The 230686-nt window shown below is 62.0% G+C and carries 202 protein-coding genes, 6 pseudogenes and 1 riboswitch; of the genes and pseudogenes, 113 read left to right on the top strand and 95 right to left on the bottom strand.

Going from position 1 to position 230686, the window contains the following annotated elements; translation table 11 throughout:
- Nucleotides 1–212 precede the first annotated feature (212 nt).
- The 3 genes and pseudogenes from glmS to IB277_RS29860 all read left to right on the top strand — a co-directional run bounded on the left by glmS (nucleotide 213) and on the right by IB277_RS29860 (nucleotide 4622).
- On the top strand, nucleotides 213–2039 hold the full coding sequence (gene glmS, locus IB277_RS29870) for a glutamine--fructose-6-phosphate transaminase (isomerizing) (RefSeq protein WP_192372322.1): 1827 nt from the start codon (nucleotides 213–215) through the stop codon (nucleotides 2037–2039).
- Between the two features lie 877 nt (nucleotides 2040–2916).
- Nucleotides 2917–3458 (top strand): annotated as a pseudogene (locus tag IB277_RS29865) (ISNCY family transposase); the annotation flags it as partial.
- Between the two features lie 83 nt (nucleotides 3459–3541).
- Nucleotides 3542–4622: pseudogene (locus IB277_RS29860) on the top strand (IS110 family transposase).
- Nucleotides 4623–5006: 384 nt separating this feature from the next.
- On the opposite strand, the gene rfbA reads toward IB277_RS29860, so the two are convergent.
- From rfbA to rfbC, 4 genes are read right to left on the bottom strand one after another with little or no spacing between them, the layout of a single operon-like run.
- A complete protein-coding gene (gene rfbA, locus IB277_RS29855; RefSeq protein WP_192372320.1) occupies nucleotides 5007–5885 on the bottom strand; it encodes a glucose-1-phosphate thymidylyltransferase RfbA in 879 nt (292 codons plus the stop codon).
- A complete protein-coding gene (gene rfbD, locus IB277_RS29850) occupies nucleotides 5882–6802 on the bottom strand; it encodes a dTDP-4-dehydrorhamnose reductase (protein WP_192372318.1) in 921 nt (306 codons plus the stop codon). Before rfbD ends, rfbA begins: the two co-directional genes overlap by 4 nt.
- Nucleotides 6799–7860, bottom strand: a complete 1062-nt coding sequence (gene rfbB, locus IB277_RS29845) for a dTDP-glucose 4,6-dehydratase (protein WP_192372316.1) — start codon at nucleotides 7858–7860, stop codon at nucleotides 6799–6801. The genes rfbD and rfbB overlap by 4 nt, the downstream gene beginning before the upstream one ends.
- 35 nt (nucleotides 7861–7895) lie before the next feature.
- On the bottom strand, nucleotides 7896–8459 hold the full coding sequence (gene rfbC / locus IB277_RS29840; RefSeq protein ID WP_192357585.1) for a dTDP-4-dehydrorhamnose 3,5-epimerase: 564 nt from the start codon (nucleotides 8457–8459) through the stop codon (nucleotides 7896–7898).
- Between the two features lie 234 nt (nucleotides 8460–8693).
- Nucleotides 8694–8797, top strand: a riboswitch (TPP riboswitch).
- A gap of 117 nt (nucleotides 8798–8914) precedes the next feature.
- Here rfbC and thiD point away from each other — a divergent pair.
- On the top strand, nucleotides 8915–9790 hold the full coding sequence (gene thiD / locus IB277_RS29835) for a bifunctional hydroxymethylpyrimidine kinase/phosphomethylpyrimidine kinase (RefSeq protein ID WP_192372314.1): 876 nt from the start codon (nucleotides 8915–8917) through the stop codon (nucleotides 9788–9790).
- A 27-nt stretch (nucleotides 9791–9817) separates the two neighbouring features.
- Here the strand turns inward: thiD and IB277_RS29830 are convergent, their stop codons facing one another.
- The 9 genes from IB277_RS29830 to IB277_RS29790 all read right to left on the bottom strand — a co-directional run bounded on the left by IB277_RS29830 (nucleotide 9818) and on the right by IB277_RS29790 (nucleotide 22639).
- Nucleotides 9818–11119: a glycosyltransferase family 4 protein gene (locus IB277_RS29830; RefSeq protein WP_192372312.1), complete on the bottom strand. Its 1302-nt coding sequence runs from the start codon at nucleotides 11117–11119 to the stop codon at nucleotides 9818–9820.
- Nucleotides 11116–13335 (bottom strand): hypothetical protein, encoded by a 2220-nt coding sequence (locus tag IB277_RS29825; RefSeq protein WP_192372310.1) that lies wholly within the window; start codon nucleotides 13333–13335, stop codon nucleotides 11116–11118. Before IB277_RS29825 ends, IB277_RS29830 begins: the two co-directional genes overlap by 4 nt.
- Nucleotides 13336–13345: 10 nt before the next feature.
- Nucleotides 13346–14077, bottom strand: coding sequence for a hypothetical protein (locus IB277_RS29820; protein ID WP_034798045.1), 732 nt, complete (start codon nucleotides 14075–14077; stop codon nucleotides 13346–13348).
- A 10-nt stretch (nucleotides 14078–14087) separates the two neighbouring features.
- On the bottom strand, nucleotides 14088–15350 hold the full coding sequence (locus IB277_RS29815; RefSeq protein ID WP_192372308.1) for a glycosyltransferase family 4 protein: 1263 nt from the start codon (nucleotides 15348–15350) through the stop codon (nucleotides 14088–14090).
- A complete protein-coding gene (locus IB277_RS29810) occupies nucleotides 15347–16192 on the bottom strand; it encodes a class I SAM-dependent methyltransferase (protein WP_192372306.1) in 846 nt (281 codons plus the stop codon). Before IB277_RS29810 ends, IB277_RS29815 begins: the two co-directional genes overlap by 4 nt.
- Nucleotides 16189–18441 (bottom strand): glycosyltransferase family 2 protein, encoded by a 2253-nt coding sequence (locus IB277_RS29805; RefSeq protein WP_192372304.1) that lies wholly within the window; start codon nucleotides 18439–18441, stop codon nucleotides 16189–16191. The genes IB277_RS29810 and IB277_RS29805 overlap by 4 nt, the downstream gene beginning before the upstream one ends.
- 66 nt (nucleotides 18442–18507) lie before the next feature.
- The gene (locus IB277_RS29800; RefSeq protein ID WP_034798040.1) at nucleotides 18508–19167 is read right to left on the bottom strand and encodes a calcium-binding protein; all 660 of its coding nucleotides are present in this window, start codon (nucleotides 19165–19167) and stop codon (nucleotides 18508–18510) included.
- A gap of 311 nt (nucleotides 19168–19478) precedes the next feature.
- Nucleotides 19479–20897, bottom strand: a complete 1419-nt coding sequence (locus IB277_RS29795; RefSeq protein WP_034798039.1) for an HlyD family type I secretion periplasmic adaptor subunit — start codon at nucleotides 20895–20897, stop codon at nucleotides 19479–19481.
- On the bottom strand, nucleotides 20894–22639 hold the full coding sequence (locus IB277_RS29790) for a type I secretion system permease/ATPase (RefSeq protein ID WP_034798037.1): 1746 nt from the start codon (nucleotides 22637–22639) through the stop codon (nucleotides 20894–20896). Before IB277_RS29790 ends, IB277_RS29795 begins: the two co-directional genes overlap by 4 nt.
- 232 nt (nucleotides 22640–22871) lie before the next feature.
- Between IB277_RS29790 and IB277_RS29785 the strand changes: the two genes are divergently transcribed.
- From IB277_RS29785 to IB277_RS29755, 7 genes are all read left to right on the top strand, one after another.
- On the top strand, nucleotides 22872–23444 hold the full coding sequence (locus tag IB277_RS29785) for a MarR family transcriptional regulator (protein ID WP_034798035.1): 573 nt from the start codon (nucleotides 22872–22874) through the stop codon (nucleotides 23442–23444).
- 46 nt (nucleotides 23445–23490) lie between these two features.
- A complete protein-coding gene (locus IB277_RS29780; RefSeq protein WP_051659390.1) occupies nucleotides 23491–24744 on the top strand; it encodes a glycosyltransferase family 4 protein in 1254 nt (417 codons plus the stop codon).
- A 174-nt stretch (nucleotides 24745–24918) separates the two neighbouring features.
- Nucleotides 24919–26391 (top strand): DUF6212 domain-containing protein, encoded by a 1473-nt coding sequence (locus IB277_RS29775; RefSeq protein ID WP_192372302.1) that lies wholly within the window; start codon nucleotides 24919–24921, stop codon nucleotides 26389–26391.
- Nucleotides 26378–29059 carry a glycosyltransferase gene (locus IB277_RS29770; RefSeq protein WP_034798031.1) on the top strand — a complete coding sequence of 894 codons (2682 nt, stop codon included), beginning with the start codon at nucleotides 26378–26380 and terminating at the stop codon, nucleotides 29057–29059. The genes IB277_RS29775 and IB277_RS29770 overlap by 14 nt, the downstream gene beginning before the upstream one ends.
- Before the next feature lie 38 nt (nucleotides 29060–29097).
- Entirely contained in the window at nucleotides 29098–30276 is a 1179-nt protein-coding gene (locus IB277_RS29765) for a polysaccharide pyruvyl transferase family protein (RefSeq protein WP_060521073.1), read from the top strand.
- Nucleotides 30277–30418: 142 nt separating this feature from the next.
- A complete protein-coding gene (locus tag IB277_RS29760) occupies nucleotides 30419–31591 on the top strand; it encodes a polysaccharide pyruvyl transferase family protein (RefSeq protein ID WP_060529226.1) in 1173 nt (390 codons plus the stop codon).
- Between the two features lie 46 nt (nucleotides 31592–31637).
- Nucleotides 31638–32711, top strand: a complete 1074-nt coding sequence (locus tag IB277_RS29755; protein ID WP_371813707.1) for a glycoside hydrolase — start codon at nucleotides 31638–31640, stop codon at nucleotides 32709–32711.
- 50 nt (nucleotides 32712–32761) lie between these two features.
- On the opposite strand, the gene IB277_RS29750 is transcribed toward IB277_RS29755, so the two are convergent.
- The gene (locus tag IB277_RS29750) at nucleotides 32762–33004 is read right to left on the bottom strand and encodes a hypothetical protein (protein WP_034798024.1); all 243 of its coding nucleotides are present in this window, start codon (nucleotides 33002–33004) and stop codon (nucleotides 32762–32764) included.
- 354 nt (nucleotides 33005–33358) lie between these two features.
- Between IB277_RS29750 and IB277_RS29745 the strand changes: the two genes are divergently transcribed.
- Nucleotides 33359–34813: a TrkH family potassium uptake protein gene (locus IB277_RS29745; RefSeq protein ID WP_192372298.1), complete on the top strand. Its 1455-nt coding sequence runs from the start codon at nucleotides 33359–33361 to the stop codon at nucleotides 34811–34813.
- Nucleotides 34814–35634: 821 nt separating this feature from the next.
- Here the strand turns inward: IB277_RS29745 and IB277_RS29740 are convergent.
- From IB277_RS29740 to IB277_RS29695, 10 genes are all read right to left on the bottom strand, one after another.
- Complete coding sequence (locus IB277_RS29740; RefSeq protein ID WP_192372296.1) at nucleotides 35635–36741, bottom strand: OpgC family protein; 1107 nt, start codon at nucleotides 36739–36741, stop codon at nucleotides 35635–35637.
- Nucleotides 36742–37276: 535 nt separating this feature from the next.
- On the bottom strand, nucleotides 37277–39637 hold the full coding sequence (locus IB277_RS29735; RefSeq protein ID WP_192372294.1) for a polysaccharide biosynthesis tyrosine autokinase: 2361 nt from the start codon (nucleotides 39635–39637) through the stop codon (nucleotides 37277–37279).
- A gap of 73 nt (nucleotides 39638–39710) precedes the next feature.
- Nucleotides 39711–40616, bottom strand: coding sequence for a UTP--glucose-1-phosphate uridylyltransferase (locus IB277_RS29730; RefSeq protein ID WP_060521076.1), 906 nt, complete (start codon nucleotides 40614–40616; stop codon nucleotides 39711–39713).
- A 4-nt stretch (nucleotides 40617–40620) separates the two neighbouring features.
- The gene (locus tag IB277_RS29725; RefSeq protein ID WP_089044795.1) at nucleotides 40621–41637 is read right to left on the bottom strand and encodes a glycosyltransferase family 2 protein; all 1017 of its coding nucleotides are present in this window, start codon (nucleotides 41635–41637) and stop codon (nucleotides 40621–40623) included.
- Complete coding sequence (locus IB277_RS29720; protein ID WP_089044796.1) at nucleotides 41637–42563, bottom strand: glycosyltransferase family 2 protein; 927 nt, start codon at nucleotides 42561–42563, stop codon at nucleotides 41637–41639. Before IB277_RS29720 ends, IB277_RS29725 begins: the two co-directional genes overlap by 1 nt.
- On the bottom strand, nucleotides 42560–43540 hold the full coding sequence (locus IB277_RS29715) for a glycosyltransferase family 2 protein (protein ID WP_110819097.1): 981 nt from the start codon (nucleotides 43538–43540) through the stop codon (nucleotides 42560–42562). The genes IB277_RS29720 and IB277_RS29715 overlap by 4 nt, the downstream gene beginning before the upstream one ends.
- Nucleotides 43537–44760, bottom strand: coding sequence for a glycosyl transferase family 1 (locus IB277_RS29710; protein WP_112983636.1), 1224 nt, complete (start codon nucleotides 44758–44760; stop codon nucleotides 43537–43539). Before IB277_RS29710 ends, IB277_RS29715 begins: the two co-directional genes overlap by 4 nt.
- 99 nt (nucleotides 44761–44859) lie before the next feature.
- Nucleotides 44860–45642, bottom strand: a complete 783-nt coding sequence (locus IB277_RS29705; RefSeq protein ID WP_089044798.1) for a glycoside hydrolase family 16 protein — start codon at nucleotides 45640–45642, stop codon at nucleotides 44860–44862.
- A 2-nt stretch (nucleotides 45643–45644) separates the two neighbouring features.
- Nucleotides 45645–46760 (bottom strand): acyltransferase, encoded by a 1116-nt coding sequence (locus tag IB277_RS29700; RefSeq protein ID WP_192372292.1) that lies wholly within the window; start codon nucleotides 46758–46760, stop codon nucleotides 45645–45647.
- A 408-nt stretch (nucleotides 46761–47168) separates the two neighbouring features.
- Nucleotides 47169–48653: a lipopolysaccharide biosynthesis protein gene (locus IB277_RS29695; protein WP_192357555.1), complete on the bottom strand. Its 1485-nt coding sequence runs from the start codon at nucleotides 48651–48653 to the stop codon at nucleotides 47169–47171.
- A gap of 121 nt (nucleotides 48654–48774) precedes the next feature.
- On the opposite strand from IB277_RS29695, the gene IB277_RS29690 reads away from it, so the two are divergent.
- Together IB277_RS29690 and IB277_RS29685 are read left to right on the top strand one after the other, a co-directional pair.
- Nucleotides 48775–49740, top strand: a complete 966-nt coding sequence (locus tag IB277_RS29690; protein WP_060529217.1) for a glycosyltransferase family 2 protein — start codon at nucleotides 48775–48777, stop codon at nucleotides 49738–49740.
- An 86-nt stretch (nucleotides 49741–49826) separates the two neighbouring features.
- On the top strand, nucleotides 49827–50774 hold the full coding sequence (locus IB277_RS29685) for a polysaccharide pyruvyl transferase family protein (protein ID WP_034797971.1): 948 nt from the start codon (nucleotides 49827–49829) through the stop codon (nucleotides 50772–50774).
- 72 nt (nucleotides 50775–50846) lie between these two features.
- Here the strand turns inward: IB277_RS29685 and IB277_RS29680 are convergent, their stop codons facing one another.
- Nucleotides 50847–51863 carry a glycosyltransferase family 2 protein gene (locus IB277_RS29680; protein WP_192372290.1) on the bottom strand — a complete coding sequence of 339 codons (1017 nt, stop codon included), beginning with the start codon at nucleotides 51861–51863 and terminating at the stop codon, nucleotides 50847–50849.
- A gap of 232 nt (nucleotides 51864–52095) precedes the next feature.
- Nucleotides 52096–52374 (bottom strand): exopolysaccharide production repressor protein, encoded by a 279-nt coding sequence (locus tag IB277_RS29675; RefSeq protein ID WP_034797967.1) that lies wholly within the window; start codon nucleotides 52372–52374, stop codon nucleotides 52096–52098.
- 751 nt (nucleotides 52375–53125) lie between these two features.
- Here IB277_RS29675 and IB277_RS29670 point away from each other — a divergent pair.
- The 4 genes from IB277_RS29670 to IB277_RS29655 all read left to right on the top strand — a co-directional run bounded on the left by IB277_RS29670 (nucleotide 53126) and on the right by IB277_RS29655 (nucleotide 57448).
- On the top strand, nucleotides 53126–53806 hold the full coding sequence (locus tag IB277_RS29670) for a sugar transferase (protein WP_034797965.1): 681 nt from the start codon (nucleotides 53126–53128) through the stop codon (nucleotides 53804–53806).
- Nucleotides 53807–53871: 65 nt separating this feature from the next.
- The gene (locus IB277_RS29665; protein ID WP_192372288.1) at nucleotides 53872–55143 is read left to right on the top strand and encodes a polysaccharide biosynthesis/export family protein; all 1272 of its coding nucleotides are present in this window, start codon (nucleotides 53872–53874) and stop codon (nucleotides 55141–55143) included.
- Nucleotides 55144–55151: 8 nt separating this feature from the next.
- Nucleotides 55152–56435 (top strand): O-antigen ligase, encoded by a 1284-nt coding sequence (locus IB277_RS29660; protein WP_192372286.1) that lies wholly within the window; start codon nucleotides 55152–55154, stop codon nucleotides 56433–56435.
- The gene (locus IB277_RS29655; RefSeq protein WP_192372284.1) at nucleotides 56432–57448 is read left to right on the top strand and encodes an acyltransferase; all 1017 of its coding nucleotides are present in this window, start codon (nucleotides 56432–56434) and stop codon (nucleotides 57446–57448) included. The genes IB277_RS29660 and IB277_RS29655 overlap by 4 nt, the downstream gene beginning before the upstream one ends.
- Nucleotides 57449–57503: 55 nt before the next feature.
- Here the strand turns inward: IB277_RS29655 and galE are convergent, their stop codons facing one another.
- The gene (gene galE / locus IB277_RS29650; protein WP_060521088.1) at nucleotides 57504–58490 is read right to left on the bottom strand and encodes a UDP-glucose 4-epimerase GalE; all 987 of its coding nucleotides are present in this window, start codon (nucleotides 58488–58490) and stop codon (nucleotides 57504–57506) included.
- A gap of 331 nt (nucleotides 58491–58821) precedes the next feature.
- Here galE and IB277_RS29645 point away from each other — a divergent pair, with 331 nt between their 5' ends.
- The 8 genes and pseudogenes from IB277_RS29645 to IB277_RS29610 all read left to right on the top strand — a co-directional run.
- Nucleotides 58822–60459, top strand: a complete 1638-nt coding sequence (locus IB277_RS29645; RefSeq protein WP_060529211.1) for a TIGR04028 family ABC transporter substrate-binding protein — start codon at nucleotides 58822–58824, stop codon at nucleotides 60457–60459.
- 66 nt (nucleotides 60460–60525) lie between these two features.
- Nucleotides 60526–61470: an ABC transporter permease gene (locus tag IB277_RS29640; protein ID WP_060521090.1), complete on the top strand. Its 945-nt coding sequence runs from the start codon at nucleotides 60526–60528 to the stop codon at nucleotides 61468–61470.
- Nucleotides 61467–62348, top strand: coding sequence for an ABC transporter permease (locus IB277_RS29635; RefSeq protein ID WP_192357546.1), 882 nt, complete (start codon nucleotides 61467–61469; stop codon nucleotides 62346–62348). The genes IB277_RS29640 and IB277_RS29635 overlap by 4 nt, the downstream gene beginning before the upstream one ends.
- A complete protein-coding gene (locus IB277_RS29630; RefSeq protein WP_192357544.1) occupies nucleotides 62345–63985 on the top strand; it encodes an ABC transporter ATP-binding protein in 1641 nt (546 codons plus the stop codon). The genes IB277_RS29635 and IB277_RS29630 overlap by 4 nt, the downstream gene beginning before the upstream one ends.
- Before the next feature lie 27 nt (nucleotides 63986–64012).
- The gene (locus tag IB277_RS29625; protein WP_192357542.1) at nucleotides 64013–65059 is read left to right on the top strand and encodes a putative FMN-dependent luciferase-like monooxygenase; all 1047 of its coding nucleotides are present in this window, start codon (nucleotides 64013–64015) and stop codon (nucleotides 65057–65059) included.
- Between the two features lie 39 nt (nucleotides 65060–65098).
- Entirely contained in the window at nucleotides 65099–65716 is a 618-nt protein-coding gene (locus IB277_RS29620; RefSeq protein WP_113293284.1) for a CMD domain protein, read from the top strand.
- A gap of 20 nt (nucleotides 65717–65736) precedes the next feature.
- Nucleotides 65737–66339, top strand: a complete 603-nt coding sequence (locus tag IB277_RS29615) for an alkylhydroperoxidase domain protein (protein WP_060582940.1) — start codon at nucleotides 65737–65739, stop codon at nucleotides 66337–66339.
- Nucleotides 66340–66492: 153 nt separating this feature from the next.
- A pseudogene (locus IB277_RS29610) lies at nucleotides 66493–66690 on the top strand (porin); the annotation flags it as partial.
- Nucleotides 66691–66807: 117 nt separating this feature from the next.
- On the opposite strand, the gene IB277_RS29605 reads toward IB277_RS29610, so the two are convergent.
- From IB277_RS29605 to IB277_RS29595, 3 genes are all read right to left on the bottom strand, one after another.
- The gene (locus IB277_RS29605) at nucleotides 66808–67218 is read right to left on the bottom strand and encodes a DUF983 domain-containing protein (protein ID WP_060529243.1); all 411 of its coding nucleotides are present in this window, start codon (nucleotides 67216–67218) and stop codon (nucleotides 66808–66810) included.
- Between the two features lie 192 nt (nucleotides 67219–67410).
- Entirely contained in the window at nucleotides 67411–68808 is a 1398-nt protein-coding gene (locus IB277_RS29600; protein ID WP_112977330.1) for a PLP-dependent aminotransferase family protein, read from the bottom strand.
- A gap of 102 nt (nucleotides 68809–68910) precedes the next feature.
- Nucleotides 68911–69528, bottom strand: a complete 618-nt coding sequence (locus IB277_RS29595; RefSeq protein ID WP_192372282.1) for a LysE family transporter — start codon at nucleotides 69526–69528, stop codon at nucleotides 68911–68913.
- Nucleotides 69529–69568: 40 nt separating this feature from the next.
- On the opposite strand from IB277_RS29595, the gene IB277_RS29590 reads away from it, so the two are divergent.
- Nucleotides 69569–70522, top strand: coding sequence for a LysR substrate-binding domain-containing protein (locus IB277_RS29590; protein WP_246810404.1), 954 nt, complete (start codon nucleotides 69569–69571; stop codon nucleotides 70520–70522).
- A gap of 241 nt (nucleotides 70523–70763) precedes the next feature.
- On the top strand, nucleotides 70764–71456 hold the full coding sequence (locus IB277_RS29585) for a pentapeptide repeat-containing protein (RefSeq protein WP_112977337.1): 693 nt from the start codon (nucleotides 70764–70766) through the stop codon (nucleotides 71454–71456).
- A 32-nt stretch (nucleotides 71457–71488) separates the two neighbouring features.
- Here IB277_RS29585 and IB277_RS29580 read toward each other — a convergent pair whose 3' ends face one another.
- Nucleotides 71489–72064: a nucleoside 2-deoxyribosyltransferase gene (locus tag IB277_RS29580; RefSeq protein WP_192372280.1), complete on the bottom strand. Its 576-nt coding sequence runs from the start codon at nucleotides 72062–72064 to the stop codon at nucleotides 71489–71491.
- Nucleotides 72065–72727: 663 nt separating this feature from the next.
- On the opposite strand from IB277_RS29580, the gene IB277_RS29575 reads away from it, so the two are divergent.
- The 8 genes from IB277_RS29575 to IB277_RS29540 all read left to right on the top strand — a co-directional run bounded on the left by IB277_RS29575 (nucleotide 72728) and on the right by IB277_RS29540 (nucleotide 81850).
- The gene (locus tag IB277_RS29575) at nucleotides 72728–74290 is read left to right on the top strand and encodes an ABC transporter substrate-binding protein (protein WP_060539346.1); all 1563 of its coding nucleotides are present in this window, start codon (nucleotides 72728–72730) and stop codon (nucleotides 74288–74290) included.
- Nucleotides 74291–74348: 58 nt separating this feature from the next.
- Nucleotides 74349–75320 (top strand): ABC transporter permease, encoded by a 972-nt coding sequence (locus IB277_RS29570; RefSeq protein ID WP_034797927.1) that lies wholly within the window; start codon nucleotides 74349–74351, stop codon nucleotides 75318–75320.
- A gap of 10 nt (nucleotides 75321–75330) precedes the next feature.
- Nucleotides 75331–76281 (top strand): ABC transporter permease, encoded by a 951-nt coding sequence (locus IB277_RS29565; protein ID WP_060529200.1) that lies wholly within the window; start codon nucleotides 75331–75333, stop codon nucleotides 76279–76281.
- 3 nt (nucleotides 76282–76284) lie between these two features.
- Nucleotides 76285–77478, top strand: a complete 1194-nt coding sequence (locus IB277_RS29560; protein WP_060610854.1) for an amidohydrolase family protein — start codon at nucleotides 76285–76287, stop codon at nucleotides 77476–77478.
- Nucleotides 77475–78959, top strand: coding sequence for an amidohydrolase family protein (locus tag IB277_RS29555; protein ID WP_089044813.1), 1485 nt, complete (start codon nucleotides 77475–77477; stop codon nucleotides 78957–78959). Before IB277_RS29560 ends, IB277_RS29555 begins: the two co-directional genes overlap by 4 nt.
- Nucleotides 78956–79942, top strand: a complete 987-nt coding sequence (locus tag IB277_RS29550; protein ID WP_034797922.1) for an ABC transporter ATP-binding protein — start codon at nucleotides 78956–78958, stop codon at nucleotides 79940–79942. The genes IB277_RS29555 and IB277_RS29550 overlap by 4 nt, the downstream gene beginning before the upstream one ends.
- Nucleotides 79939–80919: an ABC transporter ATP-binding protein gene (locus IB277_RS29545; RefSeq protein WP_246812586.1), complete on the top strand. Its 981-nt coding sequence runs from the start codon at nucleotides 79939–79941 to the stop codon at nucleotides 80917–80919. The genes IB277_RS29550 and IB277_RS29545 overlap by 4 nt, the downstream gene beginning before the upstream one ends.
- Nucleotides 80920–81202: 283 nt before the next feature.
- On the top strand, nucleotides 81203–81850 hold the full coding sequence (locus IB277_RS29540; RefSeq protein ID WP_060529198.1) for a YceH family protein: 648 nt from the start codon (nucleotides 81203–81205) through the stop codon (nucleotides 81848–81850).
- A 65-nt stretch (nucleotides 81851–81915) separates the two neighbouring features.
- On the opposite strand, the gene IB277_RS29535 is transcribed toward IB277_RS29540, so the two are convergent.
- Both IB277_RS29535 and IB277_RS29530 read right to left on the bottom strand, forming a co-directional pair.
- A complete protein-coding gene (locus tag IB277_RS29535) occupies nucleotides 81916–82647 on the bottom strand; it encodes an aspartate/glutamate racemase family protein (protein WP_060582932.1) in 732 nt (243 codons plus the stop codon).
- Nucleotides 82648–82650: 3 nt separating this feature from the next.
- On the bottom strand, nucleotides 82651–83295 hold the full coding sequence (locus IB277_RS29530) for a flavin reductase family protein (protein WP_089044815.1): 645 nt from the start codon (nucleotides 83293–83295) through the stop codon (nucleotides 82651–82653).
- A 192-nt stretch (nucleotides 83296–83487) separates the two neighbouring features.
- Here IB277_RS29530 and IB277_RS29525 point away from each other — a divergent pair, with 192 nt between their 5' ends.
- Complete coding sequence (locus IB277_RS29525; protein ID WP_060521105.1) at nucleotides 83488–84174, top strand: GntR family transcriptional regulator; 687 nt, start codon at nucleotides 83488–83490, stop codon at nucleotides 84172–84174.
- Nucleotides 84175–84243: 69 nt separating this feature from the next.
- Nucleotides 84244–85071, top strand: coding sequence for a bifunctional allantoicase/(S)-ureidoglycine aminohydrolase (locus IB277_RS29520; protein ID WP_034797912.1), 828 nt, complete (start codon nucleotides 84244–84246; stop codon nucleotides 85069–85071).
- 122 nt (nucleotides 85072–85193) lie between these two features.
- On the opposite strand, the gene IB277_RS29515 is transcribed toward IB277_RS29520, so the two are convergent.
- The gene (locus tag IB277_RS29515) at nucleotides 85194–87002 is read right to left on the bottom strand and encodes an ABC transporter ATP-binding protein/permease (protein WP_034797910.1); all 1809 of its coding nucleotides are present in this window, start codon (nucleotides 87000–87002) and stop codon (nucleotides 85194–85196) included.
- Between the two features lie 236 nt (nucleotides 87003–87238).
- Here IB277_RS29515 and IB277_RS29510 point away from each other — a divergent pair, with 236 nt between their 5' ends.
- Both IB277_RS29510 and IB277_RS29505 read left to right on the top strand, forming a co-directional pair.
- Nucleotides 87239–88087, top strand: a complete 849-nt coding sequence (locus IB277_RS29510; protein WP_192372278.1) for a class I SAM-dependent methyltransferase — start codon at nucleotides 87239–87241, stop codon at nucleotides 88085–88087.
- Nucleotides 88088–88118: 31 nt separating this feature from the next.
- Nucleotides 88119–89597: an aspartate aminotransferase family protein gene (locus tag IB277_RS29505; protein ID WP_192372276.1), complete on the top strand. Its 1479-nt coding sequence runs from the start codon at nucleotides 88119–88121 to the stop codon at nucleotides 89595–89597.
- Nucleotides 89598–89623: 26 nt separating this feature from the next.
- Here the strand turns inward: IB277_RS29505 and IB277_RS29500 are convergent.
- From IB277_RS29500 to IB277_RS29480, 4 genes and pseudogenes are all read right to left on the bottom strand, one after another.
- Nucleotides 89624–89915 (bottom strand): annotated as a pseudogene (locus IB277_RS29500) (hypothetical protein); the annotation flags it as partial.
- A gap of 107 nt (nucleotides 89916–90022) precedes the next feature.
- Nucleotides 90023–91156, bottom strand: coding sequence for an SGNH/GDSL hydrolase family protein (locus IB277_RS29495; protein WP_250806612.1), 1134 nt, complete (start codon nucleotides 91154–91156; stop codon nucleotides 90023–90025).
- Nucleotides 91157–92367: 1211 nt separating this feature from the next.
- Nucleotides 92368–93567 (bottom strand): glycosyltransferase family 4 protein, encoded by a 1200-nt coding sequence (locus IB277_RS29485; protein WP_089044820.1) that lies wholly within the window; start codon nucleotides 93565–93567, stop codon nucleotides 92368–92370.
- Between the two features lie 181 nt (nucleotides 93568–93748).
- Complete coding sequence (locus IB277_RS29480; RefSeq protein ID WP_162728869.1) at nucleotides 93749–94216, bottom strand: hypothetical protein; 468 nt, start codon at nucleotides 94214–94216, stop codon at nucleotides 93749–93751.
- A gap of 507 nt (nucleotides 94217–94723) precedes the next feature.
- On the opposite strand from IB277_RS29480, the gene IB277_RS38995 reads away from it, so the two are divergent.
- Complete coding sequence (locus tag IB277_RS38995; protein WP_192372272.1) at nucleotides 94724–95305, top strand: chemotaxis protein CheB; 582 nt, start codon at nucleotides 94724–94726, stop codon at nucleotides 95303–95305.
- A 156-nt stretch (nucleotides 95306–95461) separates the two neighbouring features.
- Nucleotides 95462–95686 carry a pyridoxal-dependent decarboxylase gene (locus IB277_RS29470; protein WP_348646806.1) on the top strand — a complete coding sequence of 75 codons (225 nt, stop codon included), beginning with the start codon at nucleotides 95462–95464 and terminating at the stop codon, nucleotides 95684–95686.
- 76 nt (nucleotides 95687–95762) lie between these two features.
- Here IB277_RS29470 and IB277_RS29465 read toward each other — a convergent pair whose 3' ends face one another.
- Nucleotides 95763–97061, bottom strand: a complete 1299-nt coding sequence (locus IB277_RS29465) for a S41 family peptidase (protein ID WP_089044823.1) — start codon at nucleotides 97059–97061, stop codon at nucleotides 95763–95765.
- Between the two features lie 236 nt (nucleotides 97062–97297).
- Between IB277_RS29465 and cmoA the strand changes: the two genes are divergently transcribed.
- From cmoA to IB277_RS29445, 4 genes are all read left to right on the top strand, one after another.
- Nucleotides 97298–98065 carry a carboxy-S-adenosyl-L-methionine synthase CmoA gene (cmoA, locus tag IB277_RS29460; RefSeq protein ID WP_089044824.1) on the top strand — a complete coding sequence of 256 codons (768 nt, stop codon included), beginning with the start codon at nucleotides 97298–97300 and terminating at the stop codon, nucleotides 98063–98065.
- 12 nt (nucleotides 98066–98077) lie between these two features.
- Entirely contained in the window at nucleotides 98078–98812 is a 735-nt protein-coding gene (locus IB277_RS29455) for an isoprenylcysteine carboxylmethyltransferase family protein (protein WP_060521111.1), read from the top strand.
- A gap of 137 nt (nucleotides 98813–98949) precedes the next feature.
- Nucleotides 98950–99603 (top strand): response regulator transcription factor, encoded by a 654-nt coding sequence (locus IB277_RS29450; RefSeq protein ID WP_089044887.1) that lies wholly within the window; start codon nucleotides 98950–98952, stop codon nucleotides 99601–99603.
- 4 nt (nucleotides 99604–99607) lie between these two features.
- A complete protein-coding gene (locus tag IB277_RS29445) occupies nucleotides 99608–100924 on the top strand; it encodes a HAMP domain-containing sensor histidine kinase (protein WP_034790734.1) in 1317 nt (438 codons plus the stop codon).
- 113 nt (nucleotides 100925–101037) lie between these two features.
- On the opposite strand, the gene IB277_RS29440 is transcribed toward IB277_RS29445, so the two are convergent.
- Complete coding sequence (locus tag IB277_RS29440) at nucleotides 101038–102363, bottom strand: MFS transporter (protein WP_060521113.1); 1326 nt, start codon at nucleotides 102361–102363, stop codon at nucleotides 101038–101040.
- A gap of 294 nt (nucleotides 102364–102657) precedes the next feature.
- Here IB277_RS29440 and cyoA point away from each other — a divergent pair, with 294 nt between their 5' ends.
- The 8 genes from cyoA (at nucleotide 102658) to IB277_RS29400 (ending at nucleotide 117472) form a co-directional block, all read left to right on the top strand.
- Nucleotides 102658–103776: a ubiquinol oxidase subunit II gene (gene cyoA / locus IB277_RS29435; RefSeq protein WP_060610570.1), complete on the top strand. Its 1119-nt coding sequence runs from the start codon at nucleotides 102658–102660 to the stop codon at nucleotides 103774–103776.
- An 80-nt stretch (nucleotides 103777–103856) separates the two neighbouring features.
- Nucleotides 103857–105860, top strand: coding sequence for a cytochrome o ubiquinol oxidase subunit I (gene cyoB / locus IB277_RS29430; RefSeq protein ID WP_060521115.1), 2004 nt, complete (start codon nucleotides 103857–103859; stop codon nucleotides 105858–105860).
- A gap of 4 nt (nucleotides 105861–105864) precedes the next feature.
- Complete coding sequence (cyoC, locus tag IB277_RS29425; RefSeq protein WP_034790695.1) at nucleotides 105865–106485, top strand: cytochrome o ubiquinol oxidase subunit III; 621 nt, start codon at nucleotides 105865–105867, stop codon at nucleotides 106483–106485.
- Nucleotides 106482–106886 carry a cytochrome o ubiquinol oxidase subunit IV gene (gene cyoD, locus IB277_RS29420; protein ID WP_034790693.1) on the top strand — a complete coding sequence of 135 codons (405 nt, stop codon included), beginning with the start codon at nucleotides 106482–106484 and terminating at the stop codon, nucleotides 106884–106886. Before cyoC ends, cyoD begins: the two co-directional genes overlap by 4 nt.
- 22 nt (nucleotides 106887–106908) lie before the next feature.
- Nucleotides 106909–107667 carry an SURF1 family protein gene (locus IB277_RS29415; RefSeq protein WP_192372270.1) on the top strand — a complete coding sequence of 253 codons (759 nt, stop codon included), beginning with the start codon at nucleotides 106909–106911 and terminating at the stop codon, nucleotides 107665–107667.
- A 388-nt stretch (nucleotides 107668–108055) separates the two neighbouring features.
- Nucleotides 108056–113998: a putative Ig domain-containing protein gene (locus IB277_RS29410; RefSeq protein ID WP_192372268.1), complete on the top strand. Its 5943-nt coding sequence runs from the start codon at nucleotides 108056–108058 to the stop codon at nucleotides 113996–113998.
- 211 nt (nucleotides 113999–114209) lie between these two features.
- On the top strand, nucleotides 114210–115094 hold the full coding sequence (locus IB277_RS29405) for an AraC family transcriptional regulator (protein WP_034790688.1): 885 nt from the start codon (nucleotides 114210–114212) through the stop codon (nucleotides 115092–115094).
- Nucleotides 115095–115267: 173 nt separating this feature from the next.
- Entirely contained in the window at nucleotides 115268–117472 is a 2205-nt protein-coding gene (locus IB277_RS29400; RefSeq protein WP_192372266.1) for a TonB-dependent siderophore receptor, read from the top strand.
- 196 nt (nucleotides 117473–117668) lie between these two features.
- Here IB277_RS29400 and IB277_RS29395 read toward each other — a convergent pair.
- The 3 genes and pseudogenes from IB277_RS29395 to IB277_RS29385 form a co-directional block, all read right to left on the bottom strand.
- Nucleotides 117669–118141: pseudogene (locus IB277_RS29395) on the bottom strand (heme-binding protein).
- A gap of 88 nt (nucleotides 118142–118229) precedes the next feature.
- Entirely contained in the window at nucleotides 118230–118838 is a 609-nt protein-coding gene (locus IB277_RS29390; RefSeq protein ID WP_060529182.1) for a response regulator transcription factor, read from the bottom strand.
- The gene (locus tag IB277_RS29385; RefSeq protein WP_370689522.1) at nucleotides 118835–120235 is read right to left on the bottom strand and encodes a sensor histidine kinase; all 1401 of its coding nucleotides are present in this window, start codon (nucleotides 120233–120235) and stop codon (nucleotides 118835–118837) included. Before IB277_RS29385 ends, IB277_RS29390 begins: the two co-directional genes overlap by 4 nt.
- Between IB277_RS29385 and IB277_RS38285 the strand changes: the two genes are divergently transcribed.
- Nucleotides 120227–120373: a hypothetical protein gene (locus IB277_RS38285; RefSeq protein ID WP_246802634.1), complete on the top strand. Its 147-nt coding sequence runs from the start codon at nucleotides 120227–120229 to the stop codon at nucleotides 120371–120373. The genes IB277_RS29385 and IB277_RS38285 overlap by 9 nt on opposite strands.
- A gap of 163 nt (nucleotides 120374–120536) precedes the next feature.
- Here the strand turns inward: IB277_RS38285 and IB277_RS29380 are convergent, their stop codons facing one another.
- The 4 genes from IB277_RS29380 to IB277_RS29365 all read right to left on the bottom strand — a co-directional run bounded on the left by IB277_RS29380 (nucleotide 120537) and on the right by IB277_RS29365 (nucleotide 125088).
- Entirely contained in the window at nucleotides 120537–120998 is a 462-nt protein-coding gene (locus tag IB277_RS29380) for a MaoC family dehydratase (RefSeq protein WP_112976905.1), read from the bottom strand.
- Nucleotides 120999–121028: 30 nt separating this feature from the next.
- Nucleotides 121029–122621: a DHA2 family efflux MFS transporter permease subunit gene (locus IB277_RS29375; RefSeq protein ID WP_112976914.1), complete on the bottom strand. Its 1593-nt coding sequence runs from the start codon at nucleotides 122619–122621 to the stop codon at nucleotides 121029–121031.
- 70 nt (nucleotides 122622–122691) lie between these two features.
- A complete protein-coding gene (locus IB277_RS29370) occupies nucleotides 122692–123894 on the bottom strand; it encodes an HlyD family secretion protein (RefSeq protein WP_060583493.1) in 1203 nt (400 codons plus the stop codon).
- A gap of 297 nt (nucleotides 123895–124191) precedes the next feature.
- Nucleotides 124192–125088, bottom strand: coding sequence for a LysR family transcriptional regulator (locus IB277_RS29365; protein ID WP_060521125.1), 897 nt, complete (start codon nucleotides 125086–125088; stop codon nucleotides 124192–124194).
- 116 nt (nucleotides 125089–125204) lie between these two features.
- On the opposite strand from IB277_RS29365, the gene IB277_RS29360 reads away from it, so the two are divergent.
- On the top strand, nucleotides 125205–126191 hold the full coding sequence (locus IB277_RS29360; protein WP_060583494.1) for a cyclase family protein: 987 nt from the start codon (nucleotides 125205–125207) through the stop codon (nucleotides 126189–126191).
- A 193-nt stretch (nucleotides 126192–126384) separates the two neighbouring features.
- Nucleotides 126385–126996: an NUDIX domain-containing protein gene (locus tag IB277_RS29355; protein WP_192372264.1), complete on the top strand. Its 612-nt coding sequence runs from the start codon at nucleotides 126385–126387 to the stop codon at nucleotides 126994–126996.
- 77 nt (nucleotides 126997–127073) lie between these two features.
- Here IB277_RS29355 and ilvD read toward each other — a convergent pair whose 3' ends face one another.
- Entirely contained in the window at nucleotides 127074–128744 is a 1671-nt protein-coding gene (gene ilvD, locus IB277_RS29350; protein ID WP_060610597.1) for a dihydroxy-acid dehydratase, read from the bottom strand.
- Between the two features lie 91 nt (nucleotides 128745–128835).
- Between ilvD and IB277_RS29345 the strand changes: the two genes are divergently transcribed.
- Nucleotides 128836–129768: a LysR family transcriptional regulator gene (locus IB277_RS29345; RefSeq protein WP_234798768.1), complete on the top strand. Its 933-nt coding sequence runs from the start codon at nucleotides 128836–128838 to the stop codon at nucleotides 129766–129768.
- A gap of 68 nt (nucleotides 129769–129836) precedes the next feature.
- On the opposite strand, the gene IB277_RS29340 is transcribed toward IB277_RS29345, so the two are convergent.
- Genes IB277_RS29340 through IB277_RS29330 form a run of 3 tightly spaced genes read right to left on the bottom strand, consistent with a single transcriptional unit; the run spans nucleotide 129837 to nucleotide 132257 of the window.
- Nucleotides 129837–130763, bottom strand: a complete 927-nt coding sequence (locus tag IB277_RS29340; protein WP_090297290.1) for a U32 family peptidase — start codon at nucleotides 130761–130763, stop codon at nucleotides 129837–129839.
- 7 nt (nucleotides 130764–130770) lie between these two features.
- Complete coding sequence (locus tag IB277_RS29335; protein WP_060583497.1) at nucleotides 130771–131748, bottom strand: peptidase U32 family protein; 978 nt, start codon at nucleotides 131746–131748, stop codon at nucleotides 130771–130773.
- Nucleotides 131739–132257, bottom strand: a complete 519-nt coding sequence (locus tag IB277_RS29330; protein ID WP_060583498.1) for an SCP2 domain-containing protein — start codon at nucleotides 132255–132257, stop codon at nucleotides 131739–131741. The genes IB277_RS29335 and IB277_RS29330 overlap by 10 nt, the downstream gene beginning before the upstream one ends.
- 115 nt (nucleotides 132258–132372) lie before the next feature.
- Here IB277_RS29330 and IB277_RS29325 point away from each other — a divergent pair, with 115 nt between their 5' ends.
- Both IB277_RS29325 and IB277_RS29320 read left to right on the top strand, forming a co-directional pair.
- A complete protein-coding gene (locus tag IB277_RS29325; RefSeq protein ID WP_192372262.1) occupies nucleotides 132373–133884 on the top strand; it encodes a UbiD family decarboxylase in 1512 nt (503 codons plus the stop codon).
- On the top strand, nucleotides 133881–134471 hold the full coding sequence (locus tag IB277_RS29320; protein ID WP_192372261.1) for a UbiX family flavin prenyltransferase: 591 nt from the start codon (nucleotides 133881–133883) through the stop codon (nucleotides 134469–134471). Before IB277_RS29325 ends, IB277_RS29320 begins: the two co-directional genes overlap by 4 nt.
- Before the next feature lies 1 nt (nucleotide 134472).
- Here IB277_RS29320 and IB277_RS29315 read toward each other — a convergent pair whose 3' ends face one another.
- The 3 genes from IB277_RS29315 to IB277_RS29305 form a co-directional block, all read right to left on the bottom strand.
- Complete coding sequence (locus IB277_RS29315) at nucleotides 134473–135162, bottom strand: NnrU family protein (protein ID WP_060529094.1); 690 nt, start codon at nucleotides 135160–135162, stop codon at nucleotides 134473–134475.
- Between the two features lie 10 nt (nucleotides 135163–135172).
- Nucleotides 135173–135601: a hemerythrin domain-containing protein gene (locus IB277_RS29310; protein ID WP_192372259.1), complete on the bottom strand. Its 429-nt coding sequence runs from the start codon at nucleotides 135599–135601 to the stop codon at nucleotides 135173–135175.
- A 78-nt stretch (nucleotides 135602–135679) separates the two neighbouring features.
- The gene (locus tag IB277_RS29305; RefSeq protein ID WP_089044838.1) at nucleotides 135680–135835 is read right to left on the bottom strand and encodes a hypothetical protein; all 156 of its coding nucleotides are present in this window, start codon (nucleotides 135833–135835) and stop codon (nucleotides 135680–135682) included.
- Nucleotides 135836–135957: 122 nt separating this feature from the next.
- Here IB277_RS29305 and IB277_RS29300 point away from each other — a divergent pair, with 122 nt between their 5' ends.
- The 6 genes from IB277_RS29300 (at nucleotide 135958) to IB277_RS29275 (ending at nucleotide 141569) form a co-directional block, all read left to right on the top strand.
- The gene (locus tag IB277_RS29300; RefSeq protein ID WP_089044839.1) at nucleotides 135958–136515 is read left to right on the top strand and encodes a cytochrome c oxidase subunit 3; all 558 of its coding nucleotides are present in this window, start codon (nucleotides 135958–135960) and stop codon (nucleotides 136513–136515) included.
- A 5-nt stretch (nucleotides 136516–136520) separates the two neighbouring features.
- The gene (locus IB277_RS29295) at nucleotides 136521–136799 is read left to right on the top strand and encodes a cytochrome C oxidase subunit IV family protein (protein ID WP_034790601.1); all 279 of its coding nucleotides are present in this window, start codon (nucleotides 136521–136523) and stop codon (nucleotides 136797–136799) included.
- Between the two features lie 158 nt (nucleotides 136800–136957).
- A complete protein-coding gene (locus tag IB277_RS29290; RefSeq protein WP_034790599.1) occupies nucleotides 136958–137410 on the top strand; it encodes a cytochrome c in 453 nt (150 codons plus the stop codon).
- 24 nt (nucleotides 137411–137434) lie between these two features.
- The gene (locus tag IB277_RS29285; RefSeq protein WP_060521134.1) at nucleotides 137435–138781 is read left to right on the top strand and encodes a nitric-oxide reductase large subunit; all 1347 of its coding nucleotides are present in this window, start codon (nucleotides 137435–137437) and stop codon (nucleotides 138779–138781) included.
- 65 nt (nucleotides 138782–138846) lie between these two features.
- The gene (locus IB277_RS29280; protein ID WP_060521135.1) at nucleotides 138847–139659 is read left to right on the top strand and encodes a CbbQ/NirQ/NorQ/GpvN family protein; all 813 of its coding nucleotides are present in this window, start codon (nucleotides 138847–138849) and stop codon (nucleotides 139657–139659) included.
- Nucleotides 139660–139667: 8 nt separating this feature from the next.
- Nucleotides 139668–141569: a nitric oxide reductase activation protein NorD gene (locus IB277_RS29275; RefSeq protein ID WP_060583505.1), complete on the top strand. Its 1902-nt coding sequence runs from the start codon at nucleotides 139668–139670 to the stop codon at nucleotides 141567–141569.
- A 475-nt stretch (nucleotides 141570–142044) separates the two neighbouring features.
- On the opposite strand, the gene hemN is transcribed toward IB277_RS29275, so the two are convergent.
- Nucleotides 142045–143397 (bottom strand): oxygen-independent coproporphyrinogen III oxidase, encoded by a 1353-nt coding sequence (gene hemN, locus IB277_RS29270; protein WP_110819131.1) that lies wholly within the window; start codon nucleotides 143395–143397, stop codon nucleotides 142045–142047.
- 224 nt (nucleotides 143398–143621) lie between these two features.
- Here hemN and IB277_RS29265 point away from each other — a divergent pair, with 224 nt between their 5' ends.
- The 4 genes from IB277_RS29265 (at nucleotide 143622) to IB277_RS29250 (ending at nucleotide 146239) form a co-directional block, all read left to right on the top strand.
- Entirely contained in the window at nucleotides 143622–143900 is a 279-nt protein-coding gene (locus IB277_RS29265; RefSeq protein WP_034790571.1) for a DUF2249 domain-containing protein, read from the top strand.
- A gap of 135 nt (nucleotides 143901–144035) precedes the next feature.
- The gene (locus IB277_RS29260; protein ID WP_060529041.1) at nucleotides 144036–145415 is read left to right on the top strand and encodes a hypothetical protein; all 1380 of its coding nucleotides are present in this window, start codon (nucleotides 144036–144038) and stop codon (nucleotides 145413–145415) included.
- Nucleotides 145396–145926, top strand: a complete 531-nt coding sequence (locus IB277_RS29255; protein ID WP_110819132.1) for a DUF2249 domain-containing protein — start codon at nucleotides 145396–145398, stop codon at nucleotides 145924–145926. The genes IB277_RS29260 and IB277_RS29255 overlap by 20 nt, the downstream gene beginning before the upstream one ends.
- Nucleotides 145913–146239, top strand: a complete 327-nt coding sequence (locus IB277_RS29250) for a metal-sulfur cluster assembly factor (protein ID WP_034790566.1) — start codon at nucleotides 145913–145915, stop codon at nucleotides 146237–146239. The genes IB277_RS29255 and IB277_RS29250 overlap by 14 nt, the downstream gene beginning before the upstream one ends.
- Before the next feature lie 68 nt (nucleotides 146240–146307).
- Here IB277_RS29250 and IB277_RS29245 read toward each other — a convergent pair whose 3' ends face one another.
- Nucleotides 146308–147531: an NnrS family protein gene (locus IB277_RS29245; RefSeq protein WP_192372257.1), complete on the bottom strand. Its 1224-nt coding sequence runs from the start codon at nucleotides 147529–147531 to the stop codon at nucleotides 146308–146310.
- 338 nt (nucleotides 147532–147869) lie between these two features.
- Between IB277_RS29245 and nirK the strand changes: the two genes are divergently transcribed.
- From nirK to IB277_RS29220, 5 genes are all read left to right on the top strand, one after another.
- Complete coding sequence (nirK, locus tag IB277_RS29240; RefSeq protein WP_060583514.1) at nucleotides 147870–149006, top strand: copper-containing nitrite reductase; 1137 nt, start codon at nucleotides 147870–147872, stop codon at nucleotides 149004–149006.
- A gap of 102 nt (nucleotides 149007–149108) precedes the next feature.
- Complete coding sequence (locus IB277_RS29235) at nucleotides 149109–150026, top strand: SUMF1/EgtB/PvdO family nonheme iron enzyme (protein ID WP_060583516.1); 918 nt, start codon at nucleotides 149109–149111, stop codon at nucleotides 150024–150026.
- 175 nt (nucleotides 150027–150201) lie between these two features.
- Nucleotides 150202–150849 (top strand): Crp/Fnr family transcriptional regulator, encoded by a 648-nt coding sequence (locus IB277_RS29230; protein WP_082566519.1) that lies wholly within the window; start codon nucleotides 150202–150204, stop codon nucleotides 150847–150849.
- Nucleotides 150850–151115: 266 nt separating this feature from the next.
- Nucleotides 151116–151361, top strand: a complete 246-nt coding sequence (locus tag IB277_RS29225) for a hypothetical protein (protein ID WP_112976899.1) — start codon at nucleotides 151116–151118, stop codon at nucleotides 151359–151361.
- Nucleotides 151362–151415: 54 nt separating this feature from the next.
- A complete protein-coding gene (locus tag IB277_RS29220) occupies nucleotides 151416–152111 on the top strand; it encodes a hypothetical protein (protein WP_089044843.1) in 696 nt (231 codons plus the stop codon).
- Between the two features lie 56 nt (nucleotides 152112–152167).
- Here the strand turns inward: IB277_RS29220 and IB277_RS29215 are convergent, their stop codons facing one another.
- The gene (locus IB277_RS29215) at nucleotides 152168–152389 is read right to left on the bottom strand and encodes a hypothetical protein (protein ID WP_060583521.1); all 222 of its coding nucleotides are present in this window, start codon (nucleotides 152387–152389) and stop codon (nucleotides 152168–152170) included.
- 470 nt (nucleotides 152390–152859) lie between these two features.
- On the opposite strand from IB277_RS29215, the gene IB277_RS29210 reads away from it, so the two are divergent.
- The 4 genes and pseudogenes from IB277_RS29210 to IB277_RS38275 all read left to right on the top strand — a co-directional run bounded on the left by IB277_RS29210 (nucleotide 152860) and on the right by IB277_RS38275 (nucleotide 155730).
- Nucleotides 152860–153018 (top strand): hypothetical protein, encoded by a 159-nt coding sequence (locus IB277_RS29210; protein WP_162728867.1) that lies wholly within the window; start codon nucleotides 152860–152862, stop codon nucleotides 153016–153018.
- Between the two features lie 449 nt (nucleotides 153019–153467).
- Nucleotides 153468–154403 carry an NAD(P)-dependent oxidoreductase gene (locus tag IB277_RS29205; protein ID WP_192372255.1) on the top strand — a complete coding sequence of 312 codons (936 nt, stop codon included), beginning with the start codon at nucleotides 153468–153470 and terminating at the stop codon, nucleotides 154401–154403.
- A gap of 85 nt (nucleotides 154404–154488) precedes the next feature.
- Nucleotides 154489–155022: pseudogene (locus IB277_RS38280) on the top strand (TolC family protein); the annotation flags it as partial.
- Entirely contained in the window at nucleotides 155011–155730 is a 720-nt protein-coding gene (locus IB277_RS38275) for a TolC family protein (protein WP_246812847.1), read from the top strand. The pseudogene IB277_RS38280 and the gene IB277_RS38275, both read left to right, overlap by 12 nt.
- Before the next feature lie 421 nt (nucleotides 155731–156151).
- Here the strand turns inward: IB277_RS38275 and IB277_RS29195 are convergent, their stop codons facing one another.
- Nucleotides 156152–157069: a LysR family transcriptional regulator gene (locus IB277_RS29195; protein ID WP_060521144.1), complete on the bottom strand. Its 918-nt coding sequence runs from the start codon at nucleotides 157067–157069 to the stop codon at nucleotides 156152–156154.
- Between the two features lie 392 nt (nucleotides 157070–157461).
- Between IB277_RS29195 and IB277_RS29190 the strand changes: the two genes are divergently transcribed.
- Both IB277_RS29190 and IB277_RS29185 read left to right on the top strand, forming a co-directional pair.
- Nucleotides 157462–158385: a DMT family transporter gene (locus IB277_RS29190; RefSeq protein ID WP_034790550.1), complete on the top strand. Its 924-nt coding sequence runs from the start codon at nucleotides 157462–157464 to the stop codon at nucleotides 158383–158385.
- A 42-nt stretch (nucleotides 158386–158427) separates the two neighbouring features.
- Complete coding sequence (locus IB277_RS29185) at nucleotides 158428–158760, top strand: multidrug efflux SMR transporter (protein ID WP_034790543.1); 333 nt, start codon at nucleotides 158428–158430, stop codon at nucleotides 158758–158760.
- A 168-nt stretch (nucleotides 158761–158928) separates the two neighbouring features.
- Here IB277_RS29185 and IB277_RS29180 read toward each other — a convergent pair whose 3' ends face one another.
- Nucleotides 158929–159678 carry a sulfite exporter TauE/SafE family protein gene (locus IB277_RS29180; RefSeq protein WP_034790540.1) on the bottom strand — a complete coding sequence of 250 codons (750 nt, stop codon included), beginning with the start codon at nucleotides 159676–159678 and terminating at the stop codon, nucleotides 158929–158931.
- 98 nt (nucleotides 159679–159776) lie between these two features.
- Here IB277_RS29180 and IB277_RS29175 point away from each other — a divergent pair, with 98 nt between their 5' ends.
- Together IB277_RS29175 and IB277_RS29170 are read left to right on the top strand one after the other, a co-directional pair.
- A complete protein-coding gene (locus IB277_RS29175; RefSeq protein WP_192372251.1) occupies nucleotides 159777–160667 on the top strand; it encodes a LysR family transcriptional regulator in 891 nt (296 codons plus the stop codon).
- 277 nt (nucleotides 160668–160944) lie between these two features.
- Nucleotides 160945–161262, top strand: coding sequence for a hypothetical protein (locus IB277_RS29170; protein WP_034790534.1), 318 nt, complete (start codon nucleotides 160945–160947; stop codon nucleotides 161260–161262).
- Between the two features lie 53 nt (nucleotides 161263–161315).
- Here IB277_RS29170 and IB277_RS38725 read toward each other — a convergent pair whose 3' ends face one another.
- The 3 genes from IB277_RS38725 to IB277_RS29160 all read right to left on the bottom strand — a co-directional run bounded on the left by IB277_RS38725 (nucleotide 161316) and on the right by IB277_RS29160 (nucleotide 166283).
- Complete coding sequence (locus tag IB277_RS38725; RefSeq protein WP_255380984.1) at nucleotides 161316–161438, bottom strand: hypothetical protein; 123 nt, start codon at nucleotides 161436–161438, stop codon at nucleotides 161316–161318.
- A 406-nt stretch (nucleotides 161439–161844) separates the two neighbouring features.
- Nucleotides 161845–165024, bottom strand: a complete 3180-nt coding sequence (locus IB277_RS29165; protein WP_034790527.1) for an efflux RND transporter permease subunit — start codon at nucleotides 165022–165024, stop codon at nucleotides 161845–161847.
- On the bottom strand, nucleotides 165021–166283 hold the full coding sequence (locus IB277_RS29160) for an efflux RND transporter periplasmic adaptor subunit (protein WP_192372249.1): 1263 nt from the start codon (nucleotides 166281–166283) through the stop codon (nucleotides 165021–165023). The genes IB277_RS29165 and IB277_RS29160 overlap by 4 nt, the downstream gene beginning before the upstream one ends.
- A 474-nt stretch (nucleotides 166284–166757) precedes the next feature.
- Between IB277_RS29160 and IB277_RS29155 the strand changes: the two genes are divergently transcribed.
- Entirely contained in the window at nucleotides 166758–167771 is a 1014-nt protein-coding gene (locus tag IB277_RS29155) for a 2Fe-2S iron-sulfur cluster-binding protein (protein WP_089044848.1), read from the top strand.
- Between the two features lie 56 nt (nucleotides 167772–167827).
- Here IB277_RS29155 and IB277_RS29150 read toward each other — a convergent pair whose 3' ends face one another.
- From IB277_RS29150 to IB277_RS29115, 8 genes are all read right to left on the bottom strand, one after another.
- Entirely contained in the window at nucleotides 167828–169408 is a 1581-nt protein-coding gene (locus IB277_RS29150) for a TerC family protein (RefSeq protein ID WP_192372247.1), read from the bottom strand.
- A 400-nt stretch (nucleotides 169409–169808) separates the two neighbouring features.
- On the bottom strand, nucleotides 169809–170375 hold the full coding sequence (locus IB277_RS29145; protein ID WP_089044850.1) for a DUF2076 domain-containing protein: 567 nt from the start codon (nucleotides 170373–170375) through the stop codon (nucleotides 169809–169811).
- A 27-nt stretch (nucleotides 170376–170402) separates the two neighbouring features.
- Nucleotides 170403–171119, bottom strand: a complete 717-nt coding sequence (locus IB277_RS29140) for a Bax inhibitor-1/YccA family protein (protein ID WP_034790478.1) — start codon at nucleotides 171117–171119, stop codon at nucleotides 170403–170405.
- A gap of 10 nt (nucleotides 171120–171129) precedes the next feature.
- Entirely contained in the window at nucleotides 171130–171891 is a 762-nt protein-coding gene (locus IB277_RS29135; protein WP_060521148.1) for an anti-sigma factor, read from the bottom strand.
- Complete coding sequence (locus tag IB277_RS29130; protein WP_034790462.1) at nucleotides 171884–172414, bottom strand: sigma-70 family RNA polymerase sigma factor; 531 nt, start codon at nucleotides 172412–172414, stop codon at nucleotides 171884–171886. The genes IB277_RS29135 and IB277_RS29130 overlap by 8 nt, the downstream gene beginning before the upstream one ends.
- Nucleotides 172415–172569: 155 nt before the next feature.
- Nucleotides 172570–173820 (bottom strand): Zn-dependent hydrolase, encoded by a 1251-nt coding sequence (locus IB277_RS29125; protein ID WP_192372245.1) that lies wholly within the window; start codon nucleotides 173818–173820, stop codon nucleotides 172570–172572.
- Between the two features lie 24 nt (nucleotides 173821–173844).
- Complete coding sequence (locus tag IB277_RS29120) at nucleotides 173845–174492, bottom strand: TenA family protein (RefSeq protein ID WP_060582269.1); 648 nt, start codon at nucleotides 174490–174492, stop codon at nucleotides 173845–173847.
- 2 nt (nucleotides 174493–174494) lie between these two features.
- Nucleotides 174495–175337, bottom strand: a complete 843-nt coding sequence (locus IB277_RS29115) for a BtpA/SgcQ family protein (RefSeq protein ID WP_060521152.1) — start codon at nucleotides 175335–175337, stop codon at nucleotides 174495–174497.
- Nucleotides 175338–175362: 25 nt separating this feature from the next.
- Here IB277_RS29115 and IB277_RS29110 point away from each other — a divergent pair, with 25 nt between their 5' ends.
- Nucleotides 175363–176262 (top strand): ribokinase, encoded by a 900-nt coding sequence (locus IB277_RS29110; RefSeq protein ID WP_060610860.1) that lies wholly within the window; start codon nucleotides 175363–175365, stop codon nucleotides 176260–176262.
- Nucleotides 176263–176293: 31 nt separating this feature from the next.
- Here IB277_RS29110 and IB277_RS29105 read toward each other — a convergent pair whose 3' ends face one another.
- From IB277_RS29105 to IB277_RS29080, 6 genes are read right to left on the bottom strand one after another with little or no spacing between them, the layout of a single operon-like run.
- Nucleotides 176294–177061, bottom strand: a complete 768-nt coding sequence (locus IB277_RS29105; RefSeq protein ID WP_090297339.1) for a glutamine amidotransferase — start codon at nucleotides 177059–177061, stop codon at nucleotides 176294–176296.
- 39 nt (nucleotides 177062–177100) lie between these two features.
- A complete protein-coding gene (locus tag IB277_RS29100; protein ID WP_192372243.1) occupies nucleotides 177101–178168 on the bottom strand; it encodes a phosphotriesterase in 1068 nt (355 codons plus the stop codon).
- A gap of 5 nt (nucleotides 178169–178173) precedes the next feature.
- Nucleotides 178174–179172: an ABC transporter permease gene (locus IB277_RS29095; protein ID WP_060521155.1), complete on the bottom strand. Its 999-nt coding sequence runs from the start codon at nucleotides 179170–179172 to the stop codon at nucleotides 178174–178176.
- Nucleotides 179169–179972, bottom strand: coding sequence for an ATP-binding cassette domain-containing protein (locus IB277_RS29090; protein WP_034790756.1), 804 nt, complete (start codon nucleotides 179970–179972; stop codon nucleotides 179169–179171). Before IB277_RS29090 ends, IB277_RS29095 begins: the two co-directional genes overlap by 4 nt.
- Nucleotides 179972–180928 (bottom strand): substrate-binding domain-containing protein, encoded by a 957-nt coding sequence (locus IB277_RS29085; protein ID WP_060521156.1) that lies wholly within the window; start codon nucleotides 180926–180928, stop codon nucleotides 179972–179974. Before IB277_RS29085 ends, IB277_RS29090 begins: the two co-directional genes overlap by 1 nt.
- Before the next feature lie 34 nt (nucleotides 180929–180962).
- Nucleotides 180963–181985: a LacI family DNA-binding transcriptional regulator gene (locus IB277_RS29080; RefSeq protein WP_090297342.1), complete on the bottom strand. Its 1023-nt coding sequence runs from the start codon at nucleotides 181983–181985 to the stop codon at nucleotides 180963–180965.
- 253 nt (nucleotides 181986–182238) lie between these two features.
- Here IB277_RS29080 and IB277_RS29075 point away from each other — a divergent pair, with 253 nt between their 5' ends.
- Entirely contained in the window at nucleotides 182239–183216 is a 978-nt protein-coding gene (locus IB277_RS29075; RefSeq protein ID WP_060582267.1) for a L,D-transpeptidase, read from the top strand.
- A gap of 96 nt (nucleotides 183217–183312) precedes the next feature.
- Here the strand turns inward: IB277_RS29075 and IB277_RS29070 are convergent, their stop codons facing one another.
- A complete protein-coding gene (locus IB277_RS29070; RefSeq protein WP_060521158.1) occupies nucleotides 183313–183501 on the bottom strand; it encodes a hypothetical protein in 189 nt (62 codons plus the stop codon).
- Nucleotides 183502–183613: 112 nt separating this feature from the next.
- Nucleotides 183614–184336, bottom strand: coding sequence for an NIPSNAP family protein (locus tag IB277_RS29065; protein ID WP_034790446.1), 723 nt, complete (start codon nucleotides 184334–184336; stop codon nucleotides 183614–183616).
- A 98-nt stretch (nucleotides 184337–184434) separates the two neighbouring features.
- Between IB277_RS29065 and IB277_RS29060 the strand changes: the two genes are divergently transcribed.
- A complete protein-coding gene (locus IB277_RS29060) occupies nucleotides 184435–185043 on the top strand; it encodes a TetR/AcrR family transcriptional regulator (protein ID WP_060521159.1) in 609 nt (202 codons plus the stop codon).
- Nucleotides 185044–185178: 135 nt separating this feature from the next.
- Nucleotides 185179–186576, top strand: coding sequence for a family 16 glycosylhydrolase (locus IB277_RS29055; RefSeq protein ID WP_034790436.1), 1398 nt, complete (start codon nucleotides 185179–185181; stop codon nucleotides 186574–186576).
- Between the two features lie 92 nt (nucleotides 186577–186668).
- Here IB277_RS29055 and IB277_RS29050 read toward each other — a convergent pair whose 3' ends face one another.
- Both IB277_RS29050 and IB277_RS29045 read right to left on the bottom strand, forming a co-directional pair.
- The gene (locus IB277_RS29050; protein WP_034790432.1) at nucleotides 186669–188228 is read right to left on the bottom strand and encodes an ABC transporter substrate-binding protein; all 1560 of its coding nucleotides are present in this window, start codon (nucleotides 188226–188228) and stop codon (nucleotides 186669–186671) included.
- Between the two features lie 718 nt (nucleotides 188229–188946).
- Entirely contained in the window at nucleotides 188947–190443 is a 1497-nt protein-coding gene (locus IB277_RS29045) for a PLP-dependent aminotransferase family protein (protein WP_060521160.1), read from the bottom strand.
- Between the two features lie 144 nt (nucleotides 190444–190587).
- On the opposite strand from IB277_RS29045, the gene tauA reads away from it, so the two are divergent.
- From tauA to IB277_RS29000, 9 genes are all read left to right on the top strand, one after another.
- Nucleotides 190588–191604, top strand: a complete 1017-nt coding sequence (tauA, locus tag IB277_RS29040) for a taurine ABC transporter substrate-binding protein (RefSeq protein ID WP_034790430.1) — start codon at nucleotides 190588–190590, stop codon at nucleotides 191602–191604.
- Nucleotides 191605–191688: 84 nt separating this feature from the next.
- Nucleotides 191689–192501 (top strand): taurine ABC transporter ATP-binding protein, encoded by an 813-nt coding sequence (locus tag IB277_RS29035; RefSeq protein ID WP_034790429.1) that lies wholly within the window; start codon nucleotides 191689–191691, stop codon nucleotides 192499–192501.
- Entirely contained in the window at nucleotides 192494–193321 is an 828-nt protein-coding gene (locus IB277_RS29030; protein ID WP_034790428.1) for an ABC transporter permease subunit, read from the top strand. The genes IB277_RS29035 and IB277_RS29030 overlap by 8 nt, the downstream gene beginning before the upstream one ends.
- A gap of 117 nt (nucleotides 193322–193438) precedes the next feature.
- Entirely contained in the window at nucleotides 193439–193819 is a 381-nt protein-coding gene (locus IB277_RS29025; protein WP_090297417.1) for a nuclear transport factor 2 family protein, read from the top strand.
- An 18-nt stretch (nucleotides 193820–193837) separates the two neighbouring features.
- Complete coding sequence (locus IB277_RS29020; protein ID WP_034790426.1) at nucleotides 193838–195238, top strand: FAD-binding oxidoreductase; 1401 nt, start codon at nucleotides 193838–193840, stop codon at nucleotides 195236–195238.
- A gap of 34 nt (nucleotides 195239–195272) precedes the next feature.
- Entirely contained in the window at nucleotides 195273–197048 is a 1776-nt protein-coding gene (gene xsc, locus IB277_RS29015; RefSeq protein WP_034790425.1) for a sulfoacetaldehyde acetyltransferase, read from the top strand.
- Nucleotides 197049–197120: 72 nt separating this feature from the next.
- Complete coding sequence (locus IB277_RS29010; RefSeq protein WP_034790424.1) at nucleotides 197121–198158, top strand: YeiH family protein; 1038 nt, start codon at nucleotides 197121–197123, stop codon at nucleotides 198156–198158.
- On the top strand, nucleotides 198158–199168 hold the full coding sequence (gene pta / locus IB277_RS29005) for a phosphate acetyltransferase (protein WP_034790423.1): 1011 nt from the start codon (nucleotides 198158–198160) through the stop codon (nucleotides 199166–199168). Before IB277_RS29010 ends, pta begins: the two co-directional genes overlap by 1 nt.
- 116 nt (nucleotides 199169–199284) lie before the next feature.
- Nucleotides 199285–199749, top strand: a complete 465-nt coding sequence (locus IB277_RS29000) for a hypothetical protein (RefSeq protein WP_060521162.1) — start codon at nucleotides 199285–199287, stop codon at nucleotides 199747–199749.
- A 73-nt stretch (nucleotides 199750–199822) separates the two neighbouring features.
- Here IB277_RS29000 and IB277_RS28995 read toward each other — a convergent pair whose 3' ends face one another.
- Nucleotides 199823–200416 (bottom strand): TetR/AcrR family transcriptional regulator, encoded by a 594-nt coding sequence (locus tag IB277_RS28995; RefSeq protein WP_060521163.1) that lies wholly within the window; start codon nucleotides 200414–200416, stop codon nucleotides 199823–199825.
- Between the two features lie 139 nt (nucleotides 200417–200555).
- Here IB277_RS28995 and IB277_RS28990 point away from each other — a divergent pair, with 139 nt between their 5' ends.
- Complete coding sequence (locus IB277_RS28990; protein ID WP_060521164.1) at nucleotides 200556–201041, top strand: hypothetical protein; 486 nt, start codon at nucleotides 200556–200558, stop codon at nucleotides 201039–201041.
- Between the two features lie 64 nt (nucleotides 201042–201105).
- Here IB277_RS28990 and IB277_RS28985 read toward each other — a convergent pair whose 3' ends face one another.
- From IB277_RS28985 to IB277_RS28965, 5 genes are all read right to left on the bottom strand, one after another.
- Nucleotides 201106–201744, bottom strand: coding sequence for a LysE family translocator (locus tag IB277_RS28985; protein WP_192372241.1), 639 nt, complete (start codon nucleotides 201742–201744; stop codon nucleotides 201106–201108).
- Nucleotides 201745–201868: 124 nt separating this feature from the next.
- Complete coding sequence (locus tag IB277_RS28980) at nucleotides 201869–203074, bottom strand: MFS transporter (protein ID WP_090297361.1); 1206 nt, start codon at nucleotides 203072–203074, stop codon at nucleotides 201869–201871.
- Nucleotides 203075–203339: 265 nt separating this feature from the next.
- Entirely contained in the window at nucleotides 203340–204500 is a 1161-nt protein-coding gene (locus IB277_RS28975) for an MFS transporter (RefSeq protein WP_060521166.1), read from the bottom strand.
- Between the two features lie 339 nt (nucleotides 204501–204839).
- A complete protein-coding gene (locus tag IB277_RS28970; protein ID WP_051659195.1) occupies nucleotides 204840–205121 on the bottom strand; it encodes a DoxX family protein in 282 nt (93 codons plus the stop codon).
- A 231-nt stretch (nucleotides 205122–205352) separates the two neighbouring features.
- On the bottom strand, nucleotides 205353–206090 hold the full coding sequence (locus IB277_RS28965; RefSeq protein WP_192372239.1) for an SDR family oxidoreductase: 738 nt from the start codon (nucleotides 206088–206090) through the stop codon (nucleotides 205353–205355).
- Between the two features lie 113 nt (nucleotides 206091–206203).
- Between IB277_RS28965 and IB277_RS28960 the strand changes: the two genes are divergently transcribed.
- The gene (locus IB277_RS28960) at nucleotides 206204–207106 is read left to right on the top strand and encodes a LysR family transcriptional regulator (protein WP_192372237.1); all 903 of its coding nucleotides are present in this window, start codon (nucleotides 206204–206206) and stop codon (nucleotides 207104–207106) included.
- A gap of 15 nt (nucleotides 207107–207121) precedes the next feature.
- On the opposite strand, the gene IB277_RS28955 is transcribed toward IB277_RS28960, so the two are convergent.
- The 4 genes from IB277_RS28955 to IB277_RS28940 all read right to left on the bottom strand — a co-directional run bounded on the left by IB277_RS28955 (nucleotide 207122) and on the right by IB277_RS28940 (nucleotide 210108).
- The gene (locus IB277_RS28955) at nucleotides 207122–208021 is read right to left on the bottom strand and encodes a LysR family transcriptional regulator (RefSeq protein WP_034790409.1); all 900 of its coding nucleotides are present in this window, start codon (nucleotides 208019–208021) and stop codon (nucleotides 207122–207124) included.
- A gap of 315 nt (nucleotides 208022–208336) precedes the next feature.
- Nucleotides 208337–208696 carry an Atu4866 domain-containing protein gene (locus IB277_RS28950; RefSeq protein ID WP_060529075.1) on the bottom strand — a complete coding sequence of 120 codons (360 nt, stop codon included), beginning with the start codon at nucleotides 208694–208696 and terminating at the stop codon, nucleotides 208337–208339.
- Entirely contained in the window at nucleotides 208693–209184 is a 492-nt protein-coding gene (locus IB277_RS28945; protein WP_089044874.1) for a carboxymuconolactone decarboxylase family protein, read from the bottom strand. The genes IB277_RS28950 and IB277_RS28945 overlap by 4 nt, the downstream gene beginning before the upstream one ends.
- A 399-nt stretch (nucleotides 209185–209583) precedes the next feature.
- Nucleotides 209584–210108: a LysR substrate-binding domain-containing protein gene (locus IB277_RS28940; RefSeq protein ID WP_162728865.1), complete on the bottom strand. Its 525-nt coding sequence runs from the start codon at nucleotides 210106–210108 to the stop codon at nucleotides 209584–209586.
- Between IB277_RS28940 and IB277_RS28935 the strand changes: the two genes are divergently transcribed.
- From IB277_RS28935 to IB277_RS28905, 7 genes are all read left to right on the top strand, one after another.
- Nucleotides 210091–210945: an alpha/beta hydrolase gene (locus tag IB277_RS28935; RefSeq protein WP_162251906.1), complete on the top strand. Its 855-nt coding sequence runs from the start codon at nucleotides 210091–210093 to the stop codon at nucleotides 210943–210945. The genes IB277_RS28940 and IB277_RS28935 overlap by 18 nt on opposite strands.
- A 151-nt stretch (nucleotides 210946–211096) precedes the next feature.
- The gene (locus IB277_RS28930; protein ID WP_210337640.1) at nucleotides 211097–211789 is read left to right on the top strand and encodes an alpha/beta fold hydrolase; all 693 of its coding nucleotides are present in this window, start codon (nucleotides 211097–211099) and stop codon (nucleotides 211787–211789) included.
- Between the two features lie 371 nt (nucleotides 211790–212160).
- Nucleotides 212161–213135: an ABC transporter permease gene (locus tag IB277_RS28925; RefSeq protein WP_034790394.1), complete on the top strand. Its 975-nt coding sequence runs from the start codon at nucleotides 212161–212163 to the stop codon at nucleotides 213133–213135.
- A gap of 78 nt (nucleotides 213136–213213) precedes the next feature.
- Nucleotides 213214–214215, top strand: a complete 1002-nt coding sequence (locus tag IB277_RS28920) for a substrate-binding domain-containing protein (RefSeq protein WP_192372235.1) — start codon at nucleotides 213214–213216, stop codon at nucleotides 214213–214215.
- Between the two features lie 87 nt (nucleotides 214216–214302).
- A complete protein-coding gene (locus IB277_RS28915) occupies nucleotides 214303–215871 on the top strand; it encodes a sugar ABC transporter ATP-binding protein (protein WP_192372232.1) in 1569 nt (522 codons plus the stop codon).
- A 74-nt stretch (nucleotides 215872–215945) separates the two neighbouring features.
- On the top strand, nucleotides 215946–216905 hold the full coding sequence (locus IB277_RS28910) for an ABC transporter permease (RefSeq protein WP_371813706.1): 960 nt from the start codon (nucleotides 215946–215948) through the stop codon (nucleotides 216903–216905).
- An 80-nt stretch (nucleotides 216906–216985) separates the two neighbouring features.
- Complete coding sequence (locus IB277_RS28905; protein ID WP_034790386.1) at nucleotides 216986–217933, top strand: carbohydrate kinase family protein; 948 nt, start codon at nucleotides 216986–216988, stop codon at nucleotides 217931–217933.
- Between the two features lie 31 nt (nucleotides 217934–217964).
- On the opposite strand, the gene IB277_RS28900 is transcribed toward IB277_RS28905, so the two are convergent.
- The gene (locus IB277_RS28900) at nucleotides 217965–218954 is read right to left on the bottom strand and encodes a sugar-binding transcriptional regulator (RefSeq protein ID WP_226020752.1); all 990 of its coding nucleotides are present in this window, start codon (nucleotides 218952–218954) and stop codon (nucleotides 217965–217967) included.
- A gap of 371 nt (nucleotides 218955–219325) precedes the next feature.
- Here IB277_RS28900 and IB277_RS28895 point away from each other — a divergent pair, with 371 nt between their 5' ends.
- The gene (locus IB277_RS28895) at nucleotides 219326–221374 is read left to right on the top strand and encodes a bifunctional aldolase/short-chain dehydrogenase (RefSeq protein WP_034790384.1); all 2049 of its coding nucleotides are present in this window, start codon (nucleotides 219326–219328) and stop codon (nucleotides 221372–221374) included.
- 165 nt (nucleotides 221375–221539) lie between these two features.
- On the opposite strand, the gene IB277_RS28890 is transcribed toward IB277_RS28895, so the two are convergent.
- The 4 genes from IB277_RS28890 to alr form a co-directional block, all read right to left on the bottom strand.
- Nucleotides 221540–221845 (bottom strand): hypothetical protein, encoded by a 306-nt coding sequence (locus IB277_RS28890; protein WP_034790383.1) that lies wholly within the window; start codon nucleotides 221843–221845, stop codon nucleotides 221540–221542.
- A gap of 280 nt (nucleotides 221846–222125) precedes the next feature.
- Entirely contained in the window at nucleotides 222126–222506 is a 381-nt protein-coding gene (locus IB277_RS28885) for a RidA family protein (RefSeq protein WP_060610740.1), read from the bottom strand.
- Nucleotides 222507–222542: 36 nt separating this feature from the next.
- Nucleotides 222543–223793: a D-amino acid dehydrogenase gene (locus IB277_RS28880; protein ID WP_192372228.1), complete on the bottom strand. Its 1251-nt coding sequence runs from the start codon at nucleotides 223791–223793 to the stop codon at nucleotides 222543–222545.
- Between the two features lie 24 nt (nucleotides 223794–223817).
- Nucleotides 223818–224948 (bottom strand): alanine racemase, encoded by a 1131-nt coding sequence (gene alr / locus IB277_RS28875; RefSeq protein ID WP_192372226.1) that lies wholly within the window; start codon nucleotides 224946–224948, stop codon nucleotides 223818–223820.
- 126 nt (nucleotides 224949–225074) lie between these two features.
- Here alr and IB277_RS28870 point away from each other — a divergent pair, with 126 nt between their 5' ends.
- From IB277_RS28870 to IB277_RS28845, 6 genes are all read left to right on the top strand, one after another.
- On the top strand, nucleotides 225075–225539 hold the full coding sequence (locus IB277_RS28870; RefSeq protein WP_034790372.1) for an Lrp/AsnC family transcriptional regulator: 465 nt from the start codon (nucleotides 225075–225077) through the stop codon (nucleotides 225537–225539).
- Nucleotides 225540–225887: 348 nt separating this feature from the next.
- The gene (gene ugpB / locus IB277_RS28865; RefSeq protein ID WP_060521180.1) at nucleotides 225888–227192 is read left to right on the top strand and encodes a sn-glycerol-3-phosphate ABC transporter substrate-binding protein UgpB; all 1305 of its coding nucleotides are present in this window, start codon (nucleotides 225888–225890) and stop codon (nucleotides 227190–227192) included.
- A 68-nt stretch (nucleotides 227193–227260) separates the two neighbouring features.
- On the top strand, nucleotides 227261–228142 hold the full coding sequence (gene ugpA, locus IB277_RS28860; protein ID WP_034790369.1) for a sn-glycerol-3-phosphate ABC transporter permease UgpA: 882 nt from the start codon (nucleotides 227261–227263) through the stop codon (nucleotides 228140–228142).
- A 7-nt stretch (nucleotides 228143–228149) separates the two neighbouring features.
- Entirely contained in the window at nucleotides 228150–228998 is an 849-nt protein-coding gene (gene ugpE / locus IB277_RS28855) for a sn-glycerol-3-phosphate ABC transporter permease UgpE (protein ID WP_060521181.1), read from the top strand.
- The gene (locus IB277_RS28850; RefSeq protein ID WP_034790367.1) at nucleotides 228998–230047 is read left to right on the top strand and encodes a sn-glycerol-3-phosphate import ATP-binding protein UgpC; all 1050 of its coding nucleotides are present in this window, start codon (nucleotides 228998–229000) and stop codon (nucleotides 230045–230047) included. The genes ugpE and IB277_RS28850 overlap by 1 nt, the downstream gene beginning before the upstream one ends.
- A 222-nt stretch (nucleotides 230048–230269) precedes the next feature.
- Nucleotides 230270–230500, top strand: a complete 231-nt coding sequence (locus IB277_RS28845; RefSeq protein WP_192372224.1) for a hypothetical protein — start codon at nucleotides 230270–230272, stop codon at nucleotides 230498–230500.
- The last annotated feature ends 186 nt before the right edge of the window (nucleotides 230501–230686 follow it).

Below are 230686 nucleotides of genomic sequence, written 5' to 3'. Positions count from 1 at the left end.
TTGGCGCGACGTTGCAGGGGGACACTATTAAACCAACACGCTCGCATGTGTGCCGCGAAATTGCGACGAGGCCGTTAGCTTTCCCAGTCGCGTTCTTCTTGGATAAGTAAGCCCGGAGTTGCAAACTCTGATGACTACGGGCGGGATTCCCTTTTACAAGGCGGTGAAAGCGGCGCGCCGATCGCGGCGCGGGGACGAATTCGGAGACGACTATGTGCGGTATTGTAGGCATCGTTGGCAACCAGCCCGTATCGGAACGACTGGTCGATGCGCTGAAGCGCTTGGAGTACCGCGGTTATGATTCCGCCGGTGTCGCTACCGTCATTGGCGGCAAGCTGGAGCGCCGGCGCGCCGAGGGCAAGCTCGTCAATCTGGAGATCAGGCTGCGCGAAGAGCCGCTTGCCGGCACGATCGGCATTGCCCACACGCGCTGGGCAACCCATGGCGCGCCGACCGAACGCAACGCCCACCCGCATTTCACCGACGGGGTCGCCGTCGTCCACAACGGCATCATTGAGAACTTCGCCGAGCTGAAGGACGAACTGATCGCCAGTGGCGCAAAGTTCGAGACGGACACCGACACCGAGGTTGTGGCCCATCTGCTCTCCAAGTTCCGTCGCGAAGGCCTCGGCCGGCGCGAAGCCATGCACGCGATGCTGAAGCGCGTCACCGGCGCCTATGCGCTGGCCGTGCTCTTCCAGGACGATCCTTCGACGATCATGGCGGCGCGGAACGGCCCGCCGCTTGCGATCGGTCACGGCCGTGGCGAAATGTTCCTCGGCTCCGACGCGATCGCGCTTGCGCCCTTCACCAACGAGATCACCTATCTGATCGATGGCGACTGGGCGGTGATCGGGGCGAACGGCGTGCATATCTTCGACCTCGACGGCAACGTCGTCGACCGGCCGAAGCAGCTGTCTACGGCCGCCGCCTACATGATCGACAAGGGCAACCACCGGCACTTCATGGAGAAGGAGATCTATGAGCAGCCGGAGGTGATCGCGCACGCGCTCAGCCACTACATCGATTTTGCCGGCAACCGCATCAAGGCGCTCTCAGGCACGATCGATTTCGCCAAGGTTCCGAGCCTTGCGATTTCCGCCTGCGGCACCGCCTATCTCGCTGGCCTCGTCGGCAAGTACTGGTTTGAGCGTTACGCCCGCCTGCCGGTGGAAATCGATGTCGCGTCCGAGTTCCGCTACCGCGAGATCCCGCTGCCTTCCGAGGCGGCCGCGTTGTTCATCTCTCAATCCGGCGAAACCGCTGATACGCTCGCGTCGCTGCGCTATTGCAAGGAACTTGGCCTGAAGATCGGCGCCGTGGTCAACACGCGTGAATCCACCATCGCGCGTGAATCCGATGCGGTCTTTCCGATCCTTGCCGGCCCGGAAATCGGTGTCGCCTCGACCAAGGCCTTCACCTGCCAGCTCGCAGTGCTGGCGTCGCTCGCGATCGGTGCCGGTCGCGCCCGCGGCACGGTGAGTGCTGAGGAAGAGCAGGTCTTGGTTCGCTATCTCGCGGAAATGCCGCGTATCATGGGGCAGGTGCTGAACGCCGTTCAGCCGAAGATCGAGCTTCTTTCGCGCGAGCTGTCGAAGTGCCGCGACGTTCTCTACCTCGGCCGCGGCACCAGCTTCCCGCTGGCGATGGAGGGGGCGCTCAAGCTCAAGGAGATCTCCTATATCCATGCGGAAGGTTATGCCGCCGGCGAACTGAAGCATGGACCGATCGCGCTGATTGACGAGAACATGCCGGTTATCGTCATCGCGCCGCACGACCGCTTCTACGAGAAGACCGTTTCCAACATGCAGGAAGTCGCGGCCCGCGGCGGCCGGATCATTCTCATCACCGACGAGAAGGGCGCCGCCGCCTCGAAGCTCGAGACCATGGCGACGATCGTGCTGCCTGATGTCGATGAGGTCATCGCCCCGATGATCTTCTCGCTGCCGATCCAGCTGCTTGCCTATCACACGGCGGTGTTCATGGGCGCCGATGTCGACCAGCCCCGCAACCTCGCCAAATCGGTGACCGTCGAATGATGACGAGGATTGTGAAAAGAGAGGTCTGTATGCAAGCGCTCTAATGAGCTCCCGGCAGATGCATATTTCCGTTTTCGTCGAGGCGTAATTAAGTCACACTTGTCGGCAATGATGTGGTCGGCAAGTTCAGCATCCTGGATCAGCCGATTGCTACTGAAGGCTTTCGAAGCTACTATCCGTGAAACCAGTCGTGCGTATCCTTATGGAAGCGCATCGCCGGAAGCATAGTTCACGGAAGTTGACCTGCCACTGGATCTTCATCCAGCTGCGACTCGAGCCTTGGAGCAACGGCGGAACCGCGAAGATTTCATCTCACACGGTGTTGGAGCCAGTTGCGGCGCTGGGCCCGCATGGTCCGCCGGGGGTCTGGTATCCCATCGATGAGAGTGGCCGGAATTTTATTGTTACCGGCCATTCGCGGATCGACACCCAATTATGTCGATGGGGATATCAGCCTGATAAGTTGCCCGCGGTACTTTACTATGTTCTTTCACGTCTCCGTTTGGTCGCGGCGGTCAATGGGCGATGCGCGCATTGAAGAAGTCGAAAGAGCGGGAGACCTTAACCATTACGACGGCCTGCGCTGGTACCTAATATCGCCTCAAAAAGGCCCCCATTGCTTTGGGAGCGCAGGGAGCCTTCTGTCTGAGCGTTCGAATTCACAGACGCAGGGCAAGATATTCGGCTTAACAAAAAGAGCAAGCGAAATCCGAAGCCCGGCGAGACGGAAAATTCGAACCGGTCGGATGAAGGAGGCATGGGGCGTCGGATTGCCTATGCAACGAGATTTTATTGTCACGACGATCGCACTTTCCTGAATATTCAACCGTTGCCTCACATAATTTGCTCCCTACCGAGGGGATGGACAGGGGCGAGTATGGGACAGCTGAGCATGGCGACGAGGAAAGAACTGACGGCGGCAGTTTCGGAGCGTTATCGTGCTTCGACGCGAACGGAGAAGGCGAGGATTCTGGATGAATTCGTTGTCATCACGGGTTTCCACCGCAAGCGCGCGATGCGGCTGCTGCGGCGCCACCGGAGAGAGCCTACAGGTCGGCGAGCGCGGCCGCGTGTTTATGATGAAGCGGAACGCAATGCGCTCATATTGCTGTGGAAGGCGTCTGATCGGGTCTGTGGGGAGCGGCTGAAGGCGTTGCTGCCCTTGTCGAAGCGATGGAACGGCACGGTCATTTTAGCCTCGCGCCTGAGATCCGTGGCAAATTGCTGGCGATGAGCGCGGCCACGATCGACAGGACGCTGGGACCGATCCGAGAAGGCTTGGGACGTCCTCGACGGCGGCCCGCGGCACACGCCCTGCGACGGAGCACTCCCATTAGAACGTCGGCGGATTGGGACAATCCGGCGCCAGGCTTCGTTGAGGCGGATCTCGTCGCCCATTGCGGCCCTTCGGCTCGCGGCAAGGCGGCTCGCTCCGATTATGTTGCGTGCGGGGATTGCTCTGGAGGGGCCAGAGCGGAGTCCCAAGCTTAGCGGGGGCGAACATGAAGGAAAATAGCGCAATATTCGTCGGGCTGGACGTTTCAAAACTGAAGATTTCCGTCGCGCTCGCGGAGGGAGAGCGCAGTGGCGAGGTCCGTTTTCTGGGCGACATTTCCTCAGAGCCCGCATCAGTGGCCGCGTTGTCCGCAAGCTCTCCAAGCCCGCACGTACACTTCACTTTTGTTACGAGGCGAGTCCTACAGGTTACGGTCTCTACGGCCAGATTGTGGAATTGGGACATGAATGCGCTGTAGTGGGGCTCCGTCCCTTATTCCCAAGCGCCCAGGCGTCAGGGTGAAGACAAATCGTCGGGATGCAATGAGCTTGGCACGGCTGCATCGTGCGGGCGAATTGACGCCGGTCTGGGTTCCTGACGAAAGCCACGAGGCGATGCGCGATCTGGTGCGTGCACGCGATGCGGCCCAAGAGGTGCAGAAACAATTGCGCCAACAGCTCCAGTCCTTTTTACCTCGTCACGGCCGAATTTTTACAGGGCGCAAGCCGTGGACACGCGCGTATGCCCGTTGGCTGGCGAGCCAGGCCTTCGAACATCATGCCCATCACGTTCTGCTCGCGGAGTATTGCCAGGCTATTGACGACGCCACGGTGCGCCTGGATCGGTTGAGCGCACTTGTCACCGAAACCGCGGCATCATGGTCTATGGCTCCGGTGGTGGCTGCCTACCAAGCAATGCGCGGCGTGGCGTTCATGACAGCAGTCACCATCGTGGTTGAAATCGGCGATGTACGGCGTTTCGACAACCCTCGTCAGCTAATGGCATATCTAGGCTTCGTGCCGTCAGAAAGCTCGACGGGCGAACGCATCAAACGTGGCGGGATCACCAAAGCGGGCAACATCCGGGCGCGCCGCGCACTCATAAAGGGGGCTTGGACATATCGCTACCCGGCGCGTGTGAGCCCGGCGATCCAGGCTCGGCTTGTAGGCCTGCCGAAGGTGGTCCGGGACATAGCGTGGAAGGGACAGGTGCGGCTTTGCACGCGCTATCGCAGGCTGATCAGCGCCGGCAAGGCAAAGACAGTCGCGGTAGCCGCTATCGCGCGAGAAATGGCGGCTTTCCTATGAGCGATTGGACAAGGTTTCGCCGCTCGGGAAGTCTTAGACCGGTAGTCAGCCCAAAGTAGGCGCGCCAAAACCATCTGTTTGTTGAACAAAGTTGGAGGCAGGGCCCCGGTGGGGAACCCTCGATACCCCTATGTGGCAGAGACATCCAGGCCCGACACTAGACAGAGGCAGCCCCAGACGAACATACGGAAATGCGGTATCCAGCCCGCGAATGAGAGTATGCCAGCCGTCGTCGAAACGCCCTGTCTCCTGCTTTGTTCAATAACTCCGAGCGTTTGCCTTTCGTCGCCAGACGAAAAGGGGGAAGCCATGCCCGGCTTAGGCTGTCGAAGCGGTCCATTCGAATAGCTATGGAAGGCGAATAGACTGGATTGAAGCGGCGACCTACATAGGCTCGCGCGCTTCTAACAAGTTGAATAAATAGCGCCCATAGGGCGTTTTGCCATACCTTTTTGCAAGCCTCTCAAGCTGGCCACCATCAATGTACCCCGCCCGGTAGGAAACCTCTTCCGGGCACGCCACCTTGAAACCCTGTCGGCGCTCCAAGGTTGCGACAAACTCTGACGCTTCCAGCAGGCTATCGGGCGTACCCGTGTCGAGCCAGGCATATCCTCGCCCCATTCTTTCGACGTGGAGCTTGCCCCGCTCCAGATAGGCGCGGTTCACATCCGTAATCTCAAATTCGCCCCGCGCGGACGGTGTCAGGTCGGCAGCGATGTTTACGACCTCTTCGTCGTAGAAATAAAGGCCCGTAACCGCCCAGTCGGAGCGAGGTTGGGCGGGCTTCTCCTCGATTGCGACAGCCTTCATTTCGCTGTCGAACTCGACAACCCCGTAGCGTTCCGGGTTGCTAACATGGTAGGCGAAGACCGTTGCGCCCTCTGTCCGTTCCATGGCGCGCTTGAAGAGCTCGGTGATGCCATGTCCAAAAAAGACGTTGTCGCCGAGAATGAGGCATGAGGGATGGCCTGCAACGAAGTCGGCGCCAATCACATACGCCTGGGCAAGGCCATCGGGGGATTGTTGCTCGGCGTAGCTCAGCTTGATGCCCCATTTCGATCCGTCGCCCAGCAGGAGTTGAAAGCTGGGGAGGTCCCGCGGCGTGGTAATGATCAAGATGTCGCGAATCCCCGCCAGCATCAGGGTTGACAGGGGGTAGTAGATCATCGGCTTGTCGTAGATCGGAAGCAGTTGTTTTGAGCTTGCCAATGTCATCGGATGTAGGCGGGTGCCGCTTCCTCCAGCAAGAATAATGCCCTTCATTTCGTCACCTCCAGGTCCGTCTGGTGCTGGATGACGCGGCGTACGGTGGCTTCGATGGAGTTCTTCCAGTGGGGCAGGGTGATGCCGTGGTGTCGCGCGATTTTGCTGCAGTTCAGGCGTGAGTTTGAGGGCCGCGCGGCCGCAGTTGGGTAGTCTGCCGTCAAGATGCGGTTGACCTTGGCAAACGGGCCGCCCAGCCCTTCAGACTGGGCGAGGATTTCTTCCGCCACGTCGGCCCAAGTCGCATCACCAGTTCCCACCAGATGGAACGTGCCGCGCAGTGCCAGGTCATCTGATGCCAGCAGATTCTTCGCGACACCGATGATCGCGGTTGCCAGATCCAGCGCGGATGTCGGGTTCCCTGTCTGGTCCGTAACGACCGATAGCTCGGCTCTGTTGCGGGCGTTGCGAATGATGGTCCGGACAAAATTTCTGCCGAACGGGCTGTAGATCCAAGCGGTTCTCAGAATGACATGATTATCGGTGGCGGCGGCGACCGTTCGCTCGCCTTCCCACTTGCTTTTGCCGTAGACGTTTACCGGGCGCGCCGTATCGCCTTCGGTATATGGCATGGTTTTTGTCCCGTCGAAGACGTAGTCGGTCGATAGATGGATGATCGGGATATTCAGGGCTTTTGCGACGCGCGCCAATTCTTGCGGTGCGACCGCGTTGACTGCGTATGCCCTGGTCTTGTCGGTCTCGGCTTGGTCAACTGCGGTATAGGCGGCGGCCGAGATGATGACGTCAGGAACCGCTGCCCTGACGACCCCCTCTATGCCTCCTGGATCCTCCAAATCGAATTGCGGGCGACCGAGCGGAACCACCTCGAAGTCGCCGCGGCTCTTTCCCTGCTCGACAAGCGACTGAACGACCTGGCCGTTCAGCCCGGTGACAACGATGCGCGATATCTGGTTCATTGCCCGTCACCCGCATGCAGCGCACCCAGGCGAACGCCGTCATATCCCTTGCGAAGAGGGGCCCACCACCATTCGTTGTCCAGATACCAGCGGATCGTCTTCTCCATCCCGCTTTCAAAGCTGTCTTCCGCCGCCCAGCCGAGCTCTTCTTCCAGCTTCGTCGCGTCGATAGCGTAGCGCAAATCGTGCCCCGGCCTGTCCTCGACAAACTGAATGAGCTCGTCCCGGGGGCGGAATGCAGGGGCAAGCACGTCGAGTGTGGCGCAGATGTGCCTGACTACATCGATGTTCCGCCGTTCGTTGCGCCCACCGACATTGTAGGTTTCGCCGATTCTGCCGCGCTCGGCGATCAGCTCAAGCGCACGGGCATGGTCCTCAACGAAGAGCCAGTCGCGAATGTTCGTGCCGTCGCCATAGATCGAGAGTGGCTTGCCTTCGAGCGCATTCAGGATGGTCAGCGGGATCAGCTTTTCGGGGAAGTGATAGGGACCGTAATTGTTTGAGCAGTTTGAAACCAAGATCGGCATGCCGTAGGTGCGTGCCCATGCTTTGGCGAGATGATCGGAGGCGGCCTTCGATGCCGAGTAAGGCGAGCTCGGATCGTATCGCGTCTCCTCGGAAAAGAGCTGGTCATCCGCGAGCGAGCCGTACACTTCATCCGTCGAAACGTGAAGAAAGCGAAACCTGCGTTTGCCCTCATCTTCCATGGACTGCCAATAGGCCCTTGCGCATTCTAGCAGGTTGAATGTCCCGACAACGTTAGTTTCGATGAAGTCCCTTGCTCCGGTAATTGACCGGTCGACGTGACTCTCGGCAGCGAGATGCATGACGCGATCGGGTCCGAAGGTGGAAAAGGCCTCCGAGATCGCTCGCCCATCGCTGATGTCAGCTTTGAGGAAGCGATAGGAGGGGTTGTTTGCGACGGGCAAAAGGGAGCTGAGCGTTCCCGCGTAGGTCAACTTATCAACGTTCAACACGTCATATCCCTTGTCGATAATGAGGTGTCGAATAACCGCTGAACCAATAAAACCAGCCCCGCCGGTAACAAGTACACGCATATCTCAGTGAAGTCCTTCTAAGATAAATATCGAGACTAGAGTTCTGATCCGAACTTGGATTGAAGCTCGGAAAGTCTTGGCTGGTTCCTGTCTTTGTCAGACAGGATGGCGTAATTCGGAGATACGGGCCAATTGATCCGGAGCTCTGGGTCGTTCCAAAGAAGCCCGCGATCGTGCTCAGGACTGTAGTAGTCGGTCACTTTGTAGCTGACCACGGTTGCGGGTTTCAGGGTACAGAAGCCGTGGGCGAAACCCGGCGGAATCCAGAGCTGGTGACCGTTCTCTTCGGAAAGCTCAGCGGCCACGAACTTCCCGTGGGTCGGTGATCCGCGGCGAAGGTCCACCGCCACATCCCAGAGCGCGCCGGCGTTACAGGAAACCAGTTTTCCCTGTGCGCGCGGCGGCAGTTGGAAGTGCAGTCCGCGCACAGTGCCGGCTTCAAGCGACAGCGATTGATTGTCCTGGACGAAAGAGTGCGTCCCGACGATTTCGGCGAATTGATCAGCCCGAAAGGTCTCGGCGAAGTAGCCACGCGTATCGACCAATCGCTTAGGCTTAATCAAGAAAACAGAGGGAATGGCCGTTTCTTCGATCCGCATCGTATCGTCCTTCATCGTTGTTTCCCGTGCGCGAAATCATACGGCGCTTGTGGCGTTCTAACGATATGTTGCGTCTGTATTGCTGACGATCCCGGGAAAATGGGATCGCGAAGCGGACGTGCCATTCCACGGCCTCTTTCTCGATCGCTTGGTCCGCAGGGCCTGTGTGGAAAGATGCGGCTTGGATCCGCTGCATCTATCAATTGACATCCCCGCCCATGCCCCCCTAGCATCCCTCCTGCCGAGGGGCGCACTGTCACGGTGCTGAGATGGCGGTGAGCCAGACCCTTGAACCTGATCCGGATCATACCGGCGTAGGAACGGCGAGGGCCCTTCTGCTCACCAGCCGTCTCTGCGCTTGTCGACCGGATCTCCGTCCATTTCGGGGAGGTCGCTTTGCTCGTGTCTGTTCTTGACTCAAACCGAAAAGGCTCAGGTCTCAAGGAGGTGGGGCTATGACCGCGATCGCCGTCACCATCGCAGGCTCGGATTCCGGCGGCGGGGCCGGCATCCAGGCGGATCTGAAGACGTTCTCTGCGCTCGGCGTTTATGGCGCAAGCGTGATCACTGCGGTCACGGCGCAGAATACCCGTGGCGTTTCTGCGGTTGAAGATATCTCCCCGACCGTCGTTGCGGCTCAGATCGACGCGGTGTTTTCGGATCTCGCCGTGGGAGCGGTGAAAATAGGCATGGTCTCGCGGCGCGAGACGATCGCGGTGATCGCAGCTGGTCTGAAGCGCTACGACCGGCTGGCTGTCATCGACCCGGTGGTGGTGGCAACCTCCGGCGATCCCCTGATGCGCCCGGACGCGATCGCGACGCTCAAGGAGGAGTTGCTGCCGCTGGCGCTCATTCTCACGCCGAACCTGCCCGAGGCGGCGCTGCTGACCGGACGTGCGATCGCTGAAACGGAGGCTGAGATCGCGCGCCAGGCCGAGATGCTTCTGAAGCTCGGTGCGCGTTCGGTGCTGATGAAGGGCGGACATGCCAAGGGCAGGGATGCTGTCGACAGCCTCTATAGGGGGGAAACGGTCCTGCACCTGTCGCGGCCGCGGATCGAAACCAGGAACGATCATGGCACCGGGTGTACCCTCTCGGCCGCAATCGCCTCGGCGCTTGCCAAAGGTAAGCCGATTGACGACGCGGTCGTCGCAGCCAAGGTCTATCTGCATGATGCGCTGGTCGCGGCCGACGGCCTGGCCATCGGCCAGGGGCATGGGCCAGTGCATCATTTTCATCATTGGTGGGGCAACGATAGAGGGTCGATCGATGGGCCTTCGAACGTCGCCGAGGTCCAAGGCGTTCTTGGCAGTATGTCGCGATCTGGTTGAGCCGTTTGGCATTGCCTCGACTCTACCTCAGGCCACTGCCGCGCTGGGCAGGGCGGATTGCTCGCCCTTGAGCATCTTGCGATAGAGCGCCACATGCTCGCGTGCGCAATCGACGTGGCTCGTCGGTCGTCGAAGTGTCGCACGCAGATTGTCCCATGCCCGCGGGGCGGCCAAGACGTCGATCAGCCGGTCCGCCAGATCCTGGGCGCTCCCGGCGCGGAAGTGATGGCCGTCCAGCCGGTCGCGAACCTTTTCGGCCATGCCGCCGATGTCTGAACACAGGATCGGCCGGCCGTGATGCAGCGCTTCCTGGATAACGACAGGGGAGTTCTCCCACCAGACGGAGGGCATTACCACCCAGTCGACCGAGCGCATCAGCCTTGGCATGTCCTGGTTCTGGTAGGCGCCATAGAAGCGGACGCGACGACCGGCGTCCTCGATGAGTTTCGCTACCTTCTCCTGATAGTCGTTTGGCTGACGCTCGAGGTTCCCGCCAAAAATCATCAGCGAGGAATCATCGCCCCAAATGTCATCGGGCACGCGCGATACCGCGTCGATCAGCACGTGAACGCCCTTGAACGGTGTCATCTGCCCGAAATAGGCAAAGCGGTTGCGCCGGGCCGTCGGCGACGGCAATTCGCGGGCCGGCGCCTTGTCGCCCATGACGATGCCGTTCTCGATCACGAAGATCTTTGCAGCTTCAAGCCCCCATTCGACATAGCGGTTGGCGAGAAAGGCACTCGGCGCGATGAAGGCATCGGCGAGATTGAGCATGCCGCGCACGAACTGTTCGCGGCGAACGAAGCGCGACACCGGGATTTCGGGGAAGCACGTGTGGCAACTGATCGGTGAGGCGCCGTTGCAAAGCTGGCCCGAGGGGCGTTTCACCATTTGCCCGTGATTGTGGCAGATCGGCAGATACTCATGGAACGTCACGACGATGCGTGCCTTGGGCAGGGCATCACGAACGGCATAGAGGGCTTCCAGGCCGAAGCCGAGGATATGGTGGAAGTGAACGACATCCGGCTTGATGTCGCCGACGAAGCGCAAGAGGTCGCGGCGGATCGCGTCCGTATCGCCGTTGGAGAGGAAGAAATGGTCGAAGTCCTCGGCATGGTAGAGGACTTCGTCCATGGCGAGCCGCAGGCTCATCAGCGCGGAGGCGCCATGGCGCGGAACCGGATTGCCGACACGGGCGAGGTAGATCGATTCCACACCCGACAGGCCGTTCAGCGCCTTGTGAAGACCATGCGAAGCAATTTCCGCCCCGCCGAGAGAGTGGGTCGGGTGGCCGTGGGAGACCACAAGTACGCGGAGTTTTTCGCTCATGCGCCAGTCTCCTCGAAGAATGTCTGGGCGGTTTCGGAGGCGGGCATCCGTCGGGCGCGGAAGAGCGTCCGGTCGACACGCTCCACGAACCGGGCGGTGGCGGCAGAGCCCGCTCCGGGCACCTCGTCCGATCCGACCATCTGCAGGGAAGGAAGCCAGTAGGCCTCGTAGCCCTTGCCGCTCAGGCGAAGGGCGAGATCGAGGCCCTTCAGCGCTGCGCCGAGATAAGTGGGCGACGCGCCCGCGTCCTCCATCAGCGCTTCGCGCGGCATGATGCAACAATCGAGCGATGCGGCTGCGACCCGCGTCAGCTTGAGGCGATTGACGGCGCCGACGGGATAGCCGGCGTAGCGGCTCGATTGAAGATGGTCGGGGCGATCGAGCGACGTGCTGCCGGCCCAGCGGATAGAGTGATCCTCATAGGCAAGGGTCGGAGAAATGATGGTTCCCGTCTTTGCCTCGTAAGCGGCAACGAGTGCCTGATACCACCCGGTATTGGCTGGCGTCAGCGACGAGGAAAGCAGAACGACCGCGTCGCTGTTTACCCTTTCGGCAGCCGCTTGCGCCAGGTCGCATGCATCGCCGGCGCCTTCGACGGATATGAGCCGCAGCGGTAGGCGATAGAATTCCGAGAGCTGACGGATATGGACCGCGTGCCGTCGGAACCGCTCGGCCTGGAGCACGAGCGCGATCGGGGCCGGGCGCGTTTGCGGATCAAGCGCGAGCAGCCCCAAAAGCGGCGCGAAATCCGTTTCGGTTTCTCCGGCGACAAGAAGGATGGCGGTACCCTCGGCCTGGTCGAAGGGGCCCATGTCGACAACGGTCTCGATGGTCGGTGCGGTGCTGCGCGCCGCCGTCAGGAAAGGGACGATCTGCCGGTCGATAATATCGGGCAGGGCCCAGCTTGTCGGATCGATCGAGGCAAGAAGCCGTAGGGCGGCGGCGCGTGCGGGCAGCCGCACGGGGAAAAGTGGCATGTAGGCGCGGCGGGCGTCTCTGAGGGTGAGTTCGAGGTGAACTGGTCCTTCCGCCTCGCCACCAAGCGCCTCGATCCAACCGATAAACCCATGGGATCGGCGGTGACCGGAAATCGCGCTCTTGAATTCCGGGCGATCGACGAAGGCCTCTTCGACGTCGGATCGTTCGGTACGGGTCCAGGCTGCGTCCAGCCGCGCTCCGCCGCCCTGTCGGCAAAGTCGCACGCTTTCAACATGGCCTTCCGCGTCTAAAAGCCAGCCCGAAATCAGGAAGGCACCATCCTCACCCTGGTAGAGCGCATCCACGCCAAGGCGGACAGGAACCGGAAGGCTTGAGATCGTCTCGGTGCCATCGTATCCGCTGGCGGCATCGCGCAGGCGAAGCATGACCTGGGGCGAGCTCTGGCTCTGGAGCAGCATCGCGCGGATATGGCCGGGTGTCTCGAGCGGACCGGTCACGACCCGGCGTTCGTGGAGCCCGACATAACGCCAGGCGCCGCGGCCGCGATAGAATATGCCCTTGATGTCGCGCGCTCGGGGCAGATCGTTTGCGGACAGGAGGCCGACAAAGCCGGCCGAGCCGTCAGGCGCGTCGTTGCGCTGGAAAATGGCGACGTTGCAATCGGCAAGGACGGTATCGTCGCTCTTGACGATCGCCCGGCAGACGCCGGCGGGCAGGTCGTGCGCCCATCCTTTCAGGGCGATGGTCCCGTCATGGCCCTCGCCGAGCAGTTCGATGTATCCGTCGCTCGCCGCTCCCGTTTTAAGCAGGGTCGTAATGGCCGCGAGCCGTTGATCGGCATGCGGTGGCTTGATAAGCACGTCGACCAGACGGCCGAGGACATGGACAAACTGCGGACCGGTAAAATCCTTCAGCATCGCCGTGACTTCACCGATCGAAACGGTGCGTGGCGCAACCATATAGCGCTTACCGTTACCCGTCTTGCCAAAGCGCAGGGTAGTCGGCAGCGGCTCGGAGCCTTCGACCGGCAACAGCGCGGCAAAACCATGCGTGGTGGAAGACTGGGGTGCCGCCAGCCGCCAGCCGACGACCGACGCCATGACCTGGCTTGACGCATCTTCATTTATCTCGACCGGCAACTGATCGGCCATCGGGCCACCGGTTCCGATAACGAGCAACGATGTTTCGCCGATCGGGCAGGCGATGATCCGTCCACTACGCGCAATGCGGCCAAGCGGTGCAGGGCTTGCGGAGAGGCTGAGTTCCGTACTGGGCATGAGATGCGCCTCAGGTCCGAAGGAAGACGGAAAGGATCGCGCCTGCCGCAAAGCCTGCAAGGACAAAGAGAAGCAGAAACGCCGGTTTCAAATCGCCGTTCGAGCGCTGCTTCAGTGCGTTGAGGCTCTTTTCCATACCCGCGATTACACCGTCGAGCCGCATCAGATGAACGTCGAGATCGGTCAGTCGCTGGGTGATTTCTCCGCGGAGGTTCGCGACATCATCGCTGATTGCTGCAAGTCCGGGGCTTTCGGCTTCATCGCCGTCGTCAACTTTCGACCGCAGGGCGGAACGCTGCGAGACCTGCAATTGCCGTTGCGCTGCCATCAGCACGTCGAGCTTGTCGAGCACTTTTGCAAGCGGTGCTGCAATCAGCGCTTCGGCCGCCTGTTCGTCGGGCTTGGGAACACGAAGCGGTAGTTCGCCGCCTTTGCCGGTCGCCGCAAGCACGACGAGTTCGCCGCTGCGCGCGCTCGCCATCTCAGGCAACGCGATTTCAAACGCGTGGTTGCCGTCGCCAATCCCGTTGCGCTTGAGATCGGGCCGGTTGCGGTCGGCGAGCGCCTCGGCGATCACCTTGCCGTCGAGAAGCACGCGAATGGCAAGCCGCTTTTCCGGGGTTTCCGGGTCAAAGGCCCAGCCGAAGACGCGGCCCTGGTCGATCGCGTCCACGCGGCCCTTCAGCGGCTTTGCATTGTTCTGCTCCGGTGCGACGTCCGGTTTGTCGGCTGCTACAGACATGGTCTTCCCTCTAGGCGGCGACGGTTTCTCGGGGCTCGATCGCGTCGATGAGCGTGAGATAGCGCCGGGCAGTGGTATCGATATCGTTGGGCTTGCGGGCATTGGCCGAAAGGCGGCGCCGAAGGTCAGGGCTTTCCGCCATGCGGCGCATGGCGGCAGCCAATGCACGCGGATCGTTTGGCGAGACGGTGATGCCGTTGACGCCGTCCTGCACCATTTCGGCCATCCCGCCGATATTGCTGGCGATCACCGGTTTGCGCTGGGACTGCGCCTCGCCGATGACGAGCGGTGCGTTCTCCCACCAGATCGAAGGCACGATGGTGCAATCGACTGCGGCAATAAGGTCGCCGATGTCTTCGCGCCTGTAGGCGCCGCGCTGCTGAACGGAGGGCGCCGTCTTCTTGAAGAGCCGGGCGATCTCGTCCTTGAAACTGTCGGCCTGGAAGGGGGCGCCCCCGTGCACCCGCAGCTCAAAACGCAGGCCCTCGTCGATCAACTGCCGCGCAGCCTCGAGAAGTACGGACGTGCCTTTCCAGGGATTGAGATTGCCGAAATAGCCGAAAACCGGCCGATCGTTCTCCGGCTGGCCCTTGCGCGACGGCGCGTCTCGTGGCGGTAGGCCATTGGCAATCACGTCGATTTGGTCGCCGTTAAGGCCCCAGTCGATAAAGCGTTGCCTCAGAAACTGGCTCGGCGAGATGAAGCGATCGACGGTTCTGAGCAACGCTTTCAGATGCTGCTCGCGCAACACGAAACGATCGAGCGGAATGTCCTTGAAGCAGCTATGGCAACGGTCGGGGCTCGATTTGTGACAAAGCTCCTTGCCGCTGGTGCGCACCATCAGCCCGTCGTGGTGGCAGAGCGGATAGTAGTCATGCAGGGTCATTACGATCCGGCAGTCGGGCAAAGTGCGGCGGACGATGTGGGGAAACTCCGCGCCAAGCAACAGCAAATGGTGGATATGAACCACATCCGGCCGGAAATCGCGCAAAAGCTCGGTGAGGTCAGGCACGACGCCATAAAGGTCGATCTGGCTCATGAAGAAGCGATCGAAATGGCCGGACCACAAAAGCACCTCGTCGCCTTCGGGGCCGATCGCCTGAAAGCTTGTGCCGGGCCGCACCTGGCGGTGGGTCTCGTTGGTGGCGCCGAGGAAGAGCGCCTCGTGACCGGCCCGCTGATAGGCGCGGAAGAGGTCGTGCGCGAAAATCTCCGTGCCGCCGGGGTGAAGCGCCGGATGGTTGTGCGCGGCGACCAGAATACGCTTCTTCATCCGCTCACACTCCGGCGTTCGGCGACGAAGACATCCTGGTAGTGACCGGCACTTTGGCCCCGCCAGTGACCGAGCGATTTCAGGACCGTCGTGAAGCCTGCCCGCTCCAGCGCCCGGTCGAGGAAGCCGTCGTCGAAACCGACGGCAGCAAGCGGCGGCAGACCGGGCACGAACCAGCAGGGGCCGTCGCCGCTGCGAACGAAGGCAAGACGGGGATCCCGCCGGCCGTGTTCATCCTTCGCGGCGATGCTATCGACCACGAAGGCGGTAACGAAAAGCCGTCCGCCGGGCTTCAGCATCCGGTTGATCTCGCTGAAATAGACGAGCACCTCGTCCGGCGGCAGATGGGTGACGATCGACGTCATGATGGCGAAGTCGAACTGGCGATCCGGGTAAGGCAGCTTCAGCGCCTTGCCGTTGATCCTGCCTGACGGATTGTAGAGTTCGTGGGCGATGTCGACATGCTGGAAGGTGAAATTCGGATAGACCGGCGTGACGGATTGACGGCACCAGGTGACGCCGCCTTCCACCGGGTCGATGCCGACATAGCGCCCGTGATCGCTATCGAGGTACTGCGTCAGCGGAACGGCCATGCGGCCGATGCCGCTGCCGATGTCGAGCACGCTGCTTTTCGGCTGTAATCCGCCCATGCGGATGAAGTGGCCGAGGAACTCCGCGCCGACAGCCCGGTAGTTGCCATCTCCGACGAAGACGCTGTTTTGGTCCGGCTGCGGCAGGAAACGATTGGTGAGAACCGTCTGAAGCATGCCTTCGATACCGTCTTCGTTCTGTTGCCAGGCCGGCTGCAGGTTGTCTGCGTGGCGAAGTGCGGGCTGGTTCATGCGGCGCTCCTGGCGGCAGGCTTACGGGTGCTCGGCGCTGCCGCCTCTTCGGCGCCGAGGTAGGATGGCATCAGGGTGGTAATGTCTTGGTTCCAGCGCTCGGTATGCAGCCATGCATTGTACTGGCTGGCGACGCCGCGCGTGTAATCCTGGCTGCGGCTGATCGAGCGCCGCTCCAGATGATAGAGACAGGCTGCCGGCTCATAGACGATGTCGAAGCCGGCTTGGCGGATCTTGAGGCAGAGATCGCTGTCCTCGTAGTCGCCAATGACGAAGTCCTCGGCATAGCCGCCGACGAGGTCCCACACCTCCTTGCGCATCACCTGGCAGGCGCCGGTGACGCCCGGCACGCTGCGCGTCTCCTGCGCCGGCGCATAGGCGCCCGGCATGCCCTTGTAGAAATGGTGATTGAGCCAGATGTCCTGCTTGTTACGGGCAAAATAGAGGCCCGCATGCTGCAGCGAGCTGTCCTCGAACAGCAGTTTCGGGCCGATGGCGCCGATCGACTTTTCCTTCAGCACCGGCAGCGCAAGCTTTTCCAGCCAGCCGGCCCCGCAGGGCACAACGTCCGAGTTGAGCATGACGATGACAGAACCGCGGGCAAAGCGTGCGCCGGCATTGCAGGCGCGGGCATAGCCGCCGTTGCGGTTCATCACCACGAGCTTCATCGAAAGCCCGTGGAGCAGATGGAAGCCACCGAGCAGGTGCTCCGTCTCGTCGTGGATCTCCGGGGAATCGAGCACGTAGATGATCTCGGCGTTGGCCGCGACGAAAGGATCGGTCGCAAGTCCCGACAGCTGGAAGCGCAGGAAGTCAAGCACGCGGTAGAGGGGAACGACGATCGAGACGAGAGGCGCGGCCATCATCGGGCCGAAGTCCTTGGTCTGGTCGACCCTGATCGTCTTGCCCAGTCGCTGTTCCACGTCTTTCAGCGCCGGCGCAAGGATCGTGCGGAATGCCTGATCGTTGGCGTGCTGGGGCGGAACGGCGCGCAGGATGCGGTTGCGTTGTGTTGCTGGATCGAAGGGTTGCGGTTTTGGCACCAGCGGCTTGACTGCGCCGGACGCCAGCCGCAACTGAAAGCGCGGCTGAAGAAGGGGACCAAGTGGATCGCGCATCGGCAGCCAGCTGACAAAACCGGTCACGTCGGTCTTGGAGCCTTCCTCCGTGCCGCGGGCCCAGCCCGGAAATTCATACCAGTTACCATCGAGCGGCAAGGCCGTGCCGTCTTCCTGGAGATAGTCGATGCCGGCAAGGACGCCGTTCGCGTCCCGCGTCCAGCCGCCTATGAGCAGGCCTTCCGACATGGCAAGGGCGAGGTCGATCTCAGCACCCGGATGTAGTGCGGACTTGCCCGCCTGCTTTGCCGGCAGGGCGGAGCGAAGCTGCAGGTCGATCGCAAGGGCCGTCCCGCTTTCCGGAACCTCGCTCAAGGACCGCACGACGAACTCGCGCAAGCCCGGCGCTGCGCCGTGCTCAGGCCACCATTGCTGGAGGTTGGGATATCGGGAACCGCGCGGCGAAAGCTCACGCACGGCGATACCGCGCTTTCCCATGATGATGAGTGAGAGCGCCTGGGGCGCACGCGGCGATTCAAGAACGAAATGGCAGCGGCGCTGGCCGCGCTCGGTTCGGCCGGTTACGGCGAATTGCTGCGGCAGCGGCAAAATCGCCTCGGCGCCGAGCGCATAGATGGCGTTGATCTCGCCGAGCTCGGCATTGACGGTCGTCTCTGCCAGATAGCGGCCATGCGCCAGCCGACAGGCGATGGTTGCGGGGCGCTGCCCAAGGTTCAGGGCGTGGATCACGTCATCGACGAGGCCAATAAAGAACTCGTCACGAGACAGGCGAAACGCGCTTCGCCAGACCGTCAACAGATTATTGAGAAACTTGAGACGACCTTCGGGCTGGAGATCGGAAAGCTGGGCCGCCAGATCGAGGAAAGGGAGCTTGGCGGTCGGTTCCAGAACCACCGTCTGCAAGATCTCGCCGTCCGCCGCGATTTCGCCGAGTTCGCGGTCGTTTCCGGGGCGCATCGCCCAGAAGATCCGTTGGCCCCCTTGGGCGCGCGGAAGCGCCATGCTGACGAGAGGGACGAGGGACCGCGACGCGGAAAGGGCGTATTTTGTCTTTGCCGGGAGTTCGGAAGGTGCGTCCCAGATCAGCACAGCAACGTCGAAGCCGAGCCTGAAAGCTGCGGCGCTTGTGAAGTCGAGGCCGAAGCTTCTGATACGATCGTCTGCCGTCACGCGCTACTCCTGAAGGACGAAAAGGGAGGGCGCCCCACGGGAGGAAGTGGGGCGCGCCAGTCAATCTCAATGGATCGTGAAGTAGTGGTTCGGGTTCGCCTGGATGTCGTCGGCGTCCGCATTGACGAGCGTCAGCGTATCGCCATGGCCGAAGTCGATGACCACGTTGCCACCAACCTGGGTGACGCGCGATGCCAGATCTTCCGGCGACGAAATGTCGAGGCCGTTGATGTCCTTCGAAATCTGCAGAAGGTCTTCGCCGGGCGTGAAGTCGAGGATGACGTCGTTGCCGCCACCGCCGTCAAACACGAACACGTCGCTGCCTTCCCCGCCGGTCATGACGTCGTCGCCCTGGCCGCCGTTGATGATGTCGTTGTCGGCACCACCGAACAGGATGTCGCTGCCTCGGCCGCCCATCAGCAGGTCGCTGCCGCCGCCGCCAATGAGAATGTCGTTCCCGTTGTCGCCGTAAAGCAGGTCATCACCCTGGCCGCCGAACAGAACGTCGTTCCCGTTCTCGCCATGGATAACGTCGTCACCCCAGCCGCCGAACAGGGTATCGCTGCCGTTACCGCCGAACAGCATGTCATCACCTTCGTCGCCGAAAATGGTGTCGTCGCCATTGCCTCCGTTCACGAAGTCATCACCCGCGCGAGCGTGAATGAAGTCGTCGAAGCGTGAGCCAAAAAGGGCGTCATCATACGCGCCGCCTTCCAACGTGGCCATATGCTACTCCTCTTAGTTGTTGCGTACGTCATTTTGGTTGTGCTTGCGCTCATCCTCGGTCTCAAACCTGTGGCGAGCGCGGCGACATTGCACTGCAAAAAAACATATGGCAACAGCAAAAAAGAAATAAAATCAGCTGCACTATATTATTATCTGCTACTTACGATGTATATCTTGTATCAGTTTGATGATTATCCCTGAGATCTAAGGGGCGATAGTTTTGTTATTACTTAGAAATAAATTCAAAATTAGAAACAAATTGCCGGCGAAATTGAATTTCGCCGGCGCAGGCGGTGTTGGAGCCTTCTGGATCAGTCTTCCCGGAAGGCTCGATTGAGGCTCTCTGCAATCGGCGAAACCATGTAATCGATCGCCGAGCGCGGCTTGTGCACGATCAGCACTTCCGCCGGCATACCGGGATAGAGGCGGATGTCCGGGTTGGCGGTGAGCGAGGCCGGCGCAATGCGGGCGCGCGCCACGTAGTAGGAGACGTTCGACTTGTCATCGACTGATTGGTCGGCTGCGACGTAGCTGATTTCGCCATCGAGCGGCAGGTGCGAGCGCTGGTTGTAGGCGGTCAGCCGGATTTGCGTCTTTGAGCCGATGCCGATACTGTCGATGTCTCGGGTGCCGACATGCATCTCGACCAGAAGCGGTTCGTCCTCAGGCACGATGTCGAGCAAGGGCTGGCCGGCAGAGACCGCGCTGCCCGGTGTGCGCAACTGAATGTTGGTGACGATACCGGTCTGCGGCGAGCGGATTTCGAGGCGGCTCAAGACGTCCTTGGCCGAGACGAGGCGCTGTCCCACATCTGCAAGTTCGAGGCGGGCGGTCGTGATTTCGCCGGCGATCTCCGACTGGAATTCGTTCTCGATACCGGTCAGCCCGAGTTCCGCTCCGGCTTCCGCCTTTTCGGCCTGGGCCTTGTTGCCAGCAAGCTCACCGCGCGAAGCGGCAAGTTCGCTGAGCTTGGCATCGATCTCGATCAGCTTGGAGCGCTGGGCAAATTCCTTGGCAACCAGCGTCGCGATCGCGGTGCGCTGCTCGGTGATCAGTTCGATCTGGCGATCGGTCGCTCTGATCTGCTCGGCAAGCGACTTGGCCCTTTCCGAGTACTCTTCGATGGTCTTGCCCTGAACCTCGAGCCGGCCGGCCTTTGCTTCGCGCCGGCGGTCGAAGAAGTTTGTCTCCGCCTTCACCGCGTCGTCGGCAGCGGTTTCCGCGGTGCCCATCAGCTCGTCGGGGAAATCTATCTGCGCGGCTTCGGTCTGCTCCGCCCTGAGGCGGGCAAGCTTTGCGATCAGCCCAAGGCGCCGGCTTTGCAGTGCCTCAAGGTCGGATCGGGCGCGGGTGTCGGCAAGCTTGACCAGCGGCTGGCCGAGCGTGACGCGATCGCCTTCCTGGACGAGGAGGCGGTCGAGAATGCCGCCTTCGAAGTGGCTGACGGTCTTGCGCTTCGAATCGACCACGATCGTGCCGCTTGCGACCGACGCGCTGCTGAGTTCCGTTGAAAACGCCCAACCGAAGAAACCACCGAAGGCGACGAGGATCGTCGTCAGGCCCGCAAGGACCACGCCGCGCAGCGGCGCGGTGGCGCTTCCTTCTGCGTCCGCATCCAGCCCGTGCAGAGGGTGGGGCCGCTCGGGGATCGCGGGCAGGTTCGCGCGGTCGTCCTTGGCCACGAGTGTGCGTGCGTCGCGAGAGGCTGGCAGGTTCTGTTTGTTCGTCATGCGGATACGCCTTCCCGTCTCGGCTCCCCGGGTGTCATGGATGCGACCACGTCGGTGCGCGGGCCGAACTGGGTGATGCGCCCGTTTTCAAGAACGAGCAGCTTGTCGGCGGCCTGCATGATCGTCGGCCGGTGGGCGATCATGATGACGATCGCACCGTCGTTGCGCGCCCGCTCGATCGCGCGGATCAATGCGCGCTCGCCGATGGCGTCGAGATTGGCGTTCGGCTCGTCGAGAACGATCAGGCGAGGATGGTCGTAAAGGCAGCGGGCAAGAGCGATGCGCTGGCGCTGGCCGCCCGAAAGCGTCAGGTGGCCATCGCCGACCGGAGTGTCGTAGCCGAGCGGCAGGCGCCCGATCATGTCGTGCACGTCAGCAAGCCGAGCCGCCTCGAGCACTTTTTGGGGTTCGCCTTCCTCCATGCGCGAGATGTTGTCGCGGATGGTTCCTTCGAGCAGCGAAACCGACTGCGGCAGGTAACCGGTCATCTGGCCAAAGGAAGCGCGCTCCCACAGATAGACATTGTTGCCGTCGAGGAAGACGCCGCCGGTGGTCGGCTTTTGAATTCCGACGAGGAGCCGGGCCAGTGTCGATTTGCCCGCCGCCGAGGGGCCGACGATGCCGAGAACTTCGCCGGGCGAGAGCGAGAAGGAAACGCCCTTGATGATCGGCACATCGAGGCCGGGCGCCGCGTAAACGAGCTTATCCACAACAAGATCGCCCTGCGTGCGCGGCTGCGGCATGGTCTGGCGTACGGCCAGATCCTGGTTCAGCGCAGTCTCTATCCGGCGCCAGCTTGCGATGGCGAGCACCCACTGACGCCAGTTCTCGATCATCGAATCAAACGGGGCGAGCAGGCGTCCGACGAGGATGGTCGTCGCCATCATCGCGCCGGGGGAAATCTCTTGTTTCATCACGAGGATAGAGCCTGTTGCCAGTGCGGCCGCCTGGATCATGAAGCGCAGCGAACGGGTGATCGAAGCCATCGCCTTGCTGCGGCTTCCGCTGGTTTCCAACGCGTCGAGCGCGTGCAGCTGTGCGGTGCGCCAGCGGCGGGCAAGTGCCGGCAGCATGCCCATCGCCTCGATCGCCTCGGCATGGCGCAAGCTTGAACCAATTTTCGAAACGGCCTCGATATTGGCTTGATTGGCCTCTTTCATCAGCCGGCGAGTCAGCAAATCAGTCAGCAATCCACAGCATACGAGCAGGGCAATGGAAATGGCGCCAAGAAGGCCGAACATTGGGTGCAGCGCAAAGAGCACCCCGAGAAAGATCGGCGACCAGGCGGCATCGAGTGGGGCGCTGACGGCAGAGGTTGTGAGGAAGCTTCTCAATTCCGCCAGGTCCCGTAGCGACTGGGTCGCCCGGGTCAGCCCTTGATCGGCGGCCGCCTGAACGGCGGCGGTCAGCACCGGCAGGTTCAGCCAGCGCACGACCGCACTACCCATCGCCTGGAACGTCAAAGCCCTGATGTATTCGAGCACGCCGTAGATCACGAGTGCGCCGATGACGAGAATCGTCAGCATGGTCAGCGTGTCCATGCTCTGGCTGTTCAAAACGCGGTCATGAACTTGCATCATGTAGAGTGGTGTCGAGAGCTGCAATATGCCGATGCAAGCACTCAGCAGGGCTGCATAAATAAGTGCCAAAACAAACACGCGGCGCGCCTTCAAAATAAGCAGCCGCGGATCGTTTGCTCCATTTTGCGCCTTCTTTGGCCCAATTTGGTTCTTGCTAATCATATTGCCTCGTTTGCTGTCACGCGTGGCGATTTTCTGGATAAGTTCGTTGGGGTCTTGAGGAAGCTATTTTGTTTGTTATCACTTAAATCACAGTGTTGCCGTGATAAGTGTGACACAATAATGGTGGAATGCTCAAGATAGTCGTATTCGGGGGGAGTAAAGGGGGCGAAAAATTGCTTCAAAATTTGAAGTAATTTTTGAATATTGTAGTAATGCTCAGTTGGAGAGAGGGATGAATCAAAGGATTCTCTATCCGTTCGCAGATTTTGGCGGCGCTGTTGCCATCCGCCCCGGGGATGACGCAGCTGGAAGTGCCCCTGAACATGACAATATTGACCAGGAGAGCGAAGCGTCCGTGGTCACATATTTCGAGTTGGCACGGATGATGGAGCGGGCCAGCCGGCGCTTTACCGGCCTGTTGCGTGCCGAGCTGACGAAGCTTGGCGTCGACGATATCGGCCCGGCACAGGCGATGGTCCTTCTGGCGATCGGCGATGCGGAAGTGTCGGTGGCGGAGCTTTTGGACCGTGGCCACTATGTCGGCTCCAACGTTTCCTACTACCTGAAGCAGTTGGGCGACGGAGAGTATATCGACAGGGCCGCCTCCCAGCGCGATCGGCGCTCGGCCCGCATCAAGCTTTCGGAGAAGGGCAAGCAATTGTGCGATTCCTTACGCAAGGCGGCTGGCGCCTATGAACGTGTCCTGAGCCACGGCGAGCAGGACCGGCGCAATCTCGAAACCGCATTTCAAACACTGCACCGGCTCGAGCTGGTTTGGGGGAATGCAACGCGCTACGGCATCTGAGATGCCCGCGCACAGGCTGTCCTTTCAACGGCTATAGGCAGGGAATATGCACGTAGCATTTGTACACCGGCGCGGCTTCTGCCAGTTCGCCGCTCTCGCGTCTCATTTGGCGCAGACCGGAAATGAAGTGACACTCGTGACGGAAACCGTGGATCAGCGGATTCCGGCAACGCGTGTCGTTCGCCACAGAGCAGAACCCGGCCCGCAGGCCAATTCGCAGATGGGAAGGCACCTTGGTGTGCCTGACCATCATGTCCGGATCGGTCACCGGGTCGCCGAAACCTTCGATGCCATGGCCCGCCAGGGGCAGGTGCCCGACGTTATCGTCGGGCACATCGGCTGGGGCGGTATGACCTTCGTCAAGGATGTGTTGCCGAATGTCCCGGCACTCGGCTATTGCGAGTTTTTCTACCGCGCCGAAGGGGCCGATATCGGCTTTGCCCCCGACGACAAGCCCGACCAGGATACGCGTAAGCGACTGCGGCTGCGCAACATGTCGCAACTCCTGACGCTTGATGCGATCGATGGCGGCTTCAGCCCGACCCAATGGCAACGGAGCCTTTATCCGGCGGAGCATCGCGCCCGTATCGCCGTCTGCCACGAGGGCGTCGACACTCGCGTCTTCCGTCCCGATCCGTCGGCATCGTTGAAGCTTCCGGACGGACGGGTGCTAAAGGCGGGTGATCCGCCGATCGTTACTTTCGTCGCCCGCGATCTCGAGCCCTATCGCGGCTTCCCGCAGGCGTTGGAGGCGGCCGCAAAGGTCGCGAAGCGCCATCCCGATGCGCTTTTCGTTTTCGTCGGTGGCGACGGCGTCAGTTACGGCGCCCCACCGCCCGGTGGCGGCTCGTGGAAGGACTATCTGCTTCAATCCCTGAATATCCCGGCCGACCGGTTCCTGTTTCCAGGCGTGGTGCCGCATGGTGTCCTCAAGCAGCTGTTCCAGATTTCAACCGCCCATATCTATCTGACCTATCCTTTCGTGCTTTCCTGGTCGGTCTTGGAGGCCATGGCCTGCGGCGCTCTCGTCATTGGATCGGACACCGCGCCGATGCAGGAGGTGTTGAGCTCCGGCCGCAACGGCCTGCTCGTGCCGTTCTTCGATACGGATGCGCTCGCGGAGGCGATCTCTGGCGCTTTGCAGCAACCGGAGAAGTATTCCGACTTGCGTGCGGCCGCCCGCCGCACCGTCGAGCAAAGGTTCCGTCTGGGCGATTGCATTGCGCGACAGATGACATTGCTGGATAAGGCAATGGGAACCCCCGGATCCACTCAAATATTACGGGTCTCATCTGCATAATACTTCAAAAGCCGAACTATTATTTCACGAAAAACGCAAATATAACTTATTGTGCAGTGCAAATAACCTTGATATGCTTTCTCTAGGTCGTTGAATTCGCCGGTTTATTTCGGATTGGGGGATTCAACTACAGAGAGAATTCGGTTGAATTGAGGGTGGCGCGTGCAAGGGTTGGTGTCTTCTGGCGTGAGGTATTCGCAGGCGAAGAGAAAGCTGGTGTTGGCCTCGGATCACGATAGGGCGAGTGTCCAGGGCAGTGGCATCGAGCACCTGGTTCATTTTCTTCCGGCAGGCGATCGGCCTGATGCGACCCTGGAAAACGTGTTTCCATTGATCGGGCTCGCCTTTTCTAGCGAGGGCGAGGCGGATCTGGCCGACGGCATCGTCTCGCTGCGAGCACTTGGCACCGTCCCGGATATCCCGATCAAGCGCTTGAGCGCCGAGGCCGTCAGCGAAAGCGCTGGGCTCATTCAGGCGCTGGTCGATGGTGGTGTCGGGCGGCTTGCCCGGTTCTCGTCGGCAATCACATCCGAGCTTGCGCTGCTTCGCCGCGAGCGTGAAACGCTGCTTGAAAACTACCGCGCGCTCGAAGATGCGTTCCAGGCACGCAACTGGGAACCGGTCGCCGAAGTCTTTGCGCACGACCCCTATGTCGATCCCAAGGACGAGGGCATCGGCCATCTGATTGCCAATGCCTTTGTCGAACAGCTCCTGCCGGTCTCCAGCCATGGCGTCGCCGGCATCGGGCTTCACTTCAACTCGGTCCCGCGGGACGGCGGCGAACTGGTCGTTGTCTTGAGCTATGTCGAGAGCGGCGAGGGGGTTGCAGAGTGGGCCGTTCCATTCTCGCAGCTCGTTCCGAGCTGGAACTTCTTTGCCCTGCCGCGCACCTGCGGGGGAGGCGCGAAGACACTGCGGCTTCGCGTTTCGACGACCGGTAGTGAAACGATCGGGCTTTCGCTCGGCTATCCCATCGCCAGTGAACACTATACGGCTCGGTCCGAGACCCGACACGCCGACCTTGATCTGCGCCCTCTAGCGTTCCGCGTCTACACCGGCCTGCCCGGCGTCAAGCCGACGCGCATGCCCAACATGATCGCGCCGACCGCGCTGCTCGACGGCCACTTCATCGAGGACTACCGGCTTTCGGTCGATCTGCTCAGCCAGATCGTTGACGTATCGGTGACGCCGGTCGTCCCGGAATTCCAGACCGTGCGCTTTCTCGAACACGAACACGCCGTCGTCTGCCATCCGCTTGCAAATGGGGTATCGGCCGGCGCCGTCGGTCGCGCTGTCGAGCCCGGCACCATATCCTTCTCCGCAAGCGCTGTGGTCGATCATCCCAAGGGCGCCCCGGCAGCCGTCAGCTTCCTGCTCGCGCCAGCGGGCTCGAACGCGCGCTCCGAAGTGGCGGAACTGGCTCGCAAGGGGGTGGTCAAGCCGTCCGCCTTCTTCAGCGGCTGGCGCGAGGTCACCAATGAGCAGCCGATCAACATCAACTTCCAGCTCGACGAGCCGGTGCGCCAGCCCATGGATCTGATGATCCTCAGCCGCGCCGTAACCGACTCGGTCGATTTCTCCTGGCTCAAGGTGTCGGGCTTCCGGATGGTCAAGCAGTCGAGTGGTGCGTCTCATGTCCAGCAATAGCGATCCAAGGGACCTCGTTGCGATCGCCATGCCGCTCTATGGCCATGCGGCGCTGGCGCTCGAAGCGCTCGAATCCGCGCTTGCATCGGACCTCGAGGGCTGCCGTATTGCCATCGTCGTTTCGGTCGACGGCGACCCGCGGCAGGAAACCTTCGATCAACTGTTGCTCTATTCCGGGGCCCACCCTGATATCCATGTGGTCTTCGGGCGAAACGCCGGCCCCGGCGGCGCGCGCAACCGCGCCATCAACTACGTGCTCGAAAATCTGCCCGAGGCGAAGGCCGTCTATTTCCTTGACGCCGACAACCGAGTCCTGCCGGGAACGATCGAGACCCTCTATCGGCGCCTGCACGAAAGCGGCGCCGGCTGGGTCTATACCAACATTGACACCTTCTCGGTGAGCTGGCGGGCTCACTACGGCAACCAGTATTCGCGGCTCGTCCACTGCATCACGGACAACATCTGTGACACCGGCTCGATGATCTCGATCGAGGTCTTCCAGGAAGGCGTTCGGTTCAACGACGACCGACAGAACGGTTTTGAGGATTGGGAGTTCTGGCTTTCCTGCGTCGAGCACGGCTTTGTCGGAACGCCCTGCCATGACACGACGTTCGAATACCGCCTGCGCGCCGAAAGCCGTTTCAAGGAAGCCAACCGCGACCGCGCGACATCCGTGAGCTTCCTCAGAAAGCGCCACAAGGCGCTGTTCCAGCGGCCGATGCTCGTCGATTTCGAGCATGAGGAGTGCCCGCGTTATCTCTTCGCGCGCACCGAAGACGCGGCGATCTCGTTCTTCACAGATCCGACGAAGCAACCGAAGCGGCTGCGCCTCGACGACATCATCCCAGCCTTCTGGGCCAGCACCGGCGAGCCCGACAACGTGCATTTTCCGCCCTTCGTCATGGCCGGCAGCGGTGCGACGATCGATCTGCTTTTGCGCTCGCGCATGCTGCCCAACGTGCTTTGTCACCTGGAGCGCCTGAGTGAGAAAGCCAACGTCGTTTTCGTTCATCTCGGCAACGACGCGACGCAGCGCAAGATCGAGCCGACCTTCCTCGACGCCGGCGCCCAGCATCTCGGCCAACCGGATCTCATCTTCATTTCGACGGCGCTCTTGCGCGACGTCATCCGCAACAATGCGCTCGACTGGTTTGCTTCTATCGGCACGCAGCAGGTATGGCCGACCTCGGCGGTTCTCAATGTGCGCTTCCCGTTCCCGCGCGCCCTGCCGCGCCGCACGCTGATCACGCCGCAACAGGTGATGATCAACTGCGTCAACGCGATCGCCACCAGTCCGCTTCGCCGCACGGCCGGCCGTCGCTGGACCTGGCGCCCCGCGCGGCTCATGCCCTATTCCGACCTGCACAAGGCCTTGCGAACGGAAATCGGCGGCTCGCCGGTGCTGCCGCTCGGGCACAGCGAAGCCGGCAAGAAAACTGCAGCGCTTCTCGTGCCGAACGCGTCGTTTGGCGGCGCCGAGAAGGTCATCTACGCCGCCTCGCGTGAACTTAGGGCCGCGGGCTACGAGACGCATCTGTTCGTGCTCGGCACCAGCCGGATGGACGTGATCGACGAGTTCGATTCGAGCTTCGACTATGTTCACTTCTGGGATCAGGGCATCCCGGCCTGGGGCGGCTCCGGCTCGTTCCTCGGCCAGGATTTCATTGCCGACCATCATGAAGTCGATTGGGGTGCGCTTAAAGGTCAGCTTTCAGGCTTCGATCTCGTCATCAACAACCACGTGATGGCGATGCATCCGCTGATCGCACGGCTGCGCTCGGAAGGGACACGCACGGCTTGCTATCTGCACGTCGTCGACAACACGCCGTTCAAGCGCCCGGCCGGCCAGCCCTTTGCAGCCATCGCCCACGAGCATTGCTACGACGCCTTCCTCACCTGCTCGGAACAACTGAAGTTCTACCTGCACAGCTTCGGCGTGCCGCTGGAGAAGATCTTTGCCGTTCCGAACGGCGCAAGTTTCTCCGTGCCGCCCAAGGTGCTTGCAGACGTGCTGCAGGTGCGGCGGATCGAGCGCAAGGACGACCGGCTGCGGCTGCTCTACATGGGTCGTCTTGACCAGCAGAAGGGCATCGACCGCCTGGCCGCGACGATCGCCGAACTGCGGGCCGCACACGTGTCGTTCGATGCGCGGGCGATCGGTGGCGAGATCCTGGCGGATGCCTCGTTCTCCTGGACGGACCGGCTCAAGGAACTGGGCGTCGACGTGCGCCCACCGGTCTTTGCCAGCCGCGACCTGATCAAGGCGCTCGGCTGGGCCGATGTTCTGATCATGCCTTCGCGCTGGGAAGGTGCCCCGCTGATGATCGCCGAAGCCCAACAGCTCGGCTGCGTGCCGATCGCAACCGCGGTTGGCGCCGTCGACGAACTGATCGTCGATCGCGAGGACGGCATCCTAATCGATGCCTCGTCCGATCCCCAGGTGGTGCGCGACATGGTCAAGGCGATCGCCGAGGTTTCGCGCGATCGCAACCTGCTGGCGCCGATCATGGAAGGTTGCCTGAGAACAGCGGCGCGCCGCGCCTGGTCCAACTCCTTCTCGGAGTTCCTCGGCTGGTGCGACGGCGCCGTGAACAATTCCTCGCTTTCGCGTGCCAAGGTCATCCGGGCGCGAGACACATCCAATACCGGCGTCGCAGCTGCAGGCTGATCGACCCGTACGACTTTTCAAAGAGAAGGGACTTACGCATGCGTCCAAGAATCCTCCTGACGGGTATTCCTGGTCATTACACGCGCCTCGCAAACGGCGCCAATGGCCTGTCGGTTTCCTATTCGGAACGGCAAAAACAGCCCGAATCCAAGGACGAGTTTCTTCAGGAGCTTCGCAACATCAGTAACACCGGCAACTATCTGATCGGTGAGGGGGCTCTGCGCGCCATCGCGCCGCACGCCAAGCAGATTCCGTTCTGGCATCTTTACAACGCCCACAAGAACGGCACCGGTTTCGATGAATTCAACAACAACTTCGACATCTGCGTGTTCACCTGCGCCAATCTGTTGCGCAAGGGGCTTTCTGCGGATGCCGAGGCTGATGTCTTGAGCAAGCTCAAGATGCCGATCGTCATGCTCGGCATCGGCCACCAGAACCGCAAGGACCTGGAAACAGGCCTGCCGGAGGGGACGAAGCGCCTGCTCGATGTTCTCAAGGACCGCGAGCACTATTTCCTGACCCGCGGCTACGAAACCGCCGGCTACCTCAAGGACCAGGGGTTCAAGTACGTCCGGCCAACCGGCTGCCCCTCGGTCTATTTCGCGCCGAACAACATGCGCGCCTCGATGAAGAAGTTGCCTGACGTCAAGATCGGTCAGGCAAAGACGATCTTTTCGGGCTATCTCGGCGCCAATCACGATTGCATCGTCGATGCGATCGCGCTCAACCCAGAAGGCGCCAAGCCCCAATACATCATCCAGGACGAATTCCTGCACTTCGACATGAAGGTCGAGCCGGATGCCGATGGCAGGGTCTTCGATTCCTGCTCGGGCAAGATGCTCGGCGAACTGGCTTTTCCGGGCGCTGAGCGCCAGAAGGTCCCCTTCGATGTGCGCACCTTCTTCGATACCAACATGTGGCGCGCCTGGGCCTCGCACATGGACTTCAATTTCGGCCGTCGTTTCCATGGCTCGATCATCGCCATGCAGGCAGGCGTGCCGAGCCTGATGGTGGCCGTCGACGACCGCATGCGCGAAATGCTGGGCTTTACCGGCCTGCCGTCGGTCGACGTCCAGGAGCTCGAAAAGGCGGAAAACCGGGCGGAGTTCGTTGCCAGCCATCTGGCCGGGCTGAACGCATCGGAACTGGTCGACCGCTACTCCGATCGCGAACGCAATTTCCGTACGGTGCTGCGCGAGATCGGCATCGGCCTCTAAGCCGTGATGCCTCGGACGCGTTCGATCCGAGGCGCTCAATTCATGATGTTCGGGCGGCACGGTGAGGTTTGCAGATCCGCTTCCTCGTGCCGCCCTCCCTCTTCCTCAACTCTGTGGGCCAGTCCACAAACCAGGTGTATCGATGCGTATCCTGCTCACCGGAATCCCTTCCTACCTCCAGCGTACCGTGGCGCGCGTTTCCGGTGCGACGGTTCATCACAAACCCTACTTCGACGATATCCGAAGCAAGAAGGATCTGGTCGACCAGGTCAAGAAGATCGCCAACACCGGCAACTACCTGATCGGCGAGGGCGCAGCTTATGCCTTGCGCGGTCATGACGTGACCTATGTGCCGTTCTGGCATCTGGTCAACAGCCGCGGCGCCAACGACGTCTACGATGCCCTGAACAAGGAATTCGACATGTGCGTGTTCGCTTCGGCGAACCTGCTGCGTCCGGGATACTCGGCCGATCTCGAAGCGGATGTGTTCGAGAAGCTGAAGATGCCGGTTCTGGTGATGGGCATCGGCATCCAGAAGCGTGAAGGTCTGAAAGAAAACCTGCCGGCCGGTACGTTGCGGTTCCTCGAGGTCTTGAAGCAGAAGGAAAGCTTCTTCCTGACCCGCGGCTATTTCACCGCCGAGTTCCTGCGCGCGGAGGGCATGAAGTTCGTCAAGCCGACCGGCTGCCCCTCGCTCTTCTTCGCTCCCAACGAGATGCGCCACTCCTTGACGTCGCTTGCCAACGCAGACCTTGCCTCGGCACAGAAGCTCGCGCTCGGCGGCTATCTCGGTAGCGTCGCCGACACCATCGTCGATGCCCACGCGCTGCTGAAGCCGGAGAGCGTGGCCAGCTACGTCATCCAGGACGAAATCGTCGCCTATAACCTCACGCTGCCCGTGGATGACAACGCGCCGGTTTACGACCGCTCCAGCGGCCGCATCACCGGCAAGACCGAATACAAGCATCAGGAAAAATGGCAGCGGCAGAACGAACTGATGGTGTTCTTCGACACCAACCAGTGGCGCGCCTGGTCATCGACCCGGGACCTCTGCATCGGCAGGCGCTTCCATGGCTGCGTCATCGGCATGCAGGCGGGCACGCCTTCGCTGATGATCGCCGTCGACGACCGTATGCGCGAGATGCTGGAATTCATCGGCTTTCCCTATATCGAAGCGGGCGTCTGGAATCGTGAGGCGGACAAGAAGGCGCATCTCGCCAACTTCCTGTCGAAGATCGATGCGCAGGCGGTTACCGAACGCTATTCGGCATGCGAGGCGAACTTCCAAAGTGCGCTTAAACAGGTTGGCATTTAATCTGCCCCTGACCCGGGCAGCGCCGTTGGCGCTGCTCCTGGCCGCCTTGGTCTCTTGGGCGGCGCTTTCGCGTGGCGCAACGGCGTTCGCGGGCGAGGTTGCGGCTGCGCGCTACGGCGTCAATCGGCTCAATCTCGCCTGGCTGGAGCGCACGGATCAGGAACGCATCCTTCGCGAAATCGCCGACAGCGGCGCCACGCATGTGCGGCTATCGCTGTCGCGCCCCGTCGACAAAAGCATCGACGCGCTGGAGATTGCCAACCGGCTGGGTCTGCGGATCCTGCTCGAAATCCAGCTGTCGAACAAAAGCTATTATCCGGACAGCGTTCGCCCGCGCACCGGCTTCGGGCGCATCTGGGATATCAACCGGTTGTCCGATCTGGACCTTGATCGTTACCGCGTCGGCCTGGCGTCAGCTCTGCAGCGCATCGATGCCCTTGGCATCCGTCTGGATGCGGTAGAACCCGGAAACGAGATCAACCTCGCCGGCTATAACGGCGACCTCGCCGTCTACGAGAAGCCGGGCCAAGCGACGCCGCGACATCTCAGTGAACTAAGCGATCCCGAGGCATTCGGAAAAGGTCTAGACAACTACGTCAAGGCGCTGAAGATCACCCGCGACGCCGTAAGAGCGAGCGCCAACAGCAAGGCGATCATCGTCTCCGCCGGGCTCTCCGACATGGGGGCCAAGGAAGCGGACCGCCAGGGAATGGAGCGGCTGGATCCGGGCGAGGTGATTGCCCTTTTGAAGGCGCGGGGCATGGACGCGCTCGTCGATGCCTATGGCATTCACATCTACCCGGCGCGCAAGGATAAGGCTGCAATCACCTCGATCGTCACCAAACTTCTCGATTTCTGTGCGCCTGCCGACAGAGGGCGGCCCTGCTGGGTGACGGAATGGGGGATTGCCAATACACTGCGCAGCTGCCCCGTCGATGATCGCGAACGCGAAGGGGCGATGACGGCCATGCGGACGGTCTTCGAGCGGTTTTCCGAAGAAAATCGCCTGAATGCGGCCTACTACTACGACTGGGACACCCAGCAAAACTACCGGCTATGGCGCTGCGGTGCTCTAAGCCCGGCCGGCGCGCTTGCGATCGAACCGGCCAAGGGTGATTGATGCAAGGCATTTTTAGCTGTGAGCTGGATGGAGCGAAGCGCCCTTGTCGATCAGCGGCGCGTTGCGCGGCTCGTCGCCGGTTCAAGCCCCTTGCCGCGGTAGGTGACGGGAATGCCGAGTTCCTCGTGGGTTCGCGCCAGCGTTTCCAGCCAGGTAGCCAGTTCCTCCGGGACCATTTCGTCCCCGGTCTCCATCGCCTCGATCCACGCCAGGTTGCAATGGAGGGCGCTTGCCAGATTGATCGGCGTCCAACGAAGAACGAGAAGGCATTGGGTGAAACGGGCGGGGGTCATCGGTTGTGCTCAAGGTTGCATGTGGAATGGATGAAGCAGGCTTTACACGTGGAAATAAGTCAAGGTGATGACTTACCGCGGCCAAAAGTCGTGATCTTTTCGTGAGTTAGAATTGATTGGGCAAAATGCCGCAGTGCAGCATGCGTTTGGCGCCTTTCACATGGCGTTTGCCGGGAATGCTTGGACGCGATTGCCGCGCCCATGGGCCAGAACCAGCGAAAATACGGGACTGACTGTCGCTCTCCAGCGGGTTCTCGGCCCCGAGCCGGTGCGAATCGCGCGCCTTTGAGGTTGAATGGCCGCAAATCCAGAGGACCGATTCGGTCCTGGACAAAGCGCTGAGGCGATCAACCGTTGCATGCACCCCTTTACCAGACCGCGATCAACATCGCCGCGAAGGCCGCGTTCTATCTGTCGCTCGCGATGCTGCTGCCCGCCGCAGTCGATCTGTTCTATGGTCATCCCAACTGGAGAGTGTTTGCCGGTTCGGCCTTTGCGACAGGCGGTCTGTCGCTCCTGGCGATCGCCGCCACGCAGGGCGGCTCGCCGCTGTTCAGCCGCAAGATGGGCTTTCTGGTCGTCAATCTTCTCTGGATCGTCGTGTCTCTCGTCGGCGCCGTGCCCTTCTGGTTGTCGTCGCTGAAGCTCGATTTCGCCAAGGCCTTCTTCGAATCGGTCTCCGGCATCACGACGACGGGCTCGACCGTCATCAGCGGCCTCGACCATGCGCCTCCGGGCATTCTTCTCTGGCGCTCGGTTCTGCACTGGCTCGGCGGTATCGGGATCGTGGCGCTCGGGCTCTTCGTCATGCCCTATCTCAGGGTCGGCGGCATGTCCTTCTTCAAGATGGAGTCCTCGGACACCACCGAGAAGCCCTTCGCCCGCATCGTCACCTTCACGCGCGCCTTCATCCTGATCTATGTCGTGATGACGGTGACGTGCACGATCATCTTCTCTTATCTGGGCATGAGCCGTTTCGACGCGATCAACCACGCGATGTCGACGGTCGCGACCGGTGGCTTCTCCACCCACGATGCCTCGCTCGGCTACTTCAACAGCCTGCCGATCCTCTGGGTCGCAACCTTCTTCATGACGCTGAGCAGTCTGCCGTTTTCGGTGCTCATCCTCTTCATCGTTCGTGGCCGGCTCGATACGCTGAAGGATCCCCAGATCATCGTCTTTCTGTCCTATCTGACGGCACTTGCGCTCGCCGCAAGCCTCTACCAGCGGATCGTCAACGGGGTCTCGGCGCACGAGGCATTGGCGCACGGCTTCTTCACCGTCTCGTCGATCCTGTCGACGACCGGTTTTGCAAGCGACGATTATATGCTCTGGGGTGAGTTCATCGTCGCACTTGCCTTTGCCGCCACCTTCATGGGTGGTTGCTCCGGCTCGACGGCAGGCGGCATGAAGGCCTACCGCTTCATCATCATCTTCAATTCAATCCGCGCCGCTCTTTTCAAGCTGATCTACCCCAATGCGGTCCACACGGTGCGCTACGGCAAGACACTTGTCGACATAGACGTGCAGCGCACCGTGTTTATGTTCTTCACGGCCTACATGTTCATCTGGGCTTTCGGCAGCCTGGCCATGGGGGCGATGGGCTATGATCTCGTCACGGCGGTGTCAGCGGTCGCAACGGCGCTTTCAAACGTTGGCGCCGGGCTCGGCCCGATCATCGGGCCGGCCGGCAACTTCTCGACGCTGACCGACCCGGCGCTCTATCTCCTGTCGCTCATGATGCTGCTCGGCCGTCTGGAAATCCTGACGGTCCTGGTCATCCTGACACCGCTCTTCTGGAGAGATTGAGCACTGTCGTGATTGTTTTGAAATCATCCTCCTTCCGTCAACTGGAGAAGGGTTGCTCATCCGGTGGGTTCCGTTGTGCATGAGCCGGTGCTTCGCGGTCGGTCGTACGACCCCTACAACTAGCGAGGCGGCGGCAGGCTAAGACCATCTACAACCGGGCGAATAGGCTAATCGAAATTTGGACCTTATCTGTCAGAGCGTTGTAGCTTTCTGGCGACGTCGCTGTTTTCTCCGCAGCATTCGGTGACAATGCCCAAACAGCGTTGCCGCTCCAAGGCAATCGCCTCAGCAACCATCGTCGTAGGGTCACGCTGTCCTCGTGCCAGATGTCGGGCTGAAATGCTCCAGGCCACCATGGCAGTTTCGTCTGAAATCATGGTTTGTCCCAGCTGCTATGAACTCGTCTGAGTGTAGGAGCTGACGCTTTCGCGAAACGTGCACGCAATGCTAGATTTCTTGCATCAACTCCTTGTGGTTAGGAATGAAATGGGGACGAGGCACTTTCTACGGAAATTGGTTGACTACATGTTGTTCGGGTGGTCAGAGCCCGACGAACTCCCACGACTTAGCGAAGAGCAGAAATTTCTCCTGAAGCAGTTTAGGCTCGGGCTCATCACTGAGCAGGAATGGCGGGACTTACTCGAACGCGATCCGACTTTGTCTGCACACTTTAAAGCGCGGGATCCCCGCGTATCTGCGAGGTGAACGTAAGTTCGAGAAGCGGTCGAACTAGCCGGTTTTAGGCTCAGGGTTTAAGTGCTGCGGGCAACAATGTGTCTGTTATCTGGAGCAATGCTCCGGCCGCCAGCTGAATGATAAGGTCAAGACCGTTTTGGGATCGATATTGCGGTATGCGCATGCCAGGTGGCTTTTCGCTGTCGCTCCTCAAGTAACCACGCGACGGCCAACTGCAAGAGGCAACCGGCAACCAGTAATATCGCTTGTACCAGAAGCGACGGGTTTGGTGTGGCGGCCACAACTGTCTTGGCTACACAAACAAGGATTACGCCGACGGAAAAAACTGGAAGGCTGTGCTTACCGGCAGCGCAGACCAGGCGAAAGGCTGGCTGACGGGCCGCGAGCTGCACGGCTCGGATGTTCCAGGCAAGATACAGGATCGCCAGTACATTTAGGATGCGCAGCGGGCCGCTGTTCGTTTTAGAAACGAGCTGATGATACAGCTCGCTGAACGGCGGCTCTGTAAGGCGAAGATACACGGCAAGATTTATCGGGATGGCAGTGATCGCAAAGATGGCGGCCACGAGGAACACCACGCGATTGTAGCTGAGCACGGGCGTCGACCGTTTCAGTCCAATGCCGACAACGATCCCGATGATGAACAAAAACTGCCAAGAAAACGGATCAAAATACCACTCACGTCCATCTAGGGCCCAGTTCCGAAGATTGATGTGACCAATCCCAGCGGCCAACCAGACCAGGCACGAAAAGCTCAGCAACATCGTTCGCGAGTGACTGTGAAGCCAGATGGCAAACGGCGTGAGACCAAGCAGCACCATATACAAAGGCAGGATATCGAGATTTCCCGGCATGTACATGAGTAGAAGGGCCTCGGCTCCATGCTGAAAAGGCGCGCTCCAGAATGAATTCATATCGGACCAAGTCGATGGACCAACGGCCAGCATCAGTGCGGCCGAGATGCTTGCCAGCACCGAAAACAACAAGACGTGGACGAGATACAAGGCGAAGGCGCGTTTCCACGGTCGCAGGAACAGGACCGAACCATCGGTGCGATAGTAGGCAAGGGCAGCGGATATTCCAGCCAAGAGAACAAAGACATCGGAAGCATCTGCGAAACCGCGAGAATGCTGCACAAAACCCGAAAACGTGAACTCGGAGTGGCCGACAAAGATCAAGAGGAGAGCGAGCCCACGCAGAAGATCAATCCTGCTTTCTCGTTGCTTCTCCATTTATCTCCCCGTTTGTATTTCGGCGGCGCTGAGGCCTGAGGAAATCCATACGAGCAAATCGTTAGTTTCTGATATCCGGCTAAAGGAACATTTTTAACGAACTCGTTGAGCGAGCGTCACGTGGCCGCTACGCCACGACAATGGCCCGTTCACTCGCCCTGGTACCGTAGGGAGCCAGCAGGGCTCGGGCGTCCAGAAATGCATCAATCTCCAAACTCAGGTGAGACCGCCTGGATGCCCCCAAGCTCACGTTCCGATTCAGACAACGACAAAAAGCAAAGCGCTTGCGACCAGAATCAGCGCTCCGAGCGTCGCTAAAATGATCGCAATCAGCTCACTGTCATATTTCGGCATATCGCTGTTCATCGCCACGGTCTCACGGTTTGCGGCACGTATCATTTAAACATGATAATAACAATCATATTTTATGGAGCTCACGCGGCAAATGACATACGCGATCCCGCAGCTCCCATGCACTCTCAGCATCCTCGGACCATTTCCGATCCGAGGTACGCAATTTGGCGGATGCTGAGCCTCATGCAGCCTCGGTCTTGCGGCGCGTGCCGGCGCTTTCGATGTAGTACTTCTCATAGCGGTGGCGATAATGCTCGGCACCGCCAAAGTCGCTGTACTTTGCCAGTTCCTGCATGTCGGTCTTGTTGAGGATCACGCCGAGGATCTTGGCATTGATCTGCGGCTCCGAATGCAAGAGGTCGCGCACCAGGCGCGACGGCGTCCGGCCCCATTCGGCGACATAGAGGAAGCCGTCCGCAAGCGGCGAGAAGGCCTTGGCATCGACGACCGGGGCGAGTGCCGCGAGATCGACGACGACATAGTCGAAGGACTTGCGTGCATTGTCGATGAGCTCGGCCATGGCCGGCGACGCAAGCAGCTCATGGCTGTCATACGGGCCGTTGCCGTCCACTGCTTCACCGCCGACCGGCAGGATCGCAAGCTTCGTCTGCTGGTCGATCTTGATGCCCGCCGGCCACGATGCCTGCCCGGTCAGCGCTTCCACCAGACCCGCCTTCGGCGGCGGATTGATCATCTTGCTCAAACCCGGCTTGCGGATGTCGGCATCGATCAGAAGGGTCTTCTTGCCGCTTGCGGCAAGGAGGGCCGCAAAATTCGCGGCAATGATCGACTTGCCTTCATCGGGCACCGCCGAGGCGATGCCGATGACGCGTGAACCGTTGCCGGTCAGCATCCGATCGCAGGCGAGCTTGGCGTTGCGGAAGGTCTCGGTGAAGGACGAGCGCGGAGCGTCGAGCACGATGCGGCTGAGGCGCTCGAACGACGGCGCCCCTTGCGTTACCGGTGGCGGCATCTTGTTCTTCATCAGCTTGGCGCGAACGAGATCCGTCGTTCCAGGGTGACGCGGGCCGACCAACGGAATGTAGCCGAACGACCGATGACCGAGGATCGCGCGCACGTCGCCTTCGAGCCGGAATGTCCGCTCGCGAAACTCCTGGAAGGCCGCAAACGCGCCGCCCGCCATCAGGCCGAGCACCGCCGAAAGCGCCAGCACCATCGTCTTCTTCGGGCTCGAAGGCGAGGCCGGGACGCCGGCGCTGGAAATCACCCGCGCCTTGGCGATCGGGAAGGAGCGCTGCTGCGAGGCCTGCTCGTAGCGGTTCAGATAGGTCTCATACAGCGTCTTCAGCGCGGCTGCCCGCTGCTCCAGTTCGCGCAGGTGCACGAGCGAGACATTTGCATTTGCGTTGCGGCCGGTGGTGCCTTCTATGTTTTCGCGCAGCGACGCTTCGCGTGAGCGCGCCACCTCGTATTCGTTGCGGTAGCTTGCCGTCAGCTGCTGCAGTTCCTGGAAGATCTGGCGGCCGACATCGGTTTTCTCCTTGCGCAGCGACACGGCCTGCGGATGGTCGGCGCCGAAGCTCTGGCTCACGTCCTGTTCGCGCTTGCTGACCGCAAGGTAGCGCGTGCGCAGATCGCGGATGACCGAGTTGTCGCCTTCCTTAGCGGAAATCGTGGCGTTCTTGACGGCCGTCTCCGGTCCCTGGTCGACGATCGCCTGGAATTGCTTGTAGCGCGCCGAAGCGCTTGCGCTATCGGCCTGGGCAATGATCAGCTGGCTGTTGAGATCGGCCAGCTGCTGTTCCGACATGAGTTCGCCGCGCGCAAGCGTCAGGCCATTTTCGCTGCGGTATTTTTCGACCTCTAGAGACGCGGTCTGCGTGCGCTGCCGAAGGTCTGCAAGACGTTCCTGCAGCCAGACCGAGGCCCGTTCGGTCGCCTCGAAATTGGCGTTGAGCTGGTCGTTGAGATAGGCGTCGGCATAGGTGCGAACGATGCCAGCGGCAAGCTGCGGATCGCTGGAACGATAGGCAAGCGAGACGACGGAGCTTCGCGTCACGCGTTCGACGGCCAGTCCCTGCTGGAGCAGTGCCGCCGCCTTTTGCCTGCGGCCGTAGCGGGCCATATCCTCGGAAATCTCCGGTCCGCTCGAGAAAATGCTCGTAACGGACTTCAACCCGTCCTTGACGACGTCGAACGGCGAGCGCGGTGGATTGAGGACGGTGTCGTTGTCGGCAAGGTTCATCTTGTCGACGACACGCAGGGCGAGTTCGCCGGATTTCAGGATTTCCACGGCGCTGGCAATCTGGGTGTCGAGCAGGGCGCTGTTTTGCGGCGGCGCCTGTTCTTCGGCAAATTTCGACAGGTTCTCGTCGAGAAGGACCTGCGTTGCCGATGTGTAGAGCGGTGTTGCGAAGACCAGGTAGGCGACACCGAGCGCGATGAAGAGCGCCACAAACAGGCCGACCATTCTGGCGCGACGCAAGACGACCGAAAACAGACGATCGAGGTCGATGAAGCCGTCGGGCTCCTCCACGTTGCGCGGTACGACACTGTTGAAGGGGAGACTTCTTTGATTCATTGGGTCGCTCTGTCCGTTTCCCTTTGGTCCGAAGGCTGGCGCCTCTTCTTTTCAAAAGAGGCGCCGAAGCCAGTTATGCGGCGCGGATGCGGCCTTCGTGAGACAGGACCATGTCCTTGACCGAGGCATAGACCGCGTCGCCGAGATCGGAACGCGCCAGCGCGAAGGCGACATTGGCCGCGATGAAGCCTTCCTTGGAGCCGCAGTCGAACGTGCGCCCGTCATAGGGATGGGCGTGAAACGCTTGATTTTGCGACAGTTTCAGCATGCCGTCGGTCAACTGGATCTCGTTTCCCGCACCGCGAGGCTGATGGGCGAGTATGTCGAAGATCTGCGGCTGCAGGATGTAGCGACCGTTCAGATAAAAATTGGACGGGGCCTCGCCCATAAGCGGTTTTTCCACCATTTGGGTGACTTCGAAGCCATAGGGGACGGCCGCACCCTTGCCGACGATGCCATATTTCGAGGCATCTTCCGGAGCGCATTGCTCGACGCCGACAACGTTGCCGCCGGTCTGACGGTAGAGGTCGACAAGACCGGCCATGCAGCCGCGTCCGCCGTGGCAGAGCATGTCCGGCAGGAGCAGTGCGAAGGGCTCGTCGCCGATGAGATCGCGGGCGCACCAGACGGCATGGCCGAGGCCGAGCGGCGCTTGCTGCCGGGTAAAGCTGACGGAACCGGCGCGCGGCAGCATCTGCTCCAGTTCGGAAATCTGGGCGTTCTTACCGGAGCGGGTCAGCGACGAGATGAGTTCAGGCGTGTCGTCGAAGTGGTCTTCGATCGCCTGCTTGTTGCGGCTGGTCACAAAAACGATGTGCTCGATGCCCGCTTCACGGGCTTCATCGACCGCATATTGCACGACCGGACGATCGACGATCGTCAACATCTCCTTCGGTATCGCCTTCGTCGCGGGAAGAAACCGCGTTCCATTGCCGGCGACCGGGATCACAGCTTTCCTGACGGTCCTGATACGGTCCATGGTCTTATCCTTTACTTACGTGTGGGCTTTCGCCCGAGGTGGGTCGTTCGGCCGCCACCGTCGAGGTGGCAGGCTTCATGCGTGCGATTGGCGCAAGTAGCCGGCGCAATCGCACGGCGATCGGCATTCTGAGGTGCCGAAGCGCTCTGGGGTTGGTCAGAGCCACCTGGGTGGCTCCGGCCAACGATTTAGATTTCAGGTGTTCGACAAGGCGAAGGAAGGCGTGCGCCTCGACGAGGCTTTTGTCGCGCCGGCGCTGCATAGCCAGCGCCTCGGCATCGAGCGTGTGCCTGGCAAGGAATTCCCGGTCGGCCGTCATCATCGCGTCGATGTGGCGCAGTTCGAGCACGCGCGAAATCGAGCCCTCGCGGATGTGATAGCAATAGCCGGCCGAGGGATCGATGACGCATCGGCCGCCATGGGCAAGCGCCGAGGCGAGCAGGATGTAGTCCTCGCCGATGCGGATCGTTTCCTCGAAGCGCAAGCCATGATCGTTCAGAAAGCGACGCTCGAAGATCGGCTTCATGTAGCCGAAATTGAAGGTGGAGCGGAAAAGCACGTTGGAACCGATGAAGGCCGCAAGCGTCAGCGTCCGACGGCGCTCAAGCTCGGCTTCGGGAAACATGCGCTCCAGCCGCCCATCGAGATTGAGGACGTCGATGTTGTCGACCACAATCGAAGCTTCGGTCGAGGAAGCAAGGCCGATCATGCGCGACAGCCGCTGAGGGCTAACCGTGTCGTCCGCGTCAAGAATGGCGATCCAGTCGCCACGGGCCGCTTCGAGACCGGCATTGCGCGCGCCGCCGGGCCCGCGGTTCTCGGCAAGTCGCAGCAGCCGCACGCGCGGATCAGCGAGTTCTTCGACGACCGCACAGGTCTCGTCCTTCGAGCAATCGTCGACGACGATCACCTCGACGTCGACGCCCTTCTGCGCAAGGGCACTGTCGATGGCGCGTCGGATCGTGTCGGCAGCATTATAGGCCGCGATGACGAAGCTGACGTCGGGCGCGCGTTGCGTCATCAAGCGGTCGCCGCTCCGTATTGCTGGAGTTCGCGCACACCAATGAGGCCGCTGACGACGCCCGCATGCATGATTGCGCGCAGCGCGTAGCGCGAGCGAGCGACCGGCGATCCGAGCAGCATAAGACTTGCGATGGCGCAATAGCCTGATTTCGCCGTCGCGCGGACGATTTCGGCAAATCGGCTGCCGGCTTGGCCCGGTTCACTCAAGAGCCGGCCATGGGTTTGGCCGGAACGGAAACGACGCTTTGCAAGCCAGGCAAGTCGCGCGCGTTTCTCCGGTACCGGTTCGAAGACCAGCGCATCGGGCGCATAGGCCAGACGCCCACCATCCGCATGCATGTGGCGGAAGAACTCCGTATCCTCACCGCCTGTCTGCCCGAGCGCCAGATTGAACCGCCTGTTGAAGACGACCGGGCGAGTGAGATCGATCAGAACATTGCAGGTGTAGCCCGTGCGGATCTCGCCATCGACCCAGACCGGCCGGGTTGAATGAAAATCGCCGCGGCGCATCCAGTTCGGGGCAGACAGGGTGTATTCGGCACGAACCGGGCCGAGCACGACATCGGCGCCGGTCGTTAGGGCGGTATCGAGCAATTGCACGAGCCAGGTCCTCGACACCGTCTCGTCGTCGTCGACGAAGGCGAGATAGTGCCCGGTGCTGTTGTCGAGACAGGCGTTGCGGGCGATGGAAATGTTCGACGCCGGGCAATGCACGTAGAGGATCTCGCAAGGCATGGTCGGGCGCATCTGGTTGACGAGCGCCTCGGCACTCGGCGTCACGTCGTTGTCGGCGACGATAATGCGGATCGCCACATCGGCAGGCACGGTGATTAGCGCGAGGGAGTGCAGCGTTTCTGCAAGCTCCGGCCGGCGAAACGTGCACACCGCTATGTCGATCTGTGTCCGGGCGACGGTGTTGGTCATGGTGCCACCCTCCGGTTACGCGTGGTGAGCAATTCCCGCCAGAAGCCGGCCGACCAGGCAAAATGCATGACCATTGCCGAGATGGCCGCGAGCGGGCCGTAGGGGTTCTTCTGGCCGAGCGCCATCCACATGCCGTAGCCGATGCAGGCCACAGCCCAGAGCACGACCGGAACGACCGCAAGCCAGCTGACGACCGCGAGCAGTGCGCCGACAGCGACCGGAGCGACGGCAAGCGGCAGCAACTGCCTGAGGCTCGGCCAGGCGCGATGCTTCAACACATTGCGCGCGCGTCCGCGCCCATAGGCGAAGTACTGGCGGAAGAGCGGCCCGACCTTGGCGCGGGGGTAGTAGACCATGCTGGTCCGGTCGGTCATCCAGATGCGATAGCCCGCCTGGCGGAAGCGATAGTCGAACTCCGCGTCTTCGTTGTGGCTGAAGATCTCGTCGTAGCCGCCGATCGCCTGGAAGGCGGAAATGCGCATCAGTGCATGGTGACCGTGATCGGCCCAGTGGCTCGCCGCGCCGAGACGGTGCTTGGCGCCGCCATTGCCGAGCTTGGAATTCTGGGCGTAGGCCGTGGCCTTCTGGAAGGGCGTGAAGCCAACCGTCTGCATGGCGACGACGACGGAGTCCGCGCCGGTCAGAAGAGCCTCCTCGACGAGGCGCTCGCAATAGTCATCCGGATAGGTGCCGTGCGCGTCGATGCGGATCATATAATCGAAATCGGTGCCATGGCGTGCGACGGCGAGATTGATCGCAGCACTCTGGATGCGTTTCGGATTGTCGAGCACCAGCACGGCCGGATCCTTCTCGGCGAGACGCGCCGCGATCTCACGGGTGCCGTCGGTGCTGCCGCCGTCGGCGATCAGGATGGCGCCGTTGAGGCGCTTTGCCGCGGGTAGCAAGGCTTCGGCGAGGCCCTGCAGATGTTCCGCCTCGTTGAGGCAGGGAATGACGATGAGGACACGTATGCTCATGACAATCCACCTTCGTTTTGGGGCGTTGAGGTGTTTTGATGTGCTTGCGGGAAGTCCAGCGCGATGCGCGGCGGAGCGGCGGACGTGACGGCCGACAGACGGCGCACGAGGCCCTCGCAATCGCTGCGATTGAAGATCCAGGTTTCCGGCGCGCAGGCGGCGATCCGCCGGGATGTGGCGTCGTAAATCTCGGAGGTCATCGACCCCATGAGCGCGGCAAGCGCGTCGGCATCAGCTTCTTCGAGCAGCACGCCAAGGCCACGTATGGCCAGAAACCGCGCGGTCTCGGTGCCGCGAAGCGCAATCGGCACCCGCCCGAAGCGGCAGCCTTCATAGAGCCGGTTCGGGAGCAGCCATTTGGAGTTCTGACCTTCCTCGAAGAAGTCGATCGCCCAGGTGAAGTGCACGTCGGAGTAGATCGCGCCAAGCTCTTCCGGGCTGCGATAGGGGCCGTGGAACGTCATGAAAGGTTCGTTGCGGATGAAGCCGTCGAAGTCGTCGAACTCGCGATAGGCCGGCCGGCCGCGCAGCACGATCTCGAATCGACCCTCCATGCGGCGCGAGAAGGCCGCCAGCAGCGCAAGTGATTTGCGGCAGCGCAGAGCACCGAACCAGCCAATCCGCCATGGGCCATGTGTCGGTGCGGCGGCAGCGGTCACCGATGGTCGCGCATCGGTTTCGTCGAGCTCGAGCACTTTGTTCTCAAGCATCATGGTCGGTGCCGAGATACCCGATAACGGGCGGAAATAGTTCTCGACGAAGGCGGGAGAACTGGTGATCAAAAGGCGCGCGTCACGGCCGAGCAGGCGCTCGCTTGTCCGCAACGCCTTGCCAGCGATGCCGGGGGAAAGGAGTAGGCGGTGAATGTCGAGGCATTCGTAGACGATTGGGACGTCGCCGCCGAAGAGGCTGACGGCCTTCCTGGCGATGGCCAGCATGTCGAGGTTGCGGGCTATGATCAGGTCTGGACGTTCGACGCCGCGCAGCGCCTGCTTCAGCGAGAGACAGCTCTTCGCGATCGCACCGACGCGCTGGACGAACCGGCCGTCATGGGTGTTGCCGAGCTCGACAGGTACGATGCCCTCGATCGCCGCCAGCGGGTTTGCGTCGCGCCTGAACCCGGCAAGCGTCACCTTTGCGCCGCCGGTAAGTAACATCAGCACGCGTCGGCGAACGGCGGGGTCGGCAAGATCTTGGGCGAAGTAAAGTATCTGCAGCATGAACATCCAGTTTTCTGCCCGGCCGCGCCGGACATGGTTCAAATTTTGCGCCTTGCAGCGGCGAGAGCCACGCCCACGGGCGCGGCTCCCGATCGTCGGCTAGTTTGTTTTGCAGGCAATCGACTCGGGGAACTGGCACTCGTCTCCCGGCGCGGTGAAAGCGACCCGGTCGACCTGCATCATCGAGGGGCCTTTGTAGGAAAAGGCGCCCATCCAATCCGTCAGGGTATCGGTTCCCCAAAGGCTGAAGAAAATCTTTTGCGGATTGGGCGGGATCTTCGCTGGGTCGGTGACCTCGTGGACCAGTTCGCCATTTACGTAATAGCGAATACGCTCCTTCTCCCAGACGAAAGCGTAGTCGTTGAAGCCCTGGTTGGCGCCGCCCGGCACGTCGACCAGCTTCTCGTTGCCGCCCTTGGCGGAGACGTATTGGTTGATCTGGACCTTTGCCGGGTTCTTGCCGAGCACTTCGAAATCGATCTCGTCATGCGGCTTTTTGTCGGCCGGCCCGATATAGGTGAAGAAGGCCGAGTTGAGCCCCGAGCCGTCGGCCGTCTTGATCCGCGCCTCGTAGGTGCCATAGCTGAAGCGCTTGCGGGTCTGGATTTCGCCGCAGGCGTAATTGCGCTCGCCGAGTTTTCCTTCAGCAAACGTCAGTTCGGCGATGCCGTTGACGACCTTCGCCTGTTTCTTCGACCAGGTGCAGTTCTGATGCGCGCCATTGTTCCAGCCGTCCGAGACGTACCAGACGGCGGTGTCGAGTGTATCGAAGTTGTCGATGAAAGACGCACCCGTCGTGGTCTCTTCGGCCAGGGCCGGACCGGCAAGGCCGACGGCGACAAGGGTGAGCAGGGCGAGGCGGTGAGGTCGTTTCGATCTCATGGTCAGGTCCTTTGCTGGGGGGAGGGACCGGCGCGAACAGCCCCTGTCCGCGCACGCATGTCGCGGGCGGAGCCGGTCCGGCTGCCGGTGAGAATAGCGGTGAGGGCTGGCAGCCAGCGCGCGGAAAGAGCGTAGGCGCCGGCGAGGAAGGCGATCGTGATGAGCGGAACCGCGCAGTAGAACGCCGGGTAGTAGCCGATGTCCGAGCGGTTCCAGATCATCCAGAAGAGCACGAGTAGCGGAAAGTGCGTGCAGAAGATCCAGAAGCTGAGACCGCTGCCGCGCGAAAGCTGAGCGCCGATGTTGGTTCGCACGAGAAGTGCCGAAACCGCCCAGGAACCGACGATGCCGGAAATCGCAATCAGACTGCGCAGCATTTCGAGCCACACCGGAAAATTCGGGCCAAACTGATAGAGCAGGATGGACAGGAGCACGGCTGCGCTCAGGAACGCGATGGTAATCGGCCAGGAAAAGCGATCGAAGCTGCGGACATCGATGCGATGCAGGCTCATGTAGATGCCGGCGCTAAACCCGAAGAGGATCGACTTCTTCAAAAAGATGCCGTTCGGAACGGGCAGCACCGCATAGGCGAAGAGGACGGCGAGCGTCTGTGCCGGATAGCGCTTGATCAGCCACGCGAGCGCTGGCGAAAGAACGATACAAAGCAGGAGGTCGCGCAGAAAATAGAGCGGCAGATTGATCGGTAGATCCTCGAGCGCGAAGGCAAAGCTCAGCCACTCTCTGGGGCTGGCTCCGATGACCTCCGGCAAATAGCCCGAACTGATGTCCTTGCTCTGCGCGACGAAAACCAGCGCGAGAAACGCCAGGTTCCACAACAGGAATGGCAAAAGTACCGTCCGAGCCTTGGTCTTCAGCGTCCGGCCATAGTCGAAATTTTCGAGACCGCGACGGAACAGGAGATAACCGGAAATCGCGCTGAGGCAAGGGACGCCGACACGGAAGAGGCTGTCGCCCAGGAAAATGCGCAACCAGTCGATGCCGCCATAGGTGCCGACATACGGACTGGTCGCCGGATCATAAGGCACATGCACAAAGACAATGCCTGAGATCAGCACGATGCGCATCAGATTGATCCGCGAGGAGATAATCGCGTTCACATCAACGATATCCGTCACCCCCATCTGGCAGCGCGTTTAGAAGCGGCCGTTTCAACAGAGCAGACCAGAGCCCGCACCCAGAAGATTAGGCTCGGGCACGGATCAAAATATGGCGCCGCAGCAAACGAATCGGCCTTGGTTTGCTGCGGTGCAGCATTAGAAATCGCGGCAATACTAGGAAAATAGGCCTATCCCCGCACTTGGACTGGGAAAAAACCATGACGTGGGCGTCAGTTGCGGAATATTAACGGCCGCTGATTTTCTGATGCTTCTGCTTGTTAAAGCGCATATGTAACGCCGAAAAGTTGTGCGCTTTTTCTTCTGTTTTTCAGTTGAGACAAAGCCGCGGATCTCATTCCTCGCCGAAATGCGGCAAGGGTGGGGCAGTCTTTAGCGCTATTCCAGCCGCTACTCGGCGGCGGCTGGTACAGAGCTCGAAGCACCACGGGAACGAACCATATCTGTGAGCTTTGCCAGCAGCGACCGTTCGGTAACGAGTACCAGCAGCAGATAGATCAGGGCACCGATCGCGGCGCCAACAAGAACCTGGAGCACCGCGCTTGGAAGAAGCGTGCCGTAGTGGTCCAGCAGCAGCCTTACGACGACAGCCATGATGAAAGCCGAGACCAGCGGCCTCACCGAAATCAGGAACCCGCGCAGGAAGGGCAGCTGGTCGGCGCGAAAGACAACCCAGGAATAGCCGACAAGCGTCGCTAGGTTCACGAGGCAGAGGGCGATCATCGCTTCGACGAGCGATCCGCCGATCGCGGCATAGGCGACGGCGGCAGTGGTGGCGATTGCCCGGATCACCGCCCACCAGAAGAGGGTCGTGCCCTGGCCGATACCCTTGAGATAGGGAATGTAGGTGCTGCAGGGTGTCAGCAGGCCCTTCGACAGGGCGAGCAGGCCGAGCACCGGCCAGGCTGAGGCCCATTGCTGGCCGAAGAGCACGAGCATCGCCGGCTCGGCAAGCGCCCAGAGGCCGAACATCATCGGCGCGAGCAGCACGGTGGTGACCTGCGTGCTGAGCATCAGCGCTTGCGAGCGCCGCTGGCGATCCTCGCCCATATGGCTGAAGGCGGGAAAGAGAACGCCCATGACTGCTGAAAGGACGATCTGGTTCGGAATGCTGGAAAAGCGGTTCGCCGCCGAATAGGCGCCGGCATCCGAAAGGCCGAGATAACGGCTGATGACGACCATCGGCGATTGGAAGGTGACGAAGTTGGCGATCTCGGAGCCCATCATGCCAAAGCTGAAGCGGCAGAGCGAAAGTACGCGCCGTGCCGAGAACACGAAACGCGGGACATAGCCGGAGACGGCGTAGAGACCGGCCAAACGGATGAATGCAGAAACGAAAAGCTGGGCGAGCAGCGACCACACCCCAAAGCCGAGAAGCGCCGCCCCGACCGCGATGAGCGCGCCGAGGATTTCGGAGAGCATGGTCCAGACCGCGTCCTTGCTGAAATTCATCCGCCGGGCAAGCAGTGAATAGGCAACATCGCCGGCAAGCTGCAACGGGATGAGCAGGCTCATGATCTGGAGCAGATGGCTTGCCTCCGGCGCACCGAGCAGGCTCGCCAGCGGTTCGGCAAAGACGAAAAGCCCAAGCGCCATCATCAGCGAAACCACCAGATTGGCCCAGAAAGCGGAGTGGATGAGTTCCATGTCCTCGTCGCGCTGGATGATCAGAGCGGAGGCAAGACCGGCGCCGCCGATCATCGCCAGAAACTGCACGACGGTGAGCGCGACGGCGACCGTTCCGAACTCCTCGGGCGTCAGGATACGGGCAAGAATCGGCACGGTGACAAACTTCAGCCCGAATGTGCCTGTCTTTGAAAGGACGCTCCAGCCGACGTTCCGAGTCACAGACTTGGCATTTACGTTTGAAGGCATGTGAGCATCCCGTGATGCCTTTGAAGGATTTCCGACAAAGGGCAAGCGCTAGATTTGAGGTCGCGACCCGGTGGGAGGAGACCACGAAATACTCTTTTAGAGAAACCGCAGGGGCGAAAAGATGGCGAAGCTGACTGTTATTATTCCCTACTACCAGAAGGAGCCGGGTATTCTTCGGCGCGCGCTCGCGTCCGTCTTTGCCCAAAGCTATCAAGACTTCCATGTCCTGGTGATAGACGATCAATCTCCCTACTCGATCGACGAGGAGTTGAGGCCGCTTGCCGATGGCGAGCGGGCGCGCGTGACGGTGATCCGGCAGGACAACAAGGGTCCAGGCGGCGCGCGCAACACCGGGCTCGACAACGTTCCGGCCGACGCCGCGTTCGCCGCGTTCCTCGATTCCGACGACATCTGGACCACCGATCATCTCCAGAATGCCGTCGACAGCATGAGCCGCTTTGGTGCCGACTGCTACTGGGCGTCGATAACAGGCGGCGAGGCCTTCTACTACCATTTCGGCATCGCCGATCTCGAGGCAAGCGATACGGTCGTGCGCTTGCAGGAAAGCCCGCTTGTCGTCGAAATTCCCGATCTTTCCAATGTCATGCTGCGGAACTGGAGCTTCCTGCACCTGTCTTGCATGGTGGTTGGTCGCCGGCTTTTCGAGACGGTGCGCTTTGATGCCGAGCTGCGTCTCGCGGCCGAGGACGTGCTGTTCTTCTGCGACTGCATTCTGGCGGCAAATCGTGTCGTGCTTTGTGATGCAGCCGGTGCCATGCGCGGGGAGGGCATCAACATCTTCCACTCGATCGACAACGATTCGCCGCAATTCCTGCAGCAGCAGTTCAACACCTTTGTTGCCCTTGAGACGCTTGAGCACCGGCTTTCGCGCAAGCCATCGGCCGTCGCGTCGATCCAGTCCTACCAGCACACGGCCCGTCGTCAGGCGCTCTGGAGCCAGGCGCGCCGGCTGAAGCGGCGGAAGTCGCCGCAGTTTCGACTGCTGGCACGTTGGGTCCTGCGCGATCCCAAGCTGTTGCAAAGCGCATTCGAGCTTGCCGTCGGCAAGTTTTCCCGTTCACGCTGATCCGGACAGAAACTCCTTTTGGAGGAAGAACAAGCCCGCCAGGCGCGGCATCGAACCTATCTCGCATTTGAAAGAAGGGACCGCCCATGAAGCCCTATTACTGGGAATCTCAGCACGGCAATTTCGGCGACGACCTCAACCTCTGGCTTTGGGATTTCCTGCTGCCGGGTTTTCGCGATGTCCATGACGACATCCTCCTTGTCGGCGTCGGCACGGTGCTCAACCGCGCGCTTCTGCCTGATGGCGTCCGCAAGCTCGTTATCGGCAGCGGTTTCGGCTACGGCAGCTTGCCGGACATGCGGGATGCCGCCGAATGGGACCTTCGCTGCGTGCGCGGGCCGTTGACAGCCGAGAAGATCGGCCTTGCGCCGGAGCGCGGTATTGTCGATCCCGCGGTCATGGTCGCCGACATGCCGGAATTCCGGAACCTGCCTAAGCTATACAAGCGCAGTTTCATTCCCCATTGGGAAAGTGCGATCGCCGGTATGTGGCCCGTCACCTGCGGCACCGTCGGCATGCACTACATCGACCCGCGCGGCGAGGCCAAGAGCGTGATCCGCGAGATCGCGCAATCGGAGTTCATTGTCGCCGAATCGATGCATGGGGCGATTCTTGCCGATGCATTCCGCGTTCCCTGGGTGGCGGTGACGACGTCGGACAGCATCAACAGCTTCAAGTGGAACGACTGGGCAAAAACCGTCGGCGTCGAATACCGTCCCCGCCATGTTCCGGTCTCCAGCCGCACCGAAGCCATGATCAAGGGCGCACGTTTCTGGGGCATGGGCTTCGAGGCGCAGACCGTGCCGGAGGCTGCGAACCTGCGATCGGCCGACGGCGAGGTGATCGTCGCGGCCAGAGAACCGCGTCAGACGTTCTTGCGCAGCGCGGCCAAGCAGGTGCTTGCGGCGCCGTCGACGCTTGCACTTTGGCAGGCCACTCGGGCAGAGCCGCAATTGAGCAGCGACAGCCGGCTCGCTGAACGCAAGGAACGCTTCCAGGATGCGTTGGCCGCCGTACGGCGCGCCTACTTCTAGGATGTGACAAACGACGCTCCGGACGAGATGCCGGAGCGTATTCGACGTGGCCCGACGCCGCAACGCGTGGTGCTAGCGCGCGTGCTCCGCGCCGATGGGCAGAAGGTAGCGCACTGCCGCGCCTCCGCCCGCCGGCGCCGCATCCTGGCGCGGCCTGAAGCGCTCCGTCTTGTCGGCGAAGATACCGGCGGTGACGGCCGGCGCGGCGCCCGGGCGCCGCATGAGGTAACCGATCGCAGCCATAGCGCCGCGCTCTTTCTTGAGGTCGAGGAAGTGGCGATGCTGGTAGCGGCCACGCACGTGACGCTCATGCCGTCGCACGGCAGCCGCTGCCTCACCGTCGAGGTCGTTTGCCGCGAGTATGACGCGGTCGGCCTCGTAGAGGCGCTTTAGATCCTCGGTCCGGTGGCTGCCGCTCAACGAATTGCCGCGCACGATCGCCGCATAGCCACAGCTTTGAATGACCTTGTAGCGTGCACCTTTGGCCAGTGCGCGAAGATAGAGGTCATAATCCTCCCCCAGACGAAGCGCCTCCTGATAGCGGATGCCATGCTTATCGAGGAAGCGGCGGCGCATCAGCGGCTTCAGGAAGCCGATCTCGCCACGTTTCACGCCCGGCTGCGAAATATTGCCCTCGACGAAATCAATGAGGCCGAGAAGGCGCGGCCGTGGCGGGAAGTCATCGACCCTTGGAGCCGCACCAGTCACTGCGGCCTCGCCCATGAAGGCGATATTGTCGGCGATGAAATCCCACTCCTCTACTGCGAGCAGCCTGCCGAGCCTGCCCGGTAGAAAGAAATCGTCGGCGTCGAGGATCGCCAGGACCGGGGCGCGGCTGATGGCAATCGCATGGTTGCGCGCTGCTGAAGGGCCGCGATTGCTTTCAAAGCGTGCGATCGTCAGCCGTCCGCTGTGATCGTCGGCAGATCGCGCCGCGGCGACGGTCTGATCGGTGGAACCGTCATCCACCACGATCACTTCGGCGGCTTCCTGTTCGGCCAGCGCCGACGCGACCGCGCGGGCGATGGTCGCCTCGGCATTCTTCGCAGCAATGATGACGCAGACATCTGTCCGGGCGACTGTGGTCATGGGGGCCTCCAGTATCGTGTCTCGCGGGCAGCGCGGCGCCTAGGGGCCAAGTGGACTGCACCAGTTCTCGATCGCTGCATGACGCAGCCGGGTCATTGGCGACCGGCTAGATCATGCAGCCCGGCATGGAATCTTGCCGTAACGGGCCGCACCATGCAGGGCGATCATGTCGCAACCGCGTCAAAGGCGATTTTTTTGAAGAATGGCGAGGCAGGCTTGTCCGGCCGTGCGGTCAACGATTGAAGTGACCGGGCCGGTCCAGGCGGTGGCTATTGCTGCCCGGCTTGTCGTCATTGGCCGATTGCAGCACTTCAGCCGCTTTTTTTCCGTGCTCGCGCGCTTTCCTCCAGATTAGGAAGACGACCGCGAGGAAATAGCCGATCTGAATGAGGACCGCACAGATCGCCGTCTGGATCAGCGTGGATGTGAGAGAGCCATTGAGAAAATAGGTGACGACCGCAAAAACCGTCAGGGCGCCGATCATACTCACGAAGACGCGTGGTGCGTACATGACACTAGCTCGCAATCGGTTCTATCGCTGCAGACGTCATCGCAAAATCGGCCTTTCCTCTGCAAATGTTAATATATTGGCGACGGACATCGGCTGCAACCGGCAATAGCCGCCACTTTGGCACATAGAAACAGGCAAATCTTTATGTCGCGTTTCGAGCAGCGTCGATCGAATCAAAATCAGTTGATTGGCCTCGAACGCCATTGTGACGCGAGCCTGCGCTCGACAGCTGATTTTCCACCTCCCGTCGGGAGACGGTCTCTGCGTCGCCCAATGGTTGCCGCCACACTCACGTGCTGATCAACTTTTATTACAAGTTTGAACGATGTTGCGAGTCTTTGTGTGCGCCGCGAAGACTTGGTGCGACGCAGCAAAGTTTGGGAAATACGGACGACCGTTAATTTTGGAGCAGGGGAAATCACGCTCCCGAAGCTCAAGGAAAACATCGGCCTGCGAAGATATCGCCACTTCTCCGGAAATGTAATTTGGCTCGCCAGAAACAATACAGGAATACGTGCGAGGTGATACTGTTTCTCGCAATAATATAACAGCGCCTGTCACGAGAAATATTTCATATTCGAAAGTGGTGATATACGCATTTTGGCCCCTGCTCGGATACTCGCCTTTATTTCGCCTTCAAAAAGCAAATCCTTACCGGACGTTCATTATTCACGATGAGCGCGCCCCAGTGTGGGCTGTAGGCCCCCCTGGGGAGACCGACAAATCGCCAAACGTAAATGGAGTCACCTCTATGAAGTCTGCGACCAGATCGGCCAATTCGCCGTTTTTCAGTGCCGCAGAGTTTGCGGCAATCCCACCCGTGGGTGGCGTTTCGAAGCGTGGCTTCGACGTGCTTGCCGCTTCCCTCGCCCTCGTTTTCTTAAGCCCGCTGTTCCTGATGCTCATGGCGCTGGTCAAGTTTTCCGACGGCGGCAGCATCTTCTACGGCCACCGCCGCATCGGCCACAACGGCAAGTCGTTCCGTTGCCTTAAGTTCCGCACCATGCGCCCTGATGGGGACCGGATCCTGCAGGACTACCTCAAGGCCAATCCGGCCGCCTACGAGGAATGGCGCGCGACGCGCAAACTGCAGGACGACCCGCGTGTCACGGTCGTCGGCAGTGTCCTGCGCAAACTCAGCCTTGATGAACTGCCGCAGCTCGTCAACATCGTGCGCGGTGAAATGAGCATGGTTGGCCCGCGCCCGGTGGTGGAGGACGAACTGGAGCTCTACGACAGCGCCGCCGTCTACTACCTGCAATCCCGACCCGGTCTTACCGGCCTTTGGCAAATCAGCGGGCGCAACGACGTATCCTACGCAACCCGCATCGCGTTCGATACCCAGTACGTCCAGAACTGGTCGCTGCTAAAGGACTTCTCCATCGTTGTCAGAACCATTCCCGCCGTTTGCCTTTCGCGCGGCAGCTACTGACGAAACAGCGCCTGGAAAGCCCGCGCGACCGGTCGCGGGAAGGCGCCTTCAATCGGGAAGCCCAAATGAGAGAACATCATCTGTCGGGAAAGTCGCGCATGCCGCGCACGCTACCCCGTTTCCTGCGCCGGGCGGTTCTCATCGCCGCGGCGCTCACTTGTGCTTTTCCGGCTTGGGCCGATGAGTATCAGCTCGGCACTATGGATAGGCTGAGAATTCGCGTGGCCGAATGGCAGACCGCGGAGGGGGCTGTCCGCGACTGGTCGGTCGTCAGCGGCGAGTACACCGTTGGTCCTTCGGGTGCTCTATCCTTGCCCTTCATCGGCGACCTGCCGGCGGCGGGCAAGACGACGACCGAAGTTGGTGAAGCGATCGGCGAGAAGATGCAGACGCTCTTCGGTCTGCGCGATCGGCCGTCCGCCTCCGTCGAACTCGCGCAGTACCGCCCGGTTTATCTCGCGGGCGAGGTCCAGAAGCCCGGCGAATATCCTTTTGCCCCCAATCTGACGGTGCTGAAGGCCGTAAGCCTTGGCGGCGGATTGCGCCGTTCGGAAAGCGGCCAGCGCTTTGCGCGCGACTACATAAATGCGCATGGCGATTCGAGCGTCCAGACGTCCGAGCGCAACCGGCTGCTGATCCGTCGCGCCCGCCTTCAGGCTGAGATCGCCGAAAAGGATGGCATCGAACTGCCGAAGGACCTTCAGGGTGTTCCCGGTACTGACAAGCTTCTCGCAAACGAGACCGCATTGATGGCCTCGCGTGACAGGAAGCAGAAGCTGCAACTGGAGTCGCTCGCCGATCTGAAGTCCTTGCTCGAAAGCGAAATCCAGTCGCTGGCAAAGAAGACGGAAACCCAGAACCGCCAGCTCGAGCTCGTCGTTGAAGACCGCGAGAAGGTCGAAAGCCTCGCCGAAAAGGGCCTGGCGCTCAGCCAGCGCAAGCTGTCCCTGGAGCAGCGCGTGGCCGAACTGCAGGCCGCCCTTCTCGACATCGATACTGCTTCGCTGAAGGCGAAACAGGATGTCAGCAAGGCGGGCCAGGACGAAACCAATCTTCGCAACGATTGGGACGCTCAGCTGGCGCAGGACCTGCAGAACACCGAGGCCGAACTCGACACGCTTTCGATCAAGCTCGGCACCAGCCGCGACTTGATGGCCGAAGCGTTGCTGCAATCGGCCGAAGCCGCGCAGTCGAAAGACAATACGGAGGAGGCGACGATCGCCTATTCGATCATACGCGAGCGTGACGGAAAGCCGACAGAGATCTCCGCCGACGAAAATACGCCTGTATTGCCGGGTGACGTGATCAAGGTCGAAGCCAACCTGGCAACGCAGTAGGAACGGCTGTGAAAATTTCGAAGGCGAGCCTGATTTCTCCCGATCGCAATGGTGTCTATGGCACCGTTGCGATCGCGCTGTCGCTCTTCGTCTTCGCCTATTCCGCGCGCTTCGGACAGGCGTCGATCCTGCTCTACTATGGCCTGTGGCTGCCACTGGTGCTGGTCGACTACCGTCGTGTGCTCGGCAATTACGGAATCCGCCTCTGGATCCTAGGATTTGCGATCTTCGCCTGCCTGTCGGTCTTCTGGTCGGCGGCGCCCGGAATGACGGCGCGAACGGGGATACAGTATCTCTCCCACGTGATCTGCGCCCTGATTGCCATGCGGGTTGTCGACATCAGGACCCTGGTGCGCGGCGCGATTGCCGGAACCGGCGTCGTTCTCGTCTACTCACTCGTCTTCGGCGTCTACCACCTCGATCCTCTCGACGGCACTTACAGCTTCGTCGGCGCTTTCGCCTCGAAGAACCAGCTGGGCTTCTACGCCTCGCTCGGCATCTATTTCGCCTTTGTCGCGCCGATCGCGCTTGGCGAACGCGGCCTGTGGTTCGCGGCAGCCAGCCTGGTCGCGTTGCTGTCGGCCTATTCACTTTTTGCCTCGCAATCGGCGACGTCGGTGTTGACCACAGTGGTCATCATCGGGCTGTGGCTGGGCATGCGGTTGGTCGGACTATTGTCGCCGGCACACCGCAAGGGGCTCTTCCTCGCCGCCGCCGTCTGTGGCGTCATGGTCGCCGTTGCGGCCATCTATGGTGGGGGCGTCGATCTTGTCCTCGGGCTTTTCGGCAAGGATTCCACCCTAACCGGACGGACCTATCTGTGGCAGCAGGGCATCGAGGCGGCCATGTCGTCACCGCTGGTCGGTGTCGGCTATCAGGCCTATTGGGTCCAGGGCTTCTCGGAGCCCGAACGCCTGTGGGAAGAGTTCTATATTGCCACGCGCTCCGGCTTCCACTTCCACAACACCTTTATCGAAGCGATGGTGGAGACCGGCGCGATCGGGCTCGTGCTTCTGTCCGGCATCCTTCTGATAACCGTGCTCGGGCATACCAAGCGGTTGTTGACGCAGGATCATGACACGCAATCTTCCGTGCTCTTCGGCATAGCGCTGCTTCTGCTGGTGCGGTCCTTCGTCGAAATCGACATCATGAACCCCTATCACATCGGCTCGTTCCTGCTCTATTTCGCCGCCGGAAAGCTGACTTTACCGGAAGCGCGCACGCACCAGAGCGCCGAAGATCGTCCGGCGCCGGCCGTATCGGAGATCCCGCTACGACTGAGGTATCAATGATCAGCGCCCCGACGACGACGATCTACGGCATTCAGTATCTGCGGGCCGTCGCAGCGCTCGGGGTCGTCGTCTTTCATGCCGCCGAGCGCGCCGGGCACCACTTCGCAATTGGTGCTGCCGGCGTCGACGTCTTCTTTGTCATCAGCGGCTTCATCATGTGGGTGATCAGCGAACGGCGACCGGTGTCACCGCTCGCCTTCCTCCGTGATCGCATCCAGAGGATCGCGCCGATCTACTGGCTCGCAACCGCGGTCATGGTCATCGGCGGCCTTGTTGGCCTGTTTCCCAATCTGGTCTTGAGCCGCGCGCATGTGCTTTCCTCACTGCTGTTCATTCCCATGCGATCGCCAAGCAGCGACGAAATCTGGCCAGTGCTGGTGCAGGGTTGGACGCTGAACTACGAGATGTTCTTCTATGCGGTCTTCGCCTTGACACTGCTGTTGCCGCGGTCAAGACGGTTGCCGGCGATCGCTGGCAGTTTCTCGGCGCTGGTTGCCATCGGCTTTGCCGTCGACAGCGACAACGCGCTCTTCGTCACCTATACGCGGCCGATTATTCTTGAATTTGTGGCAGGCATGATCGTCGCCGAGTTGTGGCTGAGAGGCAGGGTGCCCGGCGCAATGTCCGGCCTTGTGCTTGTCGCCGGCGCGTTTTCAGGGTTTGCGGCGGTCGCCGTGCTTCGCCTGCCTTTCGACGAATTCATCCTCGGGCCTTTGGCCGTCATGCTCGTCTTGGGAACGCTGGCGCTCGAAGCGCAGGGCTGGTTCCGCCCCAGCAGGCTGCCGATGATGCTTGGCGACGCATCCTACTCGATCTACCTCTGGCACACCTTTGCGATTTCGGTCGTGGTCAAGGCTTGTGGAATGATGGGTACAGGGCTGCTCACATCGGCGCTGCTGGCGGTCATTGCGGGGACCGCGCTCGGCGTTTTCGCCTATCTTCTGATCGAGAAGCCGCTGGCCACACGGCTGCGCTCGGGCTTTTTCTCAAGGCCGGTGCAGCACACGGCCTGACAAATCGGAGCCGTCTGGCGCGGCGATCACCGCCGCGCCAGACGTGGTCTGTATCTCAGACACCCTGATTACGACGGGAATGCCAGTTCCAGGCCGTGCGCGTGATGTCGGTGAGACCGTATTTCGGAACCCAGCCGAGAATGTCGCGCGCCTTGTCGTTGTTGGCGACCAGGGTGGTCGAATCCCCTTCGCGGCGGTCGACGAGATCGACCTGGAATTCGCGTCCCGAAACCTCGGAAATCGCCGTCAAGAGTTCCTTGACGGTCGTGCCGGTACCTGTTCCGAGGTTGAGCTCGACGCTGTCGCCGCCCGAAAGCAGGTGTTCGACCGCGCGCACATGGGCGTCGGCAAGATCAAGCACGTGGATGTAGTCGCGCACGCAGGTGCCGTCGCGGGTGTCGTAGTCCGTGCCGAAGATCTTGAAACTCTGGCGCCGGCCGAGGGCCGCGTCGATGGCGAGCGGGATGGCATGCGTCTCCGGCTCGTGCCACTCGCCGATGCGGCCTTCCGGATCGGCGCCAGCGGCGTTGAAGTAGCGCAGGATCACCGAGCGCAGGCCCTTGTACTGCCCGTAGTCCTTCAGTGCCTGTTCGCACACCCATTTGGTCCGGCCGTAAGGGTTGATCGGCGCCTGGCGGTGCTGTTCGTCGATCGGCACGCTCTCCGGCAGGCCATAGGTGGCGCAGGTCGAAGAGAAGACGAAAGCTTCGACGCCTGCGGCAAGGGCAGCCGAAAGCAAGGTCAGCGTGCCGATGACATTGTTGTCGTAGAAGGAAACCGGGTCTTTCACCGATTCACCCACCTCGATCATCGCGGCAAAATGCAGGATGGCGCGTGGCTTGTGACGGGCAAGGACTTCGTCGAGCCGCTTTCGGTCGCGGATATCACCCTTTTCCAGCACGCCCCATTTGACGAATTCTTCGTGGCCGTTCGAAAGGTTGTCGTAAACGACAGGCTCGAAACCCTTGTTGGCGAGTTCGAGGCACGTATGCGAGCCGATGTAGCCGGCACCGCCGACGACGAGGACTTTATTGCTTTCCATGATGCTTACGATCCTTGGGAGGTTCAGAGAAATTGCCAAGATTTTTCAACGGATGACGACAATGGTGTCAATGCCGCGCGCAATCAAGCACGTGTCCATGTCGCGTATGTGGCGGTGGTTACCAGCGGGCTTCTTTCCACACTTCCGTCGATCCCGGCCCTTCAAAATTGGTGGGAAAAATGCGGGAAGGGACAATTATCTCCCTGGCGACGGCGCGCTAGATGCTTCTTTCGGTTCGGGTAAAACATATAGCATATTAATTTACTAGATTTAATTGATTACGCCGGCCGCAGTCGTACCATAGCCTCCAGATTTCTGAAGGAAGGCTCTCATGACGACGAAACTGAAACGCTTGGCACTGACGCTCGCCACACTTGCGACCACTGGCCTGGCTCTGAGCGACGCGCAGGCGCAAGCGGCAGATCCGGTCAAGGGCGGTACGCTGATCTATCTTGAGCAGCAGGCCCATACGAACCTCTACCCGCCGGCCGGCGGCTTTTATCCGAACGGTGGCATCCTCAACCAGATCACCGACAAGCTGACCTATCAGAACCCGAAGACGCTGGAGATCGAGCCCTGGATCGCCGAGTCCTGGACGGTCAACGCGAATGCGACCGAATATACGTTCAAGATCCGTCCCGGCGTGACGTTCTCCGATGGTTCGCCGCTCGACGCGGCTGCCGTTGCCAAGAACTACGACGTCTTCGGCCTCGGCAACAAAGCCCTGAAGCAGCCGGTCTCCGAGGTCATCAACAACTACGAGCGCAGCGAAGTCGTCGATCCGCTGACGGTCAAATTCTACTTCAAGAAGCCGTCGCCGGGGTTCCTTCAGGGAACGTCCGTGATCGGTTCGGGCCTGGTCGCGGCAAGCACGCTGGCACTGCCCTTCGAAGAACTCGGCGACGCCACGAAAATCATCGGCTCCGGCCCATTCGTCGTCGAGAGCGAGACGATCGGCAAGGAACTGAACCTGAAGGCGCGCGACGAATACAATTGGGGCCCGGCCAAACTCGAACACCAGGGCCGCGCCTATCTCGACGGCATCAAGTACATCATCACCGGTGAAGACAGCGTGCGCATTGGTGCACTGCTCGCAGGGCAGGCGGATTTCATCCGCCAGGTCCAGGCCTATGACGAGGGCCAAGTCGAGGCGCAGGACTATCAGATCTACGCGCCTTCCACCCGCGGGGTGAACAACAGTGTCGTCTTCCGCCCAGACAACCCGTTGGTGTCCGACATCAGGGTGCGTCAGGCGCTGCTGCATGCGACCGACACCAAGGAAATCGTCACCACATTGTTTTCTGCCAATTATCCGCAGGCAACCTCGATCATCGCGTCGTCGGCCCTCGGCTACAAGGATATCTCGGCCAAGCTCGCTTTTGATCCGGCGAAGGCCAAGGCCCTGCTCGATGAAGCGGGCTGGTCGGTCGCCGCCAACGGTCTGCGCCAGAAGGACGGCAAGGAACTGGTGCTGACGGCTTATGAATCGCTGCCGCAGCCGCAGAACAAGGAAACGCTGCAACTGGTCGCGCAGCAGTGGGGAAAGGTGGGCGTCAAGCTGAGCGTTCTTGCCGGCGATAGCGGCAGCAAGACGGTGGATGATCTCGATCCGCTGAAGACGCCGGTGTCGCCTGCCATGGTCGGCCGTGCCGATCCCGATGTGATCAAGAGCCAGTACTATCCGAAGAATCGCGATGTGCTGCGCCAGAAGGGCGGGCTTAGCGACAAGGTCCAGAGCTTCGTCGATACCAAGCTGAATGGTCTGCTCGATGCGCTCGCGTCCGAGCCGGATCGCCAGAAGCGCCTCGCGATTGCCGGCGAGGTTCAGGATTACGTCGTCGATCAAGCCTATGCGATCCCGATCTTCGAGGAGCCGCAGGCCTATGCAGGTGCGCCCTACGTCCAGGGTGTGGCATTCGAGGCCGTCGGGCGTCCAAGCTTCTACAGCACCTGGCTTGCTGAACATTGATCGGTTCGACGGCCACCGCAACGCCGGTGGCCGCCGTCTCTGAAATCCGCCTGCGAGGAACGGATCATGTCCGCCTATTTGTTCAATCGTGTTGCTCAGGCTCTGTTTGTGCTTTGGGCCGCATTCACGATCTCTTTCGTGCTGCTGCAGGCAATGCCCGGCGATGCGATCCTCATTAAGTTCCAGAACCCCGATCTCGGCCTGACCGCCGAACAGGTCGCCGAAATCCGCGCCTCTTATGCGGTCGATAGCTCTGTGCCGGTGCAATACGCGCGGACTATCGGCAAGTTCCTGGCCGGCAACTTCGGCTACTCGGTTCAAGCCGGTGTTCCGGTTTCAAGTCTGCTTGCTGCGCATCTGCCGGCAACGCTGAAGCTCGCGGGGCTCGGCTTCCTGCTAGCTGCGATCCTGGCGACCGTCATCGCTTTCCTCTCCAGTCTCGCGCCGTTTGCGTGGCTGCGTGGCGCGCTGCAGTCGGTTCCGTCGCTTTTCATTTCTATCCCGACCTTCTGGCTCGGCATCATGCTCATCCAGATCTTCTCCTTCCGCCTGAAACTCGTGCCCGTCATCAACCCTGGTCCCTGGCAGGAATTGATCCTGCCGGTCGCAACACTTGCCGTGCCGATTTCCGCGCCACTGGCGCAGGTGCTCGTTCGCAACATCGACGAGGTGATGACACGCCCCTTCGTCGCCGTGGCGCGGGCAAAGGGCGCCACTCGCCTTTGGGTTCTCTGGCGGCACGTCGCGAAGAACGCGCTGCTTCCGACGCTGACGATTGCCGGCGTGTTGTTCGGCGAACTGATTGCCGGGGCGGTGGTGACCGAGACCGTCTTCGGGCTGAACGGCATTGGCGGGCTGACCGAACGCGCCGTGGGCAGCCAGGACGCAGCCGTGCTTCAGGCGATCGTCGTTCTGTCTGCGCTGGCCTTCGTGATCATCAATCTCGCTGTGGACCTGCTCTATCCGGTGCTCGACCCACGCCTCAGGACCAAAACAGGAGCCGTTGCATGACGACCTTCGATACGCTTCACGATGACGCCGTTGCGGCGCCAAGGGCAAGGAGCGAACGGCGTTCTGGCGCGGCATCGCGGCTGCGCCGTGTACCCGTAGGACTGGCCCTTTCCTGGCTTATCCTCGGTTCTGTTTTCCTCTGGGCGGTCGCCCCCTCGTTCTTCACAGGCTACAACCCGCTTGAGGGCGTCGGCGGCGCGCAGTTGCAGCGGCCGAGCGCTGATCATCTGCTCGGAACCGATGCGCTCGGGCGCGATCTCTATGCGCGCATCGTCTACGGGGCCGTTCATTCCCTGACAGGTGCTTTTGTCGCCGTTGGGCTGGGACTTGCGGTTGGCTCCGGTCTCGGCGTCGTCGCTGGTTCGGTGCGGCGTCGCTTCGACGATGCGATCATGCGCGTTGTCGACGTGCTCCTGTCCATCCCTCCGCTGCTGCTTTCGCTCAGCATCATTATCCTGCTCGGCTTTGGAACTGTGAACGCGGCAATCGCTGTTGGGGTCACCTCGGTCGCAGGCTTTGCCCGGCTGGCGCGGGCGGAAGTCGTGCGCGTGCGTCGCAGCGATTATGTCGAGGCGGCCTTCGGCAGTGGCGGGACCTTCGCCTCGGTTCTGTGGCGCCATATTCTGCCGAATTCCTTAACCTCGGTCGTCGCCTTTGCCGCGCTGCAATTCGGATCGGCCGTACTGCAGATTTCGACGCTCGGATTTCTCGGTTACGGCGCGCCGCCGCCGACCCCGGAATGGGGGCTGCTGATCGCCGAGGGGCGCAATTACATTTCGACCGCCTGGTGGCTGACCACCGCGCCCGGCATCGTGGTTGTCCTCGTCGTGCTGGCTGCCAATCGCGTCAGCCAATCTTTCGGGAGGGCCGCAGCATGACCGTCATACCTGGACCTTTTCCCCCCGTTCTCGAGGTCGAGGATCTTTGCATTGCCTACGCTGACAGCAGCGGCGAACGCCGCGCCGTTCATGACGTTTCGTTTCGCATCAATCCAGGCGAGGTTGTGGCCCTTGTCGGTGAATCCGGTTCCGGCAAGACGACGACCGCACAGTCGATCATCGGTCTGCTCGCTGCGAATGGCCGAGTGGAACGCGGAACCATCAAGCTGAATGGAACCGACATTGCCCGCTGGACGGATCGGCAACTGGATACGGTGCGCGGCGCGAGGATCAGCCTCGTGCCTCAGGATCCGGGAAGTTCGCTCAACCCGGTAAAGACGATCGGCTCGCAACTCGGCGAGATGTTCCGTATCCACGGCGCGCTGAGATCCGACGAGATCGAGGCCCAGGTGCTCTCTCTTCTGGCCCGCGTCGGCTTGAGCGAGCCGGCACTTCGGGCGCGGCAGTACCCGCATGAGCTGTCGGGCGGCATGCGCCAAAGGGTCTTGATTGCGATTGCGATTGCGCTGAAGCCGCAGCTGATCATCGCCGACGAGCCGACGAGCGCGCTCGACGTCACAGTCCAGAAGCGCATTCTTGATCTCATCGACGAGTTGCGAACGGAGTATGGTACGGCCGTGCTTCTGGTGACCCACGATCTCGGTGTTGCCGCCGACCGGGCCGATCGGATCGTCGTCCTACAGGGCGGCCGGATTCAGGAGCAGGGCGCAACGGGCACTGTTCTGGCCGCACCACGCAGTCCCTACACGAAACAACTGCTTTCGGACGCGCCATCCTTTACCGCCCCCCCGAGGTTGGCGACGGTTCGACCACCCGTTGCGGAGGCTCCGGACGATATCGTCGTCGTCGAGGGCCTTGTCCGCGAATTCGTTCGCAAGGACGGCGGATCCCCGCTACGCGCCGTCGACGACCTGAGCTTCCGCGTCCGGCGCGGAACGACCCATGCGATCGTCGGGGAATCCGGTTCTGGGAAGACGACGACGATCCGCAACATCGTCGGCTTTGACAGGCCGACGGCCGGCCGGATTGAGATCGACGGCACCAATGTCTCGGGCCTGAGCGGAGAAGGGCTTCGGCAGTTCCGCCGCAAGGTCCAGCTCGTTTACCAGAATCCCTACGGCTCGCTGGACCCGCGTCAAAGCGTGCTGCAGATCGTGACCGAGCCGCTGACGAATTACCCGGGACTTCTACGTTCTGATCGTGAGGAGAAGGCAAGGGCGATCCTTGGCCGCGTCGGTTTGCCTGCGGACGCATTTGCACGGCGGCCCCATGCGCTTTCCGGCGGCCAGCGCCAGCGTGTTGCCATCGCCCGGGCGCTCGTGCTCGATCCGCAACTGGTTGTGCTCGACGAAGCGGTTTCCGCACTCGACGTCAGCGTGCAGGCCCGCATTCTCGACCTCTTGGACGAACTGCAGGGCGACCTCGGGCTCACCTACCTCTTCGTTTCCCACGACCTCGCCGTGGTGCGTCAGATCTCGGACACCGTTTCGGTTCTGAAGGATGGGCGGCTGGTCGACGGCGGAACCGTTTCCGACGTCTTCGAAAACCCTCGCAGCGATTACACCCGTGAGCTGATCAATGCCATTCCCGGACGCAACCGCCGGGCTGCGGCCTGAAGCAGCGGACTACAGACAGGACCGACCATGATTGAGACGACGCCACGCAAACGCCTCGGCTTTTTTACCCGGCTGCTCGACGACGTTCCGGCGGGCACCCGCTACTACTACGCAAAGGAGCAGATCGTCACCGCCGAGCGTTTCGGCTTCGACACGGCCTGGGTCGCGCAGCACCATTTCCACGCGGACGAAGGCGGCCTTCCGGCGCCCCTGGTTTTCCTTGCCCATGTCGCCGCGGAGACGACGCGCATCCGTCTCGGAACCGGTGTCATTACGCTGCCGCTCGAAAATCCGATCCGGGTGGCCGAGGACGCCGCCGTTTTCGATCTGCTCTCCGGCGGGCGACTGGAGGTCGGGTTCGGGACCGGCGGCACGCCGTCCTCCTTCACGGCCTTTGGCTTGGAAAGCGCCGATCGCGGCGCGATCTTCGGCAGGCATCTCCAAACGGTTCTCGACGCTTGGGCAGGTCGTGGCCTTCCAGGCGGAGATCGCCTCTACCCGTCAGCGCCGCAACTGCTCGGCCGTATCTGGCAGGCAACCTTTTCGGTGGCGGGTGGGGAGCGGGCAGGGCGGGCCGGCGACGGCCTGATGTTGTCACGCACCCAACCGCGGCCAGAAGACAATCCGCACGCTTCGCTGGCGGAGTTGCAAAACCCGATCATCGACGCCTATCTGCATGCGCTTCCTTCCGGCCGCGCGCCGCGTATCCTCGGTTCTCGCAGCCTGTTCGTTGCCGACAGCCGCGCCGAAGCGTTGCGGCTTGCCGAGGTTGGGTTGAGACGGGGTGCGGAACGACTGATCGCTAGCGGTCATACAGTTCCCGGCAATTCACTTGCCGATCTGATTGCGGCCTTCGACGTGCATGTCGGCTCCGTTGACGACGTCATCGCCAGTCTCAGCGCAGATGAGACGCTGGAGCGTGTCACCGATCTGGTGTTCCAGGTTCATTCCGTTGATCCGCCGCACCCATTGATTCTGCGCTCCATCGAGCTCATCGCCACCAAGGTCGCTCCGGCGCTCGGCTGGTCGCCACAGGAGAAATTCCATGCCCGGCGTTTCGGCGCCGTCGGTTGAAACGGACAGCTGGTTCCATTTTTCAAAGGAGACGACGTCATGACCACCACGTCACCGGATATCATCGATCTGCTGGCCGGCATCACCGCCGGGTCGGCGCTCGACCGCATTCGCGCCCAACGGCCGGAAACCCGCGAACAGGCGCAGAAAAGCTATCTTGCACTCTTTCAGCCCGCGGATTTCGGCGACGTGTCGGCGGCGGAGCGGCATGCGGTCGCAAGTTTCGTTGCCGGCCTGCACCGTCAGCCGGACATTTTCGAATTTTACAGCAGTCCTTTCGAGGATAGCGACACCGATCGCTGGTTGATCGAGGTTATCAAGGCCGAGATCGGGTCAGGACGGGCAACAGGGCCATACGGCAACTATCCGGACGGGCCCCTTAATGGAGAGAATGAAGCCGGCCCACTCTATCAAGTATCACGGTCAAGCCGCGAGGTGCTCGGCCGTAAGCTGTCCGCCGCGCTGGACCACGCCCACCTGCTCGTCTTCCATTTGCGTGATGCCAGCCCGCAGGCGTTGCAAGCCTTGCTCGACGCTGGCTGGACGACAAATGGTGTCGTGACCCTGTCGCAGCTGATTTCCTTCGTTGCGTTTCAGATCCGCGTCATCACCGGTCTTGGCTTGCTGTCGACCGCCACGAAGCGCGCTGCGGCTTAAGAACTCAAGAGGACATGCGAATGACCGAACATGCCATCATCCCGATCGTTGAAAATCCGCCTGTTACCTTCACGCAGGCCGAGATCGGCTGGACACCGTGGCTGCAGCCCTTGCCTGAGGAAGAGCTGACGGAGCGTCACCTCAAAGGCCTGGTCGAGGCTGGGCGCGCAAAGTCGCCCTACTTCCGCCTGCTCGTGCGCGATCCGGAAGTGCTTGAAGCGCGCACGAAAACTGACAAGGACATCTTCTACAACACCCGCTCGGGCCTGCCGCGCGCCGAGCGCGAACTGGCGGCGACCGCCGCGTCTAGATATAACGGCTGCATCTTCTGCGCCTCAGTACATTCGCGCTTCGCTTCGCATCACTCAAAGCGCACAGAGGATGTGCAGAAGCTCCTCGACGAGGGCGTCGGAACCGATCTCGGCGAACGCTGGAATGCAATCGTCGCCGCTTCTGTGGCGTTGACGGCGACCCCGCCCGCCTTCGGAGAGGAGCACATCTCCCGACTTTCGGCAGCGGGCCTCGACGAACTGGAGATCGCCGACGTCATCCATGGTGCCGCCTTCTTCAACTGGGCAAACCGGCTGATGCTCTCACTTGGAGAGCCGACACCGGCAAACTAAGCCGCTCACGCGATCCGCCGTAACTGGCACAACACATAGAGAGCCCGCAAGGTCGAGAGATGTTGCGGGCCTCCTTCATCCGAGTTTAATCGGGTTAGAAGTTACGCTGCAGACGGACGTAGCCGAGAACCTGGTCGTCCGACTGCCACCTAGATCGCTCTCGGCTCCGCTGCTGCTCTCGCAGCGCATTTTCCGGCGCCCAGGCCGCCGATCCCATCGTTGCAGCGGAGCCGGAGCCATGGAATACGTTCGCGTTTGCGACGCTTCGGCACTGGATACTTCTACATCCCGGGCACCGAAATCTGCCTCAAGATCGGTGGCTTCATCCTCTTCCAAACCTCGTTTGGTAGAGCCGGCCTTTAAGAAGAGAGACATCCGGTGAAAGCGCCGTCAACTATGAACAGTAGGCGGCGCAATTATTTTCTAGCGATATATTTGGAGGTTCTAGGCTTCTCCGGCACTCAGGACCTACTGCGTCGTCGCCACCGGCGGCTCGGTGTTTCGCCTTACGACCTTGCCTTCCTCAGCCTTGTAGAAAAACTGACTTGAGACGAGCCAGCCCTTCAGGGGGCGAAGCGGCGGAATGCAGGTCAGCAGCATGAAGGGCCCGGTCACCAGTAGGTGTATCCAGAGCGGTGCGCTGTATTGAACTTCCAGCCAGACGCCAAGGAAAACACTCGGTACGCAGGCAAAGCAGATGACGAAGAAAGCGGGGCCATCGGCCGGATCGGCAAAGGAGTAATCGAGGCCACAGACTTCGCATTCCTTGCGCATCTTCAGGAAGCCGTTGAACAAGTGCCCTTGCCCGCAGCGTGGGCAGCGGCCGCGCAAGCCAGTCTGCATGGGCGGGATCGGCGGCCAATCACTATCGGAAGACATGTTTGTTCCTTTCAGGCGTTCCGGTTGGCGCTGGAGTTTTGCGCCGAGATTGCCTGGATATGCGGCCGCTTCTTCTTCTTGGGGCCGCATCAGGCTCGCCAAGATTAGGCGCCGAAAAACATACATTGTCAATTTATTGTATGCATACATGTCTGCGACAATTTCGCCCGCCGACCATTTACACCACACCATTTACACCACGAAGCTTGAGGCGGCGGGGGGCTGGCCGATGAGGTCGTTGATGACAAGAAGGCTGCGTCGCAGCTCCGCGTGGCCGGCAGCCGCGCCGAGGCCGAGGCGGACGGCTTCCGGTGGGGCGCCGAGCGCAAAGGCGTCGCTTGCAACGACGCTGATGCCGGCTGCTTGCAATCGCGCGCTCAGTTCGCCGCGTGTCCAGGGAGGCGGCAACTGCAGCCAGGCGTGAAAGGCGTGCGGATGCGTTTGTGCGACGCCGGCTGGAAGAAGCTCGGAGACAATGCGCTGTCGCGCCGCCGTCTCGCTGCGTATGGCTGCGAGCACGGCGTCAGCCGTCCCGTCCTCGATCCAGCGCGTGGCGATAGCGGCCGCAAGAGGGGACGCCATGCCGACAGTGGCCCGGATCGCGCCTTCGACGCGGACCGAGCTTCGGCTGTCCGGCACGACAAGATAGGCGATGCGCAAGGCCGGCGACAGGCATTTCGCAAGGCCGCCGACATAGTAGACGAGGTCAGGCGCCAGCGCCGCCAACGGGCGCGGCGTCGAAACGGGAAGGGCGCCATAGGCATCGTCTTCGATGATCGCTACGTCGTGCCGCCGGGCAATTGTGACGATCGCCTGGCGCCGTTCGAGCGAAAGTGTCGTTGTCGTGGGATTGTGAAGCGTCGGATTACAATAGAGCGCTTTCGGCGTTTCCTTCGCGCAGAGTTCTTCGAATGCTTCGGGCAGGAGGCCCTCTCGATCCATGGCGAGGCCGTGCAGTCTGATGCCGAGATGTGCTGCGAGCGCGCGGAGGCCGGGGTAGGTGATTGCCTCGGCGCAAATCATGTCACCGGCCTTGGTCAGGCTGCCAAGCGTGGCAAGCAGAGCCCCTTGCGCGCCAGCGGCAATCAGAACGCGCTCAGCCGGAACCTCGCCCAGCCTGGGTTTCAGCCATGCGGCGCCTGCAGCACGGTTGTGCAGGGTGCCGCCCGGCGGCTGGTATCGCATCAGGAGTTCGAGCCCATGCTCGGCCTGCAGCGCCGCCATGTCGTCCCAGAGCCGAGCGGCGAGCATCGGGTCGTCGAACAACGGCGGCAGGTTCATGCTCATGTCGATGAGGCCGCCTGCCGGCGTACGGCCGGTTCGGATGCGTCGCGTTTTCACGTAGGTGCCCTGGCCGACCCGGCCCTCGACGAGGCCGCGATGCCGGGCTTCGTTATAGGCGCGACTGACGGTGGTGAAGTCGATCCCCAGCGCCTCGGCAAGCGTGCGCTGCGGCGGCAGACGCATCCCCTCGGAAAGGCGCCCTTCGCTGATATCGGCAGCGATGGCGTCGGCGATCGCGAGATAAAGCGGTCCATCCGATTTACGGATTACCGGTTGCCACGAAATTCCCAAGCGCACGTCCGTCATCGCGATTACCTCATGCTAATTGTATGGATATTGCATGGTTATCCGATTGAGGGCAAGTGTTAACAGTGGGAATGCAGCGGCGCGCCCGCGACCAAGCGTCGCCTAGCGTGTCACGCTTGCCGTTGCCAGCAACGCGCCGAAGCCGACGAGCAGGGCGCCGAAGGTGCGATCGATCCAATGGCGAAGCGCGATAAGACGAAGCCGTACCGTGCCGGAGGAAAAGAACAGGGCAACGATTGCGAACCAGATCAGATGTGCGGCAGAGATAAACGCGCCGTAACCCATCTGGACGGGCAGAGCCGTGGTCGGCCCGACGACTTGCATGAACAGGCTGACGACAAAGATCGTCGTTTTGGGGTTGAGCGCGTTGGTGAGAAACCCCACACGCAGCGCACCAATGTCGGAGAGGGCGGGATGTGCGGCCAAGCCCGTCGTTTCGGCTGGCTTGGTGCGTAGCATCCTGATGCCAAGCCAGATCAGATAGGCGGCGCCGACGAACTTCAGAACTGTGAAGAGAAATAGCGACTGGCGAATCAAGAGGCCGACGCCGAGCAAAGTGTAGGCGACATGGACCCAGACGCCGGCGGCGATACCGAGCGCCGTCAGGACGCCGGCCCGCCGCGACAAAAGCAGGCTGTTGCGTGTCACCATCGCGAAATCCGGTCCCGGACTGATGACGGCAAAGATTGTAATGGTTACTACAGCTAACAGTTCAATCATTGTCTTTCCCGTTCGTCTCTTTCACTAATGTCTGAATAACTTGATCGATGAGAAGCGACTAACGATGAGTTCTGACCATTTTGGTGAGCTGCACTCACAGATCTCGGCGATGCGGCTTCCGCCGCTGGCGGCGCTGCGCTGTTTCGAGGCGGCGGCCAGACTCGAGAGCTTCAGTCGCGCCGCGGACGCGCTCCATCTGACGCACGGCGCGATCAGTCGCGCGGTCCGGCTTATCGAAGATGAACTCGGCGTGGCGCTGTTCGAACGCCGCAGCCGGCGTGTCTTCCTGACAGAAGCCGGGCGAAAGTTGGCGGCGGCCGTGCGCGAAGGTTTCGGTCTGGTGGAGAGTGCCGTCCGGGAGATCAGGGACGTGGCGCGGACGCCGGCGCTGGTGGTGTCCTGCGAGCCGACCCTTCTGATGCGCTGGCTGATACCGCGCCTTCCTGATTTCCAGGCGCGGCATCCGGAGGTGTCTATCCATCTCGTTGCCGGAGGTGGGCCGGTGTCCTTGGGCCGTGGCATCGATCTGGCGATCCGACGCGATGATTTTCCTCGAGCGGGCGGCACGCATGCCGTGCCGCTCTTTCCGGAGCGAATAGGTCCGGTCTGCCGAACGGACAAAATCGCCCTGTTTTTTAACGAGGCTGAGGCCGGCTCTTTGCCTCAATTGCGCAAGGACGCGATCCCCTTGCATACGCGAACGCGGCCAAATGCGTGGGAGACCTGGGGGACGACGGCAGACCGCGCCGCACCCGAACAACGCGGCCAAGTCTTCGAGCATTTCTATATCAGCCTTCAGGCGGCCATCGCCGGGATCGGCGTGGCGATCGGGCCTTGGCAACTCGTCCGCGACGATATCGACAATGGCATCCTGGCCGCGCCATGCGGATTTATCGAAGACGGTCCGGCCTATCATCTGCTGTCGCCGTCAGCGATCGGCGACCATGGACCAAGCGCGGCGTTGCGTGACTGGCTGCTGGCCGTATCGATCTGAAACGAACCGTTTTCATTTCTGTCATTTGCATAAAGGCGAGCAACGTCATACGTTTAACGAACACGCGCGCATGACCGGCGATGCCAGTCGGCGGAAAGGCGCGCGAAGCACCTGATATGCAATCGATTCGACCCTCGGGTCCTGGAGCGGCGCCATGAACATCCTCAAAATCAATCTCGGCCAGGAGCGCGGTACGCTGCGCCCGGCTAGCGCAAAGGCATCGAGGATCGTGGCCGACGTCATGAAGGCACTGGTCGTTCCGGCGGCGGCTATAGGCCTAGTGGCGTTCGCAGCGCCGTCGATGGCGCATGCCGCCAGTTGCAAGGATTCCGCATCGCCTGGAGCCGATTGGACCGACTGCAACAAGAAAGCGCTTATGCTCGGCGGCAGCGACCTTCAGGGTGCCAATCTCGTCAACACCGACTTCACCTTGACGGATCTGCGCGGTGCGAACCTGACAGAAGCCAATCTGGAAAAGGCAACTCTGGTTCGATCCTCGATTGCGGGGGCTACCGCGAATGGCGCGAACTTCTCCAAAATCGAAGCCTATCGGTGCAATTTCGCAGGCGTCTCCGCCGAGAAGGCATCGTTCGTCAATTCCGAGCTGCAGCGGGCCAATTTCAACGGTGCCCGCCTGACGGGGGCAAGCTTTGAAAAGGCCGAACTCGGCCGGGCGAATTTTGACAAGGCGGAGCTCACCGGAACCCGGTTTACCCATGCCAACCTTTCGCGCGCGGACCTGACCAGCACGAGTTTTTCCGGCCCGATCGATTTCCAGGGGGCGTTCATGTTCCTGACACGTATCGAGGGCGTCGACCTGTCCGAGGCAACCGGACTTGAACAGGAGCAGGTCGACATGACTTGCGGTGACAGCTCGACCAAGCTGCCCGCCGGCATGAGCACGCCGGCGGGCTGGCCCTGCGCCAGCGACTGATCGCCGTCACAAAGCCGCGGCCCAATCGGTCGTTATGCCAAATGCCGCTTTGCGGCAATCGCAAGGCATTCCTTGAAGGCTTGCAGGTCGGTCAGGCGATCGGCCTCAGGCACTTCGCGCTGGACGAGCCTGCCTTCCCTTCGCAGAACGCCGCCATCGAGCATCAGGTTGTCGGCCATATCGAAGTCTTCGATGCTGAGCCCGTCCGGACCGGCCATGCGGCCGTCGAGGCGCAAGCCGGCCTTGCCGCCGTAGTGGTCGTGCAAGATGCGCTCGTAGTAGCTGCGGGAGGTGTTCGTATAGGCATAGACGTGCTTGCTGTGACCGCACATGAAGCCGAGTTCGAAGACCGTGCCGACATCGGCGCTGATGCCGCGAAACGGTGTCAGGTTGGCGATGATCATGTCGGCGGCAAGCATCATGCCTTCGTCGACGGCGTAGATCGCAAGGCCGCGCTGATGCTTGGTCGGAGCCGGCGGAATCTCAAGATCGCCGGGCACGAGCGGTGTGAACCCGGCTGCACGCGCCAACTCTGCCTTCAATTTCTGAATCTCCGCCGCATCGGGCAGAAACACTTCCGGGCCAGCGAGATAGACTTTCACGCGCATTTCTCCTCACATTTTCGAGCGGCCAATCTAGGAGAGCTGCAGCGCCGAGCCTAGCCATGGACTTCAGCTTGCCCACGGTTTTTTGGAGCGTGGGAAGCAGGTATGCTGGCTGAGCGCATTGCCCCACCGGTGGAGACGCCCGTGGCCCGCCATGTGCCACCTTCGACCAATTCCGGAGATTTGCGCATGCCACGCGGGCGAGCTGGACATGCGGACGTGTCAAAATCTGCAGCCGATGTCAGCGGGGGCTGCGATCGCAACCGCCGCCACCGGCGCGCGCACCATCCCACGGGAAGGCTCGCGGGTCGTTGGTGGCAAGGTCTCCGCCACGTTCACATGCGGAAACACTCCTAAATACGCGTGTTTCCTAACGAATCCTGTTTGCACGCAGGCATGCCAGAATGCCCGCCGCCGGTTTGCAAGGGCGCTTCTCCGGTTTCGATTCGCTCCATGGTTGCCGCTTCCCCCTTATTTTTCCCTTGCCCTCGTCCGCTGGTGGGCCGTCGTTTTCACCGCCGTATGCGACTTTAAACAATCATGCATACAAAATTGTCGACAAAATAGTTGACATTGTCGCCGACAGCTTCAAATCTAGGGCAACTTGCTCACGAGTGGGTGAGGGCGCCTGCATATGGCGACTGATGAGAAAACAGAGGGAACGACATGAAACTGAGAAAGCATCTCCTCGCGGGGTTGGCATTTGCCTTTCTCGCATCCTCGGCCTCCGCCGAAACGCTGCGTTGGGGTAGCCCGCGGGATATCTTCTCGCTCGACCCCTATTCCTATGGCAGCACCTCGAACCTGGCCTTCCTCAACCACGTGTACGAAGGCCTGACCCGCTATACACCGGAGTTCAAGGTCGAGCCGGCGCTCGCCACGAGCTGGGAGATGGTCAAGGACAAGGTCTGGCGCTTCCATCTGCGCAAGGGCGTAAAGTTCCAAAACGGCGCCGAGTTCAACGCTGACGACGTCGTCGCCTCCATGGCCCGCGTCAGCCATCCGACCTCGCCGCTGCGCGGCAACATTCCGGCCTATGTCTCGACCACCAAGGTCGACGATTACACGGTCGACATCGAAGTCAATTCGCCGAACCCGCTCTTCCTCAACGACATGACCAACATCTTCATGTTCGACAAGGACTGGCTGGTCGACAACAAGTCCGAGCTGCCGACCGATGTCGGCGCCAAGGTCGAAGGCTACGCCACCTACAACACCAACGGCACCGGCCCGTTCAAGGTCGAATCGCGCGTGCCCGACAGCAAGACCGTTCTCATCAAGAACGACGGCTGGTGGGATACGCCGAAGCACAATCTCGACCGCATCGAATTCATGCCGATTACCTCGGCCGCAACCCGCGTCGCAGCGCTGCTTTCGGGCGAAATCGATCTGACCGATGGTGCGCCGGTGCAGGATCTTGAGCGCCTAAAGAGCTCGCCGGACATCAAGGTCATCGAGCGCACTGACCTGCGCACCGTGCACATGGTCTTCAACCGCCACGAGACCTTCGCCGACGGTCGTGAAAACTTCTTCAACAACATCAAGGTGCGCCAGGCGATTGACCATGCCATCGACCGCCAACTGATCTTCAAGCGCGTGATGCGCGGCAAGTCGCATGTCGCCGGCACCATGGTTGCTCCGGAAATCCCGGGCTACAGCGCCGAACTCGATGTGCCGACCGCCTATGATCCGGAACTCTCCAAGAAGCTGCTCGAAGAGGCAGGCGCCGTCGGCAAGGAGTTCACGCTCGTCTGCATGAACGACGAAAGCGTCAACGAAGAAGACGTCTGCAGCGCACTGGTCTCTATGCTGTCGCGCGTCGGCCTGAAGCCAACCCTCGACATCGGTCCGCGCGCCGTGCAGGCGCCGAAGCGCGCCGGCGGCAAGTCCGACGCCTACATGATCGGCTGGGCCAACGAGCCGACGCTCGATGCCTATTCGATCCTGGTTCAGGTTCTCTCGACCCGTGAAGGCGCGGCCGGCGTCGCCAACTATGGCGGCTGGTCCTATCCGGAACTCGACGCGATGGTGAAGAAGGCCGCGCTCGAGATGGATCACGACAAGCGTCTGGCGATCGAAACCGAGGCGCTGAAGTTCGCCAAGGATGAGGTCATCATGATCCCGTTGCATCAGCAGCCGATGGCCTGGGCAATGTCGAAGAACGTCACGGATGTGACCATTCGGGCCGACAACAAGCCGCGTCACTGGCTGACCCGTATCGGCGATTGAGTTTTCTTGCCCCGGCAGAGCGTGCTTTGCCGGGGCTCCTCATTCAGCGAGAAACCCAATGATTGTCTTTCTCATCAAGCGGCTGGCCAATGCCGTGCTGGTCATGCTCGCCGTCGCGCTGCTCGCCTTCCTGATCTTCCGCTTCGCCGGCGATCCGGTCGAGTTGATGGCCAACGAGCAGATGTCGCAGGCCGACCGTATCGAGCTGCGCGAAAAGCTCGGGCTCAACGATTCGTTCCTCACCCAGTTCGGTCGCTTCGTCGGCAATGCCGCCCAGGGCGATTTCGGCATCAGCTACCGCAACGGCCAGGACGTGATGAAGCTCATTGCCGAGCGCTTCCCGGCAACGATGGAACTGGCGCTGGTCGCAACCGTCCTGTCGCTCCTGATCGGTCTTCCACTTGGTGTCCTGACCGCTATCCACCGAGGGCGATGGTATTCCGAGGGGTTGCAGTTCGTCAGTATCATCGGCGTCTCCTTGCCGAGCTTCGTCGTCGGTATCCTTCTGATCCTCGTCTTCGCCGTAACACTCGGCCTCGTACCTGCTTTCGGGCGCGGCGATGTGGTGCAGCTCGGCTGGTGGAGCACCGGCCTGTTGACGTCGTCGGGCCGCGCATCGCTGCTTCTGCCGTCGCTCGCACTCGCGCTCTACCAGATCACTCTGGTCATGCGTCTGGTGCGCGCAGAAATGATGGAAGTGCTGCGCTCGGACTTCATCAAGTTCGCACGCGCCCGTGGCGTGCCGCGGTGGAGGATCTATTTCCGACATGCGCTCAGGAACTGTCTGATGCCGGTTGTCACCATGACGGCGATGAACTTCGGCTCGCTGATCGCCTTCGCGCTGATCACCGAAACCGTGTTCCAGTGGCCGGGCATGGGCATGCTCTTCATCCAGGCGGTCACCTTCCTCGATATGCCGGTCATGGCGGGCTATCTCTGCATCGTCTCCTTCATCTTCGTCACGCTCAATACGCTCGTCGATATCGCCTATGCGGTCATCGATCCGCGGTTGCGCGATGCAACCCGCTGAGGTCGTTGCCATGACAGATCACGTCCAGCAAACCACACCGGCGCGCAAGCCTTCGCGGCTTGCCCGCTGGCGCCAGAGCGATCTCTGGTGGTCCTTCACCCACAAGCCTTCGGCAATCATCGGCGCGATCATCCTTACGTTCCTGATCGCGACCGCCTTTGCAGCACCTTTGATTGCGCCGCAGAACCCCTTCGATCCGGCTCAGCTCGAGCTCTGGAACTCCGAGCTGCCGCCGATCTGGGAGGCCGACGGCCAATGGCCTTACGTGCTCGGCACCGACACGCAAGGGCGCGACATGCTCTCGGCCATTCTCTATGGCTCGCGCATCTCGATCCTGATCGGCGTCGCCTCGGTTGTGCTTTCGCTCGCCGTCGGCCTTAGCCTCGGCCTCGTTGCCGGCTATTTCGGCCGCTTCATCGACAATTTCCTGATGCGCATCGGCGACGTGCTTCTGTCGATCCCGACGATCCTGATCGCTATTCTCGTCAGTGCCGTCGCGCGCCAAATGCTGCCGCCGGAACTGCGGGACGTCGGCTCTGCCGCCGTTCTGGTGCTGGCGATCACGCTCAGCGCCTGGGTGCAATATGCCCGTACCGTGCGCGCCCAGACGATCGTCGAGCGCGGCAAGGAATACGTTCAGGCAGCGCGTCTTCTGAAAACGCCAGCGCGGCGCATCATGCTGAAGCACATCCTGCCGAACACGCTGACGCCGATCATGGTTGCTGCGACCCTCAACTTCGGCATGGCGATCCTGACCGAAGCGACGCTTTCATTCCTGGGTATCGGCATGCCGCCGAGCCAGCCGAGCCTTGGAACGCTGATCCGTCTCGGCAACCAGTTCCTGTTTTCGGGCGTATGGTGGGTGGTGCTCTTCCCCGTCGTCCAGCTTTGCCTTCTCGTGGTTTCGGTCAACCTTCTCGGTGACTGGCTGCGCGATGCGCTCAATCCGAAATTGAGGTGAATGATGTCCAATCTCCTGATCCGTAACGTCAGGCCCAACGCCGGCGAAGCGACCGACATCCTGGTGCGCGACGGCAAGATCGCCGCCTTCGGCAAGGGCCTCGCCGCCGATGGCGTGGCCGTGGAAGACGGCAACGGTCATATCGTGATCTCCGGTCTGATCGAGGCGCATACCCATCTCGACAAGTCGGTCTGGGGCATGCCCTGGCACGTCAACGCCAAGACCGCAACGCTGCGCGAACGCATCGATTTCGAACGCGAAAAGCGGCTGGAAATCGGCATTGATCCGCACCGTCAGTCCATGCGCCAGGCGATCATGCTCGCTGCCAATGGCGCAAGCCACATCCGCAGCCATGTCGACATCGACACCACCCACGGCCTTCGGCTGATGGAAGGCATCATCGAGACCCGCCAGGTGCTGAAAGATGTCATCGATATCGAGGTCGTCGCATTCCCGCAGTCGGGCCTCGTCACGCGGCCCGGCACTGTCGAGTTGCTCGACAAGGCTCTGAGCAATGGCGCGGAAGTCCTTGGCGGCATTGACCCCTGTGGCATCGATCGCGACCCGAAGGGCCATCTCGACGCGATCTTCGGCCTTGCCGAAAAACATGGAAAGCCGATCGACATTCACCTGCATGAGCAGGGCGAACTCGGCGCCTTCAGCATGGAGATGATGTTCGAGCGCATCCGCGCGCTCGGCATGCAGGGCAAGGTCGCGATCAGCCACGCCTTTGCGCTCGGCGCACCGGATTATCTGCGCGTCGGCGGTCTCATCGAACAGATCGCCGAACTCGATATCCGTATCGTCACGACAGGCTCTCCGTCTTCGACCGTGCCTTCGATCCTGCGTCTGAAGGATGCCGGTGTGAAGGTTGCTGCCGGCTGCGACGGTATCCGCGACACCTGGGGTCCGTGGGGCCAACCCGACATGATGGATCGTGCCCGGATCCTCGGCATGAAGAACGGCCTGCGCCGCGACGTCGATCTCGAACATGCGCTTTACGTCTGCTCCAAGGGCGGCGCCGACGTCATGGATATCAAGGGATATGGCCTCGATGTTGGCTGCGATGCCGATTTCACCCTGCTCACCGGCGAGACGCTGGCGCATGCCGTCGTCGACGTCGCGCCGCGGCCGCTGGTCGTCAAGCGTGGCCGCGTCGTCGCCCGCAACGGCGTTGCGGAGGTGGCGATCCCATGACCAACATCAAGGATTTGACGCTCGGTGAGCGCGCCGAAGGACGCACGCTTCTGACAGCACAATGGGTGCTCGGGCACCGCGACGGTTCGCACCGGCTGATCCCGAACGGCGAAGTCGTCATCGAGGGCGGCACGCTGCTCGATGTCGGCCCACGTTTCGAAGGAGAGGTGGCACGCCGCATCGATCTCGGCGCAGCCATGATCAGCCCCGGGCTCATCGACCTCGATGCGCTGTCTGATCTCGACACGACGATCTTAGCGATCGACCATCAGCCTGGTTGGGCCAAGGGTCGCGTCTGGCCGCTGAGCTACATCGAGCGCGGCCCCTATGAGATGTACACGCAGGAGGAGCTGGCGTTCCAGAAGCGCTTCGCCTTCGCGCAGCTTCTCTTGAATGGCATCACCACCGCAGCGCCGATCGCCTCGCTTTTCTATCGCGAATGGGGCGAGACCGTTGCTGAATTCGCCGCCGCATCCGACGCCGCAGGTGACCTGGGTCTTCGCGTTTATCTGAGCCCGGCCTATCGCGCCGGCGGCATGATGGTGACGGCGCCGGGTCAGCTCGAAGCGATCTTCGACGAGGCAAGGGGTCTGAAGGGCCTTGACGACGCGATTGGCTTTATCCGTGACCATGAAGGTCGCCATGGTGGCCTGGTGAAGGGCCTGCTGGCTCCCGACCGGGTGGAAACCTGCACCGAGAAACTGCTGGTGCGCACCGCCGATGCGGCGCGCGACCTCAATTGCCCGATCCGGCTTCATGCTGCGCAGGGCACGATGGAGGTCGACACCGTCCGCCGCCTGCATGGCAAGACGGCGCCGGAATGGCTGGCGAGCTTCGGTTTCTTGAGCGACCGGCTGATTGCGCCGCATGCGACCCAGGCGACCGACAACGATCTGCGTCTCTATGCCGAAAACGGCGTGAGTATCGTGCACTGCCCGCTGGTTTCGGCCCGCGGCGGAAGCACGCTCAACTCGTTCCGCTCGGTCAAGGCCCGCGGCGTCAATATTGCCATGGGCACCGATACGACGCCGCCGGACATGCTGATGAACCTACTCGTCGGCCTGATCGCTGCCCGCGTCGTCGAAGGCGACCCGTCAGCCGTCAGCTGCGCCGATCTCTTTGATGCTGCGACACTTGGCGGCGCCAAGGCCCTCGGTCGCTCGGATCTCGGTCGCCTGGAAACGGGCGCCCGTGCCGATATTGCCGTGTTCGATCTTATGGACCATCACATGGCGCCGGCGATCGATCCGATCACGACGCTCGTCGTCGGTGGTTCCGGACGCGTCACCAAGGCTGTCTTCGTCGATGGCCGTCTGTCGATGCGCGATGGCGAGGTGGCAGGCTTCGACATGAACGCGGCACGCGCGCAGGCACAGGTCCAGTTCGATGGCCTGATTGCCAAGTATCCGGAGCGGAGCTTCGGTCACCCGCCTGTCAGCGAGATCTTCCCGCCGAGCTACCCATTGGAGGTGCAGCGATGACTGAACATACCTCATCGGCCGTGCTCGACGTGCGCGGTCTCTGCGTCGAATTCCCTGGCCGCCATGGAACGGTGCAGGCGCTATCCGACGTTTCGCTCAGCATTCGCCCCGGCGAAATTCTTGGCGTCGTTGGTGAATCCGGCGCCGGGAAGTCGATGACCGGTCTTGCCGTCCAGGGTCTTCTGGAGCCGCCTGGCCGCATTTCCGGCGGCGAGGTCTGGGTCGGCGGCCGCCGCATCGACCAGCTCGACGACAAGCAGATGCAGCAGGTGCGCGGCCGGCAGATCGGGGCGATCTTCCAGGACCCGTTGACCTCGCTGAACCCGCTCTTCACCGTCGGGGCGCAGCTAGTTGAAACCATCCGCCTTCACCTGAAGCTTTCCAAGGCCGATGCCAAGGCGCGGGCGATCCAGCTCCTGAAGGAAGTTGGCATTCCGGCGCCCGAGGCACGCTATGACCACTACCCGCATCAGTTCTCGGGTGGCATGCGCCAGCGCGTCGTCATCGCCCTGGCACTTGCCGCGGAACCGAAGCTGATCATCGCCGACGAACCGACGACGGCGCTCGACGTCTCGATCCAGGCGCAGATCACCTCGCTGCTTCGCCGTCTTTGCGATGATCACGGAACGGCGGTCATGCTCGTCACCCACGACATGGGCGTGATTGCCGAGACGGCCGATCGCGTCGCGGTCATGTATGCCGGGCGGCTCGTCGAAATCGGCCCTGTCGCCGAGGTGCTGAAAAACGCCCGTCATCCCTATACGCGGGGCCTGATGGGCTCGATCCCGGCGCTTGGCCGCCGCGTCGAGCGGCTGAACCAGATCGACGGTTCCATGCCGCGGCTGAACGCGATCCCCGCCGGCTGCGCTTTCAACCCGCGCTGCCCGGATGCCGGGCCGCGTTGCCGCAAGGATCGGCCCGAACCGGCGCCGGTCGGGACCGGCGTCGCCGCATGCTGGCTCAATGCAGGAGGAGTGCTATGAGTGATGCCCTGACGGTCAACGACCTGACCTGCAATTTCGACGTTTCGGCACCCTGGCTGAACCGCGTCATCGAGCGCAAAACGCGGCAGTTCGTGCGCGCCGTGGACGACATCAGCTTCAGCGTGCCCATGGGCGGCTGTCTGAGCCTCGTCGGCGAATCTGGCTGCGGCAAGTCGACGGTGGCGCGGCTGGTCACAGGTCTTTATCGCGCCAGCGAAGGCGAGGTGCGGTTTGCACCGAGCAAGAACGGCGAGCCGCTCTCGGCCCAAATGATCTTCCAGGATCCCTATGCAAGCCTCAATCCGCGCTGGCGGGTGCGCAACATCATCGCCGAACCGCTGCGCGAGTTGAAGCTGCGCAACTCCGAAGCCGAGATCATGGACCGGGTCGGCGAACTGCTGACGATCGTCGGCCTTGCGCCCTCGGACGGTGCCAAGTTCCCGCACGAGTTTTCGGGAGGCCAGCGCCAGCGTATCTCGATTGCCCGCGCGCTTGCCGGCGAGCCGGAGTTCCTCGTCTGCGACGAGCCGACCTCGGCGCTCGACGTGTCGGTCCAGGCGCAGATCCTCAACCTCATGCGCAAGCTGCAGGACGAGATGGGGCTGACCTATCTGTTCATCAGCCACGACATGAGCGTGGTTCGCCACATGTCGGACCGGATCGCCGTGATGTATCTCGGACGCATCGTCGAGGAGGCCGACACCGAGACGCTCTTTGCCAATCCGAGGCATCCCTATACCCAGCTGCTGCTGGAGACGATCCCGGATATTACCCATCCAAAGCGCGGGCGCAGCATTGCGGCGAGCGAAGTGCCGAGCCCGCTGAACCCGCCGTCCGGCTGTACCTTCCATCCGCGTTGCCCGTTTGCAGACCAGCGCTGCAAGAGCGAGCGGCCGGAGATGCGCAGCTTCGCTGACGGCTCGCGTGCCGCCTGCCACCGCATCGAAGAAACTGTGAAGGCGATCAACGCAGCGTAACGCCCACCTCTTTCCCTGAAGACTTGGGCTCCGTGTCGTACCAGTCGCGGAGCCTCTTTTTTGCCGCCGGCGATTTTCAGTATTTGCGCCAAGCAGTTCGCATGCCCCTTTCGCATCGCTGTCGTGGGGCAAGTGCTAGGCTGCTAACCGGAATTCAACGAAATAGACCGATGACCATTCCCGGGCTCAAGCACTCACGTTAGGGTAGGGGCCAATGGTCGGACCGCTTCCCGCTCGGGACATCCGGCCGGGATCGAAATGCGTTGATTTGAAGAGTTGGCTTATGAACACGACCTCCGACACCGATTTCCCCGTCCTCAATGCCGTTGAAGCCCGCGTTCTCGGATGCCTGATCGAGAAGAAGGAAACGACGCCCGACGTCTATCCGCTGACGCTCAATTCGGCGCATTCGGCTGCCAACCAGAAAACGGCGCGCGATCCCGTCATGGCGCTCGAGCAGGTCGAGATCCACCGCGCTCTCTCGTCTCTGGGGCAGAAAGGGTTGGTCCGGCAAGCATTTGCCTCGCGGGTCGAGCGCTACGAGCACCTCGCAGCCAACCGCTTCTCGCTGACGTCGCCGCAGATCGTCGTGCTCGGCCTGCTTCTTCTGCGCGGCCCGCAGACGGCCTACGAGCTTTGGGCGCGCAGCGAGCGCATGGCGCGGTTCTCGTCGATCGAGGAGCTGAAGGACAATCTGGATCTGATGATGGGCCGCCGGCCGCCGCTCATCGTTCAACTGAACCGGGGTGCCGGCCAGCGCGAAGACCGCTTCGCGCATCTCTTGTGTGGTGAAGTCGAGCAGCCTGCCGAAAGGGCGGCCGTGTCGTCGGCGCCGAGCGGTTCGGCCCTATCGGCTCTCGAAGAACGACTGGAAGCGCTTGAGCGGAAGGTGGCGACGCTCGAGGAGCAGCTTGACGCCCTGACGCGCTGACAGCACGGCGCCGGAAACAAAATGTCCCGGGCGCCATGTGCGCCCGGTGACATATTCGGATGCGCTCAGCTGGCGTCGACCAGCCGGCAGGCCGGCGCTTCCTTGGCGCGCGGATAGTCGTACGCACCGACCTTCGAGGTGGCATAACCGCCCCCGACGAGCGCCTCGGCAAGCTTCACGGCTGCCGTCACGCCGTCGATCACAGGCATGCCGGTACGCGCCTTCAGGCGGTCGCAGAGCTCAGACATACCGGCACAGCCGAGGATGATCGCTTCGGCGCCATCCTCCTGGCGTGCTTTCAGGATCTCCTGAACCAGCATCTCCTCGGTGTGGGCCAGATCCTCCTCCAGCGCCAGCACGGGCATGTCGACCGATCGCACCTTGCGGCAGCGATGGCCGGCACCGTATGCCTCGGCGAGGTCCTCGATGATCGGCACGGAGCGGGGCAGGGTGGTGATGATCGTAAAGCGGGTCGCAATGTTCATCGCCACCTGCACGGCCGCCTGACAGATGCCGATGACCGGACCGCGAGCGATCTCGCGTGCAGCGCCAAGTCCGGGATCGTCGAAGCAGGCGATTACATAGGCATCGATGCCGCGCGCTTCGCCTTTGCGGATTTCCGCAAGCATCGCTGGCACAGCCATCGCTTCGTCGGCATGGCCTTCGATGCTGGCTGGGCTCGATGTCGGGTTGATCGATTCGAGCTGGGTGTCGGATGCAGCGACGCGCTCGGCGCTGCGATGCGCCTGTTCGGTCATCGAGCGGGTGGAGTTCGGATTGATCAGCAGGATACGCATGGATCAGCTCGTCTTCCGCATGGTGTTTGCAAGGGGGGCATAGGCGGTAATGTCGGGCGTCGGCATGACGAACTGACGATCCGATGTGATGTAGTTGTTGGCGTGCAGCCGTGCGATCGGCTGGTATTGGGACGGGTCGACGTAGCGGCCTTCCTCGTCGAGGCAGTCCTTACGCACGTGCATATGCACGACCTCGCCGAGAACGATGACGCGGCGGTCATATTCGATCAGCCGCTCAACGCGGCATTCCATCGAGCAGGGTGACTCGACGATACGGCGGGCGCTGACCTTGAGGCCGTCAGCCGCCGTCAGTCCGGCGATTGCCACTTCGTCGACATCCGGCTCGAAGGACAGGCCGCAAACCAGCATCTGGTCGGCGATCGCCATGTCCACCATGTTGACGACGAACTCGTTGGTGCGCCGGATATTGGCGACCGTGTCCTTCTCTTCCCCGTTCGGGCGGGTCTGGATACCGAGAATGACGATCGGCGGGTCGTGCGAGAAGACATTGAAAAAGCTCATCGGCGCGGCATTGTCCTGTCCGCTCGGCGAGAGCGTCGAGACCAGCGCGATCGGTCGCGGACCGATGAAGTTCGTCAGCAGGCGGTAACGGTCCTGAGCCGGCAGTTCTGTGAAATCGAAGTCCATCGGAGCTCTCAATTGGCGCCGCGGCCCGGTCTATTTGCCGGTCGCACGGTCGTGTTTAAGCGGTTGCCATTGCACATCAAGTTGCGGTACACAATATTGTCTACAATTTTGTAGTCAATATCTAACTGCAGCGGATGGAATTGACTTTGAGCGCCGCACGGCGAGAGTAAGCGAACGGCTAAGGGAGATTTCATGTATAACGCGGACGAAGTCGCCGGTGCTCCGACGGCGATCATTTGCGAGAAGATCTGGCTTGCGATTGCAGAGCGTCGGCTACGGCCGGGAACGCGATTGAAAGAAGAACAACTTGCCGAAATATTCTCCGTCAGCAGGGCTCGCATCCGCCAGGCACTGACCGCGCTCGAGCGCGATGGCCTGGTGACGATCATGCCGAACCGGGGCGCCTTCGTCTCCGAGCCTTCGGTAGACGAGGCACGCGATGTCTTCGTTGCCCGCAGGGCGATCGAACAGCGGGTCGTCGAGCGGCTTTGCGAGCGCGCCAATCCCAAGGATATCGTCCGGTTGCGCGCCCATATCGAAGAGGAGCGCATTGCCGGCCGATCCGGCAATCTCTCTGATATCGTTCGGCTTTCCGGTGGTTTCCACCTGTTGCTCGCGGAGCTTTCGGGGTCTGCCTTCCTCTTCGGTATCCTGCGCGACCTCGTGTCCCGGACATCCCTGATCACCGCAATGTACCGGTCGAACCACCTGCACAATTGCGGACCGGACGAACATCTGGCCGTGGTCGAGTACATCGCGTCACGCGACGTCGCGAGCGCGATCAAGGAAATGGCCGAGCACCTGAACCACGTCGAAGCGGAGCTGGACCTGGACGAGGAGAAAGACCAGCCCCGCGATCTTCGCACCGCATTGCTTTGATGCGGCGCGCGCGACCCTTTGCACCGCACTTTAGAGGAGGCGGTGCCTGCAAGCAGACTGAAGGAAGATATGACCAACCGTAGTTACTATGCGCCGCATGGCGGCAACCCGCCCCAAACCCAACTCCTTTCGGATCGCGCGGTCTTCACGGAAGCCTATGCGGTGATTCCGAAGGGGACGATGATGGACATCGTCACCAGCTATTTGCCGTTCTGGGACAAGACCCGGCTGTGGATACTGTCCCGGCCGCTCTCCGGTTTTGCTGAAACATTTTCACAATATATCATGGAAATCGCTCCGGGCGGCGGCAGCGACCGGCCGGAACTCGACGAAGGCGCCGAGGGCGCGATCTTCGTCGTCGAGGGCGAATTGACCATCACGCTCGACGGTAAGGCGCATAAGATGCAGCCGGGCGGCTTCGCCTTCATTCCGCCGGCGAGCAACTGGACCGTTCGCAACGGAAGTGAAGCGATCGTTCGCTTCCACTGGGTGCGCAAGGCTTACGAGTACGTCGATGGCCTGCCCGCGCCGGAGGCCTTCTTCACCAACGAGGCAGAAATCACCCCGTCGCCGATGCCGGGCACGGAAGGCAAGTGGGCAACGACCCGCTTCGTCGACCCGACGGACCTGCGCCACGACATGCACATGACGATCGTCACCTTCGAGCCCGGCGCGATCATTCCCTTTGCCGAGACGCACGTGATGGAACACGGCCTTTATGTGCTCGAAGGCAAGGCCGTCTACCGGCTCAATCAGGACTGGGTCGAGGTCGAGGCCGGCGATTACATGTGGCTGCGCGCTTTCTGCCCGCAGGCCTGCTATGCCGGCGGTCCGGGCAAGTTCCGCTACCTGCTATACAAGGACGTGAACCGCCACATGAAGCTGCGCTCGCGTTAAGCGAGCCCACTCTAGGATAGACAAAACCGCGCGTTCCACCGAACGCGCGGTTTTTCTTTGCAATCAGATGACTATGGCGGCAGTCGCACCCCGTTGTTTAACGGAAGGGCACGTTCACCTTCTCAGTCCACCAGTTGCGGATCGGCCGGCTGCAGGCTGCGCGGCTGGAGACGCCTGAGCGTGTTGCCGGTCGGGTTCTTGTCGAGGTGGAGCACGCGGGTAAAGAAGTCGCTGCCGCGTTCGGTGCGTCCGATGTTGACGATCGCAACACCTTGAAGCTCGTCGTCCATGAACTTCAGCACGCGCTGGTAGGCGTCGTCCTCAAGGGTATCGAGCGCTTCGTCGATGATCAGCCAGCGCGGCTTGTGCAGGCTGAGCCTAGCGATGGCGAGTAGGCGCTGCTCGGCCTCGCTGAGGTTCATCTGCTTTCGCGCATCCTGGTCGAGCCGGCCGCTCAGGCGGCCAAGGCCGACCTTGGAGAGAACGGCGGCGAGTTCGCCCTTGCTGTAGGTATCGGGCGGGCTCGGATAGGCGAGCACTTCTCCAAGCGTGCCCGGCGGGAAATAGGGAGACTTCGGCACAAAGGCGAGGCCGTCGTCGACCGGCAGTGCAATGCGGCCGTGCCCCCAGGGCCAGAGCCCGGCGATCGCGCGGAAGAACGGCGCCTTTTCGACCTCCGGCGCGCCGGTGACGAGCACGCGTTCGCCCGGATCAATGGTGACGCTCGGCTCGCGAAGCTGGATGCAGCCGGTCGGCGAGACGATTTCGATGTTGTCGAAGCTCATCTGCGGCGTATCGGAGGTCCTGAAGTCGATGCGCTTGTCGCCCTCATGCCGTTCGTCGGTCATCAAGAGCGCCGAGCGGAAGGCGGCGACCCGCAGCAATGTGGCGCGCCAGTCGGCGATCGCGCCGATATTATCGACGAACCAGCGCAGCGACGCATGCACCTGATTGAAGGCGCCGACGGCCATCATCAACCCACCGAAGCTGAGGTCGCCGGCGAAATAGACTGGTGCGGCAATGACGATCGGTGCGACGACGGTGATCCAGCCATAGCCGCCGGTCACCCAGGTGAGCCGCGTAACCGCACGCAGCAGGCCGTAGCTGATCTCGAGCACCGAGGCGAGGTCGCGCTGCAGCCGCTTTTTCTCATTGGCCTCGCCTGATGAAAGCGAAACGGCCTCGATATGTTCGTTGACGCGCATCAGCGAGAAGCGCAGCGCCGCCTCCCGGGCATAGTGTTCGCCATTGAGCGCCACCAGAGGCCGGCCGACGAGCCAGCTCAGCCAGGAGGCGGTGCCCGCATAGAGGATCGCGGCCCAGACCATGTAGCCGGGAATGTCGAAGGAATAGCTCGCGACATGGAAGACGAAACCGTCGGACAGTGACCACAGCACGCCGATAAAGCTCACCAGCAGAATACCGGATTGGAAGAGGCCGATCGAAAGTCCGGCCGAGAGATCGGTCAGGTGGCGCGCATCCTCATGGATTCGCTGGTCCGGGTTGATGCCGATGGCGCCGGCATTCGCCAGCCGGAACGCGCGCGTCGGGCGCATCCATTCGGTGATCAGGTCCTGGGTCAGGCCTTCGCGCAAGCGCAGCTTGATGACCTGGCCGAGCCAGGTTTGCAAAACATTGAGAACGAGGAGCACGCCGGCGATCTGGGCAAAGACGACGAGCTGATGGAGAAAGGCCGGAAGGTCGCGTCGCTCGAGCGTGTCGTAGAACGGCTTGTACCATCGGTTGAGGATAATCTGACCAAAGGCTGTCACAACGATGACAACGATGATGCTTATGCTCAGCCAGATGATCTTGTTGCGCAGTGGCGAGGCCATGAAGGCCCGATGCATCATCCGCAATTGATCACCGAGGGATTGTTCGTCGCTGGGTTCTATCCGGCCGCTATTTTTGCCGTTCGTCCGGTTCGACATCGGTGCGAATCTCTCCTTCCCGGTCTCCTCGAGTAGAATATAGCCTGCCTTACCCTCTCTCCCTAGCGCGGATTGTCTGCGCCCACATGTAACCGCGGTCACAGGGCGGATCGTAAAAACCGTGACAATGCGGCACACTGCCCGAATTGCGGCGGGAAAGTTGAATTGCAACCCTCCGCAGAGGGTCCATAGTTTCGTGAGCGAGGTCGGAACACGGCACCGAGGGAGGAGCCTGCATGTCGGCGCATCTCGATCAAATCCGCGATCAGCAAAGAGAGACCTGGGACCGCTTCTCCGCCGGTTGGAAGAAGTGGGACGCACTGGTGCTTGGATGGCTCGCCCCCTTCGGCGAGGCAATGATCCGGCAGGCGGCCATCAAGGACGGCGACCGGGTGCTTGACGTCGCTGCGGGAACTGGAGAACCAGGCCTGACGGTGGCGGCGTCGATACCGAAGGGCCGCGTGACTGTCACCGACCTTTCAGAGCGCATGTTGCAGGTGGCGACGGAGAACGCCAGGCATCGCGGTCTTACGAATTTCGAAACGAGGGCCTGCGACGCTGGCGCCTTGCCGTTTCCGGAAGCAACATTCGACGCCGTCCTCTGCCGGTTCGGTTTCATGTTTTTTCCCGACGTTGCAGCGGCAGCCCAACAGTTGACGAGGGTCGCAAAGCCCCAGTCGCGTGTATGCGCTGCGGTGTGGGGTGCACCGGAAAAGAACGCTTGGGCAACGACGATCATGGCGACGATCGCCCGGCACGTCGACATGCCGAAGCCTCCGGCCGGCGCGCCCGGCCTGTTTCGCTGCGCGTCTGCAGGCCTGATGAAGGCCGTTTTCGAGGATGCGGGATTGCACGACATCCACGAGGAGGAGGTCACCACCACGATGGTCCACGAGACCCCGGAGGACTACTGGGCCTTCATGACCGAGATCGCCGCACCCGTCGTCGCCGGACTGGCACAGGTGGATGATCAGACGCGCAACCGCATCCGCAGCGAGGTTCTCGATCTGGCAGGCCAGGCGATCCGGGCGGGCAAGGTGGAACTGCGCGCGACGGCAACGATCATCGCCGGCACGCGACCATAGCAGAAGGGAACGATGGGGAGGGGAGGTTTCCATGGACAAGCGATCGGCAGCATCCAGCAGGGTGGAGGAAACGCTCGACCCGCAAGACTGGGCTGAATTGCGGGCTCTGTCGCATCGCATCGTCGACGATGCGATAGACTATCTCAGCCAGGTCCGGGAACGGCCGGCATGGCGCAACATGCCCGATATGGTGCGGGAGAGCTTTTCTGCCCCGCTTCCCAGGACACCAAAGCCGCTCGAAGAGATCTACGCGTCGGTCGCGGAAAACGTGCTCGGCTATCCCATGGGCAACATCCACCCCCGCTTTTGGGCCTGGTACATGGGGTCGGGAAACTTCACCGGGGCGCTTGGCGAATTTCTTGCGGCCGTCCAGGGGTCGAACGTCGGCGGCGGCAACCATGCCGCCGCACTCATGGACCAACAGGTCGTCAATTGGTGCAAGGAAATGCTGGGGTTTCCGACGACGGCCAGCGGCACGCTCGTCAGCGGCGGCTCGGTCGCCAACATCGTCGGCCTGACGGTTGCCCGCAACGTCAAAGCCGGGATCGATGTGCGTGCACATGGCATCGGCGATCGGCCGCTCTGCTTCTACGGTTCGGACCAGAGCCACAGTTGCCATCGCAAGGCGGTCGAACTGTTCGGCCTCGGCGACCGGGCCCTCCGGCGCGTTGCGACGGATGCCGAGTTGCGCGTCGATATCGCGGCCTTGCGCGGTGCGATCGAGCAGGATCGCGCGTCCGGTCGGCTGCCCATCTGCATCATCGCCAATGCCGGAACGGTGAATACCGGCGCCATCGATGACATCCAGGCTCTCGCCGATCTGGCTGCAGAGTTTGGCCTCTGGCTCCACGTCGACGGCTGTATCGGCGCTCTGCTCCGGATCGCGCCCGAGAATGCCTGGCGTGTCGCAGGCATCGAAAGGGCAGATTCCATCGCGCTGGACCCGCATAAATGGCTGCATGCGCCCTTCGAGGCAGGCTGCGTCCTCGTTCGCGATGCGGCCGCGCACCGCGGCACCTTCGCCGTTACGCCGGAATATCTGGAGTCAACCGTGCGGGGTCTCGCTTCGGCGCCCTGGCTCTATGACTATGGCCTGCAGACGTCGCGTGGTTTTCGTGCCCTGAAAATCTGGATGTCGCTGATGGAGCACGGCATCGAGAAATTTGGCCGCCTCGTCGACCAGAATGTTGCTCAAGGCCATTATCTGAGCGGCCTCGTCGAGGCAGAGCCCCAACTCGAACTCGTGGCGCCGACCAACATCAACATCGTCTGCTTCCGTTACCATCCGGAGGAAATGACGGCTGAGCGATTGAAGGCAGTGAACACGGAAATCATGCTGCGGCTTCAGGACGAGGGGACCGCCGTCATCTCCGACACGACGGTACACGGCGAGCATTGCCTGCGCGTGGCAGTCAACAATCACCGGACGCGACGGGAGGACCTGGACCTGTTTGTGCGCGAAGTTGTGAGACTCGGACGGGAGATTGTCGCAGGCGGCGGCATCGACTGACACATAGTTCTGCGAGGCTCCAAGCGTCACCGGGTTGCGGCCGGTTCTTGCGCCGGCAGGGTTTCTGGCGCCGCCGTGGCTTGGAGCACGCGAACCATCTCAGCGATCGCGGCTTCCCGCTGCGGATCCTTGCCGGCCGCATAGGCAAGCGGAAAGGCCATCTGCACATCCGGCACGATGCCCACCCCCTCAAGCCTTAGCTTGTCGCCGATGACCGCATCCGAAACCGCCACTTCCAAGAGGCTGTCGTCCGGTAGCACATACGCACGCACGGCCGGCAAGCAAAGCACCGGCCATCCGCTCGCCGACCAGCGAGATCGCATGCTGCCGCAGCGTGTCTCTCCAACTTTTTGTTCTCACTGGGTACTGACGCGGCGTCGCCAGTCTGTTTGCCTGGCTGCAATGAAAGCTGAAAAACGACACCGCTAAGGTTTAATGTTGGCTACCGAAGGCACTACCCCGAGGTCCCGCAAATGGCGGGCCAAAATCGTGGCGGCGAATGCAGCGCCCCGGCTGTTGAAATGTCCGTCCGGCCCATAAAAGGTTTCTGGTTGGAGTTCTTTCTCGAGTGCTGACGTTAGATCGATTACGTCTACCCCTGCCGCGGAAGCGCTTCCCAGAACCCGAGTTCGCAGCGGTTCATACGCGTGCGCCGCGGACAGAGGTCCGATATATCGGTCGAGCTGCGGCACATAGACCAATGTGAATGACCCGCTCCAGCCCATCGCGATGGTCTTTGCTCTCCGGAGGGCTTCGCCAAACTCGGGAATCGCGGGCGTCGCTTTCGGAAAGATTAGGCCCAGTCGGGTGAAAGTTTGCTGCAGCGCGATGAAATTCCGAAGGATCTCAGTTTTTGTAAACAGGTCGGCGGCTGTTACTGGCCGGCTATTGATATCGTCCATCATCGACTTAGCGCGCTGCATCATCTCGTTCGCGGTTGAAGGCGTTCCAAAATCGGCGCTTTCGACGAGAGCCGGAAGCAGCCAGGGCCGCCCTAGTTCGGCTTGGAGGTTTTCCCAGTCATTGCCCTCAAAAAAGACCATAAAAACGTGGCGTGGTTTGAACATCGGGCCAAACCGCCCCAGCGTCGCCAGCTCTGTCAGCGGTCCGTTACCGCGAATTCCCATGCCGATGGCATGAACGCCTTTTCGGCGCAGCTGCGACACCATGTTTTCTTCCGGACGCAAACAAAAGCCCTCAACGAAAGAATCACCTAGCAACATCGATTCTAAATGCGTTGTCTCATACAGTGCATCTGGATTATTGAAGCCGTACCGATCGGCGCGGTAACTAACAATACTATCCGGTCCAGAGCAAAGCACGACCTGCGTCTTCGGGAAGCCTGACAGAATCGCTTCGCGCAATTTGGTTGCGCCGGATAGCTGGTTGAGCTGTGCGAGCGTGAATCCTCGGACCATGTCTTCCCGTTGCGCCATCGCCTCGCTTTGCTGCTGTGATAGCTGCCCGAGCATCGATAGACGAACCGGTATGGAGCGCAGGGTGAGCAGCGCCTCGAAGAGAAAAAGCCCCATCAGGACACTTAAGCCGTAGATACCCACGCCGGTTGCCACCCTTGGGGGAGCACGGAGTCCCACACAAAGGACGGTCAGCGCGAATGCCGTAGGGACGAGAACGTATCGCACGAGGAGGGGGCCGGTGGAGGCATACTCATCGAAATGCCAAACCGCGTAGACTGGGCTCAGCAGCCAATAGGATGCAAGTGCCCCACATAAGATCGCCGAAGTTTTTCTAGAACCCATCGCGCTAACGTCCGATTGGATAATTCTTTTAAATTTTCAGGTAACTCACTAAAGTCGTGTAGATATTTATTTACATATACTGCTCCCGAGCTTCTCTGACGAAGCGCCAGCGTGCGCCCCATTTCTCCAGGAGGAGTGAGCTATTAATACAGATTAGTTCCCTGGGAGATCCACTTTCTGCGCCAAACGGCGATGGATTCCGTTGTAAACCTCTATCCATCTATCGAGTTACGTGCTTGTCAGCGTCGGGAATGCGAGATGCGTATAGTCGCGTTTCAGGATTTTGACGAAAGCCTTCGACATACCGCTTGATTGAGGGCTGGCGACCGGCGTGAAGTGTGGGACCAGATTGAGGGCCTGAGCAGACGCCTTTGTTTCCCTTGCTGTGTAGGCAGATATTCGATGGAATGTGGAGCCATGCCTGCCACCGAAGCGTTTCTCGACTGCTTCCAACTACCGCCGCCCACGCGATGATCTGCCCATCAAACGCGTCAGTGGTGAACCGAGGCAGTCCGCAGGTGAACACCAGGCCATTGGACGGCGACGTCAAGTTGCGATCTCGAAGCTGCGCGCAATGATGAATGTGCTGATCTACTTTGGCCCTTCCCTTGACCTTCGTTTCCTTACGCATTCCATAGCCTGCCACAGTTCGAACAGGGGAATAGCTTGTGCTGCCGGGGGCCGGATTTATACCGTGGACGCGAATAGGTGACCGATGTCGACATGCGTGGCCTCTGTAACATCGATATTTACTTAAATAAGATTATATCGTGGGTTGCACGAGTCAAGGTGGTCGACGGACGTCGATGAATTGGAGGAAATCTCGGTGAATCCGTAGCGGGATGGTTTGAACAGAGCGACAGGCCATCCAAAGAGCGACCGAATTTTCCGCAATTGAGGGCACCGAGTTCTTGTCTGTGCTCTCAACAGAACAAGCGACCTCTTGGCGATGTCGATCTCGCATGCGCACTCCGCGCGGACTTCAACACTGGGCTCCCTGCAAGCGAGCATCAAGCGTCTAGCCGAAGACGGGGACGGCGCAGAATTTCGGTTTTGCGTCCGGCTGAGTGTTCTCGCGCCGCCAACGCGACGGTGTCCCATAGCGAAAGGATATGCTCGGCATCGTAGCGCCGGGCATTGGCTTCGGCTTTGGCGGAAAGGTGGGAGCGCAACGTCTCGTCGCCCATCAGGTTGGAGAGGGCTTCGGCCAGGGCGTTGATGTCGCCGTTTTCGACGAGGATGCCGTCGTCGCCGTTGGCGATCATGTCGGTCGGGCCCCATTCGCAGGCGAAGGAGACGACGGGAAGGCCTGCGGCCATGGCTTCGAGCAGGGCGATGCCCCAGCCTTCGTAGCGGGATGACAGGACAAAGAGGTCGGCGGTTTCGACCCAGAGGCCGGGTTTTGCGGTGACGCCGGGCATTTCCACCCGATCGGCCAACCCGAGCGCGTCACGCTGGGTTTCCAGCGCTTTTCTCGCCTCGCCTTCGCCCCAGATGACGAGCTTCCATTCGGGGTGGTCGCTGGCCACCTTGGCGAAGGCTTCGAGCAGCAGATCGAAGCCCTTTTGCTCAGTCAGGCGCCCGACGGCGGTGAGCACATTGTTGCCGCGCTTCTTTTGCCAGCCGTCGGGCAGATTGATCGCATTGGCGATCACGCAGCCGGAGCGGCGCACATTAGGCGGGAAATAATCCAGTGCGCCTTTGGTCATGGTCACCAGCGCAAAAGCGCGCGGGTAGAGGCGAAGCTGCAGCCATTTCCATAAGGGGCCAAAGGGCTGCACCGCGGGGTTGTTGCGCTCGGACACGATCACCGGAAGCCTGAGGCCTCGTGTTGCGAGCAGCGTCAACACGTTCGTGCGCGTCAGGAAGCTCAGCACGAAGTCGGGGCGGGTGCGGCTGATCGTCGAGCGCAGTCGGTAGAGCCGCCTTGCCACCAGCCAGGCGGCCCGCAGCTTGCCGGCCTTCTGAACCGGCACGTCAAGCCGCTCGATGGTGACGCGCGGATCGAGCCTGTAATAGGGTTCGGAGGTCGGCGCTTCGAGCGTAATCACCGTGACGGTGCAGCCGAGACAGGCCCAGTGGCTGGCAACGAGACTGACGACGTGCTCGGTGCCGCCGGCGCCGAGTGCAGGAACAATAATGGTTATGCGCGCGCCTGCGAGGTCCGCCACTCCGAGTCCTGCACTTTCGCTACTCTCAGCTCGTTTCAGTTATATTATGGCGTCCTTAAATTCGGCGCAATCGCTCTTTCGGAGCATTCAGACTGTCTCTTCCGCGGCCAAGAATATGCCGCCAGGGTAGGAGGTCTGGTTGTAGTAACGCCAAAAATCGCCGGGCTATTGAACGGAAAGCGCGGATTGACCTGGTAGCACAGCGCCCGCATTTGCACAGTCAGCGTCGCTCGCGTAGTTCGAAATTCGCCAGAAGCGCGATGTAGAGAAAAGCCCATCCGTGAAACAGCGCTGTGCAATAGATGACGTTGTAGCTAACGTTGGTCCAGACAGTCCCGATCTGGTCGCCATGCTCAATCAGCCCATGACTGAGGAAATCGACGCCGGCGTTGATCGCTCCGGCGCCGAGCGACAGGGCGGAGCCGAGCAGAAGCTTGAAGAGGATAGACTGGTCACGGAAGCGAAAGAGCACCGCCGCCATCGCATAGGACATGAGTGTTCCGCTCAGCATTAGGATGAGCGTGATCGGCAAGATCGCTATTGGGTCGTATCCGAGGGAAGCCCAGAGCGTGTTGCTGATGACGAACTGCATCAACTGGTAAAGGAACCCAAGGAAGAGCGTTGCCCGTCGAAGGCTTGCGGTATACTCCGCCCCTCTAGGTGAAACCGTGTCATTTTCTCGTGCCATGTGGGTATTATCCTTCAGGTCCATACGGTTGTCGACTGCCGCTTGTCGACGAAATCAAGCCGTTTGTAGCAAGCCGAATTCTCGCTTTCTGCGGGCGAAGGACGTCTGCTTTGCCGACGAGCCGGCCTTGAGTTGTCCAGAGATGCCTTCAAGATGTGCTTCTTCGGATGCGAAGTACGAGAGACCGCGATCCCTGGTCGACGGGCCGATACATAGATCTTTACGCGAGTAACTGTCCGGCAGCCCCTGCTTCGTTACCGCAATCTGGCGCGCGTTCGACAGGAGGTTAGCGACCAGAACTGCTTCGCAGCGGGATTCGACGGTAAATGCAGTCGATAAGTGGTCCCACAAACATCCGCTATGTCCGCCCTCAGCGCTATGCGCTGATCGCTAGACTGGGCGTTCGCGCATGGCGACGCCTCGCGCGTCGCCTGTTGAAATGATGTCGCGCAGTGCGGTAAAATAAGCTACCCCTAATATATCGTAGCGCTGGTATCAGTTTGAATCATGAGACCTGACATTGTGGCAATTGGCGCGCCTGCTGGAGGGGTAGAAGGCGTCACGGATCTCGTTGGGCGACTGCCGGAAACACTGTCGGCGGCCGTCCTAGTGGTTCTTCACCGCTCGCCATTCCCCGATAGCTTTCTGCCAGAGACTTTGAGGCGGGTGGCCCATTTGCGTGTTGTTGTTCCAATCGAGGGAGCTCCCCTTGAGATAGGGGCTTGCATCGTCGGACCGCCGGACAAGCTCCTGACCGTCGGGTCCGGACCCCGCACGCACCTCCTCGCCGACGGATATTACCGAGGGTACACGATAGATGCGCTCTTTACGTCACTCGCCCATAGCGCCGGGAGACGGGTAATTGGTGTAACCCTTACAGGGCTGTTGAAGGATGGAAGGCTAGGACTGAGGGCCATTAAGGAGGCTGGCGGCACGGTGGTAGTGGAGGAGCCTAAAGCGACCGAGATCCCGGAAATCCACTTTGGTGCGTTTAAGAGCGAAATCGATTTCACTGGAACGGTTCCCGCAATTGCTGATTTTATTTGCGAACGGGTACGATCGGGCCGACAAAGCCCACGTGGGTTATGAAGTAGATCGCCTAGATCAGATTGAGAGCATTTAGGATGGAGGCATCGGGACGGATGCGGACCTGCGCATCAATATTGATGCCTTGCGCGGCGCGATCGCCAATGCCGGGACGGTGAACACGGGCGCCATTTCGATGACAGTCAAGCTCTCGCCGATCTGGCGACCGAGCAAGACCTCTGGCTCCACGTCGACGGCTGTTTCGGCGCCCTGTTTCGGATTGCGTCTGAGTTTGCCTGGCGCGTCGCAGGCATCGAAAGGGCAGATTCTGTCGCGCTCGATCCGCACAATTGGTTGTATGCCCCCTTCGAGGCGAGCTGCGTTCTCGTTCGAGATGCGGCCGCGCCCCGCGGCACCTTCGCCGTTACGCCCTGGACCTGTTAGTGAATGAAGTTGTCAGGCCCGGGCGGGAGATCGTCTCAGGCGGCGGCATCGGCTGACGCTATAGTCCTGCGGGGCGTCACCGGGTTGCGGCCGGTTCTTGCGCCGGCGCGGTTTCGGGCGCCGACGTGGCTTGGAGAACGCGAACCATCTCAGCGATCGCGGCTTCCCGCTGCGGATCCTTGCCGGCCGCATAGGCAAGCGGAAAGGCCATCTGCACATCCGGCGCGATGCCCACCCCCTCAAGCCTTAGCTTGTCGCCGATGACCGCATCCGAAACCGCCACTTCCAAGAGGCTGTCGTCCGGTAGCACATAGGCACGACCGGCAAGCAGAGCACCGGCCGTCCGCTCGCCGACGAGCGTGATCCCGTGTTGCCGCAGCGTGTAGGCAAAGAGTTCGAGGCCGCTGCGGGTTCCGTTGTCGATCAGCGCGACCACAGGCTTTTGCCAGCGGAAATTGGCAAGCGTGGCTTCGCCCCGGCGTGGAATCAGCCGGAACGTCGGCGTACCACCGACCAGAAACTCGGCTGCGTCTGCCGGCCCGCCGCCCCAGCGTCCGCGCAGGTCGACGACGAGGCCTTCCGCATCCTTCAAGCGGCCGCTCGAAAGCGCCTCGGCGACGAGATTGAGCCCGTTTCGCGTGGAAAGGGTCCAGAGCCGCACATAGCCGACCTTCCGGCCGCCGGTCTCGACCAGTGCGATGCTCTCTTCGATCGCGCGCTCGAACATTTGAAGTGGTCGTAAGCTTTCGACCGGAACCTGCAGCGACAATGGCTCCGCATCGCGGTGGCGGCGGAGCCGAAGTTCGACCGTGCGGCCGACCTTGTCTTCGAAGGATCCGATCTCATGATAAGCCTGCCCGTCGACCGAAAGGATCTGGTCGCCAACGAGGAGGCCCGCCTTCTTTGCAGCCGATCCGTCATAAACATCGCTGACGAACCGCTGCCCATTCTTAACCGTCGTCACCATGCCGATGCCGGGATAGCGCGCGGCGCCATCCGGCGGAAAAAGACGCCGCATATCGTCACGGATGGCGAAGCGAAAAATGTCGGCGAGCTCGAAATAGTCGATCGTGTCGGCTTTGAAACGTCCGGTATGGGAAACCCCGAGACTTGCAAGGACGGACGCGATCGCCGCATCGACGCGGGAAGACGCGCTCGTCCTGGATAGTGCCGCAACGGGATCCGTGATCTCGGCCTGGGCGGTGGTATTGAAACGGTCGAGCGCCTTGCCGTCATAGAAGTTCGCGTTCACGAGTTCGATCACCCGGTCGAATGTCGGCTCGCCGGAGCGTGGCAGCTCCGCGGCCCACGCCATAGCGGCCATCGACATGACGAGGCTGGCGATCAACGCTGTACACCTTAGTCTCGGCCGCATGGTCGTTGCTCCGGTTTCGCGCCGCCGATTATCGACAAAAGCGCGCGCACCTGCCGGCAAAATCGCGTGATCACGCCGTGATCCCCGCCCGGCACCCCGATCTGCCGAACCCACTGCGGCCAAACCTTTCAGGTTCGTGTCAGGTTAGGGTGGCTTGTGTGGTGCATCGATCGCTCCGGGGACAGAGGCGATTGCCCTCTCCTTTGGCGTGCTCCGGAAAAGAAAGGAAAGTGCGAATGGTTGGCAAGGCCCCGCATCTACACGTGCACGACAACAACCACCGCCGGGACGAGGTTTTCGCCGCACCAGACCAGAATGTCGGCGACTTCGCCTTCAATGCAACCGTGGCCGCCGTCTTCGACGACATGGTCAGCCGATCGGTTCCCTACTACGGCGAAATCCAGCGGATGGTTTGCGAACTCGCCAGCGACTTTGCCGAAGCCGATACCAACCTCTACGACATCGGTTGCTCGACCGCGACGACGCTGCTCGGGCTCGACGCCATGGTTGATCCCGCCGTGCGCTTCGTCGGCATCGACAACGCTCCCGACATGATCGAGAAGGCGAAGGAAAAGATCGTCCAGGCAAATTCCAACCGGGCGATTGATCTCAGGGGCGGCGACCTGCACCACGGCATCGAAATCCACAATGCCAGCGTCGTCCTGATGCTTCTGACCTTGCAGTTCGTGCGCCCCCTCTACCGCGAGCGCGTCATGCGCTCGATCTATGACGGCCTCAACGAGCGCGGCGCTCTGCTGCTCGTCGAGAAGCTGACCAGCGAAGACTCGACGTTCAACCGCTTGTTCATCGAGCACTACTACGACTACAAGCGCCGCAACGGCTATTCCGAGATCGAGATCGCCAGGAAGCGCGAGGCGCTTGAAAACGTGCTCATTCCGTACCGCCTGGAGGAAAATTTCCAGCTGCTGAAGGAAGTGGGTTTCCGCAGCGTCGAGGTCTTTTTCCGCTGGTATAATTTCTGCGGCATTGTCGCGATCAAGTAGGACGGCCCGACCATGATCGCGATCGGCAATTTTCTCTTCCGCTTCCGCAACCAGCTTTTTCCCGCGATCATCGTGGTGTTGTTCCTGCTGATGCCGCCGCCGGCGTTGGTCTTGGACAACCCGCTGCTGACGCTGGCCAAGGACGCGGTCGCGATCCTGGTCATTCTGGCAGGCCTCGCGCTTCGCGCGACGGTCGTCGGCTATAAGTACATCCAGCGTGGCGGCCTGAAAAAGAGGGTCTACGCCAAGGACCTGGTAACCGAGGGCATGTTCGGCGTTTGCCGGAACCCGCTCTATGTCGGCAACATGCTGCTCTACTGCGGCGTTTTCCTGCTGCACGGCAACCCGCTGCTCATCGTGATCGGCATCGGGCTCTTTGCCTTCATGTACCAATGCATTGTCTATGCGGAGGAGGCTTTTCTTCTTCGCACCTTCGGCGAAGCCTATCAGGTCTATTGCCGTGACGTGCCGCGCTGGGCGCTGCGCCTTTCAAACTTCAGCCAATCCACGGAAGGCATGGCGTTCAACATCAGACGTGTCGTCGGCAAGGACTATTCGACCGTCTCGGCGGCCATGATCGCGGTGCTCGCAACGGAGATGTACAAGCTCGCGACCTACGAGCCATCAGGCCGGAATGTTGGCGTCCTGGCCGTTCTTGGCGGCGCGATGGCTCTGGTCGGGATCGCGACGGCGGTGATCAGCTACAAGAAGAGGCGCGGGGCCTTTCGCGATCCCGTCGCCTCCTGAAATCCTCCCATTCTTGCGCCCTGTATGCGGCGGCCGAGACGGGCAGCCTCACCGCATTTCGCCGCTTGGGCGCTCAAGGACTTGACGGCCATCCCCGATCGACCCTAGGCAAGGACGAACAAGTGTCCGGTGATATCTTGAGAGTCCTACTAGTCGAAGACGATCAGGTTCTGGGGGAGGCGCTGCGCGACCATGTCGCCGCCGCCGGCCACGCGGTCGATTGGTTCAAGCGCATCCTCGATGCGGTGGCGGCGACCGATACGGTAACCTACGGACTACTCCTGCTCGATCTGCGATTGCCCGATGGCGAAGGGCTGACGCTCCTGCGCTCTCTCCGCGCGCGCGGCGATGGCACGCCCGTAATCATTCTGACGGCGCACGACCAAATATCCGACCGGATCGAGGGGCTCAACAGCGGGGCGGACGACTATCTGGTCAAGCCCTTCGATCTCAATGAACTGACGGCCCGCATGCTGGCCGTTTCCAGGCGCTATACGGGCAACGCGACGCCGACGGTCAAGCTGCCCGGCATCGAGATCGACCAGGTTCACCGCAAGATCGCCGTTAATGGCGACAGCCAGAGCCTGAGCGCTCGGGAATGGGCCGTTTTGGACAAGCTGGCCGCGCATCCCGGCGCCCTCGTGTCGAAGGCGCAGTTGCACGATGCGCTTTACGCCTTCGGTGCCGAGATCGAAAGCAATACGGTCGAGGTCTATATCAGCCGCCTGCGCAAGAAGATCGGGTCTGACCGGATCGAGACCGTGCGCGGCCTCGGCTACTGCCTCAGGTGATCGCATGTCCGACAAGAGGAGCATGACCCGCAGACTGGCCATTGCGCTCACCAGCGTCGTCGCCCTCTTCTGGTTTGTTGCGCTCGGGCTTGGCGTCTATGTGATGCAGGACGAGTTCACCGAAATCTTCGACAGCGGCGTGCAGGAAACCGCCGAACGATTGTTGCAGATCGTGGCTAACGAGACGACGAGGGACGCGCCCAGCGGCTTGGCCCAGGCGTCGGTTACGGCGCCCGCGCTCAATTCGCAATTCCTTACCTACCAGGTGCGCGACCGCGACGGCCGCGTGCTGTTTGACGACGGCGCGCCGGAGCCCTTCGCGGTTCCCCTTGCGACCGGCTTCTCGCAGACCCCCACCCATCGGATCTACACGGCCGGAACGACTGACGGATCACTCTATGTGCAAGTTGCCGATGCGATCGAACATCGCACAGAAGCGCTCATGGAAGGCGGAACGGCGCTGCTTTTGCCGCTGCTCGTGCTGATACCTGGTAGCATCCTTGCGATCGTCTTCGTCGTTCGCAGCACGCTGTCGCCCGTGTCGCAGCTGCGCGACGATATCCTGACCAAGGACAGCGGTAATCTGGCGCCGATCGACGAGGCGACGCTGCCGCGCGAACTGCGGGCGATCGCGCGTTCCGTGAACCTGCTTCTGGCGCGGCTGAAGGCGGGCCTAGAGGCGGAGAGGGAATTCACCTCGAACAGCGCCCATGAGCTGCGGACCCCGATTGCCGGTGCGCTCGCGCAAACCCAACGGCTGGCGCGCGAGGTGCCGCCGGCATACCAACCGCGAACCGCCCAGATTGAACGTGCGCTCGTGCATCTGAGCCGGCTTGCCGAGAAGTTGCTGCAGATGTCGCGCGCCGAAGCGGAGATTGCCATTTCGGACGAGCAGCACGATCTGCTGCCGGTGTTGATGGTCGTGATGCAGGATCTGGAGCGATCCGCGCTCGGCGCCAACCGCCTGAACGTTCAGGTCGCCAAGGGCACCGTACTTGAACGGCCGATCCGCGTGGACGCCTTTGCGATCGTCTTGCGCAATCTTCTTGAAAACGCCCTGATCCACAGTCCGCCGGGCAGCCGGGTCGATCTCCATGTCGACCCAATGGGTATCCGCGTCACGAACGAAAGCGCTGTTGTCGCCGAGGACGTCCGCGCCAACCTGACCAAGCGCTTCGTCCGCGGGCCGACCGAGGCCTCCGGTTCCGGGCTCGGGCTTGCCATCGTTGAGCGGCTGGTCGCGCAGATGCAGGGCCAATTGCTCATCGCTTCGCCGGCGCGCGGCAAGACGCAGGGGTTTGAGGTCGAAGTCCGCCTTTGACGGCTGCAGGACCGGTCAATCCGGTCGCGTTTCCGTTCCTCGCAATCAAGGTCACGCGAGGAAAGGACGAACAAGCGGGACGCCTGTAACTGCGCCCCGCCTGCCTCTGGATCTTACTGCTGGTCGAGCGCGCGGCTGAGGCTCAGCGCCGCGATCGTGCAGATCGCACCCGAAATCAGGTAGCCGCCGATGAAGATGATGCCAAAGCTGCTGGCAAGCCCGAGTGCCACGAGCGGCGCGAAAGCGGCGCCGACGAGCCAGGCGAGGTCCGACGTCAGAGCGGCACCCGTGTAGCGATAGTACTGGGTGAAGCGCGAGGAGACGGCGCCCGAGGACTGACCGAAGGAAAGGCCAAGGATGGCGAAGCCGATCAGGATGTAAGCGTCCTGGCCCTTGCCGCCGGCATCGAGCAGGAAGGGGGCCGAGAAGCTGAAGATCGCGATCAGGATCGCACCGATCATCAGCTGGTTGCGGCGACCGACCCGGTCGGCAATTACGCCCGAAAGCACGATGCCGATGGCGCCGACGACGGCGCCAGCGACCTGCACCCACAGGAATTCAGCCGCCGACTGGCCGCCATTGAGCGTCACCCAGCTCAAGGGGAAGATGGTGACGAGGTGGAACATTGCGAAGCTTGCGAGCGGCACGAAGGCGCCGAGCACGACGTCGATGCTGTGCTTGCTCAGCATCTCGAAGATCGGCCGCGCCTCAAGCTCCTTGGCTTCCATGGCGGCGCCGAATTCTTTGCTGGCGACGATGCGCAGGCGCGCGAAAAGCGCCACGACGTTGATCGCAAAGGCGACGAAGAACGGATAGCGCCAGCCCCAGGCGAGGAAATCTTCCTGCGAAAGGTTGCTGACGAAATAACCGAAGAGGATGCTCGCAAGCGCAAAGCCGATCGGCGCGCCGAGCTGCGGGATCATCGCGTACCAGCCGCGGTGATTTTGCGGCGCATTAAGGTTCAGCAGCGATGCGAGGCCGTCCCAGGCGCCGCCGAGCGCAAAGCCCTGGCCCAGCCGGAACAGCGCCAATAGCGCCACCGCCCAATATCCGATTGTGTCATAGCCGGGCAGGAAGGCGATTGACGCCGTCGAGCCACCGAGAATGACGAGTGCGATCGTCAGCTTCGTGCCGCGCCCGTAGTTGCGGTCGACCCACATGAAGACGAAGGAGCCGACCGGGCGGGCGAGGAAAGCGAGCGGGAACAGCGCGAAGGACATGAGCGTCGCGGTGACCGCATTGGGCGCGAACGGGAAAATCAGTTTCGGAAAAACGAGGATCGAGCCGAGGCCGTAGACGAAGAAGTCGAAGAATTCCGAGGTTCGTCCAATGACCACGCCGATGGCGATGCTGCCCGGGGACAGAGGCTTGTCGTCCTCGTGAATGCGACGTGCATCCCGCTCGAGACCAGACGATGTTGGGTTAGCGACCGAAACCATGAATTTCTCCGACGATCGAACGTCTTGTCGTTAGAGTGTTGACCAATTGGCGTCTAATATCAAGAATGCCGTGCACGTACCTGCGCACATGCCTCATTCGAGTTCGTGCCTAACGTTCGCTGGAACAGCCGGCATCGAACCGACAATATGCCTTTGCGCCCGTACAAACGCGCATAGAGCGATACGGTCGTCACTGCACTGCGGCAAAATGTTGCGCTGCGACGATGGACCTCACTTCCATGCCCGATCATGCCCGAGTAATGCCGACTAGACAAAACGCAAGTTGAGGCCGCAATGCCGAAGCCATACAGTTTAGCCGGACGATCGACGATTGCCGTCCTGTTGCTCTCCGTTCTCTCGGGATGCAACATGGTGGTCATGTCGCCTTCCGGTGATATCGCCGCGCAGCAGCGGGATCTGATCGTTATTTCGACGGTCCTGATGCTGTTGATCATCGTTCCCGTCCTTTTCCTGACGCTGTTCTTTGCCTGGCGCTATCGCCAGTCGAACACGGCCGCCAAGTATGATCCGGAATGGCACCATTCCACCGGCCTCGAAGTCATCATCTGGTCGGCTCCGCTCGCGATCATCATCGCGCTCGGCGCGATCACCTGGGTCAGCACCCACAAGCTCGACCCCTATCGACCGCTCGATCGGATCGATGCGGCGCGCCCGGTGACCGAAGAGATGAAGCCGATCACGGTCGAAGTCGTCGCGCTCGACTGGAAATGGCTGTTCTTCTATCCGGAATACGGTATTGCCACGGTCAACGAGATGGCGGCGCCGGTCGACGTGCCGATCAACTTCAAGATCACTGCCTCGTCGGTGATGAACTCGTTCTACGTTCCGGCGCTCGCCGGCATGATCTACGCCATGCCCGGCATGCAGACCAAGCTGCACGCCGTTATCAACAAGGCAGGCGAATACGAGGGCCTTTCGTCCAACTACAGCGGCGACGGCTTCTCGCACATGCGCTTCAAGTTCCACGGCGTGGACCAGGCGGGCTTTGACGCCTGGGTTGCCCGCGTCAAGCAGAACGGCACGATGCTCAATCGCGACGCCTACCTGAAGCTCGAAAAACCGAGCGTGAAGGAGCCGGTGCGCTACTACGCTTCCGTCGAAAACGGCCTCTATGAAGCCGTTCTCAACATGTGCGTGCGCGAAGGCCAGATGTGCATGAAGGATATGATGCACATCGACATGATGGGCGGAGCCGGCGTCGAAAGCCATGAGAACCGCGCCAAACTCGAGCATGACAACCGCCATACGGGCGGAGTGACCGAAGCGGCCGCACCGGCCGCGACCTTCCCCGAAACCGGTAACCCCGCCAAGAGCGAGGAACCGGCCGAGGGCGTCAAGGAAGAGCGGCCCGCGGCTGAGCCCATGAACCACGACATGCACAAGACGCACTAGGACTTTCGCGCGCTCGCCGGCCTTGATCCAGCGAGCGCCAGGGCCCTTCGGGCCGCAATTCGAGACATATTGGAAGACCCATGTTTGGTGACACCAGCCTCACGCAATTCATCTTCGGGCGGCTTACCTGGGAAGCGATCCCATACCACGAGCCGATCCTTGTCGTGACCTTCGCAGCCGTGGCCGTCGGCGGCCTGGCGATCCTCGCGCTGATCACGAAGTACAAGCTCTGGGGCTATCTCTGGAACGAGTGGTTCACGTCGGTCGATCACAAGAAGATCGGCATCATGTACATCATCCTGGCGATCGTGATGCTTTTGCGCGGATTTGCCGACGCGATCATGATGCGCATACAGCAGGCGATCGCCTTCAACGGCAACGAAGGCTATCTCAACCCGCACCACTACGATCAGATCTTCACTGCCCACGGCGTGATCATGATCTTCTTCGTGGCGATGCCCTTCGTCACCGGTTTCATGAACTATGTCGTGCCGCTGCAGATCGGCGCGCGCGACGTCTCGTTCCCCTTCCTCAACAATTTCTCGTTCTGGATGACGACGGGCGGTGCGGTCATCATCATGATGTCGCTGTTCGTCGGTGAATTCGCGCGCACCGGCTGGCTCGCCTATCCGCCGCTCTCGGGTGCCGACTACAGTCCCGGCGTCGGCGTCGACTATTACATATGGGGCTTACAGGTGGCGGGCGTCGGGACGACCTTATCCGGCATCAACCTGATCGCCACGATCGTGAAGATGCGCGCTCCGGGCATGACCTTCATGAAGATGCCGGTCTTCACCTGGACGTCGCTGTGCACCAACATCCTCATCGTCGCGACCTTCCCGATCCTGACGGCGACGCTTGCGCTGTTGTCGCTCGACCGCTACCTCGGCTTCAACTTCTTCACCAATGACCTTGGTGGCAATCCGATGATGTACATCAACCTCATCTGGATCTGGGGCCACCCGGAAGTCTACATTCTCGTACTGCCGGCCTTCGGCATCTTCTCCGAAGTCGTCGCGACCTTCTGCGGCAAGCGCCTGTTCGGTTATACGTCGATGGTCTACGCCACCTGCGTGATCATGATCCTCTCCTACCTGGTGTGGCTGCATCACTTCTTCACCATGGGTTCGGGTGCTTCGGTGAACGCCTTCTTTGGCATCACCACGATGATCATCTCGATCCCGACCGGGGCGAAGATGTTCAATTGGCTCTTCACCATGTATCGCGGCCGTATCCGCTACGAACTGCCGATGCTGTGGACGATCGGTTTCATGGTGACCTTCGTCATCGGCGGCATGACCGGCGTCATGCTGGCGATCCCGCCGGCCGACTTCGTGCTGCACAACTCGCTGTTCCTGATTGCCCACTTCCACAACGTCATCATCGGCGGTGTGCTGTTCGGGCTGATGGCCGGCCTTGTCTACTGGTGGCCGAAGGCCTTCGGCTACAAGCTCGATCCCTTCTGGGGCAAGATGAGCTTCTGGTTCTGGCAGATCGGCTTCTTCTTCGCCTTCATGCCGCTCTACGTGCTCGGCCTGATGGGGGTCACCCGGCGTGTCAGCCAGTTCGAGGATCCCTCGCTGCAGATCTGGTTCATCATCGCCGCCTTCGGTGCGGTCCTGATCGCCATCGGCATCGCGTCCTTCATCATCCAACTTGTCGTCAGCTTCCTGCGTCGCGACCAACTGCGTGAAACCTCAGGCGATGCCTGGGATGGCCGCACGCTCGAATGGTCGACCTCGTCGCCGCCGCCGGACTACAACTTCGCCTTCACGCCCGTCGTTCACGACCATGACAGCTGGTACGACATGAAGAACCGGGGTTACGAGCGTCCGCTCGAAGGCTTCAAGCCGATCCACATGCCGAAGAACACCGGCACTGGCATCGTTCTCTCCGGCATCAGCGTCGTTCTCGCCTTCGCGTTGATCTGGTACATCTGGTGGCTGGCGGCGGTATCCTTCATCGCCCTGATTGCGGTCTCCATCGGCCATACCTTCAACTACAACCGTGATTTCTTCATTCCCGCGGAAACCGTCGCGGCGACCGAAGACGCACGCTCGAAACTGCTTGCGGAACGGATCTGAAACGATGAGCCAAACCCAAGTCCAAGAAACAGAAAAGCCGCAGTTCTACCTGAAGGAAGAGCACCACCCGGAGCACAGCACCATGCTGGGCTTCTGGCTCTACCTGATGAGCGACTGCCTGATCTTCGCCGTTCTCTTCGCCACGCACGGTGTGGTCGGGCGCAACTACGCGGCAGGTCCCGCACCAGCCGACCTGTTCGACCTCAACCTGATCGCCATCAACACGGCGATGCTGCTGTTCTCGTCGATCACCTACGGCTTTGCCATGCTTCAGATGGAGCGCAACGCCAAGATGGAGACGCTGTTCTGGCTCGGCGTCACCGGCGTGTTCGGCGCGATCTTCCTCGCGCTCGAGCTCTATGAATTCTACCACCTGATCCACGAGGGTGCCGGTCCAACGCGTTCGGCGTTCCTGTCCTCGTTCTTCACGCTGGTCGGCACCCACGGCCTGCACGTCACCTTCGGCATCATCTGGCTGATCACGCTGATGGTGCAGGTCAAAAAACATGGCTTGAACCCGGAAAACCGCCGCCGCCTGATGTGCCTCTCCATGTTCTGGCACTTCCTCGACGTCATCTGGATCGGCGTCTTCTCCTTCGTCTATCTGTTGGGAGTACTCGGATGAGTTCGCAGCATCCTGGCCACGAAAGCGCGTTCGAGCCTCACCACGCGCACAGCCATCCGGGCGACGCTGCCGGGCATGGTTCGCTCAAGAGCTACATGACGGGCTTCATCCTGTCGGTCATCCTGACGGCGATCCCGTTCTGGCTGGTCATGAGCGGCGCGCTCGACAGCAAGTTGCTGACCGCCGTGCTCGTCATGGGTATCGGCGTCGTCCAGATCGTCGTGCACGTCATCTACTTCCTGCACATGAACGCCCGTTCGGAAGGTGGCTGGACGCTGATGGCGCTGATCTTCACGATCATCATCGTCGGCATCGCGCTCGCTGGCTCGCTCTGGGTCATGCATCACCTCAATACGAACATGATGCCGATGACCCACGAGATGATGAAGAACATGCCCTGATCAGGGGCGGGCAGACGCGAACATGACCGGCGGCCGCGACGTGAAAGGGGAGGGTGCGAAAGCGTCCTCTCGCGCCAGGTTCCTTCTGACCGGCGCGCTCCTGTTTCTTTGCGCCTTCTTCGTGGCGCTTGGGACCTGGCAGATCCAGCGGCTCTTCTGGAAGCTCGATCTGATCGCTCGCGTCGATGCGCGTGTGCACGCTGACGCCGTCCCGGCCCCGTCGCGGCCGGACTGGGGTGGCATCACCCGAGAGAACGACGAATACCTTCGCGTCACGGCAACGGGTACCTTTAGCCACGACAAGTCGGTTCTGGTGCAGGCGGTAACCGAGCGGGGCGCCGGGTTCTGGGTGTTGACGCCGATGCGCCGCGAAGACGGCACGACGGTTCTCGTCAATCGCGGCTTCGTGCCCGCCGACCGGCGCGATCGGACTGCCCGCGCCGCAGGCGAAACGCCCGGCACCACCGGGATCACCGGGCTCATGCGCATCAGCGAACCCGGCGGCGCCTTTCTTCGCTCCAACGATCCGGCTAGCGATCGCTGGTTTTCCCGCGATGTCGCGGCAATCGCGGCAGCACAACAGCTGACGGATGTGGCGCCCTATTTCATCGACGCGGACGCGACGCCAAACCCAGGCGGCCTACCGATCGGCGGTCTCACAGTCGTCAGCTTCCGCAACAGCCATCTTGTCTACGCGCTGACCTGGTTCGCGCTGGCGGCCATGAGTGTGGGGGGCGCATACCTCGTCTTTCGAAGCCGGAAGAGGCCAAGCGCGGAATAACGATTCTCTTCGCGACGGCTGGCCGCCATTTTCGCGCACTCCTCCTGCAGTTGCTGACCTTGGGGCCGTCACTCGGCGCAGCTGAAGTTCAGTCGGCGGCGACGCCAAAAAGTGTGATCGATAAGCCACATGGCAACGGCCGACCGCATTTTCTCCGGCAATGGTGAGTTGTGCGATTGACTCAGTACCTTCCACTTTATTAGCTGCCTCGACTGGGAGATGGGGCTAATTTTCCCGGCATATATTGGGGGTATTTATGGGGCTGCGGTGCGGAAGCGTCGCGGGCGGGAAGATTTTTTCGTCTGCATTCCAGGGTTTGTATTTCAGGACATTTTTCGCAGCGATTGGCATTCTTCTGGCTTCTGCCATTGGTGCCTCGGCGCAGGTTGTGACGATTTCGGCGAACCCGGCGACCTTTAATGCGGCTGGCGACACGATCAATTTCAGCTATGTGCTGAACCCCGGATCCTACAATATTCTCAGCATCGCGCCTGCGACCACCGCGAACAAGGGCGTCGTCGTTTCATGCCCGGCAATCCCGGGCGGCGGCACGACGTCTTCCGTGACCTGCACAGGCTCCTATCAGGTCGATTCCCTCGATGCGATGTCCGGCCAGTTTTCCGATTGGGTCACATTCACGGGCACGCGCACGGGCGGCAACTACACCGCCAACAGCAACAACATCGTCGTCAAGGCGGCCACAGGGGGACCGGTTGTCGTTGATGTCGTATCTTCCCCGAGACCGTCGCTGCCGGGCGAACAGGTTTCGGTGACGGCAACGGTATCGTCGATGGGCTGTAACGCCGGACAGTCTCCGCCTGGGAACGTGACGATCACGATCGGATCGCAGTCGACGACCCTTGGGTTGACGCCGACCGGGCCCGTCAGCACGGCATCGTCTGCGACCTTCCAGACATCGACGCTGCCGCTCGGACAGCACGCGGTTTCCGCCAGCTACGGTGGCGGCAGCGGCTGCAGCACCGGCACTGCGACCGGCGCCAGCCACTGGGTCGACACCAAACCGACGGTCGCGATCAACCAGGCAGGCTCGCAATCCGATCCCAGCGCCAAGACATCCGTTGCGTTCGATGTGGTGTTCAGCAAGTCCGTCACCGGCTTTTCCGCTGGCGACGTCCAGATTTCAGGCACGGCCGGCGCGACGACGGCGAGTGTTTCGGGATCGGGCGCCAATTACACCGTTTCGGTCAGCGGAATGACGCAGGCAGGCACGGTCGTGGCGTCCATACCCGCCGGCAAGGCCATGAGCGCGGCCGGCTTTACCAACGACCTATCCACCAGCACCGACAATTCGGTTGCCTACGCACCGATCGCGATTTCGACTACAACGCTGCCGAACCCGGTCTACAACCAGGCCTATGCGGCGCAAACGCTAAGTGCCACCGGGGGATCGGGCACCTTGAGTTACGCAACGACCTCCGGTGCACTGCCCGCCGGCATGGCGATCTCGAGCGGCGGCGTCGTGTCCGGCACCCCAACGGCAAGCGGTCCGTTCAATTTCACAGTGACAGCGACCGATCCCGAAGGCTCGACCGCCTCGCGCGCATTCTCCATCACCATCGCTGCGCCGACGATCGCGCTCTCGCCGGCGACGCTTCCTGATCCGACCGCTGGCACCGCCTATTCACAAACCCTGGCGGCATCAGGCGGCGCAAGCCCCTACACATTCGCCGTCACGCAGAATGCCTTGCCCGCTGGCATGACGCTGGCGAACAACGGGGTGTTGTCGGGCACTGCATCGATCGGTGGCGCCGTCACCTTTACCGTTACGGCAACGGACGCCTATGGCGCGACCGGCAGCCAAGTCTTCACTGTCGACGTTGCGCCGACCGTGCCCGACGCGCCCACCATCGGTGCGGCCGTGGAGGGGGATGCCTATGCAGACGTGTCGTTCACCGCCCCGGCGTCGAACGGGGGCGCGACGATCACGGGCTATACCGTGACGTCGAACCCCGGCGGCATGACGGCCACGGATACGACGAGCCCGATCAGGGTGACTGGCCTGACCAACGGCACGAGCTATACGTTCACCGTGACCGCCACCAACAGCGCCGGGACAAGCACCGCGTCGGCCGCCTCCAATGCGGTTACGCCGCGATCCGCACAGACGATCACGTTCGCCAATCCGGGTACGCAGGCGTTCGGCACGTCGCCGACATTGACGGCGACGGCAAGCTCCAGCCTGGCTGTTGCCTTTACCTCGTCGACTGCCGGCGTGTGCACTGTGACGCCCGAGGGCGATCTGACCTTCCATCAGGCCGGCAGTTGCACCATCGCAGCCGATCAGGTGGGCAACGGAACGTATCTGGCTGCACCGACGGTCTCACAGACGTTCACGGTCGATGCCGTCGTGCCCGGCGCACCGACGATCGGAACGGCAACCGCCGATGTCGCTTCGGCGTCCGTCGCCTTCACGGCGCCGGCGAGCACGGGTGGAGCGTCGATCTCTAGCTACACCGTGACGTCGAACCCGGGTGGCTTCACCGGGACGGGGTCGTCAAGCCCGGTCGTGGTGACGGGTCTCAGCAATGGGTCCAGCTATACATTTACGGTGACGGCAACCAACAGTGCCGGCACGGGGCCTGCGTCGGCGGCCTCGAACGCCGTCACGCCGCGCGCAACCCAGACGATCACCTTTGCCAATCCGGGCGCGCAGACGTTCGGGACCACGCCGACATTGACGGCATCGTCGGACGCGAGTTTGCCCGTTGCCTTCACATCCTCGACCGCAGCCGTGTGCACGATCACGCCGGGTGGTAGCATGACCTTCCACAGCGCGGGGACCTGCGCGATTGCTGCCGACCAGGGCGGCGACGGCACCTATCTGCCTGCGACGACGGTCACCCAGAGCTTTACCGTCAACGCGGTTGTTCCGGACGCCCCGACGGTGGGCACGGCTATCGCTGGCGATGGCGAGGTGTCCGTCAATTTTACCGCGCCGGTAAGCGCCGGCGGCGCATCGATCACCGGCTACACGGTCACGTCCAATCCCGGTGGTTTTGTTGGAACGGGCACGTCGAGCCCGGTCACGGTCGGCAGTCTGAGCAACGGCACCAGCTACACGTTCACGGTGACGGCGACCAACGCTGTCGGCACGGGACCGGCCTCCAGTGCGTCGAACACGGTGACGCCCAAGGCGCCACAGACGATCACCTTCGCCAATCCCGGCCCGCAGGACTATGCAACGCCGGTGACGCTTTCGGCGAGCGCCAGTTCCGCTCTGCCGGTCACGTTCCAGTCTCTGACGACGCCCGTCTGCGTCGTCACGTCAACCGGCGATGTCACATTCCGCAATGGCGGCACCTGCACCATCGAAGTCTCGCAAGCCGGTGATAGCGCTTACCTGGCCGCGTCCAGTGTGAGCCAGTCCTTCCTCGTCTCCGCGCCGATATTCGCCTTCACGCCGGCGGCCGGCGCTTTGCCGACCGCAACCGTGGCAACGACCTACAGCCAGAGCTTCACGGCCAATGGCGGCACGGCGGCCTACAGCTACGCCTTGGCCAGCGGCGCGTTTCCGGCCGGACTTTCGCTCGACGCTGCCGGTACGCTGTCCGGCACGCCAACGGCGGACGGCAGCTTCACCTTTACGGTTCAGGCGACCGATACCCATGGCGCGACCGCAACCAGCGGCAGCTATAGCCTGGAGGTTCGCATCCAGGCGCCGATCGCCAACGCCACGACGGCAACCGTTGCCGCCAACTCGTCGGCCAACGGGATTACGCCGAACCTTACGGGCGGCACGGCCGCTTCGGTCGCTATCGCAGCGCCCCCATCGCACGGTACGGCCACGGTCGCGGGTAACACATTCAGCTATACGCCGGCGGCCGGCTTCTCCGGCGCCGACAGCTTCACCTACACGGCGGCGAATACGACCGGAACATCCGCTGCAGCGACGGTCACGGTGACGGTGTCTCCGCCGACATTCGCCTTCACGCCGGCTGCGGGTGCGCTTGCCGGCGTGACCGTTGCAGACGCCTATGACCTGACGATCATCGCCGCCAACGGAACGGCTCCCTACACCTACGCGGTCACCGGTGGTGCACTTCCGGCCGGCTTGACGCTTGCTGCCGACGGTCGCCTGTCCGGAACGCCGACCGCCGATGGAGCGGCAACGTTCACGGTGACGGCGACCGACGCGAACAATGCGACGGGCACCGCTAACTATAGTCTCGCGGTCGCCGTCGAAGCGCCATCGGCCGGTCCGGTTGCAGCGACTGTTGCTGCGAACTCCAGCCCAAATGCTATCAGCCTCAGTCTGACGGGCGGGGCGGCAACATCTGTGGCGATCGCCACCGCGCCCGCGCATGGCACAGCTACGGCGACGGGGACAACGATCCTCTACACGCCTGATGCCGGCTATTCGGGCGCTGACAGCTTCACCTATACGGCAACGAACGCGACCGGCACGTCGGCGCCTTCAACCGTTTCGGTCACGGTCTCGCCGCCGATGCTGTTGTTGTCGCCGGCAGGCGGGGCGCTTGCCAACGGCGTGCCCGGCGTTTCCTACAGCCAGAACATCTCAGCCAGCGCCGGCACGGCCCCCTACAACTACGCGGTCTCGTCGGGTGCTCTGCCGGGCGGTCTGTCGCTCGATGCCTCAAGCGGGACGATCTCGGGACGACCTTCGGCCGATGGCGATTTCGCCTTCACCGTGACGGCGACCGATGCCAATGGCGCGACAGGCCAGGCCAGCTATCAGATCGCCGTTGCCTCCGCCAGTTTCGTCTTTACCCCGTCGGCCGGTGGGCTTCCCGACGCGATGGTCGGCGAAGCCTATTCCCAACGCGTCTCGGCGACCGGTGGCACCGGCGCGCTGGTCTACAGCCTCAAGAGCGGCGCCCTGCCGAATGGCATGGTGCTGAATATCTCCACTGGCGAATTGACCGGACCGCTCGCGGCCGATGCGGTGCCTGACAGCTATCACTTCACCATTGCTGTGACTGACAGCCGCGGCGCCAGCGGTTCGGCCGCCTATACGCTGAAACTGAACGCTCGTGCGGTGACGGTGCCCAATGTCGTCGTCGAGGTTCCGGCCGGTTCGACGCCGAAGGATGTCTATCTCAACGGTGGCGCCACCGGCGGTCCGTTCACCGACGCATCGGTTGCCTCGGTCTCGCCGCCCTTTGCCGGCACGGCCGAAATCATCGAAGGCGAGCTTGCCGCTGCCACCAGCTTCACGCCGGTCGGCTTCTATCTGAAGTTCACGCCGAACCCGTCCTATTCCGGCTCGGCGGTGGTCAGTTATACGCTCAGGAGCGCGCTAGGCTCGTCCAATATTGGCTCCGTCACCTACAAGATCGCGCTCGATCGGGAGGCTGCCGGCGAAGAGATCGACGGGCTGGTGCGCGATTTTGTGCGCAATCGCCAGAACCTGTTGTCGTCGACGGTCAAGGTGCCCGGCCTGATCGAACGGCGGCGGGCGGCGATGAGCACCGATCCGGTGACGACGGCGGTGACGCCGTCGGAAAAGGGTGCCCGCCTCGGCTTCTCCTCCAGCCTGTCGCAGATCCAGGCGGCGCGCGATGCCGCCGATGCGGCAGCAACCGGTCAAACCTTCGTGGCGACCGACCGGCCGTTCGACATCTGGGTGAACGGCAGTTTCCTGTTCCACAAGGATGAAGACGACAGAAACGACAAGTGGGGCAATTTCGCCCTGTTCTCGCTCGGCGCCGATTATCTCTTAAGCGATCGGGCGCTCATCGGCCTGTCGTTCCACTACGACTACATGACCGATCCGACCGACGCGGATGCCGAGCTTAAAGGCAACGGCTGGCTGGCCGGTCCTTATGCCTCGTTCGAGATCGGCCAGGGCGTCTTCCTCGACGCCAACCTGCTCTATGGCGGTTCGTCCAACGACATCGACACCGGCATCTTCACCGGCACGTTCGACACCACCCGCTGGATGGCGGACGTCAAGCTGACCGGCGAATGGCAACTGGATGAGGCGACGGTGCTGATGCCGAAGCTGAGAGCCGTCTACTTCAATGAAGAGACCGAGGACTACACCGTCAAGAACCCGCTCGGCGAGGTGATCGATCTCAAGGGCTTCATCGAGGAACAGGCCCGTCTCAGCATCGGCTTCGACGTCGAACGCACCCTGGAGCTAGAAAACGGGCTGATCCTGTCGCCGACAGTCGGCGCCGATGTCGGCTTTGCCTCGCTTGACGGCGAGGGTCTGTTCGGGCGGGTGTCGGCCGGGCTTGCGCTCAGCAACAACGACAACTGGGACCTCGACTTCTCGCTGCTCTTCAACATCGAGGGCGACGGTTCGAAGTCGGCCGGTGCCAAGGTCGGCGCCCGCGTCCGGTTCTGATCGCGCGCAACCGGTTCGGGCAGGCAGGCTGCCCGAACCGGCGCTCCACCGCTGCCTTTTCGCTCCCGGATATGCACTGGTCCATGTGCGTTCTGACCGTTTAAATCGCGTTGGAAAGATTACGGGCTTCCGTCAAACATTAAAGATGAGTAATGGAGGAAGGAATTAGCCGGAGGCGTCGCCTCGTCCCTCGAGCATTGGATACGCCTAGATGTCGTTTCAACCGCGGATGCAGAACAAGATTTCCGGGTTCAAGGTGATCGGCGGGCTCCACCGGCGGGAATGGAACGGGATCATCGCCGACGTCTGGGACGTCGAATGCGAGGCGAGGGCAGGTGGCCACTATCTCTCGGATGATCCGCGCATGTTCATCGTGCTCGACGCTGAAGGCGGTAGCCGTTGCAACGTCAGACTTTCGCCCGATGGGCGCGGCGCGGTCGAGAACGAGCGCCAGCAGGCGCTTTCCTATATCCCGGCGGGCATGGAAATCTGGGCGGACATGGTCGATGTCAGGCGTATCCGCCACCTCGACCTGCATTTCAATCTCGAGGTTCTCGGCCGACGGCTGGAGGAGGAGCTCGATGCGGGGCGATGCGACACGCCACGGCTGATGTTTTACGACGAACGCTTCCTGCAGCTTGCACAGCTGATCGCCGCCGAGTGCCTCAATCCGCAGCCCTTGCACGATCTCTACGGCGATGGCCTGACGGTCGCATTGTTCATCGACCTGATGAAGCTTAATCGCAGCGATGCCCGCAAACGCAGCGCGCTTGCCACCTGGCAACTCCGCCGGGCGGTCGAATACATCGACGAGAACTGGGGGCGCAACATCCGCCTGGAGGAGCTGGCGTCCCTTGCCGGACTGTCGCAGTCGCACTTCAGTCACGCCTTCAAGGCGTCGACCGGCATGGCACCGCACCAGTGGCAGACCAATGCGCGGGTTGAGAGAGCCAAGCAACTGTTGCTGAAGAACGAGGCGTCGCTGACGACGGTTGCGGCCGAGACCGGCTTCTCCGACCAGGCGCACTTCACCCGGGTCTTCCGCAAGGTCGTGGGCGCGACGCCTGCGTCTTGGAAACGCAGCCGATTGAGCTGAGCAAGTTCCATCTTGAAGGGCGGTTGTTCGCATCAAATAGCCCAGAAACGTTCAATTTCCGCTGATCGCGACAAGAGCCACCGGAATAGTTGATATAAACACTCACCTTATTAGAGGGTGTAAGCCGCGCCGCCTGTAAGGCACTGCGGTGGTTCGGGTGAGATGGCAGACAGATGATGGTAAGAGGTAAGGCAGTACGGCTGACGGAGTGGCTGGCAAGCGGGGTCGCCGCCATTGCGGTTCTGGCCACCGGCGCGGCAATGGCGCAGGATGCGCCGGCGACAAGGCTCGAAACGATCGAGGCGACCGGCGCGAGGACGGAGAACGACGCCACAGGTCCGGTCGACGGCTATGTCGCCAAGGCGACGACGACCGGCTCGAAATCCGCAACTCCGATCGCTGAGATCCCGCAGAGCGTTTCCGTCGTCGGACGCGAGGAGCTTGACGACCGCGGCGTCGTCAACAAGGTCGACGAAGCGCTGCGCTACACGCCGGGCGTGATGGCCGAGCCCTTCGGCGTCGATCCGGATACCGACTGGTTCTACATCCGCGGCTTCGACGCGACGCAGACCGGCGTGTTCCTCGACGGCCTCAACCTCTTTTCCTACGGCTTTGGCGGGTTCCAGATCGATCCCTTCATGCTGGAACGTGTCGAGGTGCTGAAAGGTCCGGCTTCGGTGCTTTATGGCGGCGCCAATCCGGGCGGGATCGTCAGCCTCATCAGCAAGCGGCCGACGGGGGAAAACTCCGCCTATGTCGAGACCGGCATCAACAACAACGGCAATGCCTTCCTCGGGATTGACGTGAACCGGCAGCTGGACGACGCAATCAACTATCGCGTCACCGGCAAGATCTCAGGTGGCGACAACTATGTGGACCATTCGGAGGATCTGCGCGGCTTCATCCTGCCGCAGATCACCTATCAGCCCGACGACGCGACCAGCTTGACCGTCTACGGCCTGCTGCAGGGCCTCGACCAGGTTCATACCGGTGGCGGCTTCCTGCCCTATGTCGGCTCGGTCGTCGATGCGCCCTTCGGCAAGATCGACCGCAAGGCCTTCTTTGGCGAGCCGGACATTGATACCGGAACTTATGTGCAGCAGATGCTCGGCTACGAATTCAAGCACGAGTTCGACAGCGGCTGGCAGTTCAGTCAGAACCTTCGCTACGGTCATCTCTACAAGCACGAGAACGGGCCTTACACCTACGGCTACTACGATCCGAGCCTTCCTTTTCCGGTTTCGAACACGCCGGCGACCCCGGACAACCTGCTTTATCGCCTCGGCTTCGAGGCGACGTCGAAGGTCGATACGTTCGCCGTCGACAACCGGCTCGAAGGCGAGTTCGAGACGGGAGCGCTCGAGCATACGCTGCTCGTCGGCCTCGACTACAAGTTCTTCCGGCTGGACCACGTCCAGGCGTCGTCGGCGGGAACGCCGATCAGCGCTACTGATCCGGTCTATGGCGCGCCGCAACCCGCGAACGCCATCTACATCAACCAGGTGATCACACAGCAGCAGATCGGCGTCTACGCGCAGGACCAGATCCGCTATGGCGACGGCTGGCTCGTCACGCTCAACGGTCGCTACGACTATGTCGACACCAAGACCGACAACGGACCGACCTTCTGGGCGCCGACCCAGAATTCGAGTTTCGACTACAGCGAAGGCGCGCTTAGCGGCCGCGCCGGCCTTGCCTATGAATTCGACAACGGCCTCACCCCTTACGTCAGCGCCGCGACCTTCTTCAATCCGGTCGTGGCGGTAACGGCGACCGGCAACACGAAGCCCGAGGAGGGTGAGCAGTTCGAGGCCGGGATCAAGTACGAACCGACCTTTTTTGATGGCGTGCTGACGGCGTCCATCTACCAGTTGACCAAGCGCAACGCTCTCGTCACCGATCCGCTGACCAGCATCTCCACCCAGACCGGCGAAGTGCGTTCCCGCGGCATCGAGTTTGAGGGCAAGGTCAATCTCGACGAAAGCTGGAAGCTGATTGCGGGCCTCGATTTCATGGATATCGAGGTGACCGAGGACGCAAACCGTGCGCTGATCGGCAAGTCGCCCTATCTCGTCCCCGATACGCAGGCTTCGCTGTGGCTCGACTACACGGTGCAGCAGGGCGCGCTGGAAGGCCTCAGCCTCGGCGCCGGCGTGCGCTATCGCGGCGAGAGCTGGGCGGACAAGGAAAATACCGCGAAGGTGCCGGCGTCGACCGTCTTCGACGCAGCCCTGCGCTACGAGAAGGACGGCTGGGGCGCTGCCCTCAATGTCACCAACCTGTTCGACAAGCACTATGTCAGCGGCTGCAATGGCCTGCTTGTTTGCGGATATGGCGATGCGCGTACGGTCACGTTGAAGCTCAGCAAGACCTGGTGAGATCGTTCGGCTGATCGATGACCTGCTAAAGCAAACAGGGCGCTCGACCCGTGCCGGGGAGCGCCCTGTTTTTAACCCGGAGTGCCGCTATCGCACGCCAAAGGCGCCGACGGCTGAGAGCTCTCGAAACGGGTAGTGGCCTTTAAATGGAGAGGCCCGCCGCCTTTTCAAGGGCGAGAGCCCCCCTTGGAGCGAATTACTTCGCGCCGATTGCAGCAAGGCCTGCTGTCGCGCAGTTTGCGTCAACGTCGCCCGACGGCGCACCGCCGACACCGATGCCGCCGACGAGCGCCTTGCCGAACTTGATCGGCACGCCGCCGGCCTGGATGACCATGCGTGCGTCCATGTCGCGGAGACCTTCATTGGCGGGCTTGGAAGCGATGAATTCGCCGAGGCCAGCCGTGTCGCGCCCCATGGCCGCCGAGGTGAAGGCCTTGCCCTGGGCGCTGTTTCCGGTGTGCGGACCGGAATTGTCGGCCTTCAGCAGCACCTTGGTCGAACCGTCCCGTGCAACGACCCATTGTGGCCTTCGGCGGCGCATGCCTTCAGCGCTGCGTCGGCCGCCTTGACGGCCATGTCGAGCGGCAGGTAGACGGCGGTCGGAAGCTCCTGGGCGGTGGCGGCAACGGGAGCGAGAAGAGCTGCTGCAAGCACGATATTGCGGATCATCAATGGGTTCCTTTCCTGTTGATATGGAAAGGTTATTGCGGGACGCCGCCCATCGATATTCGTAGCTCTTCCATCACCATCCGTAGTTCTACGGAGTTTGCGTCCCTTCGAGCCAGATGCGGGTCAACTCCGCCTGCGAGGTGCTGCCGAGCTTGGCGCCGATCGCCGCGCGATGGCTTTCCACCGTTCGCGGCGAGAGGCCGAGCCCCTCGGCGATCTGGCGGGTGGTGAAACCTGCAGCGATGCGATCGAGAACCTCGCGCTCACGCTGCGTGAGCGCTGCCAACAGAGCAAGAGTTTCCGCCTTTTCCGCCCGTGCCTGCATCGTACGCACCAGTATTTCCTGCCCCTTGTGGATCGCGTCGATCAGGTCCTCTTCGTCTATGGGCTTGGAGAGAAAGTCGATGGCGCCGTTGCGGAAGGCGCGCCGGCAAGCTTCGATATCGCCATGGCCGGAAATGACGATTGTCGGCCAGTCCACGCCATTTTCGCGGAGCTTTTCCTGCAGCTTCAGCCCGGAGATCGCCGGCATGCGGATGTCGAGGATCAGGCAACCCGGCTCAAGGCGCGACAATTGCCCGAGAAAAGCCTGCGGATCGGCGAAGGGGATGACCTTGATGCCGACCGTCGAGAGCAGCAGGCCGAGCGCGCGGCGGACCGCATCGTCGTCGTCGACGAGATAGACGGGAACGGTCATTGTGTCTCTTCCAGACGGGCTCGCGCCTTGGGCAGTGTCACCCGGAAGGTGGCGCCCTCGTCGCCGGCCACCAATGTAATCTCGCCGCCGACGCGTTCCACCAGGCGTTGGCTGAGGGCGAGGCCAAGTCCCGTGCCGCCCGCCCGCGTCGTCATGAACGGGGTGAAAAGGCGCGGGCGCAAGGCTTCGGGAATACCTGGGCCATTGTCGACGACATCGAAAACCACCATGGAATCTTCTTGCCTCAAGGTCACGACCACGCCGGGCGCTTCGCCTGCGTGACCGTCAAGTGCTTCCATCGCATTACGCACCAGATTGAAGGCTACCTGCTCGATTTCGACCGGGTCGCCTGTCACGATCACCGGCGTTTCCGGCAGGTGGAACTCCAGCAGGATGCTGCGGGACCGGGCGTCCTGCTCCAGCAGCGCCTCGACATTGCCGAGCGCTCGGCGCAGGTCGAATGCACTCACAGGTACCGCATTCGGCTGCGACCAGTTGCGGAACCGCTCCAGAATACCGGAAGCCCGGCGCGCCTGACTGACGGTATCGTCGAGCACGGAGGCGAGGGCAGCGTGGTTCCCCTGGTTGAGGAGGCGACGCCCGGCTTGAGCCTGCGCGAGGATTGCGGTCAAGGGTTGGTTCAACTCGTGGGCCATGCCGCTTGCCATCTCTCCAAGCGCATTGACCCGTGAGGCATGGCTAAGCCGCGAATCGAGCGCGCTCAGCCGTGCCTGCTGTTCCGCCGCGCGGGTTCGCGCCCGTTGGCGCAAGGCCGCCAAGCCTGCGAGATAGGCGAGCGTCAGGGCGACGAACGTCAGGCCAGTCTGTAGGGGCGGAAACATATCGGAGAGACCGATATCCATACCGGTTTCGAGCAAGAGCGGTTGTGACGCGCTGCTGAGCGGCCTGGAGAAGCGGATGGCATTGGGCAGCGTGGCCGGCTGAAGCAGATTGTGCCCGTCCGGCAGCGAAAGCCGGACGGCCGTGCTCGATCGGGACCAGAAAGGCCCGCCATCGCCGATCAGCTTGCCGGCATCGATGGCGAGCATCAACCCGTAGCGCGCCTCGTTCGTGTTGGGGCTGCGCTTGACCATCATGTAATGATCGGGGCGCTGCGGATGCGGCAGAAGCGCAATCCGGCCGTCGGAAGCTTTGGCCGCCGCACGAATGCGCTTGGCCGTCGCCGCATCCAGCGGACCGGTCCCGATCGTCTCTGTCTCCGGATCAAGCGAGACAAGCTGGACTTCATCAATGCGCGGATAGAAGCGGGTAATCGTGCGCGCGACATCCAGGAAGAGATCGTGCCGGCGCCCTTCGGACGCAACCGCCACGGCCGAAAGCGCCGTCAAATGGGCATCGTGCTGATCGGCGCGCTGGGAGGCCAGCCCATGGAGCACGGTACTTTCCTGCTCCAGTTCGGCAACGAGGGACTGTCGCTCACGAGCGCCGAGGGCCACGGCCCCGACAAGCAGGAGGAGACACCAAAGGGCAGCAAGAAAAAAGGGTCGTTCAAGAAACGGACGGTTGTTCGGTAACATTGATCATTCTTGTCATTTGCAGGCTTTCTTGCACAGCCTTCCATTGCTGCTGTCCGGCTGCGCGGGGCGCCTGCCGGGGAAAATACGGTCCCGACGACAGAAAATCCAGAGCGCGTCGCGCGGCGCTACCCCGAAGGATCGCCAAGCACGGCCGGCCGTTTCAGCTCGGCTTTCGCACGATCACGAGCTTCGCCTTGAGGATCTGCACGACCTCGTTGCGCTGGTTGATTGTCTGGCTGACGACGACGGCGATGCCGCGGTCCGGTTTCGAGCGCGAGGGAATGATCTCGACCACCTCGCTTTCGACACGCAGGGTATCGCCGGGCCGCGTCGGGGCCGGCCAAGTGATGTCTCCGCCCGCGCCGATGAGGCCACCGGCGAAAGGCAGGCCGGTCTCCACGTTCAGCCGCATCGTGATCGCCGCCGTGTGCCACCCGCTTGCGACCAGGCCCTTGAAGAGCGTGTCACTGGCGGCCGCCTCGTCCAGATGAAACGGCTGCGGGTCAAACTGTGCGGCAAAAGTCTTGATCTGCGCCTCGTCGACCGTATGCGTCGCGCTGGTAAAGCGTTGTCCGACGTGAAGATCCTCCAGATAGAGACCACCCGGTCTGGAACCTTGCATGGGCCTTCCTCCTTCCATCGTATCTTCGAATTAGTGTGCGCCACCCGCGCCGGCGCCGCCGAGTTGGATCTTGCGGGTGAAGAGCAGCGCGATGGCTGCAAGCGCCAGCACGATCCCGATCACCGCGAAGGTATCACTGAAACCGAGGATCAGCGCCTGCCGGCGAACCGTAGCACCGATCACGGCGATCGCCTTGTGCTGTGCGACGGCGGCATCGGTGACGCCATGCGCCATGAAATGCCGCGTCAGATCGCCGATCCGGTCGCGGACTTCGTCGCGATAGACGGTCACCGACTGGCCGATGATGTTTGAGTGAAACTGCTCACGCTTGGTCAGCACCGTCGCAAGGGTGGCCGTGCCGACGGCGCCGCCGAGATTGCGCAGCATGTTCGACAGGCCCGAGGCGGCTGCCGCATCGCTTGGAGCGATGCCGGCGGTGGTGATCACCGTGATCGGCGTCAGCACCAGCGCCTGACCGATGGCGCGTACGATATTCGGGATGAAGAACTGGTCGCCGGCGCTGTCGAGCGACAGCGTCGTATTCATGAAACAGCTGGCCGCGAAGATGCTGATGCCAACGAAGCCGATATAGCGCACGTCGAACCGCTTCATCAGCGCCGGCACGAGCGGGATGATGAGAAGCTGCGGCAGCCCGGTCCAGGCAAGCACGAGGCCAATCTGCTCGGCATTGTAGCGCTGCACCTGGCCGAGATACTGCGGCAGGATGTAGACCGTGCCGAACAGGGCGACGCCGACAAGCACGTTGACGAGAACGCCGACCCCGAAATTGCGCTGCTTGAGCAGGCGCAATTGCACCAGCGGCTTTTCGACCTTGAGCTCTATGATGATGAAGGCGATCAGGAACACGGCCGCCGTCAAAGCGAGCTTGACGATGAACGGCGATTGGAACCAGTCGTCCTTGTTGCCTTCCTCCAAAACCGTCTGCAGCGCCGAAAGGCCGATGGCCATGGTAATAATGCCGGCCCAATCGCCCTCCTTGAGCAGGGACAATTGCATCGGCTTCTTCTCAAGGGTGAAGTAGAGCGCAATTACCATCACCAGGCTCGGCGGGGCGTTGACGAAAAAGATCGACTGCCAGCCATAATTCTCGGTGAGATAGCCGCCGATCGTCGGGCCAATCGCCGGGGCGAAGGTAACGGAGAGCGCAAACAGCGCCAGGCCGAGCGGCTGCTGCGCTTTGGGCAGGCGGGTCAACACCATGGTGAAGGCCATCGGAATGAGCACGCCGCCGGCAAAACCCTGCAGACCGCGCAGCGCAATCATCGAGCCTAGATCATGGGCAAACGCACAGGCCGCCGAAAACAGCGGAAACAGGACGGCGTTCGCCAGCATGTAGCGCCGGAACGAGAACACGCGGCTCAAATAATCGGTGAGCGGGATCACGACGATTTCGCCGATGAGATACGAGGTCGATATCCAGGCGCCGTTGTCGACGCCGGTACCGATGCCGCCTTCGATATCGAGCAGTGAGGCGTTGGTGATCTGGATGTTGAGGATCGCCATGAAGGCGCCGATCAGGCCGGCAAGAACGGAAATCCAGGCCGTCGTACTTGCCTTGTCGGGCGACGTTGCTGCGGGCTCACGCACGCCGGGCGAAACCATGGGCATCGTGGTGGTGGACATTGCATCCTCCTGCCAACCCTTAAAGCTGGGAACGGCGCCTGAGCGTCCTTCAGTTTATGCTTGCCGACACGGCGGCCACCGCCGTTCCTGCGGTTCGGGTGTCGATCGTCGGGTAGACGGACATGCCGGGCCGCAGCACCACGTCGTGCGGACTGTCGCGATTGATCACGATCTTGACGGGGATGCGCTGCACCACCTTGGTGAAGTTTCCCGTCGCATTGTCGGGCGGCAGCAGCGCAAATTCCTGGCCGCTTGCCGGCGAGATGCTGTCGACGTGGCCCTCGAAGACCTGGCCCGGGAAGGTGTCCACCTCTATCGCCACGGTCTGGCCGGGAACGACATCGGCAAGCTGTGTTTCCTTGTAGTTGGCAACGATGTAGGCCGCGTGCGTGGGCACGACTGCCATCAGCTGTGTCCCGGCCTGCACATATTGACCGACGCGCAAGGTGCGGTTGCCGATCACGCCGTCGATCGGTGCTGCGAGCGCGGTGTAGGAGAGGTTGAGCTCGGCCTGATGATCGGCCGCCTTCGCGCTGTCGAGCGCGGCCTTTGCTTGTGCGACTTCGGCTTTGATCACGTCGAGCTGCTTGACCGCGCTTGCGAGCGCTGCCGTGTCGCGCGTCACCGCGGCCCTTGCGGCGGCAATGCGTGAGGCCGCCTGTTGCGCGTTCTGCAGGGTACCGAAGCCTTGCCTTGCGAGCTCCGAATAGCGCCTGTCGTCCTGCTCGGCGAAGGTTTGGTCGGCCTTGTCGGCCTCGACCGTCGCCTTGGCCGAATCGATCACGGATTGCTGTGCGATGAGAGCCGATTGCTTGTTTGCGATATTGGCCTCGGCGGCTTCGACGCCGGCCCTGGTCTGTTCGAGGCTGACTGTGAAGTCCCGATCGTCGATGCGGGCGAGAACCTGTCCGGCCTTGACCTGCTGGTTGTCGGTGACCAGCACCTCGGCGATATGGCCCGAGACCTTTGGGGCAATGGTCGTGCTATCGGCCTTCACATAGGCGTCGTCGGTCGACACTTCGAAGCGACCCGTCGTCCAGTAGGCCCAACCGAAATCGGTCGCGCCGGCGACGGCGGCGATGGCAACGGATGCGAAAAGCACATTGCGAAGCCAGCGCCTGCGGGTTCCGATAGCGTTCGTGGCGATCACAGTCGGGATGACAGGCAGCGTCCGCTGTGCCTCCACGCCGGGCACGGCCTCCATCGTTTTCATAGGCTGGGCATTTTCGATGCTGAATGACTGCTGGCTCATTTCCGGTTCCTTTCACCGGTGCGGCGCGCGTCGAAATGAACGGTTGGCCAAATAAGGAAACTTTATGCTTTCCAAAATATTCGCGCCGCCGATTGCTGTCAAACGAATTTGGAAAGTTTGGCTGTTCCATAATCTGGGCTGTCACCCAGGTAACATGATTATGACGCGCTCGGGATCGGCGGCGCCCGCGCCATCTTCAGGTGGCCGAACATGACCGCTATCTCAATGCGGCTACCGGGGCGCATATTCCGCGTGAACCTCACGACTCGGTTCTGAGGTATTTGTCACGCCGAGCCCTTAAAGCCCGGCCTGTCGCATCTCGCTTGCCAGAAACTCGGTGAAGGCCTTCACCTTCGGCAGCAACAGCCGATTGGTAGGATAGACCGCGTAGATGCCGCGTTCGGCGAGCTTGTGACCAGGCAGCACCTGGCAGAGCTTGCCCTCGGCAAGCAACGGCGTGGCGATGAAGGAGGGCAACACGCCAATGCCGATGCCCGCCTGAATCATTTCGCTGAGCATCAGGCTGTTGTCGGCGACGAAACGTGCCGGCAGGTCGATCATGACGGCGCCGTCAGGCCCTTCCAGCCTCCAGCTGCCGGGCTGGTCGGCCAGGCGATAGGTGAGGCAATGGTGGCTCTTGAGATCGGCAACGGTCGCGGGCGTGCCATTGTCTGCGAGATAGGCCGGGGCGGCGCAGATGACTTGGCCAATGTCGCCGAGCCGCCGGGCGATCAGCGATGAATCCGTCAGAGCCGCACGCACCCGGATGGAAACGTCAAAGCCTTCCGAAACGACGTCGAGCACGTGGTCGTCGAGCGTCATGTCGACCTTCAATTGCGGATGAAGTGTCATGAAGCGCGCGAGCATCGGCGCAAGCACGGTCAATCCGAAGGAGAGAGGCGCATTGAGCCGGAGCCGGCCGTTGATCTCGCCTGCCTCGCCGGAGGTGGTGCGCTCCAGATGATCGAGCTCGTCGAGAAGCCGGCAGCATTCGGAAAAATAGGCGCGTCCGTTTTCCGACAGGCTCATGCGCCGGGTCGTGCGCACGATAAGCACGGCCCCGAGCCGTTCCTCCAGTTGCCGGACCTGCTTGCTGATCGACGCGTTCGACTGTCCGAGCTCCTCCGCCGCCTTGTTGAAGCTCTGAAGCTCGATGACGCGGCGGAACGAACGCATGGCGGCCAGCAGATCCATATTTTCTCCAGAGTAAATTATGTTTTCAATTCATCGCTGATTATTCTCTTCAGCGCCAGCAATAAGGTGAGCCCAGCTTCCTGATATCGCGGGAAGACCAGAAGAAGGAGTTCATCATGTTCAACACCGCGGTCCTGGAGCGTGTCTTGGTCGCTTCTCTCGTCGCCAGCCTCGTCGGCGGCCCGGCCTTCGCGCAGGAGGTCGGCAAGAGCCCGTGGGGGCCGAAGGACGAGATCGGGCGCCTCAACCTCATCACGCCGGATTCCCGCGCCGCCATTTTGTCGCGGATCGAGGGGAGCAAGTCCTACGACCTCGCGGTCGAGTATTTCATCGGCATGCCCAGCTGGGAGGCGGCCGGGGACCCGCCCTACCAGATGTGGATGACGCACACGCCGAATGGCACTCTGGTCTCCGATCCGATGAAGGTCGGCAAGGAGATGAACGCCCATGTCAGCTACACCGGCTCGGCGGTTTCTATGTATGCCCACATGGGTACCCACATTGACGCGCTCAATCACTTCGGCCTGAACGGCAAGATCTGGAATGGCTATGCCGCTGCCGATCACCTCGGGGACCAGGGTTGGACCATCACCGGCGCCGAAAAGCTGCCGCCGATCGTCGCGCGCGGCGTGATGATCGACGTCGCGGCAGCCAAAGGCATGCAGATGCTGCCCGACAACTACCGGATCACGCGCAAGGATCTCGAAGACGCGCTGAAAAGCCAGGGCGTGACGCTGGCGGAGGGCGATGTCGCCTTGATCCGCACGGGTCGCATGCAGAACTACGAAGACAAGTCCGCCTATATGAGCAACCCTCCCGGCCTCAGCATCGACGCGGCAAAGTTCCTCGTCGAGGACGGCGGCGCCATGGTGGTGGGCGCAGATAACCTGAGCTTCGAAGCCTTCCCGGCCGAAACGGAAAACAACTACATTCCCGTTCACACCTACCTGCTCGCGCAGCAAGGCGCTCCGATCATTGAGCTCATCAATCTCGAACAACTGTCCAAGGACAGGGTCTACGAGTTTGCCTTCGTCGGCGCGTCGTTGAAGTTCCGTGGCGCCGACGCAGCTCCGATCCGGCCGGTCGCCTTCCCGTTGCGATAGGCGGATGCCGTTAGACCATAATCGGCTGACCCGAGTGCCGCGGGATTGACCCCACGGCACTCGCCGTTTCCGCAACAAACGCCGCCCGATATCCCTGCCGCAGGGCGACGTCCGTACACGAAAAATCTTGACATTGCACGAAAATGCACGAAATTGCCCGACCGCATCACAGCCATTATCAATGGAGGGCAGCATGAGCATTGCACACCGAATTCAAGTGGAAGGCGTCACTATTCTCTCGGACGATTGGTACGTCCTGAAGAAGACCACCTTTTCCTTTCTGCGCGGCGACGGGAGCTGGCAGCGGCAGTCACGGGAAACCTACGATCGCGGCAACGGCGCGACGATCCTGCTCTACGATCCGGTCCGCCGCACCGTGATCCTGACCCGACAGTTTCGCTACCCAGCCTTCGTCAACGGCCATGACGATCTGCTCGTCGAGGCGCCGGCGGGACTGCTCGACAACGCCGAACCGGAAGCGCGCATCCGCGCGGAAACGGAGGAGGAGACGGGCTTTCGCGTGCGCGACGTGCGACAGGTGTTCGACGCCTTCATGAGCCCAGGCTCGGTGACCGAGCGCCTGCATTTCTTCGTTGGCGAGTACCAGCCCAGCGACCGCACATCCCAGGGCGGCGGTAACGAAGACGAAGGCGAGGATATCGCAGTTCTCGAACTTGGCATAGACGAGGCGCTTGCCATGATCCGCTCTGGCGCCATCCGCGATGGCAAGACGATCATGCTTCTGCAGTACGCCGCCTTGAACCTGTTCTCCAACCGAGTACCGGTCGGCAGCGTTGCAGATTGAGGCTGCGGCGCCCACCCGCCTCTGGGTCGGCGTCGATGACCCGGTTTTCCGACGGCTGTCGAAAATGCTCAGCAACGTCAGCCGGTGACCGCACCTTCGCTGGCCGGGCGCACCAGGGCCGCATACTTTGCCAGCACGCCGCGCCGATAACGCGGCACAGGCTGGCGCCACAACGCCCGCCGTCGGGCGATCTCGTCTACCGGCAGGTTAAGCTGCAGGAGCCGCTTGCCAGCGTCGATTGTGATCTGGTCACCATCCTCGACGAGGGCGATCGTTCCGCCTTCGAACGCTTCCGGGGAGACATGGCCGACGACCATGCCCCATGTGCCACCGGAAAACCGCCCGTCGGTGACAAGGCCGACGCTCTCGCCGAGACCGCGCCCGATGATCGCCGATGTGGGAGCAAGCATTTCCGGCATGCCCGGTCCACCCTTCGGGCCGAGATAACGAAGGACGAGGATATCACCTGGCCTTATTGTGTCGGAGAGAATGGCATCCATGGCGGACTGCTCGTCCTCAAAGACCCGCGCCGGACCGGTCATGACGGGGCGCTTGAGCCCGCTGATCTTCGCAACCGCCCCGCCTTCGGCGAGATTGCCATTGAGGATCGCGAGATGTCCTTCGCGATAAAGAGGTGCACTGAGCGGCCGGATGACCTCCTGCTCTGCGGTGGGCCTATCCGGCACGTGCGAGAGTTCCTCTCCGATTGTCCTGCCGGTTATCGTAAGACAATCACCGTAGAGCAGGCCCGCGTTCAACAGGAGTTTCAGTACCTGCGGCACGCCCCCGGCCTTGTGAAGGTCGACGGCCATATAGCGGCCGGACGGCTTCAGGTCGCAGATCACCGGAACCTGGCGACGCACGCGCTCGAAATCCTCCAACGTCCAGTCGACCTCAGCCGCATGCGCGATCGCCAGGTAGTGCAGCACGGCGTTCGTCGAGCCACCCGTCGCCATGACGAGTGTGACTGCGTTTTCAATCGATTGCCGCGTGACGATGTCGCGCGGCCTGATGCCCTTCTTCACGGCATCCACCAGGACGCGTGCCGATTCGACGGTGCTGTCGATCTTCTCCCGGTCGGGATTGGCCATGTTCGACGAGTAGAGCAGGGACATGCCCAGGGCTTCAAACGAGGAACTCATCGTGTTGGCCGTGTACATGCCGCCGCAGGATCCGGTCGTCGGACAGGCATTTCGCTCTATGCCTTCGAAATCCTCCGCGCTCATCTGGCCTGCCATGTAGGCGCCGACGGCCTCGAATGCCGAAACGACCGAGAGGCTCTGCCCCTTCCAGAGACCGGGCTTTATCGTGCCGCCATAGACATAGATGGCCGGGACATTGGCGCGGAGAATGCCGATCATGCCGCCCGGCATGTTCTTATCGCAGCCGCCGAGCACCAGAACGCCGTCCATCCATTGACCCTGCACCGTCGTCTCGACGCAGTCGGCAATTACCTCACGCGAGACGAGGGAGTATTTCATGCCCTCTGTCCCCATGGACATGCCGTCCGAAATCGTCGGCGTCCCGAATATCTGTGGGTTGGCTCCAGCAGCCTTGATCGCGGCTACGGCCGCGTCCGCGAGTGGCTGCAGCCCGGCATTGCAGGGCGTGATCGTCGAGTGGCCATTGGCAATGCCAATCATCGGCTTGGCGAAATCGGCCTTCTTGTATCCGAGCGCATAATACATTGCCCGGTTCGGCGAACGCGCGACGCCTTCTGTAATCTGTCTGGATCGTTGGTTGTGCATCTTGGCCTCCCGAAATCGAGACCAACCTACTGGCGCGCAAAAGAGTTGTGAAATATAGTTATGACGCCAATTTAGGTCTCTGGACATATTAATGAGCAACATGGACCTGAGACAGATTCGCCAGTTCGTGGCGGTTGCCGAGGAACTTCATTTCGGCCGCGCCGCCGAACGCCTCAACATGACGCAACCGCCGCTCAGTCAAGCGATCCAGGCGCTGGAAAGAGAACTCGGATTGCGGCTTTTCGATCGCACCAAACGCGAGGTGAAACTCACGCCCGTCGGCGAGCAATGGTTTGTGCATGCCCGACGCGTTCTGGCAGAGGCGACAGCGCTGCCTGATATCGCGAGAAAGCTTGCACGCGGCGAAATGGGGCTCCTGCGCCTGTCCTTCGTCAGTACTGTCGACTATAGCCTGCTGCCAGCAGCCGTCGGTCGCTTTCGGGCTGCCTATCCAAACGTCGAGCTCTCTCTGCGCGAAGCGACAAGCGACGTGCAGATCGATGCCCTGCTGAGGAGCGAAGTCGATGTCGGCATCGTCATCGCTCCGCCATCCAGTTCGCTGAGCCAAACCCTGAGCTATCGCCCGATCCTTCGCGAACCGCTGATTGCCGCGGTCCCGTCATCCTGGATAGACGAAGGGCGCGACGGCTTCTGCGAGGGGATACTAGAACCTGCCGCGTTCTTCGCCGCGCCACTGATCCTCTTTCCACGGCGGTCCGCGCCGATCTTTCACGACCTTGTTTCGGGCTACTTCGCCGAGCATCGCTCAGCCTTCTCCGTCTTCCAGGAGGCTATACAGATGCAGACGATCATCGGACTGGTGGGCTCCGGGATGGGTGTCGCACTGGTTCCGCAGTCCATGACCAGGCTGCAGCGAGACGGGGTGACCTATCTGCCGCTTTCCGGGCGCGTCCCGACAGTTGAAACTGGCTTGCTTTGGCGCACCAATGATCGGAACGCGGCATGCGCAAACTTTCTCGCTGTCGCCAATGCGTCGGTTCATCAGCCTGCGCAAGCGCTGTAACCGACAGGTGGATCCTGCGAAGGACGCAATTCGCGAATGCGAGGCGATGTATGCGCCTCCTCACCTCGCTAACTTGCTTCGGCGGATATCCATGCCGCTCCTGTCTGACCGTGGTGGAAACCATTGGAAAACGGCCTGTTTGGGTAAACGCCGCCAAGATCCGCCTGTGCTTCACGTGGCCAGCATCGCCCGGCGATGACATCGTCGAAGATGCGGGCCACGGCCGCCATGTCGCAATCCTGCGGCGACAGCCGAACGCGGGAAACGCCGGCGGCGGCAAGCTCTGGCAGTTCCTGCAGCAGCACCTGGCAGGTGTGCGACATGGTCTGTACGCCGTTCAGCGCCAGAAAAGGCTGGCTGTCGAGGGTCTCGACGGTCAGGCCGTCAGGGTCTTCGCCGCAGATGAACTGGCAATTGTCCTTGATCAGCCCCTTGGAGCGGGCATGGGCGCAACGCGCCGAAATCGCCAGCGGTACGCGGCCGAACGCGAAGACCTCGAAGGCGACCCCCGGACTTTCCTCGATAATGCCGCGCACCGACGTCATCGGCAGTTCTGGCGGCAGACAGATGCTCATCGCGCCCCTCGAGGCCAAGAGCCGGGCAGTCGCGCCGTTATAGACGTTGACCAGCGGCCCGATAGAATGCGGCTTGCCGGCAAGCAGGTGCAGCGCGGATAGGTCATTGACCTCGATCGGATGGGCGCTGTCACGCACCAGCCCGCGCACCAACTGGCTTTCACGTTCCAGCGTCACCAGCGCGAGCGAGGCGAGGCTCACCTGCTTGCCGGCATTCTCCAGCCGTTCGATGACCTCGCCGACATGGGGCTCGATGAAATGCAGCCGCTTCGAGCAGACGGCCTCGCCGATCGTGACGTGGGCGATCGGCGCTTCGTCGGCAATGCGGAAATAAAAATCGCGCCATTTGGGGCCATCCCAGAGATAGTAGACCGGGCCGAGGCTCAGGACGGGCTTGGATGGGCTTGTCGATATGGTCATGGGCCGATTACCTCCAGCGCTTTTCGTAGGCGCCTGTTGTCGTCTTCTGGCCTTCGCTGAGCGCCTTCAGCCGCGACACCAATGCGGGCCGCTCGGTGGCGCCGGCGGTCAGTGCCCGCCGCATGACTGACACGACCTCGGCGACATAGGCCTTTCCCCGCTGCCGGCCCTCGATCTTCAGCGCGCTGACGCCGGCGCTGCGCAGGGCATCGATATGGTCCATGACGTCGAGTGAAACCGGATCCTCGAAGGCGTAGCCGCGGTCCTCCGCGATGTCGAAGCGCCCCTTGCAGAGCGTCGGATAGCCGGCGGCTTCGCCCGCCGGGAAGCGGTTGATAGTGTAATCGCCGAGCTCGGACACCAGCTCGCGTCCGTCCTGGCGATAGCGCACGTGGCTTGCGGGCGAGCAGACACCGTTCATGTTGGGCGACTTGCCCGTGGCGTAGGAAGAAAGCGAACAGCGCCCCTCGGCCATGACACAGAGGCCGCCGAAGGCAAAGACCTCGATCTCGCAATCGATCTGTTTGGCAAGGCGAGCGATGTCGGCGATCGTCAGGGTGCGCGGCAACACAACGCGTTTTGCCGCGAAGGTCTCGACGAGGAAGCGCACGGCGTCCGCATTTGAGGCCGAGGCCTGGACGGAAACGTGCAGCCGCTGCTGCGGATGGCGTTCCACCGTATAAGCCATCAGGCCGAAATCGGCGAGGATGACGGCATCGGCACCAAGCGCCACGGCGTCATCCACCGCCTGATGCCAGACCGTCTCCTGGCCGGCGCGCATGAAGGTGTTGATCGCAACGAAGGTCATCACCCTGCGCTGTTTGGCATAGGCAATTGCCGTTCGGAGTTCGTCGCGTGAGAAGTTCAACCCCGGAAAATTGCGGGCGTTCGTCTCGTCGCGAAAGCCGCAATAGACCGCGTCGGCGCCGGCATCGACGGCTTCGCGGAAGGCAGCGGGTGTGCCGGCGGGGCAGATCAGTTCCATTGGGGAGCCTCCTCCTTGAGAACGCGGCCAAGCGCCCGTTCGCGGATCTGTTCTCCCGCGCGACGCACGAGCGGCGCCAGCGGTCCGGCCATCTCAGCGAGATGGCTTGGAAGGTCGATCTCGCAATCGTCGAGTGCGTTGCGCAGCGCCAGCATCGCCTCCATGTCGCCGCTGACGGCAAGATCGCGCGAGAAGAACACGGCGTCGCCGTCGATGCGGCCCTCGAGCAGCGCCAAGAGCAGTACGAGCTCGCCTTCCATGCAGGCATCGGAAACCGGCGCGCGCTCCTTGCGATGTACGGAGATGCGCGGCACGGCCGGTTCGACAAGGAAGCCGATCGGCAGGTCAGACGGCTGGAAGGCGTAGCGCTTGGCTGCATGATCCGCGAGACGGTCGAAGAGGCCCGGATGGCTCGCGATCACGCGGGCAAAGACGCGCTGCACCACGCTTTCGATGGCGATGATGGGAACGAAGCTAAGGGGGGCGGTGATCGCGAGCGGAAGTGTCATTTGCTACCTGTGGAGCGTCGGAATCGAACGATGCGGCGCATGCTAGTCGCCTGCTGCCGGTCGTTGTTTGCGCCACGTCAAAGACAAGGACCATTCGCCGCCACAAACAGGCTCCATGAACAGGACCTTTCGCCCGTCAAAGGGCTTTGCAACGCTTCAGGATTTTATCGACGCGCTCGAGCGCGAAGGCGATTTGAAGCGGATTTCGCGACCGGTTTCGCTGGTGCATGAGGTGACCGAAATCCACCGCCGCGTGCTTGCCGCCGACGGGCCGGCGCTTCTCTTCGAGCGGCCGGTCGATGCGACAGGCGCCGCACAACCGATCCCGCTTCTGACCAATCTCTTCGGGTCGGAACGCCGGATCGAGCGTGGTTTCGGCCTGGCGCCGGGCGGGCTCGATGCGCTTGCGGGTGAACTTGCGGAGCTGCGCGATCCGAGAGCGCCGCAGTCGCTGCGCGACGCCTGGGATCGGCTGCCTCTGCTCCGATCGGCGATGTATATGCGGCCACGAAAGGTAACGCGTGCGCTGTGTCAGGAGGTCGTCTGGCGCGATCAGGAAATCGACCTTGGGCGCCTGCCGGTTCAATGGTGCTGGCCGGGCGAGCCGGCGCCGCTGATTACCTGGCCACTGGTGATCACGCGCGCGCCGGATGATCCGCTCGATGTCAATGTCGGGATCTATCGCATGCAGGTGCTGGGGCCCGATCGCGCCATCGTGCGCTGGCTCGCCCACCGCGGCGGCGCCCGCCACCATCGTCTGTGGCAACGCCTGGGTCAGGACATGCCGATCGCGGTCGTCATCGGTGCCGACCCAGCGACGATCCTTTCTGCGGTCATGCCGCTGCCGGACGGACTGAGCGAGCTGAATTTCTCAGGCCTGCTTCGGCGCGGCAGGACGCAACTCGTGAAAGCGAAGACCGTGCCACTTTCGGTGCCGGCCAATGCGGAGATCGTGCTTGAGGGTACGGTCTCGGCGAGCGAGACTTCGGAGGAGGGCCCCTATGGCGACCATACCGGCTATTACAATTCGGTGGAGCCGTTCCCGGTCATGCGTCTGTCGGCGATCACCATGCGTCGGAATCCGCTCTATCTTTCCACCTATACCGGCCGACCGCCGGACGAGCCTTCGCGGCTCGGAGAGGCGATGAACAGGCTGTTCGTGCCGCTGGTTCGCAAGCAGTTTCCGGAGATATCCGATCTCTGGCTGCCGCCGGAGGCCTGCTCCTACAGAGCCATGGTCGTCGCGATCGACAAGCGTTATCCCGGGCAGGCCAAGCGTGTGATGATGGGGCTTTGGTCCGTCTTGCCGCAGTTCAGCTACACCAAGCTGATCATCGCCGTCGACCCGGATATCGACGTGCGCAACTGGTCCGACGTAATGTGGGCTCTTGCGACCCGCTTCGATGCCAGCCGCGACGTGACCGTGATCGAGGGCACGCCGATCGACTATCTCGACTTCGCGTCGCCACGTTCAGGCCTCGGTGGCAAGCTCGGGCTCGACGCCACCAACAAGATCGGCACTGAGACCGACCGTGAATGGGGGCGGGTGCTCGAAATGTCGCCGGAGGTCGTGGGTCAGGTCGATGCGATCTGGGCCGGTCTCGGGCTTGGAGGGCTGACCCGATGAACCGGTTGAAGATCGTCCTCGGTGTCACCGGGGCTTCGGGTGCTGCGATTGCGGTGCGCATCGCGCAGCGGCTCAGCGAAATCGAAAGCGTCGAGCTGCATCTGGTTCTGTCGCCGGCGGCGCACCGCACGCTCGCGCATGAGGCTGGCGCAGGCGCTCTTCCATCCCTGCTGCGTCTGGCCGCGCGGACCTATGACCACGCCGATATCGGCGCGGCGATTGCGAGCGGATCGTTTTCGACGGCCGGCATGATCGTCGCGCCGTGCTCCATGCGCTCACTTGCGGCGATCTCTGCCGGCATGGCCGATAACCTCGTGGTACGGGCAGCCGACGTGCATCTGAAGGAGCGGCGCAGGCTGGTGCTGATGGCACGCGAGACACCGCTGCATCTCGGTCACCTGCGCAATATGTGCGCCGTCACGGAAATGGGGGCGATTATCATGCCGCCGGTGCCGGCCTTCTATCATCGGCCTGAGAGCGTCTCGGCCATCGTCGACCATCTGGCGGCCCGAGCGATCGACCTGCTGGCACTGCCGATCACCCCGCAGGCTATGGCCTGGCAGGGTGAGGACCAAAAATCATCGTGATCTAGGAGACGGTGGCCTGAAGCAGCGGATCGGCGCCGAACAGGACCTCGTGACCGCCAAGCAGCAGCCACACGGCAATCGCGACGGTGGCAAAGGCGGCTATGATCATCACGGGATCGGCGCGCAAACGGGTTTCGCCTCGAATGATGGCCGCAAAGGGCCAGACTGACGTGCCCTTCGAGGCCGCTTGCCAGTTGTCACCCAAACGCCGGCGGGCACGCTTTTCAAGCATGAAGAAGCCACCGGCGGAAAACAGTGCGAAACCGCCGAAAAGAACCAGCGCGCGCAAGTCGCCATTGGGCACGATGTGACCGGCGGCCCAGAGCAGGAAGCCCCAGAGCACCGGGTGACGGGTGATCGTTACGATGGCGCCGGGCCGCTCGTTTCCCTGATAGATGGAGATCGACAGCGCGTTTTCGCTGAAGAGGCCAGCCAGCACGAGAAAGATGCCGAGTGGCGCCAGCACGAAGGTTACCCAGGCCTGCCAGGCCGCCGGTTCCCAGAGCGGGATGAAATCGAGCTGAAGGGCCGCGTGAAAGACGAAGCCGAGAGCAAGCACGGACAGAAGCGAATACACCGCGAAATAGGTCGAGCGACCGAGCCGGTCGATCAGGCCCTGGCGTAACGCCGGCCAGGCCGGCACCAGATGGAGCAGCAGGAAGACGGCGAAGGCGAGGAGAAAATAGGTCATATCGGTTGTCTCACGCATGGCGCCAGAGAAGCAGGCGCTCCGTTGCGACATGGCGGCGAACAGTTTCGAAGAAGCCCCGCAGCATGTAGCCGATCGCATCCCAGCTGAGCGATGCCCTGTTGTCGAGAACCGCCTTCAGCACACGTACCAGCTCGACGGCTGCCCGATCATCCTGGTCATGCTCGGCGCGCAGCCGTGCGATCAAGGCGTAACGGCCGTCATCTGCCCGCTGAATTTCGACTGCTGGAAACAGGATCATTTCCTCCAGCGCGTGGACGCGCCGGAGCTTTTCCGGCAGCTCCGTCAGGATCACGCGGCAGCTCGTCAGGTCGATCCGGCGCGGGATGGAATCGGCCAGCGTCTCGAGGCGATCACACAGGGATAAAAGCTCGCGGTAAGCCTGCCCCAGCTCGTGATGTTCTGAAAATTGCTGCTGCATCGAACTGCTCCGTTGAGTGTTGGTTCGAACTACACCCGACGGCAATGATCCTCTTTGACATTTCTCAAAGTCTGCAGATCAGCGATCGAGAAACAGAACGATGGCGATCGCAACGGAGGAGAGGATCGCCGACAGCGTCGCGCCGCGCTGAAGCACGCCCATGCGATAGAGCACGAGGGCGAAGACGATGATGATGGGGGTGGCGACGGAAAGGCCGATCTGTGCGTCTGTCATCGGAAGGCTCCTTTGTTGTCAGCCAATAGCCCCGCCCCCTGCCGGCTTCTTTGCTCAATCGCAAAGACAGGGTGCGCGCTCGCGCCTAGCTCGAACGATGTTTTTTGAACGGAGGCGCTGACATGGATGCCCGCAGTCATCCGATTGCCGCAACGGTGGAAGAGGATACGACGGACGCCTTGCTGCTCTGGGTGCTCGTCTGGAGTGAACTTGCCGCGTTCGGTATTCTGCTTGTCGGCTTCCTGATTGTGGGTCTTCTCCAGCCGGACGCGTTTGCCGCCGCCCGCTCGCATCTCGATCCGCTGCTTGCCGGTATCAACACGCTTGTTCTTTTGACAAGCGGCTGGCAGGCGGCCTTGGCGACGAGGCCGAGTGCATCGCTTAAGCAGCGTCGGCGGGCGCTGGTGAATGCAGCACTTTTCGGCTTCGCCTTCGTGGGGATCAAGCTCTTCGAATATAGCGCCGAGGCCGGCGTTGCCGGCGATCCTCAGTTCGGCTCCTTCTTCGAGCTCTATTTTCTCGTCACGGGCTTCCATCTGCTGCACGTCGTCTTCGGTGCCTTCGTGCTCATCATCGTTGCCTGGCGACCGAAACCCGGCAATGTCGAGCTGATCACCACGCTCTGGCACGTGATCGATCTGGTCTGGATCGTGATGTTCCCGCTCGTCTATCTCGTGTGAGTGCCATGACCGATCGCAATCCCAGACAATTGTTCAAGACCTGGCTGCTGCTTGCCGTAGCCGTGATGTCGGGCATGGCGCTGATGGCGGTCGCCGGGCCGGCCACCCTCGTCATCGTCGTGTTGCTCGGGCTCGCCATCGTCAAAAGCCGGTTCGTCGCGCTCGATTTCATGGGGCTCCGGCAGGCGCCGTCGGCCCTTCGTCTTGGCCTTTTGATCTGGCCCGCAGCACTCGTCCTCGTCGCTGCAGCGAAGCTGGTCCTGAGCACTGCTTTCATCAGCTGAGGCTAGCCGCGGACTTGTTTGCCGAAACGCAAAGAAGCCGCCGCCGATTTCCCTAGACATGAGGTCGCCCCGATTGTTGCCGGCTGCGCCGCACGGGGAGGGGATCAGATCAGCCGGCCGCACTCTCAGCGGCCAACTGAAATCGAAAGGACCACGTGATGGCAGAACGCCTCACCAAAACCGGGGCCCGTAACGTCTTTTACGGCGGGTCCTTCTTTTTCTTCGCAATCTTCGTCGGGCTGACCGCCCACAGCCACTACTACATGCGGACGACTTCGACGGATGAAACGACGCTGACCGATGCGGTCGCCCGCGGCAAACACGTCTGGGAAAAGAACTCCTGTATCAACTGCCACACGCTTCTCGGCGAGGGCGCCTATTTCGCGCCCGAGCTCGGCAACGTCTGGAAGCGATTCGGCGGCGAGGCCGATCCGGATGGCGCCCGCGATACGCTTAAGGCCTGGATGGCTGCCCAGCCGACCGGCATCGAGGGACGGCGGCAGATGCCGCAGTTCAATCTCACCGAACAGGAACTCAACGACCTCGCCGACTTCCTCGAATGGACGAGCCGCATCAAGACCCAGAACTGGCCGCCGAACGAGGCAGGTTAAGCGAACCGAGTGGAGTGTGACACCATGAAATACCAAACCCAAAAGGTCGCGATGCTCTATTTCTACGGAGCGCTTGGCCTGTTTCTCGCCCAGGTGCTGTTCGGCGTGCTTGCCGGCACCATCTACGTCCTGCCCAACACGCTCTCCGAGCTCCTGCCCTTCAACATCGTGCGCATGGTCCACACCAACGCGCTGATCGTCTGGCTGCTCATGGGCTTCATGGGCGCGACCTACTACCTGCTGCCGGAAGAGGCAGAAACCGAGCTCTACAGCACGAAGATCGCCATCGCGCAGTTCTGGATCTTCCTGATCGCCGCTGCCATTGCCGTCGTCGGCTACCTCATGCACATCCACGAGGGGCGTGAGTTCCTCGAGCAGCCCTTCGCGATCAAGGTCGGTATCGTCATCGTCGCGCTGATGTTCCTCTACAACATCACGCTGACGGTGTTGAAAGGCCGCAAGACGACCGTCACCAACATCCTGATCTTCGGGCTTTGGGGTGTCGCGATCTTCTTCCTCTTCGCTTTCTACAATCCGATCAACCTGGCGCTCGACAAGATGTACTGGTGGTACGTCGTCCATCTCTGGGTCGAAGGCGTCTGGGAACTGATCATGGCATCGGTGCTCGCCTTCCTGATGATCAAGCTCAACGGCATCGACCGTGAGGTCGTCGAAAAATGGCTCTATGTCATCGTCGGCCTGGCGCTCTTCTCCGGCATCCTCGGCACGGGCCACCACTACTACTGGATCGGCGCGCCGGGCTACTGGCAGTGGATCGGTTCGCTGTTCTCGACGCTGGAAGTGGCCCCCTTCTTCACCATGGTGGTCTTCACCTTCGTGATGACCTGGAAGGCCGGCCGCAAGCATCCGAACCGCGCAGCCCTCCTCTGGTCGATCGGCTGCTCGGTCATGGCCTTCTTCGGCGCTGGCGTCTGGGGCTTCCTGCACACGCTGTCTTCGGTGAACTACTATACCCACGGCACTCAGGTGACCGCGGCCCATGGACACCTCGCCTTCTTCGGCGCCTACGTGATGCTGAACCTCGCGGTCATGGCCTATGCCATCCCGGAGATCCGCGGCCGTGCGCCCTATAACCAGTGGCTGTCGATGGTGAGCTTCTGGATCATGTGCACCGCCATGTCGGTCATGACCTTCGCGCTGACCTTTGCCGGTGTTCTCCAGGCGCATCTGCAGCGCGTGCTCGGCGAAAGCTACATGGACGTCCAGGACCAGCTGGCGCTGTTCTACTGGATCCGCCTCGGTTCCGGTGCCGTCGTCCTGATCTCGGCGCTGATGTTCATCTGGGCCGTTCTGGTGCCCGGGCGCGAGCGCAGCGAGAAGCTCGCCGGCATCGTCCAACCCGCTGAATAACCGACCAGCCGGCGCGGTTCGCCGCGCCGGCATCTCCCCAAGAATTCCCAGCATGGAGACTTGCCATGAGCCCTGTCCAATCTGCCGTCAGTCGCGCGGCGCTCGATATCCCCGCCTACAGCCCCTCCGGCAATGAATGCGCGCTGTTCGAAAGCGCCTGGGTGCGACAGCTGCCGCTGCTCTTGAAGGGACCGACAGGATGCGGCAAGACCCGCTTCGTCAGCCACATGGCAGCGAAGCTCGGCCTGCCGCTTTCGACCGTTTCCTGCCATGACGATCTGGCCGCCGCCGACCTTACCGGTCGCTATCTGCTCAAGGGTGGCGACACCGTCTGGGTCGACGGCCCCCTGACCCGGGCCGTGCGCAACGGCGGCGTCTGCTATCTCGACGAGATCGTGGAAGCCCGCAAGGACGTCGCCGTCGTCCTGCATCCACTGACCGACGACCGCCGCATGTTACCGCTTGAACGGACCGGCGAACTGCTCGAAGCACCGTCGAGCTTCATGCTGATCGTGTCCTACAATCCCGGCTACCAGAACCTTTTGAAGAGCCTGAAGCCGAGCACCCGTCAGCGCTTCGTGGCGATCGAGTTCGATTTCCTGCCGCGCAACGCCGAGATTTCAGTCGTTTCGCAAGAGAGCGGACTGCTGGAGAGCCAGGTGGCGCCGCTCGTCAACCTCGCGCAGCGCCTGCGCGCTCTGAAAGGGCATGATCTCGAAGAAGGCGTGTCGACCCGGCTGCTCGTCTATTGCGCCTCGCTGATTGATGCCGGAATGCCGGTGAAGGATGCGGTCCGGGCCGCGATGATCGAGCCTCTGACCGACGAACCGGATGTGCGCTCAGCACTTCTCGAAGTGGCCGGTTCTCTGATCGCCTGAGGTGAGCCATGCTTGATTTCCTCGAGCTCGAAGAAACCGTCGGACGAGCCTGGCACCGTTTCGTCGGCAACACCAGAACCTGGCGGCGTTATCCGGAGGAGGCGGTGAAGCTCGCCGACATGCTGCCGGTGCTCGGCGTTTGCTTTCGCGGACATGGCGGCGAGCCAGCGGTGCAGATCGTGCCCGCCCGCGGGCGCACGTCGACCCATCGCTTGCGGTGGCGGCAGCGCATGGGACTTGGCGAAGAGAAACTCGTCCAGCCGGCGCGCGACCACGCGTCCTTGATGCTGCCGGGCGAGATCGACATTTTTCCGACGAAAGACCTGAACCGGGATCTCTATCACTGGCTCGTCGCCTATATGGCGACGATGCCGGTCGACCCCGTCAGCGAGACCGATCCGCTCCGTCGTGACCTGGCGCTGATATCGCGCGCGCTGGAGACGGTCGAGGACGTCTTCCAGCGGTTCCCAGGCCTTAGGCGGCGCTATCGGCGTCTGGCCGAGGCTACCCTTGCCGAGCGGAAGCGGGGCGCTCTGCCGTCGATCGAGCAGCATCTTGAAAACCGCGTCCTGCGGCTGTTGCGCAGGGCCACAGGCGAGGCAGATACGACGCTGCCGGTGATCTTCCCGCATCGTGCGCCGCCCGGCTACCTGCCGATGCTGCCGATGCCGCTATGGCCGGACACGCTGTTGCGGGCCGAAACCACGACCGTGCGCGACGAAGATGTGGCCGCGACAGCGGGCACGCAGAGTGAGGGTGTCGAGGTTGAGCGCCACGTGGCGGTGCGCGAAAACCCGGAGAACCGCAAGGGCGAACGCAGCCCGTTCATCCTCAATCGCTTCGAGAAGATCCTGGCCATGGCCGAGATGGTCAACGTCGACCGTCCCGGCGACGACAGCGACGACCACGACAGCAAGGCTGCCGAGGAACTCGACGACATGACGCTCGGCGAGCGCAAGGGACGGCCCTCGGCGCGATTCCGCTTCGATCTCGATCTGCCGCCGGAAGCCGTCGATCCGACGCCGCTGACGGCCGAGCTGACCTATCCCGAATGGAACTACCGGACCGGTCAGTACCTCAAGGACCATTGCCGCGTGCTGGCGATGCCGGCTTCCGCCCAGGAAGAGCGGAGCGAACTGACCGAGGAAAGCCGGAGCTTGATCCGCCGGGTGCGGCGCCAGTTCGAAGTGCTGCGCCCGCGGCACGAGATGCTGCGTGCACAACTTGACGGCGCCGATCTCGATCTCGACGCGGTCGTGCGTGCCCGCACCGATCTCGCCGCCGGCGGCCAGGGCAGCGACCGCATCCATCTGATGAGTCGGCCGCAGGTGCATGACCTGGCGGTGACGATCCTCGTCGACGTGTCGCTGTCGACCGATTCCTGGTCAGACAACCGGCGGGTGCTCGACGTGGAAAAAGAAGCTTTGCTCATCCTTGCGCACGGGCTGTCGGCCTGCGGCGACAACCACTCGATCCTGACCTTCACCTCAAGGCGGCGTGACTGGGTGCGGGTGGAAACCGTGAAGGCCTTCAACGAGGCTATGGGGCCGCTGGTCGAAGCGCGCATTGCCGCACTAAAGCCCGGCTACTATACCCGCATCGGTGCTGCGATCCGGCATGCCTCGGCCGAGCTTCGTCGGCAGCCGAACCGCAAGAAGCTCTTGCTTGTTCTGACCGATGGCAAGCCCAACGATATCGATCACTACGAGGGGCGTTTTGCGCTCGAGGACAGCCGTCGCGCGGTCACGGAGGCACGGCGCAGCGGCATAAACACCTTCGCTGTCACGGTCGACCGGGAGGCGAAGTCCTACGTGCCCGCCATGTTCGGCCAGAACGGCTATTCCGTAGTCGGCAACATCTCGCGGCTGCCGGCGGCACTGCCGGCGATCTACCGCAATCTGGTGGGGTAAGGCGATCCCCAAGTCGAGAGAGAGGCAAGAGGCCCGGCAACCGCCGGGCCTCTTTGATTCAACGGAAGCCGTTTGCCAGCCGCGCGTGCGCCGTTTCGCGGCCATTTGGGGCGGATTTGCCGATCCGCTCGCGGCTATTCTCGGGGGGAGGAGGCTGGGTCTCGATGCTCGGGAAAAGCCGGGCATGACGTGTTGGATGGGCAGTTTTGCCAAAGTGTATCGCTGAGCTGCCAGCGATGGCTGCCGACGACAAGCTTGGAAACGGCTCGTTTTCAGTGAGCGTAGTTGCCCCAAACTTCGTCATCGTCGCCCTTGAGGCGAGGATCCAAGGCGCATCCGAACGTATTTCGTGGCACAAAATAACGAAGTGCTCGGGTCGTGCCCGAGCATGACGGAAGAGACGGACGGCGCTTTGCCGGCGTGATTGCGCCGGGAACGCTCGGCAATAGCCAAACCTTCCCGGCGATCAGCGCCCTCAAGCCGCCTTGCTGTGCACCCTCTGGGACTCGTCGATATAGGCATCGAAGGCCGCCGCCACCGCGCGGATGACGAAGCGGTGCTCGGGACGCACCGTGATGACGCCATCAGCGATATCGATCACGCTATCCTTTCGCAGTTCGGCCAGTTTGCTATTGCCGTCGACGAACGATTGCCAGTCCCGGCCATGCGCTGCGGCGATTGCGGACATATCCGCGCTGAAATCGCACATCAGCCGCTCGATGATCGCGGCGCGCAAACGGTCCTCGTCGGTCAGTCGGTAGCCCTTGGTGGTTGCGAGCCGTCCCGATGCGATGCGGCTTGCATAGACGCCGGGGGGCACCTCGTTCTGGACATAACCGTCGCGCGAGCGGCCGATTGCCGAGGCGCCGAAACCGATCAGCGTTTCGCAAGTGTCGGTCGTATAGCCCTGGAAGTTGCGGCGGAGTTGCCCAGCCTCCTGTGCGGTGACGAGATCGTCGTCAGGAAGCGCAAAATGATCGAGGCCGATCTGGCGGTAGCCGGCTTTGACCAGCGCTTCGCTGATCGCCATCGCCTGTTCGGCGCGGGCGGCACTGTCGGGCAGCGCGTTCTCGTCGATCATACGCTGGTGCTTCTTGAAGCTCGGCACATGGGCGTAACCGAAAACCGCGAACCGTTCCGGCCGCATCGCGACGGCCGCTTCGACCGTCTCGACGCAGGAGCGCACCGTCTGATGCGGCAGGCCGTAGATCAGGTCGAAATTGATGCCACCGATGCCCGCGCCGCGCAGATGGTCGACGGCTTCGGCCGTCTGCTTTTCGCTCTGGATGCGGTTGATCGCCTTCTGCACGACGGGATCGAAGCTCTGTACGCCGAGGCTGGCACGCCTAACGCCGCCTTCGCCGAGTGCCTCGGCCATGGCAAGCGTCAGCCGGCGCGGATCGATCTCGACGGCGACATTGGCCGATGGTGACAGCGCGAAGCGCTCGCCCATCAACGTCATCAGCGCAAGGAATTCACGTGGCTCGATGATCGTCGGCGTGCCGCCGCCAAAATGTACCTCCGAGACCGGAAGCGGCCGGCCAATGGTATCGGCGACCATGCGGATCTCGTCTCGGAGCACATCGAGATAGTCGAGGATCGGATCGTCCTTCTTGGTGATCGTCGTGTGGCAGCCACAGTACCAGCACATGGAACGACAGAAGGGGATGTGCAGGTAGAGCGACACGTTCTGCCCCTCGGGGATCGCCTTCAGCCAGTCGCCGTAGGTGTGATCGTCGACATCAGCGGCAAAGCGCGGTGCGGTCGGGTAACTCGTGTAGCGCGGCAGGCGCATTTCACCGTATTTCAGGAGCGCGGAAGCTAACATTTCGTCCTCATCTGGGTGGCGATGGATACAGCTTTTGTAGGCCGCGCTGGCAGGCACCTCTTTGCGAAAAGTCAAGGACGGGGTTGGTCGAGGCCAAAGCGAGATTTGTTTGCGCTTCGACAAAATGTCGCGGCGGCGCTGTCGCTAGGTTGCGGAAATCCGGGGCGTGTGCGCCGGCGTTTCCCGGATCATCATCAAACCACGGCGCTCAGAATCGGATAACCATGACCATTGCAGAGACCGACAAGCCCTTTATCGATGTGCGGACGATCCCGCCGGTAGAACGCCATCCGAAAATCTTCGGCATGTTGAACGCACTTGCCGAGGGTGGCGCCTTCATCATCGTTAACGACCACGATCCGCGTCCACTGCACTACCAGCTGGAAACCCGCTATCCGGGCGAATTCACCTGGGAATACCTCGAGCAGGGGCCGGAGGTCTGGCGAGTTGAGATCGGTCGGCAACAGTCCTCCGGCTGTGACTGCTGCTGCGGCGGGCACTGAGCCCCTGGTGTCCTTCAAGAGCGGGGTGAGAAAAAGCGTGCGTCATTTTCCGCTCTCATCCCGCTCCCACTTAGCAGAATCGATCACGCTTGTTCGGCTCGACCAGAGCCATCGTGATCCAAGGGTTGAACCACCATGTTCGCAGCCACGCTATCCCGCTGGACCATGTCCTATTTCGCGGCCGCGCTGATTTTCCTCGTCCTTGGCGAGACCATGATGGTTCTCGGCTTTGGTTATCCGGTCTTAGCCCTTGAGGCGCCTGAAACGCTGGCGCTCGTCCATATTGTCGCTCTCGGTTGGCTAAGCCTGCTGATGACCGGCGCATTGCTGCAATTCGTGCCTGTTCTCGTCGGCCAGCCGCTGTCCTTGCCGAGCGTCGCCCTGCCGGCGCTCCTGATACTTATTGGCGGCATCACCACCCTGACCCTCGGCTTCGTCGGTCTTTCCGGTGCGATCGATGTTCCCGTGACGCTGCTTCCTCTTGGCGCCGCTTTCTCGATTGTTGGCTTTTCGGTGCTGGGCTTTTCCTTCGCGGTCACGCTTTGGCATGCACGCCCCCTGCCACTACCGGCCCGCTTCGTCGCGGTCGGCCTTGCCGCTCTCTTCGGCACGATGCTGCTCGGCGGCGTCTATGCTGGCGTGCTCTCGGGCCTGATCGACGCGGCGGGCGCGATCGACCTCACCGTCGATGGTCTCTCGCTTCATGCCTCCCTCGGCCTCTGCGGCTGGTTGAGCTTCACCACCATGGGCGTCAGCTATCGACTTTTGACCATGTTCATGCTGTCGCCAGACAAAGAGCGGACAAGCAGCCGTGTTGTCTTCATGCTTGGTGCCTTTTGCCTCAGCGTTCTGGCGGCCGCAGTGCCCGTCATTCTCGTGGGCACCGTTGGTCGCTCGCCGCTTTTCCTCCTTGCCGTCGGTTCCGGCGCGGCCGTTGTCGCGATCTATGTCGGCGATATCCTGCGTATCTATCGGGAGCGCCGGCGCAAGGCGATCGAACTCAACAGCCGCGCCAGCATCGGCGCCTTCGTGTCACTGGTCGCCGCGGCTATACTCTTCGTCGCGCTGCTCTCGGCCGGCCGCCTTGATGAGGCTATCGGCGCCGTTATTTATCTCGCCACCTTTGGATGGCTGACGGGCATGGGGCTCGCCCAGCTCTACAAGATCGTGCCGTTCATGACCTGGCTCGAATGTTACGGGCCGGCGCTTGGGCGCATGCCGACCCCGAGGGTCCAGGACCTCGTCAGCGAAACGTCCGCCCTTCGCTGGTTCCGGCTCTTTTATCTGACGGTCGCGGTTGGCTCGCTCGCCCTCCTGATCGGCAGCGCGCCTATTTTTCGTTTTGCAAGCCTCGGCCAGTTGATTGCCGTCAATGCGCTCATCCTGGAGTTCGTGCGAACACGGCGACTGATCAACGTTCCGGCCGAACTTCGATTGCCTGATGGACTTGTTCGACCAGGCCTGTTTCTGCCATCTTTTCCTCACGGAGGTTCCCATGAGCCAAGATCCTTATGAACTCGACGTCCGACCGCACTTGCGCGGCGGCAGCGACCCGTTCCAGGCCATCATGAATGCAGTCGACAGCCTGGCGCCGGGCCAGGCGCTGAAGCTGATCGCGACCTTCCGGCCCGTTCCGCTCTTCAGCGTCATGGCGGGTCGCGGCTTCACCCATCAGGACCGCCCGCTCGACAATGGCGACTGGGAGGTTCTGTTTACGCCCGAAGGCGAGGTCGAGGGGATCAGGCTTTCGGTCAGCGAAACGGATCTCGACGCCTGGCCCGACCCGAGCCGCCAGCTCGACCTGACGGAGCTCGATCCGCCGGAGCCTATGGTGCGCATTCTGGCAACGGCCGAGAAGATGGCCGAAGGCGAGGTTCTGTTCGCCTTGCTCGCGCGCGAACCGTTGTTCCTTTATCCGGAGCTCGCCAAGCGCGGCCACAAATGGGCCGGCAATTTCGATGCGACCGGCGAGACCTACCGGATCCTCATCCGCATCGGTGGGAGGCGTTCCCATGTCGGCGCCTGAAACCCTGGACCTCGAGGCGAGGATCCGCGATGCCTTGCGCATCATCATCGACCCCGAAATGGGCAAGAACGTCGTCGATCTCGGCCTGATCTATGACATCGACGTTCAGGAGGGCGGCATTGCCCGTGTCACCATGACGACGACGATCAAGGGCTGCCCGGCGACTGCCTTCCTCAAGGAAGCGGTGCAGAACTGCGTCTGGTATGTGCCGGGTGTCGAATATGCCGAGGTCCGGCTGACGTACGAGCCGCCGTGGACGCCTGACATGATCGCCGACGGCGCGTTGGAACTTGGCCACGGCAGCATCTTCTAGGACCAGCCTTCTAGAAAAGAAAAGGCGCCGCATCTGCGGCGCCTTTTGCGTTGGGTATCGACGTCCGGTCAGGGTGAGGCGCGCGGCGCGCGGCGCTCGCGCACCAGCATCGGTCCGTATTCGAGCGTGAACAGCACAAAGGCCGCGCTCCACAATGCACCCGAGAGCGCGATCAGGTGATGATAATGCTCCGGCAGCACCTCGGCCAGCGGCCGGATTAGCGCGGCGCCCGCGATCGCGACATAGGAGGCGCTGGTGAGTGTCGATCCCACCAGCGGCCGCCCGGTATGGCCGCGAGTGGCGCGCGTCATCACGGCGAGCATCATGAAGGCGATCACGCCGACGGTCAGCACATGCATGACCGGGTAGTCGCTGAGGAGCTCGATCGCGCCGGCCGATATGGCCAGGAAGCCGAGCGGCACGAAGGCGTAAGCCGCGTGCAGAACGAAGAGCAGCTTCTCCGGCCAGGTCGGTGATCCGTGCCAGCGCAGCAACCGTACCGTATGAAAGGCGCACGCGATCACCGCAATCGCTGCGGTGACGATGTGAACGGGCGCGAAGGTCCAGGCACCGAGCGCTGCAACGCCGATCAGGATCGCCGCGGTGTCGAACCTGTTGTAGGGCACGGGGAAATCGGTGCGGCCAACTTTGTTCAGCCAGTTGCGAGTGAAGCTCGGCACGATGCGTCCGCCGACGATCATGATCAGCATGGTGTAGGCCCCGATCGCCAGCCGCGCTGCGGCGTCGACATCGAGATTGCCGAGGACCGAGAGGTGGAACCAGATATTGGCGGCCGACAAAATTATGAGCCCGCCGATCACCTTGAGGTCCTTCCACTTGCGACCGACGATCACCTCGCGCGCGCAGATCAGCAACAGCACCGGCAGAAACAGCGCCTCGACAGCGGCTGCGACGGGTAGACCGATGATGCCGCTCGACAGGAGAGCAACCCGACCAATGACCCAGAGTCCGAAGAGGGCAGCGAGCGGTCGGCCGGAAACCGGCAGCCTTCCCGTCCAGTTCGGGATCGCCGTCAACAGAAAGCCGCCGAGAACGGCGGAGGAAAAGCCAAACAGCATCTCATGCGCGTGCCAATGGGCGGCACCGTAGTCGCCGGCTAGGTCTAGTCCGAGAATCAGTGCGGCGATCCACAGCGCCATGGCGCCGATCGCCCAGAGGGCGGCTGCGAGGAAGAACGGCCGAAAGCCATAGGAGAAGAGCACCGGGCCGGTGGTCGAGAGTCCGCGCGGAATGCCGCCGCTCGGTTTCGGTCTTATCAATCTGTCCAACATGGTCGTGTTCCTCGTCGTGCGTCCTTGCGGACTTGCGGATGAGGCTTGATCTATCAATGGGTTCGAAGGCCCTCTTTGCGAAAACGCAAGTATCGCTGCCCGGTCGGACCGCCGACGTCGCAAGGCGTAAAGAAAAGCGATCTCCTCGCAACGATTTGTTCCAAGACAAAGACGAGATTCGTCTGTGGTTTTACTTCTCTAGTGACTGCTGGGGGACCGGTGGTCGAGACCGGAGGTGAGGCCGCCCGAGTCGGCGCCGCCCACCCTAACTCGTTGAATACAGGCGCGTTTCGCAGAAGGCCAATCCCGGCCGCTGGAACGCGCCGAAGGAGAGCAAGATGACTGAAAAACTTCAGATGACCCGCCGGACGATGCTTGCCGGCGCTGCCCTGGCGGGCGCGGTTGCGCCGCTTCTCCACACCGCTCAGGCGCATGCCGCTGGCGCTGCCGCGGCAGCCGGTGCTGCCCCCGTCGATATCTCGACCCTGCCTCGCGTGAAGGTCGACCTCGTCAAGCCGCCTTTCGTGCACGCCCATGACCAGGTCGCCAAGACCGGACCGCGCGTCGTCGAGTTCACCATGACGATCGAGGAAAAGAAGCTGGTGATCGACCGCGAGGGCACTGAGATCCACGCGATGACCTTCAACGGTTCGGTGCCTGGTCCGCTGATGGTGGTGCATGAGAACGACTATGTTGAACTGCGGCTGATCAACCCTGACACCAACACGTTGCTGCACAACATCGACTTCCACGCCGCAACCGGTGCGCTCGGCGGCGGGGCGCTGACCCAGGTGAACCCGGGCGAGGAAACCACGCTCCGTTTCAAGGCGACCAAGCCCGGCGTCTTCGTCTACCATTGCGCGCCGGAGGGCATGGTGCCCTGGCACGTCACCTCGGGCATGAACGGCGCCATCATGGTGCTGCCGCGCGACGGACTGAAGGACGAGAAGGGCCAGCCGCTGACGTACGACAAGATCTACTATGTCGGCGAGCAGGACTTCTACGTGCCGAAGGACGAGGCCGGGAACTACAAGAAGTACGAAACCCCCGGCGAAGCCTATGAAGATGCTGTCAAGGCGATGCGCACGCTGACCCCGACCCACATCGTCTTCAACGGTGCGGTCGGCGCGCTGACCGGCGACCATGCTTTGACTGCGGCCGTGGGCGAGCGTGTGCTCGTCGTCCATTCGCAGGCCAACCGCGATACGCGGCCGCACCTGATCGGCGGGCATGGTGACTATGTCTGGGCGACCGGCAAGTTCCGCAACCCGCCGGATCTCGACCAGGAAACCTGGCTCATTCCGGGCGGAACCGCGGGCGCTGCCTTCTACACCTTCCGCCAGCCGGGTGTGTACGCCTACGTCAACCACAACCTGATCGAGGCGTTCGAGCTGGGTGCCGCCGGCCACTTCAAGGTGACCGGCGAATGGAACGACGATCTGATGACATCGGTCGTCAAGCCGGCGTCGATGTAGCCGGGTGACAGCGGATGATCGTGGGGCCGCGCTCACAGCGACCCCACGCGCGAACAAAGGCACGCGCTTGCCGGCGCGTGCCACTTCCCCCGGAGACCTTCCATGCCCACCACCAAGAAAACTGCGGTTTCGCTCCTCTCGCTAGCAGCACCGGTCGTCCTTTTGGCGGCAATCGGCGGCGTGCTTTCGGCGAAGGTGGGGCTGTTCGACGATCTCAAGGACGGCATCGATCCGTCGATCAGGCCGCCGGTGACCGTGACGATCGCGCCGCGACAGATGAGCTATCGGGCGGAGGGACACTTCCTGAAGAACGGTTTTGCCGTCGACGCGCCGATCGTGGTGGTAGCCATCAAGCAGCCGCTCGAGATCATGAAGTATCAGGTGACGCGCGACGACTACGAGCGCTGCGTCGCCGATGGCGGCTGCCAGCAGCCGGAGGGCGGCCATGGCGCCGGCCTGTCGGGTGTGCCGATGACCGGGGTCAATTACACGGACGCGACCGACTATGCGGCATGGCTGACCAAGAAGACCGGCGAGGTCTGGCGCCTTCCGACCGACCAGCAATGGGCGTTTGCCGCCGGGTCCAAATTCCCCGACGATGCGCTGGGGATCGACGGCACCAAGGACAATCCGGCGCTGCGCTGGCTTGCGGACTACGAGCGCGAATCCAGCCGGCAGAGGGCGAAGAACCCGATGCCGCTGCCCACGGGCGCCTTCGGTGAGAACGAGTATGGGGTTGCCGATCTCGACGGCAATGTCTGGGAATGGACCGAGACCTGCCACCGCCGCGTCACGATCGGCGACGACGGCGAGGTGCTGAAGGAGGCTCCCGCTTGCGGCATCTTCGTCGTCAACGGCAAGCACCGGGCGTCGATGAGCTTCTTCATCCGGGATCCGAAAAGCGGCGGCTGCGCCGTCGGCGTGCCGCCCGACAATCTCGGTTTCCGGCTCGTGCGCGACGGCCGCTGGTATTCGGGCTACCTCTATGCCTTTGAACGGCGGCTCCACGGTGCGGGCTGAGATGAGACGGCCGATGAAATTGCTGGGAAAACCGTCGCTCGGGCATAAATGCCGGGTCCTTTTGCAGGACCCGGCACTATGCTAGAGCAAAGGCAATTTCAAATCGGCAGGATATAGGGCCAACGTGGCTGCACTCGATCGCACACTCGTCAAATCGCTCCCCCTGTTTCAGAAGATGAGCGACCCGGAACTGGACACGCTGCTGACGCGCGCCACGGTGCGGCGCGTGCCGCAGAATGAAGCCGTGTTCGAACAGGGGGCGACGGCCGATTTCTTCTTCCTGCTGCTGAATGGCCGGCTGAAGGTGACCCAGGTCACCAAGGACGGGCAGCAGATCATCGTGCGGGTCGTCAATCCCGGCGATCTCTTCGGTTTTGCCCGAGCGCTCCAGCGCAGCGACTATCCGGGCACCGCAACGGCGGCGACCGAAAGCCTGGTTCTCGCCTGGCCGACGGAGCTCTGGAACATCTTCGTCGAGAAAAATCCTCACCTTGCTGTCAATGCCCTCCACACCATCGGCCAGCGGCTCGACGAGGCGCATACCCGTATCCGCGAGATGTCGACCGAAGAGGTCGAGCGCCGCGTCGCGCACACGGTGCTCCGGCTCGCCGAACAGGCTGGCAAACCCGAAAGCGGCGGCATCCGCATCGACTTTCCGATCTCACGCCAGGATATCGCCGAGATGACCGGGACAACGCTGCACACGGTTTCGCGCATCCTCAGCGCCTGGGAGGGGCAGGGTCTGGTCGTCGGCGGACGGCAGAAGCTGACGCTGAAGGACATTCCCGGGCTGCGGCGCCTGGCGGAGCGCGCCGACAACTAGCCCGACCCTTGACCGCCTCCATATGGGGCAAGCCGTCCGTCCCAAGAACGACAGATCACCAGCCCCTCAACGACCGGTCGTTTCTCGAACGACGTCCGTAAAGCCGAGGCGGACGTAGCACGCGCGAAGGTCGCACTTGCCGAGCGGGACCTGGAGAACACCATCGTGCGGGCGCCCTTCGACGGCAAGATCGTCGGTTTGCGCACGGCGGTCGGCAAGGGCGTGGTTCCTGCCAAAACGCTGTTCACTTTAATCGATACCGCCGAATGGGAAACCGTCGCCTTCTTCCGCGAAACAGAGCGATCGCCATAGGCAGCCGCGCCTATGTCTTCGTCATGGCGGGTCCGGAACGTCGTATTTCCGGCACGGTCGAGGGTGTCGGCTGGGGCGTGCGCTCGGAAGATTCCGCGACGATCCTCGGCATACCGATCGTTTCCGACTCGTTGAGTTGGGTGAGGGTCGCCAAGCGCTTCCTGTGCATGTGTGGCTTGAAAATCCGCCGGAGGACCTGATGCCAGTCGGGGCTTCCGCGGTCGTCGTCATCGGGCCCGCGCCTAACGACGCCGATGCTGTTCCAGCCGCGAAGTAGCGTCCGCTACACGTCGATCCTCTGGGACGAGTTGCAGCCTTATCCGGGCCGGCTGGACCTTTCCCTGCGCATGGCGCTGGTCACCACGCTGGTTGCTGTGACGGCGATGGCGCTGCAGGTCCCCGAAGCAGCGATCTCCTTTTATCTCGTCTTTTTCGCGTTCACAGCCGATGCCGGCATCCTGATCGCCATCGGCTTGCTTGTCAGGGCGACGATCGGGATTCTGCTGGCCATCGTCTGCCTCATGTTGGCGGCGGACGAACCGGTACCGCGCCTGGCACTGATCGCCTTATTTACCTTCGGCGGCATGTACCTGACGCAGGCAAGCCGCGCCGGACCGCCGATCGGCACGGTCGTCATGGTCTTTGCGTTTGTCATGACGCTCTACGACATCGTGCCGATCCCGGAACTGCTGATCCGCGGGCTCGCCTGGATGTGGGTGGTCGTGTTCTTCCTGGTGGTCTACCTGATCGCGATCCATGTCATCGCCGGCCACAGCCCGGCGCGACGGCTACGCTCGGCGATCGCCGAGCGGTTGAGGTGGCGGGCCGGCTACTGGGCAGTGGAGACACGCGGCGAAACGCGTGGCTGCGGCGTGTTGGCCGAAAGCAATGGCGAACTCAAGAAGTACGCTACGCCAGCTGCGCCAGTAGAACTTGCCGCACCGGAATAACCCCTACGGTCCAGTCAACTACTGCCATCGCGCAATACCCGCGTGGCAGCCGCACTTCAGGCTTCGGCAATTATGATGTCGTCGCGGATTAGCCTTGCTAACTCTTCTTCGTCAGTTACGCCGAACTCATACCAGTTGATCAGCGATTTAGCGGTTCGACCGCCTTCCTGACTTCCGATGAGGTGCCCACCTTCGTCGCACCAATCTCGCAAGATTCGGTGTAGCACGACGATCGTGTCCGAGGTCACCGGCGATTTCGGCCAATCCGTCTTCCACATTGCTACCGCTCCCTCTGAACAACGCACGATCTTCTCATGTCAAGCCACTGGGTCCGAAGACCACTGCGACGCACCGCTCTAACGCGCGTGGACCTCCGTAGCGGTGCGGAGGCGAAGCCATGTGCGCGTTGGAAAATGGAGGAATTGCGCGGAATATACCAGCACTCTCTCATCTTTAACTTGTGCTTTTTGGATGCACAATTTGAAGTTTATGATTGCAATTACTCGGCTTGAAATCAATATGATTTAAAAGACTCTGACTAATCAATTGGGGTTACTCTGAATTGTTGCCTGGATCAGGCGTCAGGTGGCAACAACGAAGCGGACAACCGGAAGGTCTAGAAGGCTAGCTGCGGCGCCGTGCAACAACGGTCGCGGACATTGCCTCATCAGTCGTCCCGTATTACGCCCACAAGTCTCACTCAAGCAGAATGGAATATAACAGCCACTCTTCTTTAGGGATCTGTTCCATGACGTATGTATTCGAAGTGGTCGACGAAGCGGGTGCGGTTCGCAACTACGTTGCCAAGCTCATGCGCAGGGAGGCGGACAAGTTGGTCGTAGAATACCGTGGTCTTCAGACGCGATTCGCGATCGCGCATATCCGTGACTGGTGCGCCGTGGAATAGCGCAGCATCGCTCCGAAGAAATCCGCGAGGGGTAGAAAATGCCGAGGCGAGGAAAGATCGTAGATCTCATAGCGCAGAGTGACGTCCGCATCCACTGGCTGAATATTCCTCCCGGGCTCTACTCGGCGACAGCGACAACGTCTCTTTCCAGCCAGCATCGGAAGAGAACCCTGGAGATCACGTGTGAAAATCTAGGCCACCTTTGTCTCGGTGCTGGTTGACCACGATGCAGGCAAGCAAGTGAGTCGCCTCGTAAGTACACGGTTGTGGGCGCGGACGCGTCTGGCCCAGCGTCCCCATCCCATAGCCGTTTTGAGTATCTTCGGCATCCCATCGGGTGAGTTGCATGTCGCTGCCGCGGCTGTAACGTGACGGATCGCGAGGCATGTCTTACTGTGCGATCGCGTTATACTAATCCTGGCAAAACGGCGAAACTGAAAGTCGTCCCAATGTCCAACGTATTGATCGTTGGAGGTGCCGGTTTCATCGGATCGCACCTCGTGGCACGGTGTTGTACGGAAGGGCACGCAGTCCACGTGCTCGCTCGACCCGGTACAGATCTGCATCGCTTAAAGCATATCGATAGGACTTTTCGTCTTCATATTTTGGAGCTTGCTGACACCAGAGCCCTTCAGCGTTGTCTTGTGGCTGCCAAGGCGCGTTACATTTTTTATCTTGCTGCTGCTACCCGACGAAAGCCGGAACCGAGTCTCGCAGACGCTTTCGGGAGCGTCCAGGAGGATCTGCTAGGTCTGTTGCAAACCATCGCTGCCGTAGCGGAGGCGCCTGTGTCTCCGATCGCCTTCGTGCGAGCGGGAACCCTGGCCGCTTACGGCAAAGCGCCGATGCCTCATCTAGAAACGCAGCGCGAGATGCCTTGCACAACCTATGCCGCTGGCCTCGTCGCGGGTCATCACTATGTTGAAGCGCTGCAGCCGCGCTTGGCGTTTCCGATCTTGACGGCACGCCTTTCGCTTGTCTTCGGGCCTGGCCAGTCGGGCGACTTCCTCATCCCGTCCTTGATCCGAAAATGCCTAGTCGGAGAACCTTCAATCGTGCGCCGACCCAACGAACGCCGTGATCTCTTGTTTGTGCAAGACGCCGTGGACGGGCTCTATCAGGTGGCCAACGTTTGTCATCAAAAGACGCCACTCATCAACATTGCCTCGGGATGCGCACCGACAATGCGAGAGGTCGCCACCCTCATCGTTGAGAAAGTCGGAGTTAATCCTACGCTGGTCGAATTTTCCGAGACGAGCGCATCCGACGACGTTGATCTCTGTCCATCACCAGCTTTAGCGGAGGCGGTCGTAGGTTGGAAGGCACGCGTACCTTGGCGCGATGGTATCGCGCGAACCATCGACTGGGCGAGAGAACACACGTAGCGCGTGCGTATGGCGATCTGGATATCAACTGTTTCGCTGACGCCGACGAGCCGATCCAGGGTGACATTCTGCAAGTACCCGAGCCGCCTGGCAGCGCGCCCGGCAGGCGGCGATTGCCGTCGGCATCACCGAAGCGGTGTACCTGCCTCTCCTGACGGCCGATGTACTCGCCGATCTTGAGCAGACGTCGGCGACTGCGCCCGGCATCGGCGGTCCCATACCGATCGCCCCCGGCACGCTGACGACAACTGGCGCGCAGTTCATTCCATCCCTTACGGTCAAGTGGCTGCTTCTCGATTTCGGCGGGCGGGATGCGGGGAGAGAGGCGGCAACGCAATTGGCGTTTGCTGCAAACGTGACCTTCAACGGTACGCACCAGAAGCTGATCTTCGATGTTTCCAACGCCTATTTCGTCCTGACGGCGGCGCGTGTTCAGCTGAAGATCGCCCGCCAGACGGTGCAGAATGCCGAGCTTGTCCAGGCAGCCGCCAAGGCGCGCATGGGTCGCGGCATCGCCACATCGATCGAAGTCGCGCAGGCAAACCAGCAAGTGGCGCAGGCGCGCTTCAACCTGACCCAATCGCAAGGGCACGAGCGCAATGCCTATATGACGCTTCTCGAAGCGGTCGGGGTCTCGCCAACGCTCGAGATCCGCATCGCCGACGGCAGCAATCGTGCTCTGCCGAAGGCTGTGCCCGAGGACCTCAACCGGCTGATTGCGACATCGCTCCAGCGTCGCCCGGATGTGCAGGCGGCTTTTGCCCGCCTGCAGGCCGACAAGAACGGTATTGCGGCCGCCCGCGCGGAGTTCATGCCGAAGGTCGCGCTGGTGGGCAACGTGAACCGCAATATCGGCTCGCTCAGCGTCGAAGACACCCGTTTCGACCAGCGCTCGACGATCCGCGTCAACCAGCCGAACGCCAACCTGATGATCGGCCTGAGTTTCCCGATTTACGATGGCGGGCTGCGCGACGCGCGGTTGCAGTCGGCGATGGCGCAGGTCGGCGCTGCCGAGCAGGAGATGGCGCAGTTGCAAAACACTGCGGCGCGGGAAGTCGTCGTCGCCTATGATCTGCTGCGCACCAGCCTGGCCGGCTATGCGGCCGCAAGCGAGCTGACGACGGCCGCTCAGACGACCTACGATGCTGCGGTCGACTACTACAAGCAGGGCCTGGGCACGATCACCGATGTCAGCATCGCGCAGACGGCGTTGCTCCAGGCGAAAGTCGCAAAGGCGACCGCCTACAGCGACACGCTTGTCGCCGCGGCAAGCCTTGCTTTTGCAACGGGAACGTTGACGAACCGCAATGCGGTCAATCGCTTCTGACGGCCTGAGGCGACGGGTCGCCCAGTGCCGAACTCACCAGAGGTTCGACGACGCCTCGATCAACAGTCCATCGAATCCGCCGGCAAGAATCCCTGCAACGGCCGTCGTCCCGGCGTACGCGGCAAGAACGAGCAATCCCAGCATCGAGATAGCCGATCCGATCCGGATTGCCGAAGCGCTTTCGCTTTCAACGGTCAGTGAAATGGCTACCGGCGCGAACGATATCGGCCGTGGCGCACCTCGGAGGTTCTGGTTGGCAGCACGCAGGAGGCGGGGTGGCCGCGGATACTTCAGGCGGTTTTTTTCGCATATTCCGGGATAGGTTTCGCAAACTGAGCTTGGCATCTGACGTGTCCCTGATCAACTGGATTTAAAGCGATCTTAAGCGCTCCGTCCGCATTGGCCGTTCCCGGGGGAACTCCTAAGTTGAGGGCTTGTTGCCTTCGAGGAGCGGCCGATGTTTCGCGAGCGCCTGGCCAACAAATTCGGTGAAGGCGCTGACGCGGGCCGTGCGCCGCAGATCCTCGTGTGTGAGAAGCCAAAGCTCTCTCGTCATATCGGCGACCGGTGCGCCGATACGGATGAGACCGGGCGTCGTGTCTCCGAGATAACAGGGCAGGGCCGCAAGACCGATGCCGGCCTTTGCCGCCTCGCGGGCCGTAACCAGCGAATCGCAACGCAAGACCGCGGGTGCCACGAGCGTCGCGCGCATCCATCGTGCCACGCTCGTGGACGCAAGCGCGTCACCAAGCCCGATCCAGTGCTCCCGTGCAATATTCAGCGTGTCGGCTGTCAGCTCCCGCACATCGAGATAGGACGGCGCCGCATAGACGGCGAAAGCGACCTTCGCGATCCGGCGACCGACCAATGCATCCGGTGAATCGACCGCGGGGCGGATGGCAACGTCCGCGTCGCGATGCGAGAGGTTTGCGAGCGCATTCGAGGTGCTGACCTCGAGCAGGACGCCGGGATGGCGTTGACGGAAATCCGCCAGGATCGACGGCAGGATGGACGCCATCAGCGTATCCGTGGTGGTGATCCGCAGGCTACCCTCGAGCCGCAGATCCTGACCCGTCAAGCGGCGCTCGAGCTCCGTGACCGTTTCAGCCATCTGCCGGGCCACGGCCAGCAGCTCCTCGCCGCCGGCGGTGAGCATGTAGCCGGACGGGAGGCGGTCAAACAGCCGGACCCCGAGCTTCTGTTCGAACGACCCGACACGCCTTAACACTGTTGTGTGATTGACGCCAAGCGCCCGGGCAGCAGCAGCAAGGGAGTTCGCCTCCGCGACTGCCAGAACGAAGCGGAGGTCTTCCCAGTCGATACGGTGATGGCTGTGCATGATTGGGCAAACCTAAGACAGGTTGTTCATCGGATGAGCGAATTTGCACCGCTATCACCGCGTATTGTCAATCGCTCTGCGCAATCGAGCTCCACGGTCAAACGCCTTATTCGCTGTGGTACCGTCATTGAAGCGGCTGTGCAAATATGCAGAGGCAGTAGGCGAAATGACAGATCGTTCTGCAACCGAGCACCGTCTAAAGATGGTGTCACGATCGGATGGGCCGATCGGTGGAGCGACGCAAGATGATCCCATTCTTCAGCGATCTGGTGCCTGAGACGAGTGATCACCCGACCGCCCCGCACCTTCCTCAGGTCCGGGCGCACCAGAGCACGTCCACCTGATCAACCCTTCCTCCATTTTCAACTCATTCTCATCAAGGAGGTCCCGTCATGGAGACCCTGTTCGTCCCATTGGCCTTGTTTGCGGGTGGTCTGCTCGCTGTCCAGGCGGGTGCCAACGCACAACTTTCCAAAGCTGTCGGATCGCCTTTTGCGGCGACCACACTTCAGCTCGCGATTGGTACCGGTCTGCTGCTTCTCGTCACCCTCTTGACGGGAACAATCGCCGCGCTTGGTGCAATTCCCGCGGTCAAGTGGTGGCATCTCGTCGGAGGCACCGCCTCAGCCGTCTATGTCGTCTCGACCATCGTTCTCTTCCCCCGCCTTGGCGCCGTCGTTTCCGTCGGATTGTTCATAGCCGGACAGATGCTCGCCTCCCTGACGCTCGATAGTTTCGGCTTGCTGGGCGTTCCGCCGACGGGACTGCGGGTCGGGGCCGCCGTTGGCACGCTCGTCGTGCTCCTCGGGGTTGCTATGGTGGTGTTCGGGCAAGGCGGAAAAGACAATGTTAAAGTCGACCGGCTTGGCTGGATTGCCCTTGCGCTGATGGCAGGGGCCGTGCTCCCGGTCCAGGGTGCCGTCAATGCGCTCCTGCGCCATGATCTCGGGGGTGCGCCGTTCGCGGTGGGTGCGATCTCGTTTCTCGTCGCCACGCTCGCCATGGCCGCGGTGATGCTTCTGGTGCTCGCCGGGCAAAAGACATCCCGTCCCAACATCACCGGCGTGCAGACGATGCCCTGGTGGGGTTGGCTCGGTGGTCTCGCCGGAGCGACCTATGTCACCACGGTCTTTACCGCAATCCCAGCGATTGGTGCGGCCGCGGCGGTTGGTCTCACCGTGGCCGGCCAGCAGGTCGCAAGTGTCTTCGTCGATCGCTATGGCTGGTTCCGTCTGCCGCAGAGGTCCGTGTCGGGGCTGCGCCTGGGCGGCGTGGTGCTGCTGTTGGCCGGTGTCGCCGTTATTAAACTCGTCTGAAGCCGCAACCGATCGCGATCTGCCGAACCCTGGAGAATTGCCATGTCATCCACATCGCTTGCCTGGATCTACCTCGTGCTATCCGGCGTTGCAGACGTCGCCTGGGCCGTCAGCACCAAGTTCTCGAACGGTTACAGCCGCCTGTCCTGGACGCTGGTCTCGATCGTTGCCCTGGTGATCTTTCTGTCCCTGCTCACCCAGGCGCTCAAGACCTTGCCGCTCGGAACAGCCTACGCGGTCTGGACCGGCATCGGCGCCGTCGGTTCCGTGCTCTGCGGTGTGCTGCTCTTTGGAGAAACCATCACAGTCTCGCGGGCAACCGCAATGCTGGTGATCGCCGGCGGTGTCATCGCGCTGAAGATCGTGCCGGCCTGAATTCCGGGCCGGAGTCGGCATTAAAACGTAGTTTCTTCAATATATTGATCGATGTTTCTCAGCAAAGCTCTTGGGAACGTCAGCCAGCGCGATCCGCGTCTTGCGTAATGGGTCCCGTAGCGGCAGTTTTCCGTCCCAAGATGACCAAACCACGGACTGGGCGAGGACCTACAGAAGCGGCCGCGCAAGCATTTCGGCGCCGAGGACGAGCAGACTGATGAGGAACCAGCGCCGGAATACGGGCGGGTCGACACGGTTGCGAACGACTTGCCCCGCCCACATGCCGGCGAGCGCCGGCGCAATCGCGAGGCCGGAGAAGAGTAGATTGTCGGCCTCGAAAGCGCCCCGCCAGACGAGCCCGGCGGTGAGGGCGACTGTGGAGACGGTGAAGGAGAGGCCGAGCGCCTGCACCAGTTCGTCCCGTTCAAGACCTAGCGCCTGCAGATAGGGCACGGCCGGGATGACGAAGACGCCGGTTGCGCCCGTGACGATCCCGGTTGCCGCGCCGACCACGGGAGACAGCCACGGCTCCCACTTCGCCGGAACGCGAAGCTGGCGCGCAAAGAGCGTGAAGGCGGCGTAGAGAAGGAGGGCCGCACCAAGCGCGCCCGTCGTGAGCGCGGTGCTGCCACCGGCAAGCACCGAAGAACCGCTGAGCGTGCCAAGAACGATCGCCAGCATCATCGGCCAAAGCCGGAGCGCAAGCGCGCCGAAGCTCGGGCCCGCGAGAAGCTGCCAGACATTTGTCACGAAGGACGGGGCAATCAACAGGCTGGCGGCCGCAAGTGGAGAGATGAGCGTACCGAGCACGCCCATCGCCAAGGTCGGCAACCCCATGCCGGTGACGCCCTTAAGGATGCCGGCGGCGAAGAAAGTTGCGGCAATCGCAACGACGAGGGACGGAGCAAGATCGAACATGCCATCGGCATAGCGTATACCCGCATCGGCACAATGCGGATCATCCGCAGTCAGACTTCGGCTGGTCCGAAGGCTGTTTTTCCGTTAGCCTCCTTTGCATGCGTTTCGATCTTATCGACCTTCGTCTGTTTCTTGCCGTGGTGGATGCCGGCAGCATGACCCATGGTGCTGCGGATGCCGGGCTTTCGTTGCCGGCGGCAAGTGAACGTCTGCGCGACATGGAGATGATCGGCAAAGTCAAACTGCTCGAACGTGGTCGCCGCGGGGTGCGGCCGACGCCGGCCGGAGAAGCGCTCGCGCATCACGCCCGGCTGATCCTGCGCCAGATGGCGCGGATGCGCGGCGAGCTTGGTGAACACGCCGATGGCCTTCGAGCAACAATCCGGCTTGCGGTGAACACCGCCGCACTCACAGAGTTTCTGCCACAGCGGCTCGGCGCCTGGATGACGGCGCATCCGCGGATCGACGTCGATCTGAAGGAACGGCAAAGCATCGAGATTGCGAGAGCCGTCGCCGCCGACCTCGTGGAGATCGGCATTCTTTCGGACGCGGTCGATACTGGCGGCCTGCAACTGCGTCCCTTTGCCGTCGACCGGCTCGTCGCCGTCATCCCACGCGATCACGTATTCGCGGCACGCAGGCGGGCACTCTTCGCCGACATTGCGGACCAGCCTTTCGTCGGCCTGTCCGATGGCGCATTGCAGAGCCATATCGATGCACAAGCTCGGAGATTGGGGCTGACGCTGAAGATGCGCTCGCGCATGCGTAGCTTCGAAGGCATGTGTCACATGGTTTCGGCGGGTGTCGGCCTTGCCATCATGCCGGAGACGGCGGCACGGCGCGGCGGCAGATCTGCCAAGACCGCGTTCGTGCGCCTTGCTGATGACTGGGCGACGCGGCGGCTGTCCGTCTGCGTGCGCGCGGAAGAGGAACTGTCCCCGCCGGCGCGAGACCTGTTCGAGCATCTGGGCTCGAGCGGTTCGCATTGACCTTAGAAACGCGCCGGTAGCCTCACGCGCTCCCTTCCATGCGTTTGGCGTCGTCGCGCGAAGGCGACCTTTGATCGCAAAAGTTGATTTTCCCTTGGAACTCTTCGCGCCTTTGGCGGTTGGGCTCCCATAGGGATATCCTTCGGCCCGATCCTTGCCGGGCCTATAGCGTGAGAAGGAGATGGAGCATGATACTTTTCCGAACAGGACAGGACACGCCCCGGACTCCCACCTTCTCTCAGACGGACCGCCCGTGCGTTCCCACGCACGAGACACCATGCCGGACCTCTTCTGCAGGCAGCGGGGCATCATCATGATCGGAAAATCGATGCCGGCCTATGTGATCGATCTCGCCTTTGTCGAACGGATGCTGGAGATGGCGGAACGGCGTATCGCCGAGCCCACGTCGAGCGAAGCTCTCTACCGAGAGATCGCCGACGAACTTGAGCGAACCGAAGGAGATCCGAAGATGGCGCGCATCCTGCTCGTCACCTTTACCAATTCCTACGCCGCGCACGTCACAAGCGGCGATCGCCTCCGAAAGCTGAGAATTGAAGCCGAATGGGGATCTTTCTTGCGCCGAAGGTGGCTTTGAGGCCGCGAACAGAGCGCGTCCACGACAGGCGTCCTGAAACGCGGCAGTCGAGCTTAGCAGAGCAACAGGAATACGGGCATCAGCGCGACCAGATAGGCGAGACCGTCGGCCGCCAGGCGATCGCGAAGGTTATGCGCAGCGAAGGAGTTGCCCGATAGGCGTCCATTATTGTTCATTTTTATTCTTCCTGGGTCGTTGTTGTCGAGCCCGCCGGGAGGAGAGGCCGGGCTCGTCGCATATGGGAGAGAGGTCGGTCGGGATCAACGAAGAGCGCCAGGCAAAGCAGTGCCCCACTCGAAATTCCGACGTCGACCGCTTGCTGATCTTCCAACGCGGTGCTTGAGGAGCCGGGTGTTAGCAGGGTTTCGACCCGATGCAATCCTTTGCCGGTCACGTCCTTGCACGTTTGCGTGAGCCCTGCGGTTTGCGACTGGAAACCAGGTGCGCCCTAGCCGGCAAACCTGACGACTATTTGCACTTGCGCTCAGTTCGCCAGGCCGATCGGATTTGCCTTCGGACGGGAGGCATCGCACGTGGCCATCTGGCTTCCCGACATGACCGCGTGCGATGGTTATGGTTGGTTTAGGCTCGCTGTTCCAGCGACGCCCCTTCAGGGATTCGGCCTTTTTCCCGCCGGATCGCCAACTTCCGCACCAGAACATAGAATACCGGCGTCAATACGAGGCCGAACAAGGTAACGCCGAGCATGCCGGCAAAGACGGCGATGCCCATGACGTGGCGCATCTCTGCGCCAGCGCCTTTAGCAATCACCAGCGGAACGACGCCTGCGATAAAGGCAAGCGACGTCATCAGGATCGGTCTGAGCCGAAGGCGGGCCGCCTCAAGCACGGCGGACAGAGGATCGGCACCTTCATCCTCTTTCGCTCGCGCGAACTCGACGATCAGGATCGCATTCTTGGCCGCGAGCCCCACGAGAACGACAAAGCCGATCTGCGTGAAGATGTTGTTGTCGCCGCCGGTAAACCAGACGCCTGCGATTGCGGAAAGCAGCGCCATCGGCGCGATCAGCAACACGGCGAAGGGCAAAGACCAGCTGTTGTACTGGGCGGCGAGAATGAGAAACGCCAGCAGGACAGACAGAGGGAAAATGTACATCGCGGTGTTTCCGGCCTGCTTTTCCTGATAGGCGAGCTCCGTCCATTCGAAGGTCATGCCGGGTGGCAGCGTCTCCGCCGCGATCCGTTCTATGGCCGCGGTTGCTTGGCCGAACGAATAGCCGGGCGCCGGACCGCCGCTGATATCGGCCGACGGGAAGCTGTTGTAATGCATGACGCGATCCGGTCCCGAACTGTGCTTGACCGTCAACAGCGCCGACAAAGGTATCATCGCGCCCGCCGCGTTGCGCACCTTCAGCCGGCCAATGTCTTCCGGCTGCATGCGGAATGGCGCGTCTGCCTGGACCACCACGCGATAGGTCCGGCCGAAGCGGTTGAAATCGTTGGCGTAGAGAGAACCGAGGTTGACCTGCAGCGTTTCGAAGATGGTGTTGAGCGGCACTCCTTGAGACTTGGCTTTCACCCGGTCGATGTCCACCTGCACCTGCGGCGCATTCACCTGAAAGCTTGCAAGCATTCCGGCAAGCTCCGGCGTCTGCATCGCCTTGCCCATAATCGCGCCCTGCGCTTCGGCAAGCGCCGCAAAGCCGAGCCCGGCCCTGTCCTCGACCTGGAACTTGAAACCGCCGGTCGTACCGAGACCCGGGACGGGCGGCGGCGGGAAGATGCCGGCAAAGCCGTCGGGTATCTGGCTGAATTTGCCCATCAGGCGACCTGCGATCGCGAATGCGGACAAGGACGGATCCTTGCGCTCGTCGAAGGGCTTCAGCATCGTGAAGATGACGGCGGCATTGGGAATATTGACCATGCCGTTGACCGAAAGCCCCGGAAAAGCGACGACGCTTTCGACGCCCGGTTCCGCGAGGGCTATCTCCGACATCTTCTTGACGACCGCCTCGGTTCGGTCGAGCGAGGCTCCTGTCGGCAATTGGGCGATGCCGACCAGGTAGTATTTGTCCTGCGCCGGGACAAAGCCGTTCGGCACGGTGTGGAAGCCCAGCCATGTCGTGGCGACCAGGCCAGCGTAGACGAGAAGGACGAGCGCGCTGAACCTGACGGCACGGCGGACGGACCAGACATAGGCGTTCGAAGCGCGCTCGAAGAACCGGTTGAAGAGCCGGAAGAACCAGCCGAACAGGCCGTCTATCACGCGCGTCAGGAGATCGCGCTTCACCTCGCCGTGGTGCGGCTTCAGAAGCACGCCGGCTAGCGCCGGGGAAAGGGTGAGGGAGTTGACCGCGGACAGGATCGTCGAGATTGCGATCGTCAAGGCGAACTGACGATAGAACTCGCCTTGCAGGCCGGATAGGAACGCTGACGGAATGAACACGGCCGAGAGCACGGACGTGATCGCAATGATCGGCCCGGTCACCTCGTCCATGGCCTTGCGCGCCGCTTCCTTCGGCGTTTCGCCAAGCGCGATGTGACGCTCGACGTTTTCGACGACGACGATCGCGTCGTCGACCACGATCCCGATCGAGAGGACCAGGCCGAACAGCGACAGCGTGTTGAGCGAAAAGCCGAACATGTACATCAGCGCGAATGTGCCGACCAAGGAGATCGGCACGGCAACCAGCGGGATGATCGACGCGCGCCAGGTCTGAAGAAAAAGCACGACCACGATGACGACCAGCACGATCGCTTCAAGTAGCGTCATCACCACGGCCTCCAGCGAGGCCTTCACGAAGACGGTGGGATCGTAGGCGATGCGATACTCTATGCCCTCAGGAAAGCCTTTCTGCAGGTCTTCCATCGTGGCGCGAATGGAACTCGCCACGTCGAGCGCGTTGGCGCCGGGGCTTTGGATGATCTGCAGCGCCAGCGCCGGCTTGCCGTCAAGAAGACTGCGCAGCGCATAGGAGTCGGCGCCCAACTCGATGCGGGCAATGTCGCGCAGCCGGGTGACCTGGCCATCGGCGCCGGTCTTGACGACGATGGCGCCGAACTGCTCTTCGTTGGATAGCCTGCCGAGCGTGTTGACCGTGACCTGCAGCGCTGCCGAGGCATCCGGTTGCTGGCCGACGGAGCCGGCGGCCACCTGAGCGTTCTGCTCCTGGATTGCAGCAACCACGTCGGAAGCGGTCAATCCGCGCGCCGCGACCTTGGCCGGATCGAGCCAGACCCGCATGGAGTATTCGCCGGCTCCCCAGACGAGCACGTCACCCACACCCGACAGGCGCGCGAGCTGGTCGCGGACCTGCAGCGTCGCGAAGTTCGATAGGTAGAGAGGATCGTAGCGGTCATCGGGCGAAACCAGATGCACGACCATCAGGATATCGGGCGAGGTCTTCTGCGTCACGACACCGATGCGCTGAACTTCCTGCGGCAGACGCGGAAGCGCGCGCGAAACCCGGTTCTGAACCTGGATCTGCGCCATGTCGGGATCGGTGCCCTGCTGAAAGGTCACCGTCAGCGTCATGCGCCCGTCAGTTGCGGCCTGCGAGCTCATGTAGAGCATGTTCTCGACGCCGTTGATCACCTGCTCCAGCGGAGCCGCAACCGTTTCGGCGATCACTTCGGGGCTGGCACCCGGATAGCTTGCGGTCACCTGCACGGTCGGCGGCGTCACCTGGGGATATTCGCTGAGCGGCAGCTTTAGGAGGGTCAGGCCACCGCCGATCAGCATCAATACGGAGAGAACGACCGCAAAGATGGGGCGGTCGACGAAAAAGCGTGGAATGTTCATCGACGCGCCTCCTGCGAAGCGGCGGCCGCTAAGTCACCTTTGGCCGCTTCGCCCGACACCATCGAAACCGTCTGCGGGTCAACCTCCATACCAGGGCGCACGAGGCCCTTGAGAATGATCTTCTCACCCGGCCTGAGACCGCTTGCGACGACACGCAAGCCGTCGATCATCGGACCGAGTTCGATCGGCCGGTACTCGGCCTTGTTCCCCGAGCCCAGCGTCAGCACATAGCGGCGACCCTGGTCGGTACCGATCGCCTGATCGTCGATCAGAACGGTGCGGGCTGGCTGGGCCGTCACAAGGTTCACCCGAGCAAACAGACCCGGGGCCAGCAGTCCGTCCGGATTCCGGACGATCGCGCGGGCCCGGATCGTGCCGGTGCTGCGTTCGACCTGGTTGCTGATGAAGTCGAGCACGCCGGCATGGGGGAAACCGGCATCCGTCATGAGGCCAATCCCGACCGGCAACTTCTCGGTTCCGCCTTCTCCATTGTCAGGACGCGCTCGCCCGCCAAAATCGAGAAACGTCGCTTCGTCGATGTCGAAGTAGACGTAGAGCGGGTCCGTCGAGACGATGGTGGTGAGGAGCGTGGCGGCACCCGCATTGCCGCCTGAAACAAGGTTGCCCTCGGTCACCCGGACACGATCGACCCGCCCGCCAATCGGGGCTGCGACGCGCGTGAAGGAGAGATCAAGCTCTGCCGCAGCCACTGCCGCCTTGGCGATTTCGACCTCGGCCTGCCGTTGGCGCCGCACTGCCTCGGCATCGTCATAGGTCTTGCGCGACACGGTCCCGTTCGGAGCCAGGGATTTGGCGCGGCGGAACGCGATGTCGGCGTGATCGAAAAGAACGATCGCCTGTTTCAAGCGCGCCTTGGCGGCGTCCAGGGCGACTTGGAACGGTCGCGGATCGATCTGGAACAGGACCTGTTCCGGTTTGACGAGAGCGCCTTCGGGAACACTCACCCTGTCGATGGCGCCGCCGACACGCGGACGCAGTTCAACGGATTTTGCCGCCTCGAAGTGGCCCGTGAACTCTACGGCTGGCGCGACCTCTCGCGTGATGACCTCGGCGACCGGAACCTTGGGCATGGGCGCACCCGTGGTTCCGGTCGCCGCGACTGCCTCCGACGCACTGGTCGAGGAGGCAAGCCCAAGAAGCCGACTGGCGAAGGTTCCCATTCCATCGCCGTCGGCAAGCGCAAGCCCTCCAACGGTTGCGATACCGGCTAGGAACAGGGCGGCGGCCTTTTTACTCATTCTCGTTCACCTTCATTTTGTTCACGCTTGCGGCCGGGGCGGCCACGGCAGCGATCAGTTCTTCGCGAAGGTGCGGTTTCCAACGATGGAAAGGTCAAGACCTCCTGAAACTTCTTTCGCTCACCCTGATGCGAATGGTCAGGTTCTGCCGATAAGAGATTGGAAAATCGGGATTTTCGTCTTGTGTATTCCCCGCGGCTGGCACTCAGGCGGGGGGCCGCCGACCACGACTGATCTGTGCTCTTTGCTGGGGCGCCACGCCACCGTCATTCGTGTAGTCGCGCCGAGGGTCCCACTAGGCAATCGGTCCAGGTTCGCCGTCGCATTCCAATCTCCGAAACTGAGAACGTCGGCGGTGATCCGATACCCCTTGACCTTACCAGCGCTGGAAGCCGCAGCCTGAGGGCATTTTCGCTTGCCGCCGTCAGGAACCGGCCCGCGAGAGAATTCGAACTCTGTGAGGAAACATTTGATATGACCGTCAAACGCATAGACATACGATCGGCACGAACAAACCTCGAAGTGCACGCCGACCAGACCATTCTCGATGCTGCGCTCGCCGCCAAGCTTCCTTACCCCCATGGCTGCAGATCCGGGCGGTGCGGCGCTTGCAAGTCTCGGCTGATCGAAGGCGAGGTGGAGCTTCTCCAGCATTCGCCCTTCGCCCTCACCGATGAGGAGAAAGCCGGCGGTCTCATCCTTGCCTGCCGGGCGCTTCCGGTAACGGACACCGCCGTGGCATGGCTTGGAGACGGCGAAGAAGATGCCGTCCAAACGCCCCAACGGCTAAGCGGCATCGTTACGCATCTGGAGGACCTCACCCACGACATCAAGCTGGTGCGCATCGATGCGGAAGATGGGGGCAGCTCTCGTTTCGTCGCTGGACAATATGCGCAGGTCACTTTCGACGGGGTCCCCGCCCGCAGCTATTCCATGGCCAACCGGCATGGCGACGGCCGGGTGGAGTTCCACATTCGCCACGTGGTCGGCGGAGCGACCTCGCAATATGTGCACGGCGCTCTGAAGGCCGGGGACAAGGTGACGCTCGAATACCCGATGGGATCCTCCTATCTGCGGGAGAACCACTCCGGCCCGATCCTGTGCATCGCCGGCGGTTCCGGCCTCGCCCCCATCAAATCGATCGTCGAAACCGCCCTTGCCCACGGCCTGAAGCAGCCGATCCATCTCTACTTCGGCGCACGCAGCGAGCTCGATCTCTACCTCGTCGATCATTTTCGCGCGCTCGCCGAGTGGCACGCCAACCTCGTCTTCCAGGCCGTGTTGTCGGAGGCGGATTCGGCAGGATACCGCCGTGGATTCGTGACGGAGGCAGTGGCCGAGGATCTGTCTGACCTCGACGGATGGAAAGCCTATGTCGCCGGCCCGCCGCCGATGGTGGATGCGGCAATGGAGGTTGCGTTTGCGCGCGGCCTGAACCGCTCAGACATGCATGCCGACGTGTTTTTCACGCCCGAGCCGGCGGAATAGCCGCTCTCGGGCGCAAAATCGGCGGCGCAACTGCTTCATCTCAGCCTGGCGGAAGCTCAGCGAAACTGGGCGCCCGTCAGTTCCTCCAGCTGCGGCCTTCTGATCCTGACCTTGTCGACGTTGCGGCCATCCAAGGCGACGACTTCATAGGTCAAGCCACCAAAGCTGACGCTTTCACCCTGGTTTGGCAGATGTCCGAGGCGCCAAAGAACGAGGCCTGCCAGTGTGGAGTAGCGGTCGGCCTCATCCACGAGATCGACCTCCAGCAGTTTTGAGACACGCCGGATATCGATCCACCCGTCGACGAGCAGCGCTCCGTCTTCCTCGCGCTCAACCGTCAACTGATCATCATCATCGTCGGCAAAGTCGCCGGCGATGGCTTCGAGCAGGTCTGTTGGTGTCACCAGGCCTTCCATCGAGCCATATTCGTCAAGGACGATCGCGACCTGAAGGGGAGACTGGCGCAACTGCTCAAGCAGGCGCAGCGCGCTGACGGTTTCATGTACGACCAGGGGCTGGCGAAGGGATCGGCTGAAGTCAATCTTGCCGGTCTCGAGCAGGTCTCTCAACAGGTCTTTCGCCAGCGCGACGCCCAGGAACTCATCGAGATTGCCGCGTCCGATCGGGAAGCGCGAATGACCTGTTTCGATGATTTTGCGGCGCAACTCGTCGTCACTCTCCTCGATATCCAGCCACTCGACATCAAGCCTCGGTGTCATGACCGATTTTGCCGGGCGCTCTGCAAGTGTCAGTACGCCTTCGATCATCTCGTGCTCCACCGGCGTGAACAGTTCGTCCTCCGTCGCCCGCTCCGCGATGACATCGGCCGTTTCGCCGAGCGACGTCTCGCTCTTGCGTCGACCGAGGAGGGAGAGAACGGCATTTGCCGTACGCTCGCGCAAGTCACCCGTCGTCATGAAGCGTTCGCGGTTGCGGCGTCCGATCTGGTTGAAGGCCTCGATCAGCACCGAGAAGCCGATCGCCGCATAGAGGTAGCCCTTGGGGATATGGAAACCGAACCCTTCGACGATCAAGGAGAAGCCGATCATCATCAGGAAGCCGAGGCAGAGGATGACGACGGTCGGGTGTTTCGACACGAAGGCCATCAGTGGTTTGGACGCAAGCAGCATCACGCCGACGGCGACAATGACCGCGATCATCATCACGGAGAGATGCTGAACCATCCCGACGGCGGTGATGACGCTGTCCAGCGAGAAGACGGCATCGAGGACGACGATCTGCACGAGGACCTGCCAGAAGACCGCATGCTCCACCTTGCCTTCCTTGTGACCGGCATGGCCCTCGAGGCGCTCGTGCAGCTCCATCGTCCCCTTGAACAGAAGGAACAGGCCGCCGAACAGAAGGATCAGGTCGCGGCCGGAGATCTCAGCGCCGAGCACTGTGAACAACGGAGTGGTCAGCGTCACGATCCAGGCGATCGAGGCAAGCAGGACGAGACGCATGCCCAGCGCCAGTCCGAGGCCGATCAGTCGGGCTCTTTCCCGTTGATGCGCTGGAAGCTTATCCGCGAGGATGGCGATGAAGACGAGGTTGTCGATACCGAGCACGATCTCGAGAACGATGAGGGTGGCGAGACCCGCCCAGGCGGCCGGATCAGACATCCATTCGAACATCATTGGGTTTAAAGGCCAGCCCTCAAGGCAAGGCCAATCCTTCTATTGTTGATGGGAAAAGAAAAAGCGTCGCCCGCCCGTCTGGTCGACGGTTGCGGGCGCAAAGTAGGTGACCGCGAAACCGCTTCAGCGGAGCCGCGCTTGTAGGGTCTGATGAACGTTGGTCAGGGTCGGCGTCGTCAGGCATGCCGCGTGGTCCGCCTTGTCGGATAGGCCATGGAGCGGGCGGCAAACAGCAAGCCGAACTCCGCCCATCCTGCGCGACCGACAAGGTGGCGGGTCGTCGTGACCGGATGGGGGACAGGCGGTGGGCTTGGTGCAGCTGGGATCATGAGAAAGGGTTGGCTCTGAGGGAAGGCTGGCTTCCGGGGGAGGGGATGGTCCCCGGAAGCCAAAAGCGGCGTCAAATATCTTCGGCGCCGCCGAAATCCATGTCGTCAACGGGCGCTTCCGGCTCCGGGGCAGGGGCGGCTGGTTGAGCGGCCTGGGCCTCGTTACCACCCAACATGCCGGCAATCGCATTGCCGAGCAGGACGCCACCGGCGACGCCCATTGCGGTCTGCGCGGCGCCCGCGAGGAAGCCGCCGCCGGTGCGCTGTTGCATCGGCTGGCCGTAAGCCTGGCTCTGGTTGCCCCATGGCGAGCTCGGGGCCGCACGGCCATACCCGGCCTGTTGTGGCGCCGGGCGCTGAGGGGCAGCGTTGCTGCCGAACATCGAGGAGAAGAAGCCGGCGCGCTGCTGGCTTTGTGCGGTGTGCGCTTCCAGTTCTTCGATACGGCGTTGAGCCGCCTCCAGTGCCTGTTCCTGTACGACGATCGTCTGCGCCATGTAATAGGGCGCGCCCGGCTGCTGGCCGATCCGCTCTTGAATGAAGCGGTCGGCTTCCGCGTCGCGCGGAGCGGATTGGCGCTCCGCCTGGGCGAGCTTGGAGAACAGGCCGTCTATGGCCTGTTGATCATTGCGATCCATAAGATATGTCCTTGATATCGGCGACTGTTACTCTTCGCGCTGGCCGGTGAAATTCAGCAGCAGCTGGAAGATGTTGACGAAGTTCAGGTAGAGCGAGAGAGCGCCGAAGACCGCCAGCTTCTGCTGGGATTCCTGGTCGAAGTTGTCGGCATACTGCTCCTTGATGTTCTGCGTGTCCCAGGCGGTCAGACCGACGAAGACGACGATGCCGATCACCGAGACGGCAAACTGAAGGGCGCTGGAACCGAGGAAGATGTTGACGATCGAGGCGATCATCACGCCGATCAGACCCATGATCATGAACGAACCGAACTTCGCGAGGTCCCGTTTCGTCACATAGCCGTAGAGGCTCGTCGCTCCGAACATGGTAGCGGCGATGAAGAATGTGCGGGCGATGCTGGCGCCGGTGAAGACCAGGAAGACCGAAGCGAGCGACAGGCCCATAACGGCGCAGAAGGCCCAGAAGGTCATCTGTGCCGAGGATGCCGACATCGAATGCATCTTGAAGGAAAAGAAGAAGACGAAGGCGAGCGGCGCCAGCATCACCACCCATTTCAGCGGCGTGGAGAAGATCGGCACGTAAAGCGCCGGCGTGGTGCCGACGATGAAGGCGACAAGGCCCGTCACGACGAGGCCGAGGCCCATATAGTTGAAGACGCGCAGCATGTGCTGGCGAAGGCCCTCGTCGAGGGCGGCGGCCGAAGCCTGACTCATGCCGCCGAAGCGGTTCTGGTTCTGATACATGAAGGTTTCCTCAGTAAAGTGAGTTCTTGAGAAGCTCGGCCTCGTCGCTGAGGCCGATGCCCGGCGTGCTTGAAACGACGGCATAGGCAACCTCGCCGACCTGCCACCAGGCAGCCTCGGCATTGGAAAGGTTGAGGTCCTTCACGGGTTCGACCGCGAAACGACCGGGCCTGCCGGCGAAAAGTGAAATGACCGTGCCCGCGTCGGTCTTGACGCTCATCTCGACGCTGGGTCCGAATTCCGAGGGGAACACCTGGACATCGACGACGTTCCAGCCCTTCGGGAGCTCCGGCATGACGATGGCGGTCGCGGCACGAATGTCGTCCCGGTCATAGGTCTGAACCTCAGGCTGCGACGGCATTCCAGCCCTTACGACCGAGGTCTGATGGGCGCGGATGGCGTGCTCCACGAAAGCCGGCGGATGGGCCGAGGCATTGACTTCGCTCGGGCCGACCGCCGAATGGGCAATCCACCCAACCGACACCATTAAGCCGACCGCCGCAACCTTTTGCAGCGCGTTCCAAACGCGCGCATTCGCAAGCCCAGAAGAAAGGCGCCGGGCCGCCTCGCGCGTCTCAGGACGACCGGCAACGACATCCGACGTCATCGCCAGTTTGAGCGTGGTGCGCATGCCGAGGTCGGCCATGACGCGCGCCGCCGCATCCGGATTCCTGGCAAGCCAGGTCTCGACCCGCAGCCGACCGGTCGCGTCGAGCTGATTGTCGATGTAGGCGTCGAGATCGCCATCGGTAATCGTATCGACGTCAGTCATTGTCGCCTCCGACAAGCTTCAGATGGTTAGGCTTCCTCCGTCCGCTTTCGAAATCTCTGAGCGCTGCTCGTGCACGGGAGACGCGCGACATCAAGGTCCCGACGGGGATGTCGAGTATGTCGGCGGCCTCCTGGTAGGAGAGATCTTCGACAGCAACCAGATGTAGGGCTTCGCGCTGCTCCTCCGGCAGCAGCATGAACGCCTCGCGAACCTGAGCGAGCCGGACGCTGTGTTCCTGGTGGGCCGGGTAGGACGATACGGCTTCCTGCGCCGTCTGGCTGTCACGCTGGCCGCGCGATATTACCGATCGTACGCGGTCGATATGGGCGTTGCGAACGATGGCAAAGAGCCAGTTTCGAAGGTTCGCTCCCGACCGGAACGTCGAGCGCCGCTCGTAGGCTCTCACCAAAGCATCATGAACGAGATCTTCTGCGTCGGGCGAATTGCGCGCAAGCGAACGCGCGTAGCGCCGCAGCGCGGCCAGCTGCCCAATAACGTCGAAAGCGCCTTTTTTCGATTCCATACCCGCATATACGGAGCCGATGCGATTTCTCATCCATCGTCGACGAAAAAAATATGATCCATCCGGATGCAGCAGTTTCGGAGCGCATGCCCGCTGGCAACACCGAAGCGCGCCTGCGCTGGCTACAGGGGCGGCGAGCCGCACCCGCGCGCGCTCTATGCGCTCGCAGCAAACGCTTCGAGGGTCGCGGCAAGCAGCATACGGGCACCTTCGATGGAATGCGCGGGCTCGACATATTCCGCTTCGTTGTGGCTAAGCCCATCGCGGCAAGGCACGAAGATCATGGCTGCCGGCGCGACACGACTGACGAACAAGGCATCGTGGAAGGCGCCGGAGAGCATACGCCTGGTTGTCAGTCCGAGCGATGCGGCAGCGCGATCGAGGCAGGTGAGCAGGTCGTCTGAAAAGAGGCCCGGCGGCATGTCGAAGATTTGCCGCGTTGTGCTCTGGCAACCGTTCGCCTTGGAGGCGTTGTCACATGCCTGCCGGACCCGCTCTTCCAGGTCGTCGATGGCGTTGGTCTCCGGGTGGCGCAGATCGAGGGTGAACGTGACCGACCCCGGAATCGAGTTCACCGAACCTGGTTCGACTGCGAAGCGGCCGACGGTAAAGCGTGCGCGCGGGTCGCCCGGCATGGCGCTCCTATACAGTGGTTCAAGCGCGGTAACGGCCGCGGCCATCGGGTCGCGACGGAATTCGAGCGCCGTCGTGCCCGCATGCGCTGCCTGCCCATCGATCCTGACCTCCAGCCACCGCGTGCCCTGGATGCCATAGACGATGCCAACCGGTATGTTCTCCCGTTCGAGCGACGGGCCCTGTTCGATATGAAGCTCAAGGTAGCCGGTGACCGGGAAGCCGAGCGGGCGCATTTCGGCTTCCGGCAGGGCTTTCAATGTTGCCTCCAACTCATCGACGAACAAGGCTCCGTCGCGGCCGCGAAGATCGGACCAGGCCTCGGGGATGGCACCGGCGGCAAAAGCCATCGATCCCATCGTGCCGGGGGCAAAGCGGCTTCCTTCCTCGTTCGTCCAGGCAACGACCTCAAGCGGAAAATCAGTCTCGATGCCGGCATCTTCGAGACTTTCCATCACCTCAAAGGCCGCCAGGGTGCCGAGCGCTCCGTCAAAGCGCCCGCCGGTCGGCTGGCTGTCGAGGTGGCTGCCGATCACGAACGGCGGCCTTTGAGGAAAAAGGCCCTCCCGCCGGATGAACAGGTTTGCCATCGGATCCTGGAAGACGCGGAAACCGCGCGCAAGCGCGAGTTCCGCTAGCAGCCGGCGGGAGCCCCGATCTTCCACCGACAAAGCCTGCCGGTTGACGCCCCCGGCCGGCGTCCCGCCGATTTTTGCGAAGTCATCAAGACGCTTGAGCAGGCGCTTGCCGTCCACTGTGGTGCGAGAGGTCATGGTCGTTCCCAAATGTCGCCTTGATCAGACGTAGGCTGCGTCATGAAAGGCGATTTCCAGTTGCTGCGCTCGCCCGAAGATAGCGCTCAGGCGTTTGCGCTCGGAAGCCTCGAGCGCGTCGCCGGCTACGTCGAGTTCTTGCTTCAGCCACTTCGCCTGAGCCGCAAACTCATCATCGGCGTGCATTTCGACCCATTCCTTCAAATGTGGATCGGCAAACGATGAACGGGCGGCCCTTTTCGACCAGATCCAGTACATCCACTCGGCCGCAAACATCGCAGCGACGGTATCGAGGAAACCGCCGTTGCGGGCGATGTCCAGCATACCCGTTCGGAAAGCCTCGACCTCGGCAACATTGAGATCATAGGTGCCGGGATCGATATTGCGTTCGGCAAAAATCCGTTCGAAGTAGGCGATCTGCTGGTTGGCGAGCGCATCCAGAACGGCAATCAACCAGCGCTTCTGTTCGATCGTCTCGGCCTTCGCCGCCGCAAAGGCGAAGATCGAGATCGCGGTTTCGACGAAGGCCCCCTCATAGACGAGATAGCGTTCGAAAACCTGCGGGGACAGGCGCTCCATCACGATGTCCTCGACGAAGCGATGGTTGACCATGGCTTCGAAGACGGTGGCGTTTTCCCGCAGGATCTGTTCCGAAAGCGTTTCAGCCGCCATCGTCATGCCTCCAGCGCGGGTTCGGCAGCGGCACGGAAAGCCTTAACCCGCTCGATATCGACCGGGTTCCACCAGACCCCGCCTTGCTTCAGAGACGAGGCGACGATCACGCCGTTGGTGCGCCTGAGGATTTCGACGATGTTGTCCTTGGTCACGCCCGAGCCGACCAGAAGCGGCAGGTGCGTCGCCGAGCCGATCTCCTCGATCTCCTCGATGGTTGCCGTATTGCCGGTGCGCTGACCGGTGGCGATCACACCGTCGGCGTCGAAGAAGGCGAGGTCGCGCGTCAGTTCCTGGATCGAGCGATCGGCCACGATGGCGTGGGCACCGTGCTTCACATGGCTGTCGGCAAAGACCTTGATGTGCTCGGCACGCAGCAATGAGCGGTAGCGCATCGCTTCTGCGGCCCGCCCCTCCATGAAGCCTTCGTTGGCGACATAGGCGTTGGCCCACTGGTTGACACGAATGAACTTGGCGCCGCCCGCCATGGCGATGGCAAAGGCCGGGATCGGCGCATTGGCAAGGACGTTGATGCCGAGCGGCACACCTGTCGCCCGTGCGATCCGGTCGGTGACGACCGACATGAAGGCTGCCGTTTCGTGGCCGATATCTTCCGGCTTGGAGAACGGCACGTCGCCATGATTTTCGATCATCAGGCCATGCAGGCCACCCTCGACCAACGCCTCGGCGTCACGCATGCAGGCATCGTAGATAACAGACATATCGGCACCCCGATAGCGCGGCGCACCGGGGAAGGCCGGGCAATGGATCATGCCGATCAGAACCTTGTCAGTCCCAAATATTTCCCTTATGGCGCTTGTGGACTTGTCAGATATTTCCTGCATTTCTCTCCCTTTCGAAGGTATGTTCATGCACGCTTACGTAATCGGTAATGTGACGGTGGACGAGACCATCGCCGTGTCGGAAATGCCGGCCGCGGGCGCATCGATCCACGGTAGCCAGCGGTCACGGGACCTCGGTGGCAAGGGCGCGAACCAGGCTGTTGTCATGGCCCGCACCGGCCTGCCGACGAGCCTTGTCGCAGCCTTCGGCGACGGCTTTCGCGCCGACATGATCCGCCAGCATCTGGCAAGCGAACCGGTGGTCAGCAGACTTGTGCCGGTCCTCGGCAAGTCCACCGACTTCTCGATCGTGCTGACCACGCCGGATGGAGAAAACGTCAACATCACGACCACCGACTCTGCCCAGAACCTCACGCTTGCCGACGCCGTGGCAGCGCTGGCCGACGCGGTTCCCGGCGACCTTGCTGTGCTCCAGGGAAACCTGTCGGACGAAACGACGCGCGGTGTCCTTGAAGCTGCGCGCGCCCGCCACATGATCACCGCCTTCAATCCGTCTCCCTTGCGTCCTTATTTCAGCACCCTGTGGCCCTTGGTTGACATTGCTTTCCTCAACCAGGGTGAGGCGCAGGCAATGACCGGTACCAGCGGCGAAGAGGCTGCCCGCAAGCTGCTTGCGGCCGGCGTTCGCGAGGTCGTCCTGACCTTCGGCGGCGACGGAGCCATGCTCGTCACCGCCGAAAGCAGTGTCCGGATCGGCGCCGTCGAATGCGACGTCGTCGACACGACAGGCGCCGGCGACACGTTCATGGCGGTGGCGCTCGCATCCGCCGCACTTCGTGGCACTCGCCTCGATCGCACCGCGATCGAACATGCAACGCGCGCCGCCGCCATCACTGTCAGCCGTCCCGGAACCCGTTCGGCGTTTCCGTCGATCGAGCAGTTGCAAGCGATCCTGGCCGCGCGCTGAGGCTCTCCTCAGCGCGCGCTCCTCGCTGCGGTTAGCGCGCCGTTTCTGTCATCCACCCAAGGATGTTCTTCCAGAGGCGGCCGTAGCCTTCCCACTCGCAGAATGCCGGCGACAGCCAGTGGGGGCCGATATCGGACGTCCAGGCGGCGGTGCGCCCCTTGCCGAAGCCGCCAAGGACGAGCAACGGGTGTCCGCCCTGATCTTCCGGGAGCCGGGCGACGACCTCGGCTCCATCGCGAACCTCCACTTCATTGACGCCGAGAAGCAACGGCCAGCTGCCCGAAAGCCCCGCCATGGTCGGATGGTCCGGCTTGACGACGTCGGCAACCGCGCCCTCGGGAATCTCGACGCGGTCGTCATAGGGAAGGCACGTCACCGGAAGCGTGTCTTCGACAGCCGTGCGGCGCCAGCGCGCCTTACCGTCGATACCCTGGAAGGAGAAGTAGCCGCCGACCATCAGCAGCGCTCCGCCCTTTTCGACCCAGGCCTTGATGAGCTTCAATCGGTTCGGAACGGTGCGCGAATGCAGCCATACGGCCGGCGGCAGCAACAGCGAGTTGGCGCCGATATCCGACAGGATGATCGCATCGTATTGGTCGAGGCCTGCCATTTCATAGGGGAACTGGTCCACGGCGTCGTGTGCGGTCATGTAGGTCAGCTCGAACTCGCTGTCCTTGAGCACCTTGACGAGCGGTTCGGCGCCCAGATGGAAGGTCACGCTGCCGAACTGGTCGAAACCCTTGTAGTGGGTGGCGGAGCTTACCCAGCTCTCGCCGACGAGAAGCACTTTCTTTGTCATGGTCAATCCGTCTGTCTTGAATTGCGTTGGGAGCCGATATCAGGCCCCGGTTTGGAATACCGAGCGGGGGTTGTCCCGCATCATTCTGTCGAGCGCGCCGTCCTCCAGCCCGTGTCGTTTGAGACGCGGCAGGAAGTGGCGCAGGACGTAGGCATAGCCGTTGCCTCCGTAGTGGCTGAGCATCATCTTCAGGAACACATCGTGCGAGAGCAGGATGCGGTCCATGTGGCCGGCGTCCACCAGCCTGGCGATCGCTCGTGCTGCCTCTTCGTCGCTCGGGCACTGTACCTGTTGATCGGCATAGAAGAAGTCCATGCCGATCATGTCGTACTCGATGAACGCACCGCGTTCGGCGAGCTCGCTTTGATAGGCGAAATCGTCGTGGGACGGGTTCATGTGACAAAGCACGGTGTGGCGCAGATCCGCCCCTTCCTCGGCGACGACATCGAGCACCCGATGGCCGAGCCGGGACCAGCCCGGCAGATGCACCATCAGCGGCAAACCGGTCCGGACCTGCGCCCGGGCGGCCCCACGCAGGGACTTCTCCTCGGCCGGGGTGAAATCGGAGGAGACGCCGATCTCGCCGATCAGTCCGATTTTCACGCCCGTGCCGTCAACACCGTCGATGGCCTCGCGGACGATGCCGTCGGCGATCTGGTCGACGCTCATGTCGGCGACCTCGGCCGGATGCGAGGAGGCAAGATAGTATCCGGCCCCCATCACGATATTGAGACCCGTCGCCTTGGAGATGCGCCGTAAGGCGAGCGGGTTTCTACCGATGCCATTGCAGGTGGGTTCGACGACTGTACGGCCGCCTGCGGTCGCGAAAGCCTGCAATTCGGCGATAGCCAAGGGTTCGTCGTCGAGCGCAATGTTGTGCTTGTTAACGAAGGGGTCCTGGCGCAGTTCGCCGAGGATCTCCATGCAGACGAAGCCTTCGGCGAGATACTGACGCTCCTTCGTTTGCGGTGCGTTCCACCAGCAGCGGCAATCGTTGAGGATATGCTCGTGCATCAGTGTGATGCCGAGTTGATCCGCGTCGATCGCGCCGTTCACCGTCATCACCTTGCCGGACCGCACATGTCCTTCTGACAGCTCCTTGCTCATGACGGTCATCTCTTGCCGCCGAAGCGAAAGTTGGCGGTGAAGATCCGGGTGTTGAGCCAGATCGCAACGAGAATGATCGCGCCGGTAACAATCTGCGTGAAGAACGGCGAGATATGCATGAGGATCAGGCCGTTGCCGATGACCGCAATCGTCATCGTGCCGAGCACGGTCCCGAGGATCGTGCCGCGCCCCCCCATCAGCGATGTCCCGCCCAGCACTACGGCGGCGATAACTTGAAGCTCGAAGCCGACGGCCGCATTCGAGGAGCCGGAGCCGAGGCGCGCGGCGATCAACAGGCCAGCAAGGGCGCAGGCAACGCCGGCGATCATATAGACCGAGGCGATCACCCATTTCGCCGGCATGCCGACGCGGCGAGCCGCTTCCATGTTGGACCCGACGGCGACGACCTGGCGGCCGTATTTGGTCGAGGATATGACGACATAGCCGGCGACCGCGACCGCAACCGCGATAAGCGCAGGCATCGGAATGCCCAGCAATTCGCCGCGGCCGAGCATGAAGAAGCCGGGAGCGTCCTTGATCGGGATCGAGTACCCTTGCGTCAGATAGAGCGCCAAGCCGCGAAGGATCGACAGGCCGGCAAGCGTGACGATGAAGGCCGGAATACCCTGATAGGCGGTGAACCATCCCTGCACGAAGCCGAGAAAGGCGCCGAAGAAGAGCATCGCGACGACGACGAGAGGCCAGGGATAGCCCATGGCCAAGACAATGGCCGCCACCGCATTGACCAGGGCGACCTGCGAACCGACAGAGAGGTCGATGCCGCCGGTTATGATTACCAGCGTCATGGCGACCGCGACGATGAGAATCGGCGCTGCCTGGCGGATGACGTTCAGAATGTTGCCGAGCGTCATGAAGGTATCGGTCGTGGCCGCGAAAAAGATGACGCAGGCCAGGAAGAAGAAGGCGATCGACAGAACCTGGGCGTTTTCCGAAAGGAAGTCTGCCGCCGGCGAGCCTTTTGCGCGTTCGGTATAGGCCGTCATTGCTTGGCTCCTTCCCCGACGATCAGCTTGACGAGGTCTTCCAGGTTGGTCTTGCCGATTTCGCGCTCGGCGACCTTGGTGCCTTCGTACATCACGGCAATGCGGTCGCAGACACGGAACAGGTCCTGGAGACGGTGGGTGATCAGGATGACCGAGACGCCCTTTGCCTTGACGCGGTTGATCAGCGCGAGCACGGCTTCGACCTCCGCCACGGCGAGCGCCGAGGTGGGCTCGTCCATGATGAGGACTTTCGGATTGAACGAAGCGGCGCGCGCGATCGCGATCGCCTGACGCTGTCCGCCCGAGAGCTGAGCGACCTTGCCGGTCAGACGCGGAATGCGGATTTCCAGCGCATCGAGCATCTTGCGTGCTTCCTCGAGCATGGTCCTCGTATCGAGGAATGGCCCTTTGCTGATTTCTCGACCGAGGAAAAGATTGCCGACCACATCGATGTGGTCGCAAAGGCTCAGGTCCTGAAAGACCATTTCGATATTGCGGTTACGGGCGTCCGCAGGTCCTGAGAACCGAACCTCTTCGCCTTCCAGCGTAATGGTCCCGCCATCGGGAATGTAGGTGCCCGAGATGACCTTGGTCAGCGTCGATTTGCCGGCGGCGTTGTCGCCGACGAGGCCAAGGCACTCGCCGGGATAGATGTCGAGGTCGACGCCACGCAGCGCCTGGTGCGATCCGAACGTCTTGACGATCCCTTTGAGGGACACGCGGGGGCTGACACCGGTGCGGGAGGGCAAAGCCCCCCCGACACCAGCGACAGCGGGAGGATGCTGTCTTTCAGTCGTCATCATTTGAAGATCGCCCGATATGGCTCGACGTTGTCCTTGGTGACGATCGTTACCGGCACGGCGATGGTCTTTTCGACGCTGCCGCCGTCGGAGACCTTCTTCAAGGCGTCGACGGCAGCGGCACCCATGGCAGCCGGATCCTGCTGAATCACGGCGGTGACGTAGCCGGCGTCGATGCCGGCGATCGCCTGGGCCGTCAGGTCCCAACCGAAGACCTTCACGCTATCCTGCTTGCTCTGGCTTTCGACCGCGGCGATGGCACCCATCAGGGCCGGCTCACCGGTCGCATAGATTGCGGTCAGGTCGGGATTGCCGGTAATCAGGTTCTCGGCGGCAGCGAGCGCGTTGTCCTGCACGTTCTGTCCATCGACGACGCCGGCCGAGCTGATACCGTCGACATCCTTGATGGTCTTTTCAAATCCTTCCTGACGAACGTTCTGAATGAAGGAGTTGAGCGCGCCGACGACACCGATCTTGGCTTTGCCATCGGCGTTGGCCTTGATGTAGTCGAGGAAGAACTTGCCCATGTCGGCGCCGGCCGTGGCGTTGTCGACGCCGATCTGCGCCTTCTGCGGGCCTTCCGGAAGGATCGCATCGATGGCGACGACGGGGATCCCGGCTTCGGCTGCCTGGTTGACCGCCGGCATGATGCCGTTGACGTCGATTGCGACGACGGCGATGCCATCGACCTTCTGCTGAATGTAGGTTTCGATCGCACTGTTCTGCGCGGCCGGGTCGTTGTTGGCATTGAAGATGACGAGCTTCGCGCCGGCAGCGTCAGCCGCCTTCTGCGCGCCTTCGTTCATCTGATTGAAGAAAAGCGCCTGCTGGTTGATTTGCACGAGCGCAAAGGTCTTTTCGGCGGCAAGGGCCGGCGAGAGAGCAGCGCCGAGGGTCGTCAATGCCGTGAAACCAAGCGTGGCGACTAAAGTCCTGCGTTTCAAATTCCAGTTCATGTTCTCATCCTCTGTTGGTTCTCCATTGCGTGATTTATCGTTTCGCAGGCGGAGCAACGGATTTCCGCACGACGATTTCGACTGGCAGGAGCTCTTCGACGAGAGCCTGTTTGCCCTGCCAGTTTGTTTCGAGAAGAAGGGAGAGGGCACGCCCGCCGATCGCGCGGACCGGCTGGCGAATGGCGGTCATAGGCGGACCGAAAAGATGGAGCGGGCCGACGTCGTCAAAGCCGATGACCGAAACATCGTCCGGGATCGAAACCCCCTGGTCCCGGAAGACCTCGATCATGCCGATGGCGATTTCGTCCGAGCTGGCGAAGATCGCCGTTGCCGGGCGACCTTCCTCGATGAAGCGCTTCGCCGCCTGCCGACCGAAGGCCACGGTGTAGTCACCGGCGTATTTTAAAAGACGGATATCCTCGCCGAACGCATCGCGCAGCGTCCGCTCAAGACCGTTGGAGCGCCGACGCGAACTGATCATCGCTTGCGGGCCGCCGACGAACAGCACATCCCTATGCCCGAATTCCGCCAGATGCCGGCCTGCGAGCGCTCCGCCCAGCTCGTTATCGCAGAAGAGCTTGGGTGCCTGCGCGCCGGGAACGTCTTCGTCGGCGATCACGACTTTGCCGGTGCGGTTTATCAACGTGGCGAGTTGACCGTCGTCCGGGTGGTTGGTGACGAAGATCAGGCCATCGACGTGATTGCGTTCGATCAGCTGGAGATAGGCGACCTCGCGACCGGCCCGGTTCAGGGTGGCGTAAAGCGAGACGGCAAGCCCGCGGGTATCCGCCTCTTCTTCGACGGCTGCCACGAGCGTCGCGAAGAAGGGGTTGGCGATATCGGGAACGACAAGACCGATCGTATCGGAACGACCGCGGCTGAGCCGGCGGGCATGCGGGTTGGGCTGGTAATTGAGGTCGCGGATCGCATCCGAGATCCGCTTCTTCGTTTCGGAAGGCAGGTCGAGCGATCCGTTCAGCAGGCGCGAGACCGTTGTCACGGAAACGCCGGCAGCTCGGGCTACATCCTTCAGACCTGTGACGCGTCGTGTGGTCACCTTGGCTTCATCCCCTGCCGTTGTAAACCGATTTACTAAAACGCTTTACAATAAGATTTCGACTTTCGTGTTCTGTCAAGAGACTTTCTCTGACACGAGGTCGGTGCGCCTATGGGGCCACGGATCGAGGCTCGGCCTGGGGCCGATTGGCCGCGGCGAAAAGGCCGCAAGGTCAATGCCGTTCGCACCTGAGAAAGCAGCATCTTGGCGCCGCGAGGCGGGAACAAATCAGGGGCTGATCGATTGAGAGATCATGAAAACCAAGGTTCTATTGGCGGCGCTGATGCTGCTATCCCCCGCCGCGCTGGCCAATGCCCAGACGCTTCAGCCAGAAGCCATCGACGGTGCATCGATTACGCCCACATTGTTGGAACGGACGACCGAGACCTCGGACAAGCCAGACCCCGCCATCGTCAGGCTCCAGGTGCTTCTCGATCGGGCGGGGGCGTCGCCCGGTGTGATCGACGGTTTCGCCGGTGAGAATGTCGCCAAGGCGATCGCCGCCTTCGAGACCATGCAAGGTCTGTCCGCTGACGGAACATTGGACGCCGACGTCATCGGGCGACTGCCGGACCAGACGACGGTGGTCGAGCCCTACGTCATCTCCGAGGACGATGCTCAAGGATTGGTCGCTGAGATCCCCGAAGACTACTCCGAGCAGGCGAAGATGGCTCAGCTCGGATACACGAGCGTCGCCGAGAAGCTGGCGGAGCGCTTCCACATGGATATCGATCTTCTCAAGGCGCTCAATCAGACTTCGGCGTTCTCGGTCGGTGACACGGTTTCCGTTGTGAACCCAGGTCCACCGACGCAGGGAACGGTCAAGCGCATTGAAGCGCACCGGCGCACCGGTCAAATCGTGGCACTTGGCGCCGACGATACGCTGATCGCAGCCTATCCGGCAACGATCGGCAGCCGGGAAACGCCATCTCCTTCGGGAACGCACAAGGTCAAAGGCGTCGCCCGAATGCCGCCCTATGTCTACAATCCAAAAATCAACTTCAAGCAGGGCGACAACCGAAAGATCTTGACCTTGCCGGGCGGCCCGAACGGTCCGGTCGGCACGGTCTGGATCGATCTCTCGAAGCCCACCTACGGAATTCACGGCACGCCGGAGCCGTCGATGATCGACAAGTCGGGATCGCACGGATGCGTTCGCCTGACCAACTGGGATGCGGAGGAGTTGGCGGGGATGGTCAAGCCTGGCGTGATTGTCGAGTTCGTCGACTAAGGTAGCGAAGACGTTTAGGAATTTCTGAACGGGCAAGAAGTCGAAACCGGCCACCGATCACGCGGTGACCGCTCGCGCAATTCCCATGTCGAAGCTTCAGCGGATACGCGTCTGAACGCGCACGATGTTCATCTGGAGCTCGTGGCTGGTTGCCTGTCTACCGAGCACCTTGATCAGGCGCTGCTCTTCGGTTTTGTGAATACCGGTCCGCCGGCAATAATCCGCGACGTCCCAGATATGTCTGATCTGGGCGTTGGCGACTGTTCGAACATCCGCGTGTTTCATTCCGTGCCTCCCCTAACCCAATACAACGTTTGGAGGCTGGTTTGGTTCCGCCAGGATGCGTTCCTGGCGGCTGTGGGTGCGTTCGTACCGATCCGGCGTGTATGGGCGCCAGCTACAAGGTGCAAAGCGATCGCGACGTCGGGGTCAGCCGAGAAACCTCGATCCTTCGCCAGCACTGGCTATCCATTCGAGGAAAGACCTCACTGGTCCATCTGACGTCCTTGTTCAGTTGCTCCCGATGCCGTGAAAGGCCGTCGTCGTCCTCATGCATTTCAAACCAGATAAACACCGTTTCGCCCTCACGGACGGGGAGCCTCGGGAAGGCGTTTGCGCTGCGTTCGGTAACGAACACCGCGTCGATGCGAGCACCGGCGTCTTCGAGGATCGGCAGTGCCTCGGCGATGAAGAATGCAGCGAAACGGTCCTCCGTGCCGGGCGCCAGCGAGCAGAGGTTCACGGTGACGACACCTCTGGTCGATTGTGCCTCTTGCTCCCTTGCAAGGTTGTGAGGAAACGGCTGCGTGCCAGCGACTGGCTTGACCAGCAACACATTGTCCGAGTTGAGCATCGTCTCGTTGGCGCGAGACCCATGGTCCTTCCAAACCGGGCCCGAATAAAAGGCCGCCAACGCGTCGGTTCGCGTTGGCATATCGGCAAAGGAACGTACCCAGACGAAGGCGTCGGGATCGTCGCAGTCGCGGAATTCGCCTTCAAGACGCATTCCGAGCGCTTCCTGCGGTTCAACGAATTCGCGGTCAAACAAGTCGATCAGGCGATCCCTTCCGCCGGGATGAAGTCGGTAGCGGCGAAGTTCGTAAACGGCGTGCGGTTCCATGAATCCTCCAAAACAGGTCAATTGTCCTGTTTCTAATAACAGGTTGATCGACCTGTTTTGTCAAGGCACTATGGCGAACGATTTTTCAGGCGGCGGTCATGAGCGAACACAAAAGAACCAACGATCCTCAAGCGGTGCGCCGCAGGATCGTCGATGCGGCCTACCAGGCCTTTGTCACCCAAGGATATCTCGCGACGGGAATGCAGGAATTGCGCGCGAAGGCATCCGTCTCAGGAGGCGCTATGGCCCATCACTTTCCGGCCAAACGGGAACTTGGATTGGCGGTTATCCGCGACCGCGTCGCCGTAGCGGTGCGGCAAACGTGGATCGACCCGCTGCGTACCTCTAGCGATACACCCACAGCGATCGATCAGATCTTCACCGAGATCATCAGCGAGCTCTCCGAAAACGGCTCCGTCTCCGGCTGCCCGCTGAACAATATGGCGATCGAAGTCTCCAGGCATGATGACGAGATGCAGCAGGCGCTGGGTGCAATTTTTGAGGCTTGGGAAGAAGCGCTCGCGGCGCGATTCCAGGAAGACATCCGCCTGAAGCGCGTCGCAGGCATTCAACCCGACAGCCTCGCCACCCTGATCATCGCCGCCTATTCCGGCGCGATGGCGATGGCAAAAGCCAATCAGCACACACGTCCGCTCGTGAACTGTCAGGCGGAGATCGCAGCACTTCTCGCGTCGAAATACGTCTAGGCTGGGTCCGCTCGGCTCCCTTGTGGGGAGGCCGCTGCTCCGGATTATCCGCAAATGTTGGGGGTGTGGGCGACAGCTTGAGATGCTAGAGGTGCTCATCGGGAAGGGGCACTCCAATAAACAGGAGACTTCTCGATGAGCAGAACTGCCATGAACGCCCTCGGACAACCGCTCCATTACAGCGGAAGTTCGACCGCATGGTTTTCCGCAACCGGATCCGGGTCCACGCTCTACGGAACTCCCGGCAACGATTCGATCTGGGGCGACGGTTCCGTCGATGTGACTATGTTCGGCGGCACGGGCGACGACGTCTACTATCTCTATTCATCGACGAACCGGGCCGAAGAGGCACCCGGCGAAGGGATAGACACGATCGATACCTGGATGAGCTACAGCTTACCGGAGAACTTCGAAAACCTGACCGTCACCGGTGACGGTCGACACGCCTTCGGCAACAGCGCCGACAACATCATCACCGGTGGCTCCGGCAGCCAGACCATCGACGGACGCGCAGGCAATGACGTGCTGGTCGGTTCCGGAGGCGCTGATACCTTCGTGTTCGAGCACGGCAACGGCAGCGACCTTGTCTCCGACTTCAGCTCCAACGATACCATTCGCCTCGACGGATACGGCATTACCTCGTTCGAAGAGGTGCTGGCGAATGCAGGCCAGCAGGGAGACGATCTCCGCCTCCATCTCGGCGATGGCGAAAGCCTGGTCCTGGCCAATACGACAGCCGACCAACTGCAGGAGGGCCAGTTCCAGTTGAGCCTGGACCGATCCGCCCTGACGCAGACCTTCTCGGACGATTTCGACACGCTTCAGCTCACCGACGGCACGGGCGGCATCTGGGATGCCAAATACTGGTGGGCGCCGGAAGAGGGGGCGACGCTCTCGGAAAACGGTGAGCTGCAATGGTACGTCAATCCGAGTTACGGGCCGACCGCATCGGCTAACCCGTTTTCGGTCGAGGATGGTGTACTGACGATCACCGCAGAGCGTGCACCGGACGCAATCCAGTCCGAGATCGGCGGCTATGACTACACGTCCGGGATGTTGACGACCTATTCGTCCTTTGCGCAGACCTACGGCTACTTCGAGATGCGGGCCGACATGCCGGACGATCAAGGTGCCTGGCCCGCTTTCTGGCTGCTGCCCGCCGACGGCTCCTGGCCGCCGGAGCTCGACGTCGTCGAAATGCGCGGGCAGGACACCAACACTGTCATCACCACCGCCCATTCCAACGAAAGCGGCGAGCACACGATCGTCAGAGACGGCGCGCAAGTCGCCGATACCGACGGGTTCCACGATTACGGCGTGCTTTGGACGGAAGACGAGATCGTCTGGTACTTCGACGATACCGAGATCGCCCGCGCCGATACCCCCGCGGACATGCACGAGCCGATGTACATGCTCGTCAATCTCGCGGTCGGCGGAATGGCCGGCACACCCGATGGCGATTTTGACGACGGGTCGCAAATGAAGATCGATTCCATCGAGGCCTATGCGCTGGACGCCGACTGGCTGATCTAGGCGGAGAAGCACGAAGGGGGCCGGCAGCGTCCGGGCTGCCGGTCCCGGCCTGTCGGAGCCGGAACGTTCGCCGTTCCAGCTCCGCAACAGGGCTAGTCCGCGATATGCGTGAGCCAATGGCGCGGCTTGTTGTCGGCGAGCTGAGCGACCTTATCGATCTTGTTGCTCATCACCCAAGCCATTGGCTGTTGGTGCAGCGGCAGCATGATGATCTCGTCCTTGACCATCTGCAGTGCCTTGGTCTGCAGATCGAGCCGCTTGGTCCGATCCATTTCGGTCGATGCCTGGATGATCAGCTTGTCGATATCAGGATAGCTCCAGCCGCCCCAGTTGAAGACGCCCGCCTTGTCGCTCCTCGTCTCGATCATCTGAAGCAGGATCGAGTAGCTGTCGAGCATCGGCTCGTTTGCCCAGCCGATGATGTAGACATCCGACAGACCGCCCGTGCGTTTGGGCGCCTGTGCCGCCGTCGGGCCGATGTCGAGTTGCGGCTTGAAGCCGGCGCGGCTCAGCATGTTGACGATGCTCTGGCAAAGCTCCTCTTCGTTGACATAGGCCTCGTTCGTGCAGACGAGCGTGAAGGGGAGATCGCTTGCGCCGGCCTCGGCGAGCAGCTTTTTCGACAGTTCGGGATCGTACGGCACGACCTTGTCCAGTGCTTCGACATATCCCGGGATTTCCGGCGCAACGATCGCACCCGCTGTCCTCGACTTGCCGCGCATGACCCGCTTCTGGATGAGTTCTGTGTCGAGCGCATGGGCGACGGCCTGGCGGACACGCAGGTCGTTGAACTTGTTGTCGACGCCGTCGGCCAGTTTCGGTTTGCGGTTGAAGCCCATCATGATGGTGCGAAGGTCGGTGCGCTCCATCACCTTCAGGTCCGGCTGCGCGACAAGGCGCGGAAGATCCTGCGCCGGCGCATTCTCAGTGAAGTCGATCTCGCCTGACAACAGTGCCGCCACGCGTGTCGCGGCTGAGACAATCGGCGTAAACTCGATGCGATCGATGTTGGACTTCGCCGGGTCCCACCACTCGCCGTTCTTGACCAGAACGGTCTTGCTGTCGGGCGTGCGGCTCTCGAGCTTGAACGGACCCGTGCCGTTGGTGTGGTAGGTAGCGTAGCCTTCTATCTTCTTGCCGACATCCGTCGGCTTCAGCGAATTGTTGTCGGCGAGCCACGTGGCGTCGAAAATGTGGATGTTCGTCAGGTCGTTCAAGAGCAGCGGATAGGGGCCGGTCAGTTCGATATCGACAGTGCGGTCGTCGACCTTCTTCGCCGACTTGTATGCCGGTAGGTTGCCCCGCAGCGGAGATGCCGGATCGCTGACCCGCGTCAGCGAGGCGATCACGTCATCGGCCGTGAAATCAGCGCCATTGTGGAACTTGACGTCCTCGCGCAGATGGAACCGCCAGACCGTGTCCGATACCGTTTCCCAGGAGGTCGCCAGTGCCGGCTCGATCTTCAGGTCGGCGTCAAAGCGGACGAGCCCTTCATAGACGTGATTGAGGAAAGACAGCGTGTAGCTGTCGCCATAGGAATAAGGGTCGAGCGAGTAGATATCGCGCGAAGAGCCCCATTTGAGCGTCTCCGCGTGAGCAGCCGCGGAAAGCGCCGTCGACATGGCGGCTGCGAGGATCAGTTTCTTGAGCATTCTGCTGTTCTCCTTTGTTGAGGTCACCGGCCCCCTTGAACGGGGAGCTTCTATTTAAGAGGCAAGGACGGCTCACAGGCCGTCCATCTCGCCGCCCGACAGGGGCGGCCAGTGGCGTGATCTGCTGTTGCGCGGCATGACCTTCTCGGTCGTGTCGATCACCGCAAAGACCTTCGGCGGCCTATGCGGGAATCTTGATCAACTGGCGTTCCTGGACGGCGATGCACCCAAGCGAAAGCCTCCTGGCGATGCTTGAAGCACCAAGTCCCGTTGTCGATCGGCGGTCATTCGATGGCCAACGCCAAGCATCAACTCGAACAGGGGCATATCTCTGCGCCGCTTCATGGAGGCGGTTCAGAAACCCGAGGTCGGTGGTTGGACGCCGCAATGGCGATCGAATGAGGAGATGTCAGGCGAGCCGGCCCGGCGGTGCGGGCTCGTACGTGCGGCATTGCGAAAAGTCGTGCGAGTACGCGGTCTTCTGGAGCCCTTGCATCAACCTGCTCCTCCCTAGCTCGTTGCTGCTAAGCGGCACCATCGCACGCCAAAAGTATTTGTCAACGTCTTTGTCGACAATCTTGAATACGATTATGGCGACAATCCAAATGACCGATTGATCTGCACAGGCGCGAGCAACATTGTGGGCAATGGAGAGGACGCCTTAGCCCAAGGTACGCTACGGCCAGCTCGATAGGGAAAGCCACAAGCGGTCAACCTGTCACTTCGCCACGGAGGCCTGCTCGCTGCCGCCGCAAAGACTGTCGATGCGGGCGCGAACCCGGGCGACGCCCTCGGCAATGCTTGTGCTTGGAATGGACGAATATCCCATCCGGAAGTAGCGGCAGGGCTGGTCGCTTCTGGGGAAGAAGGGCGAGCCGGATTCGACCAGCACGCCGTCCTGCCGCAATTCGCTGACCAGCCGGTCGGCATCGAGCCCTTCCGGTCCCTCCATCCAGAAGGACGTGCCGCCGAAGGTCGAGGAGCCTGCGACTTTCAGGTTCGCCCTACGCAGTGACTCGGCCATGATTACGTGGCGCTTGTGATATTCGGTCCGCATCCGGTGGAGCACGGCGTCATAATGGCCGAGCGCCAGGAAATAGGCTGCGGTGCGCTGAAGGTGTCCGGGCGGGTGGCGCAACATCAGCGAGCGAAGCGCACGCGCCTCGCGAATGAAGGGGGCTGGCGCCACGAGGTAGCCGAGCCGAAGCCCGGGAAAAAGCGATTTCGAGAAGCTGCCGATGTAGAGCACCCGGCCTGACGGATCGAGCGCCTTCAGCGCCGGGGAAGGCGGAGCGAGGTAGCTGATCTCGAACTCGTAATCGTCCTCGACGATGACGAAATCCCGTTCTTCCGCAGCCTGCAGCAGTTGCGTACGCCGATCCACTGGCATAGTCGCGCCGGTCGGCGAGTGGTGGCTCGGGGTCACGAAGACGGCATCGACGTTTTCCGGCAAGGCATCCGGTGACAGGCCCTCGACATCGACATCGACGGTGGTGACGTCGGCGCCGCTCAACAGCAGCGAGGCGCTGATATCGGGATGGCAGGGGTTTTCGCAGACGGCGGCGGAGCCCTTCTCCAGGATCAGACGGGTCACGATCCAGAGCGCATTCTGCGCGCCGACGGTGACGAGGATTTCGTCCGGCGTGGCGTGGATGCCCCGGCGCGGCAGCGTGCGCGAGCAGATGTAGTTGACCAGCCGCACATCGTCGGCCGCGGCAAAGTCGCTCGCCATCAGCACGAAATCCTCTCGCGCCAGAGCCCGGCGGGCACAGTCGCGCCAGGCATTGAGATCGAACAGTGTCGGGTCCATCTGGCCATAGAGGAAGGGGAATGGATAGCGCCGCCAGTCCAGCGGCTTGGCGACCTGGCGCACGACGCCAAAGCTCATCTTGATCTTGCGGCTCCAGTCGATCGGATTGGAGCCGGCGGATGGGCGCTCCCCTTCCACATCCATGCCCGGCGGATTGCCGGAGATGCGATAGGAGCTGCGGTTGACCGCCTCGACATAGCCCTGGTTGATCAGTTCCTGATAGGCGAGTGTCACCGTGATGCGCGATATTCGCAGATAGTCGGCGAGCTTGCGGCTGGATGGCAGATGCGCGCGCGGCTGCACCCTTCCGGCGAGCACGGCCGAAACGACCGTCTCGCGCAACTGCGCCTGCAGGCCGATCCCACTGTCGCGATCGATGAAAAAAATGGTTTCGGAAACGTTCATCTGCACGACGCCTGCTCCCCCGACGGCGCTAAACTGGATCTATTCAACTTCCAGACTGGATATAACGCAAGCCGGATCTCGGCCTTATCGTCATCAGCAAGACCGGAGAAACGGTCAGCGAATAAACAAAGAGGAGGAAGACAAATGCTACATGGACATTTCAGACGACTGGCCGCAGCCGCCAGCATTGTCGCGAGCCTGGCCGCATCCGGCGTCGCTTATGCCGAAACGAAACTCGTCGTCGGCTATCAGCAGATCGTTGGCCCGTTCGTGGCTGCGATCGCCGATGGCCGCTTCGATGCAGCCGCCAAGGAGGCCGGCTATTCGATCGACTGGCGCCAATTCAGCTCGGCCGGCGACATCACTACGGCGCTTGCCTCCGGTGACGTGCCGATCGGCGTTCTCGGTTCGACAGGTACTGCGGCTGCCGCGACGCGCGGCGTCGAACTGCAGCTCTTCTGGATCCTCGACAATATCGGTCAGTCGGAAGCGCTGGTCGCCCGCGAGGGCTCGGGCATCGAGACGCCGGCCGATCTCAAGGGCAAGAAGGTCGCCGTGCCTTTCGTCTCGACGTCGCATTTTCACTTGCTGGTCGGTATGAACAAGGTCTGGAACGTCGATCCGCGCGAGGTGGAAATCCTCAACCTGAAGCCGCCGCAGATCGTTGCCGCCTGGCAGCGTGGCGATATAGACGCGGCCTATGTCTGGCCGCCGGCGCTCTCAGAAATCCAGAAGACCGGCAAGACGATCTCGGATTCCGAGGTGATTGGCGCGGCTAGCGTGCCGACCTTCGACGGGCTGGTGGTCGACAAGGCCTGGGCCTCGGAGAACCCGAAGCTGATGGAAGCCTTCACCAAGGTTCTGGCAGACGCTTATGCCGACTACAACGCCAACAAGGCGGCGTGGACGGAGGAGTCGCCGCAAGTGGAAGGCATCGTCAAGCTGATCGGCGGCGATGGCCCGAGCACCGTCGAAGCCTTGCGCCTGCTTTCGTTCCCGAATGCGGATGAGCAGGCCTCCGAGGTCTGGCTCGGCGGCGGCGCCACGCGTGCACTGACCGAAAGCGCCAAGTTCCTCGTCGAGCAGAAGCAGATCAGCCAGTCGCTCGACGACTACGCGCCTTATGTGAACGCCGACTTTGCCAAGGCGGCCGCACAATAGGCTAATCTGTCGATTGCCCCGGCCGTTGAGGAGCGGCCGGCGCACCACCATAGACCGTGACCGAGGTGCAGGGAGGCATTTCTCATGGAAACATTGAGCGTCAGAAACATCAGTCTGACCTACCCGGGCCTCTATTCGGACCAGGCAATCATCGCCTTGAAAGGCGTCAACCTTACCATCAACAGCGGAGACTTCGTCGTTGCGCTGGGCGCATCGGGCTGCGGAAAGACGACGCTGCTCAACCTGATGGCGGGCTTCATGGCCCCGTCGGAAGGCGACATCACCCTTGGCAACCACCAGGTCAACGGACCTGGCGCCGAGCGCGGCGTCGTCTTCCAGAAGCACGCGCTTCTGCCGTGGCTGAACGTCATCGAGAATACCGAGTTCGGCCTCAAGCTGCGCGGCGTCGACAAGGCGACCCGGCGGGATCTTGCCACCAAGAACCTAGCTCTGGTCGGCCTTCAGGATTTCCACCGCCACATGATCTATCACCTCTCAGGCGGCATGCAGCAACGTGTTGGCATCGCAAGGGCGCTGACCTGCGATCCCGCGATGCTCCTGATGGACGAACCGATGGCAGCACTCGACGCGCTGACACGCGAGACCATCCAGGAGCTGCTGCTCAAGGTCTGGCAGCTCACCAACAAGATGTTCTTCTTCATCACCCACAGTGTGGAAGAAGCGTTGTTCCTCGGCTCGCGGCTGATCGTCATGTCGCCGCGCCCGGGCCGCATCACCCACACCTACGAGCTCAATTTCAACAAGCGGTTCCTCGCCGAGGGCAATGCGCGCGCGATCAAATCCAGCCCGGAATTCATCCGCATGCGCGAAGAAGTGCTCGGCATCATTTATGGCGACGAACGTGCGTCCGGCAACCCGGAGGTGGCCCATGCTTGACAGAGTGACACGCGCCAAGCCCGTAAAGGCCGGCAAGATCTTCGGCGCGCCCGGTGAAGGCAGCAGCGGCCTCATCAGCTTTTCGACGACGGTCGTCATCGTCGCTCTCTGGTTCCTCGTGACCGAAGGCGGCTGGGTCAAGCCGCTGTTCCTGCCGTCGCCGCTGGCGGTCTGGGACAAGTTCATGCTGGCGATGACCGACGGTGTTTCGAACTCGACGCTGATGCAGCACACGCTTGCCAGTATCGGCCGCGTGTTCGGCGCTTTCCTGCTGGCGCTGCTGACCGCCGTGCCGATTGGCGTGCTCATGGGCGTCAATCGCTTCGTGCGCGGCCTGTTCGATCCGATCATCGAATTCTACCGGCCGTTGCCGCCGCTCGCCTACCTGCCGCTCGTCATCATCTGGCTCGGCATCGGTGAGTTCCCGAAGGTGTTCCTGATCTATCTGGCGATCTTTGCGCCGATGGCAATTGCCGCAAGGGCAGGGGTGCGTTCGGTCTCGACGGAACAGATCCACGCTGCCTATGCGATGGGCGCCACCCGCGGGCAGGTCATCAGTCAGGTGATCATGAAGGCGGCCTTGCCGGAGATCTTCACCGGCATGCGCATCGGCATCGGCGTCGGCTGGACCACCCTGGTTGCCGCCGAAATGGTGGCGGCCAACCGAGGCCTCGGCTTCATGGTTTTGAATGCCGCCGAAAACCTCGAAAGCGACACGGTGATCATGGGCATCTTCATCATCGGCATCTTCGCCTTCGCCTTCGATCTTCTGATCCGCTACCTCGAAAAGGCGCTGATCCCCTGGAAGGGCCGCCTCTAACCGGCGACCACCTCCGACACTTCAATTGAATACGGCCTGGCGGCCTTTTGAAGACGGCTTTTCCCGTCTCCGGCGAAGCCATGCCTTACGACCAAGCCAAAGGACTGGACCATGACACTGACGGCAACCGATCTCAAAACCTTGTTCGATGCCTTCAACCGGCATGACATCGACGGGGTCATGCACTTCTTCGCCGAAGATTGCGTATTCAACGCCGTCGGCGGCCCGGAGGTCTACGGCAACCGTTTCGTCGGTACCGGTCCGATCGCAGATGCCTTCAGCGGCGTCTGGAAATCGATGCCGGACGCCGAATGGGGCAACCACAGCCACTTCGTCGAAGGCGATCGCGGCGTGTCCGAGTGGACCTTCTCCGGCACGGCTGCCGACGGCAGCCGCATCGAGGCAGAAGGCTGCGACCTCTTCACCTTCCGCAACGGCAAGATCGTGCGCAAGCAGGCGTTCCGCAAGAACCGCCCGGTCCTGCAACCCCGCTACTGATGGCCTGGAGCTAGAGCCATGCAACTGCGCGCCACACCCTTGAAGCCTGAAAGAGAGCCGTTTGACCCGGCCTATGACCCCAACCATGCCCGCAGCCCCGGCACGGGCAAGGACTATGCGCCGACCTACTGGATCGGCACCGCCGGTCCCGAACCGGAGGACGACGGTCCGATCACGGGCGATATCGATGTCGATGTTGCGATCATCGGGTCCGGCTATACCGGTCTCTCCTGCGCCATTCATCTGGCGCGCGAGCACGGCATCAAGGCAGCGGTTCTGGAGGCCAATGGCGTCGCCTGGGGCTGCAGCACCCGCAACGGCGGGCAGGCACAGATTTCCGCCGGCCGCCTGAAGCGCTCGCAATGGATCGCCCGCTGGGGCGTGGACGTTGCCCGCAAGATGCATGCGGAGATTTCCGAGGGTTTCGACCTCTTTCGCTCTCTCGTCCGCGAGCCCGAAATCGACTGCGATCCGCAGGATGGCGGCCATCTCTATATCGCCCACCGCGACAAGATGCTGCCAGCGCTGCAAAGCGAGGTTCGCGTTCTCAACGATACCTTCGGCTATCGCGCCCGCATGGTCTCGCGCGACGAGATCCACCGCGATTTCGTTCGCGACGAGGAAGCCCGCGGGGCGATGTATGAGCCCGATGGCATGGGCATCCATGCCGCCAAGCTCGCCTTCGGCTACCTCAGGCTTGCCCGCAAGCTGGGGGCAAAGGTGCATACGTCGAGCCCGGTGCTTGATTGCACCGCCAAGGGCGGCATGCATTACCTGACGACGCCTGGCGGAACGGTGCGGGCGCGTGCCGTCTGCATTGCGACGGCCGGCTACACGTCACCCGGCATGAACGCGCTCACCCGCCACCGACTGATGCCTATCCTGTCGAACTCGATCGTCACTCGGCCGCTGACGGAAAGCGAGCAGAAGGCGCTGAACTTCAAGGCGCGCATCCCGCTCACTGATACGCGGACGCTGCGTCACTACTATCGCATGCTGCCGGATGGCCGGGTGCAGATCGGCAGCCGCAGCGCCATCACCGGACGCGACGCGAGCAATCCGAAGCATCTCGAGCTTCTGCTTGCCGGTCTCTACCGCAAGTTCCCGGCACTCCGCGGCATCGACATCGACTACTCCTGGTGGGGGTGGGTGGATGTCAGCCACGACATGATGCCGCGCATCTTCCAGCCGGACCGGAGCCAGAGGCTGTTCTACGCCATGGGCTATGGCGGCAACGGCGTGATGTATTCCGCCCAGGCCGGCCGTCGCATGGCCCAGATGGTCGCCGGCAAAGGCGGCGGCCTCGACCTTCCCATCTTCACTTCGCCTCTGCCGGGCCACGGGCTTCTGACGCCGTTCCGACGGCTCGGCCAATGGGGAATGTACCGCTGGTACTACCTCCGTGACGAGATCCTCTAACTCTCTGAAATAATACCAGGAAAGGAACCACCCCATGAAAATGACCACCGAGGAAGCCTTCGTCAAAGTTCTTCAGATGCATGGCCTCGAACATGCCTTCGGCATCATCGGCTCGGCCATGATGCCGGTGTCGGACCTGTTCCCGAAGGCCGGCATCAAATTCTGGGACTGCGCCCATGAGACCAATGCCGGCATGATGGCCGACGGCTTCAGCCGCGCCACGGGCACGATGTCGGTTGCGATCGGCCAGAACGGCCCCGGCGTCACCGGCTTCATCACCGCGATCAAGACCGCCTACTGGAACCACACGCCGCTTCTGATGGTCACGCCGCAGGCGGCCAACAAGACGATCGGGCAGGGCGGTTTCCAGGAAGTCGACCAGATGGCGATGTTCGAGGAGATGGTCTGCTACCAGGAAGAAGTACGCGATCCCTCGCGTATCCCTGAAGTCCTCAACCGGGTGATCGAAAAGGCCTGGCGCGGCTGTGCGCCGGCGCAGATCAACATTCCGCGCGACTACTGGACGCAGGTGATTGACGTCGACTTGCCGGCGATCGTTCGCTTCGAGCGCCCGGCTGGTGGCCCGCAGGCGATTGCCGAAGCGGCCAAGCTTTTGTCCGAGGCAAAATTCCCGGTCATTCTCAACGGCGCCGGCGTCGTCATCGGCAATGCCATCTCCGATTCCATGAAGCTCGCCGAGCGTCTCGACGCGCCAGTCTGCTGCGGCTACCAGCACAATGACGCCTTCCCGGGGAGCCATCGCCTGTCGGTCGGCCCGCTCGGCTACAACGGCTCGAAGGCTGCGATGGAGCTGATCTCCAAGGCCGATGTTGTCTTGGCGCTCGGCACGAGGCTCAATCCGTTCTCGACGCTTCCGGGCTACGGCATCGACTACTGGCCGAAGAACGCCTCGATCATCCAGGTCGACATCAACGCCGACCGGATCGGGCTTACCAAGAAGGTGTCGGTCGGCATCTGCGGCGATGCCAAGCAGGTCGCCCGCCAGATCCTGGAGCTGCTCTCACCGTCTGCCGGCGATGCCGGCCGCGAGGAGCGCAAGGCCGCGATCCACCAGACCCGCTCGGCCTGGCAGCAGCAACTCTCCTCGATGGATCACGAGGACGACGATCCGGGCACGGAATGGAACGAAAGCGCACGCTCGCGCGAGCCGAACCGCATGTCACCGCGCCAGGCCTGGCGTGCGATCCAGGCGGCCCTGCCGAAGGAAGCGATCATCTCCACCGACATCGGCAACAACTGCGCGATCGGCAATGCCTATCCGACCTTCGAAGCGGGCCGCAAATATCTGGCGCCGGGCATGTTCGGCCCCTGCGGCTACGGTTTCCCGTCGATCGTCGGCGCCAAGATCGGTTGCCCTGATGTGCCAGTGGTCGGTTTTGCCGGTGACGGTGCCTTCGGCATCTCGATGAACGAGATGGGCTCGATCGGCCGCGAGGGATGGCCGGCGATAACGATGGTGATCTTCCGCAACTACCAATGGGGTGCCGAAAAGCGCAACACGACGCTCTGGTACGCCAACAACTTCGTCGGCACGGAGCTCAACCCCAACCTCTCCTACGCCAAGGTGGCGGAAGGCTGCGGCCTGAAGGGCGTGGCGGTCAACACGACCGCAGCTCTCACCGAAGCCCTGTCCACTGCGATCGCCGACCAGAAGAAGGGCGTGACAACCTTCATCGAAGTCATCCTCAACCAGGAGCTCGGCGAACCCTTCCGCCGAGACGCGATGAAGAAGCCGGTGCCCGTTGCCGGTATCGATCGCGCCGACATGCGTCCCCAGAAGCGGGCCTGATCCTCGATTACGTCAAGCCCCGCCCGGTACCCGGGCGGGGCGAAGCCTCCCGCAGATGACCGGAACAGAACCATGACCTTCGTCGCCTCCGTCCACGAACGCTTCCGAAGCGTGCCCTCCGGCTTTGCGGCCTACTGGCCTGGCTTTGCCGTTACCGCGGCGGTGGCCGTCGCTGCCCAATTCCTTTCCGACCACTACGGCGCGCCGGCCATGCTCATGGCGCTCCTGCTCGGCATCGCCTTTCACTTTCTGTCCGAGGAAGGGCGTTGCGTCGCCGGCATCGATTTCTGTGCCAAGAAGGTGCTGCGCATCGGTGTGGCGCTGCTCGGCATGCGCATCAGCGTCGACCTCCTCATCGGGCTTGGCGCAAGCACGATCCTGCTCCTCATCTCAGCCATCGCCGCGACCATCGGCTTCGGCCTGCTTGCCGCAAAGCTTCTCGGGCGTGGCTGGCGGCTGGCGCTTATCACCAGCGGTTCGGTCGCAATCTGCGGAGCGTCTGCAGCGATGGCGATCGCAGCCGTTCTTCCCAAGAACGAGTTCTCCGAGCGCAACCTGATCTTCACCGTGCTTTCCGTCACCGTGCTCTCGACACTTGCGATGATTGCCTATCCGATCCTCGCCCAGACCATGGGGCTCGACGCGCGCGCCACGGGCATCTTCTTCGGTGGCACCATCCATGACGTCGCGCAGGTCGTCGGCGCAGGCTTCTCGGTCTCGCCGGAGGCGGGCGAAACGGCGACGCTCGTCAAGCTGATCCGCGTCACCATGCTGGCGCCGGTCGTGCTCATCTTTTCGCTGTCACTGCGCAAAGTACCGCAGCCTGAGGGCGAGACCGGTAAGCGCCCGCCGCTCTTGCCCGGCTTCGTCGTCGCCTTCCTGATCTTTGCAGCGCTGAATTCCTTCGGTTTCGTGCCGGAACTGGTGGCCAAGGCCGGCATGGAAACGTCGCGCTGGGCGCTGCTTGCCGGCATCGTCGCCGTCGGCATGCGCACGTCGCTTCGCCGCGTGCTCGATGTCGGTGGCGACGCCGTCGCGCTGATCGTCGCCGAAACCGTCTTCATCGCTCTCTTCATCCTCGTCGGCATTCACTATCTGGGGCACGCCTGATGAAACCGCTCGATCGCATTATCGAGGCCGCTAAAGCCGCCCCGCGCCATATCGTGCTCGCCGAGGGCGAAGACCCACGCATCGTCGAAGGCGCCTTGCGCGCCGTGCGCGCCGGTATCGCCAAGATCACGCTCGTCGGCGACAGGAAAATCGTCGCGGAGGAGTTGCACGCCGCCGGCGGCGCACCAGACGAAATCCGCATCGAGGATCCGACTTCGTCTGCGCTGACTGAGCACCTTGCCGTTGCCTACCACGATCTCCGTCGTAGCAAGGGTGTCGACGAAGCGGCCGCGGCAGCAGCCGTACGCTCGCCTCTTGTCTTTGCGGCCATGATGGTCCGCGAGGATCAGGCAGACGGAACGGTCGGGGGCGCTGTCGCCACCACCGCCGATACCGTGCGCGCCGCCCTCCAGACCATCGGCCGGGCACCGGATGTCGGACTGGTGTCGAGCTTCTTCCTGATGATGCTCTGCGCGCCGCACCACGAAAAGAAGGGCGCCTTCGTTTTCGCCGATTGCGGGTTGGTTGTGGATCCTGACGCCACCGGCCTTGCCGATATCGCCGTGACCTCGGCACGCTCCTACGAGGCGCTCTCCGGCAAACCGGCGAAGGTGGCGATGCTCTCGTTCTCGACGGCCGGCAGTGCCGCGCATGAGCGCGTTTCGAAGGTGGTGGAGGCGACGCGCCTGGCCCATGCCTCAGCGCCGGGATTGGTGATCGACGGGGAATTGCAATTCGACACCGCTTTTGTCGAGGCCGTCAGCGCGGCAAAGGCGCCGCAATCGGCGCTGCATGGCGAGGCCAATGTCTTTGTCTTCCCCAACCTCGACGCGGCAAACATCGGCTACAAGATCGCCCAGCGCATCGGCGGCGCCACCGCCATCGGCCCGATCCTGCAGGGGCTTGCGAAGCCTGCCAACGATCTCTCGCGCGGCTGCAACGCCGACGACGTCTTCCACATGATCGCCGTCACCGTCGTTCAGGCGTCGGGCGGGCAGTCGACCGGCTAAGTCGCGCAAGTGACAGCGAACCGCCTTGCCGGTTGAGCCTGGCAAAGCTATCACCTTTGGGTCGAATTGGACCATCGGTGGTCTATCGACTGCCGATCTAAAGGAGAGACCGAACAATGACTTGGGCGTCAAGGATCATCTTCTTTCTTACCATGGCCTTCGTATCGTCGGGTATGGCAACGGCAGAGGAGGCCGCGTCGCCAGACGATGATCTGACGATCCTATTGAGGGCGGATAAGGGCGCGCTCACGCTCGAATACCGCAAGCCAGGCCAACGTCTCGAAGATGATCCCTCCGTCCAATGCGCCGTTGGCGCTCGGTTCACGCTTCCCGCCGGCGCGGTGGTGAACCTCGAACTCGTCTCGACGGACATCGTCTATAGCTTCGAAGTGCCGGGCTATGTCGAGCAGGTGGATCTCGTGCCCGGCCTCGTGAGCTATCGGCAGATCGAGACCCCTGCCGAAACCGGCCAGGCCGACGGCGTGCTTCAAGTGCACCCGGATGGTTTGAAGAAGGCCATCGCAGTGCGCTTCAACAAAGAGCAAAGCGCTTTCGACGCCCGAATGCTGTGCGCCAACTAGGCGCACGATCTTCTCGCAGCGAATCCTTCGTGTTCGCGGCGGAGCAAAGCTCGGTTGCCGCGCAGGCTGTCGGTCACGACGTCATGATGAAGGGCCGGCATGTCTCCGGCGGCAGACCATCAAGTACAAGTTTTCGGAACGCAGCGTCGACTTCCCGGGGAGGCATTTCCGGTCGCTCCTCCAGCCACCAGCGCAGAACGGCGTTGAACGTGGAGACCATGTGACGGATCACGAGGTCACGCGGAAGAGCGGCATGCATCGTGGCGGGGAGCGACTGGCGAAGGACCTCCGCAAGCACCTCGTCAACCGCATCGCGAACGATGCCGCCTCCGCGTCCGCCGGCAAGTGCGACCTGGATGTCCGCGTGTTCGGCGACATGCTCGAACAAGGCGCGGCTGGGATCCCACGCCTCTTCTCGCACCCGCTCGCGTGGCGATGAGATCGTCTTGTCCTTTGCGGTCACCAGCAGATCGCGCAGACGCTCCAGACTGCGTTTCAGAAGGTCGTCTTTCGACGTGAAGTGCGCATAGAACGTCGACCGCCCGATATTCGCCTCGGTCAGGATGTCTTCGACGGTGATCAGTTCGTAGTGCTTGCGGCGTATCAAGGCGAGAAGAGCTTCATAGAGCGCCGTGCGCGTTCGGGCCACGCGTCGATCGATCGGCAAATTTGTTCTCCTTTTTCCGGACGAGCGCGCGTTGCAGTCCCATTCGGTACACGAGGCACCCTTCTGTTTCGCAACTTCCGAACACCGTGTTCCGGATCGTGCTAGCCGAATGTCGTCTAGTCAACATCGAGGAACAGCCATGGTTGAGCTTTCTGCAAAGTCCCCTCTCTCTTCCCCATTTCGAAAAGCGGGTGCCTGCGCGCTTCTCCTGCTCACCCTGACGAGCCTGCATCACGCCTATGGCGCCTACATCTATGAAACACCGTGGCGTCTCCATATCGTCCAGTTGGCCGTGCCGGCGGCAATAGTCATTGCGGCCGCGCTGTTCGTTGGCCGGTCGAGGAGCGGGACCACGGCTGGACGTGTCGCGACCTGGCTGGCCGCCCTTGTCGTGCTCGCCTTTCCGGTCGCAATGATCGGCATCTACGAGGGCGGCTGGAACCATGTGGTCAAGAACGTCGCCTATTTCGGCTTCGGAACAGATGCAGCACGGTCCCTGTTTCCCGAGCCCGTGTACCGGTTGCCGGATAGTTTGCTTTTTGAATTGACGGGGATCGCCCAGTTCCCGCTCGCCGTCATCACCGCGCTGAATACGCTCGCTCTGTTGCGGCCGCCCGCCCGGTGATCGGATTTAGGTGCCGGCGGCCGCGCCGGTCGTTCGGATAAGGCAACGCTGCGAACAAGCGCCGTCAGGCGATTGTTCGTGCGCTATCCGTCATCAGCTTCAGCCCCAGTGCGCCCACCACGGCGCCGGCGGCGCGGTCGATCCAGGTCTTGGAGCGAAGGTAGACGACCCGCGGGCCGTGGGAGGAAAAGCCGAGGGCGACGATTGCGTACCACGCGAACTCGTTGATGAAGAGCAGCGGGGGCAGGGCGAGAAGCATCCAGGTAGGCGCCGGCGACGGCAACAGCGCGGCGAACATCGAGGCGTAGAAGATCGCCGTCTTCGGGTTGGAGATCTGAACGAAGAGCCCCCGCAACAGGGATTTCCAGAGCGTGCTCGGCTGGTCGGCGGGTGTCTCGGCAATCATTATCTTCTGCGGTGCGGCCCGCCAGATGCTTATGCCGATCCAGACGAGATAGGCGCCACCGGCGAGCCTCAGGAGGATGTTGAGCCATTCAACCTGAAGAAGGATCGCCGTCAGGCCGGCGACCGCAATACAGGCGAAGAAAAAGCCGCCAATGCCCATGCCGACCGCTGCCATCAATCCATCGGCGCGGGACCGTGCGATCGCGATCCGCGACACCACGATGAAGCTCGACCCGGGGCTCATGGCTCCAAGCAGGAAGACGCCCAGGATGGAGGCAAGAATTGCAAGTTCATGCATGTCATTATCCTCTCTTTAGAACGCTGCCGCCGCCGACGCAGGGCGAGTATGAAACGCGTTGCGTCATCCCACAATCGGGCATGTCCTCTCCCGCTCTCTCCGTCGAGAAAGCGGGAGACGTTCGTCAAGAATGACCTTCCTCGATCTTCGGGAGGAACCACGCGAGAAGCCCCGCAAGCGGAAGGAACGAGCAGATATAATAGACCGTTTCGACGCCGTAGCTATCGGCCAGTATCCCGAGAAGCGCTGCCGCAATGCCGCCGAGACCGAAGTTCAAGCCGTAGAACAGCCCGCCGATAAGCCCGATGCGGTTCGGCAACAGCTCGATGGCGTAGATCAGGATCGATGCGAAGGCGCTTGCCATGATGAGGTTGATCATCACCGTCAGCACGCCGGTCCAGAACAGATCGGCATGTGGCAGGATCAGCGTCAGCGGAAGCGGGCCTAGAACCGAGATCCAGATGATCCGGTAGCGTCCGATGCGATCGCCGACAATCCCTCCGATCAGGGCGCCTGCGGCCGAGGCAAGCAGGAAGATGAACAACATCATCTGTGCGGAAGGGATGGAGAGGCCGAACTTCTCCATGAGGTAGAAGGTGTAGAACGAGCGGAAACTTTCGCCATAGGCGTTCTTGGTGAACATCAGCAGCGTCAGGACCACCAGAGCGGCGCCAATCGTCGCCGGCGCGTGGCGGATGCTGCCCGCCTTCTTGCTGTCCGCCCGCAGCGCCATGAATGCGGCGCTGATCTCCCGCTGCTTGCCGCCGATCCACGCGAGAAGCACCATTGCCAGCAACGCCAGGGCGGCGAACCAGGCGAGGCTCGGCTGCCCCCAGGGAACGATGATAACCGCGGCAAAAACCGGACCGAGTGCGCCGCCTGCCTGGCCGCCGACCTGAAACAGTCCCTGCGCCAATCCCTGCCGGCCGCCGGCGGCATAGCGCGCCATGCGCGTGGCTTCCGGGTGGAAAATGGACGACCCGATGCCGATCAGCGCGACAGAGACAAGGATCATGGCATAGCTATCGGCAAGGGCGAGGCTGACCAGGCCCGAGAGCGTGAACATCATCCCGACGACTGGCGAATAGGGGGCGGGGTGTTTGTCCGTGACCATGCCGATCGCCGGCTGCAGCAGAGACCCGGCAATCTGGAAGGTCATGGTGATCATGCCGATCTGCACGAAGTCGAGCGCATAGGCGTCCTTCAGGATCGGATAGGCGGCCGGGATCAGCGACTGCATGAGGTCGTTGAGGAGATGGGTGACCCCGAGAACGACCAGGACGGCCAGATGCGTCTTCGGGCGTGTCACGGCAGGGATGGCGACTGTCATGGTTGATTTCTTGACTCCAGGATGCCGTGAAACGGCCTGCGGCGATGCCGCGCGGCGGGGAGCTTATGCATCCTCCGATAGGCGGGCAACCACCGGATGACGCTGCGCGCGAAAAAATGAGCTGTCGGGGCGGGAGGTTAGGCTCGCACGGGCACTTTCTTGGCCAGCCTTCCTCTGAGGACGCCCCGGAGCTTGCCGGCAAGGCGCGGTTCTTGCCCCGCCGCCTCGTTCGCCCCGACTCAGGCCTTCCCCCGCGAGACAGGTCTCACGGCGCTGTCGGCTTTCGGGTGGCAAGGTCCGCGATCGCGAGGAAAACACCGATCGCGAGGAATACGGCAAGGACCAGCGCCGCTCCAGTTGCACCAGTCGCGTCGAGCTGCATCGCAGCAAGCGGCAGCACGGCCAGGATCATCAGGTTGTTGAGGCTTTCCGAAAGCGAAAGCACCTGACCTTTTTCCTCTCCGGCCAGGCTCGCAAGAATGGCGGTGCTCGTCGGTGCGGCGAGCCCCAAGGCAAAGCCCCATGCCGTCAGGAAAACGAGGTCCCCCGTGAACGACAGGGGGGTGAGCATGAAGCCGCCGACCGCCGCACTCAGGAGGAACAGCGCAACGATCAGCGTGCGATCGTCACCGCGAAACAGCCGTGCGGCTCGGCCGACGCCGAGGTTGCCAAGCAAGAGTCCCAGACCGAAAGCCGAGATGGAGACGCCGGTGGCCGCAACGCCGAGGTCATAACGAAGCCGCAGGACCTCGCCGGCAAGAAGGAAACCGGCGACAGCCGTTCCGTTCCAAAGGCCTTTCGCGGCCAGGGGGCGGATCAAATTGCCACGGCCGAGCCAGACAGGACGCCTCATCTTCGGCACTGGGGGATTTCCCGCCCGGGCGGGAATCGCACTCCGGGCTATGGCAACTGTCGTGAGGCAGCCGGCGGCAGTCACCAGGAAAGGCGCACGCCAATCGAATGCCTCCGTCAGGACGCCGGCGATGACCGGCCCCGAGACGATGCCTGATGTCATGCCGATCATCACCGCTCCCATCGCGGCGGATTGTCGGTGCGCGGGGATGATGTCTGCCACCAGGGCAAAGACCGTCGGAATCAGAGCCGCCGACGCCAGGCCGCCGAAGACCCGCAGGACGATCGCTGCCCCGAAGCTCGGCGCGATCGTCAGCGCGAGGCCGTCAATCGAGAACAGAACCAGCGACACGAGCAGAAGTCGGCGACGGTCTATGCGATCGGAAAGGTAGCCGAAGATCGGCGCGGCCACGGCATAGGAAAGCGCGTAGCTGCTGACGAGCCATGCGGCGTGCGCCGGCGTCGTCTCGAAGGCCACGGCCAGGGGCGAAAGCATCGCCGACAGCATGAACTCGGTCGCGCCGACAAAGAAAACGGCGAGCGCGAGGGTGGGCAAAATGAAGCGTGAGGGCACGGATTATCGTCCTTGAGCTTGAGAAGCAGGAGAGAACCGGCGCGCGAAGACGTCTAGCCCGTTCGTGGCGCCGGAAGGATCGAAGCGTTTTTTTTGGGGGGGGAGAGTGTCGGCGCTGCGGACCCCGATGGTTCGGGTCATGGCGATGCGAATGAATGCTCGCCTAAGCTGAATACGACAAGGAACCTCTAGCAAAGAGGTTTAGGGAACACAACAGTTCTTCCCGATCGGTATCCGAAACGAACCGCTGGGTGGCCAGCCGCGCTATCGCGCGACCGGCCCATTCAGGCGCTCGTGGTCAAGGCAGACCCTGGCCTCACATGATCTGCGGTGGAACGCTCAGACCTGCCGGTCAATCGGCCGGTCCAGCGCCCAGCGTCCGATCCCATGGGCGCTGAGATAGGCAAAGACGCCGATCCATACCGTCGAAAGCTGAAAGCCCGTGCCGCGCGGGATCATCACCACAACCAGAATGACGATCATCTGGATGAAGAGCATGAAGGCGAGGGCGCGCGTCAGAAGCCCGAGCGCAATTGCGATACCGCCGAAAAGCTCCAAGGCGATAGTCAGATAGGCGAGCGGCCGGATCGAGGCCCCGACTCTGGAAAAGTTCGATGTCACGGGGCATGTCGCCGTTGAAGAGCTTTTCCCAGCCGAACCAGCTCACGACTTCACCCGTTGTGATCCTCAGCATCAAGTAATGCGACAAAGGCCGCGGTGAGGTTGAAGATCAGATAAAGTCCGGTGCTGCTCCCAGATCCGGCAGAACCATGGCATTCGCATGCGTGGTAGCCTGTGTCACGGGAAGTTCCTTCCATGAATGAGCATTCGTTGTGAGGAGATGCGTGCGGCTCAGCACATGCCGCCGTTTGCCCGGATGACCTGGCCATTGATCCACGCGCCTTCCGGTCCGGCGAGGAACGAGACGACACGGGCGATATCCTCGGGTTCAGCGAGCCGTTCGAGGGGGTTCATCTTTGCCATGCGGAACAGCAGTTCAGGGCTCTTTCCGCTCAGGAACAGCTCCGTCGCAACAGGCCCAGGGGCGATCGCGTTCACGCGAATTCCGCGGCCACGCATCTCTTGCGCCAGCACCTGGGTCAGTCCTTCGACCGCCGCCTTGGTGGCAATGTAGATGCCATAGGTCGGCAGGCGCATTCCAATCACGCTCGACGAGACGTTGATGATCCGGCCGTCGTTGCACAGTCGTTTCGCCGCCTCGCGGCAGACGTTGAACGCGCCCTTCAGGTTTATCGCGATGGTATCGTCGACGACGTCGTCGGTGACGTCGGCAATCGGTGCAAGCTTCATGATGCCGGCGCTGTTGACGACGACGTCCACCCCGCCGAAGGCTTGCGTGGCCGTGTCGAACATCGCGGCAACCGCGCCGGCGTCGCTGACATCCGCTTGAATGACGCGTGCGTCGCCACCGCCGCCGATGATTTCGTCCGCGACCGCCTTGGCCGCCTCAGTGCGTCCCGCATAGTTCACGACAATCTTGAAGCCGTCACCGGCGAGGCGCCTGGCGATTTCCGCCCCAATGCCCCGCGACGCTCCGGTAACCAGCGCGACCTTGTTGCTGTTGCTCATGTGCCAAGCCTTTCAGGTGTTCCGTCTATTGATCGCGAGGAGGATACGCCTGGCATGAGAGAAGAAAAAATGCATAATTTGCAGGAGATAAATTACTGAAAGTATGAGTTGTCATGACGTTTGATGCGCGCTTGCTCAGCGGGATCGGAGTGCTTTCAGCAGTCGTCGAGGCCGGCAGCTTTGCCCGGGCCGGTGAAGCAATGGGGTTGACTCAGCCTGCGGTCAGCCGCGCAGTGGCCCGATTGGAGGAGCGCGTCGGCATACGTATTTTCAATCGAAGCGCCCGGGCAATCTCGCTGACGGACGAGGGGCGGCGCTTTTATGAACTCGTCGCGCCACTTCTTTCGGCAATCGAGGAGGCCGCGATCATGGCCGGCGGCACCAAAACGCACGTGCGTGGCAAGCTGCGGATCAATGTCGATGGGACCTTCGGGCACTTCGTGCTCGCCCCGAGGATCAATGACTTTCTCGAACGCTATCCGGAACTGTCGGTCGAGATCTTCGTGCGTGACTCGATCGGCGATTTTGTCGGCGAGGGGACGGACGTTGCCGTACGCTTCGGCGAGCCTGGCGCCCATTCGATGCATACGGAGCTGCTGCTGGAAACGCGTGTGTTCACCTGCGCGTCGGCGCAATACCTAAAGAAATATCGCAGGCCGCAAGTGCCAGCCGATCTTTCGCACGGGCACCAATGCGTCCTCATCCGCGACCCGGCGACCGGGCGCCCCTTCGCCTGGGAGTTTCAGAGCCGTGGCGAAGCCATACCGTTCGCGGCGACCGGCCGGGTCATGGTCAATGACACGGGCTCGCTGATTGCCGCCTGCCGCAGCGGCGCGGGGATCGCGCAATTGCTCGAGATCTATGTCAGGGACGAATTGTCGGACGGCGATCTGATCCAGATCCTGCCGGACTGGTCAGAAGAAACCTTTCCGCTCCATGCCTATTATCGCCGCTCGGACCTGATGCCTGCAAAACTCCGCGCCTTTCTCGACTTCGTACGCGAGATCGTCGCTTAGCCGCTTCGGATCGCTCTATCCCGCGTTGGGCCGCCACCGCACATGCTCGATGAGCGCGCGCAGCTTCGGCGCAAGGTTCCGTCGATTGGGAAAGTAGAGATAAAAGCCCGCGAACGGCGGGAAATAGTCCTCGAGAAGCGGCACCAGCTGTCCCGCAGAAACATAGGGTCTGAAGGTTTCCTCCATGCCGAAGGTGATGCCGCCTCCGGCGCAGGCGGTCCGGATCATCAGCGACATGTCGTTGGTGGTGATCTGCGGGTTCACCGCCACGTCGAACTCGCGCCCATCCTTGCCGAACTCCCAGCGATAAGGTGCAGTTTGAGGCGCCGGACGCCAGCCGATGCATCGGTGCTGGGCGAGGTCCGACGGTTGCATGGGCTTGCCGAAGCGTTCGATATAGGATGGCGCCGCGACAGCGGTCTGGCGTTGCTCGGCCGATACCGGGACTGCGATCATGTCCTGCTCGATGACTTCGCCGAGCCGCACCCCGGCATCATAGCCTTGGGCCACGATGTCGAACTCCTCGTCCGTGACGGTCACATCGATCTGGATCGTGGGGTAGGCCTCGGCAAAGCTTGCGAGCAGCGCCCCTGATATGAACCTTTCGGCGATCGAGGACACCGCCAGCCGCAACAGCCCGGTTGGGGCCATGTCCCGGTCGGCTGTGGCGTCCAGGGCCAGGCCGACCTCCGCGAGGGCCGGGGCAACACGCAGGTAAAGTTGCGCGCCAGCCTCCGTGAGGCTGACGCTGCGTGTCGTCCGCTGCACGAGTGCAACGCCGAGCCGATCTTCCAGCCGCCGCAGAGACTGGCTTACGGCCGATCGGGTAACGCCCAGATGCTCGGCAGCCGCGCGAAAACTCCGCGCCTCGGCGACGGCCATGAAGACGGAGATGGCATTAAGATCGACGGCCATTGGACGGCTCAACTTACCAGTGTCGGTGTGATTGGGCAGAGTGGTGATGCAATCTTGGCCCGCCGATCGACAACCTTCAAGGCATCAAAGAATGTCACCGCGAGTTCTACCGCGCCTGTGATCGCCTCCAGAAGGCTTGCCGCGATCGCAAGAGCCCGGCAGAGCCTTCACTTCTTCCCCACCTCCCGCGCGAGAAACGGCGCAATGGACATGCGGCCGCAGAGGCGGGGCGGGAGACACGCGGCAACCATCATTGGCACCAAAGGATCGGGGCGATCCCGGTAACGACGGTCTTCACGTGCTCCCCTTCCGCAATCACCTTTCGCGGTAAAACACCATGCCGCCATGGTGCAGCACGTCATCGATGAACTCGCCATCGGCCGTGAAGCCGGTGTCATCCCAGTAGTCGATCTGGTTGCCGGTCACTTCGTAGCGCCCCTGATAGGCGCTCTTTCGGTTTCCGCGCGCCTCGTCATAACGGCCGTTCGGCAACAGTTCCTGGCGGATCCGCCCGTCCTCGGTCACCCACATGCCGACATAGGGATGATCTGCTTGCTTGCTTTGAGCCTCGCTGCTCATGACGTCCTCCGCGACGGCTTGACGGGAGATCGGCGCGTCGGCAGATGCCAGACCGGCAACAAGGGTGGCGGCGGCAAGCTTGGGGAGATTGTTCATGGCTGCTCTCCCGCAGACTTGTCCTTGCCCGCTTCGGCCCGTTCGGCAAAGAGCTGCGACAAGGATTGCGAGGCAGCAATGGCGCGGGGAAATCCGGCCGGAACGGTTACCATGTAGATGATTTCCTTGAGCTCATCCTCGGAAACACCGATGTTGAGCGCGTATCCGGCATGGACATTCATCAGCTCCGTCAGGCCCATCGCAGCGAAGGCGGCGACCGCTGCCAGTTGCCGCGTCCGGTTGTCGAGACCCGGGCGAGCCCAGACGTCGCCAAGGGCATAGGCCTCGGTCGCATCGGCAAGGAAGGGAAACTCCTGCCGCATCCGTTCCAGATTGGGCTGCGTCACGCCATTGTTGAGGGTCCGGATGACGGCGGCGCCGCGTTCGCGACGCTCCTCCAGGGATTGGGCGAAGGCGACCTCCGGCGAAAGGCCCAGGAAAACCGCCGCACCTGCTGCTGCGAATTGCGATTGAATGCGATCAAGCACGTTTCTCTCCTCGATAGATTGTCTGTTGGGACGTCAGCCGATCGCGAACGTCGCCATCCTCCGGCTGTTCGATGCCGGGGAGGGCGCGACAAGCGCGCGTCCTATCCGCGTCAGCTGAATTTGGGGGAGGCGCTGTCATTCGGAGCGTCGAAAGTCAGCGGGCCCTGTCCAGTTCCTCCTCCGTCTTGCGTTGCTGTGTCGACGCAAAAGGTAGGCGGGGAAGATTGGAACGATAAGACGCCGATTTCGATCCATACTGGTAAATCTGACTAACCAGTCGGAATACTGTTCAGTGGCACGCTCATCGCGACCATGTCAGTTATGACAGGCGAATTTGTTCTCTCGGGTACGGGCCCTTGGCGTGATTGCGGCGGCACCACCGTTTGACTTCGAAATCACTTACAAAAACGCGCCAGCCTCGCGGCTCAGCGTGTCGATCAGCAGGCAGACACCGGGCAGCATGCCGCGGCTCGCAGGATGTATCAGCGAAATATCCAGTCCGGGGCCGGCCCAGCCAGGCAATATCTGTATGGCGGTTCCCTCGGCGACCATCCTGCGGCCGATGACGGTTGGCAGGCGGCCGATGCCGATCCCGGCCTCGATAGCCTCCGAGATGCCGCGGACGCTATTGGCACACATGCGCGGCTTGAACTCAACCTTCACCGGGTCTTGCGCCGCATGGTGGAGTGTCCAGGTCTGGCTTTCGCCCGGTGCGATCTGCTCGTCGATCAACTGATAGGTTGTTAGGTCGGAAGGCAGCAGTGACATGCCCTGTGCCGCGAACAGCGCCGGTGCTGCAAAGATAGACGCTTCGGTGCGTCCGATCTTGCGGGCGATCAGGGACGAATCCTCGAGATTGCCGACCCTCGGGAACATTCCGTCGACCTCGGCATGGACAATCTCCAGATGATCCGCAACGCCCAATTCCCGCCGGCGCTATCGCCGCCGGCCGTGCAGCCACAGGAACGCTTCATCGCGGGCGGCGAGGGAAATCCGAAGCTGCGGGTCGTCGTCCTGGATCCGGCGCCGGAGCGCCCGAACAAGCCGGCAATCCAGCATCTTCACGGTGGTGGACTGGTCGTTGGCAAGCCCGAAGTCGCCGTTCCCGAACTGCAGCAATTGTCCGCGGAACTGGGCGCGCTTATCGTTTCGGTCGACTACCGCCTTGCACCCGAGCATCCGTTCCCGGCTGGGCTCGACGACGCATACGCGGCGCTCGGCTGGTTGCATCAGGCTGCGGTCGAGCTTGGCGTTGATAGGAAGCGGATCGCCGTGATGGGCGAGAGTGCCGGCGCCGGGCTTGCCGCTGCCGTCTCGCTGAGGGTACGTGACCGCGGCGAGTGGCCGATCCGCTTCCAGTTGTTGCGTTATCCAATGCTCGACGACCGCACTGTGTTGCGCTTGCCACCGGCTCACGTCGGAACCTTCATCTGGAACGCGCAGTCGAATGCTTTTGGCTGGACTTCCCTGCTCGGTCGCAAGCCGCTGATGGCGGAACCACCGGCGGAGGCGGTTCCGGCACGTGCCGTCGATCTTGCCGGCCTGCCATCCGCCTGGATCGGCGTTGGCACACTCGACCTGTTCGCACAGGAATCGATACATTTCGCATCCCGTTTCGTCGTGGCCGGCGTGCCGGTCGAAATGTCCGTGGTTCCCGGCGCCTATCACGGCTTCGACACGATGGTACCGCAGGCGCGCATCTCGGCGGATTTCATCGCCGGCTGGAAATCGGCGCTGAGCCGATCTTTGGAAGTCGACTAAGGGGCAGGCGCACTGCACGGTTCGCGCCGCATGACTGCCAGGGCGCAAGAGGCTTTCCGCCCGAAGGCGGCATCTCGCTTGACGACCGCCGCCATTTCTTCCGATAGGGTCAATCTACGAGCAGGTGTGCGGGGAGGTGGCGACTGTGGCAATGCTCTTTGTTCCGGGCTTCATGCTCGACGCCGATCTCTGGCGCGATGTGGTTCCCGCACTCGGCGAGTACGGTCCCGCGACCTATGCCGACCTGTCGCAAGACGGCTCGATCGAAGCCATGGCCCGTCGCACGCTGATGGATGCCCCGGATCGCTTCATACTCACCGGTTTCTCCATGGGAGGCTACGTCGCCCGGGAAATCGTCCGGCAGGCGCCCGACCGGGTGACCGCACTGATCCTCATTGCCACGTCCGCGCGCGGCGACAGCGACGTCGAGCGCCAGCGAAAGGCTGTCGTCGCCGGGCAGGCCGCTGGCACGGCATTCAAGGGGCTCAGCCGATCGGCTATCCTCTCGTCCCTGCACCCCGACAATGCGGGGCGGACCGATATCCTCGATCGCATCCAGGTGGCAGGCCATCGAATGGGAGGCGACGCCTTTCGCCGACAAGCTCTCATCGAGCGGAGGGACGAACGGGACGCTCTGGCGTCGATCCAGTGCCCAAGCCTGGTCATTGCCGGCGAAGAGGATCGGTTGAGGTCGCGCGCCGAAACGCTGGAGCTTCACAATGGGCTCGTCGGCTCAAGCTTCGAGGTCGTCGCCGACACTGGCCACATGGTCCCGATGGAAGCGCCGCAACGCCTCGCCACCATCATTCGGGAATGGCTCGCTCAACAGAAGGCCGAAGCGTAACGCGCCCGAGCCAAACTCCACCGTTCGCCTCCCGTTGTCACCCAATTCTTGCCGTTTGCAGCCCTGGCCGTTCCAAATCCGGCGGGTGTCACGCTTGGGCTGAGGACGCTTTGGCAGTCTCGCCAAGCAGGACGTTCCACGGAGGAGAAGGATAGCAACCCGGCATTTCCGCTCACCCTCCACTTCGGTTACAGGACAGCTAGAAGAACGCTGTTGACAAAACACACCGATGACTGGCAAATGTCAGAAATGTACAGAGGACGCGGGTTGTCGGTTGGTTTCAGGGGAGACAGGAGCCTGGAGCCGAAGAACCGGGAAGCATTTCCGTCTGCACAGATGCCAGCATGGGAGGGGACATCGTGGCTTTTCAGATGGATCGGCAGCTCGGCTTTCTCGCCACTGTGAACGTTGCCGCCATTGTCGCCGGTGCGATACTCGTCGGCGCGAGTTTCGTCGAGCTCTATAACTTCCAGTCCATGGCGTCGCAGGTCCCCGAACTGGGGTTCCTCGCCCTTGGCGTCATGCTGGCCATGATGTCCGGCAACGGCGGCATCGACCTTTCCGGCATCGCGCTTGCCAATCTCTCGGGCGTTGCCGCCTACTACTTTCTGCGCGACGTGATTCCCGCCGACGAGGCTCCGCTTCTCTTCACCTGGAGCCTGATCGGCTTAGCGCTTGGCGTCGGCCTTGTCGGCGGCATGCTGAACGGTTTCCTGATCGCGAAGGTTGGATTGACGCCGATCATCGCCACGCTCGGCACGCAATTGCTCTTTACCGGCCTGGCGATCGTTCTCACCAATGGTTCGGCGCTCAGCATCGGCTATGTCGAGCCGCTCGACGATTTCGGTAATGCCACGATCCTGAGCGTGCCCCAATGCTTCGCTCTGTTCCTGGTCGTCGCGCTCGCGATCGGCGCCATCCTGCGTTTCACGCCCTTCGGCCAACGTCTGCTTCTGCTCGGCAACAATGCCAAGGCCGCGCGCTACGCGGGCATCCCGGAAAAGCGCATCCTGTTCCTGACCTATACGGTTTGCGGGCTATTGGCGTCGGTTGCCGGCATCGTCATTGCCGCGCGCACCTCGAGCGTGAAGTGGGACTACGGCACCTCCTATGTCCTCATCGCTATCCTGATCGCCGTCATGGCCGGGGTTCGCCCCGAGGGCGGCTATGGGCGAGTCATCTGCGTCGTGCTTTCGGCAACGTCGCTGCAGATGCTCTCCAGCCTCTTCAACTTCATGAACATCTCGAACTTCTTCCGAGACCTCGCCTGGGGCGTTCTTCTGCTCGTTTTCATCGCCACCTCCGGCTTCGACTTCAAAGCCTGGTTCAGGGCGGCCCGCAGCTAAACCCCGTTTCCGCCAGGGCCGGGCGCGAGCCTTCGCGCGCCACAGCTCTTTCCTTTCGAAGGCGCAATGGGAGGAACTATGCCTGATTTTCGTAAAATTGCCGCCTGCACCGTGGCTCTCAGCACCATCTGGAGTGCCGCGGCTGCCATGGCCGAGGAGAAGCCGAGCATCGTGACCGTCGTCAAGGTCACCGGCGAGAATTGGTTCACCCGCATGGCCGAGGGCGTCGCCGCCTATGGCAACGACAACGATACGGTTGCCACGAGCCAGATCGGCCCGGGCAAGGCGGATGCCGCCCAGCAGGCACGCCTGATTGAGGACCTTGTCGCCAAGAAGGTCAGCGCGATTGCCGTCGTGCCGATGGATGCGGCGTCGCTCGAAGGCGTGCTGAAGCGCGCCGCCCAGCGCGGCATCAAGGTGGTGACCCACGAGGCCGACAGCATGAAGAACACGCTCGTCGACATCGAAGCCTTCGAGAACAAGGCCTTCGGCGCCCGCTTCAACGAGAAGATCGCCGAGTGCATGGGCAAATCAGGAAAATGGACGTCCTTCGTCGGTTCGCTCGGCAGCCTGACGCATGTCCAGTGGGCTGACGGCGGCGCTGAAAACGCCAAGAAGTACCCAGAAATGGAGCTGGTCTCGGAGAAGAACGAATCCTTCAACGACGCCAACCGCGCCTATGAGAAGGCCCGCGAGATCCTGCGCAAGCACCCCGACATCAAGGGCTTCCAGGGCGGCTCCGCCATCGACGTCATCGGCATCGGCCGCGCCGTCGAAGAGGCCGGCCTGCAGGACAAGACCTGCGTCTTCGGCATCGGCCTGCCGAAGGATACCGGATCCTATCTTGAATCCGGCGCCGTCGATGGCATCAGCTTCTGGGATCCGAAGGATGCCGGCTACGTCATGAACAAGGTGGCCGACATGGTCATCAAGGGCGAAGAGATCAAGGACGGCATGGATCTCGGCGTGCCCGGCTACGAAAAGGTGACGGTCAAGAAGGGTGCCGGTGACGGTATCATCGTCGTCGGCGAAGCCTGGGTCGACGTCGACAAGTCGAACTACGGCAAATACCCGTTCTGATCGGTTCTGCCGATTAATGCCGTCGCGCCATAAACCGGCGCGGCGGCGTGTCCCTCGAACGCCCTCATGCACCATCAGGACAAAGCCATGCAGCCCCAGCCCACTGGCGGTGAACCGCATCTCAAGCCCGCGACCCCTTTTCTGGAGGTGCGCAACATCGAGAAGCACTTCGGTGGCGTGCGCGCGCTCAAGGGCGTGAGCCTTTCGATCGAGGCCGGCAACATCTATCACCTGATGGGTGAGAATGGCTGCGGCAAGAGCACGCTCATCAAGATCATTTCCGGGGCTCAAGGGGCTGATGCAGGCGAACTCTTGATCGACGGCAAGACGGTCACCGGACTGACACCGGTCGCAGCCCTCGCTGCCGGCATCGAAACGGTCTATCAGGATTTTTCGCTGCTCCCCAATCTCTCGGTCGCCGAGAACATCGGGCTGACTCAGCAGTTAGTGTCCTCGTCGGGCAAGCTTGCGCGGCGGCTCGACATACCGAAGATGCGGGCGACGGCCGAGCGCGCCCTTGCGGCCGTCGGCCTGCCGGCGAGCAGGGCCTTTCTTTCAACGCGGACGGACGAGTTGCCGATGGCGACGCGGCAGCTGATCGCCATTGCCCGCGCAATCGCCTCCGACGCCCGCCTCGTCATCATGGACGAGCCAACGACCGCGCTGACCAAACACGAGGTCGACAATCTCCTCGGCGTCGTCGACCGCCTGCGCGCCAAGGGCGTGGCCGTGCTGTTCGTCACCCACAAGCTCGACGAGTGCAAGTCGCTCGGCGGGCGGGCGATCATCATGCGCGATGGCCAGAAAGTCGCCGAATGCGACGTCGAGGGCCATTCGAAGGCCGATCTGGCCTTCTGGATGACAGGCAAAGTGCTGGACGACACCCGCCAGCGGTCCGCCGTCACGCTCGGCGAGAAGCTGCTCAATGTCGAAAAGCTCTCACGAACCGGATTTTTTGCAGACGTGTCCTTGTCGCTGCACAAGGGCGAGATCATCGGCATTACCGGCCTGCTCGATTCCGGGCGCAACGAACTGGCGCTTGCGCTCGCCGGCGTTTCGCCGGCCGACGGCGGCGGTGTATTTCTCGAAGGCAACGAGAACCGCCTTGGCAAACCCGCCGATGCGATCGCTTCCGGGATTGGCTACGTTCCCGAGGACCGGCTCTCGGAGGGATTGTTCCTTTCGCAATCGATCAAGGACAATATCGTGGTTCCGGTCCTCAACCGGCTGCGCAATGCCTTCGGCATCGTCGACGGGCGCCGCAGCCGAGCGCTCGCCGAGCGCACGGTCGACGACCTTCAGGTCGTCTCGGCCGGCGTCGACAAGCCGGTGCAGTCGTTGTCCGGCGGCAACCAGCAGCGCGTGCTCATCGGGCGCTGGCTGACGATCGAACCAAAACTGCTCATCCTGCACGGCCCGACGGTCGGCGTCGACGTCGGCTCCAAGGACACGATCTATCGGATCATCCAGCGGCTCGCCGGCGACGGCATGGGCGTCATCATCATCAGCGACGACCTGCCCGAACTGCTGCAGAACTGCGACCGCATCATGGTCATGCGCAAGGGTCGAGTCGTCAAAACCTTTGCCGCCGAGGGGCTGGCGGAAGACGTTCTCTCCCGCGCGCTGACCGACGATACCATTGCGAGGCTTCAATGAGCGAAACCACCTTCTCCCCGGCAGCACCCCGGTCTGAAAGCGCGGGCGCTGTTGCCGGCATCTGGACGTGGCTCATGCGCCACCCACCGGCCTTCACGCTGATCCTGATCGTCGCGGTTTCGCTCGTCGTCGGTGCGATCAACACGGACTTCTGGCAGGTGTCGAACCTTTTCGACATCCTGCGTGCGTCCGTCGTCCGCGGCCTCTTCGCGCTCGGCGTGCTCGTCGTCCTTGCCTCCGGTGGCATCGACGTCTCGTTCACGGCGATTGCCGCCTTCGTCATGTACGCCGTCACCATGCTGGTCGTGAATGTCGTGCCCGACATGCCGATCGTCGCGATCCTCGCGCTCGGCGCAATCGGCGGCGCCTGTTTCGGCGCGCTCAACGGCGTTCTGGTTCACGCGCTCAAGGCGCCGTCTCTGATCGTGACGATCGGCACGCAATATGTCATCCGCAGCTTCTTGCTCACCTTTGTCGGCACGGCGCTGTTCATGAACATTCCGGCGGCAATGGACGCGTTCGGAAAGCTTGCGCTCTTCACCCATCACAGCGCCAACGGTTCGACCTCGACGCTGCCGGCCTTCGTGCTCATCCTCGCCATCGCTTCGCTCGTCACCTGGTGGCTCCTTGAGCGAACCCTCATCGGCCGTGCAGTCTACGCCGTCGGCGGAAACGCCGGTGTGGCCGAGCGGCTCGGCTACAACCTGCGCACGGTCCGTATCTTTGTCTTTGCCTATGCGGGGCTTCTCGCCGGCGTCGCCGGGATCATTCACGTCTCCAGCAACCGGCTGGCGAACCCGTTCGATCTCGCCGGCGCCGAGCTCGAAATCATCGCCGCGGTGGTCCTCGGCGGCGCGCGTATCACCGGCGGCTCCGGCAGCGTCATCGGCACGCTTCTGGGCGTCGTGCTGATCACGCTCGTCAGTAACGTCCTCATTCTCGTCGGCATTCCGAGCACCTGGCAGCTCGTCATCGTCGGTATTTTTATCATTCTCGCCGGCGCGATCTTCTCGATCCGCGGCAGACAATCCTGACGGCTGGCCCCGGGGCCGCCAAGCGCGGTCAGGGCCGGCGTCATTCGACAACCCTGTTTCCTTGAGAAAGGTTTGAGTGCATGGCGCACGATGTTTCGGTCATCGGACTTTACATTCTCGACATCCTCGGTCGCCCGGTCGATCGCATTCCCGAGGGCGGCAATGTCGAGTTTATCGACGAGATCCGCTTGACGGTTGCCGGTACCGCCGGGGGCACCGTCGTCGACCTTGCAAAGCTCGGTCTCAACTGCCTCGCGGTTGGCGCCGTCGGTGACGACGAGAAGGCCGATTTCGTGCTTTCGACCTTGCAGCGCTTCGGCGTCGATACGGCCGAGATGCAGCGGATCCCCGGCGTTCCGACGTCTGCCACGATCCTCAACATCCGCCGCAACGGCGAAAGGCCTGCTCTTCACGTCCGCGGCGCGTCCGGTCATTTCGAGATCGCAGCCGAAGCGCTCGATCGCGTGACGGCGGCGCCGATTGTCCACCTTGGCGGCACGGGCCTGCTCGACCGCCTCGACGGTGAGCCGAGCCGCGTGCTTCTCGAAGCGGCCAAGGCCAAGGACCGGATCGTCACCTTCGATCTGCTCGGCGCCAGTGAGAAGACGCTTTCCCTCATCCGCCCGCTCTTCCCCTATATCGACTACTTCATGCCGTCGGTGGAGGAGGCCATGCTGATTTCCGGGCGGAAAACCGCCGAGGATGCGGCGCTCTTCTTCTGCGATCTCGGTGTGAAGCATTGCGTTTTCACACTCGGCGGCGACGGCGTCTATTTCATGGATCCGGACCGAAAGACCGTGAAACTGCCGGCCTTCGAGATCGACGTCGTCGATACGACCGGCTGCGGCGACGCCTTCAATGCCGGTTTCATCACCGGCCTGCACCACAAAATGGACACGGAGACATCACTGAAGTTCGCGCAGGCCTCGGCCGCGCTGGTGGCGACCGGTCTCGGTTCTGATGCCGGCATCACCTCCTTCGAGGGGACGCAGGCATTCATGCGCACCGCGCGCGTCAAGGCAAACTGACGGGCTGGCAGGGCGCTCCTGACGGAGCGCCTCAGACCCCTTCGGCCAGCAGCATCTCGGCGGTTTCGATGTCGGTGACAAGGTGAGTGGCGTAGCCGCCATTCATCGTCGCGCGGATTGCCGTTACCTTGTTCGCGCCGCCGGCGACACAGACGCGGCTCGGGATGCGCACGAGTTCGTCGAGCTCGATGCCCACCATGCGATCGTCGAGTTCGCCGCTCACCTGTCGGCCCGCCTCGTCGATGAACCGGCAGATCAGCACCGCGACTGCGCCGTGCGCCTGGTAGGAGTCGAAGTCCTCCTGGCTTGCGACATTGGCCGACCGGATCAGCGTGTCAGGACCGATATCGCCGACGCCGAAAACCAGGATGTTGGTCGAATGGATAAGCTCGAACTGCTTGACGAGCACCGGTTCGGAGAGAAGCCAGCGTTTCAGTTCCGGCGTCGACAGCAGCGCCGGCGCCAAAAGGTTGACGCAGCGCGCGTGAATGCGCTGGGACATCAGCGAGGTACAGAACTCCGGCGAGAATTCGGGATTGGCGATGGAACTACCCGAGACCTGGACGACAGTCAGCCCATCGAGTGCTTCGGCCAGCGAGATCTGGTCGGCGACTGCAAGTACGGTCCGTCCCCAGGCCACACCGATCGTGTCGCCTTGCTTGATCATGTCGGCAAGCAGGCGGGCGCCCGCCTCACCGAGCCGCGTCACCAGCGACGCAGGCTCTCCCGCGGGAATGACCAGCGCTCCTTCGAGCCCGAACTTCTCCTTGAGCTTGCGAGCCACGGCGACGCGTCCGCCGACATCGGTGTTGACGCGGATGGTGACGAGGCCGCGCTCGCGGGCCTCCTGAAGGTAGTTGACGATGGTCGCGCGCGACATGCCGAGGATCTTGGCGATGTCGCTCTGGGTCAGTTGATCGACGTAGTAGAGCCAGGCGGCCCAAACGACCCCGTCATCGAACTCGGGCGGCAACGACTTGCCTTCGCCGATCATCCAACTTGCCCGCGCGCTCTCCGTCATCCGTCACTCCGCTTGATACCGTTTGCGCCACCTCAAACCGGAAAAGCGGCTGCCGTCAAACAAATTCGAACGCTCAATTGACATTTGACACACTATGTTGTCATTTGTTTATGTTCCGTTGTGACGGACGATCGAGAACGGAATCGCGCTTGAGCACGCGGCCTCGAATGTGGCCGCATGGGCAGGCGAGACCGCGGCAGACAGGATCGGACCCGCGCCTCTTCGACGCGGCCCGCGCCAGACGCCGATCCCAAATTTCCCAAGCGGCCTTTCCCGTCAGCCTCCCGTGGCTCGGTGGGCATGGTCCCGCCATGTCATTTTTGTCCGGAGCCGTCGCAGGTGATGTCTGCCGGAAGCTGAGGAGCCTTTGCATGAAATCGAGATGGTCTGAAACCGAATATGCCAGTGTCGTCGACGCCTACGTCCGCAACGGCGTCAACCGCGACCTGGCGATCCGCACCTACACCACGCGCCTGCTCGGATCGGATCCGGAACTGGTGCTGCACGGCGGCGGAAACACGTCGGTGAAGACCACCTTTACCGATCTCGACGGTTCGGAAATTCCGGTTCTTTGCGTCAAGGGAAGCGGCTGGGACATGGGCACGATCGAACCGGCAGGACTGCCGGCCGTCCGCCTGCAGCCCCTGCAGGCGATGGTCGGTTTCCAGACGCTTAGCGACGACGACATGGTCATGCTGCAGCGCCGGTTGCTGCTCGATCCAGCGGCGCCCAATCCTTCTGTCGAAGCGATCCTGCACGCCAACCTGCCGTTCAAGCACATCGACCACACCCATGCCAACGCGATCGTATCGCTGACCAACCAGCCGCACGGGGAAGATATCGTTCGCGAACTCTTCCCCAAGGCGATCATCGTTCCCTATGTCATGCCCGGCTTCGATCTCGCAAAAGCCTGCGACGAGGCCTTCCGCGCCGATCCGACCGCCGACGGCATGATTCTCTTGAAGCACGGCATCTTCACCTGGTCGGAGGATCCGCGCGAAGCCTATGAAAAGATGATCGTGGCGATCGACATGGCCGAGCGCCGCATCGCCAAAGGCAATCCGCGCCCGTTCGTTCAGGCAAAGCAACCGGCAGCGATTGCGTCGGCCGCCGAAATCGCCCCGATCCTGCGGGGCGCCGTCGCCATCGACACCGGTGTCGAAGGCTCTCCGAAGCGCTTCGTGCTCGAACACCGCGCGAGCGAGACCGTGCTCGAGTTCTGCAACGCAGAAAACGCTGCCGATCTCGCGCGCCGCGGCAATGCGACGCCGGAACATGTCATCCACATCAAGCGCTTCGGACTGGCCCTGCCGGCGCCGGTTACCGGAGAAATGGCCACCTGGGCAGAGACGGTGCGCACGGCGGTGGCGGATTACATCGCCGAATACCGCGCCTACTTCGAGCGCAACAACGCGCGTGTTGGCGGCAACAAGAAGATGCTCGACCCGATGCCCCGCGTCTTCTACGTCGCCGGCGTCGGCCTCTTCGCAGCAGGTCCCAGCAAGAAGGCGGCACGCGTCGGCGCCGATGTCGCGGAAGCCACGATCAACGTCATCCGCAACGCCGAGGGCATCGAGAGCTTCGAGGCGCTGTCGGAACAGGATCTCTTCGACATCGAATACTGGTCGCTTGAGCAGGTGAAACTGGCGAAGCAGGTGGAAAAGCCGCTCAGCCGACAGGTCGCGGTGGTGACCGGTGGCGCCGGCGGCCTTGGCCTTGCGATTGCCGAGGCGCTGCGTGCGGAAGGCGCCGAAATCGCCCTCGTCGATCTTGCCGAAGCGGCGGTCACGAAGGAGGCCGCCCGGCTTGGCGGCCTTGGCGTCGCCTGCGACGTGACCAACCCCAAGGCCGTTGAAGCCGCTCTCGCCGGCGTTACCGAACATTTCGGCGGTGTCGACATCGTCATTTCGAACGCCGGCGCTGCCTTCCAGGGCGCCATGATCGAGGTCTCCGACGAACTCTTCGAGAAAGCCTTCGCGCTCAATTTCTGGGGGCATCACTACATTGCCCGGACTGCGACCAGGATCATGAAGGCGCAACGCACCGGCGGCGCGCTGGTGTTCAACGTCTCCAAGCAGGCGGTCAATCCCGGCCCCAACTTCGGTCCCTATGGCACCTCGAAGGCGGCGCTGATGGCGCTGATGCGGCAATACGCCGTCGAGCATGGCGCGGACGGCATCACTTCGAACGCCGTCAACGCCGATCGCATCCGCACCGGTCTCATGACCGACCAGATGGTCGAGGAGCGCAGCCGCGCCCGCGGCATCACACCGGAAGCCTACATGCGCGGCAATCTCGTTCATCGCGAAGTCGCAGCCAAGGATGTGGCCGAAGCCTTCGTGCATCTTGCCAAGGCACGCACGAGCACAGGCGCGGTCATCACCGTCGACGGCGGCAATGTCGCGGCGATGATGCGATAGCCAGATTGTGCGGCCGCGGTGAGCACCACCGCGGCCGTGCCCTGCGATATGAAGAGCATCGGCTCGACCTGCCGATTGTGTCGCCGTGGCGAAGAAAGTTCGACAACGCGACGGCCTAAGCCAACGGACAGCGAAGGTCTACCTGACGAGCTGGCGCCTGGGCTCCTAGATCCCGGAGCCGTCCAGTTCCTGTTCGTCCTCGCCTTCCCAGGGCAGGGGCATCGCGGCGCGATCGAGATTTGCCATGGGCATCGGCATCCAACACTTCAGCTCAGGCTCGGCATACTCGATGATGCGACCGGGCGAGGAATCGGAGGCGCGCCAGCCTTCGGACCCAAACTGATCACCCTTCGACCAATAGGCGAGATCGACTTCCGCGGCGCCCTGTTCGGACGGGCGGATCGTAACGAGGATCCGGCTCCCGTTTTTCGGTGCGCTTGCCATATGACGCCAGTGGTCCGCCTCAGCCATCATTACCCTCCTGCCTTGATGCACATCACAAGTTTCGCCTCGGCGCTTAAAACGGTCAACTCATTGTTTGCGTAGGCGAGGGGAGGAGGCAAGGCCAAGCGACAGCCCTAGGCAAGCGCGGAACCGGGCTGGGTGATAGATGAGCGGGATGATCAGGTCTTCCTCGTCTTCCAAATGACGAAACAGAACTTTGTCGGACGCGGAAACCTGGCCGGCGAGGCTGTCGACCGCCGGCCGGCTTCGCCCGCCTTTCCCGAAAGAGCTTCGGCGCCAGCAAACTTTACGGGATAGCGATGACCGCCTCGATCTCCACCTTCGCGCCCTTCGGCAGAGCGCTGACCTCGTAGCAGGCGCGTGCCGGGAACGGCTTGGCGAAGAAGCCCGCATAAACCTTGTTGATCTCCGCGAACTGTCCGAGGTCGGTGAGCAGAACCGTGGTCTTGACGGTGTTGGAAAGGGTCGTGCCCGCTGCGGTCGCAATAGCCCCAAGGTTCTTGAGGCACTGCTCGGCCTGCGCGATCGCGTCGTCCGAGTTGAACTCTCCGGTGGCCGGATCGATCGGAAGCTGACCGGAGACGAACAGGAGGTTGCCGACCTTGATTGCCTGTGAGAAGGGACCGACGGCACCCGGCGCGTCGGTGGTGTGGATTTCCTGGATCATGATCGTCTCCGAGATTGGTGGTTGATTGCAACACGCTTATGCGTAGCGGGCGATCGCGAGATCGGTGGCGTCGATTTCCGGCTGGCGTCCGCTGACGAGATCAGCGATGACGCGGGCCGAACCGGAACTCATGGTCCAGCCGAGCGTACCGTGACCGGTGTTGAGATAAAGGCCGGCGACCTTCGTCGGGCCGATCACAGGCGTGCCATCCGGCGTCATTGGGCGAAGCCCCGACCAGAAGCTTGCATTCGACACGTCGCCACCCGGGAAGAGATCGGTGACGGAGTGCTGGAGCGTCAGGCGGCGAGGCTCGCCGAGATCGTTGGTATAACCCGAGATTTCCGCCATGCCGCCGACGCGGATGCGATCGCCGAGCCTGGTTATGGCGATCTTGAAGGTTTCGTCCATAACGGTCGATTCCGGCGCGCGCGAAGCGTCGGTGATCGGGATCGTCAATGAGTAGCCCTTGACCGGATAGACCGGCAGACGGATGTCATGCGGCCTGACGAGGAGAGGGGAGAAGCTGCCGAGCGCCACGACGACGGCGTCGGCCTTGAGCGTGCCATGCGCCGTGACGACGCCCTTGATCCGGCCGCCTTCCACGTCGAGGCTGCGGATGATGCTGCCGTAGTTGAAGCGCACGCCGAGCGCTTCCGCCTTTTTCGCAAGTTCGTTGCTGAACTTGAAGCAGTCGCCGGTCTCGTCCTTCGGCGTCAGCAGGCCGCCGACGATCTTCTCGCGCACATGTTTTAGCGCCGGCTCGACGCGAATGCAGCCGTCGCGGTCCAGAACTTCGTAGGGAATACCGTCGGCGGCGAGCGCCTTGACGTCTTTGCCGGAGGCGTCGAGCTGGGCTTGGGTGCGGAAGAGCTGCAGCGTTCCCTGCATGCGCTCGTCATAGGCGATGCCGGTTTCGGCGCGCAGCGCAGCGAGCGAGATGCGGCTGTAGTCGGCAAGCCTGAGCATGCGGCTCTTGTTGATCGCGTAGCGCCCGGACGTGCAGTTCGAGAGCATCTTGATCATCCAGGAGATCATGGCGGCATCGACCTTCGGTCGAAGGATGAGCGGCGCGTGCTCCATGAACAGCCATTTCATCGCCTTCATCGGAATCCCGGGTGCTGCCCAGGGCGAGCAGTAGCCGAAGGAAACCTCGCCGGCATTGGCAAAGCTCGTCTCCAGCGCCGGTCCGGGCTGGCGATCGATGACGGTGACCTCATGTCCGCTCTTGGCAAGCTGGTAGGCCGAGGTGACGCCGACGATGCCGGCGCCGAGAACGATAACTTTCATGATGTCCTCAAAAGGAAAGGAAGCTCAGCGATACTGCCGTTCGTAGCGATGCCCGAGACCGGTCAGGATTTCGTAGGAGATGGTGCCGGCATCGTGTGCGATGTCTTCGAGTGTCTGGTTGGGCCCGAGGACCTCCACCAGGCTGCCGAGTTGCAGGCGCCCCTCCGGCAAGGCAGAGATGTCGATGGTGATGCTGTCCATCGACACCCGGCCGACGATCGGCAAGCGAACACCGTCGCAATAGACCGCACCCCGATCGCTCAGGCTGCGCGGCAGGCCGTCGGCATAGCCGGCAGCAATGGTGGCAAGCCGGGTCGGGCTTGCGGCGACATGGCTGCCGCCATAACCGACGCGCGCTCCGGTCGGCACTTCACGCGTCTGTACCACCGCAACATCGAGCTTGATGACCGGCTCCATCGGGTTTGGATGACCATCCGTCGGAGCACCGCCATAGAGTGCAATCCCTGGCCGAACGAGCACGCCGTGATAGGCTTCGCCGAGGAAAATGCCGCCCGAGTTGGCGAAGCACAGTTCGTATTCCGGAAACTCCGTGGCGATGCGTCGGAGTTCGGCAAGCTGGTTGCCGTTCTGCTCGCTCAAGACATCGTCGGCAGAGGCCAGGTGGCTCATGACAAACTGGATGTCGATCATGCCGCAGGTCCGCAGCATCGATGCGATCGCCGGTCGTTCCTGCGGCGGGACACCGAGCCGCGACATGCCTGTGTCGAACTGCAGCGCCGCGGGAAGGCGACGGTTGAGGTTTACAGCCGCACCGGCCCATTGCCGCAATTGTTCGAGGGAATTGATGACTGGAACGATGCCATCGTCGGCGCAGGCGAGCTCATTGCCCGGCTGCAGGCCATTCAGAACGAAGATCATCGCATCGCGGGCAAGCTGAGGTCGCAGGCGCCGAGCTTCCACGAACTGGGCCACGAAGAAGTGCCGGCATCCGTGGTCATAGAGGCGCGCCGCGACCCGGTCCGCGCCAAGCCCATAGGCATCCGCCTTGACGACTGCTGCGGCCCGCGCTGGCGCAATTTCAGACACAAGCCGGTCGTAATTGCGAACCAGCGCCGCAAGATCGATCGTGAGGTAGCCTGAGGCGCCGCCCTTGATCGCTTTTTGCTGCGTATTTTCCCTGACTGCGCCGTCCATGGCCGAGCCTCCCAACTTGTCCGGAGGGTAGTGAAACGATCGCAGAATTGTCGACGAATTGTCGATTGATCGTTGCGCGAATTCGTGATCTTTGAATGAAACAGCGAAGAATTGGAATAATCTGCAATGCCCGCGCTCGACACCATAGACCGCAATATCCTTCGGCTGCTGCGCCTGGACGCGCGCCGGAGCAATGCCAGCCTCGCGACCGAGGTCGGGCTCTCGCCATCCGCTTGTCTAAGGCGGATAAAATTGATGGAACAGTCCGGCGTCATCCGCGGCTATACCGCCCTGGTGGACACCTCGAACGTCGAGGCCAGCATTGCCGTTATCATCAACATCACGCTGGACCGCCAGACGGAGGACTATCTCGACCGGTTCGAGGCGGCTGTACGAAGACATCCCGAGTTGCGGGAGTGTTTTTTGATGACCGGTGGATCGGACTATCTCCTGCGCGTCGAAGTCGCCAATGCCGGCGAGTTCGAACGCATCCACAAGGAGATTCTCTCGGCTTTACCGGGGGTCTCCCGGATCCATTCGAGCTTTGCGATCCGCAACGTGCTCGCGACACGTCCCAAGGCGCGCCGATAGGCTGCAGTGTCAGAACCCCGGCCGCCTCTAGCAGAGCAGGAGGACGACAGGCATCAAGGCGAGGAGGCGGACAAGTCCATCGGCCGCAAGTCGGTCGCGCAGGCTGTGGGTGGTTGGCGATTTGTATCTCGCCCGGGACAATTGTACATCCAGCGTTCATATATGAAACAGAACGAATATTCCGAAGGCGGAAATTTGCGAATTCTGCATTCTATTTTCTCTTGCAGGTTCGTTATCGTTCGTTTTTAATCAGCGCACTTTCGCTGCGAAAGTCAGGCGCGACTGATTGAGGAGGATCAACGCGACTGAGCACCGAGACTTGTCGTCTCAATATTGGGAGGAACCGCCATGAGAGTTTTGAAATGGACGCTTGCGGCCACATCTGCAATCTCGATCTTCGCCGCCTCGAACGCCTTCGCGGCAACGGAGCTTGCCTGGTGGCACGCGATGACGGGCGCCAACAACGAAACCGTTGAAAGGCTTGCCAAGGAATTCAATGAAAGCCAGTCGGAGTACAAGATTGTCCCCGTGTTCAAGGGCACCTATGGCGAGACCCTGAACGCGGGTATCGCCGCGTTCCGCTCCAAGCAGGCTCCCGCCATCCTGCAGGTGTTCGACGCCGGCAGTGGCGTGATGCTGGGCGCGGAAGGTGCCGTGGTCCCCGTGGCGGAGGTGCTTAAGAAGGGCGGCTACGAGTTTAATAAGGACCAGTATCTGCCGGGCATCGTCGCCTACTATTCCAAGGCTGACGGGACCATGTTGTCCTTCCCCTTCAACTCGTCGTCCCCGATTCTCTATTTCAACAAGGACGCCTTTACGAAGGCTGGTATCGATACGGCCAAGCCGCCGGCCACCTGGCCCGAGGTCTTCGAAGCGGCAAAGAAGATCAAGGCGAGCGGCGCGGCAAATTGCGGCTTCACCTCGACCTGGCTGACCTGGATCCAGACCGAAAACTTCTCGGCCTGGAACAATGTGCCCTACGGCACGAACGAAAACGGGCTTGCCGGGCTCGAAGTGGAACTGAAGATCGACGCGCCGCTCTTCGTCGACCACTTCCAGTCGATCGCCGACCTCGCCAAGGACGGCACCTTCCGTTACGGCGGTCGCACCTCGGAAGCCAAGCAGCTGTTCATGTCGGGCGAGTGCGCTATCCTGACGGAATCCTCCGGTGGCCTCGGCGACATCGTCAAGTCGGGCATCAACTACGGTGTCGGCGAGCTTCCCTACTATGAGGGCCATGGCCCGCAGAACACCATCCCGGGTGGCGCAAGCCTCTGGGTCTTCGCCGGCAAGAGCGATGGCGAATACAAGGGCGTGGCCGAGTTCTTCCATTTCCTCTCGAAAACGGAAACCCAGGCCCAGCTTCACCAGGTTTCGGGCTACCTGCCGGTCACGCTTGCAGCCTATGAGGAAACCAAGAAGTCCGGCTTCTATGAAAAGAACCCGGGCCGCGAGACGCCGATCAAGCAGATGATGGGCAAGGCGCCGACCGAAAACTCCAAGGGCGTTCGCCTCGTCAACCTTCCGCAGGTTCGCGACATCCTCAACGAAGAGTTCGAAGCGATGCTTGCCGGCCAGAAGGATGCCAAGACCGCGCTCAGCGAAGGTGTCGTGAAAGCAAACGCAGCGATCAAGACTGCTGTCGGAAACTGACCTCCAAAACGAAATGTCCGCATCGCCGAAAGGCGGTGCGGACCGGTTTTTGATGGGGAGGGGAGTCCATGCAGTCCGTCGTGTTTCCAAACAAGGTGCTGCCGTATCTTCTGCTGGCACCTCAGATCGTCTTGACGGTCATCTTCTTTTTTTGGCCCGCCAGCCAGGCGCTCTACCAGTCGGTGCTGCGCGAGGATCCGTTCGGCCTTAAATCCGGCTTCGTCGGTCTCGCCAACTTCCGGGCAATCCTTGCCAACCCGGACTATCTGCATTCGCTAAAGGTCACCGTGGCCTTCAGCCTTGCGACCGCGCTGCTGTCGATGGCGCTCGCGCTGCTGCTCGCCACGGCGGCCGACCGGGTGGTGCGCGGGCGCAACGTCTATCGCACGCTGCTAATCTGGCCCTATGCGGTTGCCCCGGCTGTTGCCGGCATGCTGTGGCTGTTCATGTTCAACCCTGCAATGGGCACCTTCTCTTACATTCTGCGCCGCAATGGCTTCGCTTGGGATCCGCTGCTCAACGGCAACCAGGCGATGTTTCTGGTGATCGTGGCGGCAGCCTGGAAGCAGATCAGCTACAACTTCCTCTTCTTCGTCGCCGGCCTGCAGGCGATCCCGAAGTCGCTGATCGAAGCGGCAGCCATCGATGGTGCCCGTGGCACCAAACGGTTCTGGACCATCGTCTTCCCGTTACTTGCGCCGACGACGTTCTTCCTGCTCGTCGTCAACACCGTCTACGCCTTCTTCGACACCTTCGGCATCATTCACGCGGTCACAGGCGGAGGCCCCGCCAAGGCCACTGAGACGCTCGTTTACAAGGTCTATAACGACGGCTTCGTCAATCTCGACCTCGGCAGTTCGGCAGCCCAGTCGGTGATCCTGATGATCATCGTCATTGCGCTGACGGCGTTCCAGTTCCGCTTCGTCGAGAAGCGGGTCCACTATTCGTGAGGCGCAGATGATCGAGAACCGTCCCATATCAACTGCGATCAGCCACCTGATACTCGTCATCGGGATCATCATCGTCGCGCTGCCGATCTACTATACCTTCGTCGCCTCGAGCCATAGTTCGATCGAAATCGTGCGGCCGCCCATGTCGCTGGTGGTCGGAGACCACCTCGTCGAGAACTATCGGGAGGCGATCGGCGGCGGCGTCGAGCGTGTCGTCGGCGTCAGCCTCGAGCGGCTGTTGTTCAATTCGACGGTCGTGGCGATCGCGATCGCTGTCGGCAAGATCGTTATCTCCTTCCTGTCGGCCTTTGCGATCGTGTTCTTCCGCTTTCCGCTGAAGATGCTGTTCTTCTGGATGATCTTCATCACCCTGATGCTGCCGGTCGAGGTGCGCATCCTGCCGACCTACAAGGTGATCGTCGATCTCGGCTTGATCGACACCTATGCGGGGCTGACGCTGCCGCTGATGGCGTCGGCAACGGCGACGTTCCTCTTTCGCCAGTTCTTCCTGACGATACCAGGGGAGCTGGTGGAGGCCGCGCGCATCGACAATGCCGGTCCGTTTCGCTTCATGAAGGATATCCTGCTGCCGCTCTCGGCAACGAACATCGCGGCGCTCTTCGTTATCCTCTTCATCTATGGCTGGACCCAGTATCTCTGGCCGCTGCTCGTCACCAATGACGCGAAGATGAACACGATCATCATCGGGCTCCGGCGGATGATCGATTTTACCGACGCCTCGACGCCTTGGAACTATGTGATGGTGACGGCGATCCTTGCGATCATCCCGCCGATCCTCGTGGTCGTGCTGATGCAGCGCTGGTTTGTCAAAGGTCTTGTGGAGACAGAAAAGTAATGGCTGAAATTACCCTGAATGACGTCCGCAAGACCTATGGCACGGTGGAAGCGATCAAGGGCGTTTCGCTCGAGATCAAGGACGGAGAGTTTGTCGTTCTTGTCGGGCCGTCCGGCTGCGGCAAGTCCACGCTGTTGCGCATGATCGCCGGGCTCGAGAACATCAGCGGCGGAGATATCCTGATTGGCGGGCGTCGGGTCAATGACGTCGAGCCGGCGGAGCGCGACATTGCGATGGTCTTCCAGAACTACGCGCTTTATCCGCACATGACGGTGCGCCAGAATCTTGCCTATGGGCTCAAGAACCGAAAGACACCGCCGGCCGAGATCGACCAGCGCATTGCCACGGCCGCAAGGACGCTTGAGATCGAGCCCTATCTCGACCGCAAACCACGGCAGCTTTCGGGCGGCCAGCGCCAGCGCGTTGCCATGGGGCGGGCAATCGTTCGCCAACCCGCCGCGTTTCTGTTTGACGAACCGCTCTCGAACCTCGATGCCAAGCTGCGCGGGCAGATGCGCATCGAAATCAAGCGGTTGCAGCGCTCGCTCGCAACGACGAGCGTCTATGTCACGCATGATCAGATGGAAGCGATGACGCTTGCCGACCGGCTTGTCGTCGTCAGCGCCGGCCGCATAGAGCAGGTCGGCACGCCACTGGAGCTTTACGAGAAGCCCGCGACCACCTTCGTCGCCACCTTTATCGGCTCGCCCTCGATGAACCTGCTGCACGGCAAGGACATGTCGGCGGGCTGGTCGCTTGCCGCAGATGTGACCAGGCCGACTGGCGATTACACGCTAGGCGTCCGTCCGGAAGATATTTCGCCGATGTCAGCCGATGCTCCAGCGCGAGCCTTCGAAGCGACGGTGCGCATCGACGGCATCGAGTTGGTCGGAGCCGAAAGCCTCATACACGGTCGCCTCCAAAACGGCGACGAGTTGGTTTTTCGCGTTTCCGGGCGCGCGCGCAACGAGATCGGTGACGAGGTGAAGGTCGGGGCGAGCACCGAAGCGCTCCACATGTTTGATGGCAGTGGGAACCGGCATGGATGATGGCCGGAAGGTCAGGGGAAGATGTTCCGGCAGAACTTCCTGTCCACCCTTAAAGATCGGCGAGAGCTATCCGGCGCTGAGTAGCGGGAGCCCGATTTGCGCCCGCCTGGTCGATAGCCAGTCTTCCAGAATACGATCAACGTGATCGGCGCCGGGCCTTCGGAGTTTGATCGCAGCAGGTTTAGTTTGCCGCGCCTCGGATCAAGAAGCCGAAGGTGTCATGTGAGCGGCCTCGAGTTGCCAAGCGCGGCAAGACGAGTGTGCGCCAACAGTCGGCATGTTTTCGTCGGCGAAGCGGTGTTGCGGGTTTTCAAGGCCGAAGCCCCGCCGCTCCAGCCGAAGAATGCAGCAGTCACCGTCCGGCTGGATTGTCCAGTGCAGCTCGAAATCAGCAACCGTGTAGACCAGCGTCTTGCCGGGATCGACCTCGATGACAAGGCACGGAACCGCTAAAGCGGCCCTAATGGGTGTTCACGAATGAGTTCCATAATGTATGTTATGCGACTTAAATCTGTAGTGGCTATTTAGTAATGCGACAGTTGGGCCAGTTAGAGATGCGACAGTCTCGCCTCTCGACGCACTGGTCAAAGCCAACGTTGGGAGCAAGGATGACGACCTTCAGCCTGGTCGAGACCATGA

The sequence above is a fragment of the Ensifer sp. ENS07 genome, assembly GCF_014852185.1.
Lineage (GTDB): Bacteria > Pseudomonadota > Alphaproteobacteria > Rhizobiales > Rhizobiaceae > Ensifer > Ensifer adhaerens.
Note: the sequence above shows the minus strand (reverse complement) of the source record. Positions and strands in the feature narration are given on the sequence as shown.

Bases quoted from the DNA above. Each gene is read 5' to 3' on its own strand.
- glmS (WP_192372322.1), top strand. From the start codon at position 213: ATGTGCGGTATTGTAGGCATCGTTGGCAACCAGCCCGTATCGGAACGA.
- rfbA (WP_192372320.1), bottom strand. From the start codon at position 5,885: ATGAAGGGCATTATTCTTGCTGGAGGAAGCGGCACCCGCCTACATCCG.
- rfbD (WP_192372318.1), bottom strand. From the start codon at position 6,802: ATGAACCAGATATCGCGCATCGTTGTCACCGGGCTGAACGGCCAGGTC.
- rfbB (WP_192372316.1), bottom strand. From the start codon at position 7,860: ATGCGTGTACTTGTTACCGGCGGGGCTGGTTTTATTGGTTCAGCGGTT.
- rfbC (WP_192357585.1), bottom strand. From the start codon at position 8,459: ATGCGGATCGAAGAAACGGCCATTCCCTCTGTTTTCTTGATTAAGCCT.
- thiD (WP_192372314.1), top strand. From the start codon at position 8,915: ATGACCGCGATCGCCGTCACCATCGCAGGCTCGGATTCCGGCGGCGGG.
- IB277_RS29830 (WP_192372312.1), bottom strand. From the start codon at position 11,119: ATGAGCGAAAAACTCCGCGTACTTGTGGTCTCCCACGGCCACCCGACC.
- IB277_RS29825 (WP_192372310.1), bottom strand. From the start codon at position 13,335: ATGCCCAGTACGGAACTCAGCCTCTCCGCAAGCCCTGCACCGCTTGGC.
- IB277_RS29820 (WP_034798045.1), bottom strand. From the start codon at position 14,077: ATGTCTGTAGCAGCCGACAAACCGGACGTCGCACCGGAGCAGAACAAT.
- IB277_RS29815 (WP_192372308.1), bottom strand. From the start codon at position 15,350: ATGAAGAAGCGTATTCTGGTCGCCGCGCACAACCATCCGGCGCTTCAC.
- IB277_RS29810 (WP_192372306.1), bottom strand. From the start codon at position 16,192: ATGAACCAGCCCGCACTTCGCCACGCAGACAACCTGCAGCCGGCCTGG.
- IB277_RS29800 (WP_034798040.1), bottom strand. From the start codon at position 19,167: ATGGCCACGTTGGAAGGCGGCGCGTATGATGACGCCCTTTTTGGCTCA.
- IB277_RS29795 (WP_034798039.1), bottom strand. From the start codon at position 20,897: ATGACGAACAAACAGAACCTGCCAGCCTCTCGCGACGCACGCACACTC.
- IB277_RS29790 (WP_034798037.1), bottom strand. From the start codon at position 22,639: ATGATTAGCAAGAACCAAATTGGGCCAAAGAAGGCGCAAAATGGAGCA.
- IB277_RS29785 (WP_034798035.1), top strand. From the start codon at position 22,872: ATGAATCAAAGGATTCTCTATCCGTTCGCAGATTTTGGCGGCGCTGTT.
- IB277_RS29780 (WP_051659390.1), top strand. From the start codon at position 23,491: ATGCACGTAGCATTTGTACACCGGCGCGGCTTCTGCCAGTTCGCCGCT.
- IB277_RS29770 (WP_034798031.1), top strand. From the start codon at position 26,378: ATGTCCAGCAATAGCGATCCAAGGGACCTCGTTGCGATCGCCATGCCG.
- IB277_RS29765 (WP_060521073.1), top strand. From the start codon at position 29,098: ATGCGTCCAAGAATCCTCCTGACGGGTATTCCTGGTCATTACACGCGC.
- IB277_RS29760 (WP_060529226.1), top strand. From the start codon at position 30,419: ATGCGTATCCTGCTCACCGGAATCCCTTCCTACCTCCAGCGTACCGTG.
- IB277_RS29750 (WP_034798024.1), bottom strand. From the start codon at position 33,004: ATGACCCCCGCCCGTTTCACCCAATGCCTTCTCGTTCTTCGTTGGACG.
- IB277_RS29740 (WP_192372296.1), bottom strand. From the start codon at position 36,741: ATGGAGAAGCAACGAGAAAGCAGGATTGATCTTCTGCGTGGGCTCGCT.
- IB277_RS29735 (WP_192372294.1), bottom strand. From the start codon at position 39,637: ATGAATCAAAGAAGTCTCCCCTTCAACAGTGTCGTACCGCGCAACGTG.
- IB277_RS29730 (WP_060521076.1), bottom strand. From the start codon at position 40,616: ATGGACCGTATCAGGACCGTCAGGAAAGCTGTGATCCCGGTCGCCGGC.
- IB277_RS29725 (WP_089044795.1), bottom strand. From the start codon at position 41,637: ATGACGCAACGCGCGCCCGACGTCAGCTTCGTCATCGCGGCCTATAAT.
- IB277_RS29720 (WP_089044796.1), bottom strand. From the start codon at position 42,563: ATGACCAACACCGTCGCCCGGACACAGATCGACATAGCGGTGTGCACG.
- IB277_RS29715 (WP_110819097.1), bottom strand. From the start codon at position 43,540: ATGAGCATACGTGTCCTCATCGTCATTCCCTGCCTCAACGAGGCGGAA.
- IB277_RS29710 (WP_112983636.1), bottom strand. From the start codon at position 44,760: ATGCTGCAGATACTTTACTTCGCCCAAGATCTTGCCGACCCCGCCGTT.
- IB277_RS29705 (WP_089044798.1), bottom strand. From the start codon at position 45,642: ATGAGATCGAAACGACCTCACCGCCTCGCCCTGCTCACCCTTGTCGCC.
- IB277_RS29695 (WP_192357555.1), bottom strand. From the start codon at position 48,653: ATGCCTTCAAACGTAAATGCCAAGTCTGTGACTCGGAACGTCGGCTGG.
- IB277_RS29690 (WP_060529217.1), top strand. From the start codon at position 48,775: ATGGCGAAGCTGACTGTTATTATTCCCTACTACCAGAAGGAGCCGGGT.
- IB277_RS29685 (WP_034797971.1), top strand. From the start codon at position 49,827: ATGAAGCCCTATTACTGGGAATCTCAGCACGGCAATTTCGGCGACGAC.
- IB277_RS29680 (WP_192372290.1), bottom strand. From the start codon at position 51,863: ATGACCACAGTCGCCCGGACAGATGTCTGCGTCATCATTGCTGCGAAG.
- IB277_RS29675 (WP_034797967.1), bottom strand. From the start codon at position 52,374: ATGTACGCACCACGCGTCTTCGTGAGTATGATCGGCGCCCTGACGGTT.
- IB277_RS29670 (WP_034797965.1), top strand. From the start codon at position 53,126: ATGAAGTCTGCGACCAGATCGGCCAATTCGCCGTTTTTCAGTGCCGCA.
- IB277_RS29665 (WP_192372288.1), top strand. From the start codon at position 53,872: ATGAGAGAACATCATCTGTCGGGAAAGTCGCGCATGCCGCGCACGCTA.
- IB277_RS29655 (WP_192372284.1), top strand. From the start codon at position 56,432: ATGATCAGCGCCCCGACGACGACGATCTACGGCATTCAGTATCTGCGG.
- galE (WP_060521088.1), bottom strand. From the start codon at position 58,490: ATGGAAAGCAATAAAGTCCTCGTCGTCGGCGGTGCCGGCTACATCGGC.
- IB277_RS29645 (WP_060529211.1), top strand. From the start codon at position 58,822: ATGACGACGAAACTGAAACGCTTGGCACTGACGCTCGCCACACTTGCG.
- IB277_RS29640 (WP_060521090.1), top strand. From the start codon at position 60,526: ATGTCCGCCTATTTGTTCAATCGTGTTGCTCAGGCTCTGTTTGTGCTT.
- IB277_RS29635 (WP_192357546.1), top strand. From the start codon at position 61,467: ATGACGACCTTCGATACGCTTCACGATGACGCCGTTGCGGCGCCAAGG.
- IB277_RS29630 (WP_192357544.1), top strand. From the start codon at position 62,345: ATGACCGTCATACCTGGACCTTTTCCCCCCGTTCTCGAGGTCGAGGAT.
- IB277_RS29625 (WP_192357542.1), top strand. From the start codon at position 64,013: ATGATTGAGACGACGCCACGCAAACGCCTCGGCTTTTTTACCCGGCTG.
- IB277_RS29620 (WP_113293284.1), top strand. From the start codon at position 65,099: ATGACCACCACGTCACCGGATATCATCGATCTGCTGGCCGGCATCACC.
- IB277_RS29615 (WP_060582940.1), top strand. From the start codon at position 65,737: ATGACCGAACATGCCATCATCCCGATCGTTGAAAATCCGCCTGTTACC.
- IB277_RS29605 (WP_060529243.1), bottom strand. From the start codon at position 67,218: ATGTCTTCCGATAGTGATTGGCCGCCGATCCCGCCCATGCAGACTGGC.
- IB277_RS29600 (WP_112977330.1), bottom strand. From the start codon at position 68,808: ATGACGGACGTGCGCTTGGGAATTTCGTGGCAACCGGTAATCCGTAAA.
- IB277_RS29595 (WP_192372282.1), bottom strand. From the start codon at position 69,528: ATGATTGAACTGTTAGCTGTAGTAACCATTACAATCTTTGCCGTCATC.
- IB277_RS29585 (WP_112977337.1), top strand. From the start codon at position 70,764: ATGAAGGCACTGGTCGTTCCGGCGGCGGCTATAGGCCTAGTGGCGTTC.
- IB277_RS29580 (WP_192372280.1), bottom strand. From the start codon at position 72,064: ATGCGCGTGAAAGTCTATCTCGCTGGCCCGGAAGTGTTTCTGCCCGAT.
- IB277_RS29575 (WP_060539346.1), top strand. From the start codon at position 72,728: ATGAAACTGAGAAAGCATCTCCTCGCGGGGTTGGCATTTGCCTTTCTC.
- IB277_RS29570 (WP_034797927.1), top strand. From the start codon at position 74,349: ATGATTGTCTTTCTCATCAAGCGGCTGGCCAATGCCGTGCTGGTCATG.
- IB277_RS29565 (WP_060529200.1), top strand. From the start codon at position 75,331: ATGACAGATCACGTCCAGCAAACCACACCGGCGCGCAAGCCTTCGCGG.
- IB277_RS29560 (WP_060610854.1), top strand. From the start codon at position 76,285: ATGTCCAATCTCCTGATCCGTAACGTCAGGCCCAACGCCGGCGAAGCG.
- IB277_RS29555 (WP_089044813.1), top strand. From the start codon at position 77,475: ATGACCAACATCAAGGATTTGACGCTCGGTGAGCGCGCCGAAGGACGC.
- IB277_RS29550 (WP_034797922.1), top strand. From the start codon at position 78,956: ATGACTGAACATACCTCATCGGCCGTGCTCGACGTGCGCGGTCTCTGC.
- IB277_RS29545 (WP_246812586.1), top strand. From the start codon at position 79,939: ATGAGTGATGCCCTGACGGTCAACGACCTGACCTGCAATTTCGACGTT.
- IB277_RS29540 (WP_060529198.1), top strand. From the start codon at position 81,203: ATGAACACGACCTCCGACACCGATTTCCCCGTCCTCAATGCCGTTGAA.
- IB277_RS29535 (WP_060582932.1), bottom strand. From the start codon at position 82,647: ATGCGTATCCTGCTGATCAATCCGAACTCCACCCGCTCGATGACCGAA.
- IB277_RS29530 (WP_089044815.1), bottom strand. From the start codon at position 83,295: ATGGACTTCGATTTCACAGAACTGCCGGCTCAGGACCGTTACCGCCTG.
- IB277_RS29525 (WP_060521105.1), top strand. From the start codon at position 83,488: ATGTATAACGCGGACGAAGTCGCCGGTGCTCCGACGGCGATCATTTGC.
- IB277_RS29520 (WP_034797912.1), top strand. From the start codon at position 84,244: ATGACCAACCGTAGTTACTATGCGCCGCATGGCGGCAACCCGCCCCAA.
- IB277_RS29515 (WP_034797910.1), bottom strand. From the start codon at position 87,002: ATGTCGAACCGGACGAACGGCAAAAATAGCGGCCGGATAGAACCCAGC.
- IB277_RS29510 (WP_192372278.1), top strand. From the start codon at position 87,239: ATGTCGGCGCATCTCGATCAAATCCGCGATCAGCAAAGAGAGACCTGG.
- IB277_RS29505 (WP_192372276.1), top strand. From the start codon at position 88,119: ATGGACAAGCGATCGGCAGCATCCAGCAGGGTGGAGGAAACGCTCGAC.
- IB277_RS29480 (WP_162728869.1), bottom strand. From the start codon at position 94,216: ATGGCACGAGAAAATGACACGGTTTCACCTAGAGGGGCGGAGTATACC.
- IB277_RS38995 (WP_192372272.1), top strand. From the start codon at position 94,724: ATGAGACCTGACATTGTGGCAATTGGCGCGCCTGCTGGAGGGGTAGAA.
- IB277_RS29465 (WP_089044823.1), bottom strand. From the start codon at position 97,061: ATGCGGCCGAGACTAAGGTGTACAGCGTTGATCGCCAGCCTCGTCATG.
- cmoA (WP_089044824.1), top strand. From the start codon at position 97,298: ATGGTTGGCAAGGCCCCGCATCTACACGTGCACGACAACAACCACCGC.
- IB277_RS29455 (WP_060521111.1), top strand. From the start codon at position 98,078: ATGATCGCGATCGGCAATTTTCTCTTCCGCTTCCGCAACCAGCTTTTT.
- IB277_RS29445 (WP_034790734.1), top strand. From the start codon at position 99,608: ATGTCCGACAAGAGGAGCATGACCCGCAGACTGGCCATTGCGCTCACC.
- IB277_RS29440 (WP_060521113.1), bottom strand. From the start codon at position 102,363: ATGGTTTCGGTCGCTAACCCAACATCGTCTGGTCTCGAGCGGGATGCA.
- cyoA (WP_060610570.1), top strand. From the start codon at position 102,658: ATGCCGAAGCCATACAGTTTAGCCGGACGATCGACGATTGCCGTCCTG.
- cyoB (WP_060521115.1), top strand. From the start codon at position 103,857: ATGTTTGGTGACACCAGCCTCACGCAATTCATCTTCGGGCGGCTTACC.
- cyoC (WP_034790695.1), top strand. From the start codon at position 105,865: ATGAGCCAAACCCAAGTCCAAGAAACAGAAAAGCCGCAGTTCTACCTG.
- cyoD (WP_034790693.1), top strand. From the start codon at position 106,482: ATGAGTTCGCAGCATCCTGGCCACGAAAGCGCGTTCGAGCCTCACCAC.
- IB277_RS29415 (WP_192372270.1), top strand. From the start codon at position 106,909: ATGACCGGCGGCCGCGACGTGAAAGGGGAGGGTGCGAAAGCGTCCTCT.
- IB277_RS29405 (WP_034790688.1), top strand. From the start codon at position 114,210: ATGTCGTTTCAACCGCGGATGCAGAACAAGATTTCCGGGTTCAAGGTG.
- IB277_RS29400 (WP_192372266.1), top strand. From the start codon at position 115,268: ATGATGGTAAGAGGTAAGGCAGTACGGCTGACGGAGTGGCTGGCAAGC.
- IB277_RS29390 (WP_060529182.1), bottom strand. From the start codon at position 118,838: ATGACCGTTCCCGTCTATCTCGTCGACGACGACGATGCGGTCCGCCGC.
- IB277_RS38285 (WP_246802634.1), top strand. From the start codon at position 120,227: ATGGAGCACGGTACTTTCCTGCTCCAGTTCGGCAACGAGGGACTGTCG.
- IB277_RS29380 (WP_112976905.1), bottom strand. From the start codon at position 120,998: ATGCAAGGTTCCAGACCGGGTGGTCTCTATCTGGAGGATCTTCACGTC.
- IB277_RS29375 (WP_112976914.1), bottom strand. From the start codon at position 122,621: ATGGTTTCGCCCGGCGTGCGTGAGCCCGCAGCAACGTCGCCCGACAAG.
- IB277_RS29370 (WP_060583493.1), bottom strand. From the start codon at position 123,894: ATGAGCCAGCAGTCATTCAGCATCGAAAATGCCCAGCCTATGAAAACG.
- IB277_RS29365 (WP_060521125.1), bottom strand. From the start codon at position 125,088: ATGGATCTGCTGGCCGCCATGCGTTCGTTCCGCCGCGTCATCGAGCTT.
- IB277_RS29360 (WP_060583494.1), top strand. From the start codon at position 125,205: ATGTTCAACACCGCGGTCCTGGAGCGTGTCTTGGTCGCTTCTCTCGTC.
- IB277_RS29355 (WP_192372264.1), top strand. From the start codon at position 126,385: ATGAGCATTGCACACCGAATTCAAGTGGAAGGCGTCACTATTCTCTCG.
- ilvD (WP_060610597.1), bottom strand. From the start codon at position 128,744: ATGCACAACCAACGATCCAGACAGATTACAGAAGGCGTCGCGCGTTCG.
- IB277_RS29345 (WP_234798768.1), top strand. From the start codon at position 128,836: ATGAGCAACATGGACCTGAGACAGATTCGCCAGTTCGTGGCGGTTGCC.
- IB277_RS29340 (WP_090297290.1), bottom strand. From the start codon at position 130,763: ATGACCATATCGACAAGCCCATCCAAGCCCGTCCTGAGCCTCGGCCCG.
- IB277_RS29335 (WP_060583497.1), bottom strand. From the start codon at position 131,748: ATGGAACTGATCTGCCCCGCCGGCACACCCGCTGCCTTCCGCGAAGCC.
- IB277_RS29330 (WP_060583498.1), bottom strand. From the start codon at position 132,257: ATGACACTTCCGCTCGCGATCACCGCCCCCCTTAGCTTCGTTCCCATC.
- IB277_RS29325 (WP_192372262.1), top strand. From the start codon at position 132,373: ATGAACAGGACCTTTCGCCCGTCAAAGGGCTTTGCAACGCTTCAGGAT.
- IB277_RS29320 (WP_192372261.1), top strand. From the start codon at position 133,881: ATGAACCGGTTGAAGATCGTCCTCGGTGTCACCGGGGCTTCGGGTGCT.
- IB277_RS29315 (WP_060529094.1), bottom strand. From the start codon at position 135,162: ATGACCTATTTTCTCCTCGCCTTCGCCGTCTTCCTGCTGCTCCATCTG.
- IB277_RS29310 (WP_192372259.1), bottom strand. From the start codon at position 135,601: ATGCAGCAGCAATTTTCAGAACATCACGAGCTGGGGCAGGCTTACCGC.
- IB277_RS29305 (WP_089044838.1), bottom strand. From the start codon at position 135,835: ATGACAGACGCACAGATCGGCCTTTCCGTCGCCACCCCCATCATCATC.
- IB277_RS29300 (WP_089044839.1), top strand. From the start codon at position 135,958: ATGGATGCCCGCAGTCATCCGATTGCCGCAACGGTGGAAGAGGATACG.
- IB277_RS29295 (WP_034790601.1), top strand. From the start codon at position 136,521: ATGACCGATCGCAATCCCAGACAATTGTTCAAGACCTGGCTGCTGCTT.
- IB277_RS29290 (WP_034790599.1), top strand. From the start codon at position 136,958: ATGGCAGAACGCCTCACCAAAACCGGGGCCCGTAACGTCTTTTACGGC.
- IB277_RS29285 (WP_060521134.1), top strand. From the start codon at position 137,435: ATGAAATACCAAACCCAAAAGGTCGCGATGCTCTATTTCTACGGAGCG.
- IB277_RS29280 (WP_060521135.1), top strand. From the start codon at position 138,847: ATGAGCCCTGTCCAATCTGCCGTCAGTCGCGCGGCGCTCGATATCCCC.
- IB277_RS29275 (WP_060583505.1), top strand. From the start codon at position 139,668: ATGCTTGATTTCCTCGAGCTCGAAGAAACCGTCGGACGAGCCTGGCAC.
- hemN (WP_110819131.1), bottom strand. From the start codon at position 143,397: ATGTTAGCTTCCGCGCTCCTGAAATACGGTGAAATGCGCCTGCCGCGC.
- IB277_RS29265 (WP_034790571.1), top strand. From the start codon at position 143,622: ATGACCATTGCAGAGACCGACAAGCCCTTTATCGATGTGCGGACGATC.
- IB277_RS29260 (WP_060529041.1), top strand. From the start codon at position 144,036: ATGTTCGCAGCCACGCTATCCCGCTGGACCATGTCCTATTTCGCGGCC.
- IB277_RS29255 (WP_110819132.1), top strand. From the start codon at position 145,396: ATGAGCCAAGATCCTTATGAACTCGACGTCCGACCGCACTTGCGCGGC.
- IB277_RS29250 (WP_034790566.1), top strand. From the start codon at position 145,913: ATGTCGGCGCCTGAAACCCTGGACCTCGAGGCGAGGATCCGCGATGCC.
- IB277_RS29245 (WP_192372257.1), bottom strand. From the start codon at position 147,531: ATGTTGGACAGATTGATAAGACCGAAACCGAGCGGCGGCATTCCGCGC.
- nirK (WP_060583514.1), top strand. From the start codon at position 147,870: ATGACTGAAAAACTTCAGATGACCCGCCGGACGATGCTTGCCGGCGCT.
- IB277_RS29235 (WP_060583516.1), top strand. From the start codon at position 149,109: ATGCCCACCACCAAGAAAACTGCGGTTTCGCTCCTCTCGCTAGCAGCA.
- IB277_RS29230 (WP_082566519.1), top strand. From the start codon at position 150,202: ATGAGCGACCCGGAACTGGACACGCTGCTGACGCGCGCCACGGTGCGG.
- IB277_RS29225 (WP_112976899.1), top strand. From the start codon at position 151,116: ATGGGAAACCGTCGCCTTCTTCCGCGAAACAGAGCGATCGCCATAGGC.
- IB277_RS29220 (WP_089044843.1), top strand. From the start codon at position 151,416: ATGCTGTTCCAGCCGCGAAGTAGCGTCCGCTACACGTCGATCCTCTGG.
- IB277_RS29215 (WP_060583521.1), bottom strand. From the start codon at position 152,389: ATGTGGAAGACGGATTGGCCGAAATCGCCGGTGACCTCGGACACGATC.
- IB277_RS29210 (WP_162728867.1), top strand. From the start codon at position 152,860: ATGACGTATGTATTCGAAGTGGTCGACGAAGCGGGTGCGGTTCGCAAC.
- IB277_RS29205 (WP_192372255.1), top strand. From the start codon at position 153,468: ATGTCCAACGTATTGATCGTTGGAGGTGCCGGTTTCATCGGATCGCAC.
- IB277_RS38275 (WP_246812847.1), top strand. From the start codon at position 155,011: ATGACGCTTCTCGAAGCGGTCGGGGTCTCGCCAACGCTCGAGATCCGC.
- IB277_RS29195 (WP_060521144.1), bottom strand. From the start codon at position 157,069: ATGCACAGCCATCACCGTATCGACTGGGAAGACCTCCGCTTCGTTCTG.
- IB277_RS29190 (WP_034790550.1), top strand. From the start codon at position 157,462: ATGGAGACCCTGTTCGTCCCATTGGCCTTGTTTGCGGGTGGTCTGCTC.
- IB277_RS29185 (WP_034790543.1), top strand. From the start codon at position 158,428: ATGTCATCCACATCGCTTGCCTGGATCTACCTCGTGCTATCCGGCGTT.
- IB277_RS29180 (WP_034790540.1), bottom strand. From the start codon at position 159,678: ATGTTCGATCTTGCTCCGTCCCTCGTCGTTGCGATTGCCGCAACTTTC.
- IB277_RS29175 (WP_192372251.1), top strand. From the start codon at position 159,777: ATGCGTTTCGATCTTATCGACCTTCGTCTGTTTCTTGCCGTGGTGGAT.
- IB277_RS29170 (WP_034790534.1), top strand. From the start codon at position 160,945: ATGCCGGACCTCTTCTGCAGGCAGCGGGGCATCATCATGATCGGAAAA.
- IB277_RS38725 (WP_255380984.1), bottom strand. From the start codon at position 161,438: ATGAACAATAATGGACGCCTATCGGGCAACTCCTTCGCTGCGCATAAC.
- IB277_RS29165 (WP_034790527.1), bottom strand. From the start codon at position 165,024: ATGAACATTCCACGCTTTTTCGTCGACCGCCCCATCTTTGCGGTCGTT.
- IB277_RS29160 (WP_192372249.1), bottom strand. From the start codon at position 166,283: ATGAGTAAAAAGGCCGCCGCCCTGTTCCTAGCCGGTATCGCAACCGTT.
- IB277_RS29155 (WP_089044848.1), top strand. From the start codon at position 166,758: ATGACCGTCAAACGCATAGACATACGATCGGCACGAACAAACCTCGAA.
- IB277_RS29150 (WP_192372247.1), bottom strand. From the start codon at position 169,408: ATGATGTTCGAATGGATGTCTGATCCGGCCGCCTGGGCGGGTCTCGCC.
- IB277_RS29145 (WP_089044850.1), bottom strand. From the start codon at position 170,375: ATGGATCGCAATGATCAACAGGCCATAGACGGCCTGTTCTCCAAGCTC.
- IB277_RS29140 (WP_034790478.1), bottom strand. From the start codon at position 171,119: ATGTATCAGAACCAGAACCGCTTCGGCGGCATGAGTCAGGCTTCGGCC.
- IB277_RS29135 (WP_060521148.1), bottom strand. From the start codon at position 171,891: ATGACTGACGTCGATACGATTACCGATGGCGATCTCGACGCCTACATC.
- IB277_RS29130 (WP_034790462.1), bottom strand. From the start codon at position 172,414: ATGGAATCGAAAAAAGGCGCTTTCGACGTTATTGGGCAGCTGGCCGCG.
- IB277_RS29125 (WP_192372245.1), bottom strand. From the start codon at position 173,820: ATGACCTCTCGCACCACAGTGGACGGCAAGCGCCTGCTCAAGCGTCTT.
- IB277_RS29120 (WP_060582269.1), bottom strand. From the start codon at position 174,492: ATGGCGGCTGAAACGCTTTCGGAACAGATCCTGCGGGAAAACGCCACC.
- IB277_RS29115 (WP_060521152.1), bottom strand. From the start codon at position 175,337: ATGCAGGAAATATCTGACAAGTCCACAAGCGCCATAAGGGAAATATTT.
- IB277_RS29110 (WP_060610860.1), top strand. From the start codon at position 175,363: ATGCACGCTTACGTAATCGGTAATGTGACGGTGGACGAGACCATCGCC.
- IB277_RS29105 (WP_090297339.1), bottom strand. From the start codon at position 177,061: ATGACAAAGAAAGTGCTTCTCGTCGGCGAGAGCTGGGTAAGCTCCGCC.
- IB277_RS29100 (WP_192372243.1), bottom strand. From the start codon at position 178,168: ATGAGCAAGGAGCTGTCAGAAGGACATGTGCGGTCCGGCAAGGTGATG.
- IB277_RS29095 (WP_060521155.1), bottom strand. From the start codon at position 179,172: ATGACGGCCTATACCGAACGCGCAAAAGGCTCGCCGGCGGCAGACTTC.
- IB277_RS29090 (WP_034790756.1), bottom strand. From the start codon at position 179,972: ATGACGACTGAAAGACAGCATCCTCCCGCTGTCGCTGGTGTCGGGGGG.
- IB277_RS29085 (WP_060521156.1), bottom strand. From the start codon at position 180,928: ATGAACTGGAATTTGAAACGCAGGACTTTAGTCGCCACGCTTGGTTTC.
- IB277_RS29075 (WP_060582267.1), top strand. From the start codon at position 182,239: ATGAAAACCAAGGTTCTATTGGCGGCGCTGATGCTGCTATCCCCCGCC.
- IB277_RS29070 (WP_060521158.1), bottom strand. From the start codon at position 183,501: ATGAAACACGCGGATGTTCGAACAGTCGCCAACGCCCAGATCAGACAT.
- IB277_RS29065 (WP_034790446.1), bottom strand. From the start codon at position 184,336: ATGGAACCGCACGCCGTTTACGAACTTCGCCGCTACCGACTTCATCCC.
- IB277_RS29060 (WP_060521159.1), top strand. From the start codon at position 184,435: ATGAGCGAACACAAAAGAACCAACGATCCTCAAGCGGTGCGCCGCAGG.
- IB277_RS29055 (WP_034790436.1), top strand. From the start codon at position 185,179: ATGAGCAGAACTGCCATGAACGCCCTCGGACAACCGCTCCATTACAGC.
- IB277_RS29050 (WP_034790432.1), bottom strand. From the start codon at position 188,228: ATGCTCAAGAAACTGATCCTCGCAGCCGCCATGTCGACGGCGCTTTCC.
- IB277_RS29045 (WP_060521160.1), bottom strand. From the start codon at position 190,443: ATGAACGTTTCCGAAACCATTTTTTTCATCGATCGCGACAGTGGGATC.
- tauA (WP_034790430.1), top strand. From the start codon at position 190,588: ATGCTACATGGACATTTCAGACGACTGGCCGCAGCCGCCAGCATTGTC.
- IB277_RS29035 (WP_034790429.1), top strand. From the start codon at position 191,689: ATGGAAACATTGAGCGTCAGAAACATCAGTCTGACCTACCCGGGCCTC.
- IB277_RS29030 (WP_034790428.1), top strand. From the start codon at position 192,494: ATGCTTGACAGAGTGACACGCGCCAAGCCCGTAAAGGCCGGCAAGATC.
- IB277_RS29020 (WP_034790426.1), top strand. From the start codon at position 193,838: ATGCAACTGCGCGCCACACCCTTGAAGCCTGAAAGAGAGCCGTTTGAC.
- xsc (WP_034790425.1), top strand. From the start codon at position 195,273: ATGAAAATGACCACCGAGGAAGCCTTCGTCAAAGTTCTTCAGATGCAT.
- IB277_RS29010 (WP_034790424.1), top strand. From the start codon at position 197,121: ATGACCTTCGTCGCCTCCGTCCACGAACGCTTCCGAAGCGTGCCCTCC.
- pta (WP_034790423.1), top strand. From the start codon at position 198,158: ATGAAACCGCTCGATCGCATTATCGAGGCCGCTAAAGCCGCCCCGCGC.
- IB277_RS29000 (WP_060521162.1), top strand. From the start codon at position 199,285: ATGACTTGGGCGTCAAGGATCATCTTCTTTCTTACCATGGCCTTCGTA.
- IB277_RS28990 (WP_060521164.1), top strand. From the start codon at position 200,556: ATGGTTGAGCTTTCTGCAAAGTCCCCTCTCTCTTCCCCATTTCGAAAA.
- IB277_RS28985 (WP_192372241.1), bottom strand. From the start codon at position 201,744: ATGCATGAACTTGCAATTCTTGCCTCCATCCTGGGCGTCTTCCTGCTT.
- IB277_RS28980 (WP_090297361.1), bottom strand. From the start codon at position 203,074: ATGACAGTCGCCATCCCTGCCGTGACACGCCCGAAGACGCATCTGGCC.
- IB277_RS28965 (WP_192372239.1), bottom strand. From the start codon at position 206,090: ATGAGCAACAGCAACAAGGTCGCGCTGGTTACCGGAGCGTCGCGGGGC.
- IB277_RS28960 (WP_192372237.1), top strand. From the start codon at position 206,204: ATGACGTTTGATGCGCGCTTGCTCAGCGGGATCGGAGTGCTTTCAGCA.
- IB277_RS28955 (WP_034790409.1), bottom strand. From the start codon at position 208,021: ATGGCCGTCGATCTTAATGCCATCTCCGTCTTCATGGCCGTCGCCGAG.
- IB277_RS28950 (WP_060529075.1), bottom strand. From the start codon at position 208,696: ATGAACAATCTCCCCAAGCTTGCCGCCGCCACCCTTGTTGCCGGTCTG.
- IB277_RS28935 (WP_162251906.1), top strand. From the start codon at position 210,091: ATGATCCGCAACGCCCAATTCCCGCCGGCGCTATCGCCGCCGGCCGTG.
- IB277_RS28930 (WP_210337640.1), top strand. From the start codon at position 211,097: ATGCTCTTTGTTCCGGGCTTCATGCTCGACGCCGATCTCTGGCGCGAT.
- IB277_RS28925 (WP_034790394.1), top strand. From the start codon at position 212,161: ATGGATCGGCAGCTCGGCTTTCTCGCCACTGTGAACGTTGCCGCCATT.
- IB277_RS28920 (WP_192372235.1), top strand. From the start codon at position 213,214: ATGCCTGATTTTCGTAAAATTGCCGCCTGCACCGTGGCTCTCAGCACC.
- IB277_RS28915 (WP_192372232.1), top strand. From the start codon at position 214,303: ATGCAGCCCCAGCCCACTGGCGGTGAACCGCATCTCAAGCCCGCGACC.
- IB277_RS28910 (WP_371813706.1), top strand. From the start codon at position 215,946: ATGCGCCACCCACCGGCCTTCACGCTGATCCTGATCGTCGCGGTTTCG.
- IB277_RS28905 (WP_034790386.1), top strand. From the start codon at position 216,986: ATGGCGCACGATGTTTCGGTCATCGGACTTTACATTCTCGACATCCTC.
- IB277_RS28900 (WP_226020752.1), bottom strand. From the start codon at position 218,954: ATGACGGAGAGCGCGCGGGCAAGTTGGATGATCGGCGAAGGCAAGTCG.
- IB277_RS28895 (WP_034790384.1), top strand. From the start codon at position 219,326: ATGAAATCGAGATGGTCTGAAACCGAATATGCCAGTGTCGTCGACGCC.
- IB277_RS28890 (WP_034790383.1), bottom strand. From the start codon at position 221,845: ATGGCTGAGGCGGACCACTGGCGTCATATGGCAAGCGCACCGAAAAAC.
- IB277_RS28885 (WP_060610740.1), bottom strand. From the start codon at position 222,506: ATGATCCAGGAAATCCACACCACCGACGCGCCGGGTGCCGTCGGTCCC.
- IB277_RS28880 (WP_192372228.1), bottom strand. From the start codon at position 223,793: ATGAAAGTTATCGTTCTCGGCGCCGGCATCGTCGGCGTCACCTCGGCC.
- alr (WP_192372226.1), bottom strand. From the start codon at position 224,948: ATGGACGGCGCAGTCAGGGAAAATACGCAGCAAAAAGCGATCAAGGGC.
- IB277_RS28870 (WP_034790372.1), top strand. From the start codon at position 225,075: ATGCCCGCGCTCGACACCATAGACCGCAATATCCTTCGGCTGCTGCGC.
- ugpB (WP_060521180.1), top strand. From the start codon at position 225,888: ATGAGAGTTTTGAAATGGACGCTTGCGGCCACATCTGCAATCTCGATC.
- ugpA (WP_034790369.1), top strand. From the start codon at position 227,261: ATGCAGTCCGTCGTGTTTCCAAACAAGGTGCTGCCGTATCTTCTGCTG.
- ugpE (WP_060521181.1), top strand. From the start codon at position 228,150: ATGATCGAGAACCGTCCCATATCAACTGCGATCAGCCACCTGATACTC.
- IB277_RS28850 (WP_034790367.1), top strand. From the start codon at position 228,998: ATGGCTGAAATTACCCTGAATGACGTCCGCAAGACCTATGGCACGGTG.